Annotated in this window: 200 protein-coding genes and 10 pseudogenes (2 of these 210 cut by a window edge); 137 read left to right on the forward strand and 73 right to left on the reverse strand. The window is 70.3% G+C overall.

Annotated elements, in window-relative coordinates:
- Positions 1 to 273: the 3' end of a LysR family transcriptional regulator gene (locus IPG65_RS14430; RefSeq protein ID WP_293191079.1), read on the forward strand. Its footprint begins 651 nt before the window's first position; only the last 273 of its 924 coding nucleotides appear in the window; its start codon lies beyond the left edge, outside the window; it ends in the stop codon at positions 271 to 273.
- An 11-nt stretch (positions 274 to 284) separates the two neighbouring features.
- A complete protein-coding gene (locus tag IPG65_RS14435; RefSeq protein ID WP_293191080.1) occupies positions 285 to 842 on the forward strand; it encodes a methylated-DNA--[protein]-cysteine S-methyltransferase in 558 nt (185 codons plus the stop codon).
- Here the strand turns inward: IPG65_RS14435 and IPG65_RS14440 are convergent.
- Positions 839 to 1633 carry a ferritin-like domain-containing protein gene (locus tag IPG65_RS14440; protein WP_293191081.1) on the reverse strand — a complete coding sequence of 265 codons (795 nt, stop codon included), beginning with the start codon at positions 1631 to 1633 and terminating at the stop codon, positions 839 to 841. The two genes, IPG65_RS14435 and IPG65_RS14440, sit on opposite strands and share 4 nt — an antisense overlap.
- 41 nt (positions 1634 to 1674) lie before the next feature.
- Between IPG65_RS14440 and IPG65_RS14445 the strand changes: the two genes are divergently transcribed.
- From IPG65_RS14445 to IPG65_RS14475, 7 genes are all read left to right on the forward strand, one after another.
- Positions 1675 to 2199, forward strand: a complete 525-nt coding sequence (locus IPG65_RS14445) for a gamma carbonic anhydrase family protein (RefSeq protein ID WP_293191083.1) — start codon at positions 1675 to 1677, stop codon at positions 2197 to 2199.
- A 17-nt stretch (positions 2200 to 2216) separates the two neighbouring features.
- Positions 2217 to 3215, forward strand: a complete 999-nt coding sequence (locus IPG65_RS14450) for an Hsp33 family molecular chaperone HslO (protein WP_293191085.1) — start codon at positions 2217 to 2219, stop codon at positions 3213 to 3215.
- 7 nt (positions 3216 to 3222) lie between these two features.
- Entirely contained in the window at positions 3223 to 3984 is a 762-nt protein-coding gene (trmD, locus tag IPG65_RS14455; RefSeq protein ID WP_293191086.1) for a tRNA (guanosine(37)-N1)-methyltransferase TrmD, read from the forward strand.
- 122 nt (positions 3985 to 4106) lie between these two features.
- The gene (rplS, locus tag IPG65_RS14460) at positions 4107 to 4490 is read left to right on the forward strand and encodes a 50S ribosomal protein L19 (protein WP_293191087.1); all 384 of its coding nucleotides are present in this window, start codon (positions 4107 to 4109) and stop codon (positions 4488 to 4490) included.
- 82 nt (positions 4491 to 4572) lie between these two features.
- Complete coding sequence (locus tag IPG65_RS14465; protein WP_293191088.1) at positions 4573 to 5298, forward strand: CoA pyrophosphatase; 726 nt, start codon at positions 4573 to 4575, stop codon at positions 5296 to 5298.
- A 55-nt stretch (positions 5299 to 5353) separates the two neighbouring features.
- On the forward strand, positions 5354 to 6337 hold the full coding sequence (locus tag IPG65_RS14470; RefSeq protein WP_293191090.1) for a CobD/CbiB family protein: 984 nt from the start codon (positions 5354 to 5356) through the stop codon (positions 6335 to 6337).
- A gap of 83 nt (positions 6338 to 6420) precedes the next feature.
- Entirely contained in the window at positions 6421 to 7632 is a 1212-nt protein-coding gene (locus IPG65_RS14475) for a CaiB/BaiF CoA-transferase family protein (RefSeq protein ID WP_293191091.1), read from the forward strand.
- Between the two features lie 10 nt (positions 7633 to 7642).
- On the opposite strand, the gene IPG65_RS14480 is transcribed toward IPG65_RS14475, so the two are convergent.
- A complete protein-coding gene (locus IPG65_RS14480) occupies positions 7643 to 8218 on the reverse strand; it encodes an ATP-binding protein (RefSeq protein ID WP_293191092.1) in 576 nt (191 codons plus the stop codon).
- Between the two features lie 3 nt (positions 8219 to 8221).
- Positions 8222 to 8551 (reverse strand): hypothetical protein, encoded by a 330-nt coding sequence (locus IPG65_RS14485; protein WP_293191093.1) that lies wholly within the window; start codon positions 8549 to 8551, stop codon positions 8222 to 8224.
- On the opposite strand from IPG65_RS14485, the gene IPG65_RS14490 reads away from it, so the two are divergent.
- Positions 8550 to 8933, forward strand: a complete 384-nt coding sequence (locus IPG65_RS14490; RefSeq protein ID WP_293191095.1) for a hypothetical protein — start codon at positions 8550 to 8552, stop codon at positions 8931 to 8933. The two genes, IPG65_RS14485 and IPG65_RS14490, sit on opposite strands and share 2 nt — an antisense overlap.
- A 71-nt stretch (positions 8934 to 9004) precedes the next feature.
- Entirely contained in the window at positions 9005 to 9853 is an 849-nt protein-coding gene (locus IPG65_RS14495) for a GNAT family N-acetyltransferase (RefSeq protein WP_293191097.1), read from the forward strand.
- A gap of 270 nt (positions 9854 to 10123) precedes the next feature.
- Here IPG65_RS14495 and IPG65_RS14500 read toward each other — a convergent pair whose 3' ends face one another.
- The 4 genes from IPG65_RS14500 to IPG65_RS14515 all read right to left on the reverse strand — a co-directional run bounded on the left by IPG65_RS14500 (position 10124) and on the right by IPG65_RS14515 (position 13659).
- The gene (locus IPG65_RS14500; RefSeq protein ID WP_293191099.1) at positions 10124 to 10672 is read right to left on the reverse strand and encodes a VOC family protein; all 549 of its coding nucleotides are present in this window, start codon (positions 10670 to 10672) and stop codon (positions 10124 to 10126) included.
- Positions 10673 to 10694: 22 nt separating this feature from the next.
- Entirely contained in the window at positions 10695 to 10919 is a 225-nt protein-coding gene (locus IPG65_RS14505) for a DUF2783 domain-containing protein (RefSeq protein ID WP_293191101.1), read from the reverse strand.
- A gap of 12 nt (positions 10920 to 10931) precedes the next feature.
- A complete protein-coding gene (locus tag IPG65_RS14510; protein ID WP_293191104.1) occupies positions 10932 to 12611 on the reverse strand; it encodes an FAD-dependent oxidoreductase in 1680 nt (559 codons plus the stop codon).
- Positions 12612 to 12693: 82 nt separating this feature from the next.
- Positions 12694 to 13659 carry an MBL fold metallo-hydrolase gene (locus tag IPG65_RS14515; RefSeq protein ID WP_293191106.1) on the reverse strand — a complete coding sequence of 322 codons (966 nt, stop codon included), beginning with the start codon at positions 13657 to 13659 and terminating at the stop codon, positions 12694 to 12696.
- 218 nt (positions 13660 to 13877) lie between these two features.
- Here IPG65_RS14515 and IPG65_RS14520 point away from each other — a divergent pair, with 218 nt between their 5' ends.
- The 3 genes from IPG65_RS14520 to IPG65_RS14530 all read left to right on the forward strand — a co-directional run bounded on the left by IPG65_RS14520 (position 13878) and on the right by IPG65_RS14530 (position 15709).
- Positions 13878 to 14426: an NAD(P)H-dependent oxidoreductase gene (locus IPG65_RS14520; RefSeq protein WP_293191108.1), complete on the forward strand. Its 549-nt coding sequence runs from the start codon at positions 13878 to 13880 to the stop codon at positions 14424 to 14426.
- Between the two features lie 49 nt (positions 14427 to 14475).
- On the forward strand, positions 14476 to 15027 hold the full coding sequence (locus IPG65_RS14525; protein WP_293191110.1) for an NADPH-dependent FMN reductase: 552 nt from the start codon (positions 14476 to 14478) through the stop codon (positions 15025 to 15027).
- 160 nt (positions 15028 to 15187) lie between these two features.
- Complete coding sequence (locus tag IPG65_RS14530; protein WP_293191112.1) at positions 15188 to 15709, forward strand: disulfide bond formation protein B; 522 nt, start codon at positions 15188 to 15190, stop codon at positions 15707 to 15709.
- Here the strand turns inward: IPG65_RS14530 and argA are convergent.
- On the reverse strand, positions 15706 to 17052 hold the full coding sequence (gene argA / locus IPG65_RS14535) for an amino-acid N-acetyltransferase (protein WP_293191114.1): 1347 nt from the start codon (positions 17050 to 17052) through the stop codon (positions 15706 to 15708). The genes IPG65_RS14530 and argA overlap by 4 nt on opposite strands.
- Positions 17053 to 17206: 154 nt before the next feature.
- Entirely contained in the window at positions 17207 to 18385 is a 1179-nt protein-coding gene (locus IPG65_RS14540; protein ID WP_293191116.1) for a helix-turn-helix domain-containing protein, read from the reverse strand.
- Positions 18386 to 18548: 163 nt separating this feature from the next.
- On the opposite strand from IPG65_RS14540, the gene IPG65_RS14545 reads away from it, so the two are divergent.
- The 11 genes from IPG65_RS14545 (at position 18549) to IPG65_RS14595 (ending at position 34906) form a co-directional block, all read left to right on the forward strand.
- On the forward strand, positions 18549 to 19016 hold the full coding sequence (locus IPG65_RS14545) for a (2Fe-2S)-binding protein (RefSeq protein WP_293191118.1): 468 nt from the start codon (positions 18549 to 18551) through the stop codon (positions 19014 to 19016).
- Positions 19017 to 19041: 25 nt separating this feature from the next.
- A complete protein-coding gene (locus tag IPG65_RS14550) occupies positions 19042 to 21414 on the forward strand; it encodes a xanthine dehydrogenase family protein molybdopterin-binding subunit (RefSeq protein ID WP_293191119.1) in 2373 nt (790 codons plus the stop codon).
- A gap of 13 nt (positions 21415 to 21427) precedes the next feature.
- On the forward strand, positions 21428 to 22219 hold the full coding sequence (locus tag IPG65_RS14555) for a xanthine dehydrogenase family protein subunit M (protein WP_293191121.1): 792 nt from the start codon (positions 21428 to 21430) through the stop codon (positions 22217 to 22219).
- 108 nt (positions 22220 to 22327) lie between these two features.
- Positions 22328 to 23245 carry a MoxR family ATPase gene (locus IPG65_RS14560; protein WP_293191123.1) on the forward strand — a complete coding sequence of 306 codons (918 nt, stop codon included), beginning with the start codon at positions 22328 to 22330 and terminating at the stop codon, positions 23243 to 23245.
- Positions 23245 to 24459, forward strand: coding sequence for a VWA domain-containing protein (locus IPG65_RS14565; protein ID WP_293191124.1), 1215 nt, complete (start codon positions 23245 to 23247; stop codon positions 24457 to 24459). Before IPG65_RS14560 ends, IPG65_RS14565 begins: the two co-directional genes overlap by 1 nt.
- 19 nt (positions 24460 to 24478) lie before the next feature.
- A complete protein-coding gene (locus tag IPG65_RS14570) occupies positions 24479 to 25060 on the forward strand; it encodes a CoxG family protein (RefSeq protein ID WP_293191125.1) in 582 nt (193 codons plus the stop codon).
- Between the two features lie 31 nt (positions 25061 to 25091).
- Complete coding sequence (locus IPG65_RS14575; RefSeq protein ID WP_293191127.1) at positions 25092 to 26132, forward strand: XdhC family protein; 1041 nt, start codon at positions 25092 to 25094, stop codon at positions 26130 to 26132.
- On the forward strand, positions 26129 to 26803 hold the full coding sequence (locus IPG65_RS14580) for a nucleotidyltransferase family protein (protein WP_293191129.1): 675 nt from the start codon (positions 26129 to 26131) through the stop codon (positions 26801 to 26803). Before IPG65_RS14575 ends, IPG65_RS14580 begins: the two co-directional genes overlap by 4 nt.
- A 501-nt stretch (positions 26804 to 27304) precedes the next feature.
- Positions 27305 to 28234 (forward strand): DUF1254 domain-containing protein, encoded by a 930-nt coding sequence (locus IPG65_RS14585; protein WP_293191131.1) that lies wholly within the window; start codon positions 27305 to 27307, stop codon positions 28232 to 28234.
- 51 nt (positions 28235 to 28285) lie between these two features.
- Entirely contained in the window at positions 28286 to 32347 is a 4062-nt protein-coding gene (gene hrpA / locus IPG65_RS14590) for an ATP-dependent RNA helicase HrpA (protein ID WP_293191133.1), read from the forward strand.
- Between the two features lie 177 nt (positions 32348 to 32524).
- Positions 32525 to 34906, forward strand: a complete 2382-nt coding sequence (locus IPG65_RS14595; RefSeq protein WP_293191135.1) for a membrane-bound PQQ-dependent dehydrogenase, glucose/quinate/shikimate family — start codon at positions 32525 to 32527, stop codon at positions 34904 to 34906.
- Between the two features lie 592 nt (positions 34907 to 35498).
- Here IPG65_RS14595 and IPG65_RS14600 read toward each other — a convergent pair.
- On the reverse strand, positions 35499 to 35720 hold the full coding sequence (locus IPG65_RS14600) for an NAD(P)-binding protein (RefSeq protein WP_293191137.1): 222 nt from the start codon (positions 35718 to 35720) through the stop codon (positions 35499 to 35501).
- A gap of 66 nt (positions 35721 to 35786) precedes the next feature.
- Positions 35787 to 36188, reverse strand: a complete 402-nt coding sequence (locus IPG65_RS14605) for a metalloregulator ArsR/SmtB family transcription factor (RefSeq protein WP_293191068.1) — start codon at positions 36186 to 36188, stop codon at positions 35787 to 35789.
- 118 nt (positions 36189 to 36306) lie between these two features.
- On the opposite strand from IPG65_RS14605, the gene IPG65_RS14610 reads away from it, so the two are divergent.
- The 6 genes from IPG65_RS14610 (at position 36307) to chrA (ending at position 40422) form a co-directional block, all read left to right on the forward strand.
- Positions 36307 to 36636: a helix-turn-helix domain-containing protein gene (locus IPG65_RS14610; protein ID WP_293191139.1), complete on the forward strand. Its 330-nt coding sequence runs from the start codon at positions 36307 to 36309 to the stop codon at positions 36634 to 36636.
- Positions 36637 to 36648: 12 nt separating this feature from the next.
- Entirely contained in the window at positions 36649 to 37095 is a 447-nt protein-coding gene (locus IPG65_RS14615) for an ArsI/CadI family heavy metal resistance metalloenzyme (protein WP_293191141.1), read from the forward strand.
- Between the two features lie 12 nt (positions 37096 to 37107).
- Positions 37108 to 37605 (forward strand): arsenate reductase ArsC, encoded by a 498-nt coding sequence (locus IPG65_RS14620; protein ID WP_293191143.1) that lies wholly within the window; start codon positions 37108 to 37110, stop codon positions 37603 to 37605.
- 10 nt (positions 37606 to 37615) lie between these two features.
- Positions 37616 to 38704 carry an ACR3 family arsenite efflux transporter gene (gene arsB, locus IPG65_RS14625; RefSeq protein ID WP_293191145.1) on the forward strand — a complete coding sequence of 363 codons (1089 nt, stop codon included), beginning with the start codon at positions 37616 to 37618 and terminating at the stop codon, positions 38702 to 38704.
- On the forward strand, positions 38701 to 39123 hold the full coding sequence (arsC, locus tag IPG65_RS14630) for an arsenate reductase (glutaredoxin) (RefSeq protein ID WP_293191147.1): 423 nt from the start codon (positions 38701 to 38703) through the stop codon (positions 39121 to 39123). The genes arsB and arsC overlap by 4 nt, the downstream gene beginning before the upstream one ends.
- A 96-nt stretch (positions 39124 to 39219) precedes the next feature.
- Entirely contained in the window at positions 39220 to 40422 is a 1203-nt protein-coding gene (chrA, locus tag IPG65_RS14635; protein WP_293191149.1) for a chromate efflux transporter, read from the forward strand.
- Between the two features lie 218 nt (positions 40423 to 40640).
- Here chrA and IPG65_RS14640 read toward each other — a convergent pair whose 3' ends face one another.
- Positions 40641 to 41504 carry a DMT family transporter gene (locus IPG65_RS14640; protein WP_293192992.1) on the reverse strand — a complete coding sequence of 288 codons (864 nt, stop codon included), beginning with the start codon at positions 41502 to 41504 and terminating at the stop codon, positions 40641 to 40643.
- Positions 41505 to 41626: 122 nt separating this feature from the next.
- On the opposite strand from IPG65_RS14640, the gene IPG65_RS14645 reads away from it, so the two are divergent.
- Entirely contained in the window at positions 41627 to 43009 is a 1383-nt protein-coding gene (locus IPG65_RS14645; RefSeq protein WP_293191151.1) for a PLP-dependent aminotransferase family protein, read from the forward strand.
- Positions 43010 to 43077: 68 nt separating this feature from the next.
- Here the strand turns inward: IPG65_RS14645 and IPG65_RS14650 are convergent, their stop codons facing one another.
- The gene (locus tag IPG65_RS14650) at positions 43078 to 45960 is read right to left on the reverse strand and encodes an Rne/Rng family ribonuclease (protein WP_293191153.1); all 2883 of its coding nucleotides are present in this window, start codon (positions 45958 to 45960) and stop codon (positions 43078 to 43080) included.
- A gap of 587 nt (positions 45961 to 46547) precedes the next feature.
- On the opposite strand from IPG65_RS14650, the gene IPG65_RS14655 reads away from it, so the two are divergent.
- The 4 genes from IPG65_RS14655 (at position 46548) to IPG65_RS14670 (ending at position 49603) form a co-directional block, all read left to right on the forward strand.
- Complete coding sequence (locus IPG65_RS14655; RefSeq protein ID WP_293192994.1) at positions 46548 to 47513, forward strand: RluA family pseudouridine synthase; 966 nt, start codon at positions 46548 to 46550, stop codon at positions 47511 to 47513.
- Positions 47510 to 48172, forward strand: coding sequence for an HAD-IA family hydrolase (locus IPG65_RS14660; RefSeq protein WP_293191155.1), 663 nt, complete (start codon positions 47510 to 47512; stop codon positions 48170 to 48172). Before IPG65_RS14655 ends, IPG65_RS14660 begins: the two co-directional genes overlap by 4 nt.
- A 14-nt stretch (positions 48173 to 48186) precedes the next feature.
- Positions 48187 to 48567: a Rieske 2Fe-2S domain-containing protein gene (locus tag IPG65_RS14665; protein ID WP_293191157.1), complete on the forward strand. Its 381-nt coding sequence runs from the start codon at positions 48187 to 48189 to the stop codon at positions 48565 to 48567.
- Between the two features lie 91 nt (positions 48568 to 48658).
- Positions 48659 to 49603 (forward strand): S49 family peptidase, encoded by a 945-nt coding sequence (locus IPG65_RS14670; protein ID WP_293191159.1) that lies wholly within the window; start codon positions 48659 to 48661, stop codon positions 49601 to 49603.
- Here the strand turns inward: IPG65_RS14670 and IPG65_RS14675 are convergent, their stop codons facing one another.
- Positions 49604 to 50377, reverse strand: coding sequence for an SAM-dependent methyltransferase (locus tag IPG65_RS14675; protein ID WP_293191161.1), 774 nt, complete (start codon positions 50375 to 50377; stop codon positions 49604 to 49606).
- Entirely contained in the window at positions 50374 to 50976 is a 603-nt protein-coding gene (locus IPG65_RS14680; protein ID WP_293191163.1) for a Maf family nucleotide pyrophosphatase, read from the reverse strand. The genes IPG65_RS14675 and IPG65_RS14680 overlap by 4 nt, the downstream gene beginning before the upstream one ends.
- A 26-nt stretch (positions 50977 to 51002) precedes the next feature.
- Between IPG65_RS14680 and IPG65_RS14685 the strand changes: the two genes are divergently transcribed.
- The 24 genes from IPG65_RS14685 (at position 51003) to IPG65_RS14800 (ending at position 72424) form a co-directional block, all read left to right on the forward strand.
- Positions 51003 to 51551, forward strand: coding sequence for a DUF177 domain-containing protein (locus IPG65_RS14685; protein WP_293191165.1), 549 nt, complete (start codon positions 51003 to 51005; stop codon positions 51549 to 51551).
- 187 nt (positions 51552 to 51738) lie between these two features.
- Positions 51739 to 51921, forward strand: a complete 183-nt coding sequence (gene rpmF / locus IPG65_RS14690; RefSeq protein WP_293191167.1) for a 50S ribosomal protein L32 — start codon at positions 51739 to 51741, stop codon at positions 51919 to 51921.
- Between the two features lie 161 nt (positions 51922 to 52082).
- Positions 52083 to 53141, forward strand: a complete 1059-nt coding sequence (gene plsX, locus IPG65_RS14695) for a phosphate acyltransferase PlsX (RefSeq protein ID WP_293191169.1) — start codon at positions 52083 to 52085, stop codon at positions 53139 to 53141.
- Positions 53142 to 53162: 21 nt separating this feature from the next.
- On the forward strand, positions 53163 to 54143 hold the full coding sequence (locus IPG65_RS14700) for a beta-ketoacyl-ACP synthase III (RefSeq protein WP_293191171.1): 981 nt from the start codon (positions 53163 to 53165) through the stop codon (positions 54141 to 54143).
- Between the two features lie 62 nt (positions 54144 to 54205).
- Positions 54206 to 55156, forward strand: a complete 951-nt coding sequence (gene fabD / locus IPG65_RS14705; RefSeq protein ID WP_293191173.1) for an ACP S-malonyltransferase — start codon at positions 54206 to 54208, stop codon at positions 55154 to 55156.
- A 20-nt stretch (positions 55157 to 55176) separates the two neighbouring features.
- The gene (gene fabG / locus IPG65_RS14710; protein WP_293191175.1) at positions 55177 to 55926 is read left to right on the forward strand and encodes a 3-oxoacyl-ACP reductase FabG; all 750 of its coding nucleotides are present in this window, start codon (positions 55177 to 55179) and stop codon (positions 55924 to 55926) included.
- A 91-nt stretch (positions 55927 to 56017) separates the two neighbouring features.
- The gene (gene acpP / locus IPG65_RS14715; protein ID WP_106703654.1) at positions 56018 to 56254 is read left to right on the forward strand and encodes an acyl carrier protein; all 237 of its coding nucleotides are present in this window, start codon (positions 56018 to 56020) and stop codon (positions 56252 to 56254) included.
- Positions 56255 to 56260: 6 nt separating this feature from the next.
- A complete protein-coding gene (gene fabF / locus IPG65_RS14720; RefSeq protein ID WP_293191183.1) occupies positions 56261 to 57505 on the forward strand; it encodes a beta-ketoacyl-ACP synthase II in 1245 nt (414 codons plus the stop codon).
- A gap of 54 nt (positions 57506 to 57559) precedes the next feature.
- Complete coding sequence (locus IPG65_RS14725) at positions 57560 to 58045, forward strand: hypothetical protein (RefSeq protein WP_293191186.1); 486 nt, start codon at positions 57560 to 57562, stop codon at positions 58043 to 58045.
- A 35-nt stretch (positions 58046 to 58080) separates the two neighbouring features.
- On the forward strand, positions 58081 to 58713 hold the full coding sequence (rpoE, locus tag IPG65_RS14730; protein WP_293191189.1) for an RNA polymerase sigma factor RpoE: 633 nt from the start codon (positions 58081 to 58083) through the stop codon (positions 58711 to 58713).
- Positions 58714 to 58750: 37 nt separating this feature from the next.
- Positions 58751 to 59392, forward strand: a complete 642-nt coding sequence (locus IPG65_RS14735) for a sigma-E factor negative regulatory protein (RefSeq protein WP_293191192.1) — start codon at positions 58751 to 58753, stop codon at positions 59390 to 59392.
- A gap of 77 nt (positions 59393 to 59469) precedes the next feature.
- Entirely contained in the window at positions 59470 to 60498 is a 1029-nt protein-coding gene (locus IPG65_RS14740) for a MucB/RseB C-terminal domain-containing protein (RefSeq protein WP_293191194.1), read from the forward strand.
- Positions 60499 to 60637: 139 nt separating this feature from the next.
- Positions 60638 to 62077, forward strand: coding sequence for a DegQ family serine endoprotease (locus IPG65_RS14745; RefSeq protein WP_293192996.1), 1440 nt, complete (start codon positions 60638 to 60640; stop codon positions 62075 to 62077).
- 471 nt (positions 62078 to 62548) lie between these two features.
- Positions 62549 to 64357, forward strand: a complete 1809-nt coding sequence (lepA, locus tag IPG65_RS14750) for a translation elongation factor 4 (RefSeq protein ID WP_293191196.1) — start codon at positions 62549 to 62551, stop codon at positions 64355 to 64357.
- Entirely contained in the window at positions 64357 to 65325 is a 969-nt protein-coding gene (gene lepB, locus IPG65_RS14755; protein ID WP_293191198.1) for a signal peptidase I, read from the forward strand. Before lepA ends, lepB begins: the two co-directional genes overlap by 1 nt.
- 23 nt (positions 65326 to 65348) lie before the next feature.
- Positions 65349 to 65717, forward strand: a complete 369-nt coding sequence (locus tag IPG65_RS14760; RefSeq protein ID WP_293191200.1) for a DUF4845 domain-containing protein — start codon at positions 65349 to 65351, stop codon at positions 65715 to 65717.
- Positions 65718 to 65773: 56 nt separating this feature from the next.
- Entirely contained in the window at positions 65774 to 66445 is a 672-nt protein-coding gene (gene rnc, locus IPG65_RS14765) for a ribonuclease III (protein ID WP_293191202.1), read from the forward strand.
- A gap of 57 nt (positions 66446 to 66502) precedes the next feature.
- A complete protein-coding gene (gene era, locus IPG65_RS14770) occupies positions 66503 to 67429 on the forward strand; it encodes a GTPase Era (RefSeq protein WP_293191204.1) in 927 nt (308 codons plus the stop codon).
- A gap of 3 nt (positions 67430 to 67432) precedes the next feature.
- Positions 67433 to 68200: a DNA repair protein RecO gene (gene recO, locus IPG65_RS14775; protein WP_293191207.1), complete on the forward strand. Its 768-nt coding sequence runs from the start codon at positions 67433 to 67435 to the stop codon at positions 68198 to 68200.
- Positions 68197 to 68958: a pyridoxine 5'-phosphate synthase gene (locus IPG65_RS14780; RefSeq protein ID WP_293191210.1), complete on the forward strand. Its 762-nt coding sequence runs from the start codon at positions 68197 to 68199 to the stop codon at positions 68956 to 68958. The genes recO and IPG65_RS14780 overlap by 4 nt, the downstream gene beginning before the upstream one ends.
- Before the next feature lie 59 nt (positions 68959 to 69017).
- On the forward strand, positions 69018 to 69410 hold the full coding sequence (acpS, locus tag IPG65_RS14785) for a holo-ACP synthase (RefSeq protein ID WP_293191213.1): 393 nt from the start codon (positions 69018 to 69020) through the stop codon (positions 69408 to 69410).
- Positions 69411 to 69505: 95 nt separating this feature from the next.
- Entirely contained in the window at positions 69506 to 70558 is a 1053-nt protein-coding gene (gene nagZ, locus IPG65_RS14790; protein ID WP_293191215.1) for a beta-N-acetylhexosaminidase, read from the forward strand.
- A 15-nt stretch (positions 70559 to 70573) separates the two neighbouring features.
- A complete protein-coding gene (locus IPG65_RS14795; protein WP_293191217.1) occupies positions 70574 to 71824 on the forward strand; it encodes an MFS transporter in 1251 nt (416 codons plus the stop codon).
- A gap of 204 nt (positions 71825 to 72028) precedes the next feature.
- Positions 72029 to 72424: a hypothetical protein gene (locus IPG65_RS14800; RefSeq protein WP_293191219.1), complete on the forward strand. Its 396-nt coding sequence runs from the start codon at positions 72029 to 72031 to the stop codon at positions 72422 to 72424.
- Between the two features lie 86 nt (positions 72425 to 72510).
- Here the strand turns inward: IPG65_RS14800 and gorA are convergent, their stop codons facing one another.
- Positions 72511 to 73896: a glutathione-disulfide reductase gene (gorA, locus tag IPG65_RS14805; protein ID WP_293191222.1), complete on the reverse strand. Its 1386-nt coding sequence runs from the start codon at positions 73894 to 73896 to the stop codon at positions 72511 to 72513.
- A 92-nt stretch (positions 73897 to 73988) separates the two neighbouring features.
- Here gorA and IPG65_RS14810 point away from each other — a divergent pair, with 92 nt between their 5' ends.
- Positions 73989 to 74570, forward strand: coding sequence for a Uma2 family endonuclease (locus tag IPG65_RS14810; RefSeq protein WP_293191224.1), 582 nt, complete (start codon positions 73989 to 73991; stop codon positions 74568 to 74570).
- Positions 74571 to 74594: 24 nt separating this feature from the next.
- Here the strand turns inward: IPG65_RS14810 and pbpC are convergent, their stop codons facing one another.
- The 6 genes from pbpC to IPG65_RS14840 all read right to left on the reverse strand — a co-directional run bounded on the left by pbpC (position 74595) and on the right by IPG65_RS14840 (position 86179).
- A complete protein-coding gene (pbpC, locus tag IPG65_RS14815; protein WP_293191226.1) occupies positions 74595 to 76826 on the reverse strand; it encodes a penicillin-binding protein 1C in 2232 nt (743 codons plus the stop codon).
- A 56-nt stretch (positions 76827 to 76882) separates the two neighbouring features.
- Positions 76883 to 77242, reverse strand: a complete 360-nt coding sequence (locus IPG65_RS14820) for a DUF305 domain-containing protein (RefSeq protein WP_293191228.1) — start codon at positions 77240 to 77242, stop codon at positions 76883 to 76885.
- Between the two features lie 89 nt (positions 77243 to 77331).
- Entirely contained in the window at positions 77332 to 83304 is a 5973-nt protein-coding gene (locus IPG65_RS14825) for an MG2 domain-containing protein (RefSeq protein ID WP_293191231.1), read from the reverse strand.
- 105 nt (positions 83305 to 83409) lie between these two features.
- Positions 83410 to 84375 carry a tripartite tricarboxylate transporter substrate binding protein gene (locus tag IPG65_RS14830; protein ID WP_293191234.1) on the reverse strand — a complete coding sequence of 322 codons (966 nt, stop codon included), beginning with the start codon at positions 84373 to 84375 and terminating at the stop codon, positions 83410 to 83412.
- A gap of 38 nt (positions 84376 to 84413) precedes the next feature.
- Complete coding sequence (locus IPG65_RS14835; RefSeq protein ID WP_293191237.1) at positions 84414 to 84785, reverse strand: hypothetical protein; 372 nt, start codon at positions 84783 to 84785, stop codon at positions 84414 to 84416.
- Positions 84782 to 86179 carry an acyclic terpene utilization AtuA family protein gene (locus tag IPG65_RS14840; RefSeq protein ID WP_293191240.1) on the reverse strand — a complete coding sequence of 466 codons (1398 nt, stop codon included), beginning with the start codon at positions 86177 to 86179 and terminating at the stop codon, positions 84782 to 84784. Before IPG65_RS14840 ends, IPG65_RS14835 begins: the two co-directional genes overlap by 4 nt.
- Before the next feature lie 73 nt (positions 86180 to 86252).
- Between IPG65_RS14840 and IPG65_RS14845 the strand changes: the two genes are divergently transcribed.
- Entirely contained in the window at positions 86253 to 87155 is a 903-nt protein-coding gene (locus IPG65_RS14845) for a LysR family transcriptional regulator (protein WP_293191242.1), read from the forward strand.
- A 59-nt stretch (positions 87156 to 87214) separates the two neighbouring features.
- Here IPG65_RS14845 and argH read toward each other — a convergent pair whose 3' ends face one another.
- The gene (argH, locus tag IPG65_RS14850; protein WP_293191245.1) at positions 87215 to 88654 is read right to left on the reverse strand and encodes an argininosuccinate lyase; all 1440 of its coding nucleotides are present in this window, start codon (positions 88652 to 88654) and stop codon (positions 87215 to 87217) included.
- Between the two features lie 95 nt (positions 88655 to 88749).
- Between argH and IPG65_RS14855 the strand changes: the two genes are divergently transcribed.
- The 8 genes from IPG65_RS14855 to IPG65_RS14890 all read left to right on the forward strand — a co-directional run bounded on the left by IPG65_RS14855 (position 88750) and on the right by IPG65_RS14890 (position 95269).
- A complete protein-coding gene (locus IPG65_RS14855; RefSeq protein WP_293191247.1) occupies positions 88750 to 89805 on the forward strand; it encodes a histidine kinase in 1056 nt (351 codons plus the stop codon).
- On the forward strand, positions 89802 to 90545 hold the full coding sequence (locus tag IPG65_RS14860) for a LytTR family DNA-binding domain-containing protein (protein ID WP_293191249.1): 744 nt from the start codon (positions 89802 to 89804) through the stop codon (positions 90543 to 90545). Before IPG65_RS14855 ends, IPG65_RS14860 begins: the two co-directional genes overlap by 4 nt.
- Before the next feature lie 76 nt (positions 90546 to 90621).
- Entirely contained in the window at positions 90622 to 90912 is a 291-nt protein-coding gene (locus IPG65_RS14865) for a CopG family ribbon-helix-helix protein (protein WP_293191251.1), read from the forward strand.
- Positions 90900 to 91190: a type II toxin-antitoxin system RelE/ParE family toxin gene (locus tag IPG65_RS14870; protein WP_293191253.1), complete on the forward strand. Its 291-nt coding sequence runs from the start codon at positions 90900 to 90902 to the stop codon at positions 91188 to 91190. The genes IPG65_RS14865 and IPG65_RS14870 overlap by 13 nt, the downstream gene beginning before the upstream one ends.
- A gap of 29 nt (positions 91191 to 91219) precedes the next feature.
- Positions 91220 to 92125, forward strand: coding sequence for a hydroxymethylbilane synthase (hemC, locus tag IPG65_RS14875; RefSeq protein ID WP_293191255.1), 906 nt, complete (start codon positions 91220 to 91222; stop codon positions 92123 to 92125).
- Positions 92126 to 92129: 4 nt separating this feature from the next.
- On the forward strand, positions 92130 to 92921 hold the full coding sequence (locus tag IPG65_RS14880) for a uroporphyrinogen-III synthase (protein WP_293191257.1): 792 nt from the start codon (positions 92130 to 92132) through the stop codon (positions 92919 to 92921).
- Positions 92918 to 93985, forward strand: a complete 1068-nt coding sequence (locus IPG65_RS14885) for a uroporphyrinogen-III C-methyltransferase (protein WP_293191259.1) — start codon at positions 92918 to 92920, stop codon at positions 93983 to 93985. Before IPG65_RS14880 ends, IPG65_RS14885 begins: the two co-directional genes overlap by 4 nt.
- A 6-nt stretch (positions 93986 to 93991) precedes the next feature.
- On the forward strand, positions 93992 to 95269 hold the full coding sequence (locus tag IPG65_RS14890; RefSeq protein ID WP_293191261.1) for a heme biosynthesis HemY N-terminal domain-containing protein: 1278 nt from the start codon (positions 93992 to 93994) through the stop codon (positions 95267 to 95269).
- Between the two features lie 104 nt (positions 95270 to 95373).
- On the opposite strand, the gene IPG65_RS14895 is transcribed toward IPG65_RS14890, so the two are convergent.
- Positions 95374 to 96984, reverse strand: coding sequence for an IPTL-CTERM sorting domain-containing protein (locus IPG65_RS14895; protein ID WP_293191264.1), 1611 nt, complete (start codon positions 96982 to 96984; stop codon positions 95374 to 95376).
- Between the two features lie 62 nt (positions 96985 to 97046).
- Positions 97047 to 97832 carry a DUF1566 domain-containing protein gene (locus IPG65_RS14900; RefSeq protein WP_293191267.1) on the reverse strand — a complete coding sequence of 262 codons (786 nt, stop codon included), beginning with the start codon at positions 97830 to 97832 and terminating at the stop codon, positions 97047 to 97049.
- A gap of 253 nt (positions 97833 to 98085) precedes the next feature.
- On the opposite strand from IPG65_RS14900, the gene IPG65_RS14905 reads away from it, so the two are divergent.
- Entirely contained in the window at positions 98086 to 99075 is a 990-nt protein-coding gene (locus IPG65_RS14905) for an AraC family transcriptional regulator (protein ID WP_293191270.1), read from the forward strand.
- A gap of 98 nt (positions 99076 to 99173) precedes the next feature.
- Here IPG65_RS14905 and lysS read toward each other — a convergent pair whose 3' ends face one another.
- On the reverse strand, positions 99174 to 100715 hold the full coding sequence (lysS, locus tag IPG65_RS14910) for a lysine--tRNA ligase (protein ID WP_293191273.1): 1542 nt from the start codon (positions 100713 to 100715) through the stop codon (positions 99174 to 99176).
- 191 nt (positions 100716 to 100906) lie between these two features.
- Between lysS and IPG65_RS14915 the strand changes: the two genes are divergently transcribed.
- The 9 genes and pseudogenes from IPG65_RS14915 to IPG65_RS14955 all read left to right on the forward strand — a co-directional run bounded on the left by IPG65_RS14915 (position 100907) and on the right by IPG65_RS14955 (position 109482).
- On the forward strand, positions 100907 to 102172 hold the full coding sequence (locus IPG65_RS14915) for an oligosaccharide flippase family protein (RefSeq protein ID WP_293191275.1): 1266 nt from the start codon (positions 100907 to 100909) through the stop codon (positions 102170 to 102172).
- Entirely contained in the window at positions 102169 to 102753 is a 585-nt protein-coding gene (locus IPG65_RS14920; RefSeq protein WP_366819700.1) for an acyltransferase, read from the forward strand. The genes IPG65_RS14915 and IPG65_RS14920 overlap by 4 nt, the downstream gene beginning before the upstream one ends.
- A gap of 65 nt (positions 102754 to 102818) precedes the next feature.
- Positions 102819 to 103118 (forward strand): annotated as a pseudogene (locus IPG65_RS14925) (glycosyltransferase); the annotation flags it as partial.
- 220 nt (positions 103119 to 103338) lie between these two features.
- Positions 103339 to 103809 carry a glycosyltransferase gene (locus IPG65_RS14930; RefSeq protein ID WP_293193002.1) on the forward strand — a complete coding sequence of 157 codons (471 nt, stop codon included), beginning with the start codon at positions 103339 to 103341 and terminating at the stop codon, positions 103807 to 103809.
- Entirely contained in the window at positions 103806 to 104867 is a 1062-nt protein-coding gene (locus IPG65_RS14935; RefSeq protein ID WP_293191277.1) for a glycosyltransferase family 2 protein, read from the forward strand. Before IPG65_RS14930 ends, IPG65_RS14935 begins: the two co-directional genes overlap by 4 nt.
- A gap of 82 nt (positions 104868 to 104949) precedes the next feature.
- Positions 104950 to 105801, forward strand: a complete 852-nt coding sequence (gene dinD / locus IPG65_RS14940) for a DNA damage-inducible protein D (RefSeq protein ID WP_293191279.1) — start codon at positions 104950 to 104952, stop codon at positions 105799 to 105801.
- 17 nt (positions 105802 to 105818) lie between these two features.
- Complete coding sequence (locus IPG65_RS14945) at positions 105819 to 106967, forward strand: DegT/DnrJ/EryC1/StrS aminotransferase family protein (protein ID WP_293191281.1); 1149 nt, start codon at positions 105819 to 105821, stop codon at positions 106965 to 106967.
- Between the two features lie 4 nt (positions 106968 to 106971).
- Positions 106972 to 107580 (forward strand): sugar transferase, encoded by a 609-nt coding sequence (locus IPG65_RS14950; protein ID WP_293191284.1) that lies wholly within the window; start codon positions 106972 to 106974, stop codon positions 107578 to 107580.
- A 51-nt stretch (positions 107581 to 107631) separates the two neighbouring features.
- Positions 107632 to 109482, forward strand: coding sequence for a nucleoside-diphosphate sugar epimerase/dehydratase (locus IPG65_RS14955; protein WP_293191286.1), 1851 nt, complete (start codon positions 107632 to 107634; stop codon positions 109480 to 109482).
- A 79-nt stretch (positions 109483 to 109561) separates the two neighbouring features.
- On the opposite strand, the gene IPG65_RS14960 is transcribed toward IPG65_RS14955, so the two are convergent.
- Positions 109562 to 110242 carry a GntR family transcriptional regulator gene (locus IPG65_RS14960; RefSeq protein WP_293191289.1) on the reverse strand — a complete coding sequence of 227 codons (681 nt, stop codon included), beginning with the start codon at positions 110240 to 110242 and terminating at the stop codon, positions 109562 to 109564.
- Between the two features lie 115 nt (positions 110243 to 110357).
- On the opposite strand from IPG65_RS14960, the gene IPG65_RS14965 reads away from it, so the two are divergent.
- From IPG65_RS14965 to IPG65_RS14975, 3 genes are read left to right on the forward strand one after another with little or no spacing between them, the layout of a single operon-like run.
- On the forward strand, positions 110358 to 111044 hold the full coding sequence (locus IPG65_RS14965; protein ID WP_293191292.1) for a DUF2848 domain-containing protein: 687 nt from the start codon (positions 110358 to 110360) through the stop codon (positions 111042 to 111044).
- Between the two features lie 16 nt (positions 111045 to 111060).
- Positions 111061 to 112449, forward strand: a complete 1389-nt coding sequence (locus IPG65_RS14970; RefSeq protein ID WP_293191295.1) for an amidase — start codon at positions 111061 to 111063, stop codon at positions 112447 to 112449.
- 33 nt (positions 112450 to 112482) lie between these two features.
- Positions 112483 to 113460, forward strand: coding sequence for a tripartite tricarboxylate transporter substrate binding protein (locus tag IPG65_RS14975; protein ID WP_293191297.1), 978 nt, complete (start codon positions 112483 to 112485; stop codon positions 113458 to 113460).
- A gap of 73 nt (positions 113461 to 113533) precedes the next feature.
- Here IPG65_RS14975 and IPG65_RS14980 read toward each other — a convergent pair whose 3' ends face one another.
- Positions 113534 to 114172, reverse strand: coding sequence for an LON peptidase substrate-binding domain-containing protein (locus IPG65_RS14980; protein ID WP_293191299.1), 639 nt, complete (start codon positions 114170 to 114172; stop codon positions 113534 to 113536).
- Between the two features lie 80 nt (positions 114173 to 114252).
- Here IPG65_RS14980 and IPG65_RS14985 point away from each other — a divergent pair, with 80 nt between their 5' ends.
- Positions 114253 to 114822 (forward strand): YggT family protein, encoded by a 570-nt coding sequence (locus IPG65_RS14985; protein ID WP_293191301.1) that lies wholly within the window; start codon positions 114253 to 114255, stop codon positions 114820 to 114822.
- Positions 114823 to 114843: 21 nt separating this feature from the next.
- Here the strand turns inward: IPG65_RS14985 and accD are convergent, their stop codons facing one another.
- The 6 genes from accD to IPG65_RS15015 form a co-directional block, all read right to left on the reverse strand.
- A complete protein-coding gene (gene accD, locus IPG65_RS14990) occupies positions 114844 to 115716 on the reverse strand; it encodes an acetyl-CoA carboxylase, carboxyltransferase subunit beta (protein WP_293191303.1) in 873 nt (290 codons plus the stop codon).
- 28 nt (positions 115717 to 115744) lie between these two features.
- On the reverse strand, positions 115745 to 116554 hold the full coding sequence (trpA, locus tag IPG65_RS14995; RefSeq protein WP_293191305.1) for a tryptophan synthase subunit alpha: 810 nt from the start codon (positions 116552 to 116554) through the stop codon (positions 115745 to 115747).
- Complete coding sequence (gene trpB, locus IPG65_RS15000; protein ID WP_293191307.1) at positions 116551 to 117831, reverse strand: tryptophan synthase subunit beta; 1281 nt, start codon at positions 117829 to 117831, stop codon at positions 116551 to 116553. The genes trpA and trpB overlap by 4 nt, the downstream gene beginning before the upstream one ends.
- Positions 117828 to 118547, reverse strand: coding sequence for a phosphoribosylanthranilate isomerase (locus IPG65_RS15005; protein ID WP_293191309.1), 720 nt, complete (start codon positions 118545 to 118547; stop codon positions 117828 to 117830). The genes trpB and IPG65_RS15005 overlap by 4 nt, the downstream gene beginning before the upstream one ends.
- Before the next feature lie 13 nt (positions 118548 to 118560).
- Positions 118561 to 119343: a tRNA pseudouridine(38-40) synthase TruA gene (gene truA, locus IPG65_RS15010; protein ID WP_293191311.1), complete on the reverse strand. Its 783-nt coding sequence runs from the start codon at positions 119341 to 119343 to the stop codon at positions 118561 to 118563.
- Between the two features lie 63 nt (positions 119344 to 119406).
- A complete protein-coding gene (locus tag IPG65_RS15015; RefSeq protein WP_293191313.1) occupies positions 119407 to 121920 on the reverse strand; it encodes a FimV/HubP family polar landmark protein in 2514 nt (837 codons plus the stop codon).
- Between the two features lie 382 nt (positions 121921 to 122302).
- Between IPG65_RS15015 and IPG65_RS15020 the strand changes: the two genes are divergently transcribed.
- The 5 genes from IPG65_RS15020 to IPG65_RS15040 all read left to right on the forward strand — a co-directional run bounded on the left by IPG65_RS15020 (position 122303) and on the right by IPG65_RS15040 (position 125327).
- Positions 122303 to 122740 carry a MerR family transcriptional regulator gene (locus IPG65_RS15020; RefSeq protein WP_293191315.1) on the forward strand — a complete coding sequence of 146 codons (438 nt, stop codon included), beginning with the start codon at positions 122303 to 122305 and terminating at the stop codon, positions 122738 to 122740.
- Positions 122740 to 123174 (forward strand): PaaI family thioesterase, encoded by a 435-nt coding sequence (locus IPG65_RS15025; RefSeq protein WP_293191317.1) that lies wholly within the window; start codon positions 122740 to 122742, stop codon positions 123172 to 123174. The genes IPG65_RS15020 and IPG65_RS15025 overlap by 1 nt, the downstream gene beginning before the upstream one ends.
- Positions 123175 to 123193: 19 nt before the next feature.
- Positions 123194 to 123613, forward strand: a complete 420-nt coding sequence (locus IPG65_RS15030) for a PaaI family thioesterase (RefSeq protein ID WP_293191319.1) — start codon at positions 123194 to 123196, stop codon at positions 123611 to 123613.
- A gap of 125 nt (positions 123614 to 123738) precedes the next feature.
- A complete protein-coding gene (locus tag IPG65_RS15035; protein WP_293191321.1) occupies positions 123739 to 124989 on the forward strand; it encodes an acetamidase/formamidase family protein in 1251 nt (416 codons plus the stop codon).
- 137 nt (positions 124990 to 125126) lie between these two features.
- Positions 125127 to 125327 (forward strand): transposase, encoded by a 201-nt coding sequence (locus IPG65_RS15040; RefSeq protein ID WP_366819692.1) that lies wholly within the window; start codon positions 125127 to 125129, stop codon positions 125325 to 125327.
- A gap of 277 nt (positions 125328 to 125604) precedes the next feature.
- On the opposite strand, the gene IPG65_RS15045 is transcribed toward IPG65_RS15040, so the two are convergent.
- Complete coding sequence (locus IPG65_RS15045) at positions 125605 to 126309, reverse strand: Bax inhibitor-1 family protein (protein WP_293191323.1); 705 nt, start codon at positions 126307 to 126309, stop codon at positions 125605 to 125607.
- A gap of 194 nt (positions 126310 to 126503) precedes the next feature.
- Here IPG65_RS15045 and IPG65_RS15050 point away from each other — a divergent pair, with 194 nt between their 5' ends.
- From IPG65_RS15050 to IPG65_RS15060, 3 genes and pseudogenes are all read left to right on the forward strand, one after another.
- Entirely contained in the window at positions 126504 to 126911 is a 408-nt protein-coding gene (locus tag IPG65_RS15050; protein WP_293191326.1) for a heme-binding protein, read from the forward strand.
- 70 nt (positions 126912 to 126981) lie between these two features.
- Positions 126982 to 127065 (forward strand): annotated as a pseudogene (locus tag IPG65_RS15055) (IS1 family transposase); the annotation flags it as partial.
- 230 nt (positions 127066 to 127295) lie between these two features.
- Positions 127296 to 127730 carry an IS1 family transposase gene (locus IPG65_RS15060; RefSeq protein ID WP_293191328.1) on the forward strand — a complete coding sequence of 145 codons (435 nt, stop codon included), beginning with the start codon at positions 127296 to 127298 and terminating at the stop codon, positions 127728 to 127730.
- Positions 127731 to 127816: 86 nt separating this feature from the next.
- Here IPG65_RS15060 and IPG65_RS15065 read toward each other — a convergent pair whose 3' ends face one another.
- A complete protein-coding gene (locus tag IPG65_RS15065; RefSeq protein ID WP_293191330.1) occupies positions 127817 to 128638 on the reverse strand; it encodes a pyruvate, water dikinase regulatory protein in 822 nt (273 codons plus the stop codon).
- 200 nt (positions 128639 to 128838) lie between these two features.
- Here IPG65_RS15065 and ppsA point away from each other — a divergent pair.
- The 3 genes and pseudogenes from ppsA to IPG65_RS15080 all read left to right on the forward strand — a co-directional run bounded on the left by ppsA (position 128839) and on the right by IPG65_RS15080 (position 133595).
- Positions 128839 to 131228, forward strand: a pseudogene (ppsA, locus tag IPG65_RS15070) (phosphoenolpyruvate synthase).
- Positions 131229 to 131281: 53 nt separating this feature from the next.
- Positions 131282 to 131530, forward strand: coding sequence for a DUF4212 domain-containing protein (locus tag IPG65_RS15075; RefSeq protein ID WP_293191332.1), 249 nt, complete (start codon positions 131282 to 131284; stop codon positions 131528 to 131530).
- Positions 131514 to 133595: a VC_2705 family sodium/solute symporter gene (locus IPG65_RS15080; protein WP_293191334.1), complete on the forward strand. Its 2082-nt coding sequence runs from the start codon at positions 131514 to 131516 to the stop codon at positions 133593 to 133595. The genes IPG65_RS15075 and IPG65_RS15080 overlap by 17 nt, the downstream gene beginning before the upstream one ends.
- 84 nt (positions 133596 to 133679) lie before the next feature.
- Here IPG65_RS15080 and IPG65_RS15085 read toward each other — a convergent pair whose 3' ends face one another.
- Both IPG65_RS15085 and IPG65_RS15090 read right to left on the reverse strand, forming a co-directional pair.
- Positions 133680 to 135539, reverse strand: coding sequence for an ABC transporter ATP-binding protein (locus IPG65_RS15085; protein WP_293191337.1), 1860 nt, complete (start codon positions 135537 to 135539; stop codon positions 133680 to 133682).
- Positions 135540 to 135918: 379 nt separating this feature from the next.
- Entirely contained in the window at positions 135919 to 136488 is a 570-nt protein-coding gene (locus IPG65_RS15090; protein ID WP_293191340.1) for a DNA-3-methyladenine glycosylase, read from the reverse strand.
- A 72-nt stretch (positions 136489 to 136560) separates the two neighbouring features.
- Between IPG65_RS15090 and IPG65_RS15095 the strand changes: the two genes are divergently transcribed.
- Both IPG65_RS15095 and IPG65_RS15100 read left to right on the forward strand, forming a co-directional pair.
- A complete protein-coding gene (locus IPG65_RS15095) occupies positions 136561 to 137547 on the forward strand; it encodes an MDR family oxidoreductase (protein ID WP_293191342.1) in 987 nt (328 codons plus the stop codon).
- A 47-nt stretch (positions 137548 to 137594) separates the two neighbouring features.
- Positions 137595 to 138074, forward strand: coding sequence for a CreA family protein (locus IPG65_RS15100; protein WP_293191344.1), 480 nt, complete (start codon positions 137595 to 137597; stop codon positions 138072 to 138074).
- A gap of 42 nt (positions 138075 to 138116) precedes the next feature.
- On the opposite strand, the gene IPG65_RS15105 is transcribed toward IPG65_RS15100, so the two are convergent.
- Together IPG65_RS15105 and IPG65_RS15110 are read right to left on the reverse strand one after the other, a co-directional pair.
- A complete protein-coding gene (locus tag IPG65_RS15105) occupies positions 138117 to 138524 on the reverse strand; it encodes a phage holin family protein (protein ID WP_293191346.1) in 408 nt (135 codons plus the stop codon).
- 65 nt (positions 138525 to 138589) lie between these two features.
- On the reverse strand, positions 138590 to 140416 hold the full coding sequence (locus tag IPG65_RS15110) for a glutamine--tRNA ligase/YqeY domain fusion protein (protein ID WP_293191348.1): 1827 nt from the start codon (positions 140414 to 140416) through the stop codon (positions 138590 to 138592).
- A 206-nt stretch (positions 140417 to 140622) separates the two neighbouring features.
- Here IPG65_RS15110 and IPG65_RS15115 point away from each other — a divergent pair, with 206 nt between their 5' ends.
- Positions 140623 to 140982 carry a hypothetical protein gene (locus tag IPG65_RS15115; protein WP_293191350.1) on the forward strand — a complete coding sequence of 120 codons (360 nt, stop codon included), beginning with the start codon at positions 140623 to 140625 and terminating at the stop codon, positions 140980 to 140982.
- 123 nt (positions 140983 to 141105) lie between these two features.
- On the opposite strand, the gene IPG65_RS15120 is transcribed toward IPG65_RS15115, so the two are convergent.
- Positions 141106 to 142023: an AraC family transcriptional regulator gene (locus tag IPG65_RS15120; RefSeq protein ID WP_293191352.1), complete on the reverse strand. Its 918-nt coding sequence runs from the start codon at positions 142021 to 142023 to the stop codon at positions 141106 to 141108.
- A gap of 25 nt (positions 142024 to 142048) precedes the next feature.
- On the opposite strand from IPG65_RS15120, the pseudogene IPG65_RS15125 reads away from it, so the two are divergent.
- Positions 142049 to 142552, forward strand: a pseudogene (locus tag IPG65_RS15125) (SDR family NAD(P)-dependent oxidoreductase); the annotation flags it as partial.
- Positions 142553 to 142562: 10 nt separating this feature from the next.
- Here the strand turns inward: IPG65_RS15125 and IPG65_RS15130 are convergent.
- From IPG65_RS15130 to IPG65_RS15145, 5 genes and pseudogenes are all read right to left on the reverse strand, one after another.
- The gene (locus tag IPG65_RS15130) at positions 142563 to 143402 is read right to left on the reverse strand and encodes a LytTR family DNA-binding domain-containing protein (RefSeq protein WP_293191354.1); all 840 of its coding nucleotides are present in this window, start codon (positions 143400 to 143402) and stop codon (positions 142563 to 142565) included.
- An 8-nt stretch (positions 143403 to 143410) separates the two neighbouring features.
- Positions 143411 to 144469: a histidine kinase gene (locus IPG65_RS15135; RefSeq protein ID WP_366819686.1), complete on the reverse strand. Its 1059-nt coding sequence runs from the start codon at positions 144467 to 144469 to the stop codon at positions 143411 to 143413.
- Positions 144470 to 144537: 68 nt separating this feature from the next.
- The gene (locus IPG65_RS15140; protein ID WP_293191356.1) at positions 144538 to 144813 is read right to left on the reverse strand and encodes a 2TM domain-containing protein; all 276 of its coding nucleotides are present in this window, start codon (positions 144811 to 144813) and stop codon (positions 144538 to 144540) included.
- Between the two features lie 31 nt (positions 144814 to 144844).
- On the reverse strand, positions 144845 to 145399 hold the full coding sequence (locus IPG65_RS19395; protein WP_366932152.1) for a DUF6622 family protein: 555 nt from the start codon (positions 145397 to 145399) through the stop codon (positions 144845 to 144847).
- Between the two features lie 57 nt (positions 145400 to 145456).
- A pseudogene (locus IPG65_RS15145) lies at positions 145457 to 145846 on the reverse strand (DUF2306 domain-containing protein); the annotation flags it as partial.
- Positions 145847 to 145988: 142 nt separating this feature from the next.
- Between IPG65_RS15145 and IPG65_RS15150 the strand changes: the two are divergent.
- The 3 genes from IPG65_RS15150 to IPG65_RS15160 all read left to right on the forward strand — a co-directional run bounded on the left by IPG65_RS15150 (position 145989) and on the right by IPG65_RS15160 (position 148007).
- Positions 145989 to 146738, forward strand: a complete 750-nt coding sequence (locus IPG65_RS15150) for an ankyrin repeat domain-containing protein (RefSeq protein WP_293191359.1) — start codon at positions 145989 to 145991, stop codon at positions 146736 to 146738.
- 100 nt (positions 146739 to 146838) lie between these two features.
- Positions 146839 to 147663, forward strand: a complete 825-nt coding sequence (locus IPG65_RS15155; RefSeq protein WP_293191362.1) for an undecaprenyl-diphosphate phosphatase — start codon at positions 146839 to 146841, stop codon at positions 147661 to 147663.
- Positions 147664 to 147689: 26 nt separating this feature from the next.
- On the forward strand, positions 147690 to 148007 hold the full coding sequence (locus tag IPG65_RS15160; RefSeq protein WP_293191364.1) for a DUF2322 family protein: 318 nt from the start codon (positions 147690 to 147692) through the stop codon (positions 148005 to 148007).
- Positions 148008 to 148109: 102 nt separating this feature from the next.
- Here IPG65_RS15160 and IPG65_RS15165 read toward each other — a convergent pair whose 3' ends face one another.
- Positions 148110 to 148523, reverse strand: a complete 414-nt coding sequence (locus IPG65_RS15165; protein ID WP_293191366.1) for a hypothetical protein — start codon at positions 148521 to 148523, stop codon at positions 148110 to 148112.
- 251 nt (positions 148524 to 148774) lie between these two features.
- Between IPG65_RS15165 and IPG65_RS15170 the strand changes: the two genes are divergently transcribed.
- Complete coding sequence (locus IPG65_RS15170) at positions 148775 to 149887, forward strand: NAD(P)/FAD-dependent oxidoreductase (protein ID WP_293193008.1); 1113 nt, start codon at positions 148775 to 148777, stop codon at positions 149885 to 149887.
- Between the two features lie 8 nt (positions 149888 to 149895).
- Here the strand turns inward: IPG65_RS15170 and IPG65_RS15175 are convergent, their stop codons facing one another.
- Positions 149896 to 151320, reverse strand: a complete 1425-nt coding sequence (locus IPG65_RS15175; RefSeq protein ID WP_293191368.1) for an MFS transporter — start codon at positions 151318 to 151320, stop codon at positions 149896 to 149898.
- Positions 151317 to 152386: pseudogene (locus tag IPG65_RS15180) on the reverse strand (quinone-dependent dihydroorotate dehydrogenase). Before IPG65_RS15180 ends, IPG65_RS15175 begins: the two are co-directional and overlap by 4 nt.
- 45 nt (positions 152387 to 152431) lie before the next feature.
- On the opposite strand from IPG65_RS15180, the gene rpiA reads away from it, so the two are divergent.
- Entirely contained in the window at positions 152432 to 153103 is a 672-nt protein-coding gene (rpiA, locus tag IPG65_RS15185) for a ribose-5-phosphate isomerase RpiA (RefSeq protein WP_293191370.1), read from the forward strand.
- Positions 153104 to 153322: 219 nt separating this feature from the next.
- On the opposite strand, the gene yegQ is transcribed toward rpiA, so the two are convergent.
- Positions 153323 to 154699, reverse strand: a complete 1377-nt coding sequence (yegQ, locus tag IPG65_RS15190) for a tRNA 5-hydroxyuridine modification protein YegQ (protein WP_293191372.1) — start codon at positions 154697 to 154699, stop codon at positions 153323 to 153325.
- A gap of 69 nt (positions 154700 to 154768) precedes the next feature.
- On the opposite strand from yegQ, the gene IPG65_RS15195 reads away from it, so the two are divergent.
- The 5 genes from IPG65_RS15195 (at position 154769) to IPG65_RS15215 (ending at position 162603) form a co-directional block, all read left to right on the forward strand.
- Entirely contained in the window at positions 154769 to 155362 is a 594-nt protein-coding gene (locus IPG65_RS15195) for a DUF3617 domain-containing protein (RefSeq protein ID WP_293191374.1), read from the forward strand.
- Positions 155363 to 155542: 180 nt separating this feature from the next.
- The gene (locus IPG65_RS15200; protein WP_293191377.1) at positions 155543 to 158446 is read left to right on the forward strand and encodes an aconitate hydratase; all 2904 of its coding nucleotides are present in this window, start codon (positions 155543 to 155545) and stop codon (positions 158444 to 158446) included.
- A 43-nt stretch (positions 158447 to 158489) separates the two neighbouring features.
- Positions 158490 to 158954, forward strand: a complete 465-nt coding sequence (locus tag IPG65_RS15205) for a (2Fe-2S)-binding protein (RefSeq protein WP_293191380.1) — start codon at positions 158490 to 158492, stop codon at positions 158952 to 158954.
- Positions 158955 to 158976: 22 nt separating this feature from the next.
- The gene (locus IPG65_RS15210; RefSeq protein ID WP_293191382.1) at positions 158977 to 161250 is read left to right on the forward strand and encodes a xanthine dehydrogenase family protein molybdopterin-binding subunit; all 2274 of its coding nucleotides are present in this window, start codon (positions 158977 to 158979) and stop codon (positions 161248 to 161250) included.
- Positions 161251 to 161409: 159 nt separating this feature from the next.
- Positions 161410 to 162603: an FAD-dependent monooxygenase gene (locus IPG65_RS15215; protein ID WP_293193011.1), complete on the forward strand. Its 1194-nt coding sequence runs from the start codon at positions 161410 to 161412 to the stop codon at positions 162601 to 162603.
- Positions 162604 to 162964: 361 nt separating this feature from the next.
- Here the strand turns inward: IPG65_RS15215 and IPG65_RS15220 are convergent, their stop codons facing one another.
- From IPG65_RS15220 to IPG65_RS15235, 4 genes are all read right to left on the reverse strand, one after another.
- Positions 162965 to 163177: a hypothetical protein gene (locus IPG65_RS15220; RefSeq protein ID WP_293191384.1), complete on the reverse strand. Its 213-nt coding sequence runs from the start codon at positions 163175 to 163177 to the stop codon at positions 162965 to 162967.
- Between the two features lie 36 nt (positions 163178 to 163213).
- Positions 163214 to 164296, reverse strand: a complete 1083-nt coding sequence (locus tag IPG65_RS15225) for a TauD/TfdA family dioxygenase (protein ID WP_293191386.1) — start codon at positions 164294 to 164296, stop codon at positions 163214 to 163216.
- 245 nt (positions 164297 to 164541) lie between these two features.
- Positions 164542 to 165570, reverse strand: a complete 1029-nt coding sequence (locus IPG65_RS15230; RefSeq protein WP_293191388.1) for a tripartite tricarboxylate transporter substrate binding protein — start codon at positions 165568 to 165570, stop codon at positions 164542 to 164544.
- Positions 165571 to 165664: 94 nt separating this feature from the next.
- A complete protein-coding gene (locus IPG65_RS15235) occupies positions 165665 to 166720 on the reverse strand; it encodes a TauD/TfdA family dioxygenase (RefSeq protein WP_293191390.1) in 1056 nt (351 codons plus the stop codon).
- Between the two features lie 153 nt (positions 166721 to 166873).
- Between IPG65_RS15235 and IPG65_RS15240 the strand changes: the two genes are divergently transcribed.
- Positions 166874 to 167824: an AraC family transcriptional regulator gene (locus tag IPG65_RS15240; RefSeq protein WP_293191393.1), complete on the forward strand. Its 951-nt coding sequence runs from the start codon at positions 166874 to 166876 to the stop codon at positions 167822 to 167824.
- Positions 167825 to 167945: 121 nt separating this feature from the next.
- Here IPG65_RS15240 and IPG65_RS19400 read toward each other — a convergent pair whose 3' ends face one another.
- Genes IPG65_RS19400 through IPG65_RS15250 form a run of 4 tightly spaced genes read right to left on the reverse strand, consistent with a single transcriptional unit; the run spans position 167946 to position 170469 of the window.
- Positions 167946 to 168458, reverse strand: a complete 513-nt coding sequence (locus IPG65_RS19400; RefSeq protein ID WP_366819839.1) for an MFS transporter — start codon at positions 168456 to 168458, stop codon at positions 167946 to 167948.
- Positions 168398 to 168700, reverse strand: coding sequence for a hypothetical protein (locus IPG65_RS19405; protein WP_366932153.1), 303 nt, complete (start codon positions 168698 to 168700; stop codon positions 168398 to 168400). The genes IPG65_RS19400 and IPG65_RS19405 overlap by 61 nt, the downstream gene beginning before the upstream one ends.
- Entirely contained in the window at positions 168652 to 169380 is a 729-nt protein-coding gene (locus IPG65_RS19410) for an MFS transporter (RefSeq protein WP_366932137.1), read from the reverse strand. Before IPG65_RS19410 ends, IPG65_RS19405 begins: the two co-directional genes overlap by 49 nt.
- 45 nt (positions 169381 to 169425) lie before the next feature.
- The gene (locus IPG65_RS15250; protein ID WP_293191395.1) at positions 169426 to 170469 is read right to left on the reverse strand and encodes an alpha/beta hydrolase; all 1044 of its coding nucleotides are present in this window, start codon (positions 170467 to 170469) and stop codon (positions 169426 to 169428) included.
- A gap of 109 nt (positions 170470 to 170578) precedes the next feature.
- Here IPG65_RS15250 and IPG65_RS15255 point away from each other — a divergent pair, with 109 nt between their 5' ends.
- The 11 genes and pseudogenes from IPG65_RS15255 to IPG65_RS15305 all read left to right on the forward strand — a co-directional run bounded on the left by IPG65_RS15255 (position 170579) and on the right by IPG65_RS15305 (position 182166).
- Complete coding sequence (locus IPG65_RS15255; RefSeq protein WP_293191397.1) at positions 170579 to 171610, forward strand: AraC family transcriptional regulator; 1032 nt, start codon at positions 170579 to 170581, stop codon at positions 171608 to 171610.
- A gap of 301 nt (positions 171611 to 171911) precedes the next feature.
- Positions 171912 to 172862 (forward strand): TauD/TfdA family dioxygenase, encoded by a 951-nt coding sequence (locus tag IPG65_RS15260; RefSeq protein WP_293191399.1) that lies wholly within the window; start codon positions 171912 to 171914, stop codon positions 172860 to 172862.
- Between the two features lie 112 nt (positions 172863 to 172974).
- Positions 172975 to 173454 (forward strand): 2,4'-dihydroxyacetophenone dioxygenase family protein, encoded by a 480-nt coding sequence (locus IPG65_RS15265; RefSeq protein ID WP_293191401.1) that lies wholly within the window; start codon positions 172975 to 172977, stop codon positions 173452 to 173454.
- 101 nt (positions 173455 to 173555) lie between these two features.
- Positions 173556 to 175202 (forward strand): 3-(methylthio)propionyl-CoA ligase, encoded by a 1647-nt coding sequence (locus IPG65_RS15270; RefSeq protein ID WP_293193014.1) that lies wholly within the window; start codon positions 173556 to 173558, stop codon positions 175200 to 175202.
- 100 nt (positions 175203 to 175302) lie between these two features.
- A pseudogene (locus IPG65_RS15275) lies at positions 175303 to 176242 on the forward strand (tripartite tricarboxylate transporter substrate binding protein).
- 196 nt (positions 176243 to 176438) lie between these two features.
- Positions 176439 to 177440 carry a D-glycerate dehydrogenase gene (locus IPG65_RS15280; protein WP_293191403.1) on the forward strand — a complete coding sequence of 334 codons (1002 nt, stop codon included), beginning with the start codon at positions 176439 to 176441 and terminating at the stop codon, positions 177438 to 177440.
- Between the two features lie 144 nt (positions 177441 to 177584).
- Complete coding sequence (locus IPG65_RS15285; RefSeq protein ID WP_293191405.1) at positions 177585 to 177761, forward strand: hypothetical protein; 177 nt, start codon at positions 177585 to 177587, stop codon at positions 177759 to 177761.
- Between the two features lie 19 nt (positions 177762 to 177780).
- The gene (locus IPG65_RS15290; RefSeq protein WP_293191406.1) at positions 177781 to 177912 is read left to right on the forward strand and encodes a hypothetical protein; all 132 of its coding nucleotides are present in this window, start codon (positions 177781 to 177783) and stop codon (positions 177910 to 177912) included.
- Between the two features lie 103 nt (positions 177913 to 178015).
- The gene (gene yjjJ, locus IPG65_RS15295; RefSeq protein ID WP_293191407.1) at positions 178016 to 179428 is read left to right on the forward strand and encodes a type II toxin-antitoxin system HipA family toxin YjjJ; all 1413 of its coding nucleotides are present in this window, start codon (positions 178016 to 178018) and stop codon (positions 179426 to 179428) included.
- 124 nt (positions 179429 to 179552) lie between these two features.
- Positions 179553 to 180944 (forward strand): DNA recombination protein RmuC, encoded by a 1392-nt coding sequence (gene rmuC, locus IPG65_RS15300; protein WP_293191410.1) that lies wholly within the window; start codon positions 179553 to 179555, stop codon positions 180942 to 180944.
- Between the two features lie 40 nt (positions 180945 to 180984).
- On the forward strand, positions 180985 to 182166 hold the full coding sequence (locus IPG65_RS15305; RefSeq protein WP_293191413.1) for an MFS transporter: 1182 nt from the start codon (positions 180985 to 180987) through the stop codon (positions 182164 to 182166).
- A 57-nt stretch (positions 182167 to 182223) separates the two neighbouring features.
- Here IPG65_RS15305 and IPG65_RS15310 read toward each other — a convergent pair whose 3' ends face one another.
- The 4 genes and pseudogenes from IPG65_RS15310 to IPG65_RS15325 all read right to left on the reverse strand — a co-directional run bounded on the left by IPG65_RS15310 (position 182224) and on the right by IPG65_RS15325 (position 190220).
- On the reverse strand, positions 182224 to 182682 hold the full coding sequence (locus IPG65_RS15310; RefSeq protein WP_293191416.1) for a RidA family protein: 459 nt from the start codon (positions 182680 to 182682) through the stop codon (positions 182224 to 182226).
- 43 nt (positions 182683 to 182725) lie between these two features.
- Complete coding sequence (locus tag IPG65_RS15315) at positions 182726 to 183703, reverse strand: transglutaminase family protein (protein WP_293191419.1); 978 nt, start codon at positions 183701 to 183703, stop codon at positions 182726 to 182728.
- A 188-nt stretch (positions 183704 to 183891) separates the two neighbouring features.
- Positions 183892 to 186513, reverse strand: coding sequence for a circularly permuted type 2 ATP-grasp protein (locus tag IPG65_RS15320; RefSeq protein ID WP_293191422.1), 2622 nt, complete (start codon positions 186511 to 186513; stop codon positions 183892 to 183894).
- A 184-nt stretch (positions 186514 to 186697) separates the two neighbouring features.
- Positions 186698 to 190220 (reverse strand): annotated as a pseudogene (locus tag IPG65_RS15325) (transglutaminase family protein).
- 125 nt (positions 190221 to 190345) lie between these two features.
- Between IPG65_RS15325 and IPG65_RS15330 the strand changes: the two are divergent.
- The 3 genes from IPG65_RS15330 (at position 190346) to IPG65_RS15340 (ending at position 195366) form a co-directional block, all read left to right on the forward strand.
- A complete protein-coding gene (locus IPG65_RS15330; RefSeq protein WP_293191424.1) occupies positions 190346 to 192829 on the forward strand; it encodes a DNA internalization-related competence protein ComEC/Rec2 in 2484 nt (827 codons plus the stop codon).
- Between the two features lie 83 nt (positions 192830 to 192912).
- Positions 192913 to 194385, forward strand: coding sequence for a circularly permuted type 2 ATP-grasp protein (locus tag IPG65_RS15335; RefSeq protein ID WP_293191426.1), 1473 nt, complete (start codon positions 192913 to 192915; stop codon positions 194383 to 194385).
- 21 nt (positions 194386 to 194406) lie between these two features.
- Entirely contained in the window at positions 194407 to 195366 is a 960-nt protein-coding gene (locus IPG65_RS15340; protein ID WP_293191428.1) for an alpha-E domain-containing protein, read from the forward strand.
- A gap of 132 nt (positions 195367 to 195498) precedes the next feature.
- On the opposite strand, the gene IPG65_RS15345 is transcribed toward IPG65_RS15340, so the two are convergent.
- Positions 195499 to 196071 (reverse strand): dihydrofolate reductase family protein, encoded by a 573-nt coding sequence (locus IPG65_RS15345; RefSeq protein WP_293191430.1) that lies wholly within the window; start codon positions 196069 to 196071, stop codon positions 195499 to 195501.
- 11 nt (positions 196072 to 196082) lie between these two features.
- Positions 196083 to 196610 carry a nuclear transport factor 2 family protein gene (locus tag IPG65_RS15350; RefSeq protein ID WP_293191432.1) on the reverse strand — a complete coding sequence of 176 codons (528 nt, stop codon included), beginning with the start codon at positions 196608 to 196610 and terminating at the stop codon, positions 196083 to 196085.
- A gap of 361 nt (positions 196611 to 196971) precedes the next feature.
- Between IPG65_RS15350 and IPG65_RS15355 the strand changes: the two genes are divergently transcribed.
- Together IPG65_RS15355 and IPG65_RS15360 are read left to right on the forward strand one after the other, a co-directional pair.
- Positions 196972 to 197958 carry a trypsin-like peptidase domain-containing protein gene (locus IPG65_RS15355; RefSeq protein ID WP_293191433.1) on the forward strand — a complete coding sequence of 329 codons (987 nt, stop codon included), beginning with the start codon at positions 196972 to 196974 and terminating at the stop codon, positions 197956 to 197958.
- Positions 197959 to 198031: 73 nt separating this feature from the next.
- Positions 198032 to 198640, forward strand: a complete 609-nt coding sequence (locus tag IPG65_RS15360; RefSeq protein WP_293191435.1) for a M15 family metallopeptidase — start codon at positions 198032 to 198034, stop codon at positions 198638 to 198640.
- 53 nt (positions 198641 to 198693) lie between these two features.
- Here IPG65_RS15360 and IPG65_RS15365 read toward each other — a convergent pair.
- The 5 genes and pseudogenes from IPG65_RS15365 to IPG65_RS15385 all read right to left on the reverse strand — a co-directional run.
- Positions 198694 to 198909 (reverse strand): annotated as a pseudogene (locus IPG65_RS15365) (glycine zipper 2TM domain-containing protein); the annotation flags it as partial.
- Between the two features lie 375 nt (positions 198910 to 199284).
- Positions 199285 to 200382 carry a lytic murein transglycosylase B gene (gene mltB / locus IPG65_RS15370; protein WP_293191437.1) on the reverse strand — a complete coding sequence of 366 codons (1098 nt, stop codon included), beginning with the start codon at positions 200380 to 200382 and terminating at the stop codon, positions 199285 to 199287.
- A gap of 8 nt (positions 200383 to 200390) precedes the next feature.
- On the reverse strand, positions 200391 to 202445 hold the full coding sequence (locus IPG65_RS15375) for a DUF3488 and transglutaminase-like domain-containing protein (RefSeq protein ID WP_293191439.1): 2055 nt from the start codon (positions 202443 to 202445) through the stop codon (positions 200391 to 200393).
- Positions 202439 to 203407 carry a DUF58 domain-containing protein gene (locus tag IPG65_RS15380; protein ID WP_293191441.1) on the reverse strand — a complete coding sequence of 323 codons (969 nt, stop codon included), beginning with the start codon at positions 203405 to 203407 and terminating at the stop codon, positions 202439 to 202441. The genes IPG65_RS15375 and IPG65_RS15380 overlap by 7 nt, the downstream gene beginning before the upstream one ends.
- 57 nt (positions 203408 to 203464) lie before the next feature.
- Positions 203465 to 204385 carry an AAA family ATPase gene (locus tag IPG65_RS15385; protein WP_293191444.1) on the reverse strand — a complete coding sequence of 307 codons (921 nt, stop codon included), beginning with the start codon at positions 204383 to 204385 and terminating at the stop codon, positions 203465 to 203467.
- 52 nt (positions 204386 to 204437) lie between these two features.
- Between IPG65_RS15385 and IPG65_RS15390 the strand changes: the two genes are divergently transcribed.
- The 8 genes and pseudogenes from IPG65_RS15390 to IPG65_RS15425 all read left to right on the forward strand — a co-directional run bounded on the left by IPG65_RS15390 (position 204438) and on the right by IPG65_RS15425 (position 212438).
- Positions 204438 to 205391, forward strand: coding sequence for a histone deacetylase family protein (locus IPG65_RS15390; protein WP_293191445.1), 954 nt, complete (start codon positions 204438 to 204440; stop codon positions 205389 to 205391).
- 149 nt (positions 205392 to 205540) lie between these two features.
- On the forward strand, positions 205541 to 206878 hold the full coding sequence (locus tag IPG65_RS15395) for a mechanosensitive ion channel domain-containing protein (protein WP_293191447.1): 1338 nt from the start codon (positions 205541 to 205543) through the stop codon (positions 206876 to 206878).
- A 131-nt stretch (positions 206879 to 207009) separates the two neighbouring features.
- Positions 207010 to 207759: an electron transfer flavoprotein subunit beta/FixA family protein gene (locus IPG65_RS15400; RefSeq protein WP_293191450.1), complete on the forward strand. Its 750-nt coding sequence runs from the start codon at positions 207010 to 207012 to the stop codon at positions 207757 to 207759.
- Between the two features lie 11 nt (positions 207760 to 207770).
- Positions 207771 to 208703, forward strand: coding sequence for an FAD-binding protein (locus IPG65_RS15405; protein ID WP_293191453.1), 933 nt, complete (start codon positions 207771 to 207773; stop codon positions 208701 to 208703).
- A gap of 89 nt (positions 208704 to 208792) precedes the next feature.
- Positions 208793 to 210580: an acyl-CoA dehydrogenase gene (locus IPG65_RS15410; RefSeq protein ID WP_293191455.1), complete on the forward strand. Its 1788-nt coding sequence runs from the start codon at positions 208793 to 208795 to the stop codon at positions 210578 to 210580.
- Between the two features lie 116 nt (positions 210581 to 210696).
- Positions 210697 to 210750, forward strand: a pseudogene (locus IPG65_RS19415) (hypothetical protein); the annotation flags it as partial.
- Between the two features lie 100 nt (positions 210751 to 210850).
- A complete protein-coding gene (locus tag IPG65_RS15420) occupies positions 210851 to 211441 on the forward strand; it encodes an IS1 family transposase (protein ID WP_293191460.1) in 591 nt (196 codons plus the stop codon).
- Between the two features lie 43 nt (positions 211442 to 211484).
- Complete coding sequence (locus IPG65_RS15425; RefSeq protein ID WP_293191462.1) at positions 211485 to 212438, forward strand: nitronate monooxygenase family protein; 954 nt, start codon at positions 211485 to 211487, stop codon at positions 212436 to 212438.
- Positions 212439 to 212519: 81 nt separating this feature from the next.
- Here the strand turns inward: IPG65_RS15425 and cphA (IPG65_RS15430) are convergent, their stop codons facing one another.
- Both cphA (IPG65_RS15430) and cphA (IPG65_RS15435) read right to left on the reverse strand, forming a co-directional pair.
- Positions 212520 to 215189: a cyanophycin synthetase gene (gene cphA, locus IPG65_RS15430; protein ID WP_293191464.1), complete on the reverse strand. Its 2670-nt coding sequence runs from the start codon at positions 215187 to 215189 to the stop codon at positions 212520 to 212522.
- Between the two features lie 53 nt (positions 215190 to 215242).
- A complete protein-coding gene (gene cphA, locus IPG65_RS15435) occupies positions 215243 to 217546 on the reverse strand; it encodes a cyanophycin synthetase (RefSeq protein ID WP_366932139.1) in 2304 nt (767 codons plus the stop codon).
- Positions 217547 to 217626: 80 nt separating this feature from the next.
- Here cphA (IPG65_RS15435) and IPG65_RS15440 point away from each other — a divergent pair, with 80 nt between their 5' ends.
- Together IPG65_RS15440 and IPG65_RS15445 are read left to right on the forward strand one after the other, a co-directional pair.
- Positions 217627 to 219927: an ABC transporter ATP-binding protein gene (locus IPG65_RS15440; RefSeq protein ID WP_293191466.1), complete on the forward strand. Its 2301-nt coding sequence runs from the start codon at positions 217627 to 217629 to the stop codon at positions 219925 to 219927.
- A complete protein-coding gene (locus IPG65_RS15445) occupies positions 219924 to 220394 on the forward strand; it encodes a DUF1854 domain-containing protein (protein ID WP_293191468.1) in 471 nt (156 codons plus the stop codon). Before IPG65_RS15440 ends, IPG65_RS15445 begins: the two co-directional genes overlap by 4 nt.
- A gap of 334 nt (positions 220395 to 220728) precedes the next feature.
- Here IPG65_RS15445 and IPG65_RS15450 read toward each other — a convergent pair whose 3' ends face one another.
- Entirely contained in the window at positions 220729 to 221688 is a 960-nt protein-coding gene (locus IPG65_RS15450; RefSeq protein ID WP_293191470.1) for an NAD(P)-dependent oxidoreductase, read from the reverse strand.
- A gap of 125 nt (positions 221689 to 221813) precedes the next feature.
- On the opposite strand from IPG65_RS15450, the gene IPG65_RS15455 reads away from it, so the two are divergent.
- Entirely contained in the window at positions 221814 to 222920 is a 1107-nt protein-coding gene (locus tag IPG65_RS15455; protein ID WP_293191472.1) for a PA0069 family radical SAM protein, read from the forward strand.
- Between the two features lie 70 nt (positions 222921 to 222990).
- Here the strand turns inward: IPG65_RS15455 and dnaJ are convergent, their stop codons facing one another.
- Positions 222991 to 223331 carry the end of a molecular chaperone DnaJ gene (gene dnaJ, locus IPG65_RS15460; RefSeq protein WP_293191474.1) on the reverse strand. 793 nt of this gene lie beyond the right edge of the window, so the window shows 341 of its 1134 coding nt (coding positions 794-1134); its start codon lies beyond the right edge, outside the window; it ends in the stop codon at positions 222991 to 222993.

A 223331-nucleotide genomic window follows, 5' to 3' on the forward strand; every position in this document is an offset into this window, starting at 1 on the left:
GCCGGCGGCGTCCGCGCCTCCGACGGCGAGGCGCTGCGCACGCTGCTGCTGCACGGCGTGGGGCTGGCGCGCATGTCGGTCTACCACGTGCAGCCGGACATCGCGGCGGGCCGGCTGGTGCCGGTGCTGGAGGACTTCAACCCGCGCGAGCTGGAGCCCATTCACGCGGTCTATCTGGGCAAGCCGGGGCGGCTGCCGGCGCGGGTGCGGGCGGTGCTGGACTTCCTGGCGGCCGAGGTGCGGCTGCCCGCGGGCACGGGCGGCCTCGAATGAGACAGCGATCGATGCGGAACGGCATGGCCTGGACGGTTTTCCCGACCGCCATCGGCTTCGTCGGCCTGGCCTGGGGCGAGGCCGGGCTGCTGGGCGCGCAACTGCCCGAGGCGGACGAAGCCGGTACGCGGGCGCGGATGGCACGCCGCTTTCCGGCGTTGGTCGAGGTGGGTCCCGCCGACCTCGCCGCCGCGGCGGCCCAGGCCATCGGCGGCATCACCGCGCTGCTGGCCGGCGAGCCGCGCGATCTGCTTGAGATTGCGCTGGACCTTCGTGGCGTGCCCGACTTCAACCGGCGCGTCTATGCCTTGGCCCGCCGCATCCCCCCGGGGCGAACGCGCAGCTACGGCGAACTCGCGCTGGACCTGGGCGACAAGGGCCTGGCGCGTGCGGTGGGCCAGGCGCTGGGCCACAACCCGTTCACGCCGGTGGTGCCGTGTCACCGCATCCTCGGCGCCGACGGCCGTCCGGGCGGCTTCTCGGCCCATGGCGCGGCGCTGACCAAGCTGCGCATGCTGGCGATCGAGGGCGCGCGTCCCCAGGGCACGGCGTCCCTGTTCCCGTTCTAGCTTTCCCACTGGACCATTTCATCCGCGGTGAAACCCGCCCGCCGCCGCGCGGCGGCGTTGAACGGTCCTTTCAGCCGGGGCGCGCCGTACCGCTGGGCCAGCACGGCGTAGTGCGCCACCGGCTCCAGGCCTTCGCGCTCGCACAGCCAGCGGTACCAGTGGTTGCCGATGGCCACGTGGCCGATCTCGTCGCGCAGGATGATGTCGAGGATGTCGCAAGCGGCCAGCGCGTCGGGCGCGCCCGTGGCGCGCAGCTTGCGCTGGATCAGCGGCGTGGCGTCCAGGCCGCGCGCCTCCAGCGTGCGCGGCACCAGGGCCATGCGGGCGACGATGTCGCCGCCGGTCTTCTCGCACATGGCCCACAGCCCGTCGTGCGCGGGGAAGTCGCCGTAGCCGTGGCCCAGACCACGCAGGTGCGCGTGCAGCAGGCTGAAGTGCAGCGCCTCCTCGGCGGCCACGCGCAGCCAGTCCAGGTAGAACTGCTCGGGCATGCCGGCGAAGCGCCAGATGGCGTCCAGCGCCAGGTTGATGGCGTTGAACTCGATGTGGCAGATGGCATGGATCAGCACCGCGCGGCCCTCGGCCGTGGTCACGGCGCGCCGAGGCACGTCGGCCGGCGGCACCAGCGCCGGGCGCGCGGGGCGGCCGGGCAGGGCGGTGGAGGCTTGCAGAGGGGTTCTGTTTGCTATCGTAACAGTAGCATATTGCGCATGTAGGTCGCGGGCTAGAGCCAGTTTTTGCTCAATATCGGCGGTGCAGAGGGCTTGCAGGGCGAGGGGGCGCGGCTCCATCCCTACAATTCTAGTTTTGGCGTGGACAAAGAGAGTCAGCAATGGCCGTGTACGAGATCGATGGCAAGGCGCCGCGCGTGGATTCCACCGCGTGGATCGCCGGTTCGGCCGAGGTGATGGGCAACGTCGAGATCGGCCCGGACGCCAGCGTGTGGTTCGGCTGCGTGCTGCGCGGCGACACCGAGGTCATGCGCATCGGCGAGGGCACCAACGTGCAGGACGGCAGCGTGCTGCACGCCGACATCGGCTTCCCGCTGACCCTGGGCCGGCACGTGACGGTGGGCCACCAGGTCATGCTGCACGGCTGCACCATCGGCGACGAGTCGCTCATCGGCATCGGCGCGGTGGTGCTCAACGGCGCCCGCATCGGCAAGAACTGCCTGGTCGGCGCGGGCTCGCTGGTGACCGAGGGCAAGGCGTTCCCGGACGGCAGCATGATCATGGGCTCGCCCGCCAAGGCGGTGCGCCAGCTCACGCCCGAGCAGATCGAGGGCCTGCGCCGCAGCGCGCAGCACTACATCGACAACGCGCGGCGGTTCCAGGCCACCTTGAACAAGCTGGCCTGAAGCCTCATCTGCAGCGGATGTCCGAGCTCCACAAGTTCATCTTCGACGGCCTGCCCGTGCGCGGCCAACTGGTGCGCCTGACCGACGCGTGGCAGGAGTTGCTGCGCCGCCGCGCCGCCAACACCCAGACCGGCGCCTACCCACCGCCCGTGGCCGAGCTGCTGGGCGAGATGACGGCCGCCAGCGTGCTGATGCAGGGCAATATCAAGTTCGACGGCGCGCTGGTGATGCAGATCTTCGGCGACGGCCCGGTCAAGCTGGCCGTGGCCGAGGTGCAGGCCGACCTGCGCCTGCGCGCCACCGCCACGCTGGCCGACGCGGTGCCGCCCGGCGCCACGCTGGCCGCCATGGTCAACGCCGGCGGCCGGGGCCGTTGCGCCATCACGCTCGACCCGCGCCAGCGCCAGGAAGGCCAGCAGCCCTACCAGGGCGTGGTGCCGCTGGTGGACGAGGGCGGCGCGCCCCTGGCCAGCCTGGCCGGCGTGATCGAGCACTACATGCGCCAGTCCGAGCAGCTCGACGCCACGCTGGTGCTGGCCGCCGACGAGACCATCGCCGCCGGCCTGCTGCTGCAGCGCCTGCCGGTGCAGGGCCAGCACAACCTGTCGCAAAGCCACGTGGCGCGCGAGGACGATGCCGGCGCGCCGGGCGAGGGCGTGGAGGACGATTTCGCGCGGCTGTCGATCCTGGCGCGCAGCCTGCGGCGCGACGAGCTGCTGGGCCTGGACGCCGACACCATCCTGCGCCGGCTGTTCTGGGAGGAGCGGCTGATGCGCTTCGAGCCCCTCGCCGGGCTGGCCGGCCCGCGCTTCGCCTGCTCGTGCAGCCGCGCGCGCGTGGCCGCCATGCTCCAGGGGCTGGGCCAGGACGAGACCGAATCCATCGTGCGGGAGCAGGGCCAGGTCGAGGTGAGCTGCGACTTCTGCGGCCGGCAGGAGCGCTTCGACGCCGTGGACGTGGCGCGCCTGTTCACCCCGCCCGAGCAGCAGCCGCCGCTGCCCGGCGCGGTGCAATAGGGGCGCCGTGCGGTTCGACGTCATCACGCTGTTCCCCGAGCTGTTTGCTCCCTTTCTGGAAGCGGGCATCACGCGCCGCGCCTACGCCAGCGGCCAGATCGAGCTGAAACTCTGGAACCCGCGCGAGCACGCCGAGGGCAACTACCGCCGCGTGGACGACCGCCCCTTCGGCGGCGGTCCCGGCATGGTGATGATGGCCGAACCGCTGGCGCGCTGCCTGGCCGCCGTGCGCGCCGACCGCGTGGAAGAAGTCCCGGCGCCCGTGGTGTTGTTCTCGCCCATCGGCGAGGTGCTGCGCCACGCCGCCGTGGCGCGCTGGGCCGCCGGGCCCGGCGCCATCCTGGTGTGCGGGCGCTACGAGGGGATCGACCAGCGCTTCATCGATACGCACGTCGATGTGCAGATCAGCCTGGGCGACTTCGTGCTTTCCGGCGGCGAGATCGCCGCGCTGGCCCTGCTGGACGCCGTGGCGCGCCTGCAGCCGGGCGTGCTGGGCGACGAGGGCAGCCACCAGGCCGACAGCTTCAACCCCGCCGTCGATGGCTTGCTGGATTGCCCGCACTACACCCGGCCCGAGGACTGGCGCGGCCAGCGCGTGCCGGCCGAGCTGATGTCGGGCCACCACGCGCAGATCGAGCGCTGGCGGCGCGACCAGCGGCTGCAGCTCACCGCGCGGCATCGGCCCGAGCTGGTCGCTGCCGCGCGGGCCGCGGGGCGCCTGGCCGCGCGGGACGAGGCGCTGCTGGAGCGCCTGGCCGCCGGGCTATAATCAAAAGCTTTTCGATCCTCTGCCGGCCGCGGCACAGAAAAGGCTTGGGCACCGCCACTTCAGGCGCGCCCGGCTTGCCGCCCCTAGCGTAGCGTGTGCACGATCGAGAACGGGAAAGCGTCATGAACCTGATCCAGACCCTCGAAAAAGAGGAAATCGAGCGCCTCGGCAAGAAAATCCCCGAGTTCGCTCCCGGCGACACCGTCATCGTCAGCGTCAACGTTGTCGAAGGCAGCCGCAAGCGCGTGCAGGCCTACGAAGGCGTGGTCATCGCCAAGCGCAACCGGGGCCTGAACAGCGGCTTCACCGTGCGCAAGATCTCCAGCGGCGAAGGCGTGGAGCGCACCTTCCAGACCTACAGCCCGCTGATCGCCGGCATCGAGGTCAAGCGCCGCGGCGACGTGCGCCGCGCCAAGCTGTACTACCTGCGCCAGCGCAGCGGCAAGTCGGCGCGCATCAAAGAAAAGCTGCCCAGCCGCGTGGCCAAGCAGGCCGCCAGCGCCTGATCGCACCCGGCCCGCCGCAGGCGAGCCGTCCGCCGAAGCCGCCTGCAGCGCATCCCGCCCAGGCGGTTTTTTCGTTCCGTCCATGGCCACACCCCTGACTCCGCTGCCCCAGTTCGATCCGCGCCGCGTGCCCGTGTCCGGCGTGGACGCGCACCTGCCCGCCGTGCCGGGCGAGCGGCTGACACCCGCCGCGCTGCGCCAGCGCTTCCACGCACCGCCGCGCTGGCAGCCCGAGGTGCGGCGCGAGCCGCGCTTCGCCGACCGCGCACCGGCGGCGGCGGCCGTGCTGGTGCCGCTGGTGGAGCGGCCCGACGGCCTGTCGGTGCTGCTGACCGAGCGCACTGCCCACCTCTCGACCCACTCCGGCCAGGTTGCCTTCCCGGGCGGCAAGGTCGATGCCGGGGACGCCGACGTGGTCCACGCCGCCCTGCGCGAGGCGCACGAGGAGGTGGGCCTGGAGCGCGGCTTCGTCGACGTCATCGGCCAGTTGCCGGTGTATGTCACCGGCACCCAGTTCATCGTCACCCCGGTGGTGGCGCTGGTGCGCCAGGGCTTTGTGCTGCACCCCAACGCCGATGAGGTGGCGCACGCGTTCGAGGTGCCGCTGGCCTTCCTGATGGACCCGGCGCACCACCGGCGCCACCGCTTCGAGTGGGACGGCCAGATGCGCGAATGGTTCTCCATGCCCTACCTGGAGCCAGCGCGCGCCATCGCCCAGGCCGGCGAATCGCCGCCCGAGGCCGAACGCTACATCTGGGGTGCCACGGCGGGCATGTTGCGAAACTTCTACAGATTCCTCGCCGCCTGAGCCCGCGCACCACGCCGGTGCGTGGCCGCGCCGCCGGCGTCACTATCATCGGCGGATGATCCTGTTCGTCATCGTGATCGCGCTGTTGCTGGAGCAGGTGCGGCCGCTGGAGCCGCACAACCCCGCCGCCGCCGCGCTGCGGCGCTGGGCACGGGCGGTCGCCCACAACGTGGACACCGGCACCGGGCACCACGCCTGGCTGGCCTGGACGCTGGTCGTGGCCCTGCCCGCGGTGGCGGCGGCGGCGGTGCACGGGCTGCTGCTGTGGTTGGGCGGCTGGCCGCTGGCGCTGCTGTGGAGCGTGCTGGTGCTCTACCTCACGCTGGGCTTTCGCCAGTTCAGCCACCACTTCACCGGCATCCGCGACGCGCTGGAGGCGGGTGACGAGGAGCGCGCCCGCCAACTGCTGGCGCACTGGCAGCAGGTCGACGCCGGCGCGCTGCCGCGCACCGAGATCGTGCGCCTGGTGATCGAATACTCCGTGCTGGCCGCGCACCGCCACGTCTTCGGCGTGCTGGCCTGGTTCTGCGTGCTAGCCGTGGCCGGGCTGGGGCCGGCCGGAGCGGTGTTCTACCGCAACGCCGAGTTCGTGCGGCGCTACTGGCAGCGCAAGACACAGGCGGCCGACCACCCCTCCAGCCCGGCGCTGTGCGAGGCCGGCGACGCCGCCTGGCGCGTGATCGACTGGCTGCCCGCGCGCATGACGGCGCTGGGCCTGGCCATCGTCGGCAGCTTCGAGGACGCCATCGACGCCTGGCGTCAGCACGCCGCGCGCTTCGCCGACGCCAACGACGGCGTGATCCTGGCGGCGACGGCCGGCGCCATCGGCGTGCGGCTGGGCGGCGCCGCGCTGCGGCCGGCGGCGCCCGGCGGCCTGGGCCAGCCCATGCCCGGTGCCGCCGGCCTGGCGGCCGAGGGCCTGCCGGGCGAGCCGCCGCGCACCGCGCACTTCACCCAGGTCGTCGGCCTGGTGTGGCGCATGGTGGCGCTGTGGCTGCTGCTGCTGGTGCTGCTGACGCTGGCGCACGTCTTGGGCTAGAAATCTGCCTGTGGCCGGCGTATTTATTGCGCATTTAGCTATCAAAAATGCAGCGATTCGAATCGCTGAACCGACCGCGACCCATGACCCATCACCCCGACACTCCTGGCCGTCCGCTGCCGCTTTCGGGCTTGAGGGTGGTCGAATTCACCCACATGGTCATGGGTCCCACCTGCGGCCTGGTGCTGGCCGACCTGGGCGCCGAGGTGATCAAGGTCGAACCCATCGAAGGCGACCGCACGCGCCACTTGCTGGGTTCGGGCGCGGGCTTCTTCCCCATGTTCAACCGCGGCAAGAAAAGCATCGCCCTCGACCTGCACCAGCCCCAGGGCGCGGAGGTGGCGCGGCGGCTGGCTGCCAGCGCCGACGTGGTGGCCGAGAACTTCAAGCCCGGCACCCTGCGCAAGTACGGGCTGGACCACGCCGCGCTGTCAGCGGCCCACCCGCGCCTCATCTACGTCAGCTGCAAGGGCTTTCTGCCCGGTCCCTACGAGCACCGCACGGCGCTCGACGAGGTGGTGCAGATGATGGGGGGCCTGGCCTACATGACCGGCCGCCCGGGCGACCCGCTGCGCGCCGGCACCAGCGTCAACGACATCATGGGCGGCATGTTCGGCGCCATCGGCGTCCTCGGCGCGCTGGTGCAGCGCGGCATCACCGGGCGCGGGCAGGAGGTGCAGACCGCGCTGTTCGAGAACAACGTGTTCCTGGTCGGTCAGCACATGCTGCAGTACGCCATCACCGGCCAGCCGGCCGCGCCCATGCCGGATCGCATCTCGGCCTGGGGCGTGTACGACGTGTTCACTGTCCGTGACGGCGAGCAGATCTTCCTGGCCGCCGTGAGCGACGCGCAGTGGAAGACGTTCTGCGACGTGCTCGGCTTCGCCGACCTGCTGGCCGACCCGCTGTACGCCGACAACAACGCCCGCGTGCGGCTGCGCGCCAGCCTGCTGCCCCTGCTGCGCCAGCGCCTGGCCTGCCGGGAGGCGTCGGCGCTGGCGGCGTTGTTCGAACGTGCGGGCCTGCCCTACGCACCCATTCGCAAGCCGGAAGAACTGTTTGACGACCCGCACCTGAAGGCCACCGGCGGCCTGGCCGACATCCAGCTCACCGACGGCGAGCGCCGAGGCCAGACCACGCAAACCACCTTGCTGCCCTTTACCCTGAGTGGCGCCCGTCTGGGTGCCGGCTCGCAGCCGCCGACGATGGGCCAGGACACCGCCGACCTGCTGGTTTCCCTGGGCTACGGCGCCAGCGAGATAGAAGCGCTTCGCGCCAATCACTCGGTCGCCTGAGACAAGTGCTTCAGGCCGCTGCCGGCGTGCCATGGCCCGGCGCGCGGCGCAGCGGCGGCCACAGGGTGAACACCGTGCCGTGTCCGTCCGGCACCCAGCCGCAGCGCGCGCCCAAGGCCCGCGCCCGGCTGCGCACGTTGCCCAGGCCCCGACGTCCGGGTGACAGGACGTCGGGGGCAGGGGGCGTGCAGGGGCGGCCGTCGTCGTGCACACGCACCTGCACGCCGGGCGCGCCGCCGTGGGCGGCCTCGGCGGTGGAGACGGTGATCTCGGTGGCGCCGCTGTGCTTGGCGATGTTGGTCAGTACCTCCTGCAAGATGCGCAGCACGTGCAGCGCGCTTTGCGCATCCAGCCACGGCAGGGGCGGCACGTCGCTCATCCGCCAGTGCAAGGCAATGCCCGCCTGGCCCAGCCGCCGCCCCAGCCGGTAGCGCAGCGCGCCCAGCAGGGCCAGCAAATCGGCGCCGGCGCATTCGAGCGAGTCGATGGCGATTTTCAGGTCGTCGATGCACTCCTTGAGCACCTGGGCTACGTTCGCGGGCTGGTTCCTGGCTTGGCCGTGCTCCACCAGGCGCAGCGCGCTCATCAGCTACGAGCCCACGCCGGCGTGCATCTCGCGCATCAGGCGCTGGCGCTCGTGCAGCAGGGTTTGCTCGCGCTCAGCGGTGCGCAGGCGCTCGTGGGTACCTTGCAGCTCGCGTTCCTGCGCGGCCAGGCGCTCCGCCAGGGTGGCGCGGGCGTGGGCAGCGGTGGCCAGGGCCTCGGTGTAGCGCGTGAAGGCGGCGTAGAGGAACACGGTGAGCAGGCCCAGGTTGACGTAGGGCGTGAGGTAGATGCCTTCCACATCCAGCCGATAGTTCTGCATCAGCATGTCCTGCACGGGCACGGGCACGGGCACGGGCACCTGCACCGTGGCCATGGACCAGGCGCGCAGCGTGACGGTGCAGTTCGCCCTCGATACCTACACCATCGGCGGCAGCGTCGACAACCTGACCGGCACCGGGCTGGTGCCGCGCAACGGCGGCGAGGAATTACCCATCAGCGGCAACGGCGGCTTCACCTTTGCCCACCCGGTGGCGCATGGCGGCAGCTACGCCGTTACCGTGCATGCGCAGCCCACGGGCCAGACCTGCACGGTGGGCAACGCCAGCGGCCGCGACGTCGCCGCTGATGTGAACGACGTGCGCGTGGACTGCGCCGACATCACCATCCCCATCACCCCACTCGCCGTACCCGTGCCCGCGCTGAGCGCGTGGAGTCTGGCGCTGCTCGGCCTGCTGGCGCTGCGCCGCAGGGTTTGAAGGTTTTTTTTGGCCTCCAGCGCTTGCCAGACAAGCGCTGGCAGCTACAAAAATAAAAACACAATACGACCATGAGCACCGACAACTACTCCATCCGCCCCATGCGCCGCGACGAGCTGGACACCGCGCTGCAATGGGCCGCGCACGAGGGCTGGAACCCCGGCCTGCACGATGCCGCGTGCTTTCACGCGGCCGATCCGCAGGGCTTTCTGGTGGGGCTACGGGGCGACGAACCCATCGCCTGCATCTCGGTGGTGCGCTACGGGGCCAGCTACGGGTTTCTGGGCCTGTACATCGTCGCGCCCGAACACCGGGGCCAGGGCCACGGCTGGGCGCTGTGGCAGGCGGGGATGGCGCACCTGGGCGAGCGCGCGGTGGGGCTCGACGGCGTGGTGGCGCAGCAGGCCAACTACCGCCGCTCGGGCTTCGTGCTGGCGCACCGCAATGTCCGCTACCAGGGCGCGGCGCGGCATGGCGGCGGCGCGGGCGGCGTGCTCGATCTGCGCGCGGTGGATTTTCAGCAGGTGCTGGACTGCGACCGCCCCTGCTTTCCCGCCGGGCGCGAGGCCTTTCTGCGCGCCTGGGTGCGGCAAAGCGGCCACCATGCGCTGGGCCTGGCGCAGGGCGGTCGGCTGGCGGCCTATGGCGTGATCCGGCCCTGCCTGCAAGGCCACAAGATCGGCCCGCTGATCGCCGACGACGCCGCGCAGGCGCAAACCCTGCTGCGGGCGCTGATGGCCCGGGTGCCCGAGGGCAGCGCCGTCTTCCTGGACGTGCCGCAAACCCACGCCGCCGCCGTGGCGCTGGCCGAGGGGCACGGCATGGCGCCGATGTTCGAGACCGCGCGCATGTACAAGGGCGCGCCCGCGCTGCCCGACATGCAGCGAACGTTTGGGATTGCGACATTCGAGCTGGGGTGATTCCATGCCATACCGGCTTGCATCGCCCTGGGCGTGCACTTCCCATGGATGTGTTTGCAGGGGCCGCCGTTGCCGCAACCTCGGCGTTTGCAGTTCACCTGCTGTGGCGCCGTCGACCTGAACCAGGCCTGCCTCGAGTCAAGACGCGAAGCTGATTCGGACACGGGTGGAGAAGTCCACGGTTGGACTTCCCGCGAACATCGAACCGCCAGCGCAATTCAAACCCGTCATCGGTCCCGCTGAGAAGGCATGAACCACGGGCGTGCAGCCTCAATGTGCTCCCACCTTCCCACTTCCGTCGTGCATCCAGCGCGCGTGCCGCGGGGCCTTCTTGGTCCGGTCCCATTCGTTCAGCATGTCCCACTTCACGGCGTCGAGCTTGCGGTTCATCTCGGGCGTGGCGGTGTTGGCGCACAGCTCCAGGCGGTGGCCGGAGGGGTCGAAGAAGTAGATCGACTTGAAGAGGGTGTGGTCGGTCGGGCCGATGACCTCGATGCCGCCCGCCTCCAGCCTGGCCTTGGCCTTGAGCAGGGTGTCCATCGAATCCACCTTGAGCGCCAGGTGCTGCGTCCACGTGGGCGTGTTGGGGTCGCGGCCCATCTCGGGGCGGGTGGGCAACTCGAAGAAGGCCAGCACGTTGCCGTTGCCGGCGTCCAGGAAGACGTGCATGTACGGGTCGGGCTCCTGGGTGGAGGGCACCTCGTCCTCGGCGATGGCGAGGATGAAGTCCATGTCCAGGTACTTGCCGTACCACTCCACGGTCTGCTTGGCGTTCTTGCAGCGGTAGGCGACGTGGTGGATTTTCTCGATGAAGGCCATGGCGTTTCTCCTTGCGTGGCGATTAAACACCTGCGCGGGCGATGCGCATCGCCTCGCGCAGCACGGCGATGTCGCCGACGTGGTTGGCCAGCAGCAGGACCAGGCGCGCGTTGGCCGTGCCGCTCTGCGCATCGCTCAGGCCCTGGTGCATGTCGATCAGCAGTTCGTAGAAGTCGTCGCCGGGCGAATAGGGCTGGAAGTAGCGCTGGCCGGGTTCGCCGAAGTTGGGCTGGGTGTTCAGGGGCATGTGGGCGGCCTTTCAGGCGTTGCAGGTGGCGCGGGCCACGGCGGCCCGCACCTGGGCGGCATCGAGCGCGCGCCAGCGGGCGGCCACGTGCTGGTCGGGCCGCGCCAGGTAGGTGGTGCCGGGCCGCAGGTCGTAGCGCTCGGCGACCAGGCCCTGGGTGTCGATGACGGTCTTCAGGCCGCCCGGGGCCTGGCCGCGCCGGGCGACGACGAGGGCCTGCACGCCGATGGCGCCGCCGGCCAGACCGCGCAGGGCCTGCACGGCAGTGGCGTCGAGCCGGCTGGCGTCGTCGGTGCAGTGCAGGGCATGGAAGCGGTTGCCCAACTGGCGCAGCAGCCAGCCGTGCGCGCCGTCGACCGCGACGGGCGCGTCGGCCATGGGCGCGCCGGGGATCATCTGGCCGGCGAAGGCGTCGGCAGCGATGTCGGTATCAGGCGTGTTCAGGCGCGAGTCGGCCAGCCAGGTGGGCACCGACAGGCGGCCGGAGTTGACCAGCGCGCGCGCGAACGGGTGGTCGGCGGCCAGCGCCAGCACGGCGTCGCGGAAGGTGCGGCTGGCGGCGCTCTTGGGCGTGATGAAGTCGGTCGAGCGGGTGGAGTTGCGGATGTTCTCGTCGGCCGCCGCGCCGCGCTCCTCGCTGTAGGTGTCCAGCAGGGCGGGCGGGGCCTGGCCCGCGATGACCAGCCTGAGCTTCCAGGCCAGGTTGTCGGCGTCCTGGATGCCGCTGTTGGCGCCGCGCGCGCCGAAGGGCGACACCTGGTGCGCCGCGTCGCCGGCGAACAGCACGCGCCCGTGGTTGAAGCGCTGCATGCGCCGGCACTGGAAGGTGTAGATGCTGACCCACTCCAGCTCGAACGCGCGCCCTTCGCCCAGCATGGCGCGGATGCGGGGGATGACGTGCTCGGGCTTTTTCTCTTCCACCGGGTCGGCCTGCCAGCCCAGCTGGAAGTCGATGCGCCAGACGTTGTCGGCCTGCTTGTGCAGCAGCACCGACTGGTGCGGGTGGAAGGGCGGGTCGAACCAGAACCAGCGCTCGGCCGGGTAGTCGGCTGTCATCACCACGTCGGCGATGAGGAAGCGGTCCTTGAACACCTGGCCTTCGATGTCCAGCCCCAGCTGGGTGCGGATGGGGCTGCGCGCGCCGTCGGCGGCGACCAGCCAGTCGGCGGCGAGGGTGTAGGCGCCCTCGGGCGTCTCGACGTGCAGCGTCACCTGGTCCGTGCCCGCTTCGATGCCGACGACCTTGCTCTTGAAGCGCATCCGCAGCTGGGGCAGCTGGCGGGCGCGCCGCAGCAGGTAGTCCTCGAGGTAGTACTGCTGCAGGTTGATCATGCCGGGGCGGCCGTGGCCGCTGTCCGGGCGCAGGTTGAAGTTGAAGACTTCGCCCTCGCGCAGGAAGGTGCGGCCCACGTCCCACGACACGCCCTTGCCCACGAACTCGTCGCCGAAGCCCATGCGGTCCAGCACCTCCAGCGTGCGCTTGGCGTAGCACACGCCGCGCGAGCCGATGGAGACGGTGTCGTCGTCGTCCAGCAGCAGCACGTCCTGGCCCTGCTGCGCCAGGTCGATGGCGGTGGCCAGGCCCACCGGGCCGGCGCCGACCACCACCACGGGGTAGCGGCCCCGCTGGCCCGATTGCAGCTCGGGCGGGCGCTCGAAGTCGAACCGGGGGTAGCTGAAGGTCTTTTGCATCGCGCCTCCGCTTTTCAAGTCAAATCGGCCGCTAGCCAGTGTGGATATTGCGCTGGAAGCTATCGAATAGATAGTAAACAGGTCACGGCTGCTGCAGCGCGTGCCACATCTGCTGGTCGCGCTCGGCGGTCCAGATGCGCGGGTCGCGGATGCCGCTGGCTTCGTCGTGGGCGCGGGTCACGTCGAAGGGCAGGCAGTGCTCGTAGATGAAGACCTGGGCGAACTTGGGGTCCATCGCCCGGCGCGTGTGGGCCATGGTGGCTTTCAGGTCCATCTTTTGCGCCACGGCCTCCTGGGCGCTGGCGTAGAGCGTGGTGACGAAGTCGCGCGTGTAGGCCAGCCCCTTGCGCACTGCTTCGGGCGTGGTCAGCGTGGGGCCGCGGCCGGGCACCAGCTGGTCGAAGTTCATGGCGGCCAGCTGGTCCAGCGTGGCTGGCCAGTCGGCCAGGTAGGCGTCGCCGGTGTAGCAGGCGGCGTCCGCTTCCACCAGGTCGCCGGAGAAGCAGATGTTCTGCGAAGGCAGGTAGACGATGGCGTCGCCCTTGGTGTGGGCGCGGCCCAACTGCTGGATGCGCACTTCGAGCTGGCCCAGCCACAGCGTCATCTCGCCGCTGAAGGTCAGCGTCGGCCAGGTCAGGCCGGGCACGCTCTCGACGGCCTGGAACAGGCGCGGGAAGCGGCCGATCTCCGAGTCCATGTCCTGCTGGCCGCGCTCGACGATGAGGTCGCGCGTGTCCTGGCTGGCGATGACGTGCTGCAGGCCCTCCGCGCGATAGCCCGAGGCGCCCAGCACGCGCACGGCGTGGTAGTGCGTCAGCACCACGTACTTGATGGGCAGGTCGGTGATCTCGCGGATCTTGCGGATGACGCCCTGCGCCGCCACGGGCGTGGCGGTGGCGTCGATGATCATCACGCCGTCGTCGCCGATGATGACGCCGGTGTTGGGATCGCCCTCGGCGGTGTAGGCGTAGGCGTTGGCGGACAGCCGGTCCCAACTGATCTGTTTTTCTTCGAGGTCGGCGTGGGAAGCGAATTTTTTCTCGGCCATGGCGGGTCTCCGGCAGGTGGGCGGGGGCTGCGCGGATTGTCGGCTGAATTCGGCTGGACGTGGCGTTCGGGCTCGGGCGCGGCGCGGGGTTCGTGCATGGGGCATTGTCCAAATGCGGGGGCGCTTCTACACGGTTTCGTCCAACCCGCCCGGTGCAAGCCCATTGGCACCGCGGCGATCATCCGCTCCCTCGATCCCATGACCTGGAGCACCCACCCATGAAACCGCTTCGCATCGCCGTCGTCGTCGGCAGCATTCGCCAGGACTCGTACAGCCGCCGCTTCGCCCAAGCGCTGGCACGGCTGGCGCCCGACGACGTCAAATTCGACTTCATCCGCATCGACGACCTGCCGCACTACAACCAGGACCACGACGGCCACGACGCGCCCGAGACCCAGCGCCTGAAGCGCGCGATCGAGGCCGCCGACGGCGTGCTGTTCGTCACGCCGGAGTACAGCCGCTCGATTCCCGGCGTGCTCAAGAACGCGCTGGACCTGGGCGCGCGGCCCTACGGCCAGTCCAGGTGGGCGGGCAAGCCGGCCGCCGCCGTCGGCGTGTCGCCGGGGGCCATGGCCGGCTCCATGGCGGTGCAGCACCTGCGCAACGTGCTGGCGGCGATGGACATGCGCACCCTGGCCGGGCCCGAGATGTACATTCACTGGCAGGACGGCCTGGTCGATGCCGAGGGCCGCGTCGGCGAGGGCTCGCGCGCGTTCGCGCAGCGTTTCATGGACACCTTCATCGACTGGGTGCGCCGCTTCGCCTGAGGCGCGTCCCCCCGCTTTTCAACCTCCCCACTCCAAGGACGCCTTTTCCATGAGCACGCTCAACATCGCCGTCGTGGTCGGCAGCATCCGCAAGGACTCCTACAACCGCCAGTTCGCCGAGGCGCTGGCCCGGCAGTTTCCAGCCGGCGTGACGGCGACTTTCATCCGCATCGACGACCTGCCGCTGTACTGCCAGGACGACGACGCCAACCCCCCGGCGCCGGCCGTGGCGCGCCTGCGCCAGGAGATCAAGGCGGCCGACGGCGTGCTGTTTGTCACGCCGGAATACAACCGCTCCATGCCCGGCGTGCTGAAGAACGCCATCGACCACGCCTCGCGCCCCTGGGGCCAGAGCGTGTGGGCCGGCAAGCCGGCGGGCGTGGTGGGCGTGTCGGTGGGCGCCGCCGGCACGGCGATGGCGCAGCAGCACCTGCGCAACGTGCTGTCCTACCTGGCGATGCCGCAGCTGGGCCAGCCCGAGATGTTCATCCAGTGGAAGGACGGCCTGGTCGAAGGCGGCCGCATCGGCGCCGCCAGCCAGGCGTTCGTGCAGAAGTTCGTGGACGCCTTCGTCGGCTGGGTGCGTCGCCAGGCGGGTTGAGTATTAAGCATAGAATGGGGTCTCAGCCGGCGTCCATATTGATCCTGAAGCTATCGAAACAATAGTCATCCAGACCCTGGCCAGGAACCTGCGGCGCCTGCCCGGACTCCAGCAACGGTTCCCGGCCGATCGCCGCCGCTTCACGAAAGAACCCCGCACCGTGCTCCATTCCCTGCTTGCCCATCCGCGCCGCGTGTTCGGCGCCATCGCCGTCGTCTGCGCGGCGATGCTGGCCTTCGGCATCCTCTACCTGCAGAACGTGGTCGGGCTGGAGCCCTGCCCGATGTGCATCGTGCAGCGCTACGCGCTCATCGTGGTGGGCGTGTTCTGCGCCCTGGCGGCGCTGTCGGCCAAGCCGGGCGCCTGGCGCCTGTGGGGCCTGCTGGCCGTGGGCACGGCGGCGTTCGGCGCCTTCACGGCGGCGCGCCAGAGCTGGCTGCAGTGGAACCCGCCGGAGTTCGCCACCTGCGGGCGCGACCTGTACGGCATGATCGAATCCTTCCCGCTGCAGCGCGTGATCCCGATGATCTTCAAGGGCAGCGGCGACTGCAGCGCGGTGGACTGGACCTTGCTGGGCGGCACCATCGCCAACTGGTCGTTCGTGAGCTTCGCGGGCTTCATCGCCGCGATCCTGGCCGTGCTGCTGAAATTGCCGCGCGAGGCCGGCAGGCTGCCCGCCTAAAGCTTTTTCACCAGCACCTGGCTGCGCCGGTCCCAGTTGTACTTGCGCTTGCGCGCCTCGGGCAGCCAGTCCGGGTCCACCGGGGTGAAGCCGCGCTTGATGAACCAGTGCATGGTGCGCGTGGTCAGCACGAAGATGCTTTCCAGGCCCATGACGCGGGCGCGCTGCTCGATGCGCTTCAACACCTTCTCGCCATCGCCCTGGCTCTGGCTCTGCGGCGAGACGGTGAGCGCGGCCATTTCGCCCGTACGGGCCTCGGGATAAGGGTAGAGCGCCGCGCAGGCGAAGATCACGCCGTCGTGCTCGACGATGGTGTAGTTGCCGGCGTCGCGCTCGATCTCGGTGCGGCTGCGCTTGACCAGGGTGCCGTCCTTCTCGAACGGCTCGATCAGCATCAGGATGCCGCCCACGTCGTCGGCCGTGGCCTCGCGCAGGCTCTCCAGCTTTTCGTCCACCACCATGGTGCCGATGCCGTCGTGCACGTACACCTCCAGCAGCAGCGCGCCGTCCACCGCGAAGGGCAGGATGTGGCTGCGCTCCACGCCGCGCTCGCAGGCGGTGACGCAGTGGCGCAGGTAGAAGCTCACGTCCGTCGGCCGCTCGGGCGCCGGCAGGCGCGCCAGCAACGCGCGCGCGTCGGCCAGGGGGATCTCGGTGTCGATCGGGTTGTCCTCGGCCTCGGGCTCGGTCGGCCGCACGCGGATGCCGGGCTTCTCGGTCAGGAAGATCAGCTTGTCGGCCTGCAGCGCCGTGGCCACCGAGGTGGCCACTTCCTCCATCGCCAGGTTGAAGGCCTCGCCCGTGGGCGAGAAGCCGAAGGGCGACAGCAGCACCATCGCCCCGGCGTCAAGCGAGCGCGTGATGCCCGCCACGTCCACCTTGCGCACCACGCCGGTGCTCTTGAAGTCCACCCCGTCGATGATGCCCATGGGCCGCGCGGTCAGGAAGTTGCCCGAGATCACGCGCACCGTCGAGCCGGCCATCGGCGTGTTGGGCAGGCCCTGGCTGAAGGCGGCCTCGATTTCGAAACGCAGCTGTCCCGCCGCCTCCTGCGCGCAGTCCAGCGCCACCTCGTCGGTGATGCGCATGCCGTGCGAATACCTCGGCTCGTGGCCCTTGGTGCGCAACTGCTCGTTGACCTGCGGGCGAAAGCCGTGCACCAGCACGATCTTCACGCCCATGCTCTGGATCAGCGCCAGGTCGGTGGCGATGCTGGCCAGCTTGCCGGCGGCGATGGCCTCGCCCGCCACGCCCACCACGAAGGTCTTGCCGCGATGCAGGTGGATGTACGGCGCGACGGAGCGGAACCAGGGGACGAAGGTGAAGTTGAAGACGGTGGACATGCCGGTGCGAGCAGACGGGTGGCCCGGAGGCGGGCCGCGGCGCCAAGTGTAATGGCCTGACTGGGCTTGAACGGCGTTGTCGGAGGCGCCTGTTTGCTATCTATAACATAGCTGTAGACGAAATGCGGAAGCGGGCTGGATGGCTATTTAATGCTCAATCGGCCGAACGCGCGTCCGTCACGCCGCGCCCGGCCCGCGAATGAGGCCCATGGGGCGCAGCCAGCCGGCGGTACACCGTGGCGCGGCTCAGGCCCAGCGCGCGGGCGGCCTGGGCCACGTTGCCGCCAGCCTCGCGCACGGCCTGATGGATCAGCTCGGTCTCCAGCGCCCTCAGGGGGCGCGGGGGCGGGCCGTCCTCGGCGGCAGCGCGCGGGGCACCCGGCTGGGCGGCCTGGGCCGCCAACTCGGCGCGCACCCGCAGGCGCAGGCCGGACCACAGCGGCACCAGGCTCGCCTCGCCTCGCCGCGCCAGGTCGAACAGCGTCGGCCAGGGCAGGGCGAACAGGTCGCTGGCGTGCATCGTGCCCTGGCGCAGGGCGTGCAGCGCCGGCAGCATCTGGCGCGCGGCGCCGTTGGCGCTGGCCACGCCGCCCTCGGCGTCCAGGCACAGCAGCCCGCCGTCTCCATCACCGCCGCTCAGGCGCCAGCCCGCGGGCCAGGCCAGGTGCAGGCGCAGCCGGTGCGGCACGGCCAGCGCCAAGGCCTCCTCGATGCCGCGCGCCGACTGGGCGACCAGGTGCTTCAGCTCCGGCCGCTCGGGCACCTGCACGCCGGTGAGGTCGAGCATGCCCACGCACTGCCCGCCGGGGCCGAAGAGCGGTGCGCCGGCGCAGCTGTAGACGCTGGTGTCACGGAAGAAATGCTCGCCCCGGTGCAGCCACACGGGCACCTGCTCGCCCAGGGCGGCGCCGATGGCGCTGGTGCCGATGCTGCGCTCCGACAGGTCCACGCCCACGCGCGCGATGGCGTGCACCGGCTGCTCGGCGTGGTCGATGGCGCCGGCCGTGTCGATCACGGTGCCGGCGGCGTCGGTGAGGATGGCGAAGTAGCGGATCGGCGCCACCGCCTGGGCCAGGCGCCGCAGCTCGGGCCGGGCGGCGGCCAGCAGCGCGTGGTGGGCTTCGGCGGCACGGGCACGCGCATGGGGCGAGAGCTGCTCGAACACCACCGGCTGGTCCGGCTGCTGGCCGTGGGCGAGGCAGCGGCGCCAACTCTGCATGATCCAGGCGCGGTCGTACCAGGCGCCCACCAGCGCGCCCGTCAGCTCCAGGCCGCCGGCCAGCAGGGCCTGGCGGGCCTGGGCGATCTGCTGCTGCCTGAGGTCGTCGCGCATGGCGGTGTGCCTTCAATCTCCGGCGCGTGGGCGCGGTGTCTCAAACTGAGAATTTCAAGCGCGCCAGGCTCCAAGCGAGGGTTTTACCTAGCCGTGCCATCCGGCCGGGTTCCAAGAATGAAGGGGATTCTCACACCAAACCCACGATAAGGAGAGGCCCGCGATGAAAGTCGATCTCAAGGTCAATGGCAGGGCGGTGAGCGCCGACGTGCCGCCCCACACCCTCCTGGTCCAGCTGCTGCGCGAGCACCTGCACCTGACCGGCACGCACGTGGGCTGCGACACCGCCCAGTGCGGCGCCTGCACGGTGATCGTGGACGGCCGCTCCATCAAGGCCTGCAACACGCTGGCCGCGCAGGTGCAGGGCGCGGAGGTGACCACCATCGAGGGCCTGGCCGCGGCCGACGGCACACTGCATCCGGTGCAGGCCGCCTTCAAGGAATGCCACGGCCTGCAGTGCGGCTTCTGCACGCCCGGCATGGTGATGAGCACGGTGGACCTGCTGAAGTACCACCCTGGCGCGACCGAGGCGGAGATCCGCGAACTGTTGGAGGGCAACCTCTGCCGCTGCACCGGCTACCAGAACATCGTCAAGGCCGTGCAGGCGGCGCAGCAAGCCATGGCCGCCTGACGGCGCAGACAAAGGAGACCAGACCATGGGTGCCAATGAATTCGCCAAGCTGCCGCACATCGGCGAGTCGCTGCTGCGCAAGGAAGACCTGCGCTTCCTGACCGGCGTGGGCCAGTACACCGACGACATCAACCAGGCCCACCAGAAATACGCCGTGTTCGTGCGCTCGCCGCACGCGCACGCCGCCATCCTGGGCATCGACACCGCCGACGCTGCCCGGATGCCCGGCGTCGCCGCCATCTACATCGGCCAGGACATCGAGGGCAAGATGAACGGCCTGCCCTGCGGCTGGCTCATCAGCAACCCCGACGGCAGCCCCATGAAGGAGCCGCCGCACCCCGTGCTGGCGCAAGGCAAGGTGCGCTACGTGGGCGACCAGGTGGCGCTGGTGGTGGCCGACACGCTGGAGCAGGCCAAAAATGCAGCCGAGGCCGTGCAGGTCGACTACGAGGCGCTGCCCGCGGTGATCGACATGCGCACCGCCGCGCAGGGCCCGGCGCTGCACGACGCCGCGCCCGACAACCACTGCTACAAGTGGACACTGGGCGACAAGGCGGCCGTGGACGCCGCGTTCGCGTCCGCCGCGCACGTGACCCGGATCGACCTGGTCAACAACCGCCTGATTCCCAACGCCATGGAGCCGCGGGCGGCCATCGGCGTCTACAGCCGCGCCAGCGACGAGTACACGCTGTACGTGGCCAACCAGAACCCGCACGTCGAGCGTCTGCTGATGACCGCTTTCGTGCTCGGCCTGCCCGAGCACCGCGTGCGCGTCATCGCGCCCGACGTGGGCGGCGGCTTCGGCTCCAAGATCTTCCTGTACGCCGAGGACGTGGCCGTCACCTGGGCCGCCCGGCAATTGAACTGCGCCGTCAAGTGGACGGCCGAGCGCAGCGAATCCTTCGTCAGCGACGCGCACGGCCGCGACCACATCACCCACGCCGAGATGGCGATGGACCAGAACGGCAGGTTCCTGGCCATGCGCGTGCACACCGACGCCAACCTGGGCGCCTACCTGTCCACCTTCGCCTCGGCCGTGCCGACCATCCTGTACGGCACGCTGCTGGCGGGGCAGTACACCACGCCGCAGATCTACGTCGAGGTGGACGGCTGGTTCACCAGCACCGCGCCGGTGGACGCCTACCGTGGCGCCGGCCGGCCCGAGGCCACCTACCTGGTGGAGCGCCTGGTCACCCGCTGCGCGTGGGAGCTGAGCCTGCCGCAGGACGAGATCCGCAAGCGCAACTTCATCACCACCTTCCCCTACCAGACGCCGGTGGCGCTGCAGTACGACGTGGGCGACTACATGGCCTGCATGACCCAGGCGCAGCAGCTGGCCGACGTGGCGGGCTTCGACGCGCGCCGCCAGGCCAGCGAGGCCGGGGGCCTCAGGCGCGGCATCGGCTACAGCAGCTACATCGAGGCCTGCGGCCTGGCGCCGTCCAACATCGCTGGTGCCCTGGGCGCGCGCGCGGGCCTGTTCGAGTGCGGCGAGGTGCGCGTGCACCCCACCGGCAGCGTGACGGTGTTCACCGGCTCGCACAGCCACGGCCAGGGCCACGAGACGACCTTCGCGCAGGTGGTGGCGGCACGCCTGGGCATCCCGGTGGAAAAGGTCGACATCGTGCACGGCGACACCGGCCGCGTGCCCTTCGGCATGGGCACCTACGGCTCGCGCTCGCTGGCCGTGGGCGGCGCGGCCATCATGCGCGCGCTCGACAAGATCGAGGCCAAGGCCAAGAAGATCGCCGCGCACCTGATGGAGGCCAGCGACGCCGACATCGAGTTCGCGGGCGGCGAGTTCACCGTCAAGGGCACCGACAAGAAGATCCCCTTCGCCCAGGTGGCCCTCACCGCCTACGTGCCGCACAACTACCCGCTGGACAAGCTGGAACCGGGGCTGAACGAAAACGCGTTCTACGACCCGACCAACTTCACCTACCCCGCCGGCAGCTACGTCTGCGAGGTGGAGGTGGACCCGGCCACCGGCGTCGTGACGGTGGACCGCTTCACCGCGGTGGACGACTTCGGCGTCATCGTCAACCCCATGATCGTCGAAGGCCAGGTGCACGGCGGCCTGGTGCAGGGCATCGGCCAGGCGCTGCTGGAGCACGGCGTGTACGACCCCGAGTCGGGCCAGCTGCTCACCGGCAGCTACATGGACTACACCATGCCGCGCGCGGCCGACTTCCCCGAGTTCAAGCTGGGCCACGTGTGCACCCCCTGCACCCACAACCCCCTCGGCACCAAGGGCTGCGGCGAGGCGGGCGCCATCGGCTCGCCGCCGGCGGTCATCAACGCCGTGCTCGACGCCCTGCGCCCGCTGAGCGTGAAGGACCTCGACATGCCCGCCACCCCGCACCGCGTGTGGCAGGCCATCCGCGGCGCCCAAGCCTGAAAGGAGCACGCACATGTACGCATTCACCTATGAGCGTCCCGTTTCCCAGGCCGACGCGCTGGCGCTGATCCAGGCCGGCGGCAAGGCGCTGGCCGGCGGCCAGACCCTGCTGGCCTCGATGAAGCTGCGCCTGGCCGCGCCCGAGCAGATCGTGGACCTGGGCGCCGTCAAGGAACTGGCCGGCATCCGGAAAGAGGGCGACGCCCTCGTCATCGGCGCCATGACGCGCCACGCCGACGTGGCCGAAAGCGCCGACGTGCGCGCCGCCATCCCGGCGCTGGCCGCGCTGGCCGGCGGCATCGGCGACAAGCAGGTGCGCGCGCGCGGCACCCTTGGCGGCTCGGTGGCCAACAATGACCCCGCCGCCGACTACCCCGCCGCGCTGCTGGGGCTGGGCGCCACGGTGCACACCACGGCGCGCCGGATCGAAGCCGACGACTACTTCCAGGGCCTGTTCGCCACCGCGCTGGAAGAGGGCGAGCTGATCACCGCCGTGAGCTTCCCGATCCCGCGGCGCGCCGCCTACGTCAAATTCCGCCAGCCGGCGTCGCTGTTCGCGCTGATCGGCGTGTTCGTGGCGCAGACCGAGCGTGGCGTGCGCGTGGCCGTCACGGGCGGGGGCAACGGCGTGTTCCGCCATGCGGGCATGGAGGCGGCGCTGGGCGGCAGCTTCACGCCGGAGGCGATCGCCAGCGTACGGACCGGCGAGTCGGAGATGTCCAGCGACCTGCACGGCAGCAGCGCCTACCGCGCCCACCTGGTGGGTGTGATGGCGCAGCGCGCCGTCGCCAAGGCGCTGGGCTGATGGGGCTGATGCGTTGGATTTCAGGTATTTTTGGCCTCTAGCCGGCGCGGATATTGCGGGTACAGCTATGTTATTGATAGTAAACGACTGCGCCGCTGATCGGGTCTCATGAACGCACCTCCGGCGCCTGCAGCCGCCGCCTCCATCGACGCCCTCGCCGCCGCGCTGCAGGCGGCCGGCTACTTCGCGGACCGGCGCCTGGCCACGGCGGTGTTCCTGGCGCTCCGGCTGCAGCGCCCGCTGCTGCTGGAAGGCGAGCCCGGCGTGGGCAAGACCGAGCTGGCCAAGGCGCTGGCCGTCGCCCTGGGCCGCGAGCTGCTGCGCCTGCAGTGCTACGACGGCCTGGAGCAGCGCGAGGCCCTGTACGAATGGAACTACGCCGCCCAGTTGCTGCACCTGCGCGCCGCTGAAGGGCGGGCGCCCGCCAGTGAATTGGAGCAAGAGGTCTATCAGCCCCAGTACCTGGTGCGCCGTCCGCTGCTGCAAGCGTTGCAGGCGCCCGCGCCCGGCGCCGTGCTGCTCATCGATGAGGTGGACCGCGCCGACGAGCCCTTCGAGGCCTTCCTGCTCGAATACCTGGGCGAATACCAGGTCAGCATCCCCGAGCTGGGCACCGTGCGCGCCGCCGCCACGCCGGTCACCATCCTCACCAGCAACCGCACGCGCGAGCTGCACGACGCCGTCAAGCGCCGCTGCCTCTACCACTGGGTGGACTACCCCGAGCGCGAGCGCGAGCTGGCCATCGTGCGCGCCCGCGTGCCCGAGGCGCCGCAGGCGCTGGCAGCCCAGGTCGCCGCCTTCGTGCATCGCCTGCGCGGCGCGCCGCATGCGGGCCACTTCCAGCGCTCGCCGGGCATCGCCGAGAGCGTCGAATGGGCGCGCGCCCTGGTGGCGCTGGACGCGCTGAACCTCGACCCCGAGGTGGTGCGGGACACCGCCGGCGTGCTGTTCAAGCAGCGCGAGGACGTGGCCGCGCTCACGCCCGCGCTGATCGCCGACGCCCTGGCGGCGGAGGAAGACGCCTGATGCCCGCGCCGTCCACCGCGACCCTGCTGGGCGACGCGCGCAGCGGCAAGCTGGCCGGCAACATCGGCGCCTTCGGCCGCACGCTGCGCCGCGCCGGCGTGCCGGTGGATGCCGCGCGCATCGCCCTGGCGCAGCAGGCGGTGCAACTCGTGGGGGTGGAGCGCAAGCTGGACATGGGCGCCGCCCTGGAGGCCGTGCTGGTCAGCCGCGAGCAGGACCGCGCCGTGTTCCGCGAGCTGTTCGACGCCTTCTTCCGCGATCCCGAGCTGGCCAAGAAGCTGCTGGCCCAGATGCTGCCCTCGGCTGAAGGCCAGGCCGCGCCGCCGCGCCAGCGTCCGCGCGTGCGCGAGGCGTTGGCGCCCTTCGCCGCGCGCCCGCCCGGGCAGCCCACGCCACCCGGCAAGGACATCGACTTCGACGCCGCCATGACCGCCAGCGACCTGGCGCGCCTGAAGCACGCCGACTTCAACCAGCTCGGCGCCAGCGAGTACGCCCTGGTGGAGCGCCTGGTGCGCGAGCTTCGCCTGCCCGTGCCCACCGTGCCCGCGCGCCGCACCCGTGCTGGCGGCCGGGGGGCGCGCGTGCACTGGGGCCGCACCCTGCGCGATGCGGCGCAAAGCGGCGGCGAGGTGATGGCGCTGCGCCGCCTGCAGCGCCGCCGCCAGCCGCTGCCGCTGTTGCTGCTGGTGGACGTGTCGGGCTCCATGGAGCGCTACGCGCGCCTGCTGCTGGCCTTCCTGCACGCGGCCACCGCCCGCGTGCGGGGCTTGTCCCTGCGGCGCGACGTGTTCGCCTTCGGCACACGCCTGACGGACCTGACGCCCGCCTTCCGCCTGGCCGACACCGACGCCATGCTGGTGCAGGCCGGCCGCGCCATCCAGGACTTCGCCGGCGGCACGCGCCTGGGCGACGCGCTGGCCACGCTGCGCCAGCGGCACGCGCGCCGGCTGGTCGGGCGCCGCACGCTGGTGCTGATCGTCAGCGACGGGCTGGACACCGGCGAGCCCGACGACCTGGCGCGCGAGCTGGCCTGGCTGGGGCGCCACGCGCGCCGCATCCTGTGGCTCAACCCGCTGCTGCGCTACGACGGCTACGCGCCCAGCGCGCGCGGCGCGGCGGTGCTGCACCGCGCGGCCGACGGCATGCTGGCGGTGCACAACGTCACGCGCCTGCAGGAGCTGGCGGGCGCCATCGCCACGCTCATCAAGCCATAGCAAGACAAGAGGTATCCACATGGACATGCAAGGCACGCGGCCGCTCACCGTGACGCAGCAACAGGCCTGGGAGGCGCTCAACGACCCCGAGGTGCTCAAGGCCTGCATCCCCGGCTGCGAGAGCATCGAGGCCACCGGCGAGAACGCCTACGCCCTGGTCAACGCCATCAAGGTCGGCCCCGTGGCCGCCCGGTTCAAGGGCAGCATCCAGTTGGCCGACATCCAGGCGCCGAGCAGCTACACGCTCAGCTTCGACGGCAATGGCGGCGCGGCGGGCTTCGGCAAGGGCACTGCCCGGGTCAACCTCACGCCGCAGGGCAGTGGCTGCGAGCTGGCCTACGCCGTCAACGCCACCGTCGGCGGCAAGATTGCCCAGGTGGGCCAGCGCCTGATCGACGGCGTGGCCAGGTCCATGGCCGAGAGTTTCTTCAAGCGCTTCGACGAGGAGATGCAGCGCCGCCATCCGGCCCCGGCCGCCGCCGAGGCGAGCGCGCCCGCTGTGCCCGCGCCCGCATCCGCGGCGGGCGCCGGCCTGCCCGCCTGGGTGTGGGTGGTGGCCGCCGTGATCGTGGTGCTGGGGATCGCCTGGGCCCTGCGCTGAAATTTGGGGACGATGGGAGCAAGATAGCGCCATGGAAAACCTCGACGTCACGGTGCTGCGCGCGCTGCGCGACTGGCGCCAGGCCGGCAAGCCGGCCGTGCTGGCCACGGTGGTGCGCACCTGGGGCTCGTCGCCGCGGCCCGTGGGCTCGATCATGGCGCTGTGCGAGGGCGGTGCGGTGGTGGGTTCGGTCTCCGGCGGCTGCATCGAGGACGACCTGATCGCCCGCTACGCCCAGGGCGCCGGGGCCGACGCGCTGCCGCACGCCGGGCCGCCGCGGTTCGCCAAGTACGGCATCACGGCCGACGAGGCGCACCGCTTCGGCCTGCCCTGCGGTGGCACGCTGGAGCTGCTGCTGGAGTTCGACCCCGACGCCGCCGTCCTGGCCGAGCTGGTGCGCGCGCTGGACGCCGGCCGCCTGATGCACCGGCGCGTGCGGCTGGCCGACGGGCAGGCGCGGCTGGAGTCCGCCGACGCGCCCGCCGACCTTGCGTTGAGCGATGCGGAGCTGGTCAACACCTTCGGCCCCGAATACCGCATGCTCATCATCGGCGCCGGGCAGATGAGCGAATACCTCGCCACCATGGCGCTGTTCTCCGGCTTCGCCGTCACCGTGTGCGACCCGCGCGAGGAATACCGCGGCGCCTGGAGCGTGCCCGGCGCGCGACTGCTGGCCAGCATGCCCGACGACACCGTGGCCGAGTTACGCCCCGACGCGCGCACCTGCGTCGTCGCCCTCACGCACGATCCCAAGCTGGACGACCTGGCGCTGCTGCAGGCGCTGGACACGCCGGCTTTCTACATCGGCGCCATCGGCAGCCGCCGCAACAACCAGGCGCGCCATCAACGCATGATCGAGCACCTGGGCCAGACGCGGGAGAGCCTGGCGCGCCTGCGCGGGCCGATCGGCATCTACATCGGCAGCAAGACCCCGCCCGAGATCGCCGTGAGCATCATGGCCGAGGTGCTGGCCGTGAAGAACGGCGTGGCGCTGCCGCGCGACGTGGACGTGGCCCACGTGAAGGACCGGCAGGGCGCGGCGCGGAGCGGCGCGGCCTGCTCCACCGGATGACCGCCGCCGTCGGCGCCGTGCTGATGGCCGCCGGTGCTGGCAGCCGCATCGGACACCGTCCCAAGTGCCTGCTGACGCTCGACGGCGCGCCGCTGGTGGAGCGCCACCTGCGGGCGCTGGCCGAGGCGGGCGTGGCGCCCGTGGCGGTGGCGCTGGGCCACCATGCCGACCGCATCGAGCCGGTGCTGGCGGCGCTGGAGCCCGCGCTGGCGCCCGCCGTCGACCTGCGCTGGGCCCGCAACCCCGATCCCGACGCCGGCCCCGGCGGTTCGCTGCGCTGCGCGCTGGCGCTGCTGCCCGCCGGGCTGGATGCCGTGCTGGTGGCCCTGGCCGATCAGCCCCTGGTGGGCGCGGCCGAGCTGCGCTGGGCGCTGGACGCCTGGCGCGGGCGCGCGCCAGGCATCGCGCTGATCCAGCCCCGCTTCGAGGGGCAACTGGGCCACCCGCTGGTCTTCGACGCCGCCGTGCGGCAGGCCGTCATGCAGGCGCCCGCGCACACCGGCCTGCGCGAATGGCGGCGCCAGCACGCCGATCAGGTGGCGCTGCTGCCCGTGGCCAGCGAGCGCCACACGCTCGACATCGACACCGAGGCCGATCGCCTGGCGCTGGCGCGCACCCACCGCGTGCGGCTGGAGTGGCCGCCTGGGCTGGAACAAGGTGATTTTCAATGAAAAGCGACTTTAGCCAGCGCCAGTATTGAGCTAAAAGCTATCAAAATTGAAGCTGCAGCGGGTTCAGGCCACCTGGTCCCCGCCGCGCAGGCTGCGCTGCAGCGCCATGCGGTCGGCGCGCCGCTGGCCCCCGCCGCGCGCCGGTGCGCACCGGCCGCGCCCGACGCGGCGCGCACGGCCAGGGCCCGCGCCACGGGGTTGCGCGGCGCGGGAGGCAGGGCGGGGCCCGCCTGGCGGCGGCCGAGGGGCGTCTTGGCGTTCATGGGAGATGACTGACCACCGCCGGCGCCGGGAGTTCCGCGCGGGGACAGTCGCGGCGCCCGAAGTTCCCCACCGTTCAATCAGTACACTGAGCCACGCCCCCTCATCCAGAAGACCCGCATGCAGAAGCCATCCTCCCATCTCGCCGCCGCAACGGCTATGGGCGACTCGACTGCCGCGCCCCCCGCCCAGGCGCAAACGGCTGCGCCGCCCCCAGCCCCTGTCGGCGTCGACAATTTCGTGCGCGCGGAAACCGACACCTACCTGGCCGGGCTGGCCCAGCTCGCGGGGGTGGGCCAGCTGCGCAACGCACGCGATCTGGCATCCATCGACCACCAGCGGGTGATCCGGACCAACCGGGACACGCTGTATTGCAGCGCCGTGCTCGACCTGGATGCCGGGCCAGTGACCATCACCCTGCCCGATGCCGGCAAGCGCTACCTCTCGCTGCACGTCATCAACCAGGACCACTACACGACGCACATCATCCACGGCGCTGGCCCGCACACGCTGGCCAAGGAGGGCGTCGGCACGCGCTACGCCTACGTGATCATCCGCATCTTCGTCGACCCCGGGAGCGCGGACGACCTCCAGCAGGCCCACGCGCTGCAGGACGCGATCCGGGTCAGCCAGAAAGACCCCGGCACGCTGGAGCTGCCGTCATGGGATGCGGCCGGCCTCAAGAAGGTGCGCGAAACCCTGCTCGAGCTCGCGTCCACCGTGCCGGATGCCCGCGGGATGTTCGGCTCCAGAGCCGAGGTGGACCCGGTCAGGCATCTCATCGGAGCGGCCTTCGGCTGGGGAGGATTGCCGGACAAGGAGGCCATCTACCTCAACGTCTACCCCGGGAAGGCCGATGGCAAGACGATCCATCGGCTGACCGTCAAGGACGTGCCCGTGGACGCCTTCTGGTCGATCAGCCTCTACAACGCCGCGGGCTATTTCGAGAAGAACGCCGCAGGCGCCTACACGGTCAACAACGTGACGGCCCAGCGCGGCAGCGACGGCGCGATCACCGTCCAGTTCGGCGGCTGCGACGGCGGCAAGACGCCCAACTGCCTGCCGATCATGCCGGGCTGGAACTACATCGTGCGCCTGTACCAGCCGCGCGCGGAAGTCGCCAGCGGGGCCTGGACGTTTCCCGAGGCGCAGCCCGTGAGCGGCGCCTGACCTGTCCGTGCGGCGGCTCGGCCGGGCACGGCTGGGATAATCCCGCACCCCATGAATGAACCCCGCCCGCCGCTGAAGATCGAGTTTCCCGACAGCCTGCCCGTCTCCGCCCGCCGCGCCGAGATCGAGGCGGCGGTGGGCGCGCACCAGGTCGTCATCGTCTGCGGCGAGACGGGCTCGGGCAAGACCACGCAACTGCCCAAGATCGCGCTGGCCATGGGCCGGGGCCGCCTCAACGCCAGGCCCGGCGAGCGCGGGCGCCTGATCGGCCACACGCAGCCGCGCCGCATCGCCGCCACCAGCGTGGCCAAGCGCATCGCCGACGAGCTGCACACGCCGCTGGGCGAGGTAGTGGGCTACAAGGTGCGCTTCAACGACCGGCTCACGCCCGGCGCCAGCGTCAAGCTGATGACCGACGGCATCCTGCTGGCCGAGACGCAGACCGACCCGCTGCTGAACGCCTACGACACGCTCATCATCGACGAGGCGCACGAGCGCAGCCTGAACATCGACTTCCTGCTGGGCTACCTCAAGCAGATCCTGCCCCGGCGGCCCGACCTGAAGGTGATCGTCACCTCGGCCACCATCGACGCGGACCGCTTCGCCAAGCATTTCGAGGGCAGGACCGGTCCGGCGCCGGTGCTGATGGTGTCCGGCCGCACCTACCCGGTGGCGCAGCGCTGGCGCCCGTTCGAGGAAAGCCGCGACCGCGACCTGAACAGCGCCATCGCCGACGGCGTGGACGAGCTGTGGGCCGGCCGGCCGGGCGGGGACATCCTGGTCTTTTTGCCGGGCGAGCGCGAGATCCGCGAGGCCGCCGACCACCTGCGCAAGCACCTGGCGCACGGCGCGCTGACGCGCGGCGTCGAGGTGCTGCCGCTGTTCGCGCGCCTGTCGCAGGCCGAGCAGGACCGCGTGTTCGATCCGCACGGCGCGCCGCGCATCGTGCTGGCCACCAACGTGGCCGAGACCTCGCTCACGGTGCCCGGCATCAAGTACGTCATCGACGCAGGCACGGCGCGCGTCAAGCGCTACAGTTATCGCAGCAAGGTGGAGCAGTTGCTGGTCGAGCCCGTGAGCCAGGCCGCCGCCAACCAGCGCGCCGGGCGCTGCGGGCGCGTGTCCGACGGCATCTGCATCCGCCTGTACGACGAGAAGGACTTCGCCGGCCGCCCGCGCTTCACCGACCCGGAAATCCTGCGCTCCTCGCTGGCCGCCGTCATCCTGCGCATGAAGAGCCTGCACCTGGAAGGCGACAGCGGCCGGGTGGAGGACTTTCCCTTCCTCGACAGCCCTTCGGGCCGCGCCATCGCCGATGGCTACCAGCTGCTGAACGAGCTGGGCGCTGTCGACGACGCGCTGCAGCTCACCGGGCTGGGCCGCGAGCTGGCGCGCCTGCCGCTGGACCCGCGCGTGGGCCGCATGATCCTGGCCGCGCGCGAACGCGGCGCGCTGCGCGAGGTGCTGGTCATCGCCGCCGCCCTGAGCGTGCAGGACGTGCGCGACCGCCCGATGGAAGCGCAGGCCCAGGCCGACCAGGCGCACGCCAAGTTCGACGACGAGAAGAGCGAGTTCAGCGGCTACCTGCGCCTGTGGAAGTGGCTGCACGACGCGCGCGGTGGCCAGGCCGTGGCCACCACGCGGCGCGGCATGGCGGCGCAGGAGGGGCAGGGCGCCCGGCCCAGCGCCGCCCGGCTGGCCGCGCTGCCCCCCGCGCAGCGCGCCGCCCTGGCCCTGCAGGCCGCCCGCGCGGCGCTGGGCGAAGGCGTGGCACTCTCCGGCGAGGCGCCTGCGCACAAGCTCAGCAACCGCCAGTGGGAAAGCCTGCTGCGCCAGAACTACATCAACATCCGCCGCGTGCGCGAATGGCGCGACATCCACACGCAACTGCACACCGTGGTGGCCGAGCACAAATGGGTCGAGAACACCCAGCCCGCCGGCTACGACGCCGTGCACAAGTCGTTGCTGACGGGCCTGCTGGGCAATATCGGCTGCAAGCTGGAGGGCGATGACGCCCCCAGTGGCGAGTACCTGGGCGCGCGCGGCATCAAGTTCCACCGCCATCCGGGCGCGCACCTGCGCAAGAAGCCGGGGCGCTGGATCGTCTGCGCCGAGCTGGTGGAAACCACGCGCCTGTTCGGCCGCGGCATCGCCGCCATCGACCCGGCGTGGCTGGAGGAGGTGGGCGGCCATCTGCTGAAGAAGCAACTGCTGGAGCCGCACTGGGAGAAGAAGGCCCAGGACGTGATCGCCTTCGAGCGCGCCACGCTGTACGGCCTGCCCGTCTACACCGGCCGGCGCAAGAGCTTCGGGCTGGTGGACCCGCACGCCGCGCGCGAGATCTTCATCCGCGAGGCCCTGGCCGGCGGCGAGTGGCCCGAGGACTGGGCGCGCCGCCTGCCCTTCCTGGCCGCCAACCAGAAGGCCATCGCCAAGGTCGAGGAGCTGGAGCACAAGAGCCGCCGCCAGGACGTGCTGGTGGACGACGAGCTGATCTACGCCTTCTACGACCAGCAGGTGCCCCAGGGCATCAGCAATGGCCGCGACTTCGAGCGCTGGTGGCGCGAGGCCAGCCGCGCCCAGCCCGAGTTGCTGCGCCTGACCCGCGAGGCGCTGATGCGCCACGAGGCGGCGGGTATCACCACCAGCGCCTTCCCCAAGGTCGTGCGCCTGGGGGGCGTGGACTGCGCCGCCAGCTACCTGCACGAACCCGGCGACCCCCGCGACGGCCTGACGGTGGCCGTGCCGCTGTTCGTGCTCAACCAGGTGAGCGAGGCGCGCGCCGAATGGCTGGTGCCCGGCATGCTGAAGGACAAGATCCAGGCCCTGCTGAAAAGCCTGCCGCAAAAGCCGCGCAGCCGCTTCGTGCCCCTGCCGGACAGCGCCGCGCGGCTGGCCGACCTGCTGGGCATGCCCGACGTCTTTGGCGCCGGCAGCCTGACCGACGCGCTGCTGAAGCGGGTGCGCGAGGCCACCAGCCTCGATGTCAAGCGCACCGACTTCAAGCTGGACATGGTGCCCGCGCACCTGTTCATGAACTTTCGCGTCGTCGACGAGCACGGCCGCCAGCGCGGCCAGGGCCGCAACCTGGGCGCGCTGAAGGCCGAGCTGGGCGGCGAGGCGCGCGGCGCCTTCCAGGCGCTGGCGGCGCTGAAGCCGGCGCCGCCGCCGGCGTCCGCGGTCGATTCTGAAGAAAAAATGCCTCAAGCCGGCGTGGATACTGAGCCTAAAGCTATAAAAAAAGAAGCAAACCATGCGCTGGCCGACGATGCCCGCCACACCGCCTGGACCTTCGGCGAACTGCCCGAGCTGCTGGAAGTCCGCCGCAAGGGGCAGGTGCTGATCGGCTTTCCGGCCCTCATCGACGCCGGCGACGCGGTCACCATCGAAGTCTTCGACGAGCCCGAGGTGGCCAGCGCCCGCCACCGCGCCGGCCTGCGCCGCCTGTTCGCGCTGCAGGTGAAGGACGCGCTGAAGTACCTGGAGAAGAACATCCCCGACCTGCAGAAGATGGCCGTCGCCTTCATGCCGCTGGGGACCGCCGAGGAACTGCGCCAGCAGATCATCGACGTGGCGCTGGAGCGCGCCTTCCTCATCGACCCGCTGCCCACCGGCGAGGCCAGCTTCAACCGCCGGGTGGAGGCGGGCCGCGCGCGCCTGACCCTGATCGCCGGCGAAGTCGCCCGGCTGGCCGGCGCCGTCCTGGCCGAGTACGCCGTGGCCGCGCGCAAGATCAAGGACACCAAGGGCGCGCCCGATGCCACCCGGGACGCCGCCGAGCAGTTGCAGCGCCTGATGCCCAGGCGCTTCCTGGCCGCCACGCCCTGGCCCGCGCTGCAGCACTTTCCGCGCTACCTCAAGGCCATCACCCTGCGCCTGGACAAGCTGCGCGCCGATCCCGCCCGCGACACCCAGCGCATGGCCGAGGCGCGCGCGCAGGACCAGCGCTTCTGGCGCCTGGTCGCCGAGCGCAAGGGCGTGCAGGACGCCCGCCTGCAGGAGCTGCGTTGGCTGCTGGAGGAACTGCGCGTGAGCCTGTTCGCGCAGGAGCTGCGCACGCCGCAGCCGGTGAGCGTCAAGCGGCTGGAGAAGGTGTGGGGGCAGGTGGGATAGGATGAACCAGAGTTCAATTCAAGATTTGAATCCGACCCAATTTCACCCCCATGCGGGATCGGGAATCGTCAACGAGGGCAACGGAAGCTTCTGCGAAAGCGTGCCGGGCCAAAGCTGGAGCGCCGGGCGGCGGGCGAGCCTGGGTTTTTGAGTTTTCTTGGACAATGAGGAAGAAGCATGTCGAATGAATTTGTGAAACCGAGCCGCGGCGGGCGATGGCCGCTGCTGCTGCTGGGCCTGGTCCTCGTCGCCAACGGCGCGGTGCTGGCCGTCAACGGCGCGCGCCTGACGGCGCTGGGCGGCTCCTGGTACTACCTGATCACGGGCGTGCTGCTGATCGCCAGCGGCGTGTGCCACGCGCTGCGCCGCATGGCCGGCTTCTGGCTGCTGGCACTGGTGTTCGTCGGCACCGTGGCCTGGGCGCTGGCCGAGGTCGGCACCGAGTTCTGGCCGCTGGTGCCGCGCCTGGCGCCGGTGCTGGTGCTGGGCTTGCTGGGCCTGCTCGCCTTGCCGCGCCTTTCGGGCGGCCGCATCCGTGGCCTGGCGCGCCTGGGCGCGGCCGTGCTCGCGCTGGTGCTGGTCGCGGGCGGCGTGGCTGTGTTCCAGCCGCATGGCGTGATCCAGGGCCAGGCCGCCGCGTCGGCGTCGCCGATTCCGGTCGCCAGCGGCGAGTCGCGTTGGCAGTACTACGGTCGCACGCCCAGCGGCACGCGCTACGCGCCTTTCACCCAGATCAACCGCGACAACGTCCAGCAGCTCGAAGTGGCCTGGACCTTCCGCACCGGCATGGTGGCTGGCCCCGGCTCGGAAGATCAGAACACGCCGACCCAGATCGGCGACACGGTCTACGTTTGCACCCCGCGCAACCAGGTGTTCGCGCTCGACGCCGACACGGGCGAGCAGAAGTGGAAGTTCGATCCGCAGGCCGACACCAAGGCCTGGAACCGCTGCCGCGGCGTGGGCTACTACGAGCCCGCCGCCGTCACGCGGCGCGTGGGCGGCATCCCCGCGCCCGCGCCGGTTGAGGGGCGCGCGTGCGCGCAGCGCATCGTGCTGACCACGGTGGACGCACGCCTGATCCAGATCGACGCCAAGACCGGCCAACCCTGCCAGGGCTTCGGCCAGGGCGGTACGGTGGACCTGAAGCAGGGCATGGGCAAGATCAAGCCGCTGTATTACTTCCAGACCTCGATGCCCACCGTGGTGCGCAACCTGGTGGTGGTCGGCGGCTGGGTGTTCGACGGCCGCGAGATCGACGAACCCTCGGGCGTGGTGCGCGCCTTCAGCGCCGACACCGGCGAGCTGGTCTGGGCCTGGGACCTGGGCAACCCGGCCATCGACAAGCTGCCACCCGAGGGCCAGAGCTACACGCGCAGCACGCCCAACATGTGGTCCACGCCTGCCTTCGACGACGCGCTGGGCCTGATCTACCTGCCCACCGGCAACAACCCGCCGGACTTCTGGGGCGGGCAGCGCTCGAAGGCGTCGGAGTCGTATTCGTCGTCCATCGTGGCGGTGGACGTGGCCACGGGCAAGGAGCGCTGGAAGTTCCAGACCGTGCACCACGACATCTGGGACTACGACGTGCCCGCGCAGCCGGCCCTGTACGACGTGCCCGACGGCAAGGGCGGCACCGTGCCCGCGGTGATCCAGCTCACCAAGCGCGGCCAGATCTTCATGCTCGACCGCCGCGACGGCACGCCCATCGCCGAGGTCAAGGAGCAGCCCGTGCCGCAAGGCGGTCAGGAAGGCGACTGGACCTCGAAAACCCAGCCCTACTCGGTCGGCATGCCCGCCATCGGCGCCGAGCCGCTGTCGGAGGCACGCATGTGGGGCGCCACCTGGTTCGATCAGCTGGCCTGCCGCATCGCTTTCAAGCAACTGCGCTACGAGGGCGAGTTCACGCCGCCCACCACCACGCCCAGCCTGGTTTATCCCGGCTACTACGGTGGTTTCAACTGGGGCAGCGCCGCCATCGACGAGCACAACGGCATCCTGATCGTCAACGACATCCGCATGCCGCAACTGGTGCGCCTGGTGCCGCGCGCCGACGTGGACGACAAGAAGGTCACGATGGACCACGGCATGGGCCTGCACCCGCAGGCCGGCACGCCCTACGGCATCACGCAGCAGGGCTTCAACTCGGCGCTGGGCATACCCTGCCACGCGCCGGCCTGGGGCACGCTCACCGCCATCGACCTGAAGACCCGCCGGATCGTCTGGCAGCGTCCGGCCGGCACGGTGCAGGACGTTGCCGTGAAAGGCTTCAAGGCCGGTGCATCCGTGCCGCTGGGCATGCCCACGCTGGGCGGTCCGCTGACCACCGCCGGCGGCCTGAGCTTCTACAGCGGCACGCAGGACTACTACCTGCGCGCCTTCGACACGACGACCGGCCAGGAGCTGTGGAAGGGCCGTCTGCCGGTCGGCTCGCAGGCCACGCCCATGAGCTTCGTGTCGCCCAAGACGCAGCAGCAGTACGTGGTGGTGACCGCCGGCGGCTCGCGCCAGTCGCCCGACCGCGGCGACTACGTGGTGGCCTACCGCCTGAAGGGCCAGTAAGCAGGCCGGCAGTCGGCCGGAGGAGGCGAGCCTGGTCTGCCTCCCGCAGCAACGGCGCGGCTTTTGCCGCGCCGTTTCGTTTAGTATGAAAAGGATAGCTACCAGCGATTGACTGGTGCGGGTTGAAGCCCTGAATGGCATCAGACAGGTGGGATAGGATGAAGACGGTTCAGGATCTGAATCCGGGGTCTTTGGGCCTTCAGCCAGCGCCGATACTGCGCATGCCGCTGTCAATTTTGATATTCCATCACCCGCCCGCATGACCGCCGCCCCCCGCGTGCGCACCGGCATCGGCGGCTGAACTTTCGACGCCTGGCGCGGCGGCGGCTTCTACCCGCCGGGCCTGCGCGCTGCAGGCGAATTCGCCCACGCCGCCCGCACCTCACCACGCTTGAAGTCAAAGGCGCGTTCTGCGCCCTGCGGAAACCCGCCACCTTCGTGCGCTGGGCGGCCGAGGTGCCCGATGACTTCGTGCCTGCCCCGACTACCTGCGCTTGGCGCGCACCTCCGGCGTGGCCACCGTGGTCGCCCAATCACCCGACGGGCCCTGCATCGCCGACCGCACGGCCGGAACGCCCGGCGACGTGTTCGTCTATTTCATCAGCGGCGCCAAGGCCCGCAACGGCATGCCAGGCAATGCGGAATAACCGGCGGGCGAGAACAATTCCAGGCTGTCGTAGTAGCTTCGCCATGCGCCGCCAGAGCGGTCGGAAGCTTCCAGAATCAGGGAGCTGATTTGCTGCTGCGCGAGGTGCCAGCCCATGGCCAGGCCGGCCTGCCCGCCGCCGATGACGAGGGTTTGCAGAGTCTTCATGAGTGAGCTCTCATGGACAGGTGTGCGCATGCATGCATTCAATGGGCAAAAATGTGAGGAAGGCGATCATTTGTTTTCTGAGCCATTCGCAGGGCAGCAGTAGGGTGCGAGCTGGCCGACCTCACGCAAGATGACCTCGAACTTGCGCAGGATCGTCGGCCCATCCACCTCGTAGATGCGATGGCGTCCGGCGCGCTCCATGCGCACGATCCCGGCCTCCAGCAGCAGTTGCAGGTGCCGCGAGATCACCGAGCGCTCCTGAGGCAACTTCTCGGCGATCTGTCCCACGTCGGCCCGGCCCAGCAGCATGAGTTGCCGAAGCACGGCGACCCGCGACGGCTCCTGCAAAGCCTTGAACAGCGGATCGTCCAGCACGGCCATTGCCGAGTTGATGGCTTGGGCTCGCAGGGCGTCTTGGGTCGGGGCGCTCATCTTCTGCCGCTGAGAATAGGGGCGGGTATCGGTCATTATACGTGCATATGTGTGCATGTATATCAATCGACGACAGCGGCGCGCCGGAATGCTCACGAATGGGCTTGTCTGAGGATAGTTCGCATTAATTCAATGGATGTTGTATTATCGAATAATGGACGAAGTCCAAGCTGTTTCCGCCCTCGGTGCCCTGGCCCACACCCAGCGCCTGCGCGTGTTTCGCGCCCTGGTCGTTGCCGGCCCCGAAGGGTTGACGCCCAGCGTGCTGGCCGACCAACTCGATGTGGCCCGCAACTCCTTGTCCTTCCATTTGAAGGAACTGGCCCATGCCGGCCTGGTGTCCATCGAGCAGCAGGGCCGCAACTTGATCTATCGCGCCGACTTCACGCAGATGAACAACCTGCTCGGCTACATGACGGAGCACTGCTGCCAGGGCGGCGCGTGCGAAGTCACCGAATCTTCCTCCGCCTGTACCTCCTGCTGAAAGGAACTTCCCATGAAGCGCTTCCACGTCCACCTGCACGTCGATGACCTGAACCGCAGCATCGGTTTCTACTCCCAACTGTTCGCCGCGCAGCCTGCGCGCATCGAGGGCGACTACGCGAAGTGGATGCTCGAAGACCCGCCGGTCAACTTCGCCATTTCCACACGCGGCGGCAAGCCAGGCATCGACCACCTGGGCATCCAGACCGACGACGCCGAAGAAATGGCCGCCCTGAAAGCCCGCGCGCAGGCCGCAGACATCGCGCTGCTGGACGAAGGCACCACCACCTGCTGTTACGCGCGCAGCGAGAAGCACTGGATCACCGATCCGCAGGGCGTGGCCTGGGAGCACTTCCACACGCTGGGCAGCATCCCGGTCTTCAACGAAGCGGCGCCCGCTGCCCCGAGCACCGCCGCAGCCTGCTGCGCGGTCACACCGCGCGCGAAATCCTGCTGCTGATACGAGAAACCCATGACCACAGAAAAAATCTACAACGCCTTGTTCATCTGCACAGGCAATTCGGCCCGTTCCATCCTGGCCGAAGGCATCCTCAACGAACTGGGCAAGGGCCAGTTTCGTGCCTATTCGGCGGGCAGTCATCCCAAGGGCGAAGTACACCCGCAAGCGCTTGCCACGCTGGAGCGACTGCACATGCCGATCGCCGGCTACCGCAGCAAGAGCTGGGACGAGTTCGTGGCGCCCGGCGCACCGGAGTTCGATTTCATCTTCACCGTCTGCGACAACGCAGCCGGTGAAGCGTGTCCGTTCTGGCCGGGCAAACCGGTATCGGCCCACTGGGGCGTGCCCGATCCCGCCGCCGTCGAAGGCACCGACGAGCAGCAGCGCAAGGCGTTCACGGATGCAGCGTTGACGCTGCGCCGGCGCATCGAGCTGTTCCTGTCGCTGCCCCTGCAGCGGCTGGATGCCATGTCGCTGCAACACGAGCTGCGCAACATCGGTACGAAGTGAGGCAGGCGCGATGAATGCAACCAGTGAAACGCTGCGGCCCATGAGCTTGTTCGAGCGCTACCTGACCGTGTGGGTGCTGCTTTGCATCGCCTGCGGCATCGCGCTGGGCCAGTTTGCGCCGGGCGTGTTCCAGGCCATCGGCCGCATGGAGGTCGCTCAAGTCAATCTGCCGGTCGGCTTGCTGATCTGGGTCATGGTGATCCCGATGCTGCTCAAGGTGGACTTCGGCGCGCTCGGTCAGGTCGGGCAGCACTGGCGCGGCATCGGCGTGACGCTGTTCATCAATTGGGCCGTGAAGCCGTTCTCGATGGCGCTGCTGGCGTGGATCTTCATTCGCCAAGTCTTCGCGCAGTGGCTGCCGGCCGATCAACTCGACAGCTACGTCGCCGGCCTGATCCTGCTGGCTGCTGCGCCCTGCACGGCCATGGTGTTCGTCTGGAGCCGGCTGACCGGCGGCGACCCGGTGTTCACGCTGTCGCAGGTAGCGCTCAACGACACCATCATGGTGTTCGCCTTCGCGCCCATCGTGGGGCTGCTGCTGGGGCTGTCGGCCATCACGGTGCCGTGGGACACGCTGCTGGTATCGGTGGTGCTCTATATCGTCATCCCGGTCATCCTCGCGCAGCTCTGGCGCCGCGTATTGCTGCGCCGGGGTCAGGTCGCCTTCGACCGGGCGTTGGAACGCATCGGCCCGCTGTCCATCGCCGCACTGCTGCTGACGTTGGTGCTGCTGTTCGCCTTCCAGGGCGAGGCCATCATCCGCCAGCCGCTGGTGATCGCCATGCTGGCGGTGCCGATCCTGATCCAGGTGTTCTTCAACTCCGGCCTGGCCTACTGGTTCAACCGCCATGTCGGTGAAAAGCACAGCATCGCCGGCCCCTCGGCGCTGATCGGCGCGAGCAACTTCTTCGAGCTGGCCGTGGCGGCCGCCATCAGCCTGTTCGGCTTCCAGTCCGGCGCGGCGCTGGCCACGGTGGTCGGCGTGCTGATCGAGGTGCCGGTGATGCTGCTGGTCGTGCGCGTGGTCAACCGCTCGCGCGGCTGGTACGAACGCGGCCCAAACCCTGCCCCCCAGATGACCCAGGCATTTCCACCATGAGCAATATCACGATCCATCACAACCCTGCTTGCGGCACATCGAGCAACGTGCTGGGCCTGATCCACGACAGCGGCGAAGAGCCCACCGTCATCGAGTACCTGAAAACGCCGCCCGACCGCGATACGCTCAAGGCGCTGATCGCCGCGATGGGCATGCCGGTGCGTGCGGTGCTGCGCGAGAAAGGCGCGCCCTATGCCGAACTGGGCCTTGATGACCCGAAGTGGAGTGATAGGCAGTTGATCGACTTCATGCTCCAGCATCCCATCCTTATCAACCGGCCCAGCGTGGTCACGCCGCTGGGCACGGGCCTGTGTCGGCCCTCGGCGGCCGTGCTGGACATCCTGCTCCAGCCGCAGCGCGGGGCATTCAGTAAGGAAGAGGGCGAGCCCGTGGTGGACGCGCAGGGCCGCCGTGTCTGAACCTCGCCTCGACCTGCCGAACATCGACGCCGCGCCGTTCCAGTCGCCGGATCAAGGCCAGGCACTGGTCAAGCGCGCGAGGCGGGAGGCCAACTGATGCCGGAGTCGCCTGCAGGCCAGAGCGATGGCGCGTGGCAGGTCTTCATGGCCTTTCTCAAGCTGGGCCTCACCTCCTTCGGCGGCCCCATCGCCCACCTGGGCTATTTCCGCACGGAGTTCGTTGAACGCCGCCGTTGGCTGGATGATCGCGGCTATTCCGATCTGGTTGCCCTGTGCCAGTTCCTGCCCGGCCCGGCCAGCAGCCAGGTCGGCATGGCGCTGGGGCTGGGCCGTGCGGGATGGCCGGGGCTGTTGGCGGCGTGGGTGGGCTTTACCTTGCCGTCGGCGATCGCGCTGATCCTGTTCGCCTTTGGCATCGCGCAGTACCAGGACCTGGCCGATTCCGGCGGGGTGCATGGGCTCAAGGTCGTGGCCGTGGCCATCGTGGCGCAGGCCGTGTGGGGCATGGCCAGGACGCTGTGCCCGGACCGGCCGCGCGCCGCCTTGGCGATCCTGGCGGCGCTGCTGACCTTGGCGCTGCCTTCGGCTGCCGGCCAGATCGTGGCCATCGTCGCCGCCGGCCTGATCGGCCGCTGGGGATTGCAGACCGCGCAACCGGCCGGCGGCCAGGCTCATGCCTATCCCGTCTCGCCCGGGCTCGGCATCGCGGCCTTGCTGGTGTTCGCGGCACTGCTCATCGGACTGCCCCTGTGGGCGGCGGCCAGCGGATCGGCCACGGTGGCGCTGCTGGAAGGCGTGTACCGCTCTGGCGCGCTGGTCTTTGGTGGCGGGCACGTCGTGCTGCCGCTGCTGCAGGCGAGCGTGGTGCCCGGCGGTGCGGTGAGCAATGCCGACTTCCTCGCGGGCTACGGCGCGGCGCAGGCCGTGCCGGGGCCGCTGTTCACCTTCGCGGCGTATCTTGGCGCCATTGCCGATGGGCCGCTGCGAGGCTGGGCGGGCGGTCTGGCGCTGCTGGGCATGATCTTCTTGCCCGCATGCCTCGTGCTCGTCGCGGCGCTGCCGTTCTGGGAGAGCCTGCGCCACCGCGCAGGCATCCAGACCGCGATGGCGGGCATCAACGCCGGCGTGGTCGGCATCCTGCTGTCGGCCCTGTACGACCCGGTGTGGACCAGCGCCATCCATGGCCGGGGGGATTTCGGGCTGGCGCTCGCCGCGTTCATGCTGCTGGTGCATGGCCGCGTGCCACCCGCGCTGGTGGTGGTGCTGGCCGGGGTGGCGGGCTGGGCCATGGCAATGTAGCCCGGCGTATGCCGGTGCCATCTTCTCGCTGCGTGGAATGGCGAACGGGTGTCCGCCGCAGTTCGCGGCCGGCGTCATGCTGGCCCTGGTGCTTGGCAAGCCCTTGGGCGTGGTCTCTGCCAGAAGACAAGACAGGAAGAATTCGGCGGCTGCGTAGAGGCGCCTCCTCACGGATGTCCGCGACGGGGGACTTGCGTCGGTTCACCCACGTCCCTCGTTCAGGTGGCGAATTTCCGGGCTCCGGCGACGCAGGCCACGGCGCCCAGCGTCACCAGCAGCATCGCCCAGTTCACCGTCTCGCCCAGCAGCAGCGCCGCCAGGCCCAGGCCGAGGAAGGGCTGCAGCAACTGCAGTTGCCCGACCGCCGCGATGCCCCCTTGCGCCAGTCCGCGGTACCAGAACACGAAGCCGATCAGCATGCTGAAGAGGGAGACATAGGCCAGCCCCAGCCACGCGGGCGCGCCGACATGGACGAACGACGCCGGCATCGTGAACAGCGCCACCGGCAGCATGACGGGCAGCGACAGCGCCAGCGCCCAGCTGATCACCTGCCAGCCGCCCAGCCGGCGCGACAGGCGCGCGCCCTCGGCGTAGCCCAGGCCGCACACCACGATGGCGGCCAGCATCAACACGTCGCCCCGCAGCGACGCCTCGATGCCCCCCAGCGCCGCGTAGCCCGCGACGAAAGCGCTGCCCAGCACCGAGAACAGCCAGAACGTCGGTCGCGGGCGCTCGCCGCCGCGCAGCACGGCGAAGACCGCCGTGCACAGCGGCAGCAGGCCCAGGAAGACGATGGAGTGCGCGGACGACACGTGCCGCAAGGCCAGCGCGGTCAGCAGCGGAAAGCCGACCACGACGCCCAGCGCCACCACCCCCAGCGCGGGCACGTTCCGCCACGCCGGACGCGGCTGCCGCAACGCCAGCAGCAGCGCCAGACCCAGCAGCGCGGCGATGCTGGCGCGCGCGCAGGTCAGGAAGGTGGGGTCGAAATCCATGACCGCCACGCGGGTGGCCGGCAGCGAGCCGGCGAAGATCACCACGCCGATGAAACCGTTGACCCACCCGCTTGCTGACTTGTCCATGGCCACCCCGCTGTTGCTGACCTTGCAGTGGAGCACGGCCAGGGTGGGTTGCCCAGGCACAATACAGTACGGTTCGAAGAAACTGTTATTTGAAATCATCCAATACAGTTGAAGGTGACGGCATGAAACGAGGCACCACGCGGATCGACACGGTCATGGCCGCGATCCGCTCCCGGATCGCGGCCCGCACCGACCCGCCGGGCACGCGGCTGCCGTCCGTGCGCGCCCAGGCCAAGGCCATGGGCCTGTCGGTGTCCACCGTGGTGGAAGCCTATGAGCGCCTGGCGGCCGAAGGGGTGATCGGCGCGCGTCCCGGGTCCGGGTTCTACGTCGCGGGGCCGGTGGCGCCGCTTGCGCTGGCACGCGTCGGCCCGCAACTGGACCGGGCCATCGACCCGCTGTGGATCTCGCGCCAATCGCTGGAGGCCGGCGCCGACGTGCTCAAGCCCGGCTGCGGCTGGCTGCCCGCCGCGTGGATGCACGAGGCCGGCATGCGCCGGGCGCTGCGCGCGGCGGCGCGTTCGAGCAGCGCCACGCTGGCCGACTACGCCACCCCGCTGGGCCTGCCGGCGCTGCGCCAGTGGCTGGCCCGGCGCATGGCCGCCCTGGACGTGGAGGCGCCGCCCGGGCAGATCATGCTGGCCGAATCGGGCACCCAGGCCATCGACCTGATCTGCCGTTTTCTGCTGCAGCCGGGCGACACCGTGCTGGTGGACGACCCCTGCTACTTCAATTTCCACGCCTTGCTGAAGGCGCACCGCGTGCAGGCGGTGGGCGTGCCGTACACCGCTCACGGGCCGGACGTCGAGGTCTTCGGCGCCGCGCTGCGGGCGCACGCGCCCCGGCTGTACATCACCAACTCGGGCGTCCACAACCCCACGGGGGCGGCGCTGTCGTCGGTCACGGCGCACCGGCTGCTGAAGCTGGCCGAGGGCTCGGACCTGGTGATCGTCGAGGATGACATCTTCGCCGACTTCGAGACCAGCCCGGCGCCCCGGCTGGCGGCCTTCGACGGCCTGTCGCGCGTGATCCAGACCGGCAGTTTCTCCAAGACGCTCTCGGCCTCGCTGCGCTGCGGCTACATCGCCGCACGGGCCGACTGGATCGAGGGCCTGGCCGACCTCAAGATTGCCACCAGCTTCGGCGGCGGGCGGCTGGCCGCCGAGGTCCTGCTGGCAGTGCTGACCGACAGCGGCTATCGCCGGCACATGGAAGCAGTGCGGACGCGGCTGGCCGGGGCGAGGGCGCGGACGCTCGGGCGCTTGCAGGCGCTGGGCATCGCGCCCTGGCTGGTCCCGCAGGCGGGCATGTTCCTGTGGTGCCGGCTGCCGCAGGGGCATGACGCCGCGGACGTCGCCCGCGCGGGCCTGAAGGAGGGCGTGGTGCTGGCGCCGGGCAATGCGTTCAGCCCCTCGCGCAGCGCGAGCGACTTCATGCGCTTCAACGTCGCGCAGTGCACGGAGGACCGGGTGTTCGAGGTGCTGGCGCAGGCGCTGTCGTCGTAGCCGTCCCGCCGGACGAAAAAAAGCCGGACGGTCACCCGTCCGGCTTGGCCATGCGGCGCGGCGGCCGGTCAGTGCGGCGCTGGCGGTTGCTCGAACGGCAGCGTCACGGTGCGCAGGTCCTTGCGCGTCTCGACCAGCACCAGCGGGCCGTCGTCCAGTTCGACCACGGGCGGACGCCCGCGCGGCACGCGGATGGGCTGGGGCTCGGCGGCGATGGCGGCCTGCACGGCGGCGACCTTGCTGGCGTCGGAGTTGACCCACTGTAGCCCAGCGGCGTCGGCCAACTGCGCCAGCGCGTCGGTGGGCAGGGCGAACGGCGCCACCGGGGGTAGGCCGGCCGGGGCGGCGGCCACGGGTGCCGGCGCGGGCGCCACCGTTGCTACGATTTCAGTAGCTATTGGCTTAGGCAGGACGCTGGCTGGAGCCAGTTCTTGCACTGAATCGACCGCCGGTCCGGGCATCTCCGCGCCCGGGTTGCGGGCGAAGTAGGAGCGCGGCGCGGGCGCGTCCTGCGCGGTGGCGGCGGTCTCGACGGCGGCCGGTGCGGCGTCGGGGCTGTCCGTATCGCCGCGCTCGTCGCGCCGCTCGGCGCCGCGTTCACGCCGGTCGCGGCCGTAGCGGTCGCGCGAGCGGCGTTCGCGGCGCTCCTCGGCGGGCGCGTCGGCCGGGGCGATGGCGGTGGTGTCGTTCACGGCCTCGGCGGGAACCGGGGCGGCTTCCTGGTGCGGGGCGTCGGGGCGGCCTTCAGTGCGCTCGCCGCGCTCACGTCGACCCTCGCCGCGTCCGCGCCGGCCGTCGCCGCGCTCGCCGCGCGGTGGGCGGGCCGACGGGTTCTCGGCAGCGGCGGCGGTGTCGGGCTGCTCGCCCGCCGTGCCGTTCAGCGCGGGGTCCGCCACGGGCGCCTCGCGCCGCTCGCGCGGGCCGGAGCGCTCGCCGCGCTGCTCGCCGCGTTCACCGCCGCGGCGTCCGCCTTCACGCGGGCCACGGCTTTCGGCGGCGCCTTCCGCGCGGCTGTCGCCGCGGACGGCCTCGCCGGCGGCGTGGTTCTCGCCACGGCCTTCGCCGCCGCGTCCGCCACGGCCGCCGCGTCCGCCACGGCGCTGCTGGCCATCGCGGGCGCCGCGTGCCTCGCGCTTGTCCTCGGCGGCGGGCTGGGGCGCGGGGGCGGGCGTGGCCACGGGCTGGGGCGGTGGCGCGGCGCCGAACAAGCCCTTGAGCCAGCCCATCAGGCCGCCGGCGGGGGCGGCGGCGGGCGGCGTGAAGGCCGCGGGTGCCGGGGCGGGCGCCGCAGGCATCGGGGCCGGGGCCGGGGCGGCGGGCGCGGGCCGCGCCTCGGGCTGCGGCGCGGGGGTGTCGCGCAGCACGCCCTTGATCACCGGCTGCTGGCGGTTGGTGGGCTCCTGGCTGCGGCGGGTGACGGTGGTGGGGTCCTCGAACTCCTCGGCCAGCTTGTAGCTGGTGTCGAGGCTGTCCAGGCGCGGGTCGTCGTGCTTGAGGCGCTCGAGCTTGTAGTGCGGCGTCTCCAGCGTCTTGTTGGGCACCAGGGTGACGTTGACGCGCTGCTTGAGCTCGATCTTGGCGATCTCGGGGCGTTTCTCGTTCAGCAGGAAGCTGGCCACTTCCACCGGCACCTGCACGTTGACGGCGGCGGTGTTGTCCTTCATCGACTCTTCTTGAATGATGCGCAGGATCTGCAGCGCGCTGGACTCGGTGTCGCGCACGTGGCCCGAGCCGCCGCAGCGCGGGCAGGGGATGGAGGCGCCTTCGGAGAGCGCGGGCTTGAGGCGCTGGCGGCTCATCTCCAGCAGGCCGAACTTGCTGATGGAGCCGAACTGCACGCGCGCGCGGTCCTGGCGCAGCGCGTCGCGCAGGCGGTTCTCGACCTCGCGGCGGTTCTTGCTCTCCTCCATGTCGATGAAGTCGATCACGATCAGGCCGCCCAGGTCGCGCAGGCGCATCTGGCGCGCTACCTCGTCGGCGGCCTCCAGGTTGGTGCGGGTGGCGGTCTCCTCGATGTCGCCGCCCTTGATGGCGCGCGCCGAGTTGACGTCGATGGCCACCAGTGCCTCGGCGTGGTCGATGACGATGGCGCCACCCGAGGGCAACTGCACGGTGCGGCTGTAGGCCGACTCGATCTGGTGCTCGATCTGGAAGCGCGAGAACAGCGGGGCGTTGTCCCGGTAGCGTTTGACGCGGCCCGCGTGCTCGGGCATCACGTGGCTCATGAACTGGTGCGCCTGCTCGTACACGTCGTCGGTGTCGATCAGGAGGTCGCCGGTGTCGCCGTTGAAGTAGTCGCGGATGGCGCGGATGACGAGGTTGCTTTCCTGGTAGATCAGGAAGGTGCCCTTGCCGGCCGTGGAGGCGGTGGCGATGGCGTCCCACAGCTTCAGCAGGTAGTTCAGGTCCCACTGCAGCTCGGGCGCGGTGCGGCCGATGCCGGCGGTGCGCGCGATGATGGACATGCCCTTGGGGTAGTCGAGCTGGTCCATCGCCTCCTTCAGCTCGGCCCGGTCGTCGCCCTCGATGCGCCGGCTGACGCCGCCGCCGCGCGGGTTGTTGGGCATCAGCACCACGTAGCGGCCGGCCAGGCTGACGAAGGTGGTTAGCGCCGCGCCCTTGTTGCCGCGCTCTTCCTTTTCGACCTGGACCAGCAGTTCCTGGCCCTCCTTGATCACTTCGTTGATTCTGGCCTGGCTGACCGAGACGCCCTCGGCGAAGTACTGGCGCGAGATTTCCTTGAACGGCAGGAAGCCGTGGCGCTCCTCGCCGTAGTCGACAAAGCAGGCTTCCAGCGACGGCTCCACGCGCGTCACCACGGCCTTGTAGATGTTGCCCTTGCGCTGTTCGCGCCCTTCGATCTCGATTTCGTAATCGAGCAGTTTCTGTCCGTCCACGATCGCCAGGCGGCGCTCTTCGGCCTGCGTGGCGTTGATCAGCATCCGTTTCATGATGCGTGTTCCTTCTCGTCAATAGCAGTCAACGGCTCCGCGAGGGAGCCCATCGATGCCGGGACGGCGCGCTGAAACGAAGGGAATGGCCGGTGCGCGGGACGAGCGTCTTCAGGCTGCTGCAGGCACGGGGCCTGCGGCAGCCGCTGTCGGGCGGGGGGGCGTGGATGGGGCGAGTGGCCGGGCGCGCCTGGTTGCTACGAATTTCGTAGCTGCAGGCGTAAACGGGGCGCGGGCGCATGCCGATTTCGACTCCAAAAGCGCGGGCCGCAGCCAGCGCCAGAGCATCGTGACCAGGGTCATCAGCACCGTGTGATCTCGCTTCGATCCGACTCGCGGCGCCGGACGATCCGGGCGCTGCCAGTCTGGGGTATTCCGTGTTGAGGGTTTCATCGCGTCGGCCTCGCCCGCGCTTTTCTGGCGTGGCTGCCTCGTGTGGGGCAGGGCGCTTTCTTGTGCGGGCACGGCATCGAACGTTTACTGGCGGGGCCGGAGCGGGTGGCCGGTGGAATTAAACTCGCCACTTTCGAGGCGCAACTTCCATTTCAAATTCAACCACTTACGGCCGGTTGCCAGTGAATCGCATTATAGAGGCCAAAGCCGGCGGCCCACCGTCTGAGGGTAAACCCGAGGTCGCGTGGCTGGCGGTGGACGAGGAGAGCGCCGGCCAGCGCCTGGACAACTTCCTCATCCGCCATCTCAAGGGCGTGCCCAAGACGCACGTCTACCGCATCATCCGCTCCGGCGAAGTGCGGGTGAACAAGGGCCGCGCCAGCGCCGACACGCGCGTGGCGGCGGGCGACACGGTGCGGCTGCCGCCCGTGCGCCAGGCCCGGCGCGCGCCAGATGCCGTCGACCTGCCCGCCCCGGCGCGCGAGTTTCCCGTGCTGTTCGAGGACGACCACCTCATCGCCATCGACAAGCCCGCCGGCGTGGCCGTGCACGGCGGCTCGGGCGTGAGCTTCGGCGTCATCGAGCAACTGCGCTGCGCGCGGCCCCAGGCGCGCCTGCTGGAGCTGGTGCACCGCCTCGACCGCGACACCAGTGGCGTGCTGCTGGTGGCCAAGAAGCGCAGCGCGCTCAAGGCCCTGCAGGACCAGTTCCGCGACCGCGAGACGGGCAAGACCTACCTGGCGCTGGTGCTGGGCGAGTGGCCCGCGCGGCTGAAGGTGATCGACACGCCGCTGCGCAAGTACCTGCTGCCCGATGGCGAGCGCCGCGTCCGGCTGGCGGCCGCGGGCGATCCCGAGGGCATGCGCGCCATCACCCTGGCCAAGGTGCGCCAGCGCCTGCCGCAGGGCACGCTGCTGGAGGTGACCATCAAGACCGGCCGCACACACCAGATCCGCGTGCACCTGGCGGCGCAGGGCCACCCCATCGCGGGCGACGACAAGTACGGCGACTTCGAGCGCAACAAGGCCTGGCAGAAGCAGGGGCTCAGGCGCATGTTCCTGCACGCGTGGCGGTTACAGTTCACCCATCCGGCCAGCGGCGAGCGCGTCGAGCTGCTGGCCCCCCTGCCGCCCGACCTGCTTTGCTGCCTGCCCGCATGAACCGCCCGCGCCAGTTCGACCTGATCTGCTTCGACTGGGACGGCACCCTGTTCGATTCCACCGCCATCATCACGCGCTGCATCCAGCAGGCGGTGCTGGACGTGGGCGGCGCCCGGCCCAGCGACGACGCGGCCGCCTACGTCATCGGCATGGCGCTGATGCCCGCGCTGGCCCGGGCCGCGCCCGACGTGCCGCCCGAGAAGTACCCAGAGCTGGGCGCGCGCTACCGCCACCACTACCTGGCCCACCAGGACGACATCAGCCTGTTCGACGGCGCGCTGCCGCTGCTGGCCGACCTGAAGCGCCACCACCACTGGCTGGCCGTGGCCACCGGCAAGAGCCGGCGCGGGCTGGACGACGTGCTCGCCACGCGCCAGTTGCAGGGCATCTTCGACGCCTCGCGCACCGCCGACGAGACCGCCGGCAAGCCGCATCCGCGCATGCTGCGCGAGCTGATGCGCCAGTTCGGCGCCGAGCCCGAGCGCACGCTGATGATCGGCGACACCACGCACGACCTGCAGATGGCGCTGAACGCCGGCTGCGCCAGCGTCGGCGTGAGCTACGGCGCGCACGCGCCCGGCGGCTTCGGCGCGCTGGGCCCCCGCTTCGTCGCGCATTCGGTGGCCGAACTGCGCGGCTGGCTGGCCGAGCACGCCTGAAGGAGACCCCGCCCGTGACCCCCGACGCCGCCTCGTCCGCCATCGCCCTGTGCAACGCCGCCGACCTGCAGGAGGGCGGCCTGGCCGTGCCCTTCGACGTCGAGTACGGCGGCCAGACCTGCCGCGCTTTCGCCATCCGCTTCGAGGGGCAGGTCTACGCCTACCTCAACCGCTGCACCCACGTGGCGATGGAGATGGACTTCCAGGAGGGCCGCTTCTTCGACGACAGCGGCCGCTGGCTGCTGTGCGCCACGCACGGCGCGGCCTACGCGCCCGACACTGGCGAATGCGCCGGCGGGCCGTGCCAGGGCGGACTGGTGCGCATCGAGTTGAGCGAGTTCGATGGCGTGGTGCACTGGCACCCCACTTATCTGCTCAAGCCTCTTGCATTCTGAAACCGCCGTGCGCGGCGGTGCGGCCCCGTTTTGTTGACAATATCGATTCCCTGCCCCGATGGAATCTATGCTGAACGCTATGGAAAATGAAGTGCCCCTGGACGCCAAGACCATCCACTGGGAGCGCGCGGCGATCGAGAAGCTGCTGCTGGCCGAGGTGCGCGAGCGCCGCGCCGCACGCCGTTGGCGCATGTTCAAGAGCCTGGTCTGGATGCTGCTGTTCGGCGCCCTGGTCTGGGCGCTGGCGTCCGACCGCCTGCCCAGCAGCGCGGCCAGCGCGCCACACACCGCCCTGGTCAGCATCCGCGGCGAGATCGCCGACAAGGGCGAGGCCAGCGCCGAATACGTGCTGCCCGCGCTGCGCAGCGCGCTGGAGGACCCGGGCGCGCAGGCGCTGGTGCTGCTCATCAACTCGCCCGGCGGCAGCCCGGTGCAGGCGGGCCTGATCAACGACGAGATCCGCCGCCTGCGCGCCAAGCACGGCAAGCCGATCTACGCCGTGGTCGAGGAGACCTGCGCCTCGGCCGCCTACTACATCGCCGCGGCGGCCGACCGCATCTACGTCGACAAGGCCAGCATCGTGGGCAGCATCGGCGTGCTGATGGACGGCTTTGGCTTCGTCGACACGCTGCACAAGCTGGGCGTGGAGCGGCGCCTGCTGACCGCAGGCGCGAACAAGGGCTTTCTCGACCCGTTCAGTCCCCAGTCCGACGAGCACAAGAAGCACGCCCAGGTGATGCTGGACCAGATCCACCAGCAGTTCATCAGCGCCGTCAAGCAGGGGCGCGGCGAGCGCCTGAAGGCCACGCCCGACACCTTCAGCGGCTTGTTCTGGACCGGCGAACAGGCCATCGGTCTCGGCCTGGCCGACGGCTTGGGCAGCCTCGACTCGGTGGCGCGCGACGTCGTCAAGGCCGAGAAGCTGGTGGACTACACCAACAAGGAAAACATCGTCGAGCGCTTCGCCAAGCGCTTCGGCGCCGCCGTGGGGCAGGGCGCCGTCAGCGCGCTGCGGGCGGCGCCGGCGCTGCGCTGATCAGGTGCCGAGCGCGAACACCGTCGGCAGCCGGTTCTCGCTCCAGGCGGCCAGGGTGGCGGCATCCTGCTTCCAGCGCTGCACCGGCACGCAGCGCGTGCGCTGGCCCGGCAGGGTCAGGCCGCTGGCGAGGGCCAAGCGGGTGGTGCCGCGCAGGGTGCCCAGCAGCGCCTGCAGCAGGGCGGCGTTGCGGTAGGGCGTCTCGATGAAGATCTGCGTCTGGCCGGTGCGCTGGGCCAGCTCTTCCAACTCGCGGATGCGCTGCGCGCGCGCGGCGGCGTCCTGCGGCAGGTAGCCGACGAAGGCGAAGTTCTGGCCGTTGAGCCCGCTGGCGGCCAGCGCCAGCAGGATCGACACCGGGCCGGGCAGCGGCACGACCGCGATGCCCAGATCGTGCGCGGCACGCACGACCGAGCTGCCGGGGTCGGCGACGGCAGGCATGCCGGCCTCGCTGACCAGCCCGACGTCCTGGCCCTGCAGCGCGGCGGCGAGCAGGGGGCGGGCGTCCAAGCGGGCCGCGCCGCCGTGGTCGCCCTTCTTGTGGACTTCGCGCGGCAGATCGGTGATGGTATGAGCCTGGATCGGCTGGGCCAGCGGCACCAGTGCGTCCACGCGCTTCAGGAAGGCGCGGGTGGACTTGGCGTTCTCGCTGATCCAGTGCGTCAGGGACGCGGCGATCCTCACGGTGCCCAGCGGCAGCGCCTCGTCCAGCGGCGCGAGGGTGTCGCAGCCGTGGTCCAGGGGAGTGGGCACCAGATAGAGAGCGCCGGTCATGGCAACACCAGCCCCGCCGCGCGCAGCAGGCGCGCGGTGCGGATCAGCGGCAGGCCCACCAGGGCAGTGGGGTCGTCGCTGTGGATGGCCTCCAGCAGGGCGATGCCCAGGCCCTCGCTCTTGGCGCTGCCGGCGCAGTCGTAGGGCTGCTCGGCGCGCAGGTAACGCTCGATCTCGCCGTCGTCCAGGTCGCGGAAGCGCACCTCCACGGCGGCCAGGTCGCTCTGCTCGAAGCCGATGGCCTGGCACACCACGGCCAGCGCGGTCTGGAAGACCACGGTCTGCCCGCTCATGCGCCGCAATTGCGCCACCGCGCGCTCGTGCGTGCCCGGCTTGCCGAGGGGCTCGCCGGCCAGGTCGGCCACCTGATCGGAACCGATGACGATGGCTTGCGGATGGCGGGCGGCCACCTCGCGCGCCTTGGCCAGTGCCAGGCGCTGGGCCAGCGCGCGCGGGACCTCGCCGGGCAGGGGGGTCTCATCCACCTGGGGCGCGGCCACCTCGAAGGGCAGGCCCAGGCGCGACAGCAGCTCGCGCCGGTAGCGCGAGGTGGAGCCCAGCACCAGCGGCCGTGCCAGAGGGGGGAGGGGGGCGGTCATGCGGGCGATTCTCTTACACTGGCCCGATGAACAAACCCTTCCATGCCCGCCGGCTCGACGTGGCGGCTTTCGCGCAGGCGGGGGCCAGCCTCTCGGGGCGGGATCCACTGCAGAAATATGAGCGACTGGCGCAGGAATTACGCCGGCCAGAGGCCGATTCGACCATTGAATGGCAGGCCCAGGGCGAGCATCGCGCGGCCGCCGATGGGTCGGTGCGCCCGGCGCTGCACCTGCGCGCCAGCGTGGCGCTACCGCTGACCTGCCAGCGCTGCATGGGCGAGGTGATCGAGCCGGTGGCGGTGGACCGCCACATCGTGTTCGCGCCCGACGAGGACACGGCCGCCGCGCTGGACGACGCGTCGGACGACGACGTGCTGGCCCTGACGCCCGACCTGGATCTGCAGGCCCTGATCGAGGATGAACTGCTGATGGCGCTGCCGCTGGTGGCGCGTCACGACACCTGCCCCGAGGCGGTGCCGCTGTTCGCGCAGGACGCCGCATTCGACGACGCGCTGCAGGAGAAGGTCAACCCCTTCGCCGCCTTGGCGGCGCTCAAGGGCGGCAAGCCGAACTGACGCCGGCGGCGGGCAGGCGCTAACTGCTTGCCAGCACTGGCGAATCGGCGGATTTTCGGGCTATAATCGCAGGCTTTTCCGCGCGCGGCTGGCCCTGGGTTGTCCTTGGGGCAGGCCGAGTGCACGAGTCCAACCTTTTTTGCCCGCTGGCTTGCCGGCGGAACCACCAGACCACGAAGGAGCCATCATGGCCGTTCAGCAGAACAAGAAGTCGCCGTCCAAGCGCGGCATGCACCGCTCGCACAACGCCCTGGGGGCGCCCGGCATCGCCGTGGAGCCGACCACCGGCGAGACGCACCTGCGCCACCACATCAGCCCCAACGGCTTCTACCGCGGCCGCCAGGTGATCAAGTCCAAGGCCGAAGCCTGACCACGGGCGGGGTGCCCGGCCCGCGGCGCCCCAGTCATATACTTGCCGGGCCCGGCGCTACGCCAGCGTAGCCTCGGGCCCTTGCCGTTTCTGGCGGCGGTGGTTTCATCTCTTCATTTCCATTCAGGCGGGCGCCGGCGGGGCGCCTGCGTGGGGCTCGCATGATCGTTCTGGCTGTCGATTGCATGGGCGGTGACCACGGCCCCAAGGTCACGCTGCCGGCCTGCCGCCAGTTCCTCGACCATCATCCCGATGCCCGGCTCCTGTTGGTGGGCCAGCCCGAGGCGCTGAAGTTCTTCAGCCACGAGCGCGCTCAGGTGGTGCCGGCCACCGAGGTCGTCGGCATGGATGATTCGGTCGAGACCGCGCTGCGTAGGAAGAAGGATTCGTCCCTGCGCGTGGCCATCCAGCAGGTGAAGGACGGCGCGGCGCAGGTGGCGGTGTCGGCCGGCAACACCGGGGCGCTGATGGCGATCGCGCGCTACCTGCTCAAGACGCTGGAGGGCATCGACCGCCCGGCCATCGCCACGCAAATGCCCAACGACAAGGGCGGCGCCACGACGGTGCTCGACCTGGGCGCCAACGTCGATTGCTCGGCCGAGCACCTGCTGCAGTTCGCCGTCATGGGCTCGGCCCTGGTGTCGGTGCTGAAGAACGATTCCCAGCCGACGGTGGGCCTGCTCAACATCGGCGAGGAGGCGATCAAGGGCAGCGACGAGATCAAGCGCGCGGGCGAGTTGCTGCGCGCGGCGGCGGCCTCGGGCGACCTCAACTTCGTCGGCAACGTCGAGGGCAACGACATCTTCAAAGGCTCGGCCGACATCGTGGTGTGCGACGGCTTCGTCGGCAACGTCGCGCTGAAAGCCAGCGAGGGACTGGCGGCGATGATTGCTGGATTCCTCAAAGAGGAGTTTTCGCGCAACATCTTCACCAAACTCGCCGCCATCGTCTCCTATCCAGTGCTCAAGGCGCTGCAGCGGCGCACCGACCACCGACGCTACAACGGCGCCGCGCTGCTGGGGCTGCGCGGACTGGTGTTCAAGAGCCACGGCTCGGCCGACGCGCTGGCCTTCGAGCAGGCGCTGGACCGCGCGTATGATGCGGCCCGCAACCAGTTGCTCGAGCGCGTGCAGGGGCGCATCGCCCACGCCGCGCCCCTGCTGATTCCGCAGCCGGCGGGCGTGGCGAACGCCGTGGCGGATGAGTCCCGCGGACCGTGACCCGACCCTAAAAGCATTCCCATGACCCCACGCTACTCCCGCATCACCGGCACCGGCAGCCACCTGCCGCCGCGCCGCGTGACCAACGACGACCTGGTGGCCGAGCTGGCCGGGCGCGGCGTGGAAACCTCCAATGAGTGGATCGTCGAGCGCACCGGCATCCGCGCGCGCCACTTTGCCGCGCCCGACGTGGCCGCCAGCGACCTGGCGTTGCCGGCGGCGCAGGCCGCGATGCAGGCCGCCGGCGTGCAGCCGGCCGACATCGACCTGATCGTGGTCGCCACGTCCACGCCGGACATGGTGTTTCCGTCCACCGCCGCCATCCTCCAGCACAAGCTGGGCATCGCGGGCTGCCCGGCCTTCGACGTGCAGGCGGTGTGCAGCGGCTTCGTCTACGCGCTGGCAGTGGCCGACGCGTTGATCGCCAACGGCACCGCCCGCCGGGCGCTGGTGATCGGCGCCGAGGTGTTCAGCCGCATCCTCGACTTCAACGACCGCACCACCTGCGTGCTGTTCGGCGACGGCGCCGGCGCCGTGGTGCTGGAGGCCAGCGACGCACCCGGCATCCTGGCCACCGACCTGCACGCCGACGGCAGGCACGTGGGCATCCTGTGCGTGCCGGGCCACGTCTCGGGCGGGCAGGTGCTGGGCGAGCCGCTGCTCAAGATGGACGGGCAGGCCGTGTTCAAGTTGGCCGTCGGCGTGCTCGACAAGGCCGCGCGCGCCGTGCTGGCCAAGGCCGGCAAGACCGAGGCCGACATCGACTGGCTGATCCCGCACCAGGCCAACATCCGCATCATGCAGGGCACGGCCCGGAAGCTGCACCTGCCGCTGGAGAAGGTGGTGGTCACCGTGCAGGACCACGGCAACACGTCCGCCGCCTCGATCCCGCTGGCGCTGGACCACGGCGTGCGTTCCGGCCAGGTCAAGCCCGGCCAGACGGTGCTGCTGGAGGGCGTGGGCGGCGGCTTCACCTGGGGTGCGGTACTCCTGAAAATGTAGCTGTCGGCGCAACAAGGGCGCCGGATTTCGCCACTTTTTATTCATATTTCCGAGGAGGAGACATGAAACCCGTTGCTTTCGTCTTTCCGGGCCAGGGCTCGCAGTCCGTGGGCATGCTGGATGCCTGGGGCGACCACCTGGCGGTGCGCGAGACGCTGCGCGAAGCCTCCGAAGCGCTGGGCGAGGACCTGGGCGCGTTGATCCAGGGCGGCCCCAAGGAAGACCTGGCCCTGACCACCAACACCCAGCCGGTGATGCTGGTGGCTGGCGTGGCCTGCTGGCGCGCCTGGCGCGCCGAGGGGGGCGACCTGCCCGCCGCCGTGGCCGGCCATTCGCTGGGCGAGTATTCCGCCCTGGTCGCGGCCGAGGCGCTGACGCTGGCCCAGGCCGTGCCGCTGGTGCGTCTGCGCGCCGCCGCCATGCAGCAGGCCGTGCCGGTGGGCACCGGCGCCATGGCCGCCATCCTGGGCCTCGATGCCGCGAAAGTGATCGCTGGCTGCGCAGAGGCGACGCGGGCCATGGGCCAGGACGGCACTGAAATCGTGGAAGCAGTCAATTTCAACGACCCGGTGCAGACCGTGATCGCCGGCACCAAGGCCGCGGTGGACAAGGCCTGCGAGGTGCTCAAGGGCCTAGGTGCCAAGCGGGCGCTGCCGCTGCCGGTGTCGGCGCCGTTCCATTCCAGCCTGATGAAGCCGGCCGCCGAGCGGCTGAAGGCCGCGCTGGCCGGCATCGACCTGGCGCCGCCGCGCATCCCGGTGGTCAACAACATCGACGTGATGATCGAGAGCGAGCCCGGGCGCATCCGCGACGCGCTGTACCGCCAGGCCTTCGGCCCGGTGCGCTGGGTCGAATGCATCCAGAAGATCAAGGCCATGGGGCTGCACACCGTGATCGAGTGCGGCCCCGGCAAGGCGCTGGCCGGCATGACCAAGCGCATCGACGCCGAGCTGACTGGCGCGGCGATGTACGACCCGGCGACGCTGGCCGAGGCCAAGGCCCTGGTGGGCTGACCCGACGAGGAGGACCAACCATGACGGACACGGTATCGGCGAGCCAGACCGCCCTGGTCACCGGCGCTTCGCGCGGCATCGGCGCGGCGATCGCCGCCGAGTTGGCCGCGCGCGGCTTCAAGGTCGTCGGCACGGCCACCACGGACGAGGGCGCGGCGCGGATCACGGCGGCGCTGGCGGCCTACCCCGGCTGCCGCGGCGCGACGCTGGACGTGAACGACGCGCGGGCGGCCGAGGCGCTGATCGACGCCATCGTCAAGGAGCACGGGGCGCTGCACGTGCTGGTCAACAATGCCGGCATCACGCGCGACATGCTCGCCATGCGCCTGAAGGACGAGGACTGGGACGCGGTGCTGGACACCAACCTGAAGTCCGTCTTCCGCCTCGCGCGCGCCGTCATGCGGCCGATGATGAAGCAGCGCCATGGCCGCATCATCAGCATCACCAGCGTGGTCGGCGCCTCGGGCAACCCCGGCCAGGCCAACTACGCCGCCGCCAAGGCGGGCGTGGCCGGCATGACGCGCGCGCTGGCGCGCGAGCTCGGCAGCCGGGGCATCACCGTCAACTGCGTGGCGCCGGGCTTCATCGCCACCGACATGACGGCCGCGCTCACCGACGAGCAGCAGAAAGCCCTGGCCGGCCAGATCCCGCTGGGCCGGCTGGGCCAGCCGGCCGACATCGCCCACGCCGTGGCCTACCTGGCCAGCCCGGAGGCGGGCTACGTCACCGGGCAGGAGCTGCACGTCAACGGCGGCATGTTCATGGCCTGACGGGCCGTCACAATTCGTTCCCGCGCCGCGCCCGGAACGGGGTGTAAGCGCGGGTAAAATCCCTATTTTCCATAACCCTCAGAGGGAACCCATGAGCGATATCGAAGCACGTGTCAAGAAAATCATCGCCGAGCAGCTCGGCGTGGAAGAGTCCCAGGTCACCAACGAGAAAGCCTTCGTGGCCGACCTCGGTGCCGACTCGCTCGACACGGTGGAACTGGTGATGGCGCTGGAGGACGAGTTCGGCATCGAGATCCCGGACGAGGACGCCGAGAAGATCACCACGGTGCAGGCCGCGATCGATTACGCCAACAGCAAGAAGGCCTGAGCGGACATGTCCCGGCGCCGTGTCGTCGTCACCGGTTTGGGTTGCATCAGCCCCGTGGGCAACACGGTCGAGCAATCCTGGGCCAGTCTTCTCGCGGGGCGTTCGGGCATCGACCTGATCACGCGGTTCGACGCCAGCCCGTTCGCGTGCAGGTTCGCGGGCGAGGTCAAGGGCTTCGACATCGGGGACTACATTCCCGAGAAGGAAGCGCGCCACATGGACCGCTTCATCCACCTCGGGCTGGCGGCTGCGTCCCAGGCGGTGGCCGACAGCGGCCTGCCCACGGGCGAGGCGCTGGACCCTGAGCTGGCGCTGCGCATCGGTTGCAACATCGGCTCGGGCATTGGCGGCCTGCCGATGATCGAGCAGACGCAGACCGAACTGCTCAACCGCGGTCCGCGGCGCATCTCCCCGTTCTTCGTGCCGGCCTCGATCATCAACATGATCTCGGGCCACGTGTCGATCCGCTACGGCTTCAAGGGCCCCAACATCGCGGTCGTGACGGCCTGCACCACCGGCCTGCACGCCATCGGCCTGTCGGTGCGCATGATCGAGCATGGCGACGCCGACGTCATGGTCGCCGGCGGCGCCGAGGCCACGGTGTCGCCGTTGGGCATCGGCGGCTTCGCGGCCGCGCGGGCGCTGTCCACCCGCAACGACGATCCCCAGACCGCCTCGCGCCCTTGGGACAAAGACCGCGACGGCTTCGTGCTGGGCGAGGGCAGCGGCGTGCTGGTGCTCGAAGAGTACGAGCACGCCAAGGCGCGCGGCGCCCGGATCTACGCCGAGGTCGCCGGCTTCGGCATGAGCGGCGACGCCTTCCACATGACCGCGCCCGACATCGACGGCCCGCGCCGCTCCATGGTCAATGCCCTGCGCAATGCCGGCGTCAACGCCGACGAGGTGCATTACCTGAACGCCCATGGCACCTCCACGCCGCTGGGCGACGTGAACGAGACCAACGCCATCAAGGCCGCGCTGGGCGATGCCGCGAAGTCGGTGGTGGTCAATTCCACCAAGTCGATGACCGGCCACCTGCTGGGTGGCGCCGGCGGCATCGAGAGCGTGTTCACGGTGCTGGCCGTGCACCACCAGAAGAGCCCGCCCACCATCAACATCTTCAACCAGGATCCCGAGTGCGACCTGGACTACTGCGCGAACATCGCGCGCGACATGAAGATCGACGTGGCGCTGAAGAACAACTTCGGCTTCGGCGGGACCAACGGCTCGGTGGTGTTCAAGCGGGTCTGAGATCCGCCCCGTCCGGGCCTGGCCCTCGGGCCATTTCCATGGCAACTCCAGCGCATGGCTGACGCCCCTGCGGTCACGTACCCCGTGGGGCGCACGCCATTGCTCGGCGCGCTGCTGGCGCTGCTCTGGCTGGCCGGGGCGGGCGGCGTGGTTTTTGTGCTTTTTCTGGCTCCAACCGGTACCCCATCTGCGCCGTCAGCTATTATTTCAATAGTATCTTTGATCTTCTCCGGGCTGGGACTGCGCGCGTTCTGGCGCAGCCAGCAGCCTCGCCAGCTGGTGTGGGACGGCGCGCGTTGGGCGCTGGACGGTCCCGCAAGCGGCCAGGACGGCGGCGGCCCGGCGCGGGTACAGGTCGGCTTCGATGGCCAGCGCGTGCTGCTGCTGCGCTGGGACGCCCCCACGCGGCGGCGCGGCGCCTGGCTGTGGGCGCAGGCGTCGTCCGACCCGGTGCGCTGGCACCTGCTGCGCTGTGCGCTATATTCGTCTGGTCATTCCATCGCCCGCGCCGCCTCGCTGCCGGGCGCCGAGCGCGCCTGAAAGCCAGGCGCGCTGTCGTTTCGACCTCCACTTCCGTGCCCGACCAGCCCGTCGCTCCCCCTGCCGCCGCCGACAGCGAAGTGCTGCTGGTGCAGCGCGCCGCCGCGGGCGACCACCGGGCGTACGAGCTCCTGGTGATCAAGTACCAGCGCCGCATCGAGCGGCTGATCGGCCGCCTGGTGCGCGACGTCGACCTGGTGCCGGACATCGCGCAGGAGACCTTCATCCGCGCCTGGCGGGCGCTGCACCAGTTCCGGGGCGACGCCCAGTTCTACACCTGGCTCTACCGCATCGCCGTCAATACCGCAAAGAAGACGCTTCTGGAGTTGAAGCGCGATCCGGTGGTGACCGAAGCCGCCCTGCAGTCGGCCGACGACGACGATGAAACTTCCCGGCGCCAGAACGAACTAATCTCCGAATCCACGCCGGAGTCCGAACTGGCGGCGCGCGAGATCGCCGCCGCCGTGAACGCCGCGATGGAAGCACTGCCCGAGGACTTGCGCCAGGCGATCACGCTGCGCGAGATCGAGGGCCTGAGTTACGAAGAGATTGCGGAAGCCATGAACTGTCCCATCGGCACGGTGCGAAGCCGGATCTTCCGGGCGCGCGAAGCCATCTCGGCCAAGGTCAAGCCCTTGCTGAGCCATCAGACGGGCAAGCGCTGGTAGCGGCGGACGGGTGCGGCACAAAAAAACGGTGATCAACATGAAGACGCATAGCGACACTCCCTGTGATCGTGAGCAGATCTCCGCCCTGGCGGACGGACACCTGCAGGGGCGCGAGTTCAGCGCCGCGCTGCAGGGCATGGCCTCGGACGAGGCGCGCGAATGCTGGCACGTGTACCAGTTGATCGGCGACGTCCTGCGCTCGCCCGAACTGGCGGCATGCGGCCGCGATGCCGCGTTCGTGGACCGGCTGAGCCAGCGCCTGCGAAGCGAGGCGACTCCCGCGCCCCTGCCGTTGCCGCAGCCGGTGCGGGCCGACGTGGCGCGCCCCGCCGCCAACGACGGCGTGTTCCGCTGGAAGATGGTGGCCGGCCTGGCGTCGTTCGCCGCCGTGGCCGCCGTGGGCTGGAGCGTGCTGGGCGGGATCGGGCCGCAGCCGGCCGGGCCCCAGTTGGCGCAGGGCGCCGCGCCGGCTGGCGGCGGTGCCCAGGTGATTTCACTCGCGGCCCCGGTGCCCGCCGTCGCCGCGTCCGCGCAGCACGAGGCGCCGCTGTCCGTCATGCTGCGCGATCCGCGGCTCGATGAACTGCTGGCCGCGCATCGCCAGGCGGCCAGCGTATCGGCCCTGGGCAGCGCTTCGGGGTTCCTGCGCAACGCCACGTTCGAAGGACCGGCGCGTTGATCGGGACGGCGCGGCGATGGACGGCGACGCCCCGTGCCGGCGGGGCGGGTGCCCGCTGCCTGGGCGGCTGGCGCGGAGTGCTCCGGCGTGCCGCCGTGCTGTGGTGCGCCAGCGGCGTGCTGGGGCTGGCTGGCGCGCAAGGCGTAGGCGCCTTCGGCGGCGGTTCGGCGCCGGACCGCATGGCTGGGCCGCCCGAGCGCAGCGTGGCCGAATGGCTGGTGCGGCTGCAGCAGGCGTCGCGCATCCCGTCCTACGTCGGCACCTTCGTGGTGTCGTCGTCCTCGGGCGCCATGTCCAGCGCGCGCATCTGGCACGTGTGCGAGGGCAACCTGCAACTGGAGCGCGTCGAGGCGCTGTCCGGCGCGCCGCGATCGACGTACCGGCGCAATGAGTTGGTCGTGACCTTCATGCCCGAGGCGCGCATCGTGCGCACCGAGCGGCGCGTGGCGGGCGGGATGTTTCCGAACCTGCTGACCCCCGGCGGCAATTTCTCGACCGCCGATCATTACAGCGCGCGCGAAATGGGCCGGGACCGGGTGGCGGGCTTCGACGCCGACGTCGTGCTGCTGAGCCCGCGCGACGATCTGCGCTTCGGCTACCGCATCTGGAGTGAAAAGCGCACCGGCCTGGTCGTCAAGACCCAGACGCTGGACGCCGCCGGCAGGGTGCTGGAGCAGGCCGCCTTCTCCGAGTTGCAGCTCGACGCGCCGGTGCGCGCCGCCAAGCCGCAACTGGCGATGCCCAGCACCGACGGCTATCGCGTCGAAAAGCCCGAGCGCGTCAGGACCAGCGCCGCCGACGAGGGCTGGACGCTGAAGGCGCCGGTGGCGGGCTTTCAGCCGCAGAACTGCTACCGGCGCCCGGTGTCGCCATCGGCTTCGATGGTGCAGTGGATTTTCTCGGACGGCCTGGCCACGGTGTCGCTGTTCATGGAGCCGTTCGACGCGCAGCGGCACGGGCACGAGGGCGTGTCGGCCATGGGCGCCACCCACACCCTGACCCGGCGCCCGACCGACCCGGCCGGCGCCTGGTGGATCACCGCGGTGGGCGAGGTGCCACCGCGGACCTTGAGGGCCTTCGTGGACGGCCTGGAGCGCAAGAACTGAGCCTCGGTGGCCGGCATGGTCGCGATGCGCCTGCCGGATGAGCGGGTGCATGCATCAACAGAGAGAAAGAGAGCGTACTGACATGACATGTCCGAACACGAAGCGCGCCCGCGTGGCCGCGCTGCTGGTGCCGCTGCTGATGGCGGCGGCGGGCGCGCTGGCGCTGCCGCAGGCGGCGGCCCAGTTGGCGTCCGCGCCGGCCCCGTCGGTGCGGGGCCTGCCCGACTTCACCGACCTGGTCGAGCAGGTGGGCCCGGCGGTGGTCAACATCCGCACCATGGAGCGCGTGCGCGCCGGTGGCTCGGGCGGCCAGATGGACGAGGAGATGCAGGAATTCTTCCGTCGCTTCTTCGGCGTCCCGGCGCCCAACATGCCGCGCCCCGGTCCGCGCCAGAACCGGCCCGGGCCGCAGGCCGAGCAGGAGGTGCCGCGCGGCGTGGGCTCCGGCTTCATCCTGACCTCCGATGGCTTCATCATGACCAACCATCATGTGGTCGATGGGGCGGACGAGGTGCTGGTCACACTGACCGACAAGCGCGAGTTCAAGGCCAAGCTCATCGGCTCGGACAAGCGGACCGACGTCGCCGTGGTCAAGATCGAGGCCGCCGGCCTGCCGAGCGTGAGGCTGGGCGACGTGAGCCGGCTCAAGGTCGGGGAGTGGGTCATGGCCATCGGCTCGCCCTTCGGCCTGGAAAACACCGTCACCGCCGGCATCGTCAGCGCCAAGCAGCGCGACACGGGCGACTACCTGCCCTTCATTCAGACCGATGTGGCGGTCAACCCGGGCAATTCGGGCGGCCCGCTGATCAACATGCGCGGCGAGGTGGTGGGCATCAACAGCCAGATCTACTCGCGCTCGGGCGGCTTCATGGGCATCTCGTTCGCGATCCCGATCGACGAGGCCATGCGCGTCAGCGATCAGTTGCGCGCCTCCGGGCGTGTCACGCGCGGGCGCATCGGCGTGCAGATCGACCAGGTGACGCGGGAGGTGGCCGAGTCCATCGGACTGGGCAAGCCGCAGGGCGCGCTGGTGCGCAGCATCGAGAGCGGCTCGCCGGCCGAGAAGGCCGGTGTCGAGGCCGGCGACATCATCCTGCGTTTCGACGGCAAGGCGATCGACAGGGCCTCCGACCTGCCGCGCCTCGTGGGCGGCACCAGGCCGGGGTCGCGCAGCACGCTGACCGTGTTCCGCCGCGGCCAGAACCGCGACCTGAGCATCACCATCGCCGAACTGGAGCCCGAGCAGACGGCGGCCCGCCAGCCCGCCGCGCGCAGCAGCGAAGCGGCCAAGGCGCAAGGGTCGGCGCAGGCCCTGGGCGTGACGGTGACGGACCTGACCGAGGCGCAGCGCAAGGAACTGAAGGTCAAGCGCGGCGTGCGCGTCGAAGCCACCGCCGAGGCGGCCGCCCGCGCGGGCCTGCGCGAGGGCGACGTGATCCTGTCCGTGGGCAATGTCGAGATCGGCAACGTGCGCGAGTTCGAGGCCGCCGTGGCCAAGGCCGACCGCAGCAAGCCCGTCAACATGCTGGTGCAGCGGGGCGACCTGGTGCAGTTCGTGCTGGTGCGGCCGAGTCGCTGACGGCTGGGCCACGGCCTTGAAAAGCCCCAGCCCGCCGTCGGGTTTGGGACTTTTTTGCGACGCCGAGGCCGACGCCGGATCGCTGCGGGTGTGGATGACTGGGATGGGCTACATATTGGTTTGGATAGAATCAAGCCCCAGATCGCGAAGTGGCGTGTATATGGATCGGGTCTCGAGTCCACGATGCGGGAAACGAAGGATCAACCCACCGGAAGTCCACAGGCGCCCCACAGTTTGTTCATCGCCCTGGCTTCAAAAACTGTGCATAACATGTAGATAATTTTTCGTTGCAGCGCCACAACGGCGATGGAATCCGGACTTCGGGGCTTAGGCGCTCCGGCTTTGTGCCTACAATGAAGTCCCAGCTATCGCAGTTGCCACAGATTGTTGGTTGAGGGCGCGTCACATCATTGGCGCGCCCTTTTTTCATGCGCGGGCCACGCAAATTCAATTACTTGTCTTCGCTCCTTGATGGATCACATCAGAAATTTCTCAATCATCGCGCACATCGATCACGGCAAATCGACGCTGGCCGACCGTTTCATCCAGCGTTGCGGCGGCCTGGCCGAGCGCGAGATGGAGGCCCAGGTGCTGGACTCGATGGACATCGAGAAGGAGCGGGGGATAACCATCAAGGCGCAGACCGCCGCGCTGCACTACACGGCGCGCGATGGTCAGGTCTACAACCTCAACCTGATCGACACGCCGGGGCACGTGGATTTCTCCTACGAGGTCTCGCGCTCACTCTCCGCGTGCGAGGGCGCGCTGCTGGTCGTCGATGCCTCTCAGGGCGTGGAGGCGCAGACGGTGGCCAACTGCTACACCGCGCTGGAACTCGGCGTCGAGGTGCTGCCGGTGCTCAACAAGATGGACCTGCCGCAGGCCGACCCCGACAACGCCAAGGCCGAGATCGAGGACGTGATCGGCATCGACGCCAGCGAGGCCATCGCCATCTCGGCCAAGACCGGCATGGGCATCGACGATGTGCTGGAGCAGATCGTCGCCAAGGTGCCGCCGCCGCGCGGCCAAGCCGCTGCCCCGCTGCGCGCCATGATCATCGATAGTTGGTTCGATGCCTACGTCGGCGTGGTGATGCTGGTGCGCGTGGTCGATGGCGAGCTGAGGAAGAACGAGCGCTTCAAGATGATGGCCACCGGCGCCGCCTACGAGGCCAACAGCCTGGGCGTGTTCACGCCGGCCAACGCGCCGCGCGACGCGCTCAAGGCCGGCGAGGTGGGCTACATCATCGCTGGCATCAAGGAGCTGAAGGTCGCCAAGGTCGGCGACACCATCACGCTGGAGAAGAAGCTGCCCAACAACCTCGGCCCGGCCGAGGTGGCGCTGCCCGGCTTCAAGGAAGTGCAGCCGCAGGTGTTCGCCGGCCTGTACCCGACCGAGGCCAGCCAGTACGACCAGCTCCGCGACAGCCTGGAAAAGCTCCAGCTCAACGACGCCTCGCTGCACTTCGAGCCCGAGGTATCGCAGGCGCTGGGCTTCGGCTTCCGCTGCGGCTTCCTGGGCCTGCTGCACATGGAGATCGTGCAGGAGCGCCTGGAGCGCGAATTCGACCAGGACCTGATCACCACCGCGCCCAGCGTGGTCTACCAGGTCGAGAAGGCCGACGGCGAGGTGATCCAGGTGGAGAACCCGTCGAAGATGCCCGACCAGGGCCGCATCCAGGAGATCCGCGAGCCCATCGTCACCGTGCACCTGTACATGCCGCAGGACTACGTGGGCCCGGTGATGACGCTGGCCAACCAGAAGCGCGGCGTGCAGCTCAACATGGCCTACCACGGGCGGCAGGTGATGCTGACCTACGAGCTGCCGCTGGGCGAGATCGTGCTGGACTTCTTCGACAAGCTCAAGTCGGTGTCGCGCGGCTACGCGTCGATGGACTACGAGTTCAAGGAATACCGACCGTCGGATGTGGTCAAGGTGGACATCCTGCTCAACGGCGAGAAGGTCGATGCCCTGTCGATCATCGTGCACCGCAGCCAGAGCCAGTACCGCGGCCGCGCGGTGGCGGCCAAGATGCGCGAGATCATCAGCCGCCAGCAGTTCGACGTCGCCATCCAGGCGGCCATCGGCGTCAACATCATCGCGCGCGAGAACATCAAGGCGCTGCGCAAGAACGTGCTGGCAAAATGCTATGGCGGCGACATCACTCGAAAGCGCAAGTTGTTGGAAAAACAGAAGGCAGGCAAGAAGCGAATGAAGCAGATCGGCTCGGTCGAGGTGCCGCAAGAAGCGTTCCTGGCCATTTTGCAAGTGGAGGAATGATGCCGATCCTGACCGCGATCATTCTTTCGGCGTTCGTCGGCTACGGGGCGGCGTGGTACTTCGGCGCCATCGAGGGCAACTTCTCGCTGCTGCTCTTCCTGGCCACCGTGGTCACTGGCATGTACTGGCTGGCGGAGCGGTTCGTGTTCCTGCCCCGGCGCCACCGCGCCGCCGAACAGGCGGCCGGCGGAGCGCGCGCGCGGCGCGAGGAACTGTCCCGCCGGGGCATCGAGCAGGTCGACACCAGCTTCGAGGACGCGGCTCGCCAGAGCCATCTGGCGCAGCCCTGGTGGCTGGACTGGACGGCGGGGCTGTTCCCGGTGATCCTGATCGTGTTCCTGCTGCGCTCCTTCGTGTTCGAGCCGTTCAAGATCCCGTCCGGCTCCATGATTCCCACGCTGCTGGTGGGCGACCTGATTCTGGTCAACAAATTCACCTATGGCCTGAAGCTGCCGGTGGCGGGCACCCGCCTCACCCAGGGCAACCCGGTGCAGCGCGGCGACGTGGTGGTGTTCCGCTACCCGCCCAAGCCGAGCGTGGACTACATCAAGCGCGTGGTCGGCGTGCCCGGCGACGAGGTGGCCTACCTGAACAAGCGCCTGTCCATCAATGGTCAGCCCATGGCACAGACGCCGGTGTCGGACTTCTTCGACGAGTCGGTGATGGAGTACTTCAAGCAGTTCGACGAACAACTGGGCGCCAGGAGCCACCGCGTCATCGTCGATACCCGCCGCGCGGCCTTCATCGGTGGCCCGGACGAGTTCAAGCACAAGGACCAGTGCCGCTACAGCGTCGAGGGCGTCACCTGCAAGGTGCCGGAAGGCTACTACTTCATGATGGGCGACAACCGCGACAATTCGCTGGATTCGCGCTACTGGGGCTTCGTGCCCGACGCCAACATCGTTGGCAGGGCGTTCTTCGTCTGGATGAACTTCGGCAACCTCAAGCGCATCGGTGCGTTCAACTGATCGGATACGGGGCAGGACAGGACATGAATCACCAGCGTGCGTCGTCCCAGCGGGGCATTTCGCTCATCGGGCTGCTGTTCCTGGGCGTGGTGCTGGCCTGCGTGGCCATCGTCGGCGCCAAGGTGGTGCCGACCGCCACCGAGTTCATGGCCATCCAGAAGGCCGTCAAGAAGGCCGCCGCCGACGGCGACACCGTGCCCGCCGTGCGCGCCTCGTTCGACCGCACGGCTTCGGTCGACTACATCACCGCCATCTCCGGCAAGGACCTCGAGGTGACCAAGGTCAACGACAAGGTCGTGGTCAACTTCGCCTACGACAAGGAGATTCCCTTGTTCGGGCCGGCCTACCTGCTGATCAAGTACACCGGCTCTTCCGCGAGCGGCTACAACTGAGCGCCACCCACGCCCCGCCGGGGCGCGCCGGCGCGCCAGCCGCCACGCCCCCCCCCTTGCAAGCCCTGCAGTCGCGCCTGCGGCACCGCTTTGCCGACCCGGCGCTGCTCGCGCGCGCGCTGACCCACCGCAGCTTCTCGGCCGACCACAACGAGCGGCTGGAGTTCCTGGGCGACTCGGTGCTGGGCCTCGCCGTGGCCCACATGCTGTACGAGGCCCTGGGCCAGTTGCCCGAGGGCGACCTGTCGCGCGTGCGCGCGCAACTGGTGCGGCAGGACAGCCTGCACCGGCTGGCGCTGGACCTGGGCCTGCCGGCGCTGCTGCGCCTGGGTGAGGGCGAGCTGCGCTCTGGCGGCCAGAGCCGCCCCTCGATCCTGGCCGACGCGCTGGAGGCCGTGATCGGCGCCGTCTACCTCGACGCCGGCTTCGACGCCGCCAGCGCCCTGGTGCGCCGGCTGTTCGATACCATCCACATCAGCCCCGCCATGTCGGCCGCCGCCAAGGACTCCAAGACCGCCTTGCAGGAATGGCTGCAGGGCCGCAAGATGCAACTGCCGCAATACCAGGTGGCGCGCGTGCTGGGCGCCGCGCATCGCCAGACCTTCGAGGTGACCTGCACCGTGGTCGAACGGGGCCTGGCGCGGGCGGGGCAGGGCGCCTCGCGCCGCGCCGCCGAGCAGGCCGCCGCCGCCTCGATGCTGCAGGCGCTGCAATCCACATCACCATGAATGCTACAAATAAAGAAGCTACCGGCGCTGTACCAATGCCGGCTGAGGCCGGTTCTGATGCCAAATCTGCGGAAGCCGGCCGACGCCCGGCGCTGCGGCCTGATCGCCATCGTCGGGCGGCCCAACGTGGGCAAGTCCACCCTGCTCAACGCGCTGGTGGGGCAGAAGATCAGCATCACCTCGCGCAAGGCGCAGACCACGCGCCACCGCATCACCGGCATCCGCACGCTGGCCGACGGGCAGACGCAGTTCGTCTTCGTCGACACGCCGGGTTTCCAGACGCGCCACGGCACGGCACTCAACAAGTCGCTCAACAAGACCGTGGTGGGCGCCATCGACGGCGTGGACCTGGTGCTGTTCGTGGTCGAGGCCGGCAACTTCACCCTGGGCGACGCCAAGGTGCTGTCGCTGCTGAAGGCGGGCTCGCTCGCGCTGCTGGTGGCCAACAAGCTCGACACCGTGCACCGCCGCACCGAGGTCGCGCCCTGGTTGCGCGACATGCAGGAGCGCCACCCCTTCGCCGAGTTCGTGCCCATGTCGGCCAAGAACCCGCGCGACGTGCGGCGCCTGCTGGACATCTGCGCGCGCTACCTGCCCGAGCAGCCCTGGTGGTACGGCGAGGACGAGCTGACCGACCGCAGCGAGAAGTTCCTGGCCAGCGAGGTGGTGCGCGAGAAGCTGTTCCGCCTCACCGGCGACGAGCTGCCCTACACCTCCACCGTGGTGATCGACAAGTTCGACGAAGAAAAGAGCCGCGCCCACGGCCGCATGGTGCGCATCGCCGCCACCATCGTGGTCGAGCGCGACGGCCACAAGGCCATGGTGATCGGTGAGAAGGGCGAGAAGCTCAAGCGCATCGGCACCGAGGCGCGTCAGGAGCTGGAAAAGCTCATGGACTGCAAGGTGTTCCTCGAACTCTGGGTCAAGGTGCGCTCTGGCTGGGCGGACGACGAGGCGCGCGTGCGATCGTTTGGCTACGAGTGACGCATGAAGCGGGTCGTCCACGAACCCGGCTTCGTTCTCCACCGCTACGACTGGAGCGAGTCCAGCGTCATCGTCGAGGCCTTCACCCGCGCGCATGGCCGCGTGGTGCTGGTGGCCAAGGGCGCCAAGCGGCCGTCGTCCAACTTCCGCTCCGTGCTGCTGCCGTTGCAGCCGCTGGTGCTGGCCTGGGGGGGCGACGCCGAAATCCGCACGCTGAAGAGCGCCGAATGGGGCGGCGGCCTGGTCATGCCCTCGGGCGACGCGCTGCTGTCGGGCTACTACGCCAACGAGCTGCTGATGCGTCTGCTGGCACGCGAGGACGCGCACCCGCGCCTGTTCGATGCCTATGGCGCGCTGGTGCACGTGCTGGCCACGGGCGAGGCCGAGGCGCTGGCCGCCTCGGCCCTGCGCGCGTTCGAGCTGCTGGTGCTGCGCGAGACCGGCCTCCTGCCGCTGCTGGACGCGCAGACGCTGACCTTCGCGCCGCTGCAGGACGACACCCGCTACCGCCTGGTCGCCGAAGGCGGCCTGCGCGCCGCCCACGCGGACGACGGCGCGTGGCTGCCCGGCGCGCAATGGCGCGCGCTGGCCGGGGCGCTGCGGGACGACGCGCCGCTCACCGCCACGCTGCAAGCCGCCGCGCGCCTGACCGGCGAGCAACGCGGTCACCTGCGCCAGCAACTGCGCGAACTGCTCCACTACCATTGCGGCGTCGGCACGCTGCGCACGCGCCAGCTCATGATGGACCTGCAAGGTCTCCAGACGCCATGAACACCCAGCTCTCCGTCAACGTCAACAAGGTCGCCCTGGTGCGCAACACGCGCCACCTGGGCATTCCCGCCGTCACCCGCGCGGCCGACGCCTGCCTGCGCGCCGGCGCGCACGGCATCACCGTGCACCCGCGCCCCGACGAACGCCACGTCCGCGCCCCCGACGTGCACGAGCTGGCCGCGCTGATGCGGCGCTGGCCCGGCCGCGAATACAACATCGAGGGCAACCCGCTGCAGAACCTGCTGGGCTTCATCCGCGCGGTCCGGCCCCACCAGGCCACCTTCGTGCCCGACAGCGAGGACCAGTTCACGAGCGACCACGGCTTCGACCTGGCGGATGCCGCCGTCCGCGAACGCCTGCGCCCCCTCATCGCCGAATGCCGGGGCCTGGACGTGCGCGTCAGCCTGTTCATGGACCCCGTGCCCGCGCTGATGCCGCTGGCCCGCGACCTGGGCGCCGACCGCGTCGAGCTGTACACCGAGCCCTACGCCGCCGCCTGGGCCGGCGGCGACGAGGCCGCGTGCACCGCCGAACTGGCCCGCTACGCCGAGGCCGCCCGCGCCGCCCAGGCCGTGGGCCTGGGGGTCAACGCCGGGCACGACCTGAACCGCTACAACCTCGCGCCCTTCCTGCGCGAGGTGCCCGGCGTGGCCGAAGTCTCCATCGGCCACGCCTTCATCGCCGACGCGCTGGAGCTGGGCTACGCCGCCGCCACGCGGGCGTACCTGGGCTGCATCGCCGATGCCGGAAAGTCCTGATTTGATAGCTGCCAGCACAATACCGGCAAGGGCTGAAGGCCGATTCGGCTTGTAATTCCATGATCCACGGCATCGGCACCGATATCTGCGACATCCGCCGCATCCGCGCCAGCTTCGAGCGCCACGGCGAGCGCTTCGCCCGCAAGATCCTGTCCGACGCCGAACTGGCCGCCTGGCGCCGCCGCAGTGCGCGCTGGCCCGAGCGCGGGCTGCGCTACCTGGCCACGCGCTTCTCGGCCAAGGAGGCGTTCAGCAAGGCCATCGGCCTGGGCATGCGCTTGCCCATGCACTGGCGCCTGTGCGAGATCGCCAACCGGCCCAGCGGCGAGCCGCACGTCGTGCTGCACGGCGGGCTGAAGGACTGGTTCGAGGCCCAGGGCCTGACCGCCCACATCACCGTCACCGACGAGAGCGAGTACGCCGCCAGCTTCTGCGTCGTCGAGAAGCGCTAGGTTTTCAAGCCTTTTTGCACCGCAGCCCGCATCCGTAAATCACGAACAGCTACTAAAATAATAGCTTCACGCTCAACGCCAAACGTTCGACGCCCATGCACGCCCCGCTCATCATCGACATCGCCGGCACCGCGCTCGCCGCCGTGGACCGCCAGCGCCTGGCGCATCCGCTGGTCGGCGGCCTGATCCTGTTCGCGCGCAACTGGCAGGATCGCGCGCAGCTCACCGCCCTGTGCGAAGCCATCAAGCGGCTGCGGCCCGACCTGCTGATCTGCGTCGACCACGAAGGCGGTCGCGTGCAGCGCTTCCGCGCCGACGGCTTCACCCACCTGCCGCCCATGCGCGCCCTGGGCGAGCTGTGGATGCGCGACCCCATGCGCGCGCAGGACGCGGCCACCGCCTGCGGCCACGTGCTGGGCGCTGAATTGCGCGCCTGCGGCGTCGATTTTTCCTTCGCACCGGTGCTCGACCTCGACTGGGGCCCGTCGGGCGTCATCGGCGACCGCGCCTTCCACGCCGACCCGCGCGTCGTCACCATCCTCGCCAAGAGCCTGGCGCACGGCCTGCTGCGCGCCGGCATGGCGCACTGCGGCAAGCACTTTCCCGGCCACGGCTTCGTCGCCGCCGACTCGCACACCGACGTGCCGCGCGACGGCCGCGCGCTGTCGGTCATCCTGCGCGACGACGCCGCGCCCTACGGCTGGCTCGGCTCGGCGCTGACGGCGGTGATGCCCGCGCACGTCGTCTACCCCCGGGTGGACCGCCGCCCGGCGGGCTTCTCGGCGCGCTGGCTGCAGGCCATCCTGCGCCAGCGGCTGGGCTTTGGCGGTGCCATCGTCAGCGACGACCTCAGCATGGCCGGCGCGCGCCGGATCGAGGGCCGCACCGTCACGCCCACCGAGGCCGTGCTCGCCGCCCTGGGCGCGGGCTGCGACCTGGCGCTGCTGTGCAACCAGTCGCTGGGGCAGGGCGTGGTGATCGACGACACCCTCGACGGCCTGGCCCAGGCCCGATTACAGGGCGCCTGGCAGCCCAGCGAGGCCAGCGAGGCGCGCTGCCTGGCGCTGCTGCCGCGCGGCGCCGCGCCCGGCTGGGACGCACTGATGCGCGCGCCCGAGTACCGGCACGCGCTGGCGCGGGTGCCCTGACGCCCGCGCCGCGTCGTGACTTCGCCCGCTTCCTCCGCTGCCTTGCCCCTGTCCAGCGTGTACCGCCACGCGGGCTTCGTGGCCTTTCTCGCCGCGCGCCTGATGGCCGTGTTCGCCACCCAGGTGCAGGCCGTGGTGGTGGCCTGGCAGGTCTACGACCTCACGCGCCAGCCTCTGGCCCTGGCCTACGTGGGGCTGGCGCAGTTTTTGCCGATGCTGCTGTTGCTGCTGCCGGCGGGCGACCTGATCGACCGCCGCAGCCGCAAGCCCATCCTGGCCGCGAGCTGGGCGGTGAGCGCGCTGTGCAGCGCGCTGCTGTGGTGGCTGGCCGGGCATGGCGCGGCGGGGGTGGCGGGCATCTACGCGGTGCTGGTGCTGTTCGGCTGCACGCGCGCGTTCTCGGGGCCGACGCTCTCCAGCCTGCTGCCGCAGATCGTGCCGCGCGGGCAACTGGCGCAGGCCGTGGCGGCCAACAGCATGCTGATGCGCGCCGCCAGTATCGGCGGGCCGTTCATCGGCGGCGTGCTCTACGCGCTGGGCGGCGCGGCGCTGGCCTACGCCGTGTGCCTGGCCTGCTTCGCGCTGGGCGCGCTGCTGCTGGCGCGCGTGGCGGTGGCGCACGCGGCGCCGCTGGCGCCGGCGCTGGGCACGATGCGGCAGCGCTTCGGCGCCGGCATCCGCTTCATCGGCTCGCGGCCCATCATCCTGGGCACCATCTCGCTCGATCTGTTCGCCGTGCTGCTGGGCGGCGTGGTGGCGCTGCTGCCGATCTACGCGCACGAGGTGCTGCACGTGGGCCCGCAGGGCCTGGGCGCGCTGCGCAGCGCCATGGCCATCGGCGAGGTGGGCGCGGGCTTCTACCTCAGCCTGCGGCCATTCGACCGCCGCGTGGGCCGCACCATGTTCGTCGCGGTGGCGGTGTTCGGGCTGGCCAACCTGGTGTTCTCGCTGTCCACGCTGTTCTGGCTGTCGTTCGCGGCGCTGATGGTGGCCGGCGCGTCGGACATGGTGAGCGTGTACATCCGCGGCGCGCTGGTGCAGTTCTCCACGCCCGACGAGATGCGCGGGCGCGTGAACGCGGTCAACATGCTGTTCATCGGCTCGTCCAACGAACTGGGCGAGTTCCGCGCCGGCACCAGCGCGGGCTGGCTGGGCGCGGTGCCGGCGGCCGTCGTGGGCGGGCTGTGCACGCTGGGCGTGGTGGGGCTGTGGGCGCGCGCCTTTCCCGCGCTGCGCCGGGTGGACCGCTTCGAGGAAGCGGGCTGAGAGACTGAGAGCAAATTGCCCATGGCCGCTCATCCCCCGCGAAGGCCGCCACTCGGCGTTGCAAATGCTCGCCGTAGCCCGCGCTACGGCTGTGCTTTGCGCCTTGATGGGCGACCTTTGCGGGGGCTGCTCGACCACGCTCAATTCCCTCTCAGCCTCTGAGGTAAAAATGAACTCCCCGCCGCCTGAGCGATCAGAGCCTGCATGAGCGACATGTCCTACGGTTCCCTGCCACCTCCGCGCACGTCTTCGAGCAGCACGCTGGAGCGCCTGTTCAGCCGCCTGATGGGCTGGCTGGTCTGGGCCATGCTGGCGGCGCTGGGGCTGGTCTTCGTGGCCAGCCTGCTGGTTTGGCTGGCGGTGATGGTGACGGTCAGCCTGGTGTCCAGCCTGATCACCGGCCGGCCGGCGGCGGTGACGCTGCTGTGGCGCCGCTACCGCGAGATGGCGCGCCAGCGCTGGCCGCGGCGTCCGTCCGCCGACGCCTCCGCCACCCCGCGCGCCGACGCCGCGCAGGCCACCGGCGCTTCAACGCCCAGCGCCGTGCAGGATGTGGCCTGGCGCGATGTGCCGGCCCAGGGCGGGCCGCGCAGCGACTGATTCCGCAGCTGCGGGTTCATCAAATTTGATAGCTGACAGCGCAATATCCACGCGGGTTGAAGGTCAATCAGGCTTGTAACCTGCGTTCAGTGCCGCGTTACCTCGCGCAAGGTCACGAACTCTTCCGCGCTGGTCGGGTGGATGCCCACGGTGGCGTCGAACTGCGCCTTGGTCGCGCCGCACTTCAGCGCCACCGCGAAGCCCTGGACGATCTCGCCCGCGTCGGCGCCCACCATGTGCAAGCCGACCACGCGGTCGCTGGCGGCGTCCACCACCAGCTTGACCAGGGTGCGCTCGCCGCTGCCCGACAGCGTGTGCTTCAGCGGCTTGAAGTCGCCGCGGAAGACGCGGATGGCGCCGTACCGCTCGCGCGCCGCTTCCTCGCTCAGGCCCACGGTGCCGATGGGCGGGTGAGTGAACACGGCGGTGGGGATGCCGGCGTAGTCCATGGTGCGCGCCGGCTGGCCGGGCGCGGGACCGAAGAGGTGATCGACCAGCGCCATCGCCTCGGCCAGCGCCACGGGGGTCAGCTCCAGCCGGCCGACCACGTCGCCCAGCGCGTACACGCCCGGCACGCTGGTGGCGAAGTGCTCGCTGACCTCGATGGCGCCGTCCTTCGACTGCTTCACGCCCACGGTGTCCAGGCCCAGGCCGTCGGTGTTGGGGCGGCGGCCGGTGGCGTAGAGCACCACGTCGGCCTCGGCCACGCCGCCGTCCTTCAGGTGCACGCGGCGCGCCTGGCCCGCGGCCTCGATGCGGGCCACGTCGGTGTTCAGGCGCAGGGCGATGCCGGCCTTGCGCATCTCCTCGGCGGCGAAGGCGCGCACCTCGTCGTCGAAACCGCGCAGGATCTGCCCGCCCCGGTAGACCAGGGTGACCTCGGCGCCCAGGCCGTGGAAGATGCTGGCCATCTCGCAGCCGATGTAGCCGCCGCCGACCACCACCAGCCGGCGCGGGAAGGCGGGCAGGTCGAACATGTCGTTGGAGGTGACGGCCAGCTCGCTGCCCGGAACAGGGGGAACGACGGGCGTGCCGCCGGTGGCGATCAGCACGTGGCGGGCGGTGTGGCGCGCGCGGCCGCCGCCGTCCGCCGCGACCTCGACGGTGTGCGCGTCGACCAGGCGCGCGCGGCCGTGCAGGCGCCGCACCTTCGCGCTGGTCATCAGCCCTTCGTAGATGCCGTTCAAGCGCGCGATCTCCTGCGCGCGGCGGGCCTTGAGCACGGCCCAGTCCAGCGTGGGCGTGGCAGGCAGTTGCCAGCCGTAGCCGCGCGATTCGGCGAAAGCCTCGGCGTAGTGGGCGCCGTAGCTGTAGAGCTTCTTGGGGATGCAGCCCACGTTGACGCAGGTGCCGCCCATGGGGCCGCTTTCGGCCAGCGCCACGCGCGCGCCGCGTTGCGCGGCCATGCGCGCGGCGCGCACGCCGCCGGAGCCGCCGCCGATGACGAAGAGGTCGAGTTCGAAGTCGGGCATGGGCGAATGTCGCTGGTGGGTTGCGGAGATGCGGCCAAGTGTAGGCGCGGGCGTGCGCGGACAATGGCCGCATCCGCTTTTGGAGCACCGCGATGGCACGCGCACCGGCCCAGCCCTACCTGACCGCCGCCGACCATCTGGACTGGGAGCAAACCCAGGTCGAGCGCCACGAATACATCGATGGCGAGGTGTTCGCCATGGCCGGCGCCGAGGACGCGCACGTGACCGTGGTGGTCAACCTCACCGCCGCCTTGCACCGGCACGTGCGCGGCACGCCATGCAAGACCTACGTGAGTGACATGCGCCTGCACGTGGCGGCCTCCAACGCCTACTTCTACCCCGACGTGATGGTCACCCGCGACGGCGGCGACCCTGCGAGCCGGCTGTCCAAATCGGCCTCCGTGCTGGTGGTCGAGGTGCTGTCGCCCAGTACGGCCCACTGCGACACGGGCGTCAAGTTCGCCCACTACCGCCACATCGCCAGCTTGCGTGAATACGTGCTCATCGACATCGACCGGCGCAGCGCCGACGTGTACCGCAAGGGCGCCGATGGCCTGTGGGTGCTGCACCCGTTCAGCGACGCCCAGGCCGTCGAACTGGCGAGTGTCGATCTGACACTGCCCGCCGCCGAGCTGTTCGCCGACCTGGAGGACGGCGGCGCGGCCGCGCAATGACGCGGCCAGGCCAGCGCGTGCCGTTCAGCGCGCCGCCACCCCTGCCTTGGCCACCGCGCCGCGCACCTCGATGCGGCGCTCGTCCTGCACCGCGCCGCGCGCGTCGCGCAACTGCACCACGTGGCGGCCGGGCCAGGGCAGCCACTGGGCGCTGGGGCCGCGGCCGATCTCGCGCGCGCCGATCCACCAGCGCAGCGCGCGCGGGGCGGCGGTGCCGGCTTCGGCCAGCAGAGTCAGGCGCTGGCGCGCGGGCGGGATGTCGGGGTCGAGCGCCAGGATGGTGCCGTCCTCGGGCGCGGTGATGCGGGCCGGCACGCTGGGCCCGGGTTTCGAGCCATTTTGGGCCTGGGCCGGCGTGAACATTGCGCTGCCAGCTTCTGAATCGATAGCAAACACAGCCTGCGCCGTGCCGGGCAGGAACCATTCCTGGCGCGCCGCCTCGAGCTGTCCGCCAAAGCGCACGGCGGCCTGGATCAGCCCGGCGGGCGGGCGTGGCGGGGGCGAGGGCGTGGCCGCGTGCAGGTGGCGCATCAGCGCGGCCCACACGGGCGCGGCGCCGCTGGTGCCGCTCACGTCCCACATGGCGGCGCCGCTGGCGTTGCCGACCCACACGCCGACGGTGTAGCGCGCCGACCAGCCGACGGCCCAGTTGTCGCGCATGTCCTTGCTGGTGCCGGTCTTGACGGCGGTCCAGAAGCGCGTGGCCAGGATGGAATCGGTGCCGAAGGTGCGGGCGCGGGCGTTGGCGTCGCTCAGGATGTCGCCGACGATGAAGGCGGCGCCGGCGTCCAGCGCGTCGCGGCCGGGCGGCTGGCCGATGGCGCCGTGGCGCCCGCCGTTGGCCAGCGCGCGGTAGGCGTTGGCCAGTTGCCCCAGCGTGACCTCGGCGCTGCCCAGCGCCAGGCTGTAGCCGTGGTAGTCGCCGCTCTCGCGCAGCGCGATGCCCAGCTCACCCAGTTGCCGGTGGAAGGCGCGCGGCGAGACCATGACCAGGGTGCGCACGGCCGGCACGTTGAGCGAGGCCGCCAGGGCCGTGCGGGCCGACACCCAGCCCTTGAAGTGGCGGTCGTAGTTCTGCGGGATGTAGAGGCCGCTGGCGGTCTGCAGGTGCGCGGGCGAGTCGTCGAGCAGCGAGGCGGCGGTGAGCCGCCGCTGGGCGATGGCCTGCGCGTACAGGAAGGGCTTGAGCGTGCTGCCGGGCTGGCGCGGCGCGGCAGCGCCATCGACCTCGGCGGCGCTGCTCAGGGTGCCGGTGGAGCCGACCCAGGCCAGCACCTCGCCGCTGGCGTTGTCGAGCACGACGACGGCGCCGTCCTCGACGTGGCGCCCGCGGAGTTCCTTCACCTGCTGCTGCAGGGTCTGCAGCGCCAGGCGCTGCAGCCGGGCGTCGAGCGTGCTGCGCAGCACGGCGGGCGCGGGCTGGCCGGCGGGCCGCGCGGCCAGCAGGCGGCGGGCGTGGTGCGGGGCGATGCCCTCGGCGGCGGGCCAGGCGCGGCGGGCCAGGGCGGCCTCGGCCAGCATGTCCAGCGCGTCGCAATCGGCCTCGCCGGAAGGGCCGCGCATCGCCTGCAGCACGCCGCAGGCGCGCCGGGCGACCAGGGCGGGGCGGGCGTTGGGGGCGCGCACCAGGGCGGCGGCGAGGGCGGCCTCGGTGTCGCGCAGGCCGTGCGGGGCCTTGCCGAACAGGGTGCGCGAGAGCGCGTCGATGCCCACCAGCTCGCCGCGGAAGGGCACGAGGTTGAGGTAGGCCTCCAGGATCTGGTCCTTGCGCCAGGTGGCTTCGAGCCGCGTGGCCATGACGGCCTGGCCGATTTTCTGGCGCAGGCTGCGCCCGCCTTGTCCCAGGCGCAAATCCTCGTCGAGCAGGCCGGCGAGCTGCATGGTCAGCGTGGAGGCGCCGCGCGTGCGCGTGTTCCACAGGTTGGCCCAGGCGGCGGCGGAGACGGCGCGCCAGTCGACGCCGGCGTGCTGGTAGAAGCGGCGGTCCTCCGACAGCACCAGGGCCTGGCGCAGCGCGGGCGAGACGTCGGCCAGCGGCACCCAGGCGCCGCGCCGCGCGCTGGGGTCGGTGCGCAGGCGCTGCAGCGGCTCGCCGTGGCGGTCGAGCACCACGATGTCGGACGGGCGGTGCTCGCGGCGCAGGTCATCGAAGCCCTGGGCGCGCGCCGCGCCGTGCGCCAGCAGGGCGCTCAGCAGCACCAGCACCGCCAGCCGGGTGGCAGGGCGCAAGGGGCGGTTTACAAGTGAAATTGGCATTCAGCCCGCATGCAGCATGCGCTGAAAGCTATCGATAAGTGAGCTATTGGAAGGTTTCAGCGCTTGGCGTCCATCTGCCTGAGCCACTCGCGCATCTGCGCGATCTCCTTGGTCTGCGCGTCGATGACGTCCTGCGCCAGTTGGCGCACCTTGGGGTCCTTGCCGTGCTGCAGGGCGACCCGCGCCATGTCGATGGCGCCCTGGTGGTGCGGGATCATGCCGGCCAGGAAGTCGCGGTCGGCGTCGCCGCTGTGGGGGATCGCCATGCCCTGGTGCATCCTGGCGTTGGCGGCCTCGTAGGCGGCGGTGGAGGGCGACGAGGCGGCGGGCGCGGCGCTGCCGTGGTGCTCGTGCTGCGCCAGCGCGGGCAGCGCGGCGACGGCGAGGAACAGGGGGGCGAGGCGGGCGAGGGTCATGGCGGAGTCGTCCTTGCAAGCAGAAAAAGAAAAGGTGAGCGGGCGGCGCGCAGCCGCCCCGGGGATGGAGCGCGCGGCGCGCCGAAGGTTCAGGGCATCTTCACGCCGATGCGCGCGTTGGGCGCCTCGCCGAACATCTCCGGCGCGTACAGCGCCTCGACGCGGCTGGGCGGCAGCTGGAAGCTGCCGGCGTTGTTCAGGCGCACGGTGTAGTCCATCTTCACGGTGCCTTTCGGCACGTATTCGTGGTAGCTGCGGAAGGCCTCGAAGCTGCGCTCCTCGAACGCCGGCCAGCCAGGGCCGCCGCGCTGCTCGCCCTGGGTGGCGATGGCTGAATCGCGCCCCAGACCGCTGCCCAGGATGGTGGCGCCAGCGGGGATGGGGTCGGTGATGGCGACCCAGGTCATGTCGGCGCTGCCGGTGACCTCCAGCGTGATGCGCAGCACGTCGCCGCGCGTGTACTGGCCGGCGGGCAGGCCCTTGTTGGCCTGCTCGACGGGGGTGATGGTCTTCCTGATCTGGTAGCCGGCGGCAAACGGCGCCTTCAGCTCCACCGCCGCCAGCGACTGCAGCGTCAGCCAGGGCTTGCCGCTGCCCGCGTGGGTGACGGTGAGCGGCAGCACCGCGCCCGGCACCGCGCTGCCCCAGGGCAGCGCCATGGTGTTGCCGGTGAGCTGGCCGGGCGCGGCGGGCACGCCGAAGAAGCGGCCGGCGGCGGTGGGCTCGCCGGCCTTCAGCCGCGTGACCTGGGCCCAATCGACCTGCGCCGTGGCGGTGCCCAGCGCGGCGCGCGTGGTGCCGGCCACGGGCGCGGCCTCGTGCTGGCGCGAGAACTGCTCCAGCGCCAGCCCGCCCCACAGGTTGGCGGTGGTGGTGCTCCAGGCGCCGCCCTTCTGCCGGCCGATGAAGCCGGCCACCAGCCGGCCCAGGTCGTCTTTCCAGGCCGCGTCGTCCATCACCGCCAGCAGCAGGCGCGCGGCGTTGACGTCGCCGCCGGCCATCAGCCACCACCAGTGGTCGTCCTGCTCGGTGCTGAAGACCAGGCGCGTGCCCTGGGCGGACAGGCGCGCGCGCAGAATCTGCGTGGCCTCGGCCAGCCGGCGCGGCTGGTCGGGGATGCCCTTGACGCGCCGCAGCACGTTCACCCAGTCGATCAGCGCGTGGGTCGGCCACTGGTTGGGCGCCACCGTCAGGCTGCTCAGCATGCCGGGCTGGGCGGCGCCGTGGCGCGACAGCGCCTCGATGGCGGCGAGCTTGCGCACGTCCAGGTCGGCGCGCGGCGACCAGTGCTTGCGCTCCAGCTTGCCGTCCACGAAGGCGGCCAGGCCGGCCAGCATGCGCCGCAGCGGCTCGTCCGGCAGGCGGTACACGGGATTGATGCGGCCGGCTTCGTGCGTGGCCGCCAGCAGCCAGGCGGTGAGGGTGTCGCTGCCCCGGTCGGCGTCGCCCGCGCGCGGCGGGAAGTAGCTGGCCAGCCCGTCGCCGTCCAGGTAGGCCGGCAGTTGCGCCACGGTCTGCTGCCACAGCTTCTCGTCGCGCAGGCCGATGGCCTTGCTGGCCTTCTGCTCCAGGCAGGCGTAGGGGTAGCGCGCGAACCAGTCGCGCACGCCGGGCAGGCCCCCAGCCAGCCTCGGCTGCAGGGCCAGTCGCAGGCCGCCGCGGCCGGGCAGGGCGTCGGCCGGCGGCGCCACGTCCAGCGTGTAGGAGCCGTCGAGCTGCACCAGGGTGGCCTGCTGCACCGTCAGCGGCACGGCGGGTACGATGCGCTGGCTGACCTTGAGCGCGTCGCGCGCGCCACCGCCCGCATCGCGCGCCTCGATCTCCCACAGCAGCGCCTCGGCGCGCGTGGCGGCGAGTTGCGGCGGCGCGGTCACGTCCCAGTGCACCTCGCGCGCCTCGCCGGCGGGGATGTCCACCGTCTGCGGCGGCAGCTCCAGCAGCGTGGCGCGCGGCTTGACTTCCACCTTCATCGCCTTGCCCGTGGTGTTGCGCAGCGTGAGCTGGGCGCGGAACTGGTCGCCCTCGCGCACCAGCGGCGGCAGGCCGCTGATGATCTGCAGGTCCTGCGTGGCGCGGATGGTGGTCTGGCCAGTGCCGAACAGGCCGGTGCCCGCGTCGGCCACGGCGACGATCTGGAAGGTGGTGAGCGCGTCGTTCAGCGGCACCTCGACGCGGGCCTGGCCTCGCGCGTCGAGCTGCACGCGGGGCTGCCACAGCAGCAGCGTGTCGAGCAGCTCGCGCGTGGGGCTGGCGCCGCCGTCGCCGCCGGCGGGCACCGCCTTGCGGCCGTAGTGGCGGCGGCCGATGATTTCCATCTGCGCCGTGGCCGTCTCCACGCCCCAGGCGCGGCGGGCCAGCATGGCGTCCAGCAGGCGCCAGCTGCGGTTGGGCATCAGCTCCAGCAGGGCCTGGTCCACGGCGGCCAGCGCGACCTCGGCGTTGGCGGCGGGCTGGCCGTCGGGGCGCTTGACGGTGACGGTGACCCGGGCCTTGCCGCGCACGGGGTAGGTCGGCTGGTCGGCTTTCACCTCCACGGCCAGCTCGTGCGCCCCGGTGCCCACGCGCAGCCCGGCCATGCCGAGGCGGAAGGCGGGCTTGCTCAGGTCCACCAGCGGCGTGGGCAAGGCGTAGTCCTTGCTGTCGTGCCAGAACGCCTGCCACCACTCGCGCGGCGCCTTGTAGCCCCAGGTGAAGAAGCTGTACCACGGCACGTCGAACAGCCGGCCGCGCAGCGCCAGCACGCTGACGTAGACGTTGGGGCCCCAGCCTTCCTGGATCTTCAGGCTGACGGTGGGGTCGTCGCCGCGCAGCTGCACCACTTCGGTGTGGAGGATGCCCTCGCGCTCCACCGCGACCAGGGCGGTGGCGCGGCGGAAGGGCATGCGCACCTGCAGGCGCGCGGTCTCGCCGGCCTGGTAGGCCTTCTTCTCGGGCAGCACGTCGATGCGATCGTGGTTCTCGCCGCCGAACCACAGCTCGCCCTGGCGCGTGACCCACACCGAGGTGGCGGCCACCGACGCGCGCCCCTGGTCGTCGCGCGCGGAGGCGACCAACTCGATCTCGCCGGCCTGGGCCAGCTTCGCGTCGCACGCCAGCAGGCCGCGCGCGTCGCTCGTGCCGGTGCAGACGGTGCCCAGGTCCTGGGTCTCGGTGCGGCTGTCGTAGGCGTAGAAGCCGCCCACCATGCGCTTGCGGCTGGTGGTGGTGGTGCGCGCGATGGCCCGCACGTCGAGCGGCACGCCGGCCCTGGGCTGGCCCGCCAGGTCCAGCGCCAGCACCTGCAGCCGTGCCGTCTGGCCGGCCGACACCCAGCCCTCGGCCCGGATGCCGGCCACCACGGCGGCGGGCCACAGCGTGGCGCTTCCGCGCAGGGTCTGGACCTCGCCGCCGGGGTCGGCGTAGGTGGCCTCGATGACCAGCTCGCGCGGCTGGGGCGAGGGTTCGATGGCGTCGATGACCACCTGGCCCAGCCCGTCGCGGCCCAGGGTGGCGGGCAGCTTGTCGGCGACCACTTGCGTGTCGTCCCGCGCGGCGGCTTCTTCCTCGCCCGCATAGCTGGTATCGGGGCCGTCCTGGCGCGGGCGCGGGCGCGGGGCGCTGAAGCTGAACTCGCCGTGGTCGGCGTAGTCCGGCGTCTTGCCGCGCGTCAATGCCGACACGCGCACCGGCAGGTTGCCCGCCGGCCCGCCGCCGACGTAGCCGACCTGCACCTGCACCGGTACGCGGGTGGCGCCCACCAGCGGGCCGGTGTCCTGCGGGCCGACGCGGCCCTGCAGCACCGGCAGGCGGAACTCCTCGACGCGGAACTGGCCGCTGTCCAGGCTCAGCTGCCCGTCCTCGCCGCCGGTCGCGCGCAGCGTGACCTGGTACACGCCCAGCTTGGCTGCCTGGGGGATGGCGAAGGCGCTTTCGGCGCTGCGCCCGCCGGTGGCGGTGGCGCGCCAGACCAGCGGCTGCGTGTATTCCTGCCCGCTGCCCACGTGCGTGACGACCAGCGTGGCCGGGTTGGCCTTGGGCAGGCCGAAGCCGGCGCCGGTCTCGGTGCGCAGCAGGTGCTTCATCGACACCGTCTCGCCCGCGCGCAGCAGGGTGCGGTCGAACACCGTGTGGGCGCGCACGTCCGGCGCGGCCTCGCGGCTGGTGGGCGCGTTGAAGCGCCAGGGCTCGATGCCGCGCTGCCACGACGACCAGGTGAAGGCCATGTCCTGCACGCCGCCGGCCTGCGCGCGAGCGCTGACGAAGTACGCCTGCTGGAAGTCGCCCAGCCAGTCATCGTCGCCCGCGCAGTTGGGCGCCTGCGGCGAAATGCCCTTGAAGGCGGCGATGCCCCGCGCGTCGGTGGTGGCGGTGGCCACGGGCTTGCCGGCGCAGTCGGACACGCGCACCGTGGCACCCTCGACCGGCTGGCCCTTGTCCAGCGTCGTGACCCAGGCCAGCGCGCCCTCGCGCCCCAGCTTGAAGTGAACGCCCAGGTTGGTGACCAGGGCCGAGGTGCGCACCACCATCGTCCGGTGGGCGCCGTACTTGCCGTCCAGCAGCGACTGGCCCAGCCGCTGCGAGGCCAGTTCCAGCACGTGGAAGCCCGGCGCCAGCGGGATGCCCACCACCTCGAACGGCCGCTCGCCGCCGCCGGGCGGGGGCGGCAGGTCGATCGTCTTCACGTCCTGCCGGCCGGCCAGCAGCGACAGCGTGCGCGACTCCACGTTGTCCTTGGTCTCGTCGTTGACCGGCGCGGGCAGCGGGCGGCCCAGGTCGGCGGCGGCCTGCTTGCGCGGCACGTAGAAGCCGTCGTAGCGCTGCACGCGCGTGAACCAGGCGATGATGTCGGCGTCGCTTTGCGGCTGCAGTTGGTTGACCTGCATCGCCTGCGCCTTGAGCTGCGGCTCGGTGGTGCGCAGCGTGACGGGCAGCAGCGCTGGGCCGCCGGGCCCTTCGGCGAAGCGCTCGACGATGCCGAAGGGCGCGGCGGCGAACTTGGCCAGCGGCGGCATCGGGCCGGTGGCGATCTGGAGCGGAAAGCTGGCGGCGTTGGCCAGCAGGCGACCGCTGGCGTCGCGCAGGTCGGGCGGCAGGCCGAGGGTGAAGGCGGTGCGTTCGGGCAGGGGGCCGTCGAAGCGCAGCCGCTCCACCAGCGCGTCGGCGTCGGCGCCGTCCTCGATCGACGGCTTGAACTCGGCCTTGTCCGAGCGCAGGCGGATGCCGTCCAGCAGCCGGCGCGGCACCGGGGCGTTGAAGGCCAGCTCGATGGGGCGGATCGGCATGCACGCGGCCTGCGCGTTCTCGCGCTCGCAACTGGTGCTGGCGGTGAAGGGCTCGCGCACGTGGAAGGCGAAGCGTTGTTCCACCCGGTTGGCCACGCCGCTGGGCGTGGCCACGCCGGCGCCGTAGACGACTTGCACGCGGCTGGCCGCGGTGAAGCGGCGGGCGCATTGCAGGGCGTGGAGACGCAGCGGCGCGCGCGCGGCCTCGCTCTCCAGGTCCAGCGCTTTCAGCAGCCCCGCGCGCGGCTCGCCCTCGACCAGGCGCACCGGCACGCGCTCGCCCAGGCCGTCCACCGCGCACCAGACGTTGGCGCGAACGCTGTCGGCGGTGGCCGCGCCGTTCAGGCGCAAGACGAAGATCTGCTCCTCCTCGATCGGCTGCGACGTGCCCGGCACGACGCGCTGCACGAACGGGCCGCCGGTACTGAATTGATAGCTGGTGGCGCCCGCCAGATCTAAGCCCGAGGCCGATTTGAACCCTGAAACCGCCTGCACCCGACAGCGCACGCCGGGCGGCAGGTCGCTGGTGAAATCGAACACCCATTCGCGTGCGCTGGTCCAGCGGCCCTGGCCGCCGGAAGCCGCCGGGTCGTCGCAGCTCACGGCGAGCGGCGCGGGCGCTTTCGGGTCACCGAAGTTCACCGCGTTCTCGCTGAACTTGGCGACCACCTGCCGCACGCGCGACACCTCGCCTTGCGGGCTGAGCGCCGTGACGGTGAGGGCCTGGGCGCTGGCGGCCAGCATGCCCGCCAGCAGGACGAGGAGACGGGCGGGGCGGCGCGCGGGGGAGGGCGGGGTCATGCTGGGGTTCCCAGGTGGGTGGCGGCCTGGGTAGGGTAGCAAAACCGGGGTGGACGCTGGCCGGCGCCCACCCCCTGGCGCCGGTCATGAATACCCGGACGCGGCCTATTCGGCCTGGATGCCCGCCGCCTTGATGATGCGGCCCCACTTCTGCGACTCGGCGGCCTGGAACTTGGCCAGTTCGTCCGGCGACGACGTGGCCACCTCGGTGCCCGAGGGCTCGTAGAAGGCCTTGCCCGCCGCAGCGCTCCTGGCAGCGGCGGCCAGCAACTCGTTCAGGCGCTTGACCACGGCGGGCGGCGTGCCGGCCGGGGCATAGGCGGCGAACCAGTAGCCCATCTCGTAGCCCTTGACGCCGGCCTCGGCGATGGTGGGCACGTCGGGGGCCAGCGGCGAGCGCTTGGCGCTGGACACGCCCAGGGCGCGCAGCTTGCCGCCCTTGATCTGGGGCAGGCCGGTGGACATGTCGGTGATCATCATGTCGATCTGGCCGCCCAGCAGGTCGGTCAGGGCGCTGGGGTTGCTCTTGTAGGGCGCGTGCAGCAGCTTGATGTCGGCCATTTGCTGCAGCAGCTCGCCGGCGATGCGGCTGGAGGACGAGCCGCTGCCGAAGCTGAGCTTGCCCGGTTCCTTCTTGGCCAGGGCGATGAACTCGCCGACCGTTTTGGCGCCGTGGTCGGCGCGCACCACCATGATCTGGCCGCCCTTGCCCAGCAGGGTCAGGGGCGCGAAGTCCTTCACCGGGTCGTAGGGCAGCTTCTTGTACAGGTGCTCGTTGGCTGCGTGCGTGGTGTTGGTGGTGATCAGCACGGTGTGGCCGTCGGCTGGGGCGCGCGCCACCTGCTGCGCGGCGATGAAGCCGCTGGCGCCGGCCTTGTTGTCCACCACCACCGACTGCTTGGCGTGCGCCGTCACCTCGGCGCCCAGGGCGCGCGCCAGTTGGTCGGTGGCGCTGCCGGCCGCGAACGGCACGACGAAGGTGATGGGCTTGGTGGGAAAGCCTTGCGCCAGCGCGGCGGTGCCGGCGAGGGCGAGGGTGGCGGCCAGGGCCAGGGTGCGGCGACGGATCATGGGGAGTCTCCTTGGTGAAATCGTGGTGCGTGAAAGGGTCAGTCCTGAGCCGGTCCGGCCAGGTGCTGTTGCAAGTCCGCCGGCACCCGGATCGGCAGGCCCAGCAGCAGGTACGAGAGCGACTTGCCGTGCGCGTCGAGGTTGAGCGCGTCGTTGACGCCGCCGTCCAGCACCTCGTCAAGCACGAAGTTCATGGCCGCCAGGCGCGGCAGCAGGTGGCGCTGCACGCGGCTGGGCTGGCGCAGGGCAAAGCGCGCGGCCACCGCCTCGGGCGTGACCTGCTCCACCAGCAGCGGCCACAGCGCGGGGTGCCAGGCGATCACGCTGATGTTGGAGCGGTTGCCCTTGTCGCCGGTGCGGCCGTGGGCGGCGCGGTACAGGGGGACGGTGAGGGTGTCGGCGGTGTTCATGCGGTGGCTCCATGCAGAAGTTCGTGCCGGGTCGGCACGGCTTGGCGCGGCAGCAGGCAACTGATGGTGTTCAGCCGCGCCGTCATGGCGCTGCGCACGCCGCCGCCGCCGGCTGGGCCACAGGTGTAGAGGGCCATCACCTCGCGCGTCAGGCGGTCGGCCTGGGCGCGCTCGGCGTGCGTGGCGGCCACGCGCAGGCGCACGTCCCGCGCGTCGCCGGGGGGCAGTTGGGCCAGCGTGCGGCCGGCGTCGTCGCCGAAGACGCTGAGCACGCCGATCAGATCGACCCGCAGATTCAATCGCGGCAGGCGCTTGCGCAAGGTGTCGGCGGCCAGGCGGGCGCGGGCCTCGGCACGAGGGCCGGCGTAGGAAATCTCGCCCTCGGCCAGCCAGCCGCCCTCGTGGCACAGGTTCACCTTCAGGTCGGCCGGGCGGGGGTGGCCGCGCACGCCCGTCAGGCGCACGCGGTTGGGCGCCAACTGCTCCACCTGCGCCTCGGTGATGTCGGCCATCACGTCGGGCGTCAGGTAGGCGGCGGGGTCGTGCACCTCGTAGAGCAGTTGCTCCTTGACGGTCTGCAAGCTGACCAGGCCGCCGGGGGTGTCGGCCTTGGTGACAGTGCAATGGCCCTCGTGGTCGATCTCGGCGATGGGAAAGCCGATGGACTCCGGCGCCGGCACCTCCTTGTAGCCGGGGTCGGCGAAGTAGCCGCCGCAAACCTGGGCGCCGCATTCCAGCAGGTGGCCCGCCATGGTGGCGCGGGCCAGGCGGTCCCAGTCATCGGCCGCCCAGCCGAAATACGCCATGGCGGGGCCCACCGCCAGCGAGGGGTCGGACACGCGTCCGCACACCACCACCTGCGCGCCGTCGCGCAGCGCGGCGGCGATGGGTTCGGCACCGATGTAGGCGTTGGCGCTGACCACGCGCAGCGCGTCCACTTCGGGCAAGGGCATCTGCGCGCCCAGGCGTTCGCGCAGCAGGTCGCGCTGCGCGGGGCCGGACACGTCGTCGCCGCTCACCGTCGCGATGCGCGGCACCGGCACCCCCAGCTCGCGCGCCATGCGGGCGATGTGGTCGGCGGCGGCCCGCGGGTTGGCGGCGCCGAAGTTGCTGACGATGCGGATCCCCGCGACCAGGGCGCGCGCCAGCACCGGGCGCAGCATGTCGTCCAGCAGCGGCTCGTAGCCGGCGTCGGGGTCGGCGCGGCGGCGCAACTGGGCCAGCGCCAGGGTGCGCTCGGCCAGGGTTTCGAAGATCAGGAACGCCTGCTGGCCGGCCGGGCCGGCGGACAGGCGCGCGATCAAGGTGTCGACCACGGGGCCGGCGGCGTCGGTGCGGTCGCCGGAGAAGCCGGCGGCGCAGCCGATCAATAGAGGTGGGGGGTGGGTAGGCATGGCCCCAATGTAGACGCTGGACTTGCATTCGTAAAATCGAAAGTCAGAATCAATTCATCTGGTTATCGAATCAATGCGCCAGCCCGATCTGTCCACGCGCCAGTTGCGCGCCTTTATGCAACTGGCCACCCAGCGCAGCTTCACGCGGGCGGCCGAGGCCTGCCATCTGTCGCAGCCGGCCTTCAGCACCCTGATCCGCGCGCTGGAGGACGGCGTGGGCGGCCGCCTGTTCGACCGCGACACCCGCAGCGTGCGCCTGACGGCCCTGGGCGAGCGCTTCGAGCCCGCCGCGCGGCGCCTGCTGCACGACGCGCGCGACGCGCTGGGCGACTTGGCCGACCACGTGCAGCGGCGCAAGGGCCGCGTGCACGTGGCGGCGCTGCCCTCGCTGGCGGCGGGCTGGCTGCCGGCGCTGCTGTCCGAATTTCGCGTGCGCTACCCGGGGATCGCGCTGCAACTGTCCGACGTGCTGTCCGACCCCTGCGTCGAGCTGGTGCGCGGCGGCCAGGCCGACTTCGCGCTGGCGTCGGGCGCGCTGGGCGGCGCGCGTGCCGAGGGCCTGCAGGTGCGCGTGCTGCGCACCGATGGCTTTCACCTGGTGTGCCCGGCCGGCCACCCGCTGGCGCAGCGCGCGCGGCTCACGCCCAAGGCGCTGGCGGGCTATCCCTTCATCCAGATGGCGCGCGCCACCAGCGTCCGGCAGGCACTGGAGGCGGCGCTGCACCCCCTGGTGCTGGACACGCTGCTGGAGGTGGAGCAGCTCGCCACCGTGCGCGGCATGGTGGAGGCGGGCCTGGGCATCAGCGTGGTGCCCACGCTCACGCTGTACCAGTTCCGTGGCGAGGGCCTGGTGGCGCGCCCGCTGCCCCTGCCGGGCCTGGTGCGGCCCATCGTGCTGGTGCAGCGCGCCGGCACGCTGTCGCCGGCCGCGCAGGCGCTGCGCGATCTGGTGGTGCAGCGGTTTGCGCAGGATTGAGGCGTAGCCAGCGCGGATTCAGCGCCTTCAGCTATGACTAACGTAGCAATTTCACGGCATCAGGCCGTGGCCAGCCGCGCCCGGTGCCGCGCGATTTGCGCGCGCACCTGCGCTGGCGCCGTGCCGCCCAGGGTGTCGCGCGCGTTCAGGCTGCCGCGCAGGCTGAGCACGTCGTACACGTCCTTCTCGATGGCGGGGTGAAAGCCCTGCAGCACCGCCAGCGGCAGCTCGGACAGGTCGCAGGCGTGCTCGGTGGCGGCCTTGACGGCGTGCGCCACGGTTTCGTGCGCGTCGCGGAAGGGCAGGCCCTTCTTCACCAGGTAGTCGGCCAGGTCGGTGGCGGTGGCGTAGCCTTTTAGCGCGGCGGCTTCCATGGCGGGGGCGTTGACGGTGATGCCGCCCTGCTTGGCGCCCGTGGCCGGGTCCACCTGACCACCGATCATTTCGACAAAGATGCGCAGCGTGTCGCGCAGCGTGTCCACGGTGTCGAACAGGGGCTCCTTGTCTTCCTGGTTGTCCTTGTTGTAGGCCAGGGGCTGGCCCTTCATCAGGGTGATCAGGCCCACCAGGTGGCCGACGACGCGGCCGGTCTTGCCGCGCGCCAGCTCGGGCACGTCGGGGTTCTTCTTCTGCGGCATGATCGACGAGCCGGTGGTGAAGCGGTCGGCGATGCGGATGAAGGCGAAGTTCTGGCTCATCCACAAAATCAGCTCCTCACTCAGGCGGCTGATGTGGACCATGCACAGCGATGCGGCGGCAGTGAACTCAATGGCGAAGTCGCGGTCGCTCACCGCGTCCAGGCTGTTCTGGCAGACACCTTCCATGCCCAGCGTGCGCGCCACGCGCTCGCGGTCCAGCGGGTAGCTGGTGCCGGCCAGCGCCGCGCTGCCCAGCGGCAACTGGTTGACGCGGCGGCGCACGTCCTGCATGCGCTGCTCGTCGCGCGCGAACATTTCGACGTAGGCCAGCAGGTGGTGCGCGAAGCTGACGGGCTGCGCCACCTGCAGGTGCGTGAAGCCGGGCAGGATCACCTCGACGTTTTGCTCGGCCACTTCGACCAGGGCGCCCTGCAGTTCGCGCAGCAGGCCGCCGATCAGGTCGATCTCGCCGCGCAGCCACAGGCGGATGTCGGTGGCCACCTGGTCGTTGCGGCTGCGGCCGGTGTGCAGGCGCTTGCCGGCGTCGCCGACGAGCTGCGTCAGGCGTGCCTCGATGTTCAGGTGCACGTCCTCCAGCGCCAGCTTCCAGTCGAAAGCGCCGCTCTCTATTTCGGAGCTGATGGCGCTCATTCCGCGCTGGATGGCGGCGTGATCGTCTTGCGAAATGATGCCCTGCGCCGCCAGCATCTCGGCGTGCGCCAGACTGCCTTCGATGTCGGCCGCGGCCAGGCGCTTGTCGAAGAACACGCTGGCGGTGTAGCGCTGCACCAGCTCGCTCATGGGTTCGGAGAACAGCGCCGACCAGGCCTGGGATTTCTTGTCGAGTTGGTTGGAGGACATGGAAGAGAGGGGACGGTGGGGGTGGCGCCGAAGGCGACGGGCGGCGCGGCGGAGCGGATGAGCGCGCCGGTGGCCGACCTACACTCGGCGGGCACATGGAGGATTCGCAAATTCTATCGACCCTGGCCGAGCAGGCGCGGCCCCCGGTGCCACCGCAGGCCGCGCCGGTGCTGGTGTTCGACGCCTGCCAGGTGGGCGTGATCCTGCGCGCCGTGCTGTACGTCGAGGCCGTGGTCGCGGTGGCGCTGATGTACACGGCCGCCGGCCCGGCTGAGTGGCTGGCGCGCGTGGCGCTGATCACCGGCGGCGCGCTGCCGGCCACGCTGCTGTGGCTGGTGGCCGGCTGCGCGCTGAAGCGCCCCATCGCGCGCCTGCGGCGGCCGGCGCAGGGAGCGGTCGGCATCGGCCTGGGGGCGCTGGCCGGGCTGTACGCCTGCGGCACGCTGACGCTGGTGGAACTGGCCGAGTCGCCGCCCTGGCTGGCCAGCGCCTGCACCGGCGCGCTGCTGGCCTCCGGGCTGGTGGCGGGGCTGATGTGGCGCGTGCGCGGGCGCCTGCCCGCGGCCACGGCGGCGCGGCTGGCCGAGCTGCAGGCGCGCATCCGCCCGCACTTCCTGTTCAACACGCTGAACTCCGCCATCGCCCTGGTGCGCGAGGAGCCGGCCCGGGCCGAGGCGGTGCTGGAGGACCTGTCCGACCTGTTCCGCCAGGCTCTGGCCGAGCGGCAGGACAGCTCCACCGTGGGCCAGGAGATCGCCCTGGCGCGCCGCTACCTGGCCATCGAGCAGGTGCGCTTCGGCCCGCGCCTGCGGGTGGAATGGGTGCTGGACGAGCGCGCCGACGCCGCGCGCCTGCCGTCGCTGATCCTGCAGCCGCTGGTGGAAAATGCCGTCAAGCACGGCGTCGAGCCCAGCGCGCGCGGCGCGCGGTTGCGCATCTCGACCCAGGTGCGTGGGCGGATGGCGCTGGTCAAGGTCACCAACACCGTGCCCGCCGGCCAGGGCGACCCCGGCCACGGCATCGCGCTGGACAACGTGCAGGGCCGCCTGCGCCTGCTGCACGACCTGCAGGGCGGCTTTCGCACCGCGCTGGTCGAGGACGTGTACCAGGCCCGCATCGAGGTGCCGCTGTCCCAGGGGGACGAAACATGACGCTGCGCGTGCTGATCGTGGACGACGAGCCGCTGGCGCGCACGCGCCTGCGCACCCTGCTGGGCGACTGCCGCGCGCCCGCCGCCATCGCCGCTGGCGAGGCCGGCAACGCCGCCCAAGCCATGGCGCTGGCGCGGCACCAGCGCTTCGACGTGGCGCTGCTGGACATCCACATGCCCGGCGCCGACGGCTTGCAACTGGCCGCCGCGCTGCGCCAGGCCGGCGCGCCGCCGCCGCTGGTGGTGTTCGTCACCGCCCACGCCGAGCACGCCGTGCAGGCCTTCGAGGTCGAGGCGGTGGACTACCTGACCAAGCCGGTGCGGCTCGAACGCCTGCAGGCCGCGCTTCAAAAGGCAGAGCGCATGGCTCAGGTGGCACGTGGGCCCGAGGCCGATTTGGCCCAGGAATGGCTGGTGATCGCCGAGCGCGGCCGAACCCTGCGCGTGCCGCTGGCCGAGGTGCTGTACCTGAAGGCCGAGCTGAAGTACGTCACCGTGCGCACGGCCGGCGCCAGCCACCTGCTGGACGGCAGCCTGAGCCAACTCGAAGAGAAGCACGCCGCGCGCTTCTTGCGCATCCACCGCAACGCGCTGGTGGCGCGCCACGCCATCCGCGCCCTGGTGCGCCACCACGACGCCGAGGAGGGCGAGGGTTGGGCCGTGCGGGTGGCCGGCGTGGACGAGGTGCTGGCCGTGTCGCGCCGGCAGACGACGGCGGTGCGCGAGGCGCTGGGAGAGTAGGGCGGCGGGGTGGCGCGCAAGCAAAGCACGCAGGTATGCTAAGGTAATACCTCAAGATACCTTCATGGAGGCCATCATGACCGCTGCCGTCGTTCGTCCCGTAGCCATCAAGATCGACGAGGACATCAAGGCCCGCGTGAAGCGGCTGGCCGAAGCGCGCCACCGCACTGCCCACTGGCTGATGCGCGAGGCGATCACCCAATACGTCGAGCGCGAGGAAAAACGCGAAACGTTTCGCCAGGACACGCTCAAGGCGTGGGAAGAGTTCCGCGCCACTGGATTGCACGTGACCGCCGAGGAAGCCGATGCCTGGCTGGAACAGCTCGAACAAGGCAGCGACGTCGAGCCGCCTGAATGCCACGCCTGATCTGGTCGCGACCGGCGCTGCTCGACGTGCAGCGCCTCTATCGTTTTCTGGTGTCCAGGAATCCCGATGCCGCCAGGCGCGCGGTGAAAGCCATGCGCCACGGGGTGAGGGTGCTCGGCCTCCAACCTGGCGTCGGGCGGCCCATCGACGACATGCCCGACGAGTTCCGGGAGTGGATCATCGACTTCGGGGACAGCGGCTACGTGGCCCGCTACCACATCGATCCGGATGCGGTCACGATCCTCGCCGTGCGGCATCAGAAGGAAGTCGGGTTCTGACGGGCGCCCGGCGGTTACCATCCCCGCCCATGTCTTTCCCCATCACCATCGCCACCCGCGAAAGCCGCCTGGCCCTGTGGCAGGCCGAGCACGTGCAGGCCCTGCTGCGCGCGCGCGGCCACGCCGTCGCGCTGCTGGGCATGACCACGCGCGGCGACCAGATCCTGGACCGCAGCCTCAGCAAGGTCGGCGGCAAGGGCCTGTTCGTGAAGGAGTTGGAAACGGCGCTGGAAGAAGGCCGTGCCGACATCGCCGTGCATTCGCTGAAGGACGTGCCGATGGAGCTGCCGCCCGGCTTCGCCCTGGCCTGCGTGATGGCGCGCGAGGACCCGCGCGACGCCTGGGTGTCGTCCGCCCATGCCAGCCTGGCCGATCTGCCGCCCGGCGCCGTCGTCGGCACCTCCAGCCTGCGGCGCGCGGTGCTGCTGCGCGCGCTGCGGCCGGATGTGCGCATCGAGCCGCTGCGCGGCAACCTCGACACGCGCCTGCGCAAGCTCGACGAAGGGCAGTACGCCGGCCTCGTGCTGGCGGCGGCGGGCCTCAAGCGCCTGGGCCTGGCCGGGCGCATCCGCCACGTCTTCGACACCGACGAGATGCTCCCTGCGGCGGGGCAGGGCGCGCTGGGCATCGAGATCCGGGCCGACCGCGCCGACCTGGCGCAGGCGCTGGCCCCGCTGGCCGACGCAGCCACCAGCCTGGCCGTGGCCGCCGAGCGCGCCGTCAGCCGCGCGCTGGGCGGCAGTTGCTCCATGCCGCTGGCGGCGCACGCCACGCTGCAGGCCGGGCGCCTGCGCCTGCGCGCCGCCTGGGGCGAGCCCGAGGGCCAGGCCCCGCTGGTCACCGCCGAGGCGGCGGCCGACGTGGCCGACGAGGCCGCCGCCACTGCCCTGGGCGAGCAGGTGGCGGCCGAGCTGCGGGCACGCGGCGCGCATTGACCTGATGCCCCCGCCGCGCGTCATCGTCACCCGCCCCGCGCGCGAGGCGGCGCGCTGGGTCGGCGTGTTGGCAGCGCGAGGCCTCGACGCCCTCGCGCTGCCGCTGATCGACATCGTGCCCGAGCCTCGGCGCGGCGCCCTGCTGGAGGCGCGCGCGCGCTTGGCGGACTGGCACGCCGCGATGTTCGTCAGCGGCAACGCCGTGGAAGGTCTTCTTGAGTCGAATCAGACTCAAGCCAGCGTGGATATTACGCTGTCAGCTATTAATACAAGAGCATGGTCGCCCGGCCCCGGCACCACCGCGGCGCTGCTGCAGGCCGGCTGGCCAGCCGGCCGTATCGACGCCCCGGCGCCCGGCGCGCCGCAGTTCGACTCCGAGTCGCTGTGGGCCCAGGTAGCGCCGCAGATCACGCCCGGCGCGCGCGTGCTGATCGTGCGCGGAGGCGATGCCCAGGGCCGCGCCGCCGGCCGCGACTGGCTGGCGGGGCGGATCGCGGCGGCGGGCGGCGCGGTGGACCAGGTCGTCGCCTACCGGCGCGCCGCGCCCGTGCTCGAAGCCGCGCAGCGCGCCCTGGCCGAGGCCGCCGCGCGCGACGGCAGCCTGTGGCTGTTCAGCAGCTCCGAGGCCATCGCCCACCTGCGCGCCGCGCTGCCCCGGCAGGACTGGTCCGGCGCGCGCGCGCTGGCCACGCACCCGCGCATCGCCGAGGCCGCGCGCGCGGCCGGCTTCGGCGCCGTGCGCGAGACGCGGCCGGCGCCAGCCGACGTGGTGGCGTCGATAGAATCGTTCACATGAGCGTCGACCAGCCGTCCGCAACGCCGCCCGCCGCCATGGCGCCGACGCCGCTCCACGCCGCGCCGCGCGCCGGCGCCGGCCCGGGGCTGGTGCTGGCCTGGATCCTGGCCGCCGTCGCGCTCACCACCAGCGTGCTGCTGTGGCAGAAGGTTTCCGGCATGCAGGAGCAACTGGCGCGCCAGAGCGCCGACGCCGGCAGCCGCTCGGTCGAGGCGCGCACCCTCGCGCGACAGGCCGAGGCCGAGGTGCGCGACACCGTCGGCAAGGTGGCCGCGCTGGAAGGCCGCGTCAGCGACCTGGCGGCCTACCGCGCGCAGCTCGAAGACCTGGTGCAGAGCGTGGCCCGCACGCGCGACGAGAACCTGGCGGTCGAGCTGGAAGCGGCGCTGCGTGTGGCGCGCGACCAGGCCCAGCTCACCGGCAGCGTCGAGCCGCTGCTGGCCGCGCTGCGCACCGCGGAGCGCCGCCTGGCGCGCGCCAGCGACCCGCGCCTGGCGCCCGTCGCCCGCGCCGTGGCGCGCGACCTGGAGCGCGTGAAGACCGCCGCCATCCCCGACACCGCCGGCCTGCTGGCCCGCATCGACCAGTTGCTGCGCCAGGTGGACGACCTGCCCGTGGCCAACGACGTGGGCAGCGCCGACGCCGCGCCGCGCGGCGCGCCCGCGCAGGAGGCGCCCGCCACTTGGTGGGAGCGCGTCGGCCACGTCTTCGCCGAGGAGGCGCGCAGCCTGCTGCGCGTCAGCCGCGTCGAGCGGCCCGAGGCCACCCTGCTCAGCCCCGACCAGGCGTTCTTCGTGCGCGAGAACCTCAAGCTGCGGCTGCAGGGCGCGCGCCTGGGGCTGCTGGCGCGCCAGTACGAAGCGGCGCGCGCCGACCTGGCGGCCAGCGCCGCCGCGCTGGGCGCCTGGTTCGACCCCACTTCGCGCCGCACCCAGGCCGCCGCCACGCTGCTGCAGCAGATCCAGGGCGTCACCCGCTCGGCCGATCTGCCGCGCGTGGACGAGACCCTCGTCGCGCTGGGCAGCGCCGTGGCCGCCAGCCAGCGCGCGCCCGCAAGCAAGTAAGCCGCCATGCGCGCCGCACTCTGGCTGATGGGCTTGTTCGCCGGCGCGGTGGCGCTGGCCCTGTTCACCGGCGACAACGACGGCACCGTCACCGTCTTCTGGCCGCCGCACCGCGTCGATCTGTCCGTCAACCTGGTCTTGCTGCTGCTGGCTGGCCTGTTCGCGCTGCTGTACGCGACGCTGCGCACGCTGGCGGCCCTGTTCGAGCTGCCGCGCCAGGCCCGCCGCTGGCGCGCCCAGCAGCGCGAGCGCGCCACCCACGCGCTGCTGCTGGACGCGCTCGCCCAGTTCATGGCCGGCCGCTACCTGCGCGCTCGCAAGGCGGCCGAGAGCGCGGTGGCGCGCGAGCAGGTCCTGGCCGAGAGCGGCGAGGCACCGCCGCACACCGTCGCGCTGCGCGCGCTGGCCCACCTCACCGTGGCCGAGAGCGCCCACGCGCTGCAGGACCAGGCCACGCGCGACGCGCACCTGGCGCATGCGCTCGACGCCGCCGCCCTCGCCGGCGCCCCCGCCGAGCTGCGCGAAGGCGCGCTGCTGCGCGCCGCGCGCTGGGCGCTGAACGAGCGCGACCCCGCCGCCGCGCTGGCCCGTCTGGACGAATTGCCCACCGGCGCCAACCGCCGCACCGCCGCGCTGCGGCTCAAGCTCAAGGCCGCGCGCCAGTCCGGCCGCATCGCCGAGGCCATGGACACCGCGCGCCTGCTGGCCAAGCACCGCGCGTTCTCGCCGCAGGCCGCGCGCAGCCTGATCCGCGGCCTGGCGGCCGACCAGATCGCCGGCGCCCACGACGCGGTGCAACTGCGGCAGGCGTGGGCCGAGCTCGACCCCCGCGAGCGCGCCATGCCCGAACTGGCCCTGCGCGCCGCGCAGCGCTTGCTGGCCCTGGGCGGCGACGCCGCGCTGGTGCGCCAGTGGCTGCTGCCGGTGTGGGACGAGATGCTGGCGCTGCCCGAATCCTTCCTGGACACGCACCGCGCGCGCCTGGTGCGCGTGCTGGAGGTCGTCATGGCCGCCACGGGCGACCCGTCGGACCAGGAATGGCTGGCGCGCATCGAGGCCGCCCAGCAGGCCCACCCGGGCGACGCCACGCTGCAGTATCTGGCCGGCATGGCCTGCCTGCGCCGCGGCCTGTGGGGTCGCGCGCAACTGCTGCTGGGCCAGGCCGCGCGCGCGCTGGAGGACGATGGCCTGCGCCGCAACGCCTGGCGCGCCCTGGCCGGGCTGGCCGAGCAGCGTGGCGACGAAGCGGCGGCGGGGGAGGCGTGGCGGCGGGCGGCGGCTTGATTTTCAAGCCGAATTGGTCTGTGGCCCGCGTGGATATTGTGGCGTAAGCTATCTATTTGATAGCTGACAGCGCTTGATGGGCGCAGACCAGCGTCCTGAAACGCTCAAGCCTCAGGCCTGCCGCGCCGCCGCGGCGCCACGCCCGCCAGCAGCGCGGACAGCAGCACCATCGCCCACGTGCCCAGCGTCGGCACGGGCGTCACGGGGCCGGCCGTCAATGTCCGGATGCCCAAGCCGCCCGGGTCCACGATGCGACCGTTGACCATGTTGTCTTCATCGCCGGCGCCGCCGTCCTGCAAGGTGAACTCCACCGTGATGCCGCCGACCGTGGCCGTGTAAGCAGTCCAGGCGCCATCCTGCAGCTTCCAGTATTGGGCGCTGGCGGGCACGTCGGGGTAGGCCACGGTCATCGTCACCGGGCTCTGGTCGCAATGGCTGAGTTCGAAGCCCAGCAGGCCGTGCGGGAAGCTCAGGCCCGGTGGTGGCGCCGTGGGGCCGCTGGCGGCGGGCTGAGTCAGTTGCACCTGCTGGAAGGTGCAGGCGTCGCCGCCGCCGGTGAAGCTGGCGGTGACCGCGCCCGTGCCGGTGGGTGCGTTGCCGGTGAAGCTGCGCCAAGTGGGCGTGACGGCGTGGGACGAGGTGGAGGCCGGTCCATCGCCCGCACTGGTGGCCGCCACCACGGTGAAGGTGTACGTCTCGCCGTTGGTCAGTCCGGTGACGTCGCAGGTGGTCGCGGTGGCCGGCACGGGGGTGCAAGTCTGGCTGCCGTCTTCCACGGCCTGCACGGCGTAGCCCGTGATGGCGCTGCCGCCGGTGTCGGCGGGCGCCGTCCAGCTCACCGTGGCTTGGCCGGGGCCGCTGAGGGTGACCGTCACGCCCACGGGCGCCCGCGGCGCCACGGCATGGACGGCGAAGGTGTGGCTCACCGGGATGGCTGCCACCCAGTTGGCGTCGCCCGCCTGCGTGGCCTCGATGGCGCAGTCGCCCGCAGCGGTGTAGCTGGCCACGCCTCCGCTCAACGTGCACACGCCGGTGGCGGCGTAGCTCACTGGCAGGCCGGACGATGCTGTGGCCGCCAACGCGAGCGTGGTGCCGAAGTCCTGCGCGCCGGGGTCGGCGAAGGTGATGGTGTTGGGGTTGCCGCCCAGGCCATCAAAGGAGGCCAGGGGCCATCCGCCTCGCACGAGACGGACGTGGTTGTTGAAGGTCTTGCCGTAGGTGAAGATGCTGCCGTCGAAGAAGTTGACACCCAACACGCCGCCGGGGCCGCGCGCAGCAGTGGTGGATGACCAGAAAATTTCACTTTGCTGCGTCCCTGGTGGAAACGCCGCCGTATCCAGGGCAGGGCTGTGGGCGTTGATCTTCACCAGCGATTCCAGCTCCTTCACGTTGGGCACGCGCCAGTCGCTGAACCTCTTGTAGGCGTCGACGTTGGCCTGCCTGGCTTGTGCCAGCGCGGCGGTCCAGGAGCCGGAAAAGGCCGCGCCCGCGCTGCAGGTGTCGCCGGTGAGCCCATAGGTGCATCGGTCCCACACCAGGCCGGTGGCGTCGTCGGTCACGGTGCCATCGCCGTTGTCCATGAAGGCGGCCCACGCGCTGGGCGCGCACAGCGCGACGGCCAGGGCCAGGGTGCGTCTTACGCCTGCGGGCCAGGGCCATGGGAGGGAGGGTAGGCCGGGGCGGTGGCCTTGGGTGCGGGGTGCGGCGGTTTGCATGGGGGTGCTTTCACAGCGAATTCGTCGGATGGGCCAGGGCACTCGTCTCAAAAGTGAAAAAGTCACTGTCCGCTTCGCACCAGGCGAACCGAGTAGGTAAGGGCCTTGCTGAAGGCGTTGGAGTCGCCGCCGTAGAAGTAGACGATCCACGCGCCGGCTGGAACGGGCTCATAGGTATCCGACGTCCACCATGCCCAGTTCGACTGGGAATCGGGGAAATACGTCGTGTCGATGCTGGGCGCGCTGGCAGCGCCGTTGTGAGCGATGGACAGCAGCTCGCGCCGCGTGGGCAGGCGCCAGCCGGTCTGGCCGCACAGCCCGGCGGCGTTGACGGCGGCCGCGTAGGCCTGGGTGTTGCACAGGCTGCCGGGCAGCGTGCCGTTGCAGGTGTTGGCGCCCTGGCTGCCGGGATTGGACGGGTGGCTGCTGTCGTACCAGGCGTAGGCGTGGCCCGTGTAGCGCAAGTCGGTATTGGCCCCGGCCTGCTTGACCTCCCACGTCAGGCCGGTGACGTTGTCCTTGACGCAGGCGTGAGAGCCGGTGGCGGTGTCATTGCCGCCTGCGTCTAGCGCGGTGAAGTCGAAGCCCGCCGCGCCGCCGCCGGTCTTGGCGGGCAGCGCCCCGGCGGCCTGGGCAGCATCGCGCCCGAAGCGCCCGTCCTGGCCAGGGTGGGTGGCGCCGTTGCCGGTGGTGGCTTCGTCGCAGGGCGCGGCGGCGTTGGCGGCGTTGTAGCACTGCGCCTGGCCGGTGTCGTTGAGCGGGGCGGTCTGGGCCGACGCCAGGACGGCGCCCAGCCCCACCGGCAGGGTGAGAAGCGCGGCGGCAAGCCTGCGGGGAGTGATCGGCAAGGAGCACGGCATGGGTGGAACTCGCTGGTGGCTTTTGTCTCGGTGGCCGACGGGATGGGCCTCCTCGACGCTTCAGGCCAAGCGTGTGGACACGGCCCTGAACGAGTCTAGGAGCCGGGCGCACGCGCGCCATGCTCGGGCTTGTGGCGAGCCGTCCCAGGTTGAGGCTGGGCGTCCCGCTCGCGAGTGAAACAGCTTGTTTCTAGAATGTGGGTGTGGCCTTTGTCACCGCGACCCGATGATGCCCACCCGCATGTCCTCTGCTCCGCCGCCTGCCTGCACGTTGGAGCGCCTGTCCACCCACGACGTGGCGCCGGCGCTGCGCTTCGATGCCTGGCGCGAGCGCGCTCATCGCCTGGTCGAGCTGCAGCCGCTGCCGCGCGGCGCCGATCTGGATGCCGAGCTGTTCACCCTGCGCAGCAGCGCCTGCGCGTTCGGCGCCTTGCGCTCGTCGGCCTACGCCACGCGCGCCGAGCCGCGCCGGCTGGCGCACGCGCGAGACATGATGGTGGTGACGCTGATGCAGGCCGGCGAGGTGCTGGTGGACGCGGAGCCGGGCGCGCCCCGGCGCATCGCGCCCGGTGGCCTGGGCCTGTACGACCCGGCGCGGGCTGCCCGCTACCAGTGGAGCGCGGGCTCGCGCGAAGTGTTCCTGGCCTTGCCGCGCCAGGAGGCGCTGGCGGCACTGGGGCGCGAACCGCGCGGCCTGGCGGTGGCGCTGGAGCGCTGCGCGATGGCCCCGGCGCTGGCCAGCCAGTTGAACCATCTCGCGCTGCTGGCGCGCAGGACGCCGGTGCTGGACGAAGTGGAGCGCGCCAGCCTGCTGGCTGGCACCCATGCGCTGGCGCTGCTGGTGTTGCGCCACGTCGGGCACCAGGGCGGGCGTGACGACCTGCCCGGGCTGGAGGCGGGCCGCCACGCGGCGGCGCTGCGCTTCATGGCGCGCGAGGCTCACCGCCGTGACCTGGACGTGGCCGCCATCGCGCGCGGCGCGGGCTGTTCGCGCACGCGGCTGTACGAGGCGTTCGCGGCCCAGGGCGCGACGGTGATGGGCGCGCTGCGCGAGATCCGCCTGCAGCGCGCCAGGGGCCTGATCGAGCAGAACCGCCGGCTGCACGTGGGCGCGCTGGCGTGGTGCTGCGGCTTCGTGGACCAGTCGAGCTTCAGCAAGCTGTTCAAGGCGCGCTTCGGCCTGTCGCCCTCCGATTGGCACCGCCGCGCCTTGGCCGGGCCGGGTGAATGATGGCGGGCCGGGGCCGAACGCTTGTGTCGCGGTTTTTCTGCTCAGTTATTCGTAGCTGCTTGTGTAGCCTGATCGCGGGCCAACGCCTCAAAACACCCTCAAACTGCCTCACGCCGCAGCGCCGGGAACAGGATCACGTCGCGGATGCTGGGGCTGTCGGTCAGCAGCATCATCAGCCGGTCGATGCCGACGCCGCAGCCGCCGGTGGGGGGCATGCCGTATTCGAGCGCGCGCACGAAATCAGCGTCGTAGAACATCGCCTCGTCGTCGCCGGCGTCCTTGGCGCTGACCTGGGACTGGAAGCGCGCGGCCTGGTCCTCGGCGTCGTTCAGTTCGCTGAAGCCGTTGGCCATCTCACGGCCGGTGATGTAGAGCTCGAAGCGCTCGGTCACCTCGGGCCGCGCGTCGTTGGCGCGCGCCAGCGGGCTGATCTCGGTCGGGTGCTCCATGATGAAGGTGGGCTGCCACAGGTGCTGCTCCACTTCTTCCTCGAAGTACATCACCTGCAGGCTGGCCAGGCTGCGCTGGCTCAGGCGGTCCTTGTCTTCGCTCAGGCCCAGTTTCTTCAGGCGCGCGGTCAACCGCGCCGCGTCGTCCACGCCGGCGCCGATGTCGGTGTGCGCCGCGATCGCCTCGCGGATGGTCAGGCGTTGGAAGGGCTGCGACAGGTCCACCGGCTTGCCCTGGTAGCTGAGCTGCAGCGTGCCGGCGGCGCGCTGCGCCGTGTCGCGCAGCAGCTGCTCGGTGAAGTCCATCAGGTCCTGGTAGTTCCAGTACGCGGCGTAGAACTCCATCATGGTGAACTCGGGGTTGTGCCGCACGCTGATGCCTTCGTTGCGAAAGCTCCGGTTGATCTCGAACACGCGCTCGAAGCCGCCGACGATCAGGCGCTTCAGGTACAGCTCGGGCGCGATGCGCAGGAACATCTGCTGCTCCAGCGCGTTGTGGTGCGTGACGAAGGGCTTGGCGTTGGCGCCGCCGGGAATGGGGTGGAGCATGGGCGTCTCCACTTCCATGAAGCCGTGGCCGGCCATGAAGGCGCGCAGGGCGGCCAGCGTGGCGCTGCGGGCGGCAAAGCGCGCGCGGGCGCTCTCGTCCATGATCAGGTCGACGTAGCGCTGGCGGTACTTCAACTCCTGGTCTTGCATGCCGTGGAACTTGTCGGGCAGCGGGCGCAGGCTCTTGGTCAGCAGGCGGATGCGCGTGGCGTGGATCGACAGCTCGCCGGTCTTGGTCTTGATGAGCAGGCCCTCGGCGCCCACGATGTCGCCCAAATCCCAGTGCTTGAAGGCTGCGTAGTCGGCCTCGCCCACGTCGTCGCGTACCACGTAGACCTGGATGCGGCCGGTGGCGTCCTGCAGCGTGGCGAAGCTGGCCTTGCCCATCACGCGCTTGAGCATCATGCGGCCGGCGACGCTGACATCGATCTTCTCGCCGGCGGCGATGGCGGCCTCGAATGCTTCTCTTTCAATAGCGCCATGCTCTTGATGGACGCGGGCTGCACGGTGATTTGGCTTGAAATCGTTGGGGAAGGCGATGGCGCCGCTGGCGGCCTGGGCCTCGCGCAGGCTCTTGAGCTTCTCGCGCCGTTCGGCGATCAGCTTGTTCTCGTCTTGTTCGGGGGCGGCGGGTTGGGTCATGGTGTCGCGGGCGTCGGGAGGCGCGAAAGAGCGGGGCGGAGGGCGGGGGATAATTCCTCGTCGCCCCAGATCGATGGGGAACGAAAGGCAAAACGCGCCATTTTAGGCGCCGCGTGTCTGGCGATGATCTGCTCGTGCCCTTGCGCCCCCCCTCTGTTCCCGTCCCGCCCGCGTGCCCGCGGAGGCCGCCGTTGAGCCTGGCCCGCGCCACCTTGACGCTGCTGGCCGGCGGCGCGCTGGCGCAGCTCGTGCCGCTGCTGCTGGGGCCGGCGATCGCGCGCTTGTTCACGCCCGAGGCCATGGGCGTGTTCACCCAGTTCGCCACCATCGCCGCCGCCCTCGGCGTGGCCGCCAGCCTGCGCTACGAACAGGCGCTGCCGCTGGCGCAAGGCGAGGACGAGGCGCGCGCGCTGCTGGCGCTGGCGCTGCGGCTGGCCGCGGCGGCGGCGGCCTTGAGCGTGCCGCTGGCCTGGGCGCTGCACGCCGCCGGCTGGTTGCCGCTGCCGGCGCTGCTGCCGCTGGCCATGGTGACGGCGGGCGTGCTGCAGGCGTTGATGCTGTGGGCCAACCGCGCCCAGCGCTTCGGCGCGCTGGCCGCCAGCCGCGTGGTGCAGTACGGCGGCGCGGCGGTGCTGCAACTGGCCTTGGGCTGGGCGCTGTGGCGCGGCGCGGCGGCGGGGCGCGAAGGCGCCTGGGCGCTGGCGCTGGCGCCGCTGGCGGCGCAGGCGCTGGCCTGCGCCTGGCTGCTGCGGCCCGCGCCCGCGGGCGGCTGGCGCGCGCTGGCCGGCGTGCCGCGCGGCGCGCTGCGGGCGGTGGCGCGCCGGCACCGGGACTTCGCGTTCATCAACACCCCGCACGCCTTCCTGGGCACGCTGCAGGACGCGCTGGCCGTGGCCCTGCTCGTCGCCTGGTCGGGCGAGGCGGCGGCGGGCTTCTGGGGGCTGGCGCTGCGCTACCTGAAGGCGCCGGCCACGCTGGTGGGCAGCGCCGTGTCGCAGGCGCTGTACCCGCGCCTGGCCGCCGCCGGCCCGGCCGAGGCGCGGCGGCTGGTGCGGCAGGTGATGGCGCTGCTGGCCGTGCCGGCGCTGGTGCTGATGGGGGTGCTGCTGGCGGCCGGGCCGTGGCTGTTCGAGCGCGTGTTCGGCCCGCCCTGGCGCGAGGCGGGCGAGCTGGCGCGCGCGCTGGCGCCCTACATCGCCGCGCACTTCGTCGCCGCGCCGCTGGCGGTGGTGACCATGGCGTGGCGCGCGCAGGGCTGGGCCTTCCGGCTGGCGCTGCTGGGGCAGGTGGCGTTCGTCGCCGCGCTGGCCGCCGGCCTGCACCGGGGCGGGCTGCTGGGCGGCGCCTGGGCCGTGTCGGCGGTGATGGTGCCGTACTTCGGCTGGTACTTCTGGCGGCTGGCGCGCTGGCCGTGCATTCCCGAGCCGCTCGCGCCGCCGGGCAAGGAGGCGCCGTGACGGCGTTGCGCGCCTGGGTCAACCGCCTGCGCCGTCGGGTGTGGCGGCTGCTGTTCTTCCGCGTGCTGTTCGGCGAGCGCGGCGGGGGCCGACTGCTGGCGGGCACGCGCATCTCGCCGTCCACCTGCATCGAGCACGAGGGCGCGCTGGACCTGGGCGACGACGTGTTCATCGGCCACTTCAACTTCATTGAGGCCGGCGCTGGCGTGCGCATCGGGCGCGGCACGCAGGTAACCAACTTCGTCAGCATCGTCAGCCACAGCACCCACCGCGCCGTGCGCGTGGCCGCCGGGCTGTCCGGCGCCGGGCTGGCGCAGGCCGTGGTGCGCGCGCCCATCGCCATCGGCGAGCGCTGCTTCATCGGCCCGCACAGCACCATCGAGGCCGGCAGCACGCTGGGCCACGGCACGCTGGTGGCCGCGCACAGCCGCGTGCGCGGCGCCTTCCCCGACTTCGCCGTGCTGGCCGGCAGCCCGGCACGGGTCGTCGGCGACACGCGCGAGGCGGACGAGCGCTGGCTGGCGGAGCACCCTGATCTGCAAGCGGCTTATCAGCGCTGGCGCCAAGGATTGAGTTCGTGACCATGCCCCACCTGTGCTTGCTCGGCGACGCCAACAGCGTGCACGTGCAGCGCTGGGCGCGCGAGATGCGGGCGCGCGGCTGGCGCGTGTCGCTGGTCACGGCGCGGCCCGAGCCCATCGAGGGCGTGGAGCAGGTCGTGCTGCGCCCGGTGCACCGCTCGCGCGACTGGCTGGCCCGCGCGGGCGAGGCGCGGCGCGCGCTGGAGCGGCTGGCGCCCGACTTGGTGCACGCGCACTACGTCACCTCCTACGGCTACCTCGCCGCACGTGCCGGGCGGCAGCCGCTGGTGATGACGGCCTGGGGCAGCGACCTGCTGGTCACGCCCCGACGCAGCGCGCCGCTGCGCTGGCTCACGGCCTGGAGCCTGCGCCGCGCGGCGCTGGTGACGGGCGATTCGCCCGACCTGCTGGCCGTGTCGCGTCAACTGGCGCCCGGCGTGCCGACGTTGCTGGTGCATTGGGGCGTGGAGCGCAGCCGCTTCGCGCCCGTGCCGTGGCAGGGCAAGCCCGCCGCCGAGGCGGTGAGCCTGCGCAGCTGGGGAAGCCAATTACCGCATCGACGCCATCGTGCGCGCCTTCGCCCAGGTGCGGGCCCGGCGGCCCGACGCGCGCCTGCACCTGCTGGGCGGCGGCAGCCAGGAGGGGCTGCTGCGCAAGCTGGTGGCCGAGCTGGCGCTACAGGATTCGGTGCAATTCCACGGCCGGCTGGATGACGCCGGCATGGCCGCCGTGCTGGCGGCAGCCAAGCTGTCGATCAGCGTGCCCGAGAGCGACGCCACCTCCGTCTCGGTGCTGGAGAGCATGGCCTGCGGGCTGACCGTGATCGCCAGCGACCTGCCGGCCAACCGCGACTGGCTGGCGCCGGATGCGTTGGTGCCGGCGGGCGATTCCGACGCCCTGGCCGCGTGCTGGCTGGCGTTGCTGCAAGACGACGCGCGCGCCGCCGTGCTGGGCGCGCGCAACGCCGAGCGCTTCGTGCAAGACGGCGACCGGCGCGTGCAGATGGACGCCATGGACGCCGCCTGTCGCCGTCTGCTGGCGCAGGCCCGCCGATGACCGGCGCGGCGAACCCGCTCCTGCCCGAGCTGGCCGCGCCAGGCGAGGCCGATCTCGTCAGCGTGATCGCCCCGTGCCGCAACGAGCGCGCCGCCATCGATGCCTTCTGCGCCTGCGCGCTGGCGCAGCAACTGCCGCCCGGCTGGCGGCTGGAGCTGCTGGTGGCCGACGGCCGCAGCGACGACGGCACGCGTGAGCGGCTGAATGAATGGGCCGGGCGCGACGCACGGCTGACGCTCATCGACAACCCCGGGCGCATCGTTTCCACCGGCCTCAACGCGGCGTTGGCTCAGGCGCGTGGCGCGGTGGTGGTGCGCTTCGACATCCACACCGCCTTCGCGCCCGACTACATCGCCGAGTGCATGGCCGCGCTGGCACGCACCGGCGCCGACAACGTGGGCGGCCCGTGGGTGGCGCGCGGCGCGGGGCCGATGAGCCGCGCCATCGCGGCGGCCTTCCAGAGCCGCTGGGTGGTGGGCGGCGCGCGCTCGCGCGACGTGACCTACGAGGGCGAAGCCGATACGGTGTATCTGGGCTGCTGGCCACGCGCCACGTTCGATCGCTTCGGCGGCTTCGACGAGCAGCTGGCGCGCAACCAGGACGACGAGCACAACCTGCGCATCCGGCGCCATGGCGGGCGCATCTGGCAGAGCGGACGCATCCGCTCGGCCTACCAGCCGCGCGATTCACTGGTGGCGCTGTTCGCGCAGCAGCGGCAGTACGGCTACTGGCGCCCGTTCGTCATGCGCAAGCACGGGCAGCCGGGCTCGCCGCGGCAGCTGGTTCCTATGATTTTTGTAGCTGTATTGCTAATGTTCACGCTGGCCTGGCCCTGGTTTCATGCTCCACTGGCGGTTTTAGCGTCCGCCTACGGGCTGTACGTGGCCGCCGCGTCGTGCCAGGCCGCGCGGCAGGCGCGTGCCTGGCGCCTGTTGCCGCGCCTGCCGGCCGTGGTGGCGGCCTACCACGTCGGCTACGGCCTGGGCACCTGGCAGGGGCTGTGGGACCTGGCGCGCGGGCGCCAGGCCAGCGCGGCGCAGACGCGGCTCACGCGGTGACAATTCGTCTGCAGCCGGCCGAGATCAAGCGCCTGCCATGCCCGCTGCGGGCGCAGGCGCTCGACACTCAGGGAGATTCACCATGACCGCAAAGCAGATCAGCAAGCAGCATCGCGCCACGTTCGAGGCCATCCGCCAGACCGATCCGAGCGGCCATGAGTTTTGGTCTGCCCGTGACCTGGCGCCCGTCCTGGAGTACCAGGATTGGCGCAACTTCATGCAAGTGGTGGACAAGGCACGCGTCGCCTGCGCGCAATCGGGCAGACGCCCCGAGGACCATTTCGGTGACGTCACCAAAATGGTCACCATTGGCTCCGGCGCGCGGCGCGAAGTCGATGACGTGCGCCTGTCCCGCTATGCCTGCTACCTGGTCGTGCAGAACGGCGACCCGTCCAAGCCGGTGATCGCCAACGGCCAGACCTACTTCGCCTTGCAGACCCGGCGGCAGGAATTGGCCGACCAGGCGCAGTTCGCGCAATTGTCCGAAGACGAAAAGCGCCTGGCCATCCGCAACGAACTGGCGACCCACAACAAACATCTGGCCGCCGCGGCCAAGGATGCGGGCGTGGAGACGCCGTTGGACTACGCCGTCTTCCAGGACCACGGCTACAAGGGTCTGTACGGCGGCTTGGGCGCCAAGGACATTCATGCGCGCAAGGGTCTGAAGAAGAGCCAGAAGATCCTTGATCACATGGGCAGCACGGAACTGGCTGCCAACCTGTTTCGCGCCACGCAAGCCGAAGAAAAACTGCGCCGCGACGGCGTCCGTGGCAAGGTGCAGGCCAACCGGACGCATCATGAGGTCGGCACAAAAGTGCGCCAGACCATCAAGGACTTGGGCGGCACCATGCCGGAGAATCTGCCGCCGCCGGAGCAGAGCATTCAGCGGCTTGAAGCGGCGAAGCAAAGGTCACTGAAGAAGACAGACGAGTAGGAAACACGGTGCAAGAAATGCCCTTCGTCCCCTTCGCCCGCCCCGACATCGGCGAGGCCGAGATCGACGCCGTGGCGCGCGCCCTGCGCTCTGGTTGGGTCACCACCGGGCCGGAGACGCGCGCTTTCGAGCAGGAGTTCGCCGCCTACCTCGGTAGCGGCGTGCAGGCCGTCGCCGTCAACTCGGCCACCGCAGGCCTGCACCTGGCGCTGGAGGCCATCGGCATCGGCCCCGGCGATGAGGTGATCGCGCCCACGCTCACCTTCACCGCCACGGTGGAGGTGGCGCGCTACCTGGGCGCGGATGCGAAGCTGGTGGACGTCGATCCGGTCACGCTCAACATCGACCCGGCGCGGATCGAGGCTGCCATCACCCCCGCTACGCGCGCCATCCTGCCCGTGCACTACGGTGGCCTGGCGTGCGACATGGCCGCCATTTTCGACATCGCCCGCCGGCACGGCCTGCGGGTGGTGGAAGACGCGGCGCACGCGCTGCCTGCTACCTTTCAAGGCGCAACGGTCGGGCAACTGGCAAGCGCTGCAGCGGTATTCAGCTTCTACGCCAACAAGACCATGACCACGGGCGAGGGCGGCATGGTGGTGACCCAAGACGAGCAGCTCGCCGCGCGCATGCGGGTGATGCGCCTGCACGGCATCAGCCGCGACGCCTTCGACCGCTTCACCAGCAAGACCCCGGCGTGGTACTACGAGATCGTCGCGCCCGGCTTCAAGTACAACCTGACCGACTTGGCCGCGGCGCTGGGTCGCGTGCAGCTGCAGCGCCTGCCGGCCTTCGTGCAGCGGCGCCGGCAACTGGCCGCGCGCTACCTGCACGCGTTGAAAGACCTGCCGCTCATCCTGCCCGCCGACGCGCCGGCCGGCGACACGCACGCCTGGCATTTGTTTGTTTTGCGGCTGTCGGATGACGCCACGGTGACGCGCGACGAGGTGATCCAGGCGCTGTCGGATGCCGGCATCGCCACCAGCGTGCACTACGTGCCGCTGCACCGCCAGCCGTATTGGCGCGACCGCTACGGCCTCACACCGGAGCAGTTCCCGGTGGCCGAAGCCGCCTACCAGCGCATGTTCAGCGTCCCGCTCTTCACGGCCATGAGCGACGGCGAGCAGGCGCGCGTCATCGCGGCGCTGAAGGACATCGTGCGGTGAGCGCATGGGCAGCGTGATGGCGCGCGCCGCCAAGCGCGCGATGGACCTCGGACTCACCCTGGCCGCGCTGCCACTGGTGCTGCCACTCATGGCCGCCATCGCGCTGTGGGTGCGGCTGGATTCGTCCGGCCCGGCGCTGTTCCGTCAGCCGCGCGTGGGGCGGGGCGGGCGGCTGTTTCGCATCCACAAGTTCCGCACCATGCGGGCTCAAGGCGGCGGGCCGCAGGTCACCGCGGCGGGTGACGCGCGCATCACCCGCGCCGGGCGCTGGCTGCGGCGCACCAAGCTGGACGAACTGCCGCAGCTGATCGACGTGCTGGCGGGCGACATGAGCCTGGTCGGCCCGCGCCCCGAGGTGCCGCGCTACATGGCGCTGTACCCCGATGAGGCGCGGCGCCTCATCCTGTCGGTGCGGCCCGGCATCACCGACCGCGCGGCGATCGAGTTCCGCGACGAGGAGCGCTTGCTGGCCGACAGCGGTGACCCCGAGACCACGTACGTCGAGCGCATCATGCCGGTCAAGCAGCGCTACTACCTGGACTACGTGGCCAGCCACAGCATGGCGGGCGATGTGTGCATCCTGTTCGACACGCTGCGTGCGGTGCTGAAATAAGAAATATGAAAAAAAGTGCCTATTGTCGGCGTGGACATTAACTCTGATGCTATGAAAAATATAGTTTCCAGGCTGCGCCGCGCACTCACCAGCAAGAGCTGGCTGCCCGACCTGGCGCTGATCGCGCTGGCCTGGTGGGCGGCGTTCTGGCTGCGCTTCAATCTGGGGCTGCCGTCGCCCTACGTCACCGACGCGCTGGTCACCACGCCCATCGCGCTGGCGTGCATGGCGCTGGGCCTGCTGCTGGCGCGCGTGCCGCGCCAGTCGTGGCGCTACGTCAGCCTGGCCGACTTGCGTCACCTGGCCGGCGGCGTGGCGTTGGGCGCGGTGCTGACCACGGCGGCGGTGATGGGGTTGCGCGTGGAGGGCTTTCCGCGCTCGGTGTTCCCCATCAGCGCCTTGCTCACCCTGGTGCTGCTGGCCGGCGCGCGCGCGGCCAGGCGCACGCTGGTCGAGCGCGCGCGCGCCCACGGCCAGCCTGGCCAGGCGCAGCAGCCGCTGCTGGTCGTCGGCACGCTGGAGGAGGCCGACCAGGCGCTGCGCATGCTCAAGGGCGTGGCCGGCTGGCACGTGGCCGGCGTGGTGTCGCCCGACGCGCAGGACGCCGGCCGCACGCTGCACGGCGTGCGCGTGCTGGGCGACGTGCAGTCGCTGGCCGATATCGCCGCCGCGCAGCGCGCCGGCACCGTGCTGCTGGCCAGCCCGCCCGGCGCGCCGCTGCGGCGCGAGGTGCTGATGCGCTGGTCCGGCTCGGGCCTGTCCCTGCTCACCTGGCCCAGCGCCGACGAGCTGCTGGGCCCCGGCGCCGTGCCCAACCCGCGCAAGGTGCAGCTGGAGGACCTGCTGGGCCGCACGCCCGTCGAGCTGGACGCACAGGGGCTGGCTGGCCTGTTCAGCGGCCAGACGGTGCTGGTGACGGGCGCCGGCGGCTCCATCGGCGCCGAGCTGTGCCGCCAGGCGGCGCGCCTGGGCACGGCGCGGCTGGTGTGCGTGGACCAGTCCGAGGTCGCCATCTACCAGCTGGAGCAGGAACTGCGCCGCAGCCATCCGGCGATGGAAGGCTGCTACTACACCGCCAGCGTGCGCGAGCCCGACCGCCTGGCCGCCATCGCCCGCGCGCACCGCCCCGGCGTGGTGCTGCACGCCGCCGCCTACAAGCACGTGCCGCTGATGGAGACGCGCAACGAGATCGAGGCCCTGCGCACCAACGTGCTGGGCACGCTGAACGCGGCGCGCGTGGCGGGCGAGGTGGGCGCGGCGCGCTTCGTGCTGGTGTCCACCGACAAGGCCGTCAACCCCACCAGCGTGATGGGCGCCAGCAAGCGCCTGGCCGAGCAGGTGGTGCAGGCGGTGGCGGCACGGTACGCGGCCACCCGCTTCGTGTCGGTTCGCTTCGGCAACGTGCTGGGCTCCAGCGGCTCGGTGGTGCCGCTGTTTTCGGCCCAGATCGCGCGCGGCGGACCGGTGACGGTAACGCACCCGGACATCGTGCGCTACTTCATGACCATCCCCGAGGCCGCGCAACTGGTGCTGCAGGCGGGGCTGATGGGCCAGTCGGGGCAGATCTTCGTGCTCGACATGGGCGAGCCGGTGAAGATCGTCGACCTGGCGCGCATGCTGATCCGCCTGTCCGGTCGCGGCGAGGCCGAGGTGCCCATCGCCTTCACCGGCCTGCGCCCCGGCGAGAAGCTGTACGAGGAACTGCTGGCCGACGACGAGACCACCGAGCCCACGCCGCACCCCAAGCTGCGCGTGGCCAAGGTGGCGCCGGTGGCGGCTGACGCGGCGCAGGGTATCGAGGCCTGGATCGCCCAGGCCGGGGCGGAGCCGGCCGCGCCCGCGCTGCGCGAGTGGCTGCGGGGGCGCGTGCCGGAATACCGGGCGGAGCCAGTGCGGTTTTGAATGAAATAAGCCATGAGTCGGCGCCGGTATTACACGGATAGCTATTGAAATAGTAGCGTCCGGCGTGTACGAACGCCCGTCAGCGCTGGTTGCCCAGCATCGACGCCTTGAACGACAGCACGTGCGTCCTGGCCGCATCGGCCGCGGCGTCGGCGTCGCGGCCGCGCAGCGCGGCGACGATGGCGCGGTGCTCGTCGATGACCTCCTGCAAGTGCCTCTCCGACGCGAGCGAAATGGCCCAGAAGCGCTGCGAGCGCGCGTGCAGGACGTTCAGGATGTCCTGCAGTATCGGGTTGCGTGCCACGAGCGCGATCTTTTCGTGAAAGCGCCGGTCCAGGTTCATGACCGACACCGCATCGCGCTGCCGCGCCGCATCCTCGAACTGGTCGGCGATGACCTGCAGCTCGGCGAGGTCGGCATCGGTGATGGCGCCAGCGGCCAGGCGCAGGCACAGCATTTCGTTGACCAGCCGCACGTCGATGAGGTCGAGCGCGTCGTTGATGGACAGCGGTGACGCCATCGCGCCCTTGCGCGGAATGATCTGCACCAGGCCCTCGGCGGACAGCCGGTGCAGCGCCTGGTTGACCGGCGTGCGCCCCACGCCGAAACGCTCCATCACCTGCGCGGCGTTGAAGTACTCGCCGGGCTTGTAGGCCAGGGTGACCAATGCCTCCTTGAGGCGCAGATAGGCCGTCTCGTTGAGGGAGAGGTCGGGCTCGGGCGGCCGGGCAGGGGCGTGGCGGGTGGTGGCTGTTTTCATGGGCTCTCGGGGCTCAAGGACCAGATCCGATGTTAGCCGTGAAACGGCACTTGAAGTTCTAGTGAAGACATAGTAATATTGCTGTGAAATTTCACTATTACTTCAAAGGATGCTCATGAAACTGTCTTTCGAACTCGCGGATGGGGGCTCCCCGCGCACGCTGGACTTCGAGGCCCGGCGCCTCGTGATCGCCGGCTGGACCGGGCGCGACGCCGCCGCCATCGCGCACCACATCGAGGAGCTGGCCGCGCTCGGCGTTCCCGCGCCCAGCGCGGTGCCGCTGTTCTACCGGGTGGCCATCAACCAGTTGAGCCAGGGCGACGTGGTGCAGGTGGTGGGCGAGGACACCTCGGGCGAGGTCGAGCCCCTGCTGTTCCTGCACGGCGGCGAGTGGTACGTCTCGATCGGCTCGGACCACACCGACCGCGCCCTGGAGGCGCACAGCGTGGCGCTGTCCAAGCAGATATGCGCCAAGCCCGTGGCGCGCAGCGCCTGGCGCCTGGCCGACGTGCAGGACCGCTGGGACGCGCTGGTGCTGCGCTCCTGGATCGAGGAGGGCGGCGAATGGCGCCTGTACCAGGAGGGCACGCTGGCGGCGCTGCGCCCGCCGGCCGATCTGCTGGCGCGCTGCGCGGCGGCGGGCGGCGAGCCGGCCGAGGGCTTTGCCATGACCTGCGGAACCGTCGGCGCCATCGGCGGCATCCGCCCCAGCGCGCGCTTTCGCATGGAACTGGCCGACGAGCACACCGGGCGCCGCATCGCGCACGAGTACCGCACCGCCGTGCTGCCTGTCGTTGCCTGAGGCGAGGGTGACGCGCATGAGCACATCCTCCACGAACGCCGCCACCCTCGCCACCCTTGCCACGGTGGGCGCCGACCTGGCGGCGGGCCGCGCCACCTCCGCCGCGCTGACCGCCGAGGCCTTGCGGCGCATCGCCGACCCGGCCGGCGAGGGCGCGCGCACCTTCACCCGCGTGCTGGCGGAGCGGGCCCAGCGCCTGGCGCACGCCTCCGACGGCCTGCGCGCGGCCGGCCTGGCGCGCTCGCCCATCGAGGGCCTGCCGGTGTCGGTGAAAGACCTGTTCGACGTGGCCGGCGAGGCCACCACGGCCGGCTCCACCGTGCTGCGCGATGCGCCGCCCGCCACGCAGGACGCGGGCGCCGTACAGCGCCTGCTGGCGGCGGGCGCGGTGCTGGTCGGCAAGACCAACATGACCGAGTTCGCGTACTCCGGCCTCGGCCTCAACCCGCACTACGGCACGCCGGCCAACCCGTGGCGCCGGGACGAGCGGCGCATCCCCGGCGGATCGTCTTCAGGCGCGGCCGTGGCCGTGGCCGACGGCATGTGCCTGGCCAGCGTGGGCAGCGACACGGGCGGCTCGGCGCGCATCCCGGCCGCGCTGTGCGGCATCACCGGCTTCAAGCCCACCGCGCGCCGCATGCCCGGCGGCGGGATGGTGCCGCTGTCGCCCACCCTCGACGCCGTGGGCGTGATGGCGGCCGACGTGGCCGGCTGCGCGGCGATGGATGCCGTGCTGTCAGGCGCAACCGAGGTGCACGACACCGCACGGCCGTGGCACCTGCGGCAGGCGCGCTTCGCCGTGCCCGCCACGCTGGTGCACGACGGCATGGACGCGCCGGTCGCCGCCGCCTTCGGCCGCGCACTGCAGCGGCTTTCCGCCGCCGGCGCGCAACTGGTGGAGCTGGATGTGCCCGAGTTCGGCGAACTGGCGGCGATCAACGCGGCCGGCGGCTTCAGCGCGGCCGAGTCGTGGGCCTGGCACGCCGGGCTGGTCGAGCGCAGCGCCAGTGGCTACGACCCGCGCGTGCTGAGCCGCATCCTGCGCGGGCGCGACTTCACGGCGCGCGACTACCTGGCGCTGCAGGCGCAGCGCGCCGACTGGCAGCGCCGCGTGGCGGCGCGCCTGGGCGAATTCGACGGCTGGCTCATGCCCACCGTGCCGCTGGTGGCGCCGCGCATCGACGCGCTGGAAGGGGATGAGTCGCTGTACTTCTCGGTCAACGCCGCCATGCTGCGCAACCCCTCCATCGGCAACTTCATGGACGGCTGCGCCATCTCGCTGCCCTGCCATGCGCCCGGCGAGGCGCCCGTGGGCCTGAGCCTGGCGGGCCTGCCGATGCGCGACGCCGCCGTGCTGGGCTGGGCCGCTGGCATCGAACGTGCATTGAGTGCCGAACTCTCCTGACTCTCCCCTCCCACCATCAACCCGAGGTTTCCCATGAACAAGCTCTTTCGCTCCTTGCTCCCGCTGGCCGTCGCCGGCCTGGGCTGCGTCTGCACCATGGCCGGTGCGCAGGACGCCTATCCCTCCAAGCCGATCCGCATGGTCGTGCCCTTCCCGCCGGGCGGCAGCATCGACATGACCGCGCGCCTGGTGGGCCAGAAGCTCTCGACCAGCCTGGGCCAGCCCGTGCTGGTGGACAACCGCCCCGGCGCGAGCGGCAACATCGGCATGGACTTCGTCGCCAAGGCGCCCAAGGACGGCTACACGCTGCTGATGGTGCACACCGGGCTGGCCTCCAACGCCCACATGTTCGCCAAGCTGGCCTTCGACCCGCTCAAGGACCTGGCGCCGGTGATCCGCGTGGCCGACCAGCCCAACGTGCTCATCATGAACCCCAAGTGGTCGTTCAAGAACGTGGCCGAACTGGTGGCCTACGCCAAGGCCAATCCCGGCAAGCTGAGCGTCGGCACCTCGGGCGTCGGCGGCCCTCAGGACGTGGCGGCGCGCCGCTTCATGAGCATGACCGGCACCGACCTGCTCAATGTGGCCTACAAAGGCGGCGCGCCGGCATTGTCCGATCTGGTCGGCGGGCAGATCGACATGATGTTCGAGACCTCTCCCACGGCCACGCCCTATGCCAAGAGCGGCAAGCTGCGGGCGCTGGCGGTGACCGGCGACAAGCGCATCCCCGCGCTGCCCGACGTGCCCACCGTGGCCGAATCGGGCGTGCCGGGCTACCGCTTCATGGGTTGGATCGGCCTGGTGGCCCCGGCGGGAACGCCGGCGCCCATCATCGCCAAGCTCAACGAACAGGTGCAGGCGCTGCTCAAGAGCCCCGACACGCAGAAACAGCTCACGGAACTCAGCCTCGAAGTGGTGGGCGGCTCGGCGGCCGACTTCGTCAGCTTCGCGCGCAAGGAGTCGGGCGACTATGCGAAGTTCGTCAAGGACTTCAACATCACGCCGCAGTGAACCTGGAGATTCAAGGAAAAATGGCCTTCAGCCCGCGCCAGACAATCGCCAATAGCTATTAAAAAAGTAGCTTTCAGGCATCGCCCGCGTCGATGCCGGTCTTGGCCAGCAGATCGGCCACCAGCTCCAGCCGCAGCAGCGGGTTGTCCAGGCTCATCAGGCGCTGCTTCAGCGGCCCGAGGAGGGGCAGCAGCTCGCACCAGCGGTTGGCGACCCAGCCGCAGTCGTCGTACTGCGTGTCGGCCTCGGACGGAATGGGGGCCGTGGGCGAGCGGCGGTGCAGGTTCTCGTGCACCTGCCGCAGCGCCTGCGCGATGTGGCGCAGGTCTTGGGGCACGGCGACCGCGGCGTCGCGCGCCAGCAGCGTGATGTCGGCCACCCACAGGCCGTTCTTCAGCCGGCTGGCATGGTCGATGCGAAAGCGCTGCTCACCCTGGCACTGCATCAGCAGCAGGCCTGGCTGGGGCTGCTCGAGCTGCGTGACGTGGGCCAGTGTGCCCACGGGCTCCAACTGTTCCTCCGGGGCGCTGGCCACGCGCACTTCACTACCCTGCGCCAGTGCCACCACGCCGAAGGGTGCGCCCGCACGGTGGCACTTGCCCACCATGTCCAGGTAGCGCACCTCGAACACGCGCAGCGGCAGCACGCCCCCCGGGAACAGCACCGTGCCCAGCGGGAACAGCGGCAGGGAGCTGAGGGTGAGCGGGGCCATGGCGTGGCTATCATCGCACGCATGTCCACTCTCGGCGGACGTCGCCCGGGCGCACCGCGCGAGCGCCGCCCACTCGCCTCATGCTGTACCAGATCCTGACCTTCCTGCTGGAAGTCGCCGTCACCCTGATCGGGGGGGCCTGCCTGCTGCGCCTGTACATGCGCTGGCGCCGCATCTCCTTCGGCCACCCGGTGGGGCGCTTCGTGCAGGCGCTGTCGGACTGGCTGGTGCTGCCGCTGCAGCGCCTGCTGCCGCCGCGCGACAAGCTGGACGCGGCGAGCCTGCTGGGGGCCTGGCTGCTCAAGCTGCTGCAGTACATCCTGCTGATGGTGCTGATCGGCGCCCAGCGCTGGACCGTGCTGCCGTTGCTGGCCTTGCTGGGCGTGGCCAAGCTGGCGGTGTCGGTGGCCACGGCGGTCATCATCATCGCGGCGGTGCTGTCGTGGACGGGCAACCGCACGCTGGTGGCCGACGTGTTCGACCGCCTGTGCGAGCCTCTGCTGGCGCCGCTGCGCCGCGCGGTGCCGCTGGTCGGCGGGGTGGACCTGTCGCCGCTGCTGGCGGTGGTGGCGCTGCAGGTGCTGAGCATCGTGCTCGGCTCGCTGCAGGCCGGCCTGCTGGGCAGCGCGGTGGTGATCGGCGCCGGCTGACCGGGGGCGCCGCCGTCCGCCCTATTCGACGGCGTCGGCCGGCTGGCGCTGCAGCATGGCCAGCACGCCGGCGACCTTGGCGCGCAGCTCGCGCCGGTCGCAGATGAAGTCCACCGCGCCCTTGTCCTGCAGGAACTCGGCGCGCTGGAAGCCCTCGGGCAGTTTCACGCGCACGGTGCTCTCGATCACGCGCGGGCCGGCAAAGCCGATCAGCGCCTTGGGCTCGGCGATCACCACGTCGCCCACGAAAGCGAAGCCAGCCGACACGCCGCCCATGGTGGGATCGGTCAGCACGCTGACGTAGGGCAGCCCCTTCTTGGCCAGACGGGTGAGGGCGGCGTTGGTCTTGGCCATCTGCATCAGCGACAGCAGGCCCTCCTGCATGCGCGCGCCGCCGGTGGCGGTGAAGCAGATGAAGGGCACCTTCTGCTCGATGGCGGTTTCCACGCCGCGCACGAAGCGCTCGCCGACGACCGAGCCCATGGAGCCACCCATGAAGTCGAACTCGAACGCCGCCACCACCACGCTGATCGAGTGCACGGCGCCGCCCATGACCACCAGCGCGTCGGTCTCGCCGGTGTCTTCCAGGGCTTCCTTCAGGCGCTCGGGGTACTTGCGGCTGTCCTTGAACTTGAGCGCATCCACCGGCAGCACTTCCTGCCCGATCTCGTAGCGGCCCTCGTGGTCGAGGAACACGTTGAGCCGGTCGCGCGCGCCCATGCGGTGGTGGTGGCTGCAGTGCGGGCAGACGCATTGGTTCTGCTCCAGGTCGGTCTTGTACAGCACCGTGTCGCACTCGGGGCACTTGATCCACAGGCCCTCGGGCATCTGGCGGCGCTCGCTGGCCTCGGATTTCTGGATCTTGGGCGGCAGCAGTTTTTCAAGCCAGCTCATGCATTTGCTCCTTGGGTGATAGCGGGAATCAGGCGTCCAGCGCCGCGCGGATGGGACGCAGGAAGTCCATGGCGGCGGCCACGACCTTCTCGTGCGGCTGGTCCTCGATGAGCTGGATCAGGCGGCTGCCGATGACCACGGCGTCGGCCACCTTGCCGATGGCGCGCGCCGTCTCGGCGTCGCGGATGCCGAAGCCGACGCCGACGGGGACGTGCACGTGCCGGCGGATGCGCGGCAGCATGGCCTCGACCGCGGCGGTGTCGAGCGCGCCCGAGCCGGTCACGCCCTTGAGAGAGACGTAGTAAACGTAGCCGCTGGCGACCTGGGCCACCTGCTGCATGCGCTCGTCGGTGCTGGTGGGCGCCAGCAGGAAGATCAGGTCCATGCCGTTGGTGCGCAGCTTTTCCGCGAACTCGCGGCATTCCTCGGGCGGGTAGTCCACGATCAGCACGCCATCGACGCCGGCGGCGGCGGCGTCGCGCACGAAGGCGTCCGGCCCGTGCTGCTGGTCGTAGCGCTCGACGGGGTTGGCGTAGCCCATCAGGACGACCGGGGTCCTGTCGTCCTGATGGCGGAAGGCGCGCACCATCGCCAGCACCTGCGCCAGGCCAATGCCCAGCGCCAGCGCGCGGTCGCCCGCCTTCTGGATCACGGGGCCGTCGGCGCTGGGGTCGGAGAAGGGGACGCCCAGCTCGATGATGTCGGCGCCCGCCGCCGCCATGCCGTGCATCAGCGCGGGCGTGATGTCGGCATAGGGGAAGCCGGCGGTGACGTAGGGAATCAGCGCCTTGCGGCCCTGGCCTTTGAGGGCGTCGAGGGTGGCGGCGATGCGGCTCATGCCTGGCTCCCCGGCGCCTTGGCGCCCTTGACCACGTGGCCCTGCATCGAAGGCCGGTCGAAGACTTGAGCCCCATCCAGGTCGGCCACGGTGCCGATGTCCTTGTCGCCCCGGCCCGACAGGCAGACCAGGATGGACTGGTCGGGCCGCATGGTGGGCGCCAGCTTCATCGCATACGCCATGGCGTGGCTGGATTCGAGCGCGGGGATGATGCCTTCGGTGCGGCACAAGTGGTGAAAGGCGGCCAGCGCCTCGGCGTCGGTGGCGCCCACGTACTCGGCGCGGCCGGTGTCCTTGAGCCACGCGTGCTCGGGGCCGACGCCGGGGTAGTCCAGGCCGGCGGAGATGCTGTGCGTCTCGGTGATCTGGCCGTTGCCGTCCTGCAGCACGTAGGTGCGGTTGCCGTGCAGCACGCCGCTGCTGCCGCGCTGCAGGCTGGCGGAGTGCTTGCCGCTGTCCAGGCCCTGGCCGGCGGCTTCGACGCCGATCAGGCGGGTCTTCTCGTGCGGGATGTAGGGGTAGAAGATGCCCATGGCGTTGCTGCCACCGCCCACGCAGGCGACCACCGCATCGGGTTGCGTGGCGGCGATGCCCTGCGAGGCCAGCATCTCGGGCATCTGCGTCAGGCACTCGTTGCCGATCACGCTCTGGAAGTCGCGCACCATCATCGGATAGGGGTGCGGGCCGGCGACGGTGCCAATGATGTAGAAGGTGTTGTCCACGTTGGCGACCCAGTCGCGCATGGCTTCGTTCAGCGCGTCCTTCAGCGTCTTGCTGCCCGATTCGACCGGCACCACGCTGGCGCCCAGCAGCTTCATGCGGTAGACGTTGGGGCTCTGGCGCTTGACGTCCTCGCTGCCCATGTAGACCACGCACTCCAGGCCGTAGCGCGCGCAGATGGTGGCGGTGGCCACGCCGTGCTGGCCGGCGCCGGTCTCGGCGATGATGCGCGGCTTGCCCATGCGCCGGGCCAGCATGGCCTGGCCGATGACGTTGTTGATCTTGTGCGCGCCGGTGTGGTTGAGGTCCTCGCGCTTGAGGTAGATCTGCGCGCCTTTCAGCTCGCGGCTGGTGCGCGCGGCGTGGTAGACGGGCGAGGGGCGGCCCACGTAGTGCGCCAGCTCGTAGCGGAATTCGGCCAGGAATTCCGGGTCGTGCTGGTACCTGGCGTAGGCGTCGTTCAGTTCATTGATGGCATAGGTCAGCGTCTCGCTGACGAAGCTGCCGCCGTAGCGGCCAAAGTGCCCGCTGGCGTCGGGCTGGTGGTAGTCGGTCATGGTGAAAGCAATCCTGCAAAGGCGTCGTCGGCCGCGCGCACGGCGGCCACGAAGCGGGTGATCTTGTCGGCGTCCTTGATGCCCTTCAGCGGCTGGCCGCCCGGGCCTTCGGCTTCGACGCCGGAGGAAACGTCAACGGCCAGCGAAAGGCCGCGTCCGCGCAAGGCGCGCAGCCCATCGCCCACGTTTGCAGGTGTGAGCCCACCAGACAAGACGAGGTGAGCGGGAACGTTTGGAGGCAGGCGTGACCAATCGAATGTCTTTCCGCCGCCGCCGTAGCCATCGACCTGCGTGTCGAGCAGGAGGGCCTGGGCGGCGCTGTGTTCAGCGGCAAATTCTAGCAAGTCGAAGCCGGCATCCGGCCCCGGCGGGATGCGCGCCGCGCGCCAGAAAGGGCGCTCCAGGCGCCGGGCGGCGGCGGCGCAGTCGGCGGCCGATTCATCACCATGAAATTGCAGGATGGCCGGCGCCACGCTTGCGGTGGCCGCTTCTATTTCAGTAGCATCGGCATTGGCGAACACCAGCACGGGCGTGACCAGGGGCGGCAAGCGCCGGGCCAGTTCGCCCGCGCGCGCGGGCGTCACGTAGCGGGCGCTCTTGGGGTAGAGGATGAAGCCGATGGCATCCACGCCGGCGGCGACGGCGGCGTCCACGTCCTGCTCGCGGGTGAGGCCACAGATCTTGATGCGGGTGCGGGTCTGGGCAGGGGCGTTCATGAGTGGTAGGGGATCAGGGCAGCCCATCATAGGCGGCCGTGCGCTCGGGCAGGCCCCAATGGGCGTCGTACACGGGGCCCAGGAAGTAGAGCCCGTCGGGCGAGAAGGTGGGGGCCGCCGCGTCGCGGTCGCGCGCGGCCAGCACCTCGCGCATCCAGTCTGGCGGCTGCAGGCCTTGACCGACCAGGACCAGGCAGCCCATGATGTTGCGGATCATGTGGTGCAGGAAGGCGCTGGCCTCGAAGTCGAAGCGCCAGTACGCGCCGCGGCGCCGGATGCCGATGGGCGCCAGCCGCTTGACGGGCGACAGCGCTTGGCAGGCGCTGGCCCGGAACGAGCTGAAGTCGTGCTCGCCAGCGAGGTGCGCGGCCGCCTGCCGCAGGGCACCCTCGTCGAGCGGCCGGAAGGTCCAGCCGACGCGGCCCGCTTCCACACTGGGGCGCACGGGCGATTCGAGCAAGACGTAGGCATAGCGGCGGGCGAGGGCGCTGGCCCGCGCGTGGAACCCGGGCGGCACCTCGCGCGCCCATTGCACCGCGATGTCAGGCGGCAGGAAGCGGTTGGTGCCGCGCACCCACGAGAAGGGCTCACGCTGCAGCCCAGTGTCGAAATGCACCACCTGCATCAGCCCGTGCACGCCGGCGTCGGTGCGGCCGGCGCACAGCGTGGACACAGGCGCGGTGGTGAACTGCCGCAGCGCCTTTTCCAGCCGGTCCTGGACGGTCTGGCCCGAGGGCTGGCTCTGCCAGCCCTGGTAGGCCGATCCCTGGTAGCTGAGGCCGAGGGCGATTCTCACGATGGCGGGTATTGTGCCGCCGATGCGATCAGGCCGCCTGTCGACATCCGGCGCCGCTACGGATCAAAGTTCAGCCAGGAAGCGCTCGGCGCGCGCCTTGAGCGCACCGGATGCCTCGGCGATCACTTCCTTGACCAGGGTAGATGCGCCCTCGGTGTCGCCGATGGCACGGAGATCTTTGGCCAGCGACAGCTTGGTGGCCAGCGGGTCGCTGTTCGCGTCGTCGGGCAGCTCGGTTTCGAGGTCGCCGCCGGAAGGTAAATCCAGATCCAGCGATAGCGCGTCCATGTCGAACTCGATCATGTTCCAGTCGCTGGCGGGCGTTGGCGTGGCGCTTAGTTCAGAGGGCGGCGCGAAGTCCAGATCCAGGTCGAGGTCGGGTGCCGGCGGCTTGACGGGAGCGGAGGTGTCTGCCGTCCTGGCCGCCACGGCCGCCGCCAGCGCCGCGCCGAGGGGCTGGGATGGACCGGGTGCGGCGGGGGTGGCGCGCAGCGGCGCGTTGTCGAGGTCGAGGTCCGGCAGTTCATGGCTGCGGGCGCGGAGCTTTTCCGCCAGTTGCGCGGTCTCCGACTCGGTATCGGCGCCGAAGGTGGGTTGTGCCCCTGAGGTCGGTGCGGCTTTGGGGACGGGCATGCGGCCCCGCTTGTAGAGGGGGTTATCGGGCTCGAGTTCACTGCCCAGGCTGGCAATGGCCTGCCAGTCGGGGCCGTTGCCCTGGGTCACGCCATGGGCCTCGGTCGCGATCGCCTCCAGCGCGCGCGCGTCGCGGCGCTTGGCGTAGATTTCGGTCAGCTTGCGGTGGATGGAGGTGCGGCCCGGATGGACGCGCAAAGCTTCCTTGAGGATTTCCTCGGCCTGCATGTCGCGGCCGTAGGCGAGGTAGACGTCCGCCTCGGCCACGGGATCCACGTCGCCGGCGGTGTCAAGCTGGCTGGGGGAGTACGTCATGGACGAGGAACCGCCCACCGTGCCCCCGCCGTCCTTGGTGTTCACGCGCTGACCACCACTGGCGTCGAAGAACGAATCGGGCCGCAGCTGGCTTTCGAGGAAGCTGCTGTCCAGCGGCGCGGCTTCCTTCTTCTTTTGGCGCGAGCGATAGACACCGTAGCCGGCCAGCAGTGCCAGCAGGCCCACGCCGGCGACGGGCACCAGCGGGTTTTCCATCAGGCTGTCGAGGAACGACGACTCGGCCATGGGGGCCGGCGCTGGCGCGGCCACTTGCGGCCGCCCGGGAACCGAGGCCACTGGGGCCGCGGCCTCGGCGGCGGAATCGGCCGCCGCGGGCGCGGAGGCGGCCATCAGACCAGGCGCCGCGTCCGACGCAGCCTCCGACGCCGTGCTCGCGACTTCGGGCGTGGGCCCTGCTGCCTCGGAGGCGGCCGGCGCGGGGACGGTCGGGGTCGTCGTCACCGCGGCGACCGACGCGTTGATCGATGGTCCGGCACCGGAGGCGGTGGCCGCGGCCGGCGCCGACTGCAGGCGCGAGAGTTCGCTGATGTTCTTGTTCAGCTCCGCCACCCGCTCAGCCTGTTCCTGGGCCTGGCGGCTCCGCGCCAGCGTGGACTCGGTGTCGCTGGGGGCGCTGCCGTCCCTGGAGAGGGTCAGGCGATCCTGGCTGGGCGTCGGGGCGCGACCGTCCTGAACCTGGGGCTGCACGCTGCCCGATGCGCTGCGGCCCGCCGAGGCCACCTCGGCGGCGCGCACCCTCTGGGCGAGGCCGCCGCGGTAAGCCTGGAAGTCGCGGCTCTGGGCGAGCACGGCGCGGTGGGCCGCCGGCGGGGAGACGGCCTGGGCTTCCTCGGCTGTCGGCACCTGGAGGACGGCTCTTGCCTTCAGCAAGTTGACGTTGCCCCGGATGAAAGCGTTCGGGTTGGCACGCAGCATGGCCACCAGCATCTGATCCAGCGACACGCCCTCCACGGCGTAGGCCGATGCCAGACGCGAGGCCGTATCCCCGCGCTGCACGGTGACCTGTTCGCTGCCGCCACCGGCCGGCGCAAGCGCAGGCGTGGAGGCGGGCGCGGCGCGGCGTTGAGCGGGGGGCGCCGGCAATGGGGTGGCCACGGATGGCGATACCTGGGACTGCGTGACGGTGACCGGCCGCGGCGCGCCGCGGCCGGGGGGATCCACCAGCATGGTGTAGTCGCGCACGATGCGGCCGTTGGCCCAGTTGGCCTCGATCACCACACCGACGAAAGGCTCGTTGACCGGGCGGTTGCCGACCAGGCGCAGATAGGCTTCTCCGTTGGCGCGGCGGTGCAGGGTGACGCGGGCGCCCGCGAGCGCCGGACTGTAGTCGACGCCCGCGGCGCGGAACGCCTGCTGCGATCCCAGGCTGGCCTGGAAGGAGGTGGCTTCCTCGGACGAGATCTGCGGCACCTCGATCTCGGCGCGCAGCGGTTCCCCCAACGCAGAGCGTACGGTGATGGCACCCAGGGCCAGTGCCTGCGCGTCCAGACTGACACCCATCATCGCCAGCGCGGCGGCCGATGCCAGCGCGGCCTGCTTCCATGATGGGCGGGGAACACCCCCAGGTTGAATGGATCCCTGCGGGATCAGGGCGGTCTTGTTCTGCATAGGTGACGATGGCAGATGGAACCCTGCCAGTACGAGCTTGACGATCAACATTACCATCAACGAATTGGACTGACAAGCTGAGACATCTGTTGGCGCGTGTTATGGAATTCATAGCGTCCGCGTTAGATTTGACCAGAGGCAAGCGGTATCCCACGGATGTGTCTTCAGTTTGCTGAGTTGGAGCTCCCGTGCTGGCGCGCCTGGCTGTCCAGACCCTGTCGGCAAACAACCGATTGGTCCATCACACCCAGATATTGCATGACCAGGGTCGTGTCGAGCCGTGCTCCATGGCCGGGGGATGGCGTCTCGCGGGCGCTCCGGCGGACAAAAAATCTGCCGCCGGCCAACCTTCGCGCAGCCCCAGGCTTGCTAGCCTTGACGCATGCAGATCTCCGAACTGTCGCGCCGGACAGACGTGTCCACGCATGCCATTCGCCACTACGAAAGCCTGGGGCTGATCGCCGCCCGGCGCACGCCTTCCGGCTACCGCGAATTCGACGATGCGGTGATTCGCGAGTTGCGCTTCATCGTCATGTCGCGGCAATGCGGCTTCTCCCTGAAGCAGGTGGCCGAGGTGCTACCGGCGTACCGCCGGCGCGTGCTGACGGCGGCGCAGATGATCGCGATGCTGGAGCACCGCATCGCCGAGATCGATGCCGAGGTCGCCAAGCGGCGGGCCCTGCGCAAGCACTTGGTTGAACACATCGCCTGGTTTCAAGAGCGGCAGGAGCGCGCCAGTTCGAAGCCCCGATTCCCGCGTGCGCCCTCGCACGGTTCCACAACCCGAAATGCCGGCCAGGCCGGCGGAAAGAAGACGTGATGACGCCACAGAACCCCCGTTTCGCGCACGACGTGGAGGCCCTGGTGCTGTCCATGCCGGCGGCCCGCACGCTGGGTTTGCGATTCGACCGGATCGCGCTCGGCGAGGTGGACCTGACGCTGCCCTACCAGGACGGCATGAGCTTTCGTCCCGGCCAGTTGCAGGCCACGCCGATCTTTGCGGCGGCGGATTTCGCCGCGGTGTCGGCGGCCGGCACGCTCCTGCCTGCGGGCTGGGCCAACGCCACCATCGATTGCACGCTCAAGATCGTCGGGCCGGCCAACGGCACGTCGCTGGTGGCGCGGGGGCGCGTGATCCGCGCCGCCCGGTTGCTGACGGTGGCGGAGGCCCGCGTCCATGCCTGCCGGGACGGCGAGGAGGTGCTCTGCGCCACTTTGCTGGCGACGGCGCGCAATCTTCCCCCCGCCCACTGAAGAGGAGGCCGAAGCCGAGATGCCACCTCTTGACGACCCGGGCCCGTGCCCGCCGGGCTTCAAGCCGCTCTTTCGCACCAGCCCGTTTCTGGACGCAAGCGGGCCGTTCTTCTACAAGCCGGAAGAATCCGGATTCATCGTCGGGCTGCGGGTGCTGGACAAGCACACGAACGCCTCGGGCACGGTGCATGGCGGCCTCGTGGCGACCCTGGCCGACGTGTCGATGGGCTATGTCGCCGCGGCCTCGAAGACGCCGGCGCTGCGCATGATCACCGCCAGTCTGGGCATCGACTTCGTCGGCACGGCTCAGGTAGGCGAGTGGGTCGAGTCGCATGTCGATGTCGTCAAGGCGGGCAGCCGCCTGGCCTTCGCGAATGCGCGGATCGCCGTCGATGGGGCCTGCGTGGCCAGCGCCAGGGCCGTTTTCCTCGTGCCGTGACGTCTCGGTGAAAGCCGGGCAAGAAGAGGAGCGATGAATGTGCTGTGCGCGCGCCATGCACAGGCGCAGTGCATGGCGCCATGGCATGCATCTTGCAAATTGGTGGGGTCATCAAAAGGATTCCCATGAAGCTGAACACCCATTTCTCTCGCCTGACCCTGGCGGCATTGCCACTGGCGCTGGCCGCCTGCGCAACGTCCACGTCGACCACGCCGCAATCTCCCCCGTCTTTCCAGATGCTGCGGCAGCTGCACGCCGAACCCACGCGGCTGGCCACCGGCTCCTACTCAGGCAGCTTCTACGTGCCCTCGACGCTGCAAACCATCTCCTGGGGCTATCTGCCCAACCGCACCGCCAAACCGGTGCTGACGATTCCCTCGGGCGCCACCGTGGTCTTCGACACGGTGTCGCACGAAGGCCTGCTGGAGGACCAGGGCCGCGACGCGGCTGCCTACTTCGGCACCAAGGGCGTGCCGCGTGCGCAGGTGCTCGACGAGGCGCAGGCGATCACGGCGTCCAAGCTGGCGCATGACTTCGACAAGGACGGCCCGCACATCGTCACCGGCCCCATCGCCATCGAAGGCGCCATGCCCGGCGACGTGCTGAAGGTGGAGATCCTGAAGGTGGAGCCGCGCGTGCCCTATGGCGTGATCTCCAACCGCCATGGCAAGGGCGCGCTGGTGGGCGAGTTCCCGCGCAAGCCGGCGCAGGCCAACCCCAGCGCCGCCCATCCCGAACGCTACGGCAACGTCTCCGTCTTCACGCCCATCGAGCCCGGCAAGAACGGCTACGAAGGCATCATCGCCACGCCGGGCGGCAAGAAGATCCGTTTTCCGCTGAACCCCTTCATGGGCATCATGGGCGTCGCGGCCAACACCGATCAGCCCGTGCATTCGGTGCCGCCAGCCGCGCATGGCGGCAATGTGGACGTGAACGACCTGGGCGCGGGCACCACGGCCTATTACCCGGTGCAGGTGCCGGGCGCGCTGTTCTATACGGGCGACAGCCACTTCGTGCAGGGCGATGGCGAGGTCGCGCTGACGGCGCTGGAGGGATCGGCTCGCGCGACGTTCCGCCTCAGCCTGCTCAAATCCGGCCGCGACGGCGTGCCCGGCAAGAAGCTGACGCAACCCATGGGCGAAACCGATGCCCACTGGATCACGCTGGGCCTGGACCCCGACCTGGACGAGGCCATGAAGAAGGCCACGCGCGAAGCCATTCGCTTCCTGGTGGCCGAATACGGCATCTCCGAGGAACTGGCCTACGCCTACCTGAGCGCGGCCACCGATTTCGAGGTGTCGCAGGTGGTGGACCGCACCAAGGGCATCCACTCCAAGATCCGCAAGTCGGACTTCGGTGAATTCACGAAGCCCTGAACTGCATTCGGCTATTGGCGCTTTTCCACGCTCAATTGGGGATATAGCCAAAAGAAAAGGGGCCCAGCGAGATCGACGGCAAGTCACGCACGCTGTTCACTTCGCTGGCCGATCCCAAGCGCTGGGCCGCCGACGAGGTGTTTGCGCTGTACCACGAGCGCTGGGAGATCGAACTCGCGCACGCAGAGATCAAGACCGACATGCTGCGCCAGGCCATGACCCTGCGCAGCCAGCATCCCGCTGGGGTTGAGCAAGAGTTGTGGGCCACCTTGCTGATGTACAACTTGATCCGCCTGGAAATCACGCGCATTGCACACGAAGCCAAGGTTGAGCCTTGACGCATCAGCTTCATCACAGCCCTGCGCTACATCATTGACGAGTGGCTGTGGAGTGCAAGCAGCACCACGCCCGGCGTGATCCCGGCCAAGCTGCGGGGGCCATGCGCCAGAACATCCGCCGCTTCATCCTTCCACCTCGTCATTCCGAACGACGATACCCGCGCGTCGTGCGCATGACCAAGACTCACTACCCCATCAAGAGAAATGCCGCTCAGACTTAACTGAACGGCATTGGCCCCGCAGGGCCCCTTGCGCCGTTGGCGTTGCGCCGGCGATGTCAGTCGTTGCTGCCGCCGCCCAGGCCCAGCAGCGCCAGCAGGCCCTGGAACACGTTGAACAGGTCCAGGTACAGCGCCAGGGTGGCGCTGATGTAGTTGGTCTCGCCGCCGTCGATGATGCGCTTCAGGTCGTACAGCATGAACAGGCTGAACACGCCGATGCACAGGGTGCTGATGGCCATCATGCCGGCCGTGGAGCCGACGAAGACGTTGACGATGGCACCGGCGAACACCACCAGCGCGCCGATGAACAGCCATTTGCCCAGGCCGGAGATGTCGCGTTTGATAACGCTGGCCAGGCTGGCCATGACGAAGAACACCCCGGCGGTGCCGCCCATGGCGGTCATGACCAGATCGGAGCCGTTCTTGAAGCCCAGCACCATCGCGATCATGCGCGACAGCATCAGGCCCATGAAGAACGTGAAGGCCAGCAACACGGGCACGCCTGCGGCGGAGTTCTTGGTTTTCTCGATGGCGTACATGAAGCCGAAGGCGCCGCCCAGGAAGACCATCAGGCCCAGGCCGCCGGACAGCGAGCGCGTGATGCCGGTGCTCACGCCGATCCAGGCGCCCAGCACCGTGGGCAACAGGCTCAGGGCCAGCAACCAGTAGGTGTTGCGCAGCACCTTGTGGCGCTGCGCCTGTACGGCCACGCCACCCAGGGCGGGGTCGGCGTAGGCGAGGGTTTGCGAGCGGTCGTTCATGGGTTGATATCTCCTTGCTGTCAACCTGCGGCCGCCACCATGGCGTCCTGTCGGTTTGATTGTACGTAGAGTCCGTTTCGCACCCGAAAATTCCCTTCAGAATCAAAAGGATGCGATGTGAACGGCGATTTCGCGATGCAGGCCGGCGCGGGCGGATATTCTCGGGTGCTTCAACCCCTACAAAGGAATCCAGCATGAAAACCAAATCCTGTCTCGAAGCCGCCGACGTCAAGGCCATCGCCGCCGCCGCGGAGGCCGAGGCGCTGAAGCAGGCGTGGCCGGTGACGATCGCCATCGTCGACGACGGCGGCCATCTGCTGCATCTGCAGCGGCTGGACGGCGCGGCGCCGGTCAGCGCCCACATCGCGCCGGCCAAGGCGCACACGGCGGCGCTGGGGCGGCGCGACAGCAAGGGCTATGAGGACATGATCAACGGCGGCCGCACCGCCTTCCTGTCGGCGCCGGCGATCGTTGGCCTGCTGGAAGGCGGCGTGCCGATCGTGAAGGACGGCCAGTGCTTGGGCGCCGTGGGCGTCAGCGGCGTGAAGGCGCACGAGGACGCGCAGGTTGCGCGCGCCGGCATCGCGGCGCTGGGCCTGTGATATTTTGAATGAAATCGGGGATTGCTAAACAGGTATTGATACACTTGCATTTTTCCCTCAAGATTGCCGGATGAACCTCGCTTGCCCACGTTGCACCTTGACCGATCAGGTGGTCAAGAATGGCCGCAGCCGCCACGGCCACCAGCGCTGGCGCTGCAAGGGCTGCGCGCTGACCTTCGGCGAGCGCGATCACCGGCTCATTGACCCGGCGATCAAGCAAAGCGCTTTGCGCCATTACGCCGAAGGCGTGGGCCTGCGGGCCACCGAGCGGCTGGTGGGGCCCAGTCACAACACCATCATCGGCTGGGTGCGCCAGGAGGTTGCTGGTCAGGCGCTGGCGCGCCTGGATGCGGCGCAGGTGCAGTACGTCGAGGCCGATGAGCTGTGGAGCTACGTGGGTTCAAAAAAAGACCAATTTGGCTGTGGTGGGCTATTGATCGCACTTCCTGCCGAATTCTCGGCTGGGCGCTGGGCGATCGTGACACCCGAGCAGCCCGAGCGCTGGGCGCGCAGATTCCTCAAGGCCCTCACATCCAGTACTGCACCGACCACTGGCGCTGCTACGCAGCCATCTTCCCCGCCGGGCAGCACACCCAAGGCAAGGCGCACACGCACATCATCGAGAGCATGAACAACAAGCTGCGCTGCTATCTGGCGCGGCTGCGCCGCAAGACGCACTGCTACTCCAAGAGCGCGCTCAACCTGCGCGACTCGCTGCTGTTTGTGTGGCAGCGCAAGTTCGGCCACGCGCTGGCGCCCCAGGCCGGCGAGATCACATGCCGGCGGCTCTGGGATGTTGAGATATCAATACCTATTTAGCAATCCCTGAAATCGGCCTCCAGCCGGCGCCGGTATTTCGCCAAAAGCTATTGTTAACGTAGCAAAAGACGGCCCGGATCGCGCCCTCAGTAGCTCAGCCGCTCGGGCCGCAGCTCCTGCAGGATGGTGGTGGCGATCTCTTCGATCGACTTGGTGGTGGTGGACAGCCAGCGGATGCCGGCGCGGCGCATCATGGCCTCGGCCTCGGCCACTTCCATGCGGCAGTTGTCCAGCGCGGCGTAGCGCGAGTTGGGCCGCCGCTCGGCGCGGATCTCGGCCAGGCGCTCGGGCGCGATGGTCAGGCCGAAGATCTTGTTGCGGTGCGGCGCCAGCGCGGGCGGCAACTGGCGGCGCTCGAAGTCCTCGGGGATCAGCGGGTAGTTGGCCGCCTTCAGGCCGTACTGCATGGCCAGGTAAAGGCTGGTCGGGGTCTTGCCGCTGCGGCTGACGCCCACCAGGATGACGTCGGCGCCCTGCAGATCGCGGTTGCTCTGGCCGTCGTCGTGCGCCAGGCTGAAGTTGATGGCCTCGATGCGATCGTTGTAGGCCTTGCTCTTGCTCGCGTCCGAGAAGCGCCCCACGCGGTGCAGGCTCTTGATGCCCAGCTCGTGCTCCAGCGGCTGCACGAACATGCCGAACATGTCCATCAGCATGCCCTTGCAGCCGGCGCGGATGATGTCCAGCACCGCCATGTCCACCAGCGTGGTGAAGACGATGGGGCGCTTGCCCTCCACCTCGCCCACGTGGTTAATCTGGCGCACCGCCTGGTGCGCCTTGTCAGGCGTGTCGACGAAGGGCAGGCGCACGTGGCGCGGCTGAAAGTCGAACTGCGCCAGGATGGAGTTGCCGAAGGTCTCGGCGGTGATGCCGGTGCCGTCGGAGACGAAGAAAACGGTGCGATCGGGCATGGTGGCGGTGGGCTTCTGCGGGGCCGGCGCGATGGTGGCGGCATCCCTACAATCACGCCCATTATGCGAATTCGCGCGCCGCACCCCGCCGGATGGCGCCGGCTGATCCAGCCCGGCCGGCCAGCCGCGTGCAGCGCCTTCGCGCCGCGGCCACGCCTGCGCCGCCGCGCCCACAGGTTTTCAAACTCCGGAGCTTTCCCATGTCCCAGCGTTTCGAGCCGACCGCCCTGGTCGTGCCCTTCGAACAACTCAGGATGACCGATGTCGAGGCGGTCGGCGGCAAGAACGCCAGCCTCGGCGAGATGATCTCGCAACTGCCGCAGGGCGTGCGCGTGCCCACGGGCTTCGCCACCACGGCGCACGCGTTCCGCCAATTCCTGGCCCATGACGGCTTGGCCGAGCGCATCAGCCGGCGTCTGGCGACGCTGAACACCGACGACGTGCGCGCGCTGGCCGAGGCCGGCGCCGAGATCCGCGGCTGGGTCGAGGCCCAGCCCTTTCCCGCCGACCTGGCGCAGGCCATCCGCGGCGCCTTCGCCACGCTGTCCGAGGGCAACGCCGAGGCCAGCTTCGCCGTGCGCTCGTCGGCCACGGCCGAGGACTTGCCCGACGCCTCGTTCGCCGGCCAGCAGGAGACCTTCCTCAACGTGGTGGGCATCGAGGACGTGCTGCACAAGATGAAGGAGGTGTTCGCCAGCCTCTACAACGACCGCGCCATCAGCTACCGCGTGCACAAGGGCTTCGCGCACGACGTGGTGGCCCTGTCGGCCGGCGTGCAGCGCATGGTGCGCTCCGACCTGGGGGCGGCGGGCGTCATGTTCACCATCGACACCGAGTCGGGCTTCGACCAGGTGGTCTTCATCACCAGCAGCTACGGCCTGGGCGAGACGGTGGTGCAGGGCGCCGTCAACCCTGACGAGTTTTACGTGCACAAGCCCATGCTGCAGGCCGGCAAGAAGGCGCTGATCCGCCGCAACCTGGGATCCAAGCTGATCCAGATGGTGTTCGCCACGCCGGCGGAGAAAGCCGCCAGCGGCAAACTGGTGAAGACGATCGACGTGCCTGCCGAGCAGCGCAACCGCTATTCGCTCACCGACGCCGACGTCGAGCAGCTGGCGCGCTACGCGCTGGTGATCGAGCAGCACTACGGCCGCCCGATGGACATCGAATGGGGCAAGGACGGCACCGACGGCCAGCTCTACATCCTGCAGGCGCGCCCCGAGACGGTGAAGAGCCAGCAGCAGGGCAAGACCGAGCTGCGCTACAAGCTCAAGAGCACTGGCACCGTGCTGGCCGAGGGCCGCGCCATCGGCCAGAAGATCGGCACCGGCCCGGTGCGGCTGGTGGGCGCATCGCCGAGATGGACAAGGTGCAGCCCGGCGACGTGCTGGTCACCGACATGACCGACCCCAACTGGGAGCCGGTGATGAAGCGCGCCGCCGCCATCGTCACCAACCGCGGCGGGCGCACTTGCCACGCCGCCATCATCGCGCGCGAACTCGGCATCCCGGCCGTGGTCGGCTGCGGCGACGCCACCGAGCGGCTGAAGGACGGCACCCTGGTGACGGTGAGCTGCGCCGAGGGCGACACCGGCCACATCTACGACGGCCTGCTGGAAACCGAGGTGACCGAGGTGCAGCGCGGCGAGATGCCGCCCATCGCCACCAAGATCATGATGAACGTGGGCAACCCGCAGCTCGCCTTCGACTTCGCGCAGCTGCCCAACGAAGGCGTGGGCCTGGCGCGGCTGGAGTTCATCATCAACAACAACATCGGCGTGCACCCCAAGGCCATCCTGGACTACCCGCAGGTGGATGCCGACCTGAAGAAGGCGGTCGAGTCGGTGGCCCGCGGCCACGCCAGCCCGCGCGCCTTCTACGTCGACAAGGTGGCCGAGGGTGTGGCCACCATCGCCGCGGCCTTCTGGCCCAAGCCGGTGATCGTGCGCCTGTCGGACTTCAAGAGCAACGAGTACCGCAAGCTGATCGGCGGCAGCCGCTACGAGCCCGAGGAAGAGAACCCGATGCTGGGCTTCCGCGGCGCGTCGCGCTACGTCAGCGAGGCCTTCGGTGAGGCTTTCGCGATGGAGTGCGAGGCGCTCAAGCGCGTGCGCGACGACATGGGCCTGACCAACGTGCAGGTCATGGTGCCCTTCGTGCGCACGCTGGGCCAGGCCGAGCGCGTGACGGGCCTGCTGGCCGAGCGTGGCCTGGCGCGCGGCCAGAACGGCCTGAAGGTGGTGATGATGTGCGAAGTGCCCAGCAACGCCATCCTGGCCGATGACTTCCTGAAGTTCTTCGACGGCTTCTCCATCGGCTCCAACGACCTGACCCAGCTCACCCTGGGCCTCGACCGCGACTCGGGCATGGCGCTGCTGGCGGCCGACTTCGACGAGCGCGACCCCGCTGTCAAGGCCTTGCTGTCGCGCGCCATCGCGGCCTGCCAGCGCCAAGGCAAGTACGTCGGCATCTGCGGTCAGGGGCCCAGCGACCACCCCGACTTCGCGCGCTGGCTGGCCGACGAGGGCATCGCCTCGATCTCGCTCAACCCCGACAGCGTGATCGCCACCTGGACCCTGCTGGCCCAGTAGCGCCGCCTTGCCAGCCCGAGCCGGACGCTATGAAAAAGGAAGCTGTTGGCGCAATGCGGGTACGGGCTTGGCTGCTTTTTCTTTGGGCAACCGCCTCGTTCGGCGTGTGCTTCTTCGCGCGCGACCTCGACCAGGTGGTGGCTGGCTGGCCGCTCAACTTCTGGCTGGCGGCGCAGGGCGGGGTGCTGGTGTTCATCGGCATCGTGATGGCGTACGCGTGGTACATGAACCGCGCCGAGGCGGGCTTGCCGCCCGCCGGCGGTGAAGCGGCCGGCGAGGGCGGCGATGGCGTCCCCCGGTAGCCGCGCCGGGCGCGGCGACGTTTGGCGCGTGCACCGCGCGATGGCGCTGTTCGTCACCGGCTTCATTGCCTTCCTGGCGCTGATGGCCTGGGCCGAGCACGCGGGCCTGTCGCGCGGCTGGATCGGGCCGATCTTCCTGTTCCTGTCGGTCATGGTGTACGCCTGCATCGGCATCTACGCGCGCACCACCGACCCGGACGACTTCTACGTCGCCGGCCGCCGCATCCCCGCCATGTACAACGGCATGGCCACGGCGGCGGACTGGATGAGCGCGGCCTCGTTCATCAGCCTGGCCGGCGCGTTGTACCTGCAGGGTTTCTCGGGCACGGCGGCGCAGCCGGGTGGGCTGGCCTACGTGCTGGGCTGGACCGGAGGCTTCTGCCTGGTGGGGCTGTTGATCGCGCCGCGCTTGCGCGCGATGGAGCTGTACACGGTGCCCGACTTCTTCGTCATCCGTTTCGGCGGGCGCTGGCCCCGCCTGCTGGCGGCGCTGGGCGCGGTGGCGTGCTCGTTCATGTACGTGGTGGCGCAGATCTACGGCATCGGCCTGATCGCCTCGCGCCTGACGGGCGTGCAGTTCGAGATCGGCATCCTGCTGGGGCTGGGCGGCGTGCTGCTGTGCTCGTTCCTGGGCGGCATGCGCGCCATCACCTGGACGCAGACGGTGCAGTACGTGGTGCTGCTGCTGGCGTTCATGATCCCGGTGTCGTGGCTGGCGTACAAGCAGCTCGGCACGCCGCTGGCACCACTGGCCTATGGCGCGCAACTGCTCAAGATCGAGCGGCTGGAGCAGGTGCTGATCGCCTCGCCGGCCGAGCAGGAGGTGCGCGCCGCCTACCTGGAGCGCGCGCGCGACTACGCCGAGCGCCTGCAGGATCCGGCCGCCGCGCTGGCGCGCGAGCGCGACCGGTTGGAGGATCGCCTCCGTCAGCTCAAGGCCCAGGGCGCCGACTTCTCGCTGGTGATGCAGGCACGGCGCGAGCTGTCGGCCCTGCCGCGCGACGCCGCCAGCGCGCGCGAGCTGTGGGGCCGCGCCATGCAGGAGGCCGAGGAGCGCGCCAAGCCGCTGGGCGGCCTGCCGCGCCACGGCCAGGCCTTCGCTGGCGACCCGCGCGGTACGCCGGACGAACAGGCCGAGTTCAGCACCTCGCGCCTGAACTTCGTGGCGCTGATGTTCTGCCTGATGGTGGGCACGGCCAGCCTGCCGCACCTGCTGACGCGCTTCTACACCACCTCCAGCGTGGCCGAGACGCGCCGCTCGGTGGCGTGGTCGCTGGTGTTCATCGCGCTGCTGTACCTGGGCACGCCGGCGCTGGCGGTGTTGGTCAAGTACGAGGTGATGCAGCACCTGGTGGGCAGCAGCTTCGACGAATTGCCGCACTGGATCGCGCAGTGGGCGCGCGTGGACCCGGCGCTGATCTCGGTGCAGGACATCAACGGCGACCGCATCCTGCAGTTCGGCGAGATCCGCCTGGGCGCCGACATGATCATGCTGGCCACGCCCGAGCTGGGCGGGCTGCCCTACGCCGTGTCGGGGCTGGTGGCCGCGGGCGGGCTGGCGGCGGCGCTGTCCACCGCCGACGGGCTGCTGCTGACCATCAGCAACGCGCTGGTGCACGACACGGCGCCGGTCAAGGGCGGCGTGGTGCAGGTGTCGGAGAACCGCGTGATCCTGTCCAAGTTCGCCCTGCTGGCGGCGGCCATGCTGGCGGCCTCGGTGGCGGCGCTGAAGCCGGCGGAGATCCTGTCGCTGGTGGCGGCCTCGTTCTCGCTGGCGGCGTCCACGTTCTTCCCGGCGCTGGTGGCGGGGCTGTTCTGGCGCCGCGCCAGCGGGCGCGCGGCGGTGGCCGGCATGCTGGCGGGCGCCGGCGTCACCGTGGCCTACATGCTGCTGGCCAGCCCGTCGGTGCGCGCCTGGTGGGGCCTGGCGCCGGGCGGGCTGTGGTGGGGCATCCACCCCGTGTCGGCGGGCTTCTTCGGCGTGCCGGCGGGGTTCGCGGTGATCGCGCTGGTGTCGTGGTGGGAAGGGCGCCGGGCGCCCGGCGCGCTTCCCGTGTCCGCCTGAATGCTATTTAATATATAGCTTTTGGCGAAATACCCGCGCGGGCTAGGGGCCGATTTCATTCGAAATTTGGCGAGCGAGCGGGCCTCATGCCGGCGCGGCCAGTTCGGCCTCCTCGGCCTGCTCGCCCAGGAAGCCGCCGCTCTGCCGCGCCCACAGGCGCGCGTACAACCCGCCCTGCGCCAGCAGTTCGGCGTGCGTGCCCTGCTCGGCGATGCGCCCCTGGTCCAGCACGATCAGCCGGTCCAGCGCGGCGATGGTGGACAGGCGGTGCGCGATGGCGATCACGGTCTTGCCCTTCATCAGCTCCTCCAGGCTTTCCTGGATCGCCGCCTCGACCTCGGAGTCGAGCGCGCTGGTGGCCTCGTCCAGCAGCAGGATGGGCGCGTCCTTGAGCATCACGCGGGCGATGGCCACGCGCTGGCGCTGGCCGCCGGAGAGCTTGACGCCGCGCTCGCCCACGTGCGCCTCGTAGCCGGTGCGGCCCTGCAGGTCGGTGAGGTGCCCGATGAAGTCGTGCGCCTGGGCGCGGTGGGCGGCGGCGTGCAGTTCGGCCTCGGTGGCGTCGGGGCGGCCGTAGAGGATGTTGTCGCGCATGGCGCGGTGCAGCAGCGAGGTGTCCTGCGTCACCATGCCGATGTGCTGGCGCAGGCTGTCCTGCGTGACGTGGGCGATGTCCTGCCCGTCGATCAGGATGCGCCCGCCCTGCACGTCGTGGAAGCGCAGCAGCAGGTTCACCAGCGTGGACTTGCCGGCGCCCGAGCGGCCGATCAGGCCGATCTTCTCGCCGGGGCGGATGGTCAGGCGCAGGTGGTCGATGACCGGCGCGCCGCCGTCGTGGTAGCTGAAGGACACGTCGTCGAAGCGCACCTCGCCGCATGCCACCACCAGCGGCCGGGCATCGCGCGCGTCCACCACCGTGCGCGGGCGCGACAGGGTGTTGATGCCGTCCTGGATGGTGCCCACGCTCTCGAACAGGCTGGTCATCTCCCACATCACCCAGTGGCTCATGCCCGACAGGCGCAGCGCCATGGCGGTGACGGCCGCCACCGCGCCCACGCCGACCTGGCCCAGCGACCACAGCCACAGCGCGCTGCCGCAGGCGCCCAGGATCAGCGCCACGATCAGCACGTGGTTGACCACCTCGAACTGGCTCACCAGCCGCATCTGCGCGTAGCCGGTGCGCCGGAAGTCCTCCATCGCCGCGCGGGCGAAGGCCGCCTCGCGGTGGGTGTGCGAGAACAGCTTGACGGTGGCGATGTTGGTGTAGGCGTCGGTGATGCGCCCGGTCATCACGCTGCGCGCGTCGGCCTGCGCGCGGCTGACCTGGCCCAGGCGCGGCACGAAGTACAGGCCCGCCAGCGCATAGGTCAGCGCCCACAGCAGGAAGGGCAGCATCAGCCAGGCGTCGAAGCCCGCCGCCAGCGCCAGCATGGCCACCATGTACACGCCCATGCCCACCACCACGTCGGTGGCGGTGAAGATCATGTCGCGCACGGCCAGCGCGGTCTGCATGATCTTGGTGGTGATGCGGCCGGCGAACTCGTCGGCGTAGAAGGCCATGCTCTGGCCCAGCATCAGGCGGTGGAAGTTCCAGCGCAGCCGCAGCGGGAAGTTGATGGCCAGCGTCTGGTGCTTGACGATGGTCTGCAGCGCCACCAGCGCGATCGAGGCCAGCAGCACCGCGGCCAGCACCGCCAGCATGGCGCCGTGCTCGGCCCACAGCCGCCCCGGCGAGGTCGCGGCCAGCCAATCGACCACCCGGCCCAGCATGGCGAACAGCAGCGCGTCGTAGGCCGAGGTGGCGGCCGACAGCAGCGTCAGCGACAGCACGTAGCCGCGCAGGCCGGCCGTGGCGTTCCACACGAAGGCGAAAAAGCCCTTCGGCGGCAAGCCGGGCTCCGGGTCGGGGTAGGGCGGAAGGAGTTTTTCGAAGTAACCGAGCAAGGCGGGGCCTCGTGACGCTTGGTGGGCGCAGCATTGTGCCCGCAGGGGGCGAACGGCGCCGCAGGGCGGAAAATGCGTTTGGAGATGCTTCTTATTTGATAGCTGTTGGCGTAATACTGGTACCGGCTGGTGCCCAATTTCTTCAAATAAAAGCCGGCGCGCACCGTGCAGAAAAAAGCGATGCCCGCCGAAGCGGTGCATCGCTTGAAAACCGCAGCCGATGAGGAAGGGAAGAGGAGGAGCGGCTGCGGCGGATCTCACAAGCCGGCGCCGCATGCAAGGCGCCGTTCATGGCTTGCCCGTATGGTGGCCCGAAACGCACGGCTGGCGTGTCGGCCCGGCGCGCGCGTGCTTGTCGGACCCGTCCTTCACGCGGCGCTCAAAAGCGCCGGCTCAGGTAGCGCGAGCCCGCCAGGCCGAAGCGCCAGGGCAGATCGACCGCCTTGCTGATGCCGATGCGCGGGCCGGCCACCACCTCCGCGCGTGCGCCGCCGCCCGCGGCCAGCAGCGCGAAAGGCGCCTGGTCGAGCGGCAGGCCGTAGTGCTGGAGCGCGATGCCCAGCGCCTGGCCCACGCGGCCGGGACCGGCGCACAGCAGGCGCGCGTTCTCCAGCCCGCGCCGCGCGCGCATGAGGTCCAGCCCCTGCGTGGGCTCGATCGCTCGGATCAGCACCCCGGCGCCGTGGCCCGCCTCGCGGCAGACGAAGTTGAGGCACCAGTGGATGCCGTAGCTCCGGTACACGTAGGCGTGCCCCGGCGCGCCGAACATCGCCCGGTTGCGCGGCGTGGGGCCGGCATGGGTGTGCGAGGCGGGCTCGCCCCGGTCGTAGGCCTCGGTCTCGACGATGACGCCGCCCACGCCATCGACCAGCAGCGTGGCGCCGATCAGCGCGCGGGCCACGTGGGGCGCGTCGGCGGCGAAATCATCGGCGGTCAGGGAGCGGGGCATGGCGATGCGGGAGGGTATGCGGTTGGGCGCGGCTAAGATTGTCCGACACGCCATTTCATGAGGAGACCCCCGGTGTTCAAGGCCCTGCTTCTGACCAAGAGCGACGACGGCAAGCTGTCGTGCGCCGTGACCGATCTGGACGAATCCCAACTGCCCGCCGGCGAGGTGCTGGTGCAGGTGGCGTACTCCACGCTGAACTACAAGGACGGCCTGGCCATCACCGGCCACGCGCCGGTGGTGCGCAGCTACCCGATGGTGCCCGGCATCGACTTCGCCGGCACCGTGCTGGAGAGCAGCGACGCGCGCTACCAGCGGGGCGACGCCGTGCTGCTGAACGGTTGGGGCGTGGGCGAAGGCCACTGGGGCGGCCTGGCGCAGCGGGCGCGCGTCAAGGCCGACTGGCTGGTGCCGCTGCCCGCCGGCCTGACGCTGCAACAGACCATGGCCCTCGGCACCGCCGGCTACACCGCCATGCTGTGCGTGATGGCGCTGCGGGGCCAGGGCGTGACGCCCGAGCGCGGCCCGGTGCTGGTGACGGGCGGCAACGGCGGCGTGGGCTCCATCGCCATCGCGCTGCTGTCGCGGCTGGGCTTCACCGTGCACGCATCCACCGGGCGGATGAACGAGGCCGATCACCTGAGGGCGCTGGGCGCGGCCGAGCTGGTTGATCGCGCGGTGCTCAACGCCCCGGGCAAGCCGCTGCAGAAGGAGCGCTGGGCCGCCGCGGTGGACAGCGTGGGCAGCCGTACCCTGGGCAACGTGTGCGCCAGCCTGCGCTACGGTGGCGTGGTGGCGGCCTGCGGTCTGGCGCAGGGCATGGACTTCCCGGCCACGATGGCGCCCTTCATTCTGCGCGGCGTCACCCTGGCCGGCGTGGACAGCGTGATGGCCCCGTACGCGCGCCGCGTGCAGGCGTGGTCACGGCTGGCGGCCGAACTGCCCGCCGACGTGCTGGCGCGCAACACCCGGACCATCGGGCTGGCCGACGCCCCCGCCGTGGCGGCCCAGCTGCTGGCCGGTCAGGTGCGCGGGCGGGTGGTGGTGGATGTGAATGGGTGAATTCCGGCCCTGAAGGACTGTCCAGGACGAGTGGCCGAGGAACGACGATGAACAGCCTGCCCCGCACCACGCTCGCGCCACTGCTGTGCGCGCTGGCCGCCACCGTCCACGCGCAGAAGATCGGTGACGTCAGCACGGCCTTCCAGTGGGTCGGGCCCAACCACAAGATCGTCGTCGAGGCCTACGACGATCCGCTGGTCCAGGGCGTGACCTGCTACGTCGCGCGCGCCCGCACCGGCGGCATCAAGGGCGGGCTGGGCCTGGCCGAGGACCGTGCAGAAGCCTCCATCGCCTGCCGCCAGGTCGGCCCGGTGCACTTCAAGGAACCGCTGCCGAGGGAGGACGAGGTGTTCAGCGAGCGCATGTCCGTGCTCTTCAAACGCCTGCGCGTGGTGCGCATGGTGGATGGCGGGCGCAACACGCTGATCTACCTCACCTACGCCGACAAGCTCATCGAAGGCTCTCCGCGGAACAGCCTGACGGCCGTGCCCATTGACCGCGCGACGCCGATTCCGTTGAGGAAATGAGTGCGCCCGCGGCGCCCCGCGGGGCGCTGCCGGCCAGCGGCGTCACAGCCAATCCGACCCGGGCGATGGGCTGGTCTGGATGGTGAACTCGGGCGTGCCGCCCAGGATGAAGGCGCCCAGCACCAGGCTGAGCAGCGACATGAAGATGCCGGCCCAGAAGGCGATCCAGAAGCCGTCCAGGTGGAAGCCCCGCACCAGCCGGGCCACCAGCATCAGCACCAGCGCATTGATCACCAGCAGGAACAGGCCGAACGTGACCAGGGTGAGCGGCAGCGTCAGCACCACCAGCAGCGGCCGCACGACCGCATTGGCCAGCCCCAGCAGCAGGGCCGCCACCACCAACGCGCTGGTGCCGTCGAAGCGCAGGCCCTTGAACACGTGGCTGGCCACCCACAGGCCGAACGCGGTGATGGCCCAGTGGAGGAGAAAAGGGGCGAGGTTGGCAAGCATGGCCGGGTGGAGAAGCGTGGTGAGGGGTCGGGTCGGATGGCCTGGGTCGAGGTGCGCGCGCGGACCTATTTCCCCCAGGAATCCCGCAGCCCGGTGACCCGGTTGAACATCAACCGAGCACCCGGCCCGTGTTCACGTCGGTCGGCGACGAAGAAGCCATGCCGCTCGAACTGGAAGCGCTCTTCAGGCCGCGCCTGTCCCAGGCTCGGCTCCACGATGGCCTGCGCAATCTTCAGGCTGTCCGGGTTCAGCACGCTCAGGAAGTCGCGCCCGCCTGCGTCGGGCTGCTCCTCGGTGAACAGGCGGTCGTACAGGCGCACCTCGGCGGGCAGGCCGTCGTGGGCAGCCACCCAGGTGATGACGCCCTTGACCTTGACGCTGTCGGCGCCGGGGGAGCCGGATTTGGTGTCTTTCAGCAGGTTGGCCCGCACCACGCTTAAGCCGCATGCTTCATCTTTAATAGCGCCCAGGCATTCGATGACGTAGCCGTATTTCAGCCGCACCTTGTTGCCGGGGAACAGGCGGAAGAAGCCCTTGGGCGGGGTTTCCTCGTAGTCGGTGCGCTCGATCCACACTTCCTTGCCCAGCACGAAGCGGCGCTCGCCCATCTCGGGGTGGTGCGGGTGCGCGGGGGCGCTGCACGGCTCCAGGTGGGTGTCGCTGCCGAACACCTCGGCCCAGTTCTCGATGACGAGCTTGAGCGGCTCCAGCACGGCCATGGCGCGCGGGGCGATGGGGTCCAGCGTTTCGCGCAGGGCGGCGTCCAGGGCGGCGTAGTCGGTCCAGGCGTTGCTGGTCTTGGTGACGCCGCTGCGCTCGGCGAACAGGCGCAGGCTCTCGGGCGTGTAGCCGCGCCGGCGCAGGCCGGCCAGCGTGGGCATGCGGGGGTCGTCCCAGCCGGTGACGTGGCCTTCTTCCACCAGCTGGCGCAGCTTGCGCTTGCTGGTGACGACGTGGCCCACGTTCAGGCGCGCGAACTCGTACTGCCGCGGGGGCGGCGCGACGAGCAGGCCACCTTCGATCAGGCGCTCCAGCAGCCAGTCGTAGAAGGGCCGCTGGTCCTCGAACTCCAGCGTGCAGATGCTGTGCGTGATCTGCTCCAGCGCGTCCTCGATCGGGTGCGCGAAGGTGTACATCGGGTAGATGCACCACTTGTCGCCGGTGTTGTGGTGCGTGGCGCGGCGAATGCGGTAGAGCGTGGGGTCGCGCAGGTTGATGTTGGGCGAGGCCATGTCGATCCGGGCGCGCAGCACCATGGCGCCGTCCGCGTGCCGGCCGGCGGCCATCTCGCGCCAGCGCGCCAGGTTCTCGGCCGGCGCGCGGTCGCGGAACGGGCTGTTGGTGCCGGGCGTGCCGAAGTCGCCGCGCGTGGCGCGCATCTGCTCGGGCGTCTGCTCGTCCACGTAAGCGTGGCCGGCCTCGATCAGGTGCTCGGCCGCGCGGTACATGAAGTCGAAGTAATCGCTGGCGAAATACTCGTGCGGCCGCGCCGCGCCGGGGTGATGGGGGTCGTCGGCCAGCAGGGTCTCATAGCCCAGCCAGGCCACCATGTCGCGGATGGAATCGACGTATTCCTGTTCTTCCTTCTCGGGGTTGGTGTCGTCGAAGCGCAGGTGGCAGACGCCGCCGTAGGCCTTGGCCAGCTCGAAGTTCAGCCAGATGCTCTTGGCGTGGCCGATGTGCAGGTAGCCATTGGGCTCGGGCGGAAAGCGGGTGCGGATGCGGGCCGGATCGGCCATGCCGGCCTGGTGGTGCGGGCCGTCGCCAGGGCTGCCGCCCCAGCGGCGCGCGGCGTAGGTGCCTTTGTGCAGGTCTTCTTCGATGGCGTGGCGGATGAAGTGGCCGGGCTTGGCGCCGTCTGGCGCGGCGGCGTGGGAATCGGGGGAGGACATGGGCGGATTCTAGGGGGGCGCCCGCGTGCGATAGCGCCCAGCTACCTTGCCCGGAGACCAGATGTCGGGCTGATGCGAACTCTGGTTACGCGCCGATACGGGTTTCACGCAGCGGCCGTGGTCTGTATCGCGCTTTGCCCCGTTTAATCAGCGTACTGGTCGCGTTCGTGGGCTCCACGGCGCACCGCTCACACAAGGAGAAAGCCATGAAATCGATGCAACGCATGCTGGCCGCCGGGGCGCTGGCCCTGGGCGCGCTGGGGTCCGCCGGGGTGGCGCAGGCGCGCGACGTGTACTGGTCGGTGGGCGTGGGCTCGCCGGGCGTCGCCATCGGCGTCGGCAACGCGCCACCGGCTTACTACGCGCCGCCGGTCTATATGCAGCCGGCGCCGGTGTACGTGCAGCCGCGCCCGGTGTACGTGCAACCGCATCCCGTGTACATGCAACCGCCCGCGTACTACGGGCCGCCGCGCGGCTACCGCCCGGCGCGCTACTACTACGGCCCGCCCGGCCACCACAAGCACTACAAGAAGTCGCGCCACCGCCATCGTCACTGGGACGATTGAGCCCCCCGTGTTCTCCCACCGGGCCCGTGCGTGGGCGATGCCCGGGCCGGTTTTTCCAAGGTGACCCTCTTGACCCGCTCCGCGTGAGCGGGCTTTTCATGGCTGGGCAGGGCGAAAAGCCGCTCAGCTCAGTGGCCGGTTTTCTCGATGCATGCGCGCGTGGCGGCCCGGGGGCTGGCCGACGTGCCGGCTGAACGCGGTGCTGAAGGTGCTGGCGGACCCATGGCCGACCCGTTCGGCGACCGCCGCGACGGCCACGCCGTGGCGCCGGAGCAGATCCTTCGCGAGGGCCATGCGCCACGCCAGCAGATATTCCATCGGCGGCAGCCCCAGGGCGCGGGTGAACCGCTCGAAGAACGCGGACCGTGAGAGCGCGGCCTTTCTCGTGAGCTGCTCGACCGTCCAGGAGCGGGCCGGATCGCCGTGCATGAGCCGCATCGCGGCCGCCAGGCGCGCATCGGACAGCCCGCGCAGGAATCCCGGCGATGCGGCTTCGCCCGGCATCGAGCGCAGGGCTTCGATCAGCAGCACTTCGACCAGCCTGGCGAGCACATGCTCGCGGCCAGGACGCTGCGTCATGGATTCGTCCCGGACCAGCCGCACCAGCACGGCCAGCCTTTCCACGCCGCGCACGTGCAGCAGCACGGGCAGCAGCGTTACCAGCAGGGCCGCGTCAGGCGAATCCAGGAGAAAGTGCCCGCCCAGCCTGCGGACGTCCGGCCTGCCCCCGCGTCTTCCGTGGCGAACCTCGCCCGTGGGGGAGGGCGACGTCCTCGGGTCGAGGTGCCGCGGCGCCACGGGCTCGAAACCCGACAGGGTGAAGCCGGGCGTCGCGGGCATGAGCACGAAATCGCCCGCCTCCAGGGTGACGGCCTCTTGCCCCTCCACCGCCAGGAGGCAACGGCCCTCGAGGACGGCGCAGAAGCTGGGCTGCTCGAAGGCAGCGTAGCGAACGCCCCATCGTCCCGCGCCGCTGATGAGCTTGCTGAAGACGGCGCGGGGCCGGAGCAAAGCGATGACTTCCGAGAGCGGATCGACCATGACTGGACTTTCGCCAATGAAATGTGTCGGGCTCTTCGGCGCTTTCGAGATGACCCCGATAGCCACCGTGCGCGACGTGTTCGAGACCAACACGTTCGGCGTGATGGCGATGGTGCAAGCCGTTCTGCCCCGTTTCCGCGCCCGCCAGTCGGGGGTGATCGTCAACGTGACGTCGAGTGCGGCGCTGGCACCGTTTCCCCTCGTGGCGGCGTACACCGCCAGCAAGACGGCCATCGAGGGCTTCACGGGTTCGCTCGCCCTCGAACTGGAGGCGTTCAACGTGCGGGTCAAGCTGGTCGAACCTGGCTATGGGCCGTCCACGCGCTTCGCCGACAACGGGCAGCAGCGCATGCGGGGATTGGTTTCCGAGCCATACCAGTCCTTCGCGCAGGCCTGCTTCGCCGCCCTGGCACAGCCTTCGGCCGTGACGAGCGAATCCGACGTGGCCGAGGCGGTGTGGCGGGCTGCGCATGACGAATCCGGGATCCTCCGGTTTCCGGCGGGTGCCGATGCGCTTGCTCTCGCGTGATCGGGGCTGGCTACATGGCCTTGAACAGGTGCGCGTAGAGCCGGCTCACGGCCAGCCGGTCGGGGCAGCCGCGCAGGGCCAGGTGGAGCCGGCCCGCCTCGTCGCGCTCCACGGTGTCGATGGCGTCGGCGCGCACCACGGCGGAGCGGTGGATCTGCCAGAACCGTTGCGGGTCGAGCTGCGGCAGCAGTTCTTTCAGGGGGGTGCGCAGCAGGTGCTCGCCGCGGGCCGTGACCACGCGCACGTACTTGTCGGCGGCCTGCAGGTACACCACTTCGTCCATCGGCACCATGCGGATGGTGGCGCCGCCCGATCCCGCGGGGCTGACCTGCAACTGGCGCAGCGGCGCGGCGGCCGGGGCGGCGGGCTGCAGCGCGGCCAGCAGCTGGCCCAGCCGCTCGGCCGTGGCTTGCAAGCTCGAATCGGCCGGACTGTTTGCTCCCGTTTTAATAGCTTTTGACCAAATGGCAGTGCGGACTGAGCGCAGTTTTTGCACTGTTTTTGCCAGCCGCTCGGGCTGCACCGGCTTGAGCACATAGTCCAGCGCCTGGGTTTCGAAGGCCTTCACGGCGTACTGGTCGTAGGCGGTGACGAAGGCCAGCGCCGGGAACGGGCCGTGGCGCTCGTCCCAGCGGTCGGCCAGCTCGGCGGCTGCGTCCAGGCCGCTCAGGCCCGGCATGCGGATGTCGAAGAACAGCACATCGGGGCGCAGCGCCAGCGCCTGCTCGACCGCGCTGGCGCCGTCGCCCACGGTGGCGACGACGCGCAGCTCGGGCCAGGCGCGCGCCAGCTCGGCCTTCAGCGCGGCAGCCAGCAGCGGTTCGTCTTCGGCGATCAGGGCGGTGGGCATGGGCGGGCTCACGCGATGGTATCCAGCGGCAGCGTGACGCGCACCGTGGTCCCCTGACCGGGATTGGACCGGACCTCCACACGTCCGCGCCCACCATGGGCGGAGACCACGCGCTCGCGAACCTGCGCCAGGCCGAAGCAGTCGGCGCGCGGCGCGCCCTGCGGGTCGAAGCCGACACCGGTGTCCGCCACCTCCAGCCGCAGCCCATCGTCCTGCAGCGCGGCGCTGATGTCGATGCGGCCGCCTGCCACGCGCGGCTCCAGCCCGTGGCGGATGGCGTTCTCGACCAGCGGCTGCAGCAGCAGCGGCGGCACGGGCAGATCGCGCAGCGCCTCGGGCAGCGCCAGCCGGTAGGCCAGGCGCGGGCCCATGCGGATGGCCATCAGCGCCAGGTAGTCCGCCAGCCGCGCGAACTCGGCGGCCAGCGGGTGCGACAGCGCGCGCGAGCCGGCGAGCGTGACGCGCAGGTAGCGGTCGAGGTGGTCCAGCATGACCAGGGCGCGGGGCGGGTCGATGGTGATGAGGGCGCGCAGGTTGGCCAGGGTGTTGAACAGCATGTGCGGCTCGAGCTGGGTTTCCAGCAGCTTCAACCGGGCCTCGCTGGCATCGCGCTGGGCGGCGGCGATCTCGGCCTGCAGCGCGGCGGCCCGGCCCCGCGCATGGAAGTAGAAGCTGGCGACCACGCCCGCCGCCACGGTGACCAGCAGGCCCAGCGGCAGGTCGCGCTGGGGATGCATCATCTCCTCGCCCAGCAGCAGGCGCGCGGCGCTGGAGCCGCCGAAGTAGCCCGACACGATACCGGCCAGCGTCAGCGCCACGCCGCGCCAGCCCTTGGGCCAGCCCTGGCTGGCGGCGCCGGCGGCGCGGTGGCAGTGGCGCGGATCGACGAGGTAGCGGCCGAACTCGATCACGCCCCAGGTCGTCAACCCGATGCACAGCGAATACACCAGTTGGTGCGGGTAGCCGCTGCCGGCCCAGATCATGGTGGTGAACACCGCCACCACGCTGCAGAAGGCCAGCACCTGCAGCAGGTGGCGGAGGGCGTCGCGCCAGTCGATCTTCATCATCGAATGCTACTGTCGTGATAGCTGGCCGCCAAGACGGGATGCCAGCATGGGGCTGATTTTTTCTGGAATCATCCGCGCCGGGCCAGCCGCTCGCGCTCGGCCCGCACCAGCCGCTCGTGCAGGCCGCTCGCCAGCGCGAGCACCACGGCGCCGTGGATCGCCAGTCCCAGGCCCCACCCGAGCAGCGGGTAGAGCGCCCAATGGCGGCCCGTCGAGAAGGCCAGCGCCATCAGCACCAGGTTGACCGCCACGTACACGGCGGCGTGGAGGTACAAGCCGAGCTTGAGGCCCGCGCGGCGGCGCGCGATGCGTTCGAGGTCGGGGCGGGGATCGGGCGTGTTCATGGCGTTTCCTTGGTGGGCGGGCGGCAGGGTTTCAGGCGGCGCGGGGAAGGGGCCGCGCGGCGGGGCGCCAGGCCAGCCGCCACAGGCGCGCGGCGCGGCCGACGAACAGGCCGCTGAACACGCCGTACAGCGCGGCCACCGGCAGGGCGAAGCCGGGCTGGGCGATCTGGCCGGGCTGCAGCGCCAGTTCCACGCCCACGGCGTACTTGGTCAGGAAGATGCCCACGATCAGCGCCAGCGGCGCCCAGCTGCCGGGCAGCGCGTAGCGGCGCGCGGCGGCGTCGTAGGTGGCGTTGGCGCGGCCCCAGGCGGTCGCGGCCAGCACGGCGGCGGCGGTGCCCAGCCAGAGCGCGAGCACCGGCGCCCACAGCGGCGAGCCGCCGAAGGCCGACGCCAGGCCCCAGGCCGAGAAGGCGGTCATGGCCAGCGGCATGGCCGACACGCGCAGCAGGCTGGCCGAGCGGTCGCGCACCTGGGTGGCGCCCAGCACCAGCAGGCCAGCGAGGATGCCCCAGACGTAGAGGGGCGTGTTCTTCAGGATGCCGGCGATGGCGCCGGGGTGGTGGGTGACGAGTTGCAGCAGCATGGGGACATCTCCGGACAGGTCGGGGTGTGACGAGGACAGGGCGGCAGCGGCGCCGCCCCAGAGCAGGCCGCCCAGGTAGCGCCCGGGCAGCAGGGTGAACACGCCGGCGCCGACGCAGGCGAGGAAGTAGAGCCGGCGCATCAGCGCGGCGTGCCCGGCGACGTCGTGCCGCGCCAGATTGACGAAGGCGCCCAGCAGGCCGAGCAGGGTGACCGGCACCAGCAGGTGGATGGGCGTGTAGCCGCCCCAGTTGGGCAGACTGAAATCGCGGATGAAGATGGCGCTGAGCGCCGTGGCGAGCATCAGCGTGACCCAGGCATAGCCGAAGGCGCGGTGCAGCCGGGGCCGCTGCACGCGCCCCTGGCGCGCCCACAGGGCAACGGGGCCCAACGCCAGCGCGCCGAGCGCGGCGCTCATGTGGATGGCGACGAGGGGAGTGAGTGTCATGGCGCGGCTCTCGGGTAGGCGGTGTGGATGGCGCCACTGTGCCGGCCGCCCGCGCGCCGGGCCAGCGGCTTGCGACGAAACGCGCCCGGCGCGGTGCCAGATGCACGGGTGGCGCGCCAGCGGCGCGCCCATAATCGGGCCCATGCCGCCTTTCGACCTCCTTGCGCCCCGGTTGCCGCGCCGCGCCTTGATGTGCGGGGCCATCGGCCTGGGGTTGGCGGCGCCGCGCGCGGCCTGGGCCAAGGCCCCGGCCAAGGCGCCGGCCGCCGCCAAGCCACCGCCGCCCGTGCCCCTGTCGCCGCAGGACCAGCAGTTGCTGGCCGCTGCCCGCGCCGGCGACGCGGCGGCGGTGCGCCGCGCGCTGGACGCGGGCGCGGCCATCGAGGCGCGCGACGCCGACGGGCGCACGCCCGTGCTGCTGGCCACCCTGGCGCGCCACGTGCCCACGGTGCGGCTGCTGATCGACCGCGGCGCCAACGTCAACGCGCAGGACCGCCAACGCGACAGCGCCTTCCTGCTGGCGTCGGCGCAGGGCCTGACCGAGATCGTGCGCGCCACGCTCGGCGCCGGGGCCGACGTGGCCAGCACCAACCGCTACGGCGGCACCGGCCTGATCCCGGCTTGCGAGCGCGGCCACCTGGAGACGGTGCGCCTGCTGCTCAGCACGCCCATCGACGTGAACCACGTCAACGACCTGGGCTGGACGGCGCTGCTGGAGACGGTGGTCCTGGGCGACGGCAGCGCCACCTACGTGCAGATCGCGCGCCTGCTGCTGGCGCGCGGCGCGCAGGTGAACCTGGCCGACCGCCAGGGCGTCACGCCCCTGCGGCACGCCGAGCGCCGGGGCCAGCGGCGCGTGGCCGACCTGCTGCGCGCCGCGGGCGGCAAGTGACACCCCCTCTGCGCGCCTCCGCTGGAGAAAAGTGCCTGAAGCCCCGGTAGAATCTACGCCCGAAGCTATGAAACATGTAGCTTATTGAAAGGTGTTTTCCGTGGATTTCGCATTGCTGGCCAAGGCCGCCCTGATGGGCGTGGTGGAGGGCCTGACCGAGTTCCTGCCCATTTCGAGCACCGGCCACCTGATCCTGGCCGGCAGCCTGCTGGGGTTCTCCGACGCCAAGGCCAAGGTCTTCGACATCGCCATCCAGACCGGCGCCATCGTCGCGGTGATCATCGTCTACTGGCAGAAGATCCGCGACACGCTGCGCGCGCTGCCCCACGGCGGGCAGGCGCGGCGGCTCGTGCTGAACGTCGCCATAGGCTTCGCGCCCGCCGTGGCGCTGGGGCTGCTGGCGGGCAAGGCCATCCAGGCGCACTTGTTCACCCCGCAGGTGGTGGCCACCACCTTCATCCTGGGCGCCTTCGTCATCCTCTGGGCCGAGCGGCGCCCGCAGAGCGCCGCGCGCATCCAGAGCGTGGACGAGATGGGCGCGCTCGACGCCCTCAAGGTCGGCCTGGCGCAGTGCCTGGCCATGGTGCCGGGCACCAGCCGCTCGGGCGCCACCATCATCGGCGGCATGCTGCTGGGGCTGTCGCGCAAGGCGGCCACGGACTTCTCGTTCTTCCTGGCCATTCCCACGCTGGTCGGCGCCGGCGCGTACTCGCTCTACAAGCAGCGCGCGCTGCTGTCGTGGGCCGACGCGCCGATGTTCGCCACCGGCCTGCTGTTCTCCTTCGCCAGCGCCTGGATCTGCGTGCGCTGGCTGCTGCGCTACATCGCCAGCCACAGCTTCGTGCCCTTCGCCTGGTACCGCATCGGCTTCGGCGCCGTGGTGCTGGCGACGTGGTGGACGGGGCTGGTGGTGTGGGCGGACTGAATCACGCGATCAACGAGCTCTCACCCATGGACTTCCAGCAGACCCTCGCCACCTTGCCCACCGCCGACCACCTGCGCGGCCTCGACGTCGTCGATGGCGCGGGCGCCGTGGTGCGCCACATTCCCGCCGCGCCGGGCAAGATGGGTTCGCTGCGCGTCTACCACGCGCTGGCCGACCGCTTCGGCGGCCGGCTGGACGCCGAAGCCGTGGCGCAAGGGCTGGCGTGGTTCGCCGAGCACGTGGCCGACGCCCGCGACCGGCCCGGCGCGCACCCCAACATCGACCTGCTGCTGAATCCCGCCACCCCGGCGCGCGGTTGGCGGCTGGTGCCGCTGGCGGTCTGACCGGATTTCGGTTTCAAGCCAAATAGGCCATCAGCCGGCGTGGATACTGAGCTGGCAGCTATCGATTCCGTAGTTTTCGGATAGCTCCTCCGGCTCCGCGGATTACCTGCTGGGCAGCGGCGTCGACGCAGTCATACGGTCGCGCGCGGCCTTGTGCGCCGCCGAGGCGTCCTTGCGGCAGGTGATCTTGGCCTCGCCGCTCAGGTCGTCGCACTTCTCCTTGGCCACTCCGTACTCGGCATTGGCCTTGGCCAACTCCACATTGCGCTGCGTCCCGTCCGACGGATTGCGCTTGGCCTCCAGTTCGGCCCCGGCGACTTTCTCGGCGCCCTTGGCCTGTTCCTCGCACACGTCCTCGGCGTTGCCCTTCAGCGCGTCGCACTGGGCCTTGGCGGCCTTGTAGTCGGCCGCGATGCGGTCCCGCTCGGCCTTGTATTCCTGGTCGGTCATGGCCATGCTGCTGCCGGCGAACAGGCCGGCGGCCAGAAGGGTAAGGAGGGACAGTGCTGGTTTCATGGTGAGAACTCCTTTTGACGGCGGGACGTCCGCCGACACGGGTTCAATCTAGGCCGGCGCCAGCCGCGCACGAGTAAGCGACTGCGGCGAGCGTATCGGGATGCTCCACGGTTCGCGCCGCCTTACCATGGGCACGGGCGAATCTTGCTCACGCTTGTTACCGGCGCGACCCTGCGCGACGCCGGTGGCCGGAGCGGTCGCGGATCTGAATGCAAGACACCTGAAGACGAAGAAAGGCTGGCGTCATGAGCATCACGGAACAAGTCGATACCGTCGTCATTGGCGCCGGCGTGGTCGGGCTGGCGGCGGCGCGCGCGTTGGCGCTGGCGGGGCGCGAGGTGATGTTGCTGGAGGCGGCCGAGAGCTTCGGCACCGGCACCAGCGCGCGCAACAGCGAGGTCATTCACGCGGGCATCTACTACCCGGCCGGCTCGCTCAAGGCGCGGCTGTGTGTGCAGGGCAGGCAGATGCTGTACGACTACTGCGCCGAGAGCGGCATCGGCCACCGGCGCTGCGGCAAGCTGATCGTGGCCACCAGCGCGGCGCAGGTCGATGAGCTGCGCGCCATCCAGGCCGGCGCCGCCGCCAATGCGGTGGAGGACCTGCGGCTGCTCACGCGCGAGGAGGCCCAGGCGCTGGAGCCGCAACTGGCCTGCCACGCGGCGCTGCTGTCGCCGTCCACCGGCATCGTGGACAGCCACGGCCTCATGCTGGCGCTGCTGGGCGACCTGGAGCACGCGGGCGGCCTGCTGGCCTGCCATTCAGAGGTTATTGGGCTCGCAGCCGGCATGGAATCTGTGCCAGGCGCTATCGAAATCACAGTAAAAGACGGCACCGTGCTGGTTGCGCGCCAGGTGGTCAACGCCGCCGGCCTGCACGCCCCGATGCTGGCGAGGCTGACGCGGAGGCTGCCGGCGCGCTGCGTGCCACGCGCGTACTTCGCCAAGGGCAGCTACTTCACGCTCGGCGGCCGCGCGCCGTTCACGCGGCTGATCTACCCCGTGCCCGAGCCGGGCGGCCTGGGCGTGCACCTGACGCTGGACCTGGGCGGGCAGGCCAAGTTCGGCCCCGACGTGCAGTGGGTGGATTCGTCCGCCGACCTGCAGGTCGATCCGAAGCGCGGCGACGCCTTCTACGCCGAGGTGCGCCGCTACTGGCCCGGCCTGCCGGACGGTGCGCTGCAACCGGGCTACGCCGGCATCCGCCCCAAGATCAGCGGCCCCGGCGAGCCGGCGGCGGACTTCGCCATCCAGGGCCCGCGCGAGCACGGCGTGCCGGGGCTGGTCAACCTGTTCGGCATCGAATCGCCCGGCCTGACGAGCTGCTTGGCGATCGGCGCGGCCGTGGCGGCCATGCTGGCCTGAACGGCCTGCTACGCCCCGGCCGCCGGCATCAACCCGCGCCGCCGCGACAGGCTGAAGAGCCCCGCCACCGCCGCGCAGGCCGCGCCCAGCGCCAGCGCGACGGGCGGGCCGGACGGCGGCGGCGCGGCGCTGAACACGATGGCCAGCAGCACCGCGCCCGCGCTCTGCCCCGTGAGCCGCGCCGTGCCCAGCATGCCGCCCGCGCCGCCCGCGCGGTGGACCGGGGCCGAGGTGACGATGGTGTAGTTGTTGGGTGACTGGAACAGCGCGAAGCCGACGCCGCACAGCGCCATGCGCCAGGCGATGCCGGCGTTGTCCGGCGCCGCGGGCAGCAGGGCCAGCAGCGCCAGCCCGGCGGCCATCAGCCACAGGCCGATGGCGCTCAGCACGCCGGCGTTGCAGCGCCCGATCAGGCGGCCCGCGACCGGCGCCATGGCGATCGAGCCCAGCGGCCACGCGGCCATCAGCGCCCCGGTCTGCGCCGGCGACCGCCCCAGGCCCACCAGCAGCAGAAAGGGCAGGGCGATCTGGCCCAGCGTCTGCGCCGCGAAGGCGGTGACCGAGGTGCACATGGACAGCGCGAACACCGGGATGCGCAGCAGGTCCACCGGCAGCAGCGGCACGTCCTGCCGCAATTGGCCGCGCACGAACACCGCGCCCACGGCCACCCCGCCCAGCAGCAGCGCGGCGGCCAGCGCGGCGTCCCGCGCCCCGGCGACGCCGGCGCCCACGCGCGTGCCCAGCAGGTCCACGCCCAGGAAGATCAGCGTGAACATGGCCGCGTTCTGCAGCACGTCCAGCGGCCGCAGGCTGACTGGCGTGGCGCTGCGCAGGTGCGGCAGCGCGCGGCGGCCCAGCCACAGCAGGCCCAGGCCCAGCGGCAGGTTGATGGCGAACAGCCAGGGCCAGCTGGCGTGCGACAGCACCGCCGCGGCCAGCGTGGGGCCGGCCACCGAGGTGACGGCCACGGTGATGGAATTGAGCGCCATGCCGCGCCCCAGCAAGGCGTGCGGGTAGGTCAGGCGCACCAGCGCGGCGTTCACGCCCATGATGCCGGCCGCGCCCATGCCCTGCAGCGCGCGCCAGGCGATCAGCGCCGGCAGGCCGCGCGACAGCGCGCAGCCCAGGCTGCCCGCCAGCAACACGGCCACGCCCCACAGGTACACGCGCCGGTAGCCGAAGCGGTCGCCCAGCGCGGCGCAGGGCAGCATCATCACCAGCACGGCGAGCTGGTAGGCATTGACGATCCAGATCGCGGTGGCGGGCGCTTGCTGAAACTCCCGCGCGATGGCGGGCAGCGCCAGCGTGACGAGGGTGCCGTCCAGCACGGCCAGGCCGATGCCCAGCAGGATGGTGGCCATGGCCAGCCGCCGCTCGCGCAGCGGCAGGCCATCGGCGGGCCCGCCGGCGGCCTGGGGAACGGCTTCGCTCATCCGGCGCGCAGGCGCCGCAGGGCGTGCGCCGCTTCCGGCACCAGGTTGGGGCCGCGGTAGATCAGCCCGGTGTAGATCTGCACCGCGTCGGCGCCGGCCTCGATCTTGGCCACGGCGTCGCGCCCGCTCATCACGCCGCCCACGCCGATGATGGGAAAGCCCGCCCCCAGCGCCGCCCGCAACTGGCGGATCACGCGGTTGCTGGCCTCGCGCACCGGCGCGCCCGACAGGCCGCCGGCCTCGCCGGCGTGCGGCAGGCCCTGCACCGCCTCGCGCGAGAGCGTGGTGTTGGTGGCGATCACGCCGTCCATGCCGTGGCGGCGCAGGGCGTCGGCGATGGCCTGCACCTGCGGCTCGTCCAGGTCAGGCGCGATCTTCAGAAACAGCGGCACGCGGCGGCCGTGCTCCTGCGCCAGCTCGCCCTGGCGCGACTTCAGGGCCGAGAGCAGGGCGTCCAGCGCGGCGTCGCCCTGCAGGTCGCGCAGGTTCTGGGTGTTGGGGCTGGAGATGTTGACCGTCACGTAATCGGCATACGGGTACACGCCGGCCAGGCAGGCCAGGTAGTCGTCGGTCGCGCGCTCGATGGGGGTGCTGGCGTTCTTGCCGATGTTCAGGCCCAGAATCATGCGCTGGCCCGCATCTGAATTGCGCTGTGCGCTGTGAAAACGAGAGTTTCTGACGTGGCGCACGAAGGCGTCGAGCCCTCGTTGTTGAAGCCCATGCGGTTGATCAGTGCGTCGGCGCGCGGCAGGCGGAACATGCGCGGCTTTGGGTTGCCCGGCTGCGGCTTGGGCGTGACGGTGCCCACCTCGACGAAGCCGAAGCCCATGGCGCCCAGGCCGTCGATGGCGCGGGCGTTCTTGTCCAGCCCGGCGGCCATCCCCACCCGGTTGGGAAACACCAGGCCCGCCAGCGTGACCGGGTCGCGCACGCGCGGGCTGCACCAGGCCCATTCCAGCGGCGTGCCCTGGGCGCGCGACAACATGTCGATGGTGAGTTCGTGCGCGGCCTCGGCATCGAGGCTGAAGAGCAGCGGCCGCGCCAGGCCGTAAGGGAGGAGGCTCATCGGATAATTCTTTTCATCGATTGGAACAACGGGAAATTGTCGCAAATGACGCAGGACGAACTGAAGGCCATGGTTGGCCGGGCCGCGCTCGACCACGTGGTGGCGGGGGCGATCGTGGGGGTGGGCACGGGCTCGACGGTGAACAAGTTCATCGACGCGCTGGCGGGCATCCAGGACCGCATCGCGGGCGCCGTGTCCTCGTCCGAGGCCTCGACCGCGCGGCTCAAGGGCCTGGGCATCCGCGTGTTCGACTGCAACGAGGTGGACGAGATCGCCGTCTACATCGACGGCGCGGACGAGATCGACGGCCAGGGCCACATGATCAAGGGCGGCGGCGCCGCGCTCACGCGCGAGAAGATCGTCGCGGCGCAGTCGCGGCGCTTCGTCTGCATCGCCGACGAGTCCAAGCTGGTCGGGCGGCTGGGCGCCTTCCCGCTGCCGGTGGAGGTGGTCCCGATGGCGGCGCGGCGCATCGCGCGCCAGTTCGCCGCCCTGGGCGGCGAGGCCACCTTGCGGCTCAAGGACGGCCGGCCCCTGGTCACCGACAACGGCCAGCACATCCTGGACGTGCGCGGCCTGGCGATCGCCGACCCGCTGGCGTTCGAGAGCGAGGTGAACCAGTGGCCCGGCGTGGTCACCGTCGGCGTGTTCGCGCACCAGAAGGCGCAGGTGTGCCTGCTGGGCACGCCGGCGGGGGTGAGGACGCTGGTGTTCTAGCGCCATCCAGAAGGCGCCGGGACGATCTTGCGCGGCGGGCCGCCTGACCCCCAACCCCGTGCGGCCTCTTTCCGCAGCGCTTTTCGCGTTCCGCGCGAACGCAATATGCCGCTCGGGTCCTGCCCCGGATGGCGATAGATCAGCGTGAGCGAGCTATATGAAACATAGCTGTTGGCACAATACCCGTGCGGGTTTCAAGGCAAAAAGGCTTGACATCGCTCAGCCCGCCGGCGCCGCCGCCAGGCGCGCGATGAGGGCGTGCTCGGCCGGCCCGTCGATGGGGATCCACACCCGCAGCGGGTTGCCGGCCGCCACCTGCACGGGCTCGCCCTCGGCGTTCTTCATCGTCTCCAGCCGCACGGTGCGGTTGCCCTGCGGGTGGATGATCTCGATCCAGTCGCCGACGGCGAAGCGATTCTTGGTCTCGACCTCGGCCCAGCCGTCCCGCACCGCCTTTACTTCGCCGACGAACTGGCTGCGCGTGGCCACCGAATGGCCCGTCTCGTAGTTCTGGTAGTCCTGCGCTGGGCGGCGCTCCAGGAAGCCGCTGGTGTAGCCGCGGTTGGCCAGGCCCTCCAGCTCGGTGATGAGCCGCGGGTTGAACGGGCGCCCGGCCACGGCGTCGTCGATGGCGCGGCGGTAGGTCTGCGCGGTGCGGGCGACGTAGTACAGGCTCTTGGTGCGGCCCTCGATCTTGAGCGAATCGACGCCGATCCTCGCCAGCTTCTCGACCTGCTCGACGGCGCGCAGGTCCTTGCTGTTCATGATGTAGGTGCCGTGCTCGTCCTCCATGAGGGGCATGAGCTGGCCGGGGCGGCCGGCTTCCTCGATCAGGTAGACCTTGTCGGCCGCCGGGTGGCGCTGGCCGCCGCCGCAGGTGGAGGGCTCGCGGGCCGCGTCCTCCTCGGCGGCGGCGAAGTCGAAGCCGTCGAGCCGGCCGCCCTGGGCCAGCGCCTCGCCGGTGTTGGGATCGACGTCGGCGCCCAGCGTCTTGTAGTTCCAGCGGCAGGCGTTGGTGCAGGTGCCCTGGTTGGGGTCGCGGCGGTTGAAGTAGCCGGACAGCAGGCAGCGGCCCGAATAGGCGATGCACAGCGCGCCGTGCACGAACACCTCCAGTTCCATGTCCGGGCATTCCTGGCGGATCTGCTCGACCTCGGCCAGGCTCAGCTCGCGCGACAGGATGATGCGCGCCACGCCCATGCGCTGCCAGAACTTGACCGCCGCCCAGTTGGTGGTGTTGGCCTGCACGCTCAGGTGCACGGGGATGTGCGGCCACTTCTCGCGCACCAGCATGATCAGGCCGGCGTCGGCCATGATCAGCGCGTCGGGCTTGAGCTGCACCACCGGCTCCAGGTCGCGCAGGTAGGTGCGCAGCTTGTCGTTGTGGGCGATCAGGTTGCTGGTGACGAAGAACCTCTTGCCGCGGGCGTGCGCCTCGGCGATGCCTTGGGCGATCTGCTCCAGCCGGAAGTCGTTGTTGCGCGCGCGCAGGCTGTAGCGCGGCTGGCCGGCGTACACCGCGTCGGCGCCGAAGTCGTAGGCGGCGCGCATCTTGTCGAGGCTGCCGGCGGGCAGCAGCAGTTCGGGGGTTTTCATGGAGCGTATTGTCCTTGCTGCGGAGCGCATACCATCGGCATCGTCTGTATTGCTTTTGAAGGAAAGACCATGAAGATCAGAACCCTGGCCGTTCTACTGGCCCTGTTCACCGCCGGCGCTGTCCATGCGCAGGGCGGCATCAAGCCCGGCCTGTGGGAGACGCGCATCGTCCGCATGCTGGTGAATGGCGAGGACATGGTGCCCCAGACGATCGCCGCATGGGAGCGGCTCAAGAAATCCCAGACCAGCATACCGCCCGAGCAGCGCAAGAAGATGGAAGCCTTGCTGACCCAGGGGAGCGGGGATCCGTTGACAAGGCCCATGTGCATCAGCGCCGACATGGCCGCGCGCGACCACGTCATGATTCCGCGGCCTCCGCGCGCCGAGTGCGAGTCTCCCAAGCTGACCCGCAGTGGCAACCACATCAATTTCGAGATGGTCTGCAAGCAGGACGGCCGCGATCTGACCGGCAAGGGAGAGGTTGTGTTCGCGGGGGATCAGGTCACCACGAAGATGGAAACCGTCGGCACCAACGCGGCTGGCGCACGGCAAAATATGGTGGTGGAGACGCGGATGAAGTTCCTGCGCAGTGACTGCGGGCAGGTGCTGCCGCTGAACCAATCCGGGGGCGAGGCGCCGGCCAAGCCCGGAACGAAGAAATAGCGTCCGCCGAGTGGGGAATATCGACTTTCTCAGTCACCATTTGCTACTTTATCAATAGCGTATGACATAATACTGAGAAGGGTTGCGTACCAATTCTATTCAAAATCAGGGTTGTCGGCGGAAACGGTGGCGGGCTGGCGGTGGGCCTGCCACAATGGCTTGATCCAGAAGGAGAACGCCATGGCCGCTTCCCGCCACCCCCACGCCTTCGCCGCCACCCTTAAGTCCTTCGAGACCGCGTCCGGCAAAACGGGCCAACTGTTCTCGCTGCCCGCGCTGGCCCGGCGGTTCCCCGGCATCAAGCGCCTGCCGGTGTCGATCCGCATCGTGCTGGAATCGGTGCTGCGCCACTGCGACGGCCGCAAGGTGACGGCCGAGCACGTCGCGCAACTGGCCAACTGGCAGCCCAACGCGCCGCGCACCGACGAAATTCCCTTCACCGTCGCCCGCGTGGTGCTGCAGGACTTCACCGGCGTGCCGCTGCTGGCCGACCTGGCGGCCATGCGCTCCACCGCCCAGCGCCTGGGCCAGGATCCGAAGAAGATCGAGCCGCTGGTGCCCGTCGACCTGGTGGTGGACCATTCGATCATGGTCGACTACTACGGCCGCAAGAACGCGCTCGACCTGAACATGAAGCTGGAGTTCCAGCGCAACCGCGAGCGCTACGAATTCATGAAGTGGGGCATGCAGGCGTTCGACACCTTCGGCGTCGTGCCGCCGGGCTTTGGCATCGTGCACCAGGTCAACCTCGAATACCTGGCGCGCGGCGTGCACCGGCGAGCCGACGGCGTGGTTTACCCCGACACGCTGGTGGGCACCGACAGCCACACCACCATGATCAACGGCATCGGCGTGGTCGGCTGGGGCGTGGGCGGCATCGAGGCCGAGGCCGCCATGCTGGGCCAGCCGGTGTACTTCCTCACGCCCGACGTGGTGGGCTTCGAGCTGACGGGCCGCCTGCGCGAGGGCTGCACCGCCACCGACCTGGTGCTGACCGTGACCGAGCTGCTGCGCAAGGAGAAGGTGGTGGGCAAGTTCGTCGAATTCTTCGGCGAGGGCACGCGCACGCTCAGCCTGCCCGACCGCGCCACCATCGGCAACATGGCGCCCGAATACGGCGCCACCATGGGCTTCTTCCCGGTCGATGAGCGCACCATCGAATACTTCGAGGGCACCGGCCGCACCAAGGGTGAGATCGAGGCGTTCGAAGCCTACTTCCGCGCCCAGGGCCTGTTCGGCGTGCCGCGCGCCGGCGAGATCGACTACTCGCAGGTCGTCAGGCTCGACCTCGGCCAGGTCACCCCCAGCCTGGCCGGCCCCAAGCGCCCGCAGGACCGCATCGAGATCGGCCGTGTCGCCGAGCAGTTCAAGGCGCTGTTCTCGAAGCCCATGGAGGAAAACGGCTTCAACCGCCCGGCCGAGGCCCTGCACCTGCGCGTGAACGTCGCGCGCGACAACGAGCCCGATCCGTCCGAGGAGGCGCCCGCGATGTGCCCCACGCCCGCTGGCGCGCCGCGCGACGTGGTGGAGATGGAGGCCAACAAGCCCACCCTGGCCTCCGCGCGGGCCGAGGCCGCCGTGGTGCCGCCCATCTCGCCCACGGGCTATTCGCTGGGCAACGGCGACGTGCTGATCGCCGCCATCACCAGTTGCACCAACACCAGCAACCCCAGTGTGCTGCTGGCCGCCGGCCTGCTGGCCAGGAAGGCGGTGGATGCGGGGCTGAAGGTCAAGCCGCACATCAAGACCTCGCTGGCGCCGGGCTCGCGCATCGTCACCGAATACCTCACCGAGACTGGCCTGCTGCCCTACCTGGAGCAGCTCGGCTTCGCCGTCGCCGGCTACGGCTGCACCACCTGCATCGGCAACGCGGGCGACCTGGCGCCCGAGATCAACGAGGCCATCACCGAGAACGACCTCGTGTGCGCCGCCGTGCTGTCGGGCAACCGCAACTTCGAGGCGCGCATCCACCCCAACCTGAAGGCCAACTTCCTCGCCAGCCCGCCGCTGGTGGTGGCCTACGCCATCGCCGGCAACGTCATGGTCGACCTGATGACCCAGCCCGTCGGCCAGGGCAAGGGCGGGAGCGACGTGTACCTGGGCGAAATCTGGCCCACCAGCGACGAGATCCAGAAGCTGCTGAAGTACGCCATGAAGGGCAAGGCCTTCCGCGCCAACTACGCCAAGGTGCGCACCGAGCCCGGCGAGTTGTGGGAGCGCATCGAGGGCGTGACCGGCCAGGTCTACAACTGGCCTCTCAGCACCTACATCGCCGAGCCGCCTTTCTTCGAGCAGTTCACTATCGATTCAGTAGCTTCCAGCGCAGGATACGCGCGGGATGAGGCCCAGAATGACCCATACTCTGTGCGCGGCGCGCGCATCATGGCGCTGTTCGGCGACTCGATCACCACCGACCACATCTCGCCCGCCGGCAGCATCAAGGACAGCTCCCCCGCCGGCCAGTGGCTGCTGGCGCACGGCGTCACGAAAGCCGACTTCAACAGCTACGGCTCGCGCCGCGGCAACCACGAGGTGATGATGCGCGGCACCTTCGCCAACGTGCGCATCAAGAACCTGATGATCCCGCCGCAGCCCGGCGGCAGCCGCGAGGAGGGTGGCGTGACGCTGGCCCAGCCCTCGGGCGAGAAGAAGTTCATCTACGACGCCGCCATGGACTACATCGCCGCCAGCGTGCCCACGGTGATCTTCGCTGGCGAGGAGTACGGCACCGGCTCCAGCCGCGACTGGGCGGCCAAGGGCACGCAGTTGCTGGGCATCAAGGCCGTGGTGGCCAAGAGCTTCGAGCGCATCCACCGCAGCAACCTGGTCGGCATGGGCGTGCTGCCGCTGCAGTTCAAGCCCGGCGACTCGTGGGAGAGCCTGGGCCTGCGCGGCGAGGAGTTGATCGACGTCATCCCGGCAGCCGACCTGGCGCCGCAGAGCGAGGCCCGGCTGGTCGTCACCCGCGCCGACGGTTCGCGGCAGGAGGTGACCCTCACGCTGCGCATCGACACGCCGATCGAGGTGGATTACTTCACCAGCGGCGGTATCCTTCCCTACGTGCTGCGCCAGTTGCTGGCGTGACCGATCACTTCCCTCCCACGACAACTTCCAAGAGCCCTCATCCATGGCCGTCAACTTCACCCTCAATGGCAAGCCGGCATCGGCCGATGTCGATCCCTCCACCCCCATCCTCTGGACCCTGCGCGACACGCTGGGCCTGACCGGCACCAAGTTCGGCTGCGGCATGGCCCTGTGCGGCGCCTGCACGGTGTACCTGAACGGGCAGGCCATCCGCTCGTGCGTCACGCCGATCTCGGCCGCCGAGGGGCAGCAGATCAGCACCATCGAGGCGCAGGCCACCGACCGGGTGGGCAAGGCGGTGGAAGACGCCTGGGTGCGCCACGACGTGGCCCAGTGCGGCTACTGCCAGAGCGGCCAGATCATGAGCGCCGCCGCGCTGCTCAAGTCCAACCGGACCCCGACCGACGCGGACATCGACGGCGCCATGGCCGGCAACATCTGCCGCTGCGGCACCTACGCGCGCATCCGCACGGCCATCCACGACGCGGCCAGGTCGCTCGCATCCTGATCCGGCGCCAGGAGACACCACCATGCACATCGACGCCGATACGCTCCGCCACCTGCCGCAGGGCCTGCAGACACTGATCGAGAACGCCAACCCGCCGCCGCCGGCCTCCACCGAGCCGGGCGCCGGCGTGGGCCGCCGCACCTTCCTCAAGGTGGCGACGGCCTCGGGCTTCGCGCTGGGCGCTTTCCCGGCGGGCGCGCTGGCGCAAGCCGCCGCCCAGCCCGCCGACGGCCTCAAGCCCACGCAGCAGCCCGCCGCCTTCGTCAGGATCGACCGTGACGGCACCGTCACCGTCACCGTCAACCGGCTGGACATGGGCCAGGGCGTGCAGACCGGCCTGCCGATGGCGCTGGCCGAAGAGCTGGACGCCGACTGGGCCAAGGTACGCAGCGTCCACGGCAATGCCAACCCGGCCTACGTCGATCCGGTGATGGGCTTGCATCTCACCGGCGGTTCGACCGCCATCAAGAACTCCTACACGCAGTACCGCGAACTGGGCGCGCGCACCCGCGCCATGCTGGTGGCCGCCGCCGCCCAGCAGTGGGGGGTGGGCGCCGACGCGCTGCGCACCGAGGCCGGGCAGGTCGTCGGCCCGGGCGGCCGCAAGCTGGGCTATGGCGAGCTGGCCGAGGCGGCCATGAAGCTGCCGGTGCCGCAGACCGTCGCCCTGAAGGACCCCAGGCAGTTCCGCCTGATCGGCCACGCGACCGGGCGCCTGGACGCGCGCGCCAAGTCCAGCGGCGGGCAGTCCTACGGCATCGACACCCGGCTGCCCGGCATGCTCACCGCCGTCGCGGCCCGCCCGCCCGTCTTCGGCGGCAAGGTGCAGTCGGTGGACGACAGCGCGGCCAAGGCCATCCGGGGCGTACGCGCCGTGCTGCGCGTGCCAATCGACCGCGGGGGCGAGGCCGTCGTCGTGGTGGCCGACGGCTACTGGCCCGCCAAGCAGGGCCGCGACGCGCTGAAGGTCGCGTGGGACACGTCCGCCGTCGGCAAGGTGGACACCGCCGCGCAGCTCGCCCAGTACCGCGAGCTGGCGCGCAAGCCCGGTGCCCTCAAGTACGACGCCGACGTCTCCGGGCTGGCCGCCGCGCCCCGCAAGATCAGCGCCGAATACCTTTTCCCCTACCTGGCGCACACGCCGATGGAGCCGCTCAACTGCACCGTCCGCCTGACGGGCGAGGGCGCGGCCGCCCGGGCCGAGCTGTGGCTGGGCTCCCAGGCCCCCGGCCTGGACACGATGGCCGCCGCGCGCGTGCTGGGGCTGCCGCCGCAGAACATCGCCATCCACGTGCAGATGGCCGGCGGCGGTTTCGGGCGCCGCGCCATTCCCACCAGCGACTACGTGGTCGAGGCCTGCGGCATCGCCAAGGCCGCGCGCGCGGCCGGCATCGACGCGCCGGTGCGCATGGTGTGGAGCCGCGAGGACGACGTCAAGGGTGGCTACTACCGCCCCATGCACCTGCACCGCGCCGAAATCGGCTTCGACGACCAGGGCAAGGTGCTGGCCTGGGACCACGTCATCGTCGGCCAGTCCATCACCAAGGGATCGCCGTTCGAGCGCTTTATGATCAAGAACGGCGTCGATGCCACTGCGGTCGAGGGCATGAAGGAACCGTACCCGCTGCCCATGCGCCTGTCGGTGCACCACCCCGAAGACAACGTGCCGGTGCTGTGGTGGCGCAGCGTGGGCTCCACCCACACCGCGTATGTGATGGAGACGCTGATCGACGAGATCGCCCGCGCCACGAAGCAGGACCCGGTCGAATACCGCCTGCGCCTGATCGGCGACAAGCACCCGCGCCACAAGGCCGTGCTGCAGCTCGCGGTCGAGAAGTCAGGCTACGGCAAGCGCCAGCTGCCGGCCGGCCGCGCCTGGGGCGTGGCGGTGCACGAGTCCTTCAGCTCGGTGGTGGCCTACGTGGTCGAGGCTTCCGTGACCGATGGGGTTCCCAAGCTGCACGCCGTCACCGCGGGCGTGCACTGCAACCTCGCCGTCAACCCGCGCAGCGTGCAGGCGCAGGTGGAGGGCGGGGCGCTGATGGGCCTGGGCATGTGCCTGCCCGGCGCTGCCATCACCCTGAAGGACGGCGTGGTCGAGCAGGGCAACTTCAACGACTACACGGTGGCCCGCCTCACCGACATGCCCGCCATCGCGGTGCACATCGTTCCCAGTGCCGAGGCGCCCACCGGCATGGGCGAGCCCGGCGTGCCGCCGCTGGCGCCCGCCTTCGCCAACGCGGTGGCGCGCCTGACCGGCAAGGTGCCGCGCGAACTGCCGTTCAAGCTGGCCTGACGTCCCGGCCGCGTGGCGCGGCAGGCGCCGGTCAGCTTCTAATTTGATAGCTGCTGATACAGAAACCACGCGGGCCAATGCCGTATTTGGCTTGAAAACGCGCATGTGGGGCCGGCGCATATGGGCGGGCCTCGGCGCGACGGCACAATGCCGGCCATGGTGACCCCACAGTTATTGATCGCCGGCGGCGGCATGGGCGGCCTGGCGGCGGCGCTCGCCGTCGCGCGCGCTGGCTGGGCGGTGCGCCTGTACGAGCGCGCGCCCGCGTTCACCGAGGTCGGCGCCGGCATCCAGCTCGGCCCCAACGCCACCCGCATCCTGCACGGCTGGGGGTTGGAGGACGGCCTGCGCGCCGTGGCCGCGTTCCCTGACCGGCTGCAGGTGCGCTGCGCCCTCAGCGGCGCTGAACTGGGCGTGCTGCCGCTGGGCGCGCGCGCGCTGCAGCGCTACGGCGCGCCGTACGCCACCGTCCACCGCGCCGACCTGCACGCGCTGCTGCGCCGCGCCGCCGAGGAGCAGGCCGGCGTGCACATCGGGCTGGACCAGGGCCTGGACGCCTTCGCCGACGACGGCCAAGCGGTGCGCCTGAAGACCGCGCGTGGCCTGGAGGTGGAGGGCGACGCGCTGCTGGGCGCCGACGGCCTGTGGAGCCGCGTGCGCCAGCAACTGCTGAGCGACGGCCCGCCGCGCGCCACCGGCCACCTGGCCTACCGCGCCATGCTGCGGACGGCGGCGCTGCCGCCGGCCCTGCGCGGCCCACAGGTCACCGCGTGGCTCGGCCCGCGCCTGCACGTGGTGCAGTACCCGGTGCGGCGCGGCGAGGCCATGAACGTGGTCGCCATCGTGCACGGCGCGGTGGCCGGCGAGGCGCAGGACTGGGACCACGAAGCCCACGCCGCCGGGCTGCGGCACGCCCTGGGCGCCGTCTGCGCGCCGCTGCGCGAGCTGGTCGATGCCGCGCCCCGGGCCACGCTGAACGCGCACGCCTGGCGCCTGTGGGCGCTGGCCGACCGCCCCGCCGTCAGCGGCCCCCACCAGATGGCGCGCGGCCTGGTGGCGCTGGCGGGCGACGCCGCGCACCCCATGCGGCCGTACCTGGCCCAGGGCGCCGGCATGGCGATCGAGGATGCCGCCGCGCTGGCCCACGCGCTGGCCATGGACGCCGTGGACGTGCCCACGCGCCTGCAGCGCTACGCCCTGGCGCGCTGGCAGCGCTGCGCGCGCGTGCAGGCGCGCTCGGTGCGCAACGGGCGGGTCTTCCACGCCATCGGGCTGGTGCGCCTGGGGCGCGACATGTCGATCCGGCTGCTGGGCGACAAGGTGCTGGACGTGCCTTGGCTGTACCGCGCCTAGTACGCCGGCACGGAGATATCGGAACACAATGAAACCGATGGATTTGCGTTCAGGGCAAGGCACGAACCGCGGCGATACCGGGCGGTATCGCGAGGATTTGCAACGCCGCCCTGGGCGCAAAGACGCGGTTTCATGTTTCGATATCTCCGTGCCGGCGTACACGTGCCGTCAAATTCGGATGCTGCTTCGTGATCAGGAGCACCAGTCGCAGATACGCCTTGACAGATAAGCCAATGGGCACAAGTCCAAGACCTGTTGCCCGGCAGGGCCGAACACGTCGGTGCCCCCCGCCAGGGACACACGCAACGACAAGGCAGCCGCTGCGCTCCTTCCATGCATCTGGCTGCTGCTGTCGCATGGCTCATTTGATGAGCAGGCCTTGGAGTTCTCGGTGCCTGAGGAATCCCAGAAGCAATGCGTTGACCTGATCCACGCTCTCTTCCGCCGCGCTGTGGCCCACGCCGGGCAGCAGCACCTTGTTCCGCAGTCCGGGCAGATAGCTGTCAAGCTGGTCGTAGCGACCTCGGAATTCGATCGGTTCGAGCGAAGGGTCGGCAGCACCGCCGATGAACATGCTCGGCTGGCGGATCCTTCTCGTGGAGAGCAAAGCTCAATGCGCGAGCTCGGCCTTGATTTCAGACGTGTCGAACACCGGGGGACGCGGGTGCCGCTGCCAGGCCGTCATGTCGGCGTTGCGATCTGCGAAGGGCGCCGGCAAGCGGCTAAAGCCCGGCGTCCGCAACCACAGTCGCAGCAGATGCCGCTTGCGCTCGACCTCGGGCCAGTCCTCATAGTCGCCGCGTGAATGCAGCACCACGTAGTTGTTCAGGAACTGCATGTCGCCGGGCTCGAAGGACATGTCCATATAAAACGCCGGATCGTTGCACAGCGAGTCCATCAGATCGAGCGCCTCCACCTGCGCCGGGCTCAGGCGTGGCACCTCCGCGAAACGTTGTGCGGATTCGATGTACGTGCGGTTGTAGCGAATGAACAACCGACCATCCAGATGGTTGAAGCATGGCGTCACGTAATACGGCTTCTGGCCGGGGTTTTCCTCACCGCGGCGGTCCACACAAAAGGGTTCACACATCACCGCCCACAGGTCGGGACGCCGGATCAAGAACTCGTTGTGGATCGCGGCGGAACTGACGATGCGGGAGGCGCCGCCCGACTTCGCTTTCCGCAGGCACAACAAGCCGACGACGTCGGTGGAGTCGTTGTGGAAGGGAAGATGCAGTCTCGTGTGGTACCCACGCGCGCGCATCTCGGTTTTCAGGTTCGCGCCCAGATCCCGCACGTGGCCGAGCATGTCGCCCTGGGCATTCTGCGCAAAGGCCTGGCCGAGATGCGCTCCGATACCCCAGTAGATGGTTGCAGCGTCCGCCTTCGAATAGCGGCCGACGGGCAGGCCGCGAAGCAGGACGAACCCGCGCCCGTCTTCCAGTTGATGCAGGACGGCACTCATCTTCCTGGCAAGGCCGGGCATGACGAAGTCATTCCTGGAAAGCCCGGGAATGCCGAGGGCCCGCGACTTGACGAACGCGAGGGCCGATTCGAGCTCGGCAATGTCGTCCGCATCGAGATGAATGACCCAGTCGCCGCGATCGGAGAGATCCTCGCCTTTCCAGGCGGAAGGGTGCAGGTAGGGTCGCGTAGACGAACCAGAGGCGGTTGTTCCAGGGGTGGCCATCATGTTGTCACGTACCTTGCAAGGCCACGTCCATGTTCGGATTGATCAGGTGTTTCTCGCCAGCAGCACGCTTGGCATAGGCAGCCATCACATCAGGCGCTGGGACCGGGGTCGCGAGGCTCAACAGTGAAAAGCTCCAGCTTGCTGCGCGGGTGGACCAGTGAGCGCAATTGAAGACCCGCGCGTGCGGTGGAGGTAGCCATACTTTTCCTTCATGTGCAGTTGGAACTTCAGCGCTTCACCGTCCATCAATCGGCTCGGATGGAAAACTTCTGGACGATCTTGGCGTTGCGCTCGAAGGCCTCGGTGAAGGCCTGCTTCTGTTCGGCCAGATTGGCGGGCGCCGAAAACTCATAGCCTTGGCCTGCCAGTTGTTGGCGCGCGCGCGAGGACGCGAAGGCCTTGACGACCTCCTCATGGATACGCTGCGTCAACGGCGCGGGTGTTGCCGACGAGATCCATAGCCCTTGCCAGCCAGGCAGCGCCAATTCGGGCAAGCCTTTCTCAGCGAGGCTGGGCACGCCGGGCAGGAGATCGGGCAACGCCGGCCCCAGAACGGCGTACGCGCGGAGCTTGCCGCTCTGGATGTGACGGACAACATTGGGCAGCGCCTCGAATGCGAGGGGCACGTGTCCGGCCAGCAGATCGGCCACGGCTGGGGCCGATCCCTTGTAGGGCACATGCTGGAGGTCCACCCCCGCGCGCTGATTGAAGGCGACGGCAGCGTAGTGCGCGCGCGTGCCCGTGCTGTACGACGCCACGCTGTACTTCCCCGGATGAGCCTTCAGCACACCGACCAGTTCATCGTAGCTCCTGGCCGGGAAGGCCGCGTTGCCGACCAGCACCAGCGGCATGCGAACCATGTCGGCCACCTGCACGAAATCTTTCATAGGGTCGTAGGGCAGCTTCACCACATGCGGCACCTCCACGAGGATGGAGCTCGTGATGACCAGCATCGTGTGTCCGTCGGCAGGCGCCGACAGTACGGCGCGACAGCCAATGACGCCGCTTCCTCCGGGCATGTTCTCCACGATCACGGGCTGCTTCAGGTTGGCGCTCATCGGCTCCGCCAGAAGACGGGCGATCCCGTCGGAGACGCCGCCGGCTGGTGCTGGCACGATCAACCGCACGGTCTTCGAGGGCCAGGGCGCTGCATCCGCGGACCAAGCGCGCGAAGCGGTCAACGCCATCGCGGCGGCACCGGCCGCCAGCACCTTGCGGCGCGAGAGATCCGTGCCTGCTCCGGTGGCATGGGATTCGAGTTCAAGTTTCGGCATGGTCTTCCGTTCTCCAATCAAGTTGCCATCGGCAATGCCACGGCGCGAGGGACGGCGCCCATGGCTTTCCGACTCATGGCTTCGGATGAAAAGGCTAGTGAGCCAGCTCCGCCTGCACCGCCGAAACGTCGAAGATCGGCGGCCGTGGATTCTTCTGCCAGGCGACCGTGTCTTCGTAGCGGTGCATGTATGACGGCGGCAGTTGTTTGAAGAATCCAGTGTTCAGCCACAAGCGCAGAAGATGGCGCCGCAGGTGGGGAGCCGGGTCGTCTTCGTAGTCGGTGCGCGAATGCAGCGTGGTGTAGTTGCTGATGAACTGCATGTCGCCGCGCGCCAACTCCATCGACAGGTGCATCGCCTCGTCGTTGCACAGGCGATCCATCCAATCGAGCAACTCGACCTGCGCGCCACTCAGTCGCGGCACCTCGGCAAAACGCTGCGACGACTCGATGTAGGCCCGGTTGTAGCGACCGAACAGATGGCCGCCGGCGCGGGCAAACAGCGGACCGGGATAGTAGGGTGCCTTGCCGTCGGGCGCCTCGCCGCGGCGGTCAATGAAGAAGTCCTCGTAGGCCAGGCGCAGCAGATCCGGGCGCTGCTTGAGCAACTCGTTGTGGATCGCCGTGGAACTGACGATGCGGGACGTGCCACCTGCCCGGGCCGGACGAATGCACAACAGGCCGACGATGTCCATGAGGTCGTTGTGGTAAGGCAGACTCTGGCGAGTCTGATAGCCGCGCGCGCGCGGATCGGTCCGATAGTCCGCGCCCAGGTTCGTGACATGGCCCAGCACATCGCCCTGTGCGTTCTGCGCAGCGCCTTGCCCTAGGTAGGCGCCGATGCACCAATAGGCCAGCGCCGCGTCCTCCAGCGCATAGCGGTCGATGTCGAAGCCGCGCAGCAGGACGAAGCCGCGCCCCTGCAGGATCTCCTGTTTCGCGGCCTGCAGCTTGGCGCCCAGCGGCCCGAGGTCCACGTTCGAACGGCGCAGCCCCGGAATGCCGAGGCCGGCCGATCGTGCACCGCATACCGCGCGATGCAGCGCTTCGTTGTCCTGCGAGTCCAGCCTCACGATCCATTCGCTGGACTGGCTCATGGTGTCGCCTCGCCAGGCGCTGGCATGTTCGTAGGGGCGATCACTGAAGGTCATGGTGTCTCCTGGTTTGCTTGTGAACGGGTTCAAGCATAGGGATTGCGCCATCGCGCAATGAACATAAACGGACATATACTGAACATATTCGGTCATCTCGGGTAAACCATGAAACCCCTCTCACGCAGTGCCTCCTTGACCAACTACGCCGCCATGGCGCAAGCCGCCGGGCTCGATCCGCTGGCGATGCTGAGCGAAATCGGGATCGATACCGCCTGCTTGAAGGACCCGGACTTCAAGGTGCCTTCCGAGGCCATCGGCCAACTGCTGGAGAACTCGGCCGAGCGCTCGGGCTGGGAGGATTTCGGCGTGCGGCTGGCCGAGTCCAGGTCGTTCCTCGTGCTGGGCCCGCTGGCCTTTCTGGTGCGCGAACAGAGCAACGTGCGCGCGTCATTGCAGATGCTCTCCAGCTATATGCACCTGCACAACGAATCCCTCCAGCTCTGGCTGGAAGAGGACGCGCAGCAGGCCCGCCTGTGCTTTGAATACGTGGGGCGCAGTTCGCCCACGCGCCAGTCGCTCGGCCTGTCGATCACCGTGGTGTACCGCTTTCTCAAGCAGGCGCTGCCCGAGGGCTGGGAACCCGTTCGCGTCTGCTTCATGCACGAGGCGCCGCGCGATCTGCGGGCCGTCCGGCGCGTGTTCTCGAACAGGGCGAGCTTCAAGGAAGCGATCAACGGCATCGTCCTCAAGCGCGCGGACCTGGAGCGGCCACTCTCCACCAGCGCCCAGCTTGGACGCTATGCGCATGACTATGTGCAGGCGCTGAGCGACGGAGCTCCCCGGTCGACCACGGCTCAGGTGCGCCGCCTGATCCTGGCGGCGCTGGGAACCGGGCACTGTTCCCTGGGCACCATCGCCATGCAGATGGGCATGGACGTGAGGACGGTCCGCCGGCACCTGGATCACGAGGCCACGTCGTTCAACGCCCTGATGCGCGAGGTCCGGCGTGAACTCGCTCCGCGCTATCTGGCCGGGCCGCCGCGCTCGCGCAACGAACTGGCGATGCTGCTGGGTTTCAGTGCACCGCAGTCCTTCACGCGCTGGTTCCGCGACGAGTTCGGGGTGCCCGTTGGGCACTGGGCATACGACGGCACACGGTGATCCCGTCGCTGCCCGAGCGCCTCTTGAGCGACGGGGTGCGGTCGTGGCTGCAAGGTGACTCGGCATTGTGTCCGGCCTTGGCCTGTCTCTCGCGGGGGCCTGCTTTGGCTGCTGCCGCGGGTTAGGACTCCGCCGAAGGCACGGCCTGCACGCAAGCCGCGGCCCGCTGATGGAGGGTGGCCAAAGAGACGCCCAGCGCCGCCAGGAGCATCAGCGCGCTGGTGCCGATGGCGGCGTCAACACGGTAGGCCAGCGCCTCGGGGCCCGCCAGCCCGGCGGGTTCGGCGGCTGCAAACACAAGGACCAGAACGGCCAGCCCCAGCGACCCGCCCAGTTGATGCGCGACGTTGACCAGGCCGGACGCGGCGCCGGCGTCTTCGCTGGTCACGTCCGCCACGGCCGCGGCCGTCAGCGGTGCCAGCACGAACCCCTGCGCCACGCCGATCAGAACCATCGGCAGCGCCACGGCAGTCCAGTACGGAGCATCCCGTCCCGCCTGCCCAAGCCACGCCAGGCCCAGGATACCCAGCATGAGGCCGAGGAACACCAGGCGCGCATTGCCGAGCCGGCGCGTCAGCCTCGGCACCAGTAGCGCGGCGGCAAAATTGAACACGGTGGCTGGAAGGAAGGCCAGGCCAGGCCAGCGGTGAGCGGGCGATAGCCCAGCACACCCTGCAAAAACTGGGTCGTGAAAAACCAGAAACCGGCCATGCCGCCAAGGAAAAGCATGCGCGCTGCGTAAGCCCCGCTGCGTTGGCGGTTCATGAGCAGGCGCAGCGGCAGGATCGGCTGCGCGGCCCGCGTCTCGTTGACGATGAAACCGGTGATCAGGATGGCCGCCGCGCCAGGGAAGCGACCGTGATCGTGTCGCTCCATCCGGCTTCCGCCGTGCGCACGATGCCGTACACCAGTGAACCCATGCCGAGCGTCGAGGTGAACGCGCCGACGACGTCGAGCTTGCCGGCAGCCTTGGGCGTTTCAGCCAGGTAGCGGCGGGCCGCCACGAAGAGGGCCACGCCGATCGGCAGGTTGATGAAAAAGCCTGCCCGCCAGGACACCAGATCGGCGAACAAGCCCCCGAGCACCAGGCCCGCCGTCGCGCCCACGCCGATCGCTGACGTGTAGTACGACAGGGCACGGGTGCGCGCCGGACCGGGCGCGAAGTTCGTCGACAGCAGTGCCAGCGTGGACGGCGCCAGCACGGCAGCGCCAGCGCCCTGCACGGCGCGCGCGGCCAGCAGCCAGGCGGCCGAGGGCGCCAGCCCGATCACCAGCGACGCCATCGTGAAAAGGGCCAGCCCAACGATGAACATGCGGCGGCGGCCGAGGATGTCGCCGGCACGCGCGCCGAGCAGCAGCAGGCCGCCGAATGCGAGGGCGTAGGCGTTGTGCACCCAGGAAAGGTGCGCGGCCGAGATGTCCAGGCTCTCGCGCATCTTCGGCAGACCGGTGATGGCGATCGAGACGTCGATCACGATCATCAGGTTGCTGACCACGATGACGGCCAGCACCGCGCCCGGTCCACGGGTTGCTTCAAGCGTTGTGATGCGTGCCATCCGAATCGTCCAGCTGGGCATTGGCCGCCACGTCAGCCTCGCCGGTCAGCGAGAGGGAAGCTGCCCGAGGAATTCGAGCAGCAACGCATTGACCTGATCCGCGCTTTCTTCCGCCGCGCCGTGGCCCACGCCGGGCAGCAGCACCTTCTTGCGCAGTCCGGGCAGATAGCCGTCGAGTTGGTCGTATACATGGCGGACATTGGGCGGCTCGAGTGATGGGTCGGCCGCGCCACCGACGAACATGCTCGGCTGGCGGATCACCGCGCCGTCCAGGAACGACGTGATCTCCCAGTTCCGGTCGCGGCAGCGATAGTGGTTCAGGGCGCCGGTGAATCCGGTGCGCGTGTATTCAGCCACGTAGTAGTCAAGCGCCCGCGCACTGAGCCAGGGCGGGAAATCCTTCGGATCGGTGAAGGCGTTGAGGATCGGCTCATCGGGCTCGACGAACAAGCGCCAGCGATCGGCGCCGACGGCACTGCCGGAGACCGAGTAGTAGCTGCTGCGCAAGGTCTTGCGCGTGTCGCTGGCCAGCTCCCGGTCCGGCTTGCCGATCTGCTGGAAGTACAGGTGGTGGGACATCTTGCCCTTCGCCATGGCGCGCAAGGCGACGGTCGGGCGGATTCTTCCGCGCGGGGGCAAAGGCGTGCTGAGCATCACGAGGCTGTGGAACAGATCCGGCCGCAGCATGGCCGCCGCTTGCGCCACAGGTGCGCCCACGTCGTGCCCGACGATCGTGGCGGAAGTTTCGCCCAGGGCTTCCATCAAGCCCACCATGTCTCCAACCAACCGACTGACGTCGTAGGCCTCGATGGCCTCCGGCCGGTCCGTCTGGCCGAATCCGCGCTGATCGGGAACGACGACACGATAGCCCGCCTCGGCCAAGGCCAAGATCTGGCGCCGCCACATGTACCAGAGGTAGGGAAAACCATGCACCAGGATGACCAACGGGCCCTGCCCCTCGTCCACGTAGTGGATGCGAATGCCGTTGACCTCGGCGAAGCAGTGATTGAATGCGGCGGCATCGTCGGCATCCATCTGCCCCCACGCGGCGCGCGGCCGGCCGGTTTGCGTTGCAACGCTCGTTTCCATTGTCTACTCCGTTTTTGAATTTTCCTGGCCCCAAAAGATAGCCTCGGCCCCGCGCGGGAGCTATGCTTTGCAGGACATATTCTTTTGAATTTGGGACAGGTGACGGTTCATGGAATCCTTGACGCGCAGTGCCAGCCTGACCGATTACGAACACGTGGCCCGCTCGGTGGGGCTCGATCCGTTTCGCATGTTGCGGATGGCCAAGCTGCCGGCTCGGGTGCTTGACGATCCGAACCTGATGATCAGCGCCGATTCGGTCGGGTGGTTGCTGGAGGAGTCGGCCCGCCTGTCCGGCCAGGAAGCCTTCGGGCTGCTCCTTGCGGAAACCAGAAGCCTGGCCAACCTGGGCATGCTGGCGCTGGTGATGCGGGAAGAGCCGACGCTTCGCGCCGCCATGCAGTCCTCCGTGCGCTACATGCGGCTGCACAACGCCGGCGTGCAGTTCCGGATCGATGACGCCGGCGTCGTCGTGCTGCTGCATGTGGGTGTGAATATGCAGCGCCACGGTGTCTGGCGCCAGACCATCGAACAATCGACCGGCATCGCACTGCGCATGCTGAAGGTGCTGAGCGGCAATGCCTTCCGGCCGGTCAGGATCAGCTTCACGCACGAGCCGCCCGCCAGGATGGAAGTGCACCGCCGCGTGCTCGGAACAGCCATCGGGTTTTCGCAGGAACACAATGCCATCGCTTGCCGCGGCCGCGACCTGGACATGCCCATTCCGGCGGCGGATGCGACGCTGAATCGCGAGGTGAGGCGATGGCTGGACACGCAACTGGCCAATCTCCGGGACGAGCCGGCGCAGCAGGCGCGCCAGATCGTCAGGATGCTGCTGCCCAGCGGACTGTGCTCGGTGGACCGGGTGGCCCAGCACCTGGGCATGCATCGGCGCACCCTCAACCGCCACTTGGCGGCCGAGGGCGAGAGTGTCACGACGATCATCGATGCCGTGCGTGCCGAACTCGCCGAGGAATACCTGGCCAACAGCAAACGCAAGCTGTACGAAGTCGCTGAACTCCTCGGCTTTTCCACGGCCAGTGACTTCTCCCGCTGGTTCCGCGGTCAGTTTGGCAAGACTCCCTCGGCTTGGGTCACCCACTACCGGGCAGGCAAGGCAGCGGGACCCATCCCACACAGGTGAAAGGTGGGCGCGAGGGGCGTCTGATGCGTGCTTTCGTCCTGCAGGACAGCCGCGCGGCCTGAAGCCGCCGCACCCTGTATCGCGCCAGGGCGTTGTCGCTCGTTGGCGCAATCGGCCCCGGACATGGGCTGTGATTGTGAGTCCCAATATGCATAGAACTTGTCTCCCTATGCATAGGATACTACGGCCTCGCTGCCTACCATTCATCCCGTGCACTGATGAAACGGTGCCGCCCCGCCGGTAGTGACAAGCGGCAGCTACCGGACACACACCGCCGCACCAGCACAGATTGGAGACATCAATGACAGCAACCCAGGACACCACGGCGCAAACCACGCCTGCGGCACCGGCCATCATCCGGCCATCGGTGCGCCGGCATTCGATCAAGGTGGAGTTCAGCACGCCCGCCATCGGCGCCGAACTCAGCAACGTCAGCCTGGCCGATGCCGCCCAGGACTCCGACGCCATTGCCGAGATCCGGGCGCTGTGGCTCAAGCACAAGGTGCTGTTCTTCCGCGACCAGGACATCACGCCGATGGAGCAGCAGAACTTCGCCGCGCAATTCGGCGAACTGGAAGCCCATCCCCTGGCGCCTAGCCATCCGGAGGCGACCAAGCTGCTGACGCTGTACCGCAATCTCGACCCGAGCAAGCCCAACTTCGTCGAAAAGACCAGCCGCGAAAACATCTGGCATGCCGACGTCACCTACAAGAAGGCGCCACCCCGCGGCGCGGTGTTGCGCTTCGAGTTGGGTCCGGACACCGGTGGCGACACCATGTGGTCCAACATGGTGATGGCCTACGAGAAGTTGCCCGGCGCCATCAAGCAGCGGATCGATGGCCTGTACGCAAAGCACAGCATCGAGCAGATCTTTCTTGCCCAGATGCCGATCGAGGAACGTCACGCGATGGCCGCGAAGAACCCCGGCGCCGAGCACCCGGTGGTGCTCACCCATCCGGAGACGGGCGAGAAGCTGTTGTACGTCAACTCGGCGTTCACGACCCATTTCTCGAATTTCTTCAACTTCGAGGACATCCGATACGGCCAGGACCTCATGCCCGAGGCCCATCATCTGCTGAACTACCTGACCTCCCAGGCCGCGATCCCGGAATACCAGGTGCGCCTGAAGTGGCGACCCAACACGGTCGCCATGTGGGACAACCTGCAGGCTCAGCACTACGCCGTGGCCGACTACGGCAACGAGCCGCGAAAGATGCTGCGCGCCACCCTCACGGGCACCCCGCTGAACTGAGCCCCACCGGCTCCTTCCGTCGAACCCCAGCGCACCCGCCCACGAGGCGGCCGGCCCTGGCACGTCCACACCTTTGCTTTTTTCCCTCAACCCCCCCGAAATGGAGACAGACATGCTCTACCAAAACGTCGAAACCTCGGTCATCGATGGCGAATCCCTGCCCTGGGTGCCCTTCGCGCCCTATGCGGACAACGTCCTGCTGAAGTACTTCAAGCTGGACCCGATCCGCGGCGAGTGGATCGTCCTGATGAAGTCGCCGATCAACATGCAGCTGCCCAAGCACCACCACACCGGCACGGTCATCGTCTACACGATCGAAGGCTCCTGGAAGTACAAGGAGCACGACTGGATCGCCACCCCCGGCAGCATCGTGTACGAAACCGCTGCATCGACCCACACGCCCGAAGTCGTCAGCACGGGCAGCTCGGACGGCTACGTGGTCTCGCTGGTCGTGGTGAACGGCGATCTGCTCTTCCTCGATGACAAGGAAAACATCGTCGCGATCGAGAACTGGAAGACCAGCATGGAGCGCTACCTGGCCTATTGCAAGCAGCACGGCATCGAGCCGAAGGACCTCACGGCGTTCAACTGACCGGGATGGCCAGGGGACCCGGGCATCCGTCCGGTTCCCCATGCCACCCGTCGCGTCGCCCGCAGGCGATGCAACACCGACATTACGAACGGAGCGATGCCATGAATGGCTTGATGATGCAAAAGCAGTTGCTGATCTCCTCACTCATCGTGCATGCCGACCGCCACCATGGCGACACGGAGATCGTGTCCCGGCGGGTGGAGGGCGACATCCATCGCTACACCTTCCGCGACTGCCACCGCCGCGCGCGCCAGATGGCCGGTGCGCTGAGCCGCCTGGGCGTCCAGCTCTCCGACCGGATCGGCACGCTGGCATGGAACGGCTATCGGCACCTGGAGCTGTACTACGGCGTCTCCGGCATGGGCGCCATCCTGCACACCATCAACCCGCGCCTGCATGAAGACCAGGTCGCCTACATCGCGAACCATGCCGAAGACCAGTACATCTTCTTCGACCTGAGCTTCCTGCCTTTGATCCAGGCCGTCGCCGGCCACTGCAAGACGGTCAAGGCCTTCATCGCCATGACCGACCAGGCCCACATGCCGAAGAACGCCGGCATCGACAAGCTGCTGTGCTACGAGGACCTGATCGCGCAGGGCTTGCCCGACTACACCTGGCAGGCGCTCGACGAGGAGGCCGCCAGCACGCTGTGCTACACCTCCGGCACCACGGGCGACCCCAAAGGGGTGCTGTACAGCCATCGCTCGTCGCTGCTGCACACCTATGCGGCCGCGCTGCCCGATGCGCTGAACTGTTCGGCGCGCGACACCATCCTGCCCGTGGTGCCGATGTTCCACGTCAATGCCTGGGGGCTGCCGTACATCGCGTGCATGGTCGGCGCGAAGCTGGTCTTTCCCGGGCCGGCGCTGGACGGCAAATCGCTGTATGAACTGCTCGAAGCCGAACAGGTGACGCTCTCCGCCGGCGTGCCCACGGTATGGCAAGGCCTGCTGGGCTATCTGGAGGAAAAGGGCCAGCAGTTCTCGAGCATGAAGCGAACCATCATTGGTGGCGCGACCTGCCCCCCCGCCATGTTGCGCAAGTTCCAGGAAGCCTACGGCGTCGCGGTACTGCACGCCTGGGGCATGACCGAACTGAGCCCCATGGGGACCGTCGGCGCCCTGAAAACCAAGCATCTGGCGATGAGCGCGGATGAGCGTCGCGCCGTGCAATCCAAGCAAGGCCGCGCGCTGTTCGGCATCGACATGAAGATCGTCGGCCCCGACGGCAACGAACTGTCCTGGGACGGCGCGACATCGGGCGACCTGCTGGTGCGCGGCCCCTGGGTGGTGCGCGAATACTTCAAGAGCGCGGGGGGCGACCCGCTGCAGCGCGATCACGCAGCGCAGGGATGGTTTCCGACCGGCGATGTCGCGACCATCGATGCCGATGGCTTCATGCAGATCACCGACCGCAGCAAGGACGTGATCAAGTCGGGCGGCGAATGGATCGGCTCCATCGACCTGGAGAACATCGCGATGGCACATCCGGCCGTCTCGCAGGCCGCCTGCATTGCCGCGAAGCACGCGAAGTGGGACGAGCGTCCCTTGTTGATCGTCGTCCGGAAGCCGCAAGCGCAACTGGAGCGGGACGAACTGCTCGCCTTCTATGAAGGAAAGATCGCGAAGTGGTGGACGCCGGATGACGTGATCTTCGTCGACGCGATTCCGCTGGGCGCGACCGGAAAAATTCAAAAGAACCGTCTGCGGGAGCAGTTCGGCGATCACCTGATCGGGCGCCGCCCGTGAATTCAAGAAAACAAGCAATCGAAAGATATTAGGAGACAAGACTGTGTCATTCCATCCCTTCCCCTCCGCCTCGCGCCTCGCTTGCCTGGCGATCACCGCGATCACCGCCGCCGCCGTGCTGCATGCGCCAGCCGCCCTGGCCTTCAGCGACAAGCCGGTCAAGCTGATCGTGCCAGCGCCGGCGGGCGGCACCATCGACATGATCGCCCGCGTCGTGGGCGACCAGTTGTCGCGCGACATCGGCCAGCCGGTGGTGGTCGAAAACAAGCCGGGCGTCGGCGGCGCCATCGCGGCCAAGTACATGCTGTCCCAGCCCGCCGACGGGCAGACGCTGCTGATGATCGCCAGCCGTCGTGCTGACGGAGGTTCCGCACGTGCTCAACGTCGGCTTCGATCCGCTGCATGACATCAAGCCGGTGGGGGTGATCGCGCGCTCGACCCTGTTCTTCATCGCCGCGCCGCAGTTCCCGGCCAAGGACGCGAAAGAGGCCATCGCCTACGTGAAGGCCCATCCGGGGCAGGTTTCCTACGCCTCGTACAGCGCCGGCACGGCGGCGCACTATGCCGGCGCCATGCTGAACAAGGCCGCCGGGCTGGACATGCAGCACGTGCCCTTTCCGGGCTCGGCGCCCGCGCTGGTGCAGGTGATGGGCGGACAGATTCCGCTCATGTTCGACGGTTCCGTCACCTCCAAGCCCCTCATCGCCGCGGGCAAGGTCAAGCTGCTGGCCGTCGCCTACAAAAGCCGCATGCCCGACTACCCCAACGTGCCCACGATGGCGGAAATCGGCTATCCGGACATGAACTTCAGCAACTGGAGCGGCGTGGTCGCGTCGTCCAAGGTGCCTGCGGAGGTGATGGAGAAAATCCATGCCGCGCTGCAGAAAGTGGCGGCCAACCCGGCCGTGCGCAAGCGCCTGATCGACGCCGGCTTCGAGCCGGTCGCGGACCAGTCGCTGGCGCAGGCCGCCAAAGAAGTGCGCGAGGAGTACGAGCGCAATGCCGTGATCGTGAAGGCCTTCAACATCAAGCCGAATTAGTGGAATGCGGCAACAAATTCTTGTGCAGGCACCGTACCTGCAGGGTGGCCGATAGGTACAGCAGGGGAAGGGCCGGAGGTGTGATAGGGCGTGACCCCGATGAAACTTGGCGGTTGGCTGCCTTCGGCAAGCTGCGCACCCGCCTCTGGCGTCGCACAGCTGCTCTAAGTTTCATGACACGCCCTAAACTACCCGGATGCCCGCGTCCCGCCCGTCCAAGCCCGCCATCCTGATCGCCCGCGCCATCTTCCCGGAGGTGATGGACAAGCTGGCCCGGCACTTCGAGGTCGAGGCCAACCCGGCCGACGCGCTGTGGCCGCGCGCGGAGCTGGCGCGCCGCCTGCAGGGCAAGCAGGGCGTGTTCACCACCGGCGGCGAGCGCATCGACGCCGCGCTGCTGGCCCAGTGCCCCGGCCTGCGCATCTGCGCCAACATGGCGGTGGGCTACAACAACTTCGACCTGCCCGCCATGACGGCCGCCGGCGTGCTGGGCACCAACGCGCCCGGCGTGCTGACCGAGACCACGGCCGACCTGGGCTTCGCCCTGCTGATGGCCGCCGCGCGCCGGGTGGCCGAGGGCGAGCACTACCTGCGCGCCGGCCGCTGGGACCGCTGGGCCTACGACATTCTGGTCGGCCAGGACGTGCATGGCAGCACGCTGGGCATCCTCGGCATGGGGCGCATCGGCCAGGCCATTGCCCGGCGCGGCGCCCTCGGCTTCGGCATGAAGGTGATCTACCACAACCGCTCGCGCTTGCCCGCCGAGGCGGAGGCCGAGGTCAGCGCGCGCTACGTGGGCAAGGACGAGCTGCTCAGGACGGCCGACCACGTGGTGCTGGTGGTGCCGTATTCGCCCGCCTCGCACCACGCCATCGGCGCCGCCGAGCTGGCGCTGATGAAGCCCACCGCCACCCTGGTCAACATCGCGCGCGGCGGCATCGTCGATGACGCGGCGCTGGCCGCCGCCCTGCGCGCCGGACGCATCGCCGCCGCCGGGCTGGACGTGTTCGAGGGCGAGCCCCAGGTGCACCCCGACCTGCTGGCTTGCGCCAACGTCGTGCTGACGCCCCACATCGGCAGCGCCACCGTGCCCACGCGCAAGGCGATGGCGCATCTGGCGGCCGACAACCTGATCGGCTACCTGGTGCACGGCCAACCGCTGACGCCACTGAATCCAGAGGTGATGGGTAGGGCTTGATGTGCTGCCGGCACGGCAGATCATCAAAGCCCAATGCCGGCTGAATCGGCCGCGCCGGATTCAACGCCAAATCAGCCTCCAGCGCCCATCAACCAAGCGCCAGAAGCTATCGAATTCAAAGCAAGCCGCGCGCACGCCAGCGCCTTGCCGAGGCCGCGCACCGGCTGGACGCATTGCGCCAGAACTGGCGCCGCCTACGGCTGGACCGACCACACCGCCGAGATGCCCGACGACGAAATCCTGCGCCGCCTGCTGGCGCTGAACCTGCAACGCGCCACGGCGCAGGGTCCGAAAGCATCCGGCAGGAGATGCTGGCGATGATGCAGCCGGGCGACGTGCCATGGCGCTGCCCCGCCGCTCGGCGCCGCGCGGGCTGTTCAGCGCCTTCGGTTTTGGCCAGCGCGGCGTGGTGATCGAGTGGTGGCTGCTGGACGCGCAGGGGGAGTTGATCGAGGTGTTCTGGGTCGATTGATGTCCTTGACAATCGCGTCATCAATCGGATTTTATAGTGTATAAAATATTGATTTACATAAGATTTTAACCATAAAATCCAATCATGAATCGAATCAACCTTGATGCAAGCCCCGCCCCGGTCATCGCGTGACCAGCTCGCTGCCGCGCTGGCCCGCCAGCCTGCGGCCAGCGCCCAGGATCTGGCCGCGCGGCTGGGCGTGAGCCTGCCCACGGTGCACCGCCTGCTGCGCGCGGCGCCGGCGCAGGTGGTCAGCCTGGGCCGCGCGCGCCGCACGCGGCACGCCTGGCGGCGGGCGCTGCGCGGGCAGGCGGGCGACTTGGCCGTGTACCGCGTGGATGCGCAGGGCATGCCCCACGCCTGGGCGGCGCTGGCCCTGGTCGAGCCGCAAGGCTGCGCCATGACACTGGAAGGGGCGGGCTGGCCGGTGCCGCCGGACGAGCGCGACGGCTGGTGGCCCGGTTTGCCGTATCTGTTGCAGGACATGCGCCCGCAGGGCTACATGGGCCGCCAGTTCGCTCGCGCCGTGCACGAGGGCCTGCAACTGCCGCCCGACCCGCGCGCCTGGAGCGACGACGACGTGCTGGCGGCCCTGTCGCGTGCCGGCGGCGACACGGTGGGCGACTTGATCGTGGGCGACGAGGCGCTGCGCCGTTGGCAGGCCGGTCGGCTGGACGCGCCCGCGCCCTTGGCGGAAAGCGAGTTGCCCGCGGCCTACCTCGCCCTGGCCGCGCAGGCGGTGGCGGGCGGCGGGGCGGGCTCCAGCGCGGCGGGCGAGTTTCCCAAGTTCGCGGCGCTGCGCGCGCCCGATCAGGCCGCGGAAGGCACCCCGCGCGCGCAGCACGTGCTGGTCAAGTTTTCCGGCGCGGGCGGTACGCCCGCCGAGCGGCGCTGGGCCGACCTGCTGCTGGCCGAACACCTGGCGCTGCAAGCCTGCGCCGCGCATCTGGCGGGGCAGGGCGTGCAGGCCGCGCGCACGCGCTGGCTGCAAGCGGGCGGCCGCGCCTTCCTGGAAGTGGAGCGGTTCGATCGCCACGGCCGCTGGGGCCGCAGCCCGCTGGTCAGCCTGGAGGCCGTGAACGCCGCCTTCCTGGGCCTGCCGCACCTGCCGTGGCCCGAGCTGGCCGCGCCGCTGGCGCGTGGCGGCTGGCTGGCCGACGGCGCCCTGGCGGCCGTGGGCGTGCTGTGGTGGTTCGGCCGCCTGATCGGCAACACCGACATGCACCTGGGCAACCTGAGCTTTCGCCCGCACGCGGGCCGGCTGGCGCTGGCACCCGCCTACGACATGCTGCCCATGTGCTACGCGCCGCTGGGCGGCGGCGAGCTGGCGCCGCTCACGCTGCTGGCGCCGCCGCTGCCGCTGCCCGGCGAACGCGCGCAGTGGCGCCCGGCGGCCGCTGCCGCGCTGGCCTTCTGGCAGGCGCTGGCGGGCGATGGCCGCGTCGGCGACGCCATGCGGGCGCAGGCCCAGGCCAACGCGCACCGGCTGGCACAGGCCATGGTCGTGGCGTGTTGAGGCGGTGTTCCTACAATGCAGCCCATGACAACCGCCTGTTGCCTGCCAGGGCAGCCATCCCATATCAAATCGGCCCCTAACGACCGTCTGTCAATCACTAACAGCTATCGATTCAGGAGTATTCATGACTTCGCCCGGCGCTGACGCGCTGCTCTGGGCAGCGCTCGCTGGCGCGGTGCTGAGCGTGGTGCTTTTGCTCGTGCTGCTGCTGCGCCGCCCGCGCCGGCCCGGGGACGTGGCCTCGCGCGGCGAGGTGCAGCAGATGATGGGCCAGGTGGTGGGCCAGCACGGCGAGCGGCTGGAGCGCGGGCTGCGCCACGAGATCGGCGAGAACGCGCGCGGCAGCCGGCAGGAGCTGACGCAGTCGCTGGCCGGCTTCCAGGACGCCGTGATGCGCCAGGGCGCAGAGGCCACGCGCACCCAGAACGCACAGATCGACGCCTTCGCGCAGCAGCTCGCGCACTTGCGCGGCACCCTGGCCGAGACACTGACGCAGCAGCTCACCAGCCTGAGCGACACCAACGCCCGCCGCATCGCCGAGGTGCGCGCCACGCTGGAGCAGCAACTGGCCCAGCTGCAGGCCAGCAACACCGCCAAGCTGGACGAGATGCGCCAGACGGTGGACGAGAAGCTGCACGCCACGCTGGAGCAGCGCCTGGGCGAGAGCTTCAAGCAGGTGGCGGAGCGGCTGGAGCAGGTGCACAAGGGCCTGGGCGAGATGCAGACCCTGGCGCAGGGCGTGGGCGACCTCAAGCACCTGCTGACCAACGTCAAGACGCGCGGCATGTTCGGCGAGGCGCAACTGGCCGCGCTGCTGGAGCAGGTGTTCGCGCCCGAGCAGTACGGGGCGCAGGTCGTCACCCGGCCGGGCACGCGCAACGCGGTGGACTTCGCCATCCGCTTGCCGGGGCGCGCCGACGATGGCCAGCCGGTCTGGCTGCCGATAGACGCCAAGTTTCCCAACGAGGACTACGAGCGCCTGCTGGACGCCCAGCAGCGCGCCGACGCGGTGGCCGCCGAGGCCGCCGCCAAGGCGCTGGAGGCGCGCATCCGCCTGGAGGCGCGCGGCATCGCCGACAAGTACGTCGAGCCGCCGCACACCACCGACTTCGCCATCCTCTTCCTGCCCACCGAGGGCCTGTACGCCGAGGTGCTGCGCCGCCCGGGGCTGATGGAGGCGCTGCAGCGCGAGCACCGCATCACCCTGGCCGGGCCGACCACGCTGCTGGCCATGCTCAACTCGCTGCAGATGGGCTTCCGCACGCTGGCGCTGGAAAAGCGCAGCAGCGAGGTCTGGCAGGTGCTGGGCGCGGTGAAAACCGAGTTCGGCAAGTTCGGCGACGTGCTGGCCAAGGTGAAGACCCAGACCCAGACGGTGCTGAACACGCTGGACCAGGCGCAGACGCGCACCAACGTGATGAACCGCGCCCTGCGGCAGGTGGAGGCCCTGCCCGACGGCGCGGCGCAGTCCCTGTTGCCGCGCGGGGCGGACGAGGGCGAAGGCGCGGCGCGCTGATGCGGCCCGCCCCGATGTTCATCGCGACACGGTTCGAAGGATGACCGGGCGCGAACTGCTGCGCCTGATGGCCGCCCAGGTCTGCGTGCACAGCGCCATGACCGGCACGCGGCTGGCGGCGCCGCTGCTGGCGCTGCAATTGGGCTACAGCGCCGCCGCCGTGGGCGTGCTGCTGGCGCTGTTCGCGCTGTCGCCGGTGTGTCTGGCCTTGCCCGCGGGCCGGCTGGCCGACCGGCACGGGCTGCACCTGCCGCTCGCCCTGGCGGTCGGCGGCGCCGTGGCCGGCGCGGCGCTGGCGGCGGCCTGGCCCGTCTTCGTGGTGCTTTGCGTGTCGGCCCTGCTGACCGGCGCGGCGGCGGGCACGGCGCAGATCGCGCTGCAGCGCCACGTGGGCCGCTCGGTGGTCGACTCCGGCCAGCTCAGGGCGGCCTTCAGCTGGATCGCCATCGCGCCGGCGCTGTCGAACTTCGTCGGTCCGCTGGTCACCGGCCTGCTGATCGACCACGCCGGCCCGCAGCCGGGCCACGTCACCGGGTTTCGCGCCGCGTTCGGGCTGATGGCGCTGCTGCCGTTCGTGGGCTGGTGGCTGCTGCGCGGCGCGCCCGAGGCGCCCGTCGCGCCCGTCGGGGCGGCGCCGGGCGCGGACTCGGTGTGGGACCTGCTGGCCGAGCCGCGCATGCGGCGCCTGCTGTTCGTCAACTGGCTGCAGTCGTCGGCGTGGGACGTGCACTCGTTCGTGCTGCCGCTGCTGGGGCATGAGCGGGGCCTGTCGGCCTCGGTCATCGGCGCGCTGCTGGGCGCCTTCGCCGCCGCCGCCGCGCTGATCCGCATGGCGCTGCCGGCCCTGACGGCCAAGCTGCCGGAGTGGTGGGTGATCCATGTTTCGACCCTGCTGGCGGCCTGCGCGCTGCTGGCCTACCCGCTGATGCCGGGGCCGCTGGCCATGGGGGCGTGCTCGGTGGTGCTGGGGGTGGCGCTGGGGGCGGTGCAGCCCATGGTGCTGAGCGTGCTGCACCAGATCGCGCCGCCCGCGCGCCAGGGCGAGGCGATGGCGCTGCGGGTGATGACGATCAACCTGTCGAGCTTCGCGATGCCGATGCTGTTCGGTTCCATCGGCGCGGTGACCGGGGCTGCCGGGCTGTTCTGGCTGGTGGCCAGCCTGCTGGCCGTGGGCTCGCGCGCCGTGCCGGGACTGCGCGAGGTGCCGCAGGCGCCGGATTAAGGGAAAAATAGGCCTTGAGCCCGCGTGGAATATGCGCTTTCAGCTATAAAAAACGTATCAATCCACTTCGGCGATCAGCTCGATCTCCACGCACGCACCCAGCGGAAGCTGCGCCACGCCGAAGGCGCTGCGGGCATGTTTGCCCTTGTCGCCGAAGACTTGGCCCAGCAGCTCGGAACAGCCGTTGGTGACCAGGTGGTGCTCGGTGTAGCCGGGCGCGGAGTTGACCAGGCTCATGACCTTGACGATGCGCCGCACGCGCTCCAGGTCGCCTCCCGTGGCGGCCTGCAGGGTGCCCATCAGGTCGACGGCCACGGCGCGGGCGGCCAGGGCCCCTTCGGCGGTCGCCATGCCGGCGCCCAGTTGGCCGACCCAGGGCTTGCCGTCCTTGCGGGCGATGTGGCCGGAGAGGAACACCAGGTCGCCGCTGCGCACGAAGGGAACGTAGGCGGCGGCGGGCGTGGCGACGGTCGGCAGTTCGATGCCGAGGTCTTGCAGGCGTTGGGCGATGCTCATGGTGCTCCTGAAAAAAATGAGGTGGGAAGGCGAGGGCACGCCGCTACGGTGGTGGTGGTGGCGGCGGCGGGGCGAATTCCGGCAGCTCGGGCAGGCCCGTCAGCAGCAGGGCCTCGCAGGGTTCGACCGTGACCCCCACGTGCAGCGCCTGGCTCTGGCTGCCCTGGATGACGCCGCGCAGCGGCGAGACGTCGGCGAAGTCGCGCCCAACCGCCAGGCGCACGTAGTCCTCGCCCGGCGTGCCCCAGCCCTCGCGCGCGTTGGTGGGGCACAGGTCGTACCAGTGCTGCTCTTCCTCCACCGCTTCGTGCACCAGCGTGTCGGGCACGTACATGGACACCCAGGCGTGCGAGGCGTCGCTGCCGATCAGGCGCGGCTGGCCCGGTGGCGGCTGGGTGAGCAAGTAGCCGCTGACGTAGCGCGCGGCCAGCCCCAGCGAGCGCAGGCAGGCCAGCATGACGTGGCTGAAGTCCTGGCACACGCCCTCGCGTTGCTGCAGCGCGTCGGCGGCCGGGGTGTGGATGCCAGTGCTGTTGGGGGTGTAGCGGAAGTCGGCATGGATGCGCAGCATCAGCTCGCGCGCGGCCTCCTGCAGCGGCCGGCCGGGGGGAAAGCTGGGGCGCGCGTAGTCGACGAAGGCGGGCCCGCAATGCACGTGGACGGAGGGAAACACGTACTGCGCGGCGGCCGGCCCGGGGTGGCCGGCCCGGTACACGAACGCCTCGCGCGCGGCCTCCCACGGCAGCGCCGACGCGCGCGGCGCGGGCGCCACGGTCTGCACCAGGTGCGTGGCGCGCACGGCCAGGCGTGAGTGGGGCGTGGCCAGCTCGATGAAATGGCGCCAGTTGCCACGCACGTCGCGGGTCTGGCGCAGGGTGGCGGGCCGGGGCGCGATGCGCAGGCGGTGGTCCAGCACTTGCTGGCAGGTGGCGTCGGGCATGCGCAGGTGCGCCATGTGCAGCGCGCCGTCCACCGGCGGGTGGTAGTCGTAGCAAGTGTCGTGGGTGATGCGCAGGCGCATGGCGTACTCGCGATCAGTTGTCCATGGCGCCGCGGCCGCGCGCAGTCGAAACCCAAAGAATCCGAAGGCCGCGGAGCAGGCCACGCCAGCGGACGCCCTGGCCGGGCCTTGGCCGGTCAGCGGCGTCGCCCCCTCGCGGGGGGAGGCGCAACATCGCGCGGCGAGTGGAGCCACGGGGGTGGGTCATTTCAAGCTCCGACGCTGCGCCGCGCGTCGTCGGTGTGGCTGAAGTAGCGCAGCGCGATGTCGTCCGACAGGCGCTGGGCCTGCGCGTCCCACTCGGCGAGCAGGTCCTGCAGGTGGGTGAAGTCGCCGATCTCGTTGGCCACGCACAGGGGGGCCAGTTGGTCGATGTCGGGCATGGGCAGGCGGCGCGACAGGTCTTCCACGCCGGCCGCCTCGCGCTCGTGCAGGCGCGCCAGGCGGCCGCTGGCGGTCTGCACCACCCAGTCGATCGAGCGCGTGTTCTGCAGGTTCAGCACCACGTGCTCGATCAGCGCGGCGATGTCGCGGCTGCGCTGGTAGCGGGCGTGGAAGGAGATGGTGGAGTCGAACAGTTGCAGCACCACCCCGAAGCCGGCGGCGTCGTGCACCGCGTTGGTGTAGAAGCCGCGCGAGAGCGCCTCGGCCAGGAAGGTCAGCCGCTCCAGCTGGCGGCCGATGGACAGCAGTCGCCAGCCGTCGTCGCGCCACATGCGGTCGTTTTGCGCGCCGGTGATGGCGGCCAGGTTCTTCGACAGCCGCGCCAGCGCGGCCAGCGTGTCGGCGGCCGAGGGCGGGTCGAAGCGCTGGATCTCGGCCCAGTCGGCCAGAAACTGCTCCTCCGCCTGCTTGATGAAGTTCCAGTGCTCGGTGGACAGCCGCTCGCGCAGCGCCGCGCCGGCGCCGCGCAGCCAGTGCAGGGAGTAGGCCACGCTGTAGGTGTCGTCGCCCTCGGGGTTGCCCAGGTGCTGCACCAGGGCGCGCTCGAAGCGCTCGCGCCATTGCAGCGGCGACGGGTCGGCCGTGCTCACCAGGCCGGTGGATTCGGCCATCTGCCCCAGCCACATCAGCATGGCGTGGGAGGGTTCTTCCTCGCCGTGCAGCGCTTCCAGGATGATGCGTGCCAGGCGGGCGGCGTTCTCGGCGCGCTCGGTGTAGCGGCCGAGCCAGAACAGGTTCTCGGCCGCGCGGCTGGTGACCAGGCGCTCGGGCCGGCTGGTCGGCGCCACGGCCACCGGCGGGATGAAGCTGCCAAGGCCCGATTCCAGCCCCTCGCCGGGGCCGGCGTGCTCGTCCACCACCCAGGCGTCGGCGCTGGAGCCGCCGCGCTGCATGCTGGCGATGCCGGCGTCCACGCCCACCAGCCGCGCCATGCCGCCCGGCAGCACGCGCCAGGTGCCAGGGCCGGCGCCGGCCGCGTCGGACAGGGCGAACACACGCAGGATGACCGAGCTGGGCACGATGCCGCGTTCGTCGCTGGCGCCCGTCGGCCGCCAAGTGGGCATCTGCGAGGTGGGCAGGTAGGCTTGGACGGTGTGCTCGTCGGGCGCGCGCCGGATGCGCGCCTGCCATTCGCCCAGCCGCTCCGCGTTCAGCAGCGGGCCCACACCGACGTCGAAGGTGCCGCGCTCCAGGGACCAAGGGTAGGTGGGCTTGATGACGCTGTGGGCCAGGTGCGGCAGGATCTCGCCCATGGCGGCCGGCTCGCCGCACCACCAGGTGTGCAAGGCGGGCAGCGCCAGCTCCTCGTCCAGCAAGTGCCGCCCCAGCGCCGGCAGGAAGCCCAGCATCGCGCTGGACTCCAGGAAGCCCGAGCCGATGGCGTTGGCCATCAGCACGTTGCCGGCGCGCACCGCCTGCATCAACCCCGGCACGCCCAGGCGCGAGTCGGCACGCATCTCCAGCGGGTCCAGCCAGGTGTCGTCCACGCGCTTGATGAGGCCGTGCACGGGCTTGAGGCCGTGCAGGGTCTTGAGGTACAGGCGCTCGCCGCGCACCGTGAGGTCGCTGCCTTCAACCAGCGTCACGCCCAGGTAGCGGGCCAGATACGACTGCTCGAAATAGGTCTCGTTGTAGGGGCCGGGCGTGAGCAGCGCCAGGTGCGGCTCCTCGCCGCCGGGCGCCAGGTGCTTCAGGCTGGCCAGCAGGGCGCGGTAGCTGTCGGCCAGCCGCCGCGTGTGCAGGGCCTCGAAGGCCTGCGGGAACTGCGTCGTGACCGCGAACCGGTTCTCCAGCAGGTAGCCCAGGCCCGAGGGCGCCTGCGTGCGCTGCCCCACCACCCACCAGTGGCCGCCGGGGCCGCGCGCCAGGTCGAACGCGACGATGTGCAGGTGCTGGCCGCCGGCCGGCCGCACGCCGTGCATGGCCGGCACGTAGTCGGGGTGGCCCTGCACCAGCGCGGGCGGCAGCAGGCCCTCGCGCACCAGGCGGCACGGGCCGTACACGTCGGCCGCCACGGCTTCGAGCACGCGCACGCGCTGCAGGATGCCGGTCTCGATGCGTGCCCAGTCGTCCGAGGTGACCAGCAGCGGGAAGAGGTCCAGCGCCCAGGGCCGCTGTTGGCCGTGTTCGTCGGCGTAGACGTTGTAGCTCACGCCGTCGTCGCGCAACTGGCGGGCCATGCGCTCGGCGCGGCGGTTCAGCTCGCCCGCGCTCGCCGGGCCCATCTGCTCGAAGAACCGGGACCATGCCGGCCCCAGGCCGCGCGCCTGCGCCGGCGCGTCGCCGCCCAGGCCGTGCAGCTCGTCGTAGTGCCCGCCGTCAGCGCGCGGCAGCGCCAGCGCGGGCGATCGCGGCGGCAGTGGCGGGCGTTCGGTCGGGGAAGTCATGGCGCCGGTATTGTGGCGCATGGCGTGGCGAGGTGGGCGAACGTGGATATCCTGGATGTTTTCGCGGGTTTGCCCGCGTGGATATTGCGCAAGTAGCTATATAATTAATAGCAAGCGACGGGGCTTGCCCTTCGGCGTCCCGTCGGCCGGATTCATTGAGAAATGCTTGCCGGTGGAGACGCCTTCATCCATCCAGCGGCCGCAAGGCGGCTCCTCTGCGCAGATCCAGCGTGCACGGAAACTCCCGGCTCCCCGGCAGGTGCAGCGTGGCCGGCGGCACGGGCAGCGGTCCGGGCGTGTGGCCGCTGGCGAAGAAGCGCGCCAGGCGGCGGCTTTCGGCTTCCATGGCGTTGATGGGGAAGGTGCTGTAGTTGCGCCCGCCGGGGTGCGCGACGTGGTAGCGGCAGCCGCCCACGGCGCGGCCGCTCCAGGTGTCGATGACGTCGAACACCAGCGGGGCGTGCGGCGCGATGGCCGGGTGCAGGGACGACCACGGGTTCCACGCCTTGAAGCGCACGCCAGCGGCGAACTCGCCTTCCACGCCCAGCGGCTGCAGGGGCACGGGCTGGCCGTTGCAGGTGATGGCGTAGCGGCTGGGGTCGAAGCCGGTGACGCGCACTTCCAGCCGCTCCAGCGACGAGTCGACGTAGCGCGCGGTGCCGCCGCCGGTGTTTTCCTCGCCCATCACGTGCCAGGGCTCCAGCGCGTTGCGCAGCGTGAGGCGCATGCCCAGCACGTCCACCTCGCCGACGATGGGGAAGCGGAACTCGAAGTGCGGCGCGAACCAGGTGCCGTCGAAGGCATGGCCGGCCTGGCGCAGGTCTTCCATCACGTCCTCGAAGTCGGCGCGCACGAAGGCGGGCAGCATGAAGCGGTCGTGCAGGCGGGTGCCCCAGCGGATGGCCGGGCGGGTGTAGGGTTGGCGCCAGAAGCGTGCCACCAGCGCGCGCAGCAGCAACTGCTGCACGATGGACATGCGCGCATGCGGCGGCATCTCGAAAGCGCGCAGCTCCAGCAGGCCCAGGCGGCCGTTGGCCGAGTCGGGCGAGTACAGCTTGTCGATGCAGAACTCGCTGCGGTGGGTGTTGCCGGTGACGTCGATCAGGATGTTGCGCAAGGTGCGGTCGACCAGCCAGGGCGGCATGGCGTCGCCGTGCAGTGCGCGCGCGGCGTGGATTTGCTGCAGGGCGATTTCAAGCTCGTACAACTGGTCGTTGCGCGCCTCGTCCACGCGCGGGGCCTGGCTGGTGGGGCCGATGAACATGCCGCTGAACAGGTACGACAGCGACGGGTGGTTGTGCCAGTACAGAAGCAGGCTGGCCAGCAGCTCGGGTCGGCGCAGGAGCGGGCTGTCGGCCGGCGTGGCGCCGCCCAGCACGAAGTGGTTGCCGCCGCCGGTGCCGGTGTGGCGGCCGTCGGTCATGAACTTCTCGGCCGACAGGCGGCTCTCGAACGCGGCGTGGTAGACGAACTCGGTGTTGGCGACCAGGTCGCGCCAGGTGCGCACGGGCTGGATGTTGGCCTCGATGACGCCCGGGTCGGGCGTGACCTGCAGCATCGACAGGCGCGCGTCGCGCGGCGGCGGGTAGCCTTCCATGACCACTGGCAGGTTCAGCTCGGCGGCGGTGGCCTCGACGGCGGCGACCAGCGCGAGGTAGTCCTCCAGCCGGTCGAGCGGGGGCATGAACACGTACAGCACGCTGCTCTCGCCGGGCTTGGTGGCGTAGCGGGCCAGCGCGGCGCGGTGGCGCAGTTGCGCGGCGCGGCGCGCCTCGGCCTCTTCGTCGTCGCCGACGATCTCGGGCAGATCGGTCTCGGGCATCTGGCCGCGCGCGGGGTCGCGCACCTGCACGCACAGCGCGGTGCGCGGCACCCAAGGGCCGGATTCGTGCCGTAGCGGCAGGCGGTCGTGGGCATCGTCTGCTCCCATATTGATAGTGGGCAGCGAAGTGTCCACGCTGGGCAGCGGCTTGTTTTCCGCAAAAGGATCGGTTTCGTGCAGTTGCGGGTGGTCCTTGTCGGCCACCCACGGCAGCGAGTTGAGCGGCAGGCGCCAGCCCATGGGCGAATCGCCCGGCACCAGGTACAGGCGGTCGTCGCGGAACCACCATTTGCCGCTGAGCCAGCGCGGGCGCTCGGCCGCGGGCAGCGCGCGCAGGCGCGGCGGCAGGACCTGGGGCGCGGTGCCGGCGGCTTCGGACGTGGCGCGCAGCGGCAGCAGCCAGCCGACCGGCTGCGTCAGGCCTTGCGTGAAGACCTGGCGCAGGCGCGCGCGCGCCTGCTCGTCGGCCAACTGGCTGTCGAACGGATCGACGTTGACGGGCAGGCGGCGTTCGGCCTGGATGTAGATCCACGGGTCTTCGTAGCCGGCGCGGATGGTCTGCGTGCCCACGCCCAGGCGCCGCGCCAGCGCCTGCAGAAAGCGCTCGGCGTCTTCGGGCTTGGCGTGGTGGGGCTGGCGCTCGTCGGCCAGCAGCGCGGGGTTGTGCCACACCGGCTGGCCGTCGGTGCGCCAGAACAGGCTGAGCGCCCAGCGCGGCAGTTGTTCGCCCGGGTACCACTTGCCCTGGCCCAGGTGCACGAAGCCGCGCGGCGCGTAGCGGTCCTGCAGGCGCTGCAGCAAATCGAGCGCGAAGCGCCGCTTGGTGGGCCCCAGCGCGGCGGTGTTCCATTCGGCGCCGTCGCGGTCGTCGAGGCCGACGAAGGTGGGCTCGCCGCCCATGGTCAGGCGCACGTCGCCGGCCTGCAGCTCGGCGTCCACCTGGTCGCCCAGCCGCAGAATGGCGTGCCACTGCGCGTCGCCGTAGGGCAGGGTGACGCGCGGCGATTCGAGGAGGCGCGTGACGCGCATGTCGTGGCCGAACCGCACCTCGGCCGCCTCCACCACGCCTTCGATGGGCGCGGCGGCGGAGGGCTGGGGCGTGCAGGCCAGCGGGATGTGGCCTTCGCCGGCCAGCAGGCCGGAGGTGGGGTCTAGGCCGATCCAGCCGGCGCCGGGCAGGTACACCTCGCACCAGGCGTGCAGGTCGGTGAAATCGACCTCGGTGCCGCTGGGGCCGTCCAGCGCTTTCTGGTCGGCCTTGAGCTGGATCAGGTAGCCGGAGACGAAGCGCGCCGCCAGCCCGACGTTGCGCAGCAGTTGCACCAGCAGCCAGCCGGAGTCGCGGCAGGAGCCGCTGCCGCTGGTCCAGCGTCTGCTCGGGCGTCTGCACGCCGGGCTCCATGCGGATCAGGTAGCGGATGTCCTGCTGCAGGCGCTGGTTGAGGCCGACCAGGAAGTCGATGGTGGTCTGCGGCTTGAGGTCGATGCCGGCCAGGTAGCGCGCCAGCAGGGGCGTGGCCGGCTCGCAGGCCAGGTAGGGCGCCAGCTCCTCCTTCAGGCGCGGCGCATAGTCGAACGGGAACTGCTCGGCCGCCGGCTCCAGGAAGAAGTCGAACGGGTTGTAGACCGCCATCTCGGCCACCAGGTCCACCGTCACCTTGAACTCGGTGGTCTTTTCGGGGAACACCAGCCGCGCCTGCCAGTTGGCGAACGGGTCCTGCTGCCAGTTGGTGAAGTGCAGCGCCGGCTCGACGGTGAGCGAGTACGAGATGATCTTGCTGCGGCAGTGCGGCGCTGGCCGCAGGCGGACGACCTGTGGCCCCAACTGCACCGGGCGGTCGTAGCGGTAATGGGTGACGTGATGGAGCGCGGCGTGGATGGGCATGGCGGGCTGTGGAGAAGTAGAACCCCATGCTAGCAAGAGACGCGCCAACCCCGGCGGGGCGAACGGGCGGACGTGTATGCTGCCCCGCCACGGGAGACCACGGCGCCGCTGGGGCGCCCGCCGCCATGACAGCAGACACCGGGCCAGGCATCGCCTCGCCGGCCGGCCACCCTGGCCGGACCGGCGGGTCAGCTCCTGTGCAGACGATGGCCGTGGCACTGATCGCGCTGCCCGTGGGCTGGCTACTGGGCACCGCCTCGCAGGTGCAGCAGCGGGCGCTGGGGCCGGTGGCGGGCTATGGCGCGGCCCTGGCGGCGGCCGCGGCGCTGGCCGCCTGCGCGGCACTGGCGCGGCGGCGGGCAGGCCGCGGGCCGGGATGGGCCGCGGTGGCGGGCTGGCTGCTGGCCGGCGCCCTGGCGGCCTGGGGTGGCGCGGGGCTGCGGGCGACGGCACTGCAGGCGCAAGCGCTGGCATCCGCCCTGGAAGGGCGCGACCTGGTGCTGACGGGCGTCGTCAGCCGGATGCCGCAGCGCGGCGAGGCGGGCTGGCGCTTTCGTTTCGACGTCGAGCAGGCGCGGCTGGACGGCGCTCCGGTGGCCCTGCCGCCGCGCGTGCAACTGGCTTGGTACGGGGCGGCGGCGGCGCCCCGCGCGGGCGACCGCTGGCAGCTCACCGCGCGGCTGAAGGCGCCGCACGGCACCCTCAACCCGCACGGCTTCGACTACGAACTGTGGCTGTGGGAACAGCGCGTGCGCGCCACCGGCTACGTGCGCACCGGCCCGCGCGACGCCCCGCCGCGCCGCCTGGAGGAGGGCGTGGCACACCCCGTCGAGCGCGCCCGGCAGGCGGTGCGCGACCGCATCCTGACCACCGCCCCGCTGGTGGACGACGCCAGCGCGCGGCGCCTGGCCGGCATCGTCGCCGCGCTGGTGACGGGCGACCAGGCCGTGATCGAGCGCGCCGACTGGGACGTGTTCCGCGCCACCGGCGTGGCGCACCTGATGAGCATCTCCGGCCTGCACATCACCATGTTCGCGTGGCTCGCCGCCGGCGTGGTGGGTGCGCTGTGGCGGCGCGCGGCGCGCTGGGGCTGGCCGCCGCGATTCAACCCCTGCCTGCGGGTGCCGGCGCCCTGGGCGGCGCTGGCCGGGGGCGTGCTGCTGGCGGCGGCTTACGCCGTGTTCAGCGGCTGGGGCGTGCCGGCGCAGCGCACCGTCGTCATGCTGGCCAGCGTGGCGCTGCTGCGGCTGGCCGGGCTGCGCTGGCCGTGGTGGATGAGCTGGCTGTGGGCCTGCGCGGCGGTGCTGGCGCTGGACCCGTGGGCGCTGCTGCAGGCGGGCTTCTGGCTCAGCTTCGTCGCCGTGGGGGTGTTGTTTGCTACTGATTCAGGAGCTTACGACGTAATGCCAAAGGCAGCTATAGGCCGATTTCATCGATTATTGCGTGAGCAGGCCGTGGTCACGCTGGCGCTGACCCCGCTGTCGCTGATGCTGTTCGGCCAAGCATCGGTGGTGGGATTGCTGGCCAACCTGGTGGCGATCCCGTGGGTGACGCTGGTGGTGACGCCGCTGGCGCTGGCGGGCGTGCTGTGGGCCCCGCTGTGGAGCGCGGCCGCCGCCGCGTTGCAGCCGCTGGCGGCGCTGCTGCAGTGGCTGGCCGCCTGGCCCTGGGCCCAGGTGTCGATGGCCGCGGCACCCTGGCCGCTGGGCGCGGCGGCGGTGGCCGGCGGCGTGCTGCTGGCGCTGCGCTGGCCCTGGCCGCTGCGCCTGGCGGGCGTGCCGCTGGTGCTGCCGCTGCTGCTGTGGCAGCCGGCGCGCCCGGCGCCGGGCGAGTTCGACCTGCTGGCCGCCGACGTGGGGCAGGGCAGCGCCGTGCTGGTGCGCACCGCCGGCCGCACGCTGCTGTACGACGCCGGGCCGCGCTATTCGCTGGAGAGCGACGCCGGCCACCGCGTGCTGGTGCCGCTGCTGCGCGCGCTGGGCGAGCGCGTGGACCTGCTGGTGCTGAGTCACCGCGACAGCGACCACACCGGCGGCGCGCGCGCCGTGCGGGCCATGCAGCCGGGCGCGGCGCTGCTGTCGTCGATCGAGGCGGGACAGGAGCCGCCCGGCGTCGGCCCCGCCGCGCGCTGCCGGGCCGGCCAGCGCTGGCAATGGGACGGCGTGGCCTTCGAAGTGCTGCATCCGGGCGAGTCGGACGCCGACGCGGCGCGCTCGCCGAACGCGCTGAGCTGCGTGCTGCGCGTGGGCACCGCGCGGGCCTCGGTGCTGCTGGCGGGCGACATCGAGGCCGCGCAGGAGCGCGCCCTGGCCGCCGCCCGCGCCAACCTGCGCAGCGATGTGCTGCTGGTGCCGCACCACGGCAGCCGCACCTCGTCGTCGGCGCCGTTCCTGGACGCGGTGCGGCCGCGCCTGGCGCTCATCCAGGCCGGCTACCGCAACCGCTTCGGTCACCCGGCGCCGGACGTGCTGGCGCGCTTGCATGCGCGCGGCGTGCGGGTGGCCGACTCGCCCCGCTGCGGCGCGATGCACTGGAGCAGTGCGCGCCCCGATTCGGTGCGCTGCGAGCGCGAAGTCGCCGCACGGTATTGGCGCCACGCACCGCCGTGATCGCCGCCAGCCTGCCGGGCCGCTGGCCTGCAACTTGCTATGCTGTAGTCCACGGCTGACAAACAGACAGGAGAACCCAGGCCATGCACGCGTTCGATGAAATGTACGAGGCCCTGGCCACGACCCCCGTGGATGCGCGTGGCTACGCGCCCGGCCACCCGGTGCGTGCGCACTACCAGGCCTACGCCCAATGGCTGGCCGCGCAGGACGCCGAGCTGATGCGTTCGCGCCGCGAGGAGGCCGAGATGATCTTCCGCCGCGTCGGCATCACCTTCGCGGTGTACGGCGCCAAGGACGAGGACGGCGCTGGCACCGAGCGGCTGATCCCGTTCGATCTGATCCCGCGCATCATCCCGGCCGCCGAATGGCGCATGCTCGAGCGCGGGCTGGCGCAGCGGGTGACGGCGCTCAACCGCTTCATCCACGACGTCTACCACGGGCAAGAGATCCTGAAGGCCGGCGTGATCCCCGCCGAGCAGGTGCTGAACAACGCGCAGTACCGCCCCGTCATGCAGGGCGTGGCGGTGCCCAACCAGATCTACTCGCACATCTCCGGCGTGGACATCGTGCGCGCCGGCGCGGCCGACGGCAGCGGGGAGTACTACGTGCTGGAGGACAACCTGCGCGTGCCCAGCGGCGTGTCGTACATGCTGGAAGACCGCAAGATGATGATGCGGTTGTTCCCCAACCTGTTCAACCGCCACCGCGTGGCGCCCGTCGCCCACTACCCCGACCTGCTGCTGGAGACCCTGCGCGCCAGCAGCCCCGGCGGCACCGCCAACCCCACGGTGGTGGTGCTGACGCCCGGCATGTACAACAGCGCCTACTTCGAACACGCCTTCCTGGCGCAGCAGATGGGCGTCGAGCTGGTCGAGGGGCAGGACCTGTTCGTCAAGGACGGCTTCGTCTTCATGCGCACCACGCGCGGCCCCCAGCGCGTGGACGTGATCTACCGCCGCCTGGACGACGATTTCCTCGATCCGAAGGTGTTCCGCCCCGATTCGTCGCTGGGCTGCGCCGGCCTGATGGACGCCTACCGCGCCGGCCACGTGGCCATCTGCAACGCCGTGGGCACCGGCGTGGCCGACGACAAGTCCATCTACCCCTACGTGCCCAAGATGATCGAGTTCTACCTGGGCGAGAAACCCATCCTGAACAACGTGCCCACCTACATGTGCCGCGACCCGAAGGACCTGGCCTACGTCATGGCCCACCTGAAGGACCTGGTGGTCAAGGAGGTGCACGGCGCCGGCGGCTACGGCATGCTGGTCGGCCCCGCGTCCACCGCCGCCGAGATCGAGGACTTCCGCCGCGCCGTGCTGGCCAAGCCCGAGGGCTACATCGCCCAGCCCACGCTCAGCTTGTCGAGCTGCCCCACCTACGTCGACAGCGGCATCGCCCCGCGCCACATCGACCTGCGGCCCTTCGTGCTGTCGGGCAAGCAGGTGCAGATGGTGCCCGGCGGGCTGACCCGCGTGGCGCTGAAGGAAGGCTCCCTGGTCGTCAACTCGTCGCAGGGCGGCGGCACCAAGGACACCTGGATCCTGGAAGTCTGAGCAAGAGAAGGACACGAAAAAATGCTGTCGCGTACCGCCGACCACCTGTTCTGGATGTCCCGCTACACCGAGCGCGCCGAGAACACCGCCCGCATGCTCAACGTCCACCACGAGACCGCGCTGCTGCCGCAGTCGGCCGCCGTCTCGCGGCACGGCTGGATGGGCGTGCTCTCGCTCAGCGAGCTGTTGCCCGCCTACGCCCAGCGCCATGGCGAGATCACACCCCAGGGCGTGATGGAGTTCATGGTGCTGGATGACGAAAACCCCTCGTCCATCGTCGCCTGCCTGCGCGCCGCGCGCGAGAACGCCCGCGCCGTGCGTGGCACCCTCACCACCGAGGTGTGGGAAACGCTCAACCAGACTTGGCTGGAGATCAGCCGCCTGCGGCGCAGCGGCGCGTTCGAGCGCGATCCCGGCGAGTTCTTCGAGTGGGTCAAGTTCCGCTCGCATCTCTCGCGCGGCGTCACCCTGGGCACCATGCTGCAGGACGAGTCCTTCCAGTTCCTGCGCCTGGGCACCTTTCTGGAGCGCGCCGACAACACCGCGCGGCTGCTGGACGTCAAGTTCCACGCCGTGCAGAGCGACTTCTTCGGCACCGCCAGCGAGAAGGACCAAGAGTACGACTTCTACCACTGGGCCGCCATCCTGCGCAGCGTCAGCGGCTTCGAGGTCTACCGCAAGGTCTACCGCGACGTCATCACGCCCGAGCGCGTGGCCGAGCTGCTCATGCTGCGCCAGGACATGCCGCGCTCGCTGCATCACTGCATGGCGGAGGTCGAGAACATCCTGCGCGTGGTCGGCGCCAACCCGCAGGGCGAGACCCAGCGCCAGGCCGGCCGGCTGCGCGCCGACCTGCATTACGGCCGTATCGAGGAAATCCTGGCCACCGGCCTGCACGCCTTCCTGACCCAGTTCCTCGACCGCGTCAACCAGCTCGGCGCGCACATCAGCCGCGACTTTCTGGTGACCACGGACGCTTGACGGCGCGCGGCGGGAGTGCAGGTCGCCATTCAATACTATTTTGATAGCAATTGGCGCAATATCCACGAGGGCTGAAGCCTTGAAACGTTCATATTCCGGGCGCGCGCGGCAGCGCTCCCCGGTGGATCGAGTTCATGGCGCGCGCGCCGCGTGGAACGCCTTGATCTGGCCCGACCCGAGCCGCTCGGCGCCCAGAAGAACCAGGGCGTGCGGGCCGAGGACGTGCTGAAACAGCCGTTTGCCGCGCCCCAGGACGATGGGGTTGATGATGAAGCGCAGTTCATCGACCAGGCCCTCGTTCATCAGGCTCGACACCAGGCCGGCGCCGCCGACGGCATGGATGGCGCGGCCGCGCTGCTGCTTCAGCGCGCGCACGGCCTGCAGGTCGCGCACGAGGGTCGCCACGTGCCAGTGGGTGCGTTGCAAGGTGGTGGACAGGACGTAGTGCGGCGTCTGGTCGGCGTAGCTGATTTCCTCGGCGGTGGGCGGCCGTCCGGTGAATTCCAGTGTGCCCGCGGGGTTCGCGAGAACGGACGTCCAGTACCGCTCGTAGCCGCCGTGCATGCCGCCGCCAAGAAGACAGACATCGGCTTCGGACGTCAGGCCGAACGGGTCGCCCCAGTGGGCAACCCGATCGAGTTCTCCCCGCGGCCCTTCGATCATGCCGTCGAGGGGCACCTGCAGCGCCGCGATGAGCTTGCGCATTCTCGGCCCCGTCAATCCACCGCGGCGTCGCCGGCCGGCACCGAATGGTGCTCGTGGACGATGCGCCATTCGGTGCCATCCTTGCGCCAGCCGGTGGTCAGGCGCACGGTGAAGGCGGTGCGCCGGCCATCGCTCTCGGTGCCGGCGCAATCGATGAGGGCATGGCTGAACGCCACGTCCGCGCCGGCCAGGATCTCCAGGTCGCGCAGCTCGAAGCGCCCGGCCTCGCGGGCCCAGCCGAAGAACAGCTCCCAGGACCGCCGGTAGCCGTCCAGGCCGCGCTGCTCGGTCGGCGGCGGCACATCGAACAGCCGCACGTCCGGCGTGTGGGCGGCCAGCACGCCGGCCATGTCCCCGGCGCGCACGGCGCGGGAGGGCCGGTTCTTGCGCTTTGTCACCTGCTGCGTTGCGGCGGGGCGCGGCCCGGGCCGACAATCGGCCCAGGAGCCGATGCCCATGGCCGCCGCCGCGCCGATGCATGAACCACCGCCCAGCCACGCCAGCGGGCTGGCGGCGTTGCTCGCCGCGGGCGGACGCATGGCCCGGCAGTGGCCGGGCCTGCGCGCCGAGTAGGTGCGCTGCGCGCGGCGACGCGCCAGCACGGCGGATGAAGCCGCGCCATCGGCGCCGCCGTTTGGGGGCTGATTTCTTCATTTGCTATGCTTTAAATAGCTTAATAAGAAATATCAGAGCCGGCTGCGGCCAGGAAACACTCTGATTTGTCTGATGGAGCGAAGGGCTCCTCGGACCTGCTCGGCTCATTCAAAAAGGGGATGACGTTCCTGCGCTGGGCTACTACGCTGGGCTGGCATTTCGACGGACCAACGCGAAGTGCTACCGCGTGGATTCGTCCGGCATCGGGCGGACCCACCCCTTCAGCCCAACGCAAGGAGAAGCACCGTGGCCACCAGGAAGCCCCCAGACACCGGGAACGCCCGCCCTCTGACATCCGACGAGCTGGCCGCCGACGGCAACAGCTTCGAACACGCCGAGAAACTGCCCAAGGACGTTCAGGCCGCGCTGCTGCTGCACCAGCTCGATCCGTTCAAGGTGGAAATGGTCAATCACAAGGCGTTGCGCCGCTATTCGGGCGATCCGCTGGACCCGGTTCGCAGCAAGTGGTTCGGCGGATCGGCCAAGCCGCGGAAGGCCATGCTCGCGGGCCGCTTCAAGAACGGCGTGCGCTACTGCGGCAACGACATGCAGCCGCTCTGGGTGCTGGGCGCCGATGGCCGGCGCACCTATTCGGACACCCGCTACCCCTGGGGTTGCGTGTGCAAGGTCAACACCAGCGCGGGTTCGGGCTCGGGGGTCATCGTGGGGCCGCGCCACGTGCTGACCGCCAGCCACGTCGTCAACTGGGCCGCCAGCAACGGCGTCAACGGCTCGGTGGACGTGCACCGCGCGGGCGGCGCGGTGTCGATGACGACGGCGATCACCAACGTCCACGCCTTCACCCGCGTCACGGGCAGCATCGGCTGGACGGAGATGGACGAGGACTACGCGGTGCTGGTCACCGCCGCGCGCATCGGGGACATCTTCGGCTGGTTCGGCACGCGCACCTACAACAGCAGTTGGGACGGCGACCGCTACTGGTTCAACATCGGGTATCCGGGCGACGTGGCCGGCGGCAGCTTTCCCATCTACCAGGATCGGCGCTGGCTCGACGAGGATGCCTGGGACTTCGGCAGCGGACGCGCCATGGAGACGGACGCGGACACGTTCTTCGGGCAGTCGGGCGGGCCGATGGCGGCGTTCTGGAGCAACGGCCCCTATGTGGTGGCGGTGGTGTCGTCGCAGTCGTCCTCGGGCGAGCGGGAGAACTTCTGCGCGGGCGGCAGCGACCTGCCGAGGCTGGTTCGCCGCGCGCTGGACCGGCACCCCTGACCGGGCCGCCGGCCGCGAGGCGCACGAATCCGGCGATGAGTTCGATGGAACCCCCAAACCAAAGGAGATCACCATGCGCATCGAGGAAATGATCGCCGAAGTCCAGGAGGCGCTGGGCATCGACGTGGACGGCAAGGCGGGGCCGCAGACGTGGGGCGCGATCTACGCGCGCTTGGTCAGCAAGAGGATCGAGGGCCGCAAACCCTCGGAGGCCATTGGCGAGGTGGACAGCCGCAGCGAGAAGGTGATCGCCACACTGCTGCCGGAGGTGCGCCCGATGGCCCGGGCTTTGGTGCAAAAGGCCGCGGCCGCGGGCATCGGCCTCAAGATCATCAGCGGCCTGAGGACTTATGCCGAGCAGGAGGCGCTGTACGCGCAGGGCCGCACCGCCCCCGGCCCCAAGGTTACCAACGCCCGCGGGGGCTACTCCAACCACAACTTCGGCATCGCCTTCGACGTGGGCGTGTTCGAGGGCAACCGCTACCTGCCCGAGTCCCCCAAATACAAGGCCGCGGGCGTGCTGGGCATGGACCTGGGCCTGGAATGGGGTGGCAACTGGAAGACCATCGTCGATCAGCCGCACTACCAGTTGCGGCCCGTGTGGGCGATCGATCTCACGGAAAGCCAGATGCTGGCCCAACTGCGCGCGCGGCAGGCTGCGGGCCAGGCGGTCTACGCATGAGGTTGGACGGTCGGATCAAGGCCCGTGGGCGTCCCCGCCGGCCATGCGCAGCCGGTGGTGCGCACGTTCCTTTCCACCTGGTGGCCGACATAGCCGCCGCCGACCGCGCCGGCCACCGTGGCCAGCGCGCGGCCGGAGCCGCCGCCGACCTGGTTGCCCAGCACGCCCCCGGCCACCGCGCCCACGCCCGTGGGCGGGGCCGACTGGTGCACCGGTGTCACCGATTCCACGACGCCGCAGGTGCCGCACACCGCCACGGCCGAGCGCTCCGCCGGCGCGCTGAGCGCCGGCCAGGGCCTTCGGCTGGCGCGTCTCGCCTGTCGTTGGTGCCGCGCTGGGTGGGACGGTGACCACGGGCGCGCGCACCATGGGGCCGTCCTCCGCGAAGGCAAGGCGCGGCGCCGGGCCGGCGGCGGATTCGGTCGCGGCGGAGGGCGCCAGGCCGAGGGGAGTGGTGCCTGGCGCCGGGCGCCCCAGACCAGCAGGGCCGCGAGGTGGCGGGCGCCATGACCGGGGGCCGACGGATCGGTCCATGGTGAATCGTGCGCCGGACTGTGCGGACGCCGCCTTCGCCCGGGGTAACGCCGCGTAAGCGGTGTTCGAGCGCGCCGTCGGCCGTGTCTGGCCGACGCCGTCGTGCGGGGTCACTGCCCCAGCGCCGCCGCCACGTCCTGCCCCAGCTCGATCACCGCCATGGCGTAGTAGCTGCTCCAGTTGTAGCGGGTGATGACGTAGAAGTTCTCGGTGCCGGCGACGTAGGTGGGTTCGTTGCCGGGCAGGGCGGGGTCGCCGTTCTGCAGCTCGATCAGCGCCAGCGGGCCGGCGTGGGCTTGCGCGTCGGCGCCCAGCAGGGCGCCCTTGGCGCCGAAGCTGGCGGGGGTGAAAGAGGGCAGGATGTCGGGGGCGAGCAGGGCGTCCATGTCGGCCTCGGGCGACAGCCGCACGGCGTAGTGCGTGGGCTGGCCAGGTTGCCAGCCGTGGGCCTTGAAGTAGTTGGCGACGGAGCCGATCACGTCGGCCTCGCTGTGCCACAGGTCGACGCGGCCGTCGCCGTCGAAGTCGATGGCGTGGCGGGCCCAACTCGACGGCATGAACTGCGGCATGCCCATGGCGCCGGCGTAGCTGCCCAGGGGAGCCAGCGGGTCCATGCCGGTGCGGCTGGCGAGCGACAGGAACTGCTCCAGCTCGCCGGCGAAGAAGGCCTGCCGCGCCTCGGCGCGCGGGTGGGCGGCGGGGAAGTCGAAGGTCAGCGTGGCCAGCGCGTCGATGACGCGAAAGCTCCCCATGTCCCGCCCGTAGATGGTCTCGACGCCGACGATGCCGGCGATGATCTCGGGCGGCACGCCGAACTCGGCCTGCGCGCGCGCCAGGTGCAGGCGGTTGCGCTCCCAGAAGCGCACGCCGGCGCGCACGCGCACCGGGTCGATGAAGCGGCCGCGGTAGACGCGCCAATTCTTGGCCGTGCCGCGCGCGGGCGGCAGCATCAGGCGTGGCACCTGGCGCAGTAGCACGGCCTGGCCGACGGCGGCGCGCACCCAGTCTCGGTCGAGGTCGCGGCGCTCGGCGATCTCGTCGGCCAGGCGCATGGCGTCGGCGCGCTGGGCGTAGGGGCGTTCGGTGGCCGGCGCGGTGGTTTTTGAACGTTTTTGGGCTGTAGCCGGCGTGGATATTGCGCCAACAGCTATTAAAAGAATAGTAAAAAGCAATCTGGCCAGCGCCGCCGGCCGCCGTGGAAGGGGCATGGATGGGGTCAGGCCGCGCGCGGCCACTGAAGTTGGTGGAAGTCGCGCCTGAGTGTAGCCAGCGTGGCCGCGCCGCCGGCGGCGGGGGGCGCGTAGCGCTGGCGCTCCAGCGCCAGCAGCCAGTCGGCCAGCGGCTGGCGCAGCGCGGCGGGCATGCCGCTGGCGGCCACGCGCCGCATCAGTTCGCGCGGCGGGGCGTGGGGCGGCGCGTCGATGCCGGCCTGGCGCAGGCGCTGGCGCGCGCGCTGCAGCAGGCGCAGCCAGGGGTCGTGCCGGGCGCTGTCCCAGCGTGCCCAGGCCGCGCCACCCAGGGCGGCCGCCGCCAGCAGGCCGGCCAGCACCTTTCCCAGGTCTTCCCAACTCGGCTGGGCGAAGCCCAGGCCGCGCAGCAGGTCGAACTGGCGGCTCTGGGTGTAGTTGAGCACCCACTGGTTCCAGCCGTTGTTGGCGGCCTCCCAGGTGGCGCGCAGCCGCGCCAGCAGGGTGGGGCTGAAGGTGCCGAGGGCGCCAGCCACCAGCCCGGGCGGCGCGCGCAGGCGCTGGAACTGGCCGATGCGGCCGGGCATGACGGCGCCCGTCGGGTCCACGCGCACCCAGCCGCGGCCGGCCAGCCAGACCTCGGCCCAGGCGTGGGCGTCGGCGTCGGCGTTGCGCACGGTCCAGTAACCGTCCACGCCGTTCATCTCGCCGCCCTGGAAGCCCGTGACGATGCGCGCGGGCACGCCAGCGCCGCGCATCAGCACCACGAAGGCGGAGGCGATGTGCTCGCAGAAGCCGGCCTTGGCGTCGAGCCAGAATTCGTCGGCCGTGTGCCGGCCGGCCACGCCCGGCTCCAGCGTGTAGGCGTAGCCGCCTTGCGCCAGGCGCCGCAGGGCGGCCTGGACGATGGCCTCGGGGTCCTCGTCGGGCGCTTGCGCGCGCAGTTGCCGCGCCAGCGCCTGCGTGCGCGGGTTGAAGTCGGGCGGCAACTGCAGCCAGGCGCCCAGGTCGCGGCGCGGGCGGCCGTCCCGGCCGGCCTGGCCGTAGCTGAAGGCGGGGTAGCTTTCGGCGCGGTAGCGCAGCAGCTCGGTGACGGGGTGGGCGCTGACCCACTGCAGGTCGCCCGTCAGCCGGGCGCGCCAGCGCTCGGGCAACTCGGGCGGCCGGGGCGCGGCATCGATGGCCAGCAGCCAGGGGCGGCCGCTGGGCTCCAGCGTGACCTCGTAGCGCAGCGGCTCGCCGGCGACCCGCAGGTCGCCGGGCGGCGGGCCGGCCATGGCCTCGAAACCGTCGCCGCCGCGCGCCGTCCATTCGCGCCCGTCGAAGCGGCTCAGCACCGGGCCGCGGAAATAGAGCTGGCTCCGCGGCGGCGGCGTGCCGTCGAAGCGCACGCGCAGCGCGATGCCCTCGTCCAGCGCCAGCTCGGCCACGCTGCCCACGCGCAGGGTGGACGACAGGCCGCTGCGGCCCGTGAAGGCGTCGCTGGGCATGCCCCACAGCGGCGCGAAGCGCGGGAAGAAGACGAACAGCGCCACCATCACCGGCGCGCCGGCCAGCGCCATCCGGCCGGCCAGCCACGCCGATTCGCGCAGGCTGGGCTGGCCCACCGGCCGGTGGGCGTTGACCAGCGCGGTCAGCAGGCCCAGCAGGCCGACCAGCATGGCCGCCGCCGTGGCGAGCGACTGGGAATGGAAGAAGCTGGTCAGCATGGTGAAGAAGCCGAGGAAGAAGACCACCAGCGCGTCGCGCCGCGCGCGCAGCTCCAGCGTCTTCAGCGCCAGCAGGATCACCACCAGGGTCACGCCCGCCTCGCGTCCCAGCAGCGTGCGGTGGCTGGCCCAGGTGGCCGCCAGCGCCGCCAGCAACAGCGCCACCAACCACCAGCGGCCCGGCAGCGGCCGTCCGCGCACGGCCAGCACGCCGCGCCAGAACAGCACGCCGAAGGCCAGCAGCGAGCACCACGCCGGCAGGTGCGCCACCTGCGGCAGCAGCACCCAGCCGATGACGGCCAGCAGGAACAGCGTGTCGCGCGCCTCGCGCGGCAGGTGCGCGAGGCGGCCGCGGGCGGACGGCAGGCTCAGCATGTGGCCAGCGCCTGCAGGCAGCGCAGGCGCTGCGCGGCGCCGCCGGCCGGCGCGATCTGGATGCCGGGCAGGCGCAGGCCGTAGTCCAGGCCCTGCGCGTCGGCGGCCAGCACCCAGGCCGCCAGGCGCGACAGGCGGCCCTCGGTGCCCAGGGCGCCGGCGCGCGCGAAGTCCAGCCACAGCGCCTGCCGCTGCATGTGCAGCGTGTCGCGCGCGACCAACTCGCCTGACTTGGCGAACTTCTTCCAGACGATCAGCTTCATCGGGTCGCCGCGCTGGTAGCCGCGCACGCCGTCGAACTCGCCCGTGGCGCGCGCGCCGCCGGCCAGCCCGCTGCCGGCGCGCGGCTCGCCCAGGGGCAGGGCGGGCGGCAGCGGCTCGGGCGCAGGGTAGACCAGCACCTGCGCGGCCGGGTGCCACACCGTCCAGACGCGGAACGTGCCGAGCGGAAAGCGCGTTTCCACCGTCAGCGCCGGCACGCGGTGCAGCCCGCGCCGCGCGGGCTGGAAGCTGACCTGCACCGTGGCTTCGCCCCCCGCCGGCACGTCGGCCCAGGCCCAGTGGCGCGTGTCCCGCAGCGCCACGCCGATGGCATGGCGCGGCGTGCGGCGGGCATTGGCGAGCTTGACGTCGAGCACCGCCAGCCCGCCGGCGAACAGCGGTTGCGGCGGCGGCAGGTGCAGCGTCAGCCCGCGCAGCGTGCCGTGGCCCACGACCATGCCGGCGGCGGCGCAGCCGGCCAGCAAAAAGGTGAGCAGGTAGCCCAGGTTGAGCTGGTAGTTGATCGAGGCCACCAGCAGCACCGCCAGGGTGGCGGCCAGCATCCAGCCGGCGCGCGTGGGCAGGATGTAGACGTTGCCCTGCGTCAGCGCCAGCGTGTCGGCCAGCGGCACGCGGGCCAGCCACCAGGCGCGCAGCCGCGCGTGCCAGGCCCACCAGGGCGGGGTGGCGCTGTTTTCCAAGAGAAAAATGCCTTCAGCCGGCATGGGTATTGCGCCGTAAGCTATCAAAAACGTAGTTCATGGCAGCGGCACCGCATCGATCATGGCGCGCACCTGCTCCACCGCGCCGCGCCCGGCGTCGCCCACCGGCACCAGCCGGTGCGCCACGCACGGTGGCAGCACGGCCTGCACGTCGTCCGGCGCCACGTAGCCGCGCCCGGCGATCAGCGCCTGCGCCCGCGCCGCGCGCAGTAGCGCGATGCCGGCGCGCGGCGACAGCCCCTGCAGGAACCAGCGGCCCGAGCGCGTGGCGGCGATCACGTCCTGCACGTAGTCCAGCAGCGGCCCGGCCACGTGCACCGCGCCCACGGCCTGCTGCAGCGCGGCCAGGTCCGGCGGCGAAAGCACGGCGGGCAGCGCGTCCACCAGGTCGCGCCGGCCGTTGCCCGCCAGCAGCGCGCGCTCGGCGCCGCGCTCGGGATAGCCCAGCGAGATGCGCATCAGGAAGCGGTCGAGCTGCGACTCCGGCAGCGCGTAGGTGCCGAGCTGGTCGTGCGGGTTCTGCGTGGCGATGACGAAGAAGGGGCGGGGCAGGGCGCGCGTCTGGCCCTCGACGGTGACCTGCCTCTCCTCCATCGCCTCCAGCAGCGCGCTCTGCGTCTTGGGGCTGGCGCGGTTGATCTCGTCGGCCAGCAGCACCTGGGCGAACACCGGACCGGGGTGGAAGACGAACGCCTCCTGGCCGCGGTCGTACACCGACACGCCCGACAGGTCGCTGGGCATCAGGTCGGCGGTGAACTGCACGCGCGAGAACTGCAGCCCGAAGGTGCGCGCCAGCGCGTGCGCCAGCGTGGTCTTGCCGACGCCGGGCACGTCCTCGATCAGCAGGTGGCCGCCCGCCAGCAGGCAGGCCACGCCGGTCTGCACCTGGCCCGGCTTGCCGGCCATCACCGTGTTAAGCTGATCCAGAACCGCCTTGATTTTCCGTGTCACATCCATGCACCGAAGGTAATGGAATTTTCAGGGCCACTCGTGAGTTGAGGAGACAAGATTGGGACGAACCGGGTACTTCTTCCATCCCGATTGCCGCCGCCATGACATGGGCGCCGGCCATCCCGAATGCCCGGCGCGGCTGGATGCCATCGAGGACCGCCTGCTGATGACCGGCGTTGCCGACGCGCTCGACCGGCGCGAGGCCACGCCCGCCACCATGGGCGAGTTGCTGCTGGCGCACGGCCGGCGCCACGTGGCCGCGCTGCGCGGCCTCAGCGCCATGCTGGGCGAAGAGGTCAAGGCCGGCGGGCCGGACCACTACGCGCTGGACCCGGACACCTCGATGAACTGCGGCACCTACCGTGCCGCGTTGCTGTCGGCCGGCGCCGCCGTCAACGCGGTCGATGCCGTGCTGACGGGCGAGCTGGAGAACGCCTTCTGCGCCACCCGCCCGCCCGGCCACCACGCCACGCGCGACCAGGCGATGGGCTTTTGCTTCTTCAGCAACGTCGCCATCGCCGCCAAGGTCGCCTGCGAGCGCCACGGCCTCAAGCGCGTGGCCATCATCGACTTCGACGTGCACCACGGCAACGGCACCGAGGACATCGTGGCCGGTGACGAGCGCATCCTGATGGTGAGCTTCTACCAGCACCCGTTCTACCCCGAGGGCGGTGCCCGGCGGACCGACTCCAACCTGGTCAACTGCCCCGTGCCGGCCTACACCAAGGGCATGGACATCCGCGAACTGGTCGAGCTGATGTGGATCCCGCGCCTGGAGCAGCACCGGCCCGAGCTGATCCTGTTCAGCGCCGGCTTCGACGCGCACCGCGACGACGACATGGGCCAGCTCGGCCTGAACGAACGCGACTACGCCTGGATCACCGAGCGCATCAAGGGCGTGGCCCAGCGCCATGCTCAGGGCCGCATCGTGAGCTGTCTGGAAGGCGGCTACAACCTCGACGCACTGGCGCGCAGCGTCGAGGCGCACGTGCGGGTGCTGGCGGACGTGTGAGCCGTTTCTTGATCGAATCGGCCTTGAGCCCGCATCCACATTGCGCGGACAGCTATTGAAAAAATAGTATTCCCGGGGGGCCGCGGACGCACCGGGAAAGCGAAGCCCATGGACATCCTTGCCCCTTTCATCGACCCACGGGAGCCTGCATGGCGGACGACGGCGGGCTGAGCGGGCTGAGCGGGCTGACGCGCAGCGCCGGCCTGCGCATCGACGACTGGGGTGCCTGGTGGAACGCCGTGACGCGGCCCGGCGCGCTGGGCGAGATCGCCCTCATCGCCGCCTGCGGCCTGCTGGCCTGGGGGCTGGCCGCGCTGCTGCACCGCGCCTGGACGCGGGCGGGCGGGCAGTCGCGCATCCTGCTGGGTGGCCGCGGCATCGACGGCGCGCTGTTTCCCCTGATGTGGCTGGGCCTGGCATGGCTGGCACGGCTGGCCCTGCTGCGCCTGGACGTGGCCGCGCCGCTGATGCGCGTGGCGCTGCCGGCCCTGATGGCGCTGGCGGTGATCCGCGTCGGCGTGAAGGTGCTGCAAGCGGCCTTCCCCGACGCGCAGGCGGTGCGCGTGCTGGAGCGCACCATCTCGTGGCTGGTGTGGGCGGGCCTGGTGCTGTGGCTCAGCGGCCTGCTACCGGTGCTGCTGGAGGAAGCCGAGACGGTGTCCTGGAAGGTGGGCGGCGCCTCCGTCACGCTGCGCAGCCTGATCGAGGGCGCGGTCAACGTCGCCCTGGCGCTGCTGCTGGCGCTGTGGTTGTCCTCGGTCATCGAGGCGCGGCTGCTGCGCGACGCGGGGGGCGCCAACCTGTCGCTGCGCAAGGTCGTCGCCAACGCGCTGCGCGCGCTGCTGATCCTGGTGGCGGTGCTGGTGGCGCTGACGGCGGTGGGGATCGACCTGACGGCGCTGTCGGTGATGAGCGGCGCCATCGGCGTCGGCATCGGCCTGGGGCTGCAGAAGCTGGCGGCCAACTACGTGTCCGGCTTCGTGGTGCTGGCCGAGCGCGCCCTGCGCATCGGCGACGCCGTGCGGGTGGACGGCTTCGAGGGCGAGATCACCGACATCCGCGCGCGCTACACCGTGATCCGCGCCGCCACGGGGCGCCGCTCCATCGTGCCCAACGAGATGATGGTCACGCAGCGGGTGGAAAACCTGTCGCTGGCCGACCGGCGCGTGGCGCAGTCCACCGTCGTGTCCGTGGACTACGGCGCTGATGCCGACCTGGTGGCTCGGCTGCTGCGCCAGGCCGCGCAGGACAACCCGCGCGTGCTGCGCGAGCCGGCGCCGTCGACGTCGCTGTCGGCCTTCGGCGCCGACGGGCTGGAGTTCACCGTCGGCTACTGGACGAACGAGCCCGAGGCGCGACGGCTCGGCCTGCGCTCGGAGATCAACGTCGCCATCCTCGCGGCCCTGAGCGCCAACGGCATCCACATCCCGTTCTCGCAGCGCATGGTCCATTACGCGCCGCCGCCGGGCGTGGCGCCCCAAGAATGAAAAAACACCATCACTCATCCGCGCGGGAGGCCGGAGAGGGCGTTCACGTCCACTAGAATGCTCGCGGACACGACGCGCGTCGCCTCAGATCGCGCGGCTTCCAACTCAAACCAGACAACAGGAGATCCAGCATGAAAGCACTCGTCGCTGTGAAGCGCGTGGTGGACTACAACGTCAAGGTGCGCGTCAAGAGCGACGGCAGCGGCGTGGACATCGCCAACGTGAAGATGAGCATGAATCCCTTCGACGAGATCGCCGTCGAAGAGGCGGTGCGCCTGAGGGAGAAGGGCGTGGTCACCGAGGTGATCGCCGTGTCCTGCGGCCCGACCCAGTGCCAGGAAACCCTGCGCACCGCCATGGCCATCGGCGCCGACCGCGGCATTCTGGTCGAAACCACCGATGAACTGCAGCCCCTGGCCGTGGCCAAGCTGCTGAAGGCCCTGGTGGACAAGGAACAGCCTCAGCTCGTCATCCTGGGCAAACAGGCCATCGACGACGATGCCAACCAGACCGGCCAGATGCTGGCCGCGCTGGCCGATCTGCCGCAGGCCACCTTCGCCAGCAAGGTCGAGATCGACGGCGGCAAGGCCCGGGTCACGCGCGAGGTGGACGGCGGCCTGGAGACGCTGGAGATCACGCTGCCGGCGGTGATCACCACCGACCTGCGCCTGAACGAGCCGCGCTACGTCACGCTGCCCAACATCATGAAGGCCAAGAAGAAGCAGCTCGACGTCGTCAAGCCCGCCGATCTGGGCGTGGACGCGGCGCCGCGCCTGAAGACCCTGAAAGTGTCCGAGCCGGCCAAGCGCGGCGCCGGCATCAAGGTGGCCGACGTGGCTGCCCTGGTCGACAAGCTCAAGAATGAAGCCAAAGTGATCTGAGGAACTACAACATGACCGCACTCGTCATTGCCGAACACGACAACGCCAGCATCAAAGGCGCCACGCTCAACACCGTCACCGCCGCGGCCGCCTGTGGCGGCGACGTCCACGTGCTGGTGGCTGGCCACAACGCCGGCGGAGCCGCTCAGGCCGCCGCCCAGATCGCCGGCGTCGCCAAGGTGCTGCACGCCGACGCCGAGGGCCTGGCCCACGGCTTGGCCGAGAACGTCACCGCCCAGGTGCTGGCCCTTGCCGGCAACTACAGCCACATCCTGTTCCCGGCCACCGCCGGCGGCAAGAACGTCGCCCCGCGCGTGGCCGCCAAGCTCGACGTGGCGCAGATCAGCGACATCACCAAGGTGGTCAGCCCCGACACCTTCGAGCGCCCGATCTACGCCGGCAACGCCATCGCCACCGTGCAGTCCGGCGATGCCACCAAGGTCATCACCGTGCGCACCACCGGCTTCGACGCGGCGGCGGCCAGCGGCGGCGGCGCGGCGGTCGAGACCGTGCCCGCCCAGGCCGCCAGCGCCCAGAGCAGCTTCATCGGCGCCGAGATCGCCAAGAACGACCGGCCCGAGCTGACCGCGGCCAAGATCGTCGTCTCCGGTGGCCGGGCCTTGGGCAGCGCCGAGAAGTTCCAGGAAGTGATGACCCCGTTGGCCGACAAGCTGGGCGCGGCCATCGGCGCCAGCCGCGCGGCGGTGGACGCCGGCTACGCGCCCAACGACCTCCAGGTCGGCCAGACCGGCAAGATCGTGGCGCCGCAGCTCTACGTGGCCGCCGGCATCTCGGGCGCCATCCAGCATCTGGCCGGCATGAAGGACTCCAAGGTGATCGTGGCGATCAACAAGGATCCCGAGGCGCCGATCTTCAGCGTGGCCGACTACGGCCTGGAAGCCGACCTGTTCACGGCCGTGCCGGAACTGGTCAAGGCGCTTTGACGCAGGCGCGCTGTTCCCGAATCCGTCACAAGGGCATCGCGCGCGATGCCCTTTTCTTCGCCATCCATCCTGCCATTGAGGAGACCCGCATGAGCTACACGGCGCCCGTCAAGGACATGCTGTTCAACATCGAACATCTGGCGCGCATCGACGAGATCGCCCGACTGCCCGGCTTCGAGGACGCTGGCCTGGAAACCGCCAAGGCCGTGCTGGAGGAGTGCGCCCGCTTCAACGAGCAGGTGGTGGCGCCGCTCAATCACGCGTCCGACGAGGCGCCGTCCAGCCATTCGGGCACGTCGGTCACGACCAGTGCGGGCTTCAAGGATGCTTATCGGCAGTTCGCCGAAGGCGGCTGGCAAGGCCTGCAGCACCCCGCTGATTTTGGCGGCCAGGGTCTGCCCAAGACCATGGGTGCCGCGTGCGGGGAGATGGTCAACGCGGCCAGCCTCAGCTTTGCGCTGTGCCCCATGCTGACCGATGGCGCCATCGAGGCGCTGCTGACGGCGGGCAGCGACGAGCTGAAGGCCACCTACCTGCACAAGCTCGTTGCCGGCGAATGGACCGGCACCATGAACCTGACCGAGCCGCAGGCCGGCAGCGACCTGGCCGCCGTGCGCACGCGCGCCGAGCCGCAGGGCGACGGTACCTACAGAATCTTCGGTACCAAGATCTTCATCACCTACGGCGAACACGACATGGCGGGGAACATCGTGCACCTGGTGCTGGCGCGCGTGGCCGGCGCGCCCGAGGGCGTCAAGGGCATCAGCCTGTTCGTCGTGCCCAAGTTCCTGGTGGGCGAGGACGGTGTTCCGGGCGAACGCAACGACGTGTACTGCGTCGGCATCGAGCACAAGATGGGCATCAAGGCCAGCCCGACCGCCGTGCTGCAGTTCGGCGACCACGGCGGCGCCGTGGGCTACCTGGTCGGCGAGGAAAACCGCGGCCTGGAGTACATGTTCATCATGATGAACGCCGCCCGCTACGCCGTCGGCGTGCAGGGCATCGCGGTGGCCGAGCGCGCCTACCAGCAGGCCGCCGCCTACGCACGCGAGCGCGTGCAGAGCCGTCCGGTGGACGGCAGCGTCAAGGGTGCGGCCACCATCATCCACCACCCCGACGTGCGCCGCATGCTGATGACCATGCGCGCCTTGATCGAGGGCTGCCGCGCCATGGCCAGCGCCGCCGCCGCGGCCTACGACGCGGCCCACCACCACCCGGACGCGGAAACCCGCAAGGTCAACCAGACCTTCTACGAATTCATGGTGCCGCTGGTCAAGGGCTACAGCACCGAGATGAGCCTGGAGGCCACCAGCCTGGGCGTGCAGGTGCATGGCGGTATGGGCTTCATCGAGGAGACGGGCGCCGCGCAGCACTACCGCGACGCCAAGATCCTGACCATCTACGAGGGCACCACCGCCATCCAGGCCAACGACCTGGTGGGCCGCAAGACCGCGCGCGACGGCGGCCAGGCCGCCAGGGCCATCGCCGCGCAGGTCGAGGCGACCGAAAGGCAGCTCGCCGCCGGCGGCAGCGACGCCCAGGCCGTGGCGCGGCGCTTGGCCGCCGCCCGCCAGGCTTTCTTGGATGCCGTGGACTTCATCGCCGCGCAAGCCAAGGCCGACCCCAACGCCGCCTACGCCGGCAGCGTGCCCTACCTGATGCTGGCCGGCAACCTGATGGCCGGCTGGCAACTGGGCCGCGCGCTGCTGGCCGCCGAGGCCGCGCTGGCTCAGGGCCGGGATGCGGCCTTCATGCAGGCCAAGATCGTCACCGCGCGCTTCTACGCCGACCACATCCTCACGCGCGCGCCGGGCCTGCGCGACGCCATCACCCAGGGCGCGGACAGCGTCACGGCGCTGCCGCTGGAAGCGTTTTGATGCGGTTGCTATAAAAAACATAGCTAATTGCGCAGTGTCCATGTGGGCTGTTGGCCAAAAACAGGGATTGCTAAACAGGTATTGATACACTTGCATTTTTCCCTCAAGATTGCCGGATGAACCTCGCTTGCCCACGTTGCACCTTGACCGATCAGGTGGTCAAGAATGGCCGCAGCCGCCACGGCCACCAGCGCTGGCGCTGCAAGGGCTGCGCGCTGACCTTCGGCGAGCGCGATCACCGGCTCATTGACCCGGCGATCAAGCAGCGCTTTGCGCCATTACGCCGAAGGCGTGGGCCTGCGGGCCACCGAGCGGCTGGTGGGGCCCAGTCACAACACCATCATCGGCTGGGTGCGCCAGGAGGTTGCTGGTCAGGCGCTGGCGCGCCTGGATGCGGCGCAGGTGCAGTACGTCGAGGCCGATGAGCTGTGGAGCTACGTGGGTTCAAAAAGACCAATTTGGCTGTGGTGGGCTATTGATCGCACTTCCTGCCGAATTCTCGGCTGGGCGCTGGGCGATCGTGACACCCGAGCAGCCCGAGCGCTGGGCGCGCAGATTCCTCAAGGCCCTCACATCCAGTACTGCACCGACCACTGGCGCTGCTACGCAGCCATCTTCCCCGCCGGGCAGCACACCCAAGGCAAGGCGCACACGCACATCATCGAGAGCATGAACAACAAGCTGCGCTGCTATCTGGCGCGGCTGCGCCGCAAGACGCACTGCTACTCCAAGAGCGCGCTCAACCTGCGCGACTCGCTGCTGTTTGTGTGGCAGCGCAAGTTCGGCCACGCGCTGGCGCCCCAGGCCGGCGAGATCACATGCCGGCGGCTCTGGGATGTTGAGATATCAATACCTATTTAGCAATCCCCTAGAACACTAGAAATCCATTCTTCAGGAGCCGACCATGTCCACACTTCCTCCCGTCCTGCGAGACCTGAAATTTCCCGTCATCGGCTCGCCGCTGTTCATCATCAGCAACCCGCAGCTCGTCATCGCCCAGTGCACGTCGGGCGTCATCGGCGCCATGCCGGCGCTCAACGCCCGGCCTGCCGAGCTGCTGGACGAATGGCTGGCCGAGATCACCGAGGCCCTGGCCGTCTGGGACCGAGCTCACCCCGACGAGCCCGCCGCGCCGTTCGCCATCAACCAGATCGTGCACAAGAGCAACGACCGTCTGGATCACGACATGGCGCTGTGCGCCAAGTACAAGGTGCCGGTCGTGATCACCAGCCTGGGCGCGCGCGAGGACGTGAACCAGGCCGTGCACGGCTGGGGCGGCGTGGTGATGCACGACATCATCAACAACCGCTTCGCGCGCAAGGCCATCGAGAAGGGCGCCGACGGCCTGATCGCCGTGGCGGCTGGCGCCGGCGGCCATGCCGGCACCAAGAGCCCGTTCGCGCTGGTGCAGGAAATCCGCGAATGGTTCGACGGCCCGATCGCGCTGTCCGGCGCCATCGCCAACGGCGGCGCCGTGCTGGCGGCGCAGGCCATGGGGGCCGACTTCGGCTACATCGGCACCGCCTTCATCGCCACGCAGGAGGCGCGGGCGCTGGACGCATACAAGCAGGCCATCGTGGAGGGCACCTCCGACGACATCGTCTACAGCAACCTGTTCACCGGCGTGCACGGCAACTACCTGGCGCCGTCGATCCGCTCCGCCGGGCTGGACCCCGACAACCTGCCGGAGAGCGACCCCAGCAAGATGAACTTCGGCGGCGGCGCCAAGAAGGCGTGGAAGGACATCTGGGGCAGCGGCCAGGGCATCAGCGCCATCAAGGCCGTGGAACCGGCGGCCGACTTGATCGCGCGGCTGAAGCGCGAGTACGAGCAGGCGCGCCGGCGCTTGGCGCTTTGATCAGCACGGGTGTTGCATGAAAAAACCTGCGTGCCTTGCGGCACGCAGGTTTTTTCCTTTGAGGCAGCCTGATGCGCGTGCTCAGGCCCGCAGGCCCAGTCCGGCGGCCGCGGGCAGGGCGCTGGGCTTGGCCTTGGCGGTCCGCCTGGCGGTGCCGGCCCGGCCCTTGGCGGGCAGCGGCGGGCGCGCGGCGGCCACGCGGCGCTGGATGTGCGCCAGCGCTTCCTCGACCTGGTCGATCAGGATCAGGCACAGATCGCCCGGCTGCAGGCGGTCCATGGCGTGGTCGATGGCGTCGAACTCGCCGATGACTTCCTCGACGAGCCGCGTGCGCGCCGCACCCTCCAGACCCTGGCGCAGCAGCCCCAACACCTCGCCGTCGGCGCGGCCGCGCTGGCAGGCGTCCTGGTACAGGAACACCTCGTCGAACGCCGCGCCCAGGATGCGGGTCTGCGCGCGGATGTCCTCGTCGCGCCGGTCGCCGGCGCCGCTGATGACGACCGAGCGGCGGCGCGCCGGCATGTTGTCCACGCCGTTCACCAGCGCCGCGATGGCGTCCGGGTTGTGCCCGTAGTCGGCGATCACCGTGGCGCCCTGGTGGTCGAACACGTTGAAGCGGCCCGGCACGCCGTGCAGGTCGCTGATGAAGGAGGCCAGGCCCTTCTGCACGGCTTCCCAGGGCACGTTCACGGCCCAGGCCGCTGCCACCGAGGCCATCACGTTCTCGACCTGGAAGCCGATCTGGCCCTTGCGCGTGAGCGGCACGCGCGCCAGGGGCAGGCGTTTCTCGAAGCGGCCTTCGGCGCACACGAGGTTGCCCTGGTCGATGAACACCACGCGCTGGCCCTGGGCGCGGTGCGTCTCGATGACCGGGTGGTGGCCGTCCTGGGCGAAGAAGGTCACGCTGCCCGGGCAGTGCGGCGCCATGGCGGCCACGGCCGGGTCGGCGGCGTTGAGCACGGCGGTGCCGGTGGGCGCCACGTTCAGCACGATCACGCGCTTGAGCACCGACAGGTCTTCCAGCGTGGTGATGTAGTTCAGGCCCAGGTGGTCGCCGGCGCCCATGTTGGTGACGATGGCCACTTGGCAGCGGTCGAAGGCCAGGCCCTCGCGCAGCAGGCCGCCGCGCGCCGTCTCCAGCACGGCGGCGTCCACGTCCGGGTGGGCGAGCACGTTGCGCGCGCTGCGCGGGCCGGAGCAGTCGCCCGAGTCGATCTGGCGCCCGTTCACGTACACGCCGTCGGTGTTGGTCATGCCCACGCGCAGGCCCTGCGCCTTGAGCAGGTGCGCGGTCAGGCGCACGGTGGTGGTCTTGCCGTTGGTGCCGGTGACGGCGATCACCGGGATGCGGCCGTCGTCGCCGTGGGGGTACATGTGCGCGATCACCGCCTCGCCGACGCCGCGGCCCTTGCCGAACGAGGGGCTGATGTGCATGCGCAGGCCGGGCGCGGCGTTGACCTCGACGATGCCGCCGCTCTGCTCTTCCAGCGGCCGGATGACGGTCTCGCACACCACGTCCACGCCGCAGATGTCCAGGCCCACCATCTGCGCCGCCTCGACGGCGCGCGCGGCAACCTCGGGGTGGACGCTGTCGGTCACGTCGGTGGCGGTGCCGCCGGTGGACAGGTTGGCGTTGTTGCGCAGCACCACGCGCTGGCCCCTGACGGGCACCGATTCGGGCGTCAGATCCTGGACGGCCAGGCGCGCCTCGGCGATGGCGTCGATGCGAATCTTCGTCAGTGAGGTGCCGTGACCCTCGCCGCGGCGCGGGTCCTTGTTGACCTTGGCCACCAGCTCGCGCACGGTATGGACGCCGTCGCCGATCACCAGCGGCGGATCGCGGCGGGCGGCGGCCACCAGCTTGTCGCCCACCACCAGCAGGCGGAAGTCATGGCCGGGCAGGTATTTCTCGACCATCACGCCGCCGTACCGGGCCGCGGCCTGGTAGGCGGCGTCGAGTTGCGCGCGCTCGGTGATGCCCACCGTGACGCCCTTGCCCTGGTTGCCGTCCTGCGGCTTGAGCACGACCGGAAAACCGATGTCCAGCGCCGCCGCCCAGGCGTCTTCCAGGTCGGCCGCCGGCCGGCCCATCGGCACCGGCACGCCGGCCGAGTGCAGCAGCTTCTTGGTCAGGTCCTTGTCCTGGGCGATGGATTCAGCGATGGCGCTGGTGCCATCGACCTCGGCGGCCTGGATGCGGCGCTGCCTGCTGCCCCAGCCCAGTTGCACCAGGCTGCCGCTGGTCAGGCGCTTGATGGGGATGCCGCGCGCGATGGCGGCATCGACGATGGCGCCGGTGGAGGGGCCCAGGCGCTCGTCCTCGTCCAGCTCGCGCAGCTCGGCCAGCGCGGCGGCGGTGTCGAAGGCGCCGCCCTCGGCCGCCGCGCGGCACAGGGCCTGCGCCTTGTCGAAGGCCAGCCGGCCGACGGTTTCCTCGGTGTACTGCACGGCGACCTGGAAGGTGCCCGCGACCTCGGTCGGCGTGGTGCGGCTGAAGGTGACCGGGCAACCGGCCTCGGCCTGCAGCGCCAGGGCGGTCAGCTCCAGCGCGTGCGCCAGGGAGATCGGCACGCTGGGTTTGTTGGCGTGCAGCGCGCCGACGGAGGGGAAGAGTTCGCGCAGGCGTTGTTCGAACGCCGGCGTGGCGCGCAGGTCGCGCTCGGCTGCGTCGCAGGTGACCACGGCCTCGATGGCCGTATGACGGCTCCAGAGGTTGGGGCCGCGCAGCGCGCGAATGCGGGTGACTTCCATGAAAGGTCCTGACCTGTTGGGGAGCTGATGGTTGAAACGGCCGAGCTGGCCATTCAGTGCACAGCGCTGGTGTGACGTGGTTCGCCGAAATGCAACAAGCCGGCACGGATCAGGTCGGTGGGCAAGCCCAGCGCCCACGCCGCCGCCACGGCGGCCAGCACATGCGGGCGGGCGTCCTGCGGCCCCTCGGCGGTGATGGCCGCGAAGACGGGGGCCGACAGGTTGACCAGCGGCACCTCGGTGGCGCCGTGGGCCAGCACCACGCTCGATTCGCGCGCGAACACGGCCCGGCCCTTGCGGGCGCGGTGCGCGGCCAGGGCGGCGCTGTCCGGGTCCAGGCTGTAGAGCAGCACTTCGCCATCGGAGTAGTCGGCCAGGGCCAGTACCTCGGCGTCGTCGGCGTTCAGCACGGCAGCGCCCTGAGGCAGCACCACATCTATCTGGGTGCGGACGATGCCTGGCATTTGGTCAGCCTCGGTGACGTAGAGGTCGCTCAAGCCCTGCGGACCCGGCATGGCCATCACCACGCCGACCTGGCAGCGGTCGTAGGGCAGGCCCTCGGTCAGGATGTGGCGCGGCGAGGTTTCCAGCACGGCGGCCTTCACCGTGCGGTTGATCAACATGCACTCGCCGGGCTCGAAGCCCAGCGCGCCGTGCGGCGACAGTTGCCGCCGGCCCAGGAACAGGCCGTCGCGGCAGGCCAGGGCGGTCTGCCAGCCATGAAGCTGCAGCAGCGACGCCGCCAGCCGCGCGGCGAGCGAGCTCTGGCCGTCGCCGATGAGGCCGACGATGGGCACGCGGCCGGTGTCGCCGCCGGGAAACAGATGGCTCACGATGGCATCGCCGACCGGCTGCGCGCGGCCTACGGCGGGCTTCAGGTGCATCAGCAAGCCGGGACCGGCGTTGACCTCGACGATCGCGCCGCCCTGCGGCGCCAGTGGCTGGCCGATGTCCTCCACCACCAGGTCGATGCCGGCGATGTCCAGGCCCACCACGCGCGCGGCCAGGCCCATCTGCTCGGCGATGTCGGGATGGACCAGGCCGGTCACGTCGTTGGCCATGTTGCCGGTGCGTTCCACCACCGCCGTCTGGCCGCGCCGCAGCACGCTGTCGGCCGTCAGGCCCTGGCGCTGCAGTTCGAGCTGGGTGACGGGGTTCTCGTGCACCAGGATGACGTCGAGCGGGAACTGCTCCTCCGCGCCGCGCCGGGGGTCGGAGTTGACCTGGGTGTCGATCAGTTGCGCGATGGCCGAGCGGCCGTCGCCGCTGACGCGCGTGATCTCGCCGCGCGTGGCCGCCACCACCTTGCCGCCCACCACCAGCAGGCGGTGCTCCTGGCCGGGGATGAAGCGCTCGACGATCACCTCGGAGCCTTCCTTCTCGGCGGCGGCGAAGGCGTCCTCGATTTCCTGGTGCGTGTGCAGGTTGAGCGACACGCCGCGCGCGTGGTTGCCGTCCGAGGGCTTGATGACCACGGGCAGGCCGATGCCTTCGGCCGTGTCCCACGCCTCGGCGGCGGAGGCCACGGTGCGGCCCTCGGGTACCGGCACGCCGGCGGCGGACAGCAGCTGCTTGGTCAGGTCCTTGTCGCGCGAGATGCCTTCGGCGATGGCGCTGGTGCGGTCGGTCTCGGCGGTCCAGATGCGGCGCTGCGCGGCGCCGTAGCCGAGTTGCACGAGATTGCCTTCGTTCAGGCGGATGGCTGGGATGTCGCGCTCGGCGGCGGCCTCGACGATGCAGGCCGTGCTGGGGCCCAGGCAGCGCCGGTCCACCAGGTCGGTCAGCGTGGCGATGGCGGCGGTGACGTCGTACGGGCGGTCGTTGATGGCCGCCATGACCAGGTCGCGCGCCGATTCCAGCGCCCGTTTGCCGATGGCCTCGTCACGGGTGCGGATCACCACCTTGTACACGCCACGCTCGTGCGTCATGCGCGCCTTGCCGAAGCCGGTCTTCATGCCGGCCTGGGTCTGCAGCTCCAGCGCCACGTGCTCCAGGATGTGACCCGGCCAGGTGCCGTCGCGCAGGCGCATCAGGAAGCCGCCGCGCCGGCCGACGCTGCAGCGGTGTTCGATCAGGCCCGGCAGCCAGGCGGCCAGGCGGTCGTAGAAGCCGGGCAGGGTGTTGGAGGGGAAGTCTTCCAGCGCGCCGATGTCGACGATGGCCTCGATCACCGGGCGGTAGGTCCAGACGTTGGGGCCGCGCAGATAGGCCATGCGGCGGATCACGATGTCGGCGAAGCCGCGGGGCGGCTGCGCCGCGGCCGATGCGGCGGCCGTCTCGGCCAGGGCCTCGCAAGTGCGGGGATACAATCCGCCCCCGCTGGGCGAGCCGTGCTCGCCTTGGTCGATTCGCCTCATGATGGAGTGCGCTCGCTTTCCTTGAATTTCTCTTTGGAAGGGCCGCTGCCTGACGTTGCCGGCCCGCTTTTCTCGAACCCATGCCGCTTCAAATCACCCCAGCGTCCAGTCCGGCCGGAGGCTTGGTCCCGGCGTCCGAGCAGGCGGGGGTGCCGCTGCGACCCTCAGAGAACGTACGGGGCACGCTGGAAGTTGACCTGGATGCGCGCCTGCGCTTCGGCGACGGGCTGATCCTGATTACAGATCAACGGCTTATCGCGCGGTTTCCGGATGAAACCGGGTGGCACGCCTGGGAATTGAACCCCGGTCTGGCCCTGGGCCACCACGACCACGCCGGCGTCGGCACGCTGGAACTGCGCGACGGCACGGGCCTGCTGGCCGCCTGGCGCTACACCCTCGGGCACAACCCCGCCGCGCTGAGGCTGCTGGGCCAGTTCGAGCAGGCCATGGCCGAGCTGGCCACGCGCGCCGCCGGCCGCGCCGAGGCGCCGCCTGCCGACGACCCGGACGAACCGGCCGCCGAGGAGGAGGGCGACGCCGATGCCCCCGCCGACGACAAGCCGCCGTCCACCTGGACGCTGCTGCGCCTGTGGCGCTTCGCCCATCCCTACCGCTGGCCCTTGCTGGCGGCCTTTCTGCTGACGCTCGCCAGCACCGCGGCCACCCTGGTGCCGCCGTACCTGACCATCCCGCTGATGGACAAGGTGTTGATCCCCTTCCAGAGCGGGCAGCAGATCGATACCGACCTGGTCGCCTGGCTGTTGCTGGGCCTGCTGGGCTCGGCCCTGGTGGCCTGGGTGCTGGGCTGGGCACGCACCTATATCCTGGCGCTGGTGTCCGAGCGCATGGGTGCCGACCTGCGCACCACCACCTACGAACATTTGCTCAAGCTTTCACTTGAGTACTTCGGCGGCCGGCGCACCGGCGACCTGATGGCGCGCATCGGCTCGGAGACCGATCGCATCAACGTCTTCCTGTCGCTGCACCTGCTGGATTTCGCCACCGACGTGCTGATGATCCTGATGACGGCGGCGATCCTGTTCTCCATCGACCCCACGCTGGCGCTGGTGACGCTGGTGCCGCTGCCCTTCATCGGCTGGATGATCCACGTCGTGCGCGACCGGCTGCGCACCGGCTTCGAGAAGATCGACCGCGTGTGGTCCGAGGTCACCAACGTGCTGGCCGACACCATCCCCGGCATCCGCGTCGTCAAGGCCTTCGCGCAGGAAGACCGCGAGGCCCAGCGCTTCAAAAGTGCCAATCACCACAATCTGGCCGTCAACGACAAGCTGAACAAGCTGTGGTCGCTGTTCTCGCCCACCGTCACGCTGCTGACCGAGATCGGCCTGCTGGTGGTGTGGGCCTTCGGCATCTGGCTGGTCAGCCGCCAGCAGATCACCGTCGGCGTGCTGACGGCCTTCCTGGCCTACATCGGGCGCTTCTACGCGCGGCTGGACTCGATGAGCCGCATCGTCTCGGTGACGCAGAAGGCGGCTTCGGGCACCAAGCGCATCTTCGAGATCCTCGACCACGTCTCCAGCGTGCCCGAGGCCTCCAACCCCGTGCCGCTGGGCCGGGTGCAGGGCCGCATCACCGTGCGCGACGCCAGCTTCCGCTACGGCAACCGCAGCGTCATACGCCACCTCGACCTGGACATCGCCCCCGGCGAGATGGTCGGCCTGGTCGGCCACAGCGGTTCGGGCAAGAGCACCATGGTCAACTTGATCTGCCGCTTCTACGACGTCAGCGACGGCGCCATCGCCATCGACGGCATCGACATCCGCCAGGTGGGGTTGACCGACTGGCGGCGCCACATCGGGCTGGTGCTGCAGGAGCCCTTCCTCTTTTTCGGCACCATCGCCGACAACATCGCCTACGGCAAGCCCGACGCCACGCGCGAGGACATCGTCGCCGCCGCCCGCGCCGCGCACGCGCACGAGTTCATCCTGCGCCTGCCGCACGGCTACGACTCGCTGGTGGGCGAGCGCGGCCAGGGCCTGTCGGGCGGCGAGCGCCAGCGCATCAGCATTGCCAGCGCCCTGCTGATCGACCCGCGCATCCTCATCCTCGACGAGGCCACCGCGTCGGTGGACACCGAGACCGAGCGCGAGATCCAGAAGGCCCTGGACAACCTGGTGCGCGGGCGCACCACCATCGCCATCGCCCACCGCCTGTCCACCCTGCGCAAGGCCGACCGCCTGGTGGTGATGGACAAGGGCCGCAAGGTCGAGGAAGGCACGCACGAGCAGCTCATCGCCCGGCGCGGCGCCTACTGGCGCCTGTACGACGCCCAGGCGCGGCAGGAGAAGGCCGAGCGCGAGCGCATGCTGGCCATCGACGAGGACGACCTGGCGATCGCGTCGAAGGAGCCGCACCCATGAGCACCGGCTTTCCCGACCTGCGCCGCGACGCCTTCGGCCGCCTGGTGCTGACCGATGCTCAGGGCCATGAGCACGCCGGCGTGGTCGCCGTGCGCGCCTTTCCCATCGCCGCGCCCGACGAGGGCGTGAGCGTGCTCGACGAAGGCGGCCACGAGCTGGCCTGGGTGCCGCGCCTGGCCGAGCTGCCCGAGCCCCAGCGCACCCTGCTGGCCGAGGCGCTGGAGCAGCGCGAGTTCATGCCCGTGCTCAAGCGCCTCAGGTCCGTCAGCAGCTTCGGCACCCCCAGCACCTGGGACGTGGAGACCGACTGCGGCGACACCCGCTTCGTCCTCAAGGGCGAGGAAGACATCCGCCGCCTGGGCCCCGGCCTGCTGATCGTCAACGACGCGCACGGCGTGCAATACCTGATCCGCGACCTGAATTCGATGGACCGCGCCAGCCGCAGGCTGCTGGACCGCTTCCTTTGAGCGGGCGCCGCCGGCGCGGCGCGCATCGCCTGAATGCGGAATCTACAAGCAAAATTGGCCTTCAGCCAGCGCCAGTATTGCGCAAGCTGCTCTTGATATGAGAGCAAAAAGGCATCGCCAGCCTGCCGCAAGGATTTCGTCGATGCGCGCCAAAAGGGGGATCAAGGATGGTCGCGAGCGCTGCCTTTGCCGAGTTCCTGAAAGAACAACTGGCCCCGCTCGGCCCGGTCACCCTGCGGCTCATGTTCGGCAAGACCGGGGTGTCCCGTGAGGGCGTCATGCTGGGAACACCCTCTATTTCCGCCGGAACGGCTGTACGACGAGCCGCAAGAACTCATCGCCTGGGCGCAGGCGGCGATGGCGACAGGCGGTTCAGATAGAGCGCCTCGAAACCGGCTCGCCAGGAAGGATGCGCTGGCTTCCAGTCGAGGGCGCGCTTGGCTTTTGCGTTGGATGCACCGCGCTGCTCGTTCATGTAGTAGACCCGTATGTCGCCGATCCGCTCGCGGGCAGCGGCGGCATCCTCGCGGTTCGGCGGCGGCGCGCCAAGAAGCCTTGCGGCGAACGGCAGCCATTCGTTCAGGGGGACAGGTGAATCGTCAACGATGTTGTAGATACCGGGCGTGTCATGCGCGAGAGCCTGGATGGTGGCTGCTGCGGCGTCGCGCAGATCAATGAATGAATACGTGCCGGCGCCGGAGCCGACGAGGGGATACGTCCCGTCTCGAATCGCGCATGGAATGAAGCCATTCGCGTCCCAACTGGTGCCGGGGCCATAGAACCACCCGTACCGAAGGACGGTGCCGGACATACCCTTTGCGTGCAGCGCTTGCCGTTCGAGCGAAGCCACGGATTCCACGAAGGCGCGAACGCTCGCGGGTCCATCCAGATAGAGCGGAGTCTCCTCGTCGGTCAATCCGGTGCCGAGCGGTGAGCACACGAAAGAAATGCTCTGCGCGATGAAGCGGCGCACCCCGGCAGCGCGCGCCGCCGCGACCAGATGGCGCGTCCCATCGACGCGCACCCGCATCGTTTCCGCGTAGGGGTCGCCGGTTTTCGTGCCGAAGGCCGTGAGTTGCTGGATCACGACCTCTGCCTCCGACTCGGCCACCAGCCGGGCGAGTCGTGCCTGGTCGTATACGTCGCCCATCACCGGCGCGGCGCCCACGCTGGCGAGCGCCGCCGCGCTGTCCGATGAGCGGGTCAGCACGACGACCCTGTGCCCTGCGGCCACGAGCAAGGGAACGAGGTGACGTCCGATCGCACCTGTTCCGCCAGCCAGAAATACACGCATCGAAGGCTCCTCTTCTCCACGAGATCCGCTGCCGAGAGAAAGCTGATCCTGATTCCATCTTGCCACAGGGCCTGGCAGTCCTCATCAAATAACTGTATAAACAATCAGTATTTAATGCGATAGCCATGCCCGACTTCGATCTCCACCCGCCCGACCTGCAACCCATCCTCCTGCACCCGCGCAAGGGGCGCGGCGCCGTCTCGCAGCCGGCGCACCGCTTCATGGCCGAGCGGCGCGGCGGCTTCGACGACGGCTGGCCGCCCGGCGAGGACGGCGCCGCCTTGCCGCCCGCCACCGAAGTGCTGTTCGAGGACGCCCGCAGCGCCATCAGCGCCAACGACTCCATCGACATCCCCTTCGACTATTCCGTCAACCCCTACCGGGGCTGCGAGCACGGCTGCATCTACTGCTTCGCGCGGCCCACGCACAGCTACCTGGGCTTCTCGCCGGGGCTGGACTTCGAGACCAAGATCGTCGCCAAGCGCAACATCGCCGCCGTGCTGGCGCGCGAGATCGCCCGCCCCGCGTACCGGCCCTCCGTCATCAACATCGGCCCGGCCACCGACTGCTACCAACCCGTCGAGCGCGAGCTGAAGCTGACGCGCGCCGTCATCGAGGTGCTGGGCGCGGCGCGCCACCCGTTCTCGCTCATCACCAAGTCCAGCGGCGTGGAACGCGACCTCGACCTGATCGCGCCCCTGGCCGCTCGGCGGCTGGCGGCGGCCTACGTCACCGTCACCACGCTGGACGACCGGCTGGCCCGCATCCTGGAGCCGCGCGCCGCCTCGCCCCGGCGTCGGCTGCGCACCATCCGCGCGCTGGCGCAGGCCGGTGTGCCGGTGGGCGTGAGCGTGGCGCCGCAGATCCCCTTCATCACCGAGGACATGGAACGCGTGCTGCAGGCCGCGCGCGAGGCCGGCGCCGCGCGCGCCTTCTACACCGTGCTGCGCTTGCCGTGGGAGCTGTCGGGCCTGTTCCAGGACTGGCTGCAGGCGCATTTCCCGGACCGGGCCGCGCGCGTGATGGCGCGCGTGCGCGAGATGCGCGGCGGCCGCGACTACGACGCCGCCTGGGGCCAGCGCATGCACGGCCAGGGCGTGTGGGCCGCGCTGCTGCGCCAGCGCTTCCACGCCGCCTGCCAGCGGCTGGGCTTCGACCGCGACCGCACGCCGCTCGATCTGGGCCGGTTCCGGCCGCCCGCCGGGGAGGGGCAGGGCGAGCTTTTTGATTAAATATCGGCTCTAGCCCGCTTCCGTATTGCGCTGATAGCTATCGTATTTGTAGTATTCGCAGGCGCAGCCCTCAGGCGCCGAAGAAGCTCTTCACCCGGTCGGTCCAGCTCTCGGTGCCGGGCGAGTGCTTGGCGCCGCCCTTGCGCAAGGATTCATCGAACTCCTTGAGCAGCTTGCGCTGGTGTTCGGTGAGCTTGACCGGCGTCTCGACGCTGATGTGGCAGTACAGGTCGCCGGGGTAGCTGGCGCGCACGCCCTTGATGCCCTTGCCGCGCAGGCGGAACTGCTTGCCGGCCTGGGTGCCGTCGGGGATGTCGATGGCGGCCTTGCCGTTCAGCGTGGGCACCTCGATCTCGCCGCCCAGCGCGGCGGCGGCGAAGCTGATGGGCACCACGCAGTGCAGGTCGTCGC

It is taken from the genome of Ottowia sp., from assembly GCF_016703145.1.
GTDB lineage: Bacteria > Pseudomonadota > Gammaproteobacteria > Burkholderiales > Burkholderiaceae_C > Ottowia.

What these genes read in the sequence shown, in the direction of transcription:
- IPG65_RS14435 (WP_293191080.1), top strand. Translation starts at nt 285, where the DNA reads ATGCGGAACGGCATGGCCTGGACGGTTTTCCCGACCGCCATCGGCTTC.
- IPG65_RS14440 (WP_293191081.1), bottom strand. Translation starts at nt 1,633, where the DNA reads ATGGAGCCGCGCCCCCTCGCCCTGCAAGCCCTCTGCACCGCCGATATT.
- IPG65_RS14445 (WP_293191083.1), top strand. Translation starts at nt 1,675, where the DNA reads ATGGCCGTGTACGAGATCGATGGCAAGGCGCCGCGCGTGGATTCCACC.
- IPG65_RS14450 (WP_293191085.1), top strand. Translation starts at nt 2,217, where the DNA reads ATGTCCGAGCTCCACAAGTTCATCTTCGACGGCCTGCCCGTGCGCGGC.
- rplS (WP_293191087.1), top strand. Translation starts at nt 4,107, where the DNA reads ATGAACCTGATCCAGACCCTCGAAAAAGAGGAAATCGAGCGCCTCGGC.
- IPG65_RS14465 (WP_293191088.1), top strand. Translation starts at nt 4,573, where the DNA reads ATGGCCACACCCCTGACTCCGCTGCCCCAGTTCGATCCGCGCCGCGTG.
- IPG65_RS14470 (WP_293191090.1), top strand. Translation starts at nt 5,354, where the DNA reads ATGATCCTGTTCGTCATCGTGATCGCGCTGTTGCTGGAGCAGGTGCGG.
- IPG65_RS14475 (WP_293191091.1), top strand. Translation starts at nt 6,421, where the DNA reads ATGACCCATCACCCCGACACTCCTGGCCGTCCGCTGCCGCTTTCGGGC.
- IPG65_RS14480 (WP_293191092.1), bottom strand. Translation starts at nt 8,218, where the DNA reads ATGAGCGCGCTGCGCCTGGTGGAGCACGGCCAAGCCAGGAACCAGCCC.
- IPG65_RS14490 (WP_293191095.1), top strand. Translation starts at nt 8,550, where the DNA reads ATGGACCAGGCGCGCAGCGTGACGGTGCAGTTCGCCCTCGATACCTAC.
- IPG65_RS14485 (WP_293191093.1), bottom strand. Translation starts at nt 8,551, where the DNA reads ATGGCCACGGTGCAGGTGCCCGTGCCCGTGCCCGTGCCCGTGCAGGAC.
- IPG65_RS14495 (WP_293191097.1), top strand. Translation starts at nt 9,005, where the DNA reads ATGAGCACCGACAACTACTCCATCCGCCCCATGCGCCGCGACGAGCTG.
- IPG65_RS14500 (WP_293191099.1), bottom strand. Translation starts at nt 10,672, where the DNA reads ATGGCCTTCATCGAGAAAATCCACCACGTCGCCTACCGCTGCAAGAAC.
- IPG65_RS14505 (WP_293191101.1), bottom strand. Translation starts at nt 10,919, where the DNA reads ATGCCCCTGAACACCCAGCCCAACTTCGGCGAACCCGGCCAGCGCTAC.
- IPG65_RS14510 (WP_293191104.1), bottom strand. Translation starts at nt 12,611, where the DNA reads ATGCAAAAGACCTTCAGCTACCCCCGGTTCGACTTCGAGCGCCCGCCC.
- IPG65_RS14515 (WP_293191106.1), bottom strand. Translation starts at nt 13,659, where the DNA reads ATGGCCGAGAAAAAATTCGCTTCCCACGCCGACCTCGAAGAAAAACAG.
- IPG65_RS14520 (WP_293191108.1), top strand. Translation starts at nt 13,878, where the DNA reads ATGAAACCGCTTCGCATCGCCGTCGTCGTCGGCAGCATTCGCCAGGAC.
- IPG65_RS14525 (WP_293191110.1), top strand. Translation starts at nt 14,476, where the DNA reads ATGAGCACGCTCAACATCGCCGTCGTGGTCGGCAGCATCCGCAAGGAC.
- argA (WP_293191114.1), bottom strand. Translation starts at nt 17,052, where the DNA reads ATGTCCACCGTCTTCAACTTCACCTTCGTCCCCTGGTTCCGCTCCGTC.
- IPG65_RS14540 (WP_293191116.1), bottom strand. Translation starts at nt 18,385, where the DNA reads ATGCGCGACGACCTCAGGCAGCAGCAGATCGCCCAGGCCCGCCAGGCC.
- IPG65_RS14545 (WP_293191118.1), top strand. Translation starts at nt 18,549, where the DNA reads ATGAAAGTCGATCTCAAGGTCAATGGCAGGGCGGTGAGCGCCGACGTG.
- IPG65_RS14550 (WP_293191119.1), top strand. Translation starts at nt 19,042, where the DNA reads ATGGGTGCCAATGAATTCGCCAAGCTGCCGCACATCGGCGAGTCGCTG.
- IPG65_RS14555 (WP_293191121.1), top strand. Translation starts at nt 21,428, where the DNA reads ATGTACGCATTCACCTATGAGCGTCCCGTTTCCCAGGCCGACGCGCTG.
- IPG65_RS14560 (WP_293191123.1), top strand. Translation starts at nt 22,328, where the DNA reads ATGAACGCACCTCCGGCGCCTGCAGCCGCCGCCTCCATCGACGCCCTC.
- IPG65_RS14565 (WP_293191124.1), top strand. Translation starts at nt 23,245, where the DNA reads ATGCCCGCGCCGTCCACCGCGACCCTGCTGGGCGACGCGCGCAGCGGC.
- IPG65_RS14570 (WP_293191125.1), top strand. Translation starts at nt 24,479, where the DNA reads ATGGACATGCAAGGCACGCGGCCGCTCACCGTGACGCAGCAACAGGCC.
- IPG65_RS14575 (WP_293191127.1), top strand. Translation starts at nt 25,092, where the DNA reads ATGGAAAACCTCGACGTCACGGTGCTGCGCGCGCTGCGCGACTGGCGC.
- IPG65_RS14580 (WP_293191129.1), top strand. Translation starts at nt 26,129, where the DNA reads ATGACCGCCGCCGTCGGCGCCGTGCTGATGGCCGCCGGTGCTGGCAGC.
- hrpA (WP_293191133.1), top strand. Translation starts at nt 28,286, where the DNA reads ATGAATGAACCCCGCCCGCCGCTGAAGATCGAGTTTCCCGACAGCCTG.
- IPG65_RS14595 (WP_293191135.1), top strand. Translation starts at nt 32,525, where the DNA reads ATGTCGAATGAATTTGTGAAACCGAGCCGCGGCGGGCGATGGCCGCTG.
- IPG65_RS14600 (WP_293191137.1), bottom strand. Translation starts at nt 35,720, where the DNA reads ATGAAGACTCTGCAAACCCTCGTCATCGGCGGCGGGCAGGCCGGCCTG.
- IPG65_RS14605 (WP_293191068.1), bottom strand. Translation starts at nt 36,188, where the DNA reads ATGACCGATACCCGCCCCTATTCTCAGCGGCAGAAGATGAGCGCCCCG.
- IPG65_RS14610 (WP_293191139.1), top strand. Translation starts at nt 36,307, where the DNA reads ATGGACGAAGTCCAAGCTGTTTCCGCCCTCGGTGCCCTGGCCCACACC.
- IPG65_RS14615 (WP_293191141.1), top strand. Translation starts at nt 36,649, where the DNA reads ATGAAGCGCTTCCACGTCCACCTGCACGTCGATGACCTGAACCGCAGC.
- IPG65_RS14620 (WP_293191143.1), top strand. Translation starts at nt 37,108, where the DNA reads ATGACCACAGAAAAAATCTACAACGCCTTGTTCATCTGCACAGGCAAT.
- arsB (WP_293191145.1), top strand. Translation starts at nt 37,616, where the DNA reads ATGAATGCAACCAGTGAAACGCTGCGGCCCATGAGCTTGTTCGAGCGC.
- arsC (WP_293191147.1), top strand. Translation starts at nt 38,701, where the DNA reads ATGAGCAATATCACGATCCATCACAACCCTGCTTGCGGCACATCGAGC.
- chrA (WP_293191149.1), top strand. Translation starts at nt 39,220, where the DNA reads ATGCCGGAGTCGCCTGCAGGCCAGAGCGATGGCGCGTGGCAGGTCTTC.
- IPG65_RS14640 (WP_293192992.1), bottom strand. Translation starts at nt 41,504, where the DNA reads ATGGACAAGTCAGCAAGCGGGTGGGTCAACGGTTTCATCGGCGTGGTG.
- IPG65_RS14645 (WP_293191151.1), top strand. Translation starts at nt 41,627, where the DNA reads ATGAAACGAGGCACCACGCGGATCGACACGGTCATGGCCGCGATCCGC.
- IPG65_RS14650 (WP_293191153.1), bottom strand. Translation starts at nt 45,960, where the DNA reads ATGAAACGGATGCTGATCAACGCCACGCAGGCCGAAGAGCGCCGCCTG.
- IPG65_RS14660 (WP_293191155.1), top strand. Translation starts at nt 47,510, where the DNA reads ATGAACCGCCCGCGCCAGTTCGACCTGATCTGCTTCGACTGGGACGGC.
- IPG65_RS14675 (WP_293191161.1), bottom strand. Translation starts at nt 50,377, where the DNA reads ATGACCGGCGCTCTCTATCTGGTGCCCACTCCCCTGGACCACGGCTGC.
- IPG65_RS14680 (WP_293191163.1), bottom strand. Translation starts at nt 50,976, where the DNA reads ATGACCGCCCCCCTCCCCCCTCTGGCACGGCCGCTGGTGCTGGGCTCC.
- IPG65_RS14685 (WP_293191165.1), top strand. Translation starts at nt 51,003, where the DNA reads ATGAACAAACCCTTCCATGCCCGCCGGCTCGACGTGGCGGCTTTCGCG.
- rpmF (WP_293191167.1), top strand. Translation starts at nt 51,739, where the DNA reads ATGGCCGTTCAGCAGAACAAGAAGTCGCCGTCCAAGCGCGGCATGCAC.
- plsX (WP_293191169.1), top strand. Translation starts at nt 52,083, where the DNA reads ATGATCGTTCTGGCTGTCGATTGCATGGGCGGTGACCACGGCCCCAAG.
- IPG65_RS14700 (WP_293191171.1), top strand. Translation starts at nt 53,163, where the DNA reads ATGACCCCACGCTACTCCCGCATCACCGGCACCGGCAGCCACCTGCCG.
- fabD (WP_293191173.1), top strand. Translation starts at nt 54,206, where the DNA reads ATGAAACCCGTTGCTTTCGTCTTTCCGGGCCAGGGCTCGCAGTCCGTG.
- fabG (WP_293191175.1), top strand. Translation starts at nt 55,177, where the DNA reads ATGACGGACACGGTATCGGCGAGCCAGACCGCCCTGGTCACCGGCGCT.
- acpP (WP_106703654.1), top strand. Translation starts at nt 56,018, where the DNA reads ATGAGCGATATCGAAGCACGTGTCAAGAAAATCATCGCCGAGCAGCTC.
- fabF (WP_293191183.1), top strand. Translation starts at nt 56,261, where the DNA reads ATGTCCCGGCGCCGTGTCGTCGTCACCGGTTTGGGTTGCATCAGCCCC.
- IPG65_RS14725 (WP_293191186.1), top strand. Translation starts at nt 57,560, where the DNA reads ATGGCTGACGCCCCTGCGGTCACGTACCCCGTGGGGCGCACGCCATTG.
- IPG65_RS14735 (WP_293191192.1), top strand. Translation starts at nt 58,751, where the DNA reads ATGAAGACGCATAGCGACACTCCCTGTGATCGTGAGCAGATCTCCGCC.
- IPG65_RS14745 (WP_293192996.1), top strand. Translation starts at nt 60,638, where the DNA reads ATGGCGGCGGCGGGCGCGCTGGCGCTGCCGCAGGCGGCGGCCCAGTTG.
- lepA (WP_293191196.1), top strand. Translation starts at nt 62,549, where the DNA reads ATGGATCACATCAGAAATTTCTCAATCATCGCGCACATCGATCACGGC.
- lepB (WP_293191198.1), top strand. Translation starts at nt 64,357, where the DNA reads ATGCCGATCCTGACCGCGATCATTCTTTCGGCGTTCGTCGGCTACGGG.
- IPG65_RS14760 (WP_293191200.1), top strand. Translation starts at nt 65,349, where the DNA reads ATGAATCACCAGCGTGCGTCGTCCCAGCGGGGCATTTCGCTCATCGGG.
- era (WP_293191204.1), top strand. Translation starts at nt 66,503, where the DNA reads ATGCCAAATCTGCGGAAGCCGGCCGACGCCCGGCGCTGCGGCCTGATC.
- recO (WP_293191207.1), top strand. Translation starts at nt 67,433, where the DNA reads ATGAAGCGGGTCGTCCACGAACCCGGCTTCGTTCTCCACCGCTACGAC.
- IPG65_RS14780 (WP_293191210.1), top strand. Translation starts at nt 68,197, where the DNA reads ATGAACACCCAGCTCTCCGTCAACGTCAACAAGGTCGCCCTGGTGCGC.
- acpS (WP_293191213.1), top strand. Translation starts at nt 69,018, where the DNA reads ATGATCCACGGCATCGGCACCGATATCTGCGACATCCGCCGCATCCGC.
- nagZ (WP_293191215.1), top strand. Translation starts at nt 69,506, where the DNA reads ATGCACGCCCCGCTCATCATCGACATCGCCGGCACCGCGCTCGCCGCC.
- IPG65_RS14800 (WP_293191219.1), top strand. Translation starts at nt 72,029, where the DNA reads ATGAGCGACATGTCCTACGGTTCCCTGCCACCTCCGCGCACGTCTTCG.
- gorA (WP_293191222.1), bottom strand. Translation starts at nt 73,896, where the DNA reads ATGCCCGACTTCGAACTCGACCTCTTCGTCATCGGCGGCGGCTCCGGC.
- IPG65_RS14810 (WP_293191224.1), top strand. Translation starts at nt 73,989, where the DNA reads ATGGCACGCGCACCGGCCCAGCCCTACCTGACCGCCGCCGACCATCTG.
- pbpC (WP_293191226.1), bottom strand. Translation starts at nt 76,826, where the DNA reads ATGCCAATTTCACTTGTAAACCGCCCCTTGCGCCCTGCCACCCGGCTG.
- IPG65_RS14820 (WP_293191228.1), bottom strand. Translation starts at nt 77,242, where the DNA reads ATGACCCTCGCCCGCCTCGCCCCCCTGTTCCTCGCCGTCGCCGCGCTG.
- IPG65_RS14825 (WP_293191231.1), bottom strand. Translation starts at nt 83,304, where the DNA reads ATGACCCCGCCCTCCCCCGCGCGCCGCCCCGCCCGTCTCCTCGTCCTG.
- IPG65_RS14830 (WP_293191234.1), bottom strand. Translation starts at nt 84,375, where the DNA reads ATGATCCGTCGCCGCACCCTGGCCCTGGCCGCCACCCTCGCCCTCGCC.
- IPG65_RS14835 (WP_293191237.1), bottom strand. Translation starts at nt 84,785, where the DNA reads ATGAACACCGCCGACACCCTCACCGTCCCCCTGTACCGCGCCGCCCAC.
- IPG65_RS14840 (WP_293191240.1), bottom strand. Translation starts at nt 86,179, where the DNA reads ATGCCTACCCACCCCCCACCTCTATTGATCGGCTGCGCCGCCGGCTTC.
- IPG65_RS14845 (WP_293191242.1), top strand. Translation starts at nt 86,253, where the DNA reads ATGCGCCAGCCCGATCTGTCCACGCGCCAGTTGCGCGCCTTTATGCAA.
- argH (WP_293191245.1), bottom strand. Translation starts at nt 88,654, where the DNA reads ATGTCCTCCAACCAACTCGACAAGAAATCCCAGGCCTGGTCGGCGCTG.
- IPG65_RS14855 (WP_293191247.1), top strand. Translation starts at nt 88,750, where the DNA reads ATGGAGGATTCGCAAATTCTATCGACCCTGGCCGAGCAGGCGCGGCCC.
- IPG65_RS14860 (WP_293191249.1), top strand. Translation starts at nt 89,802, where the DNA reads ATGACGCTGCGCGTGCTGATCGTGGACGACGAGCCGCTGGCGCGCACG.
- IPG65_RS14865 (WP_293191251.1), top strand. Translation starts at nt 90,622, where the DNA reads ATGACCGCTGCCGTCGTTCGTCCCGTAGCCATCAAGATCGACGAGGAC.
- IPG65_RS14870 (WP_293191253.1), top strand. Translation starts at nt 90,900, where the DNA reads ATGCCACGCCTGATCTGGTCGCGACCGGCGCTGCTCGACGTGCAGCGC.
- hemC (WP_293191255.1), top strand. Translation starts at nt 91,220, where the DNA reads ATGTCTTTCCCCATCACCATCGCCACCCGCGAAAGCCGCCTGGCCCTG.
- IPG65_RS14880 (WP_293191257.1), top strand. Translation starts at nt 92,130, where the DNA reads ATGCCCCCGCCGCGCGTCATCGTCACCCGCCCCGCGCGCGAGGCGGCG.
- IPG65_RS14885 (WP_293191259.1), top strand. Translation starts at nt 92,918, where the DNA reads ATGAGCGTCGACCAGCCGTCCGCAACGCCGCCCGCCGCCATGGCGCCG.
- IPG65_RS14890 (WP_293191261.1), top strand. Translation starts at nt 93,992, where the DNA reads ATGCGCGCCGCACTCTGGCTGATGGGCTTGTTCGCCGGCGCGGTGGCG.
- IPG65_RS14895 (WP_293191264.1), bottom strand. Translation starts at nt 96,984, where the DNA reads ATGCAAACCGCCGCACCCCGCACCCAAGGCCACCGCCCCGGCCTACCC.
- IPG65_RS14905 (WP_293191270.1), top strand. Translation starts at nt 98,086, where the DNA reads ATGTCCTCTGCTCCGCCGCCTGCCTGCACGTTGGAGCGCCTGTCCACC.
- lysS (WP_293191273.1), bottom strand. Translation starts at nt 100,715, where the DNA reads ATGACCCAACCCGCCGCCCCCGAACAAGACGAGAACAAGCTGATCGCC.
- IPG65_RS14935 (WP_293191277.1), top strand. Translation starts at nt 103,806, where the DNA reads ATGACCGGCGCGGCGAACCCGCTCCTGCCCGAGCTGGCCGCGCCAGGC.
- dinD (WP_293191279.1), top strand. Translation starts at nt 104,950, where the DNA reads ATGACCGCAAAGCAGATCAGCAAGCAGCATCGCGCCACGTTCGAGGCC.
- IPG65_RS14945 (WP_293191281.1), top strand. Translation starts at nt 105,819, where the DNA reads ATGCCCTTCGTCCCCTTCGCCCGCCCCGACATCGGCGAGGCCGAGATC.
- IPG65_RS14950 (WP_293191284.1), top strand. Translation starts at nt 106,972, where the DNA reads ATGGGCAGCGTGATGGCGCGCGCCGCCAAGCGCGCGATGGACCTCGGA.
- IPG65_RS14955 (WP_293191286.1), top strand. Translation starts at nt 107,632, where the DNA reads ATGAAAAATATAGTTTCCAGGCTGCGCCGCGCACTCACCAGCAAGAGC.
- IPG65_RS14960 (WP_293191289.1), bottom strand. Translation starts at nt 110,242, where the DNA reads ATGAAAACAGCCACCACCCGCCACGCCCCTGCCCGGCCGCCCGAGCCC.
- IPG65_RS14965 (WP_293191292.1), top strand. Translation starts at nt 110,358, where the DNA reads ATGAAACTGTCTTTCGAACTCGCGGATGGGGGCTCCCCGCGCACGCTG.
- IPG65_RS14970 (WP_293191295.1), top strand. Translation starts at nt 111,061, where the DNA reads ATGAGCACATCCTCCACGAACGCCGCCACCCTCGCCACCCTTGCCACG.
- IPG65_RS14975 (WP_293191297.1), top strand. Translation starts at nt 112,483, where the DNA reads ATGAACAAGCTCTTTCGCTCCTTGCTCCCGCTGGCCGTCGCCGGCCTG.
- IPG65_RS14980 (WP_293191299.1), bottom strand. Translation starts at nt 114,172, where the DNA reads ATGGCCCCGCTCACCCTCAGCTCCCTGCCGCTGTTCCCGCTGGGCACG.
- IPG65_RS14985 (WP_293191301.1), top strand. Translation starts at nt 114,253, where the DNA reads ATGCTGTACCAGATCCTGACCTTCCTGCTGGAAGTCGCCGTCACCCTG.
- accD (WP_293191303.1), bottom strand. Translation starts at nt 115,716, where the DNA reads ATGAGCTGGCTTGAAAAACTGCTGCCGCCCAAGATCCAGAAATCCGAG.
- trpA (WP_293191305.1), bottom strand. Translation starts at nt 116,554, where the DNA reads ATGAGCCGCATCGCCGCCACCCTCGACGCCCTCAAAGGCCAGGGCCGC.
- trpB (WP_293191307.1), bottom strand. Translation starts at nt 117,831, where the DNA reads ATGACCGACTACCACCAGCCCGACGCCAGCGGGCACTTTGGCCGCTAC.
- IPG65_RS15005 (WP_293191309.1), bottom strand. Translation starts at nt 118,547, where the DNA reads ATGAACGCCCCTGCCCAGACCCGCACCCGCATCAAGATCTGTGGCCTC.
- IPG65_RS15015 (WP_293191313.1), bottom strand. Translation starts at nt 121,920, where the DNA reads ATGCAGAACAAGACCGCCCTGATCCCGCAGGGATCCATTCAACCTGGG.
- IPG65_RS15020 (WP_293191315.1), top strand. Translation starts at nt 122,303, where the DNA reads ATGCAGATCTCCGAACTGTCGCGCCGGACAGACGTGTCCACGCATGCC.
- IPG65_RS15025 (WP_293191317.1), top strand. Translation starts at nt 122,740, where the DNA reads ATGACGCCACAGAACCCCCGTTTCGCGCACGACGTGGAGGCCCTGGTG.
- IPG65_RS15030 (WP_293191319.1), top strand. Translation starts at nt 123,194, where the DNA reads ATGCCACCTCTTGACGACCCGGGCCCGTGCCCGCCGGGCTTCAAGCCG.
- IPG65_RS15035 (WP_293191321.1), top strand. Translation starts at nt 123,739, where the DNA reads ATGAAGCTGAACACCCATTTCTCTCGCCTGACCCTGGCGGCATTGCCA.
- IPG65_RS15045 (WP_293191323.1), bottom strand. Translation starts at nt 126,309, where the DNA reads ATGAACGACCGCTCGCAAACCCTCGCCTACGCCGACCCCGCCCTGGGT.
- IPG65_RS15050 (WP_293191326.1), top strand. Translation starts at nt 126,504, where the DNA reads ATGAAAACCAAATCCTGTCTCGAAGCCGCCGACGTCAAGGCCATCGCC.
- IPG65_RS15065 (WP_293191330.1), bottom strand. Translation starts at nt 128,638, where the DNA reads ATGCCCGATCGCACCGTTTTCTTCGTCTCCGACGGCACCGGCATCACC.
- IPG65_RS15075 (WP_293191332.1), top strand. Translation starts at nt 131,282, where the DNA reads ATGCGGGTACGGGCTTGGCTGCTTTTTCTTTGGGCAACCGCCTCGTTC.
- IPG65_RS15080 (WP_293191334.1), top strand. Translation starts at nt 131,514, where the DNA reads ATGGCGTCCCCCGGTAGCCGCGCCGGGCGCGGCGACGTTTGGCGCGTG.
- IPG65_RS15090 (WP_293191340.1), bottom strand. Translation starts at nt 136,488, where the DNA reads ATGCCCCGCTCCCTGACCGCCGATGATTTCGCCGCCGACGCGCCCCAC.
- IPG65_RS15100 (WP_293191344.1), top strand. Translation starts at nt 137,595, where the DNA reads ATGAACAGCCTGCCCCGCACCACGCTCGCGCCACTGCTGTGCGCGCTG.
- IPG65_RS15105 (WP_293191346.1), bottom strand. Translation starts at nt 138,524, where the DNA reads ATGCTTGCCAACCTCGCCCCTTTTCTCCTCCACTGGGCCATCACCGCG.
- IPG65_RS15110 (WP_293191348.1), bottom strand. Translation starts at nt 140,416, where the DNA reads ATGTCCTCCCCCGATTCCCACGCCGCCGCGCCAGACGGCGCCAAGCCC.
- IPG65_RS15115 (WP_293191350.1), top strand. Translation starts at nt 140,623, where the DNA reads ATGAAATCGATGCAACGCATGCTGGCCGCCGGGGCGCTGGCCCTGGGC.
- IPG65_RS15120 (WP_293191352.1), bottom strand. Translation starts at nt 142,023, where the DNA reads ATGGTCGATCCGCTCTCGGAAGTCATCGCTTTGCTCCGGCCCCGCGCC.
- IPG65_RS15130 (WP_293191354.1), bottom strand. Translation starts at nt 143,402, where the DNA reads ATGCCCACCGCCCTGATCGCCGAAGACGAACCGCTGCTGGCTGCCGCG.
- IPG65_RS15135 (WP_366819686.1), bottom strand. Translation starts at nt 144,469, where the DNA reads ATGATGAAGATCGACTGGCGCGACGCCCTCCGCCACCTGCTGCAGGTG.
- IPG65_RS15140 (WP_293191356.1), bottom strand. Translation starts at nt 144,813, where the DNA reads ATGAACACGCCCGATCCCCGCCCCGACCTCGAACGCATCGCGCGCCGC.
- IPG65_RS19395 (WP_366932152.1), bottom strand. Translation starts at nt 145,399, where the DNA reads ATGCTGCTGCAACTCGTCACCCACCACCCCGGCGCCATCGCCGGCATC.
- IPG65_RS15150 (WP_293191359.1), top strand. Translation starts at nt 145,989, where the DNA reads ATGCCGCCTTTCGACCTCCTTGCGCCCCGGTTGCCGCGCCGCGCCTTG.
- IPG65_RS15160 (WP_293191364.1), top strand. Translation starts at nt 147,690, where the DNA reads ATGGACTTCCAGCAGACCCTCGCCACCTTGCCCACCGCCGACCACCTG.
- IPG65_RS15165 (WP_293191366.1), bottom strand. Translation starts at nt 148,523, where the DNA reads ATGAAACCAGCACTGTCCCTCCTTACCCTTCTGGCCGCCGGCCTGTTC.
- IPG65_RS15175 (WP_293191368.1), bottom strand. Translation starts at nt 151,320, where the DNA reads ATGAGCGAAGCCGTTCCCCAGGCCGCCGGCGGGCCCGCCGATGGCCTG.
- rpiA (WP_293191370.1), top strand. Translation starts at nt 152,432, where the DNA reads ATGACGCAGGACGAACTGAAGGCCATGGTTGGCCGGGCCGCGCTCGAC.
- yegQ (WP_293191372.1), bottom strand. Translation starts at nt 154,699, where the DNA reads ATGAAAACCCCCGAACTGCTGCTGCCCGCCGGCAGCCTCGACAAGATG.
- IPG65_RS15195 (WP_293191374.1), top strand. Translation starts at nt 154,769, where the DNA reads ATGAAGATCAGAACCCTGGCCGTTCTACTGGCCCTGTTCACCGCCGGC.
- IPG65_RS15200 (WP_293191377.1), top strand. Translation starts at nt 155,543, where the DNA reads ATGGCCGCTTCCCGCCACCCCCACGCCTTCGCCGCCACCCTTAAGTCC.
- IPG65_RS15205 (WP_293191380.1), top strand. Translation starts at nt 158,490, where the DNA reads ATGGCCGTCAACTTCACCCTCAATGGCAAGCCGGCATCGGCCGATGTC.
- IPG65_RS15210 (WP_293191382.1), top strand. Translation starts at nt 158,977, where the DNA reads ATGCACATCGACGCCGATACGCTCCGCCACCTGCCGCAGGGCCTGCAG.
- IPG65_RS15220 (WP_293191384.1), bottom strand. Translation starts at nt 163,177, where the DNA reads ATGTTCATCGGCGGTGCTGCCGACCCTTCGCTCGAACCGATCGAATTC.
- IPG65_RS15225 (WP_293191386.1), bottom strand. Translation starts at nt 164,296, where the DNA reads ATGATGGCCACCCCTGGAACAACCGCCTCTGGTTCGTCTACGCGACCC.
- IPG65_RS15230 (WP_293191388.1), bottom strand. Translation starts at nt 165,570, where the DNA reads ATGCCGAAACTTGAACTCGAATCCCATGCCACCGGAGCAGGCACGGAT.
- IPG65_RS15235 (WP_293191390.1), bottom strand. Translation starts at nt 166,720, where the DNA reads ATGACCTTCAGTGATCGCCCCTACGAACATGCCAGCGCCTGGCGAGGC.
- IPG65_RS15240 (WP_293191393.1), top strand. Translation starts at nt 166,874, where the DNA reads ATGGCGCAAGCCGCCGGGCTCGATCCGCTGGCGATGCTGAGCGAAATC.
- IPG65_RS19405 (WP_366932153.1), bottom strand. Translation starts at nt 168,700, where the DNA reads ATGGAGCGACACGATCACGGTCGCTTCCCTGGCGCGGCGGCCATCCTG.
- IPG65_RS19410 (WP_366932137.1), bottom strand. Translation starts at nt 169,380, where the DNA reads ATGGCACGCATCACAACGCTTGAAGCAACCCGTGGACCGGGCGCGGTG.
- IPG65_RS15250 (WP_293191395.1), bottom strand. Translation starts at nt 170,469, where the DNA reads ATGGAAACGAGCGTTGCAACGCAAACCGGCCGGCCGCGCGCCGCGTGG.
- IPG65_RS15255 (WP_293191397.1), top strand. Translation starts at nt 170,579, where the DNA reads ATGGAATCCTTGACGCGCAGTGCCAGCCTGACCGATTACGAACACGTG.
- IPG65_RS15260 (WP_293191399.1), top strand. Translation starts at nt 171,912, where the DNA reads ATGACAGCAACCCAGGACACCACGGCGCAAACCACGCCTGCGGCACCG.
- IPG65_RS15265 (WP_293191401.1), top strand. Translation starts at nt 172,975, where the DNA reads ATGCTCTACCAAAACGTCGAAACCTCGGTCATCGATGGCGAATCCCTG.
- IPG65_RS15270 (WP_293193014.1), top strand. Translation starts at nt 173,556, where the DNA reads ATGAATGGCTTGATGATGCAAAAGCAGTTGCTGATCTCCTCACTCATC.
- IPG65_RS15280 (WP_293191403.1), top strand. Translation starts at nt 176,439, where the DNA reads ATGCCCGCGTCCCGCCCGTCCAAGCCCGCCATCCTGATCGCCCGCGCC.
- IPG65_RS15290 (WP_293191406.1), top strand. Translation starts at nt 177,781, where the DNA reads ATGGCGCTGCCCCGCCGCTCGGCGCCGCGCGGGCTGTTCAGCGCCTTC.
- yjjJ (WP_293191407.1), top strand. Translation starts at nt 178,016, where the DNA reads ATGCAAGCCCCGCCCCGGTCATCGCGTGACCAGCTCGCTGCCGCGCTG.
- rmuC (WP_293191410.1), top strand. Translation starts at nt 179,553, where the DNA reads ATGACTTCGCCCGGCGCTGACGCGCTGCTCTGGGCAGCGCTCGCTGGC.
- IPG65_RS15305 (WP_293191413.1), top strand. Translation starts at nt 180,985, where the DNA reads ATGACCGGGCGCGAACTGCTGCGCCTGATGGCCGCCCAGGTCTGCGTG.
- IPG65_RS15310 (WP_293191416.1), bottom strand. Translation starts at nt 182,682, where the DNA reads ATGAGCATCGCCCAACGCCTGCAAGACCTCGGCATCGAACTGCCGACC.
- IPG65_RS15315 (WP_293191419.1), bottom strand. Translation starts at nt 183,703, where the DNA reads ATGCGCCTGCGCATCACCCACGACACTTGCTACGACTACCACCCGCCG.
- IPG65_RS15320 (WP_293191422.1), bottom strand. Translation starts at nt 186,513, where the DNA reads ATGACTTCCCCGACCGAACGCCCGCCACTGCCGCCGCGATCGCCCGCG.
- IPG65_RS15330 (WP_293191424.1), top strand. Translation starts at nt 190,346, where the DNA reads ATGACAGCAGACACCGGGCCAGGCATCGCCTCGCCGGCCGGCCACCCT.
- IPG65_RS15335 (WP_293191426.1), top strand. Translation starts at nt 192,913, where the DNA reads ATGCACGCGTTCGATGAAATGTACGAGGCCCTGGCCACGACCCCCGTG.
- IPG65_RS15340 (WP_293191428.1), top strand. Translation starts at nt 194,407, where the DNA reads ATGCTGTCGCGTACCGCCGACCACCTGTTCTGGATGTCCCGCTACACC.
- IPG65_RS15345 (WP_293191430.1), bottom strand. Translation starts at nt 196,071, where the DNA reads ATGCGCAAGCTCATCGCGGCGCTGCAGGTGCCCCTCGACGGCATGATC.
- IPG65_RS15350 (WP_293191432.1), bottom strand. Translation starts at nt 196,610, where the DNA reads ATGCGTCCGCCCGCGGCGAGCAACGCCGCCAGCCCGCTGGCGTGGCTG.
- IPG65_RS15360 (WP_293191435.1), top strand. Translation starts at nt 198,032, where the DNA reads ATGCGCATCGAGGAAATGATCGCCGAAGTCCAGGAGGCGCTGGGCATC.
- mltB (WP_293191437.1), bottom strand. Translation starts at nt 200,382, where the DNA reads ATGCCCCTTCCACGGCGGCCGGCGGCGCTGGCCAGATTGCTTTTTACT.
- IPG65_RS15375 (WP_293191439.1), bottom strand. Translation starts at nt 202,445, where the DNA reads ATGCTGAGCCTGCCGTCCGCCCGCGGCCGCCTCGCGCACCTGCCGCGC.
- IPG65_RS15385 (WP_293191444.1), bottom strand. Translation starts at nt 204,385, where the DNA reads ATGGATGTGACACGGAAAATCAAGGCGGTTCTGGATCAGCTTAACACG.
- IPG65_RS15395 (WP_293191447.1), top strand. Translation starts at nt 205,541, where the DNA reads ATGGCGGACGACGGCGGGCTGAGCGGGCTGAGCGGGCTGACGCGCAGC.
- IPG65_RS15400 (WP_293191450.1), top strand. Translation starts at nt 207,010, where the DNA reads ATGAAAGCACTCGTCGCTGTGAAGCGCGTGGTGGACTACAACGTCAAG.
- IPG65_RS15405 (WP_293191453.1), top strand. Translation starts at nt 207,771, where the DNA reads ATGACCGCACTCGTCATTGCCGAACACGACAACGCCAGCATCAAAGGC.
- IPG65_RS15410 (WP_293191455.1), top strand. Translation starts at nt 208,793, where the DNA reads ATGAGCTACACGGCGCCCGTCAAGGACATGCTGTTCAACATCGAACAT.
- IPG65_RS15425 (WP_293191462.1), top strand. Translation starts at nt 211,485, where the DNA reads ATGTCCACACTTCCTCCCGTCCTGCGAGACCTGAAATTTCCCGTCATC.
- cphA (WP_293191464.1), bottom strand. Translation starts at nt 215,189, where the DNA reads ATGGAAGTCACCCGCATTCGCGCGCTGCGCGGCCCCAACCTCTGGAGC.
- cphA (WP_366932139.1), bottom strand. Translation starts at nt 217,546, where the DNA reads ATGAGGCGAATCGACCAAGGCGAGCACGGCTCGCCCAGCGGGGGCGGA.
- IPG65_RS15440 (WP_293191466.1), top strand. Translation starts at nt 217,627, where the DNA reads ATGCCGCTTCAAATCACCCCAGCGTCCAGTCCGGCCGGAGGCTTGGTC.
- IPG65_RS15445 (WP_293191468.1), top strand. Translation starts at nt 219,924, where the DNA reads ATGAGCACCGGCTTTCCCGACCTGCGCCGCGACGCCTTCGGCCGCCTG.
- IPG65_RS15450 (WP_293191470.1), bottom strand. Translation starts at nt 221,688, where the DNA reads ATGCGTGTATTTCTGGCTGGCGGAACAGGTGCGATCGGACGTCACCTC.
- IPG65_RS15455 (WP_293191472.1), top strand. Translation starts at nt 221,814, where the DNA reads ATGCCCGACTTCGATCTCCACCCGCCCGACCTGCAACCCATCCTCCTG.